At 63.5% G+C, this 222,844-nt stretch carries 224 protein-coding genes, 5 tRNA genes, 1 other RNA gene, 2 pseudogenes and 1 riboswitch (2 of these 233 running past the window's edge); of the genes and pseudogenes, 102 read left to right on the plus strand and 130 right to left on the minus strand.

The genetic code is table 11. The features are described 5' to 3' along the window. A protein-coding gene (locus LZ536_RS01425; RefSeq protein ID WP_249846525.1) for an acyl-CoA dehydrogenase crosses the window boundary here: on the plus strand, positions 1-64 show its 3' portion. 1,127 nt of this gene lie to the left of the window's left edge; the window shows 64 of its 1,191 coding nt (coding positions 1,128-1,191); the start codon falls outside the window, past its left edge; it ends in the stop codon at positions 62-64. 1 nt (position 65) lies between these two features. Here the strand turns inward: LZ536_RS01425 and LZ536_RS01430 are convergent, their stop codons facing one another. Next, a complete protein-coding gene (locus LZ536_RS01430; protein ID WP_249846526.1) occupies positions 66-599 on the minus strand; it encodes a GNAT family N-acetyltransferase in 534 nt (177 codons plus the stop codon). A 13-nt stretch (positions 600-612) separates the two neighbouring features. Continuing rightward, the gene (gene rpmE, locus LZ536_RS01435) at positions 613-840 is read right to left on the minus strand and encodes a 50S ribosomal protein L31 (protein WP_249846527.1); all 228 of its coding nucleotides are present in this window, start codon (positions 838-840) and stop codon (positions 613-615) included. An 82-nt stretch (positions 841-922) separates the two neighbouring features. Then, positions 923-1,063, plus strand: a riboswitch (cobalamin riboswitch). A gap of 91 nt (positions 1,064-1,154) precedes the next feature. On the opposite strand from rpmE, the gene LZ536_RS01440 reads away from it, so the two are divergent. The 4 genes from LZ536_RS01440 to LZ536_RS01455 are packed head-to-tail and all read left to right on the plus strand — an operon-like array spanning position 1,155 to position 5,368. Beyond that, positions 1,155-2,993: a TonB-dependent receptor plug domain-containing protein gene (locus LZ536_RS01440; RefSeq protein ID WP_249846528.1), complete on the plus strand. Its 1,839-nt coding sequence runs from the start codon at positions 1,155-1,157 to the stop codon at positions 2,991-2,993. Beyond that, the gene (locus LZ536_RS01445; RefSeq protein ID WP_249846529.1) at positions 2,962-3,720 is read left to right on the plus strand and encodes an ABC transporter substrate-binding protein; all 759 of its coding nucleotides are present in this window, start codon (positions 2,962-2,964) and stop codon (positions 3,718-3,720) included. The genes LZ536_RS01440 and LZ536_RS01445 overlap by 32 nt, the downstream gene beginning before the upstream one ends. Next, a complete protein-coding gene (locus LZ536_RS01450; protein ID WP_249846530.1) occupies positions 3,717-4,679 on the plus strand; it encodes a FecCD family ABC transporter permease in 963 nt (320 codons plus the stop codon). Before LZ536_RS01445 ends, LZ536_RS01450 begins: the two co-directional genes overlap by 4 nt. After that, on the plus strand, positions 4,676-5,368 hold the full coding sequence (locus LZ536_RS01455) for an ABC transporter ATP-binding protein (RefSeq protein WP_249846531.1): 693 nt from the start codon (positions 4,676-4,678) through the stop codon (positions 5,366-5,368). The genes LZ536_RS01450 and LZ536_RS01455 overlap by 4 nt, the downstream gene beginning before the upstream one ends. Here LZ536_RS01455 and fabZ read toward each other — a convergent pair. The 9 genes from fabZ to pyrH all read right to left on the minus strand — a co-directional run bounded on the left by fabZ (position 5,365) and on the right by pyrH (position 14,131). Next, positions 5,365-5,844, minus strand: a complete 480-nt coding sequence (fabZ, locus tag LZ536_RS01460) for a 3-hydroxyacyl-ACP dehydratase FabZ (RefSeq protein ID WP_348538799.1) — start codon at positions 5,842-5,844, stop codon at positions 5,365-5,367. The genes LZ536_RS01455 and fabZ overlap by 4 nt on opposite strands. Then, on the minus strand, positions 5,841-6,434 hold the full coding sequence (locus LZ536_RS01465) for an OmpH/Skp family outer membrane protein (RefSeq protein WP_249846532.1): 594 nt from the start codon (positions 6,432-6,434) through the stop codon (positions 5,841-5,843). Before LZ536_RS01465 ends, fabZ begins: the two co-directional genes overlap by 4 nt. Further along, positions 6,434-9,073: an outer membrane protein assembly factor BamA gene (bamA, locus tag LZ536_RS01470; RefSeq protein ID WP_249846533.1), complete on the minus strand. Its 2,640-nt coding sequence runs from the start codon at positions 9,071-9,073 to the stop codon at positions 6,434-6,436. The genes LZ536_RS01465 and bamA overlap by 1 nt, the downstream gene beginning before the upstream one ends. A gap of 103 nt (positions 9,074-9,176) precedes the next feature. Further along, a complete protein-coding gene (locus LZ536_RS01475) occupies positions 9,177-10,310 on the minus strand; it encodes a M50 family metallopeptidase (RefSeq protein ID WP_249846534.1) in 1,134 nt (377 codons plus the stop codon). Continuing rightward, positions 10,310-11,470, minus strand: coding sequence for a 1-deoxy-D-xylulose-5-phosphate reductoisomerase (locus tag LZ536_RS01480; RefSeq protein WP_249846535.1), 1,161 nt, complete (start codon positions 11,468-11,470; stop codon positions 10,310-10,312). The genes LZ536_RS01475 and LZ536_RS01480 overlap by 1 nt, the downstream gene beginning before the upstream one ends. Then, complete coding sequence (locus LZ536_RS01485) at positions 11,467-12,102, minus strand: phosphatidate cytidylyltransferase (RefSeq protein ID WP_249846536.1); 636 nt, start codon at positions 12,100-12,102, stop codon at positions 11,467-11,469. Before LZ536_RS01485 ends, LZ536_RS01480 begins: the two co-directional genes overlap by 4 nt. After that, a complete protein-coding gene (locus tag LZ536_RS01490; protein ID WP_348538800.1) occupies positions 12,099-12,851 on the minus strand; it encodes an isoprenyl transferase in 753 nt (250 codons plus the stop codon). Before LZ536_RS01490 ends, LZ536_RS01485 begins: the two co-directional genes overlap by 4 nt. Next, the gene (gene frr / locus LZ536_RS01495) at positions 12,848-13,405 is read right to left on the minus strand and encodes a ribosome recycling factor (protein WP_249846537.1); all 558 of its coding nucleotides are present in this window, start codon (positions 13,403-13,405) and stop codon (positions 12,848-12,850) included. The genes LZ536_RS01490 and frr overlap by 4 nt, the downstream gene beginning before the upstream one ends. Before the next feature lie 3 nt (positions 13,406-13,408). Beyond that, positions 13,409-14,131, minus strand: a complete 723-nt coding sequence (gene pyrH / locus LZ536_RS01500; protein WP_249846538.1) for a UMP kinase — start codon at positions 14,129-14,131, stop codon at positions 13,409-13,411. A gap of 151 nt (positions 14,132-14,282) precedes the next feature. On the opposite strand from pyrH, the gene LZ536_RS01505 reads away from it, so the two are divergent. Next, on the plus strand, positions 14,283-16,232 hold the full coding sequence (locus tag LZ536_RS01505; protein ID WP_249846539.1) for a toll/interleukin-1 receptor domain-containing protein: 1,950 nt from the start codon (positions 14,283-14,285) through the stop codon (positions 16,230-16,232). A gap of 59 nt (positions 16,233-16,291) precedes the next feature. Here LZ536_RS01505 and tsf read toward each other — a convergent pair whose 3' ends face one another. Next, a complete protein-coding gene (gene tsf, locus LZ536_RS01510) occupies positions 16,292-17,236 on the minus strand; it encodes a translation elongation factor Ts (RefSeq protein WP_249846540.1) in 945 nt (314 codons plus the stop codon). A 24-nt stretch (positions 17,237-17,260) separates the two neighbouring features. Continuing rightward, positions 17,261-18,016, minus strand: a complete 756-nt coding sequence (gene rpsB / locus LZ536_RS01515) for a 30S ribosomal protein S2 (protein WP_249846541.1) — start codon at positions 18,014-18,016, stop codon at positions 17,261-17,263. Positions 18,017-18,204: 188 nt separating this feature from the next. On the opposite strand from rpsB, the gene LZ536_RS01520 reads away from it, so the two are divergent. Next, the gene (locus LZ536_RS01520; RefSeq protein ID WP_249846542.1) at positions 18,205-18,363 is read left to right on the plus strand and encodes a hypothetical protein; all 159 of its coding nucleotides are present in this window, start codon (positions 18,205-18,207) and stop codon (positions 18,361-18,363) included. Here LZ536_RS01520 and LZ536_RS01525 read toward each other — a convergent pair. Beyond that, positions 18,335-19,093: a CDP-alcohol phosphatidyltransferase family protein gene (locus LZ536_RS01525; RefSeq protein ID WP_249846543.1), complete on the minus strand. Its 759-nt coding sequence runs from the start codon at positions 19,091-19,093 to the stop codon at positions 18,335-18,337. The genes LZ536_RS01520 and LZ536_RS01525 overlap by 29 nt on opposite strands. Further along, the gene (locus LZ536_RS01530; protein ID WP_249846544.1) at positions 19,090-19,821 is read right to left on the minus strand and encodes a phosphatidylserine decarboxylase; all 732 of its coding nucleotides are present in this window, start codon (positions 19,819-19,821) and stop codon (positions 19,090-19,092) included. The genes LZ536_RS01525 and LZ536_RS01530 overlap by 4 nt, the downstream gene beginning before the upstream one ends. Positions 19,822-19,926: 105 nt before the next feature. Here LZ536_RS01530 and LZ536_RS01535 point away from each other — a divergent pair, with 105 nt between their 5' ends. Then, complete coding sequence (locus tag LZ536_RS01535) at positions 19,927-21,156, plus strand: NADP-dependent isocitrate dehydrogenase (protein WP_249846545.1); 1,230 nt, start codon at positions 19,927-19,929, stop codon at positions 21,154-21,156. Here the strand turns inward: LZ536_RS01535 and LZ536_RS01540 are convergent. Further along, positions 21,146-22,345, minus strand: a complete 1,200-nt coding sequence (locus LZ536_RS01540; protein WP_249846546.1) for an FAD-dependent oxidoreductase — start codon at positions 22,343-22,345, stop codon at positions 21,146-21,148. The genes LZ536_RS01535 and LZ536_RS01540 overlap by 11 nt on opposite strands. Positions 22,346-22,539: 194 nt before the next feature. On the opposite strand from LZ536_RS01540, the gene LZ536_RS01545 reads away from it, so the two are divergent. After that, a complete protein-coding gene (locus tag LZ536_RS01545) occupies positions 22,540-24,306 on the plus strand; it encodes a cation:proton antiporter domain-containing protein (RefSeq protein ID WP_249846547.1) in 1,767 nt (588 codons plus the stop codon). Here LZ536_RS01545 and LZ536_RS01550 read toward each other — a convergent pair. Further along, positions 24,303-25,286, minus strand: coding sequence for a L,D-transpeptidase family protein (locus LZ536_RS01550; protein ID WP_249846548.1), 984 nt, complete (start codon positions 25,284-25,286; stop codon positions 24,303-24,305). The two genes, LZ536_RS01545 and LZ536_RS01550, sit on opposite strands and share 4 nt — an antisense overlap. A gap of 176 nt (positions 25,287-25,462) precedes the next feature. Between LZ536_RS01550 and LZ536_RS01555 the strand changes: the two genes are divergently transcribed. Then, entirely contained in the window at positions 25,463-25,951 is a 489-nt protein-coding gene (locus LZ536_RS01555) for a DUF3833 family protein (protein WP_249846549.1), read from the plus strand. On the opposite strand, the gene LZ536_RS01560 is transcribed toward LZ536_RS01555, so the two are convergent. Both LZ536_RS01560 and alaS read right to left on the minus strand, forming a co-directional pair. Continuing rightward, positions 25,948-26,394: a GFA family protein gene (locus LZ536_RS01560; protein ID WP_249846550.1), complete on the minus strand. Its 447-nt coding sequence runs from the start codon at positions 26,392-26,394 to the stop codon at positions 25,948-25,950. The two genes, LZ536_RS01555 and LZ536_RS01560, sit on opposite strands and share 4 nt — an antisense overlap. Next, positions 26,391-29,045 (minus strand): alanine--tRNA ligase, encoded by a 2,655-nt coding sequence (gene alaS, locus LZ536_RS01565; RefSeq protein ID WP_249846551.1) that lies wholly within the window; start codon positions 29,043-29,045, stop codon positions 26,391-26,393. Before alaS ends, LZ536_RS01560 begins: the two co-directional genes overlap by 4 nt. Before the next feature lie 55 nt (positions 29,046-29,100). Between alaS and mtgA the strand changes: the two are divergent. Beyond that, positions 29,101-29,835: pseudogene (mtgA, locus tag LZ536_RS01570) on the plus strand (monofunctional biosynthetic peptidoglycan transglycosylase); the annotation flags it as partial. A 239-nt stretch (positions 29,836-30,074) separates the two neighbouring features. Here mtgA and dnaE read toward each other — a convergent pair. The 6 genes from dnaE to proS form a co-directional block, all read right to left on the minus strand. Next, positions 30,075-33,557 carry a DNA polymerase III subunit alpha gene (gene dnaE, locus LZ536_RS01575; RefSeq protein ID WP_249846552.1) on the minus strand — a complete coding sequence of 1,161 codons (3,483 nt, stop codon included), beginning with the start codon at positions 33,555-33,557 and terminating at the stop codon, positions 30,075-30,077. 60 nt (positions 33,558-33,617) lie between these two features. Continuing rightward, on the minus strand, positions 33,618-34,136 hold the full coding sequence (locus tag LZ536_RS01580; protein ID WP_249846553.1) for a hypothetical protein: 519 nt from the start codon (positions 34,134-34,136) through the stop codon (positions 33,618-33,620). A 68-nt stretch (positions 34,137-34,204) separates the two neighbouring features. Continuing rightward, complete coding sequence (locus LZ536_RS01585; protein WP_249846554.1) at positions 34,205-34,684, minus strand: glutathione peroxidase; 480 nt, start codon at positions 34,682-34,684, stop codon at positions 34,205-34,207. Further along, positions 34,681-35,355, minus strand: a complete 675-nt coding sequence (locus LZ536_RS01590; RefSeq protein ID WP_249846555.1) for an ABC transporter ATP-binding protein — start codon at positions 35,353-35,355, stop codon at positions 34,681-34,683. The genes LZ536_RS01585 and LZ536_RS01590 overlap by 4 nt, the downstream gene beginning before the upstream one ends. After that, on the minus strand, positions 35,348-36,598 hold the full coding sequence (locus LZ536_RS01595) for a lipoprotein-releasing ABC transporter permease subunit (protein WP_249846556.1): 1,251 nt from the start codon (positions 36,596-36,598) through the stop codon (positions 35,348-35,350). The genes LZ536_RS01590 and LZ536_RS01595 overlap by 8 nt, the downstream gene beginning before the upstream one ends. After that, positions 36,595-37,917 carry a proline--tRNA ligase gene (gene proS, locus LZ536_RS01600; protein ID WP_249846557.1) on the minus strand — a complete coding sequence of 441 codons (1,323 nt, stop codon included), beginning with the start codon at positions 37,915-37,917 and terminating at the stop codon, positions 36,595-36,597. Before proS ends, LZ536_RS01595 begins: the two co-directional genes overlap by 4 nt. A gap of 354 nt (positions 37,918-38,271) precedes the next feature. On the opposite strand from proS, the gene LZ536_RS01605 reads away from it, so the two are divergent. Further along, positions 38,272-39,000: a Crp/Fnr family transcriptional regulator gene (locus LZ536_RS01605; protein WP_249846558.1), complete on the plus strand. Its 729-nt coding sequence runs from the start codon at positions 38,272-38,274 to the stop codon at positions 38,998-39,000. On the opposite strand, the gene LZ536_RS01610 is transcribed toward LZ536_RS01605, so the two are convergent. Next, positions 38,997-39,920 carry a retroviral-like aspartic protease family protein gene (locus LZ536_RS01610; RefSeq protein ID WP_249846559.1) on the minus strand — a complete coding sequence of 308 codons (924 nt, stop codon included), beginning with the start codon at positions 39,918-39,920 and terminating at the stop codon, positions 38,997-38,999. The genes LZ536_RS01605 and LZ536_RS01610 overlap by 4 nt on opposite strands. 67 nt (positions 39,921-39,987) lie before the next feature. Next, positions 39,988-40,064 (minus strand) — tRNA-Met (locus LZ536_RS01615). A gap of 150 nt (positions 40,065-40,214) precedes the next feature. Here LZ536_RS01615 and LZ536_RS01620 point away from each other — a divergent pair. Further along, positions 40,215-40,640, plus strand: coding sequence for a DUF3775 domain-containing protein (locus LZ536_RS01620; protein WP_249846560.1), 426 nt, complete (start codon positions 40,215-40,217; stop codon positions 40,638-40,640). On the opposite strand, the gene LZ536_RS01625 is transcribed toward LZ536_RS01620, so the two are convergent. Genes LZ536_RS01625 through LZ536_RS01635 form a run of 3 tightly spaced genes read right to left on the minus strand, consistent with a single transcriptional unit; the run spans position 40,637 to position 43,654 of the window. Then, positions 40,637-41,140: a 2'-5' RNA ligase family protein gene (locus LZ536_RS01625; protein WP_249846561.1), complete on the minus strand. Its 504-nt coding sequence runs from the start codon at positions 41,138-41,140 to the stop codon at positions 40,637-40,639. The two genes, LZ536_RS01620 and LZ536_RS01625, sit on opposite strands and share 4 nt — an antisense overlap. After that, positions 41,125-41,676 (minus strand): PRC-barrel domain containing protein, encoded by a 552-nt coding sequence (locus LZ536_RS01630; RefSeq protein WP_249846562.1) that lies wholly within the window; start codon positions 41,674-41,676, stop codon positions 41,125-41,127. The genes LZ536_RS01625 and LZ536_RS01630 overlap by 16 nt, the downstream gene beginning before the upstream one ends. Positions 41,677-41,707: 31 nt before the next feature. Next, a complete protein-coding gene (locus LZ536_RS01635; RefSeq protein ID WP_431357933.1) occupies positions 41,708-43,654 on the minus strand; it encodes a potassium transporter Kup in 1,947 nt (648 codons plus the stop codon). 126 nt (positions 43,655-43,780) lie between these two features. On the opposite strand from LZ536_RS01635, the gene ald reads away from it, so the two are divergent. Further along, entirely contained in the window at positions 43,781-44,881 is a 1,101-nt protein-coding gene (gene ald / locus LZ536_RS01640; RefSeq protein WP_249846564.1) for an alanine dehydrogenase, read from the plus strand. Here ald and LZ536_RS01645 read toward each other — a convergent pair. From LZ536_RS01645 to LZ536_RS01680, 9 genes are all read right to left on the minus strand, one after another. Further along, entirely contained in the window at positions 44,866-45,480 is a 615-nt protein-coding gene (locus tag LZ536_RS01645; RefSeq protein WP_249846565.1) for a tetratricopeptide repeat protein, read from the minus strand. The two genes, ald and LZ536_RS01645, sit on opposite strands and share 16 nt — an antisense overlap. Further along, positions 45,477-45,836, minus strand: a complete 360-nt coding sequence (locus LZ536_RS01650; RefSeq protein ID WP_249848528.1) for a cytochrome c-type biogenesis protein — start codon at positions 45,834-45,836, stop codon at positions 45,477-45,479. The genes LZ536_RS01645 and LZ536_RS01650 overlap by 4 nt, the downstream gene beginning before the upstream one ends. Positions 45,837-45,877: 41 nt before the next feature. Beyond that, a complete protein-coding gene (locus LZ536_RS01655) occupies positions 45,878-46,405 on the minus strand; it encodes a DsbE family thiol:disulfide interchange protein (protein ID WP_249846566.1) in 528 nt (175 codons plus the stop codon). Then, the gene (locus LZ536_RS01660) at positions 46,402-48,306 is read right to left on the minus strand and encodes a heme lyase CcmF/NrfE family subunit (RefSeq protein ID WP_249846567.1); all 1,905 of its coding nucleotides are present in this window, start codon (positions 48,304-48,306) and stop codon (positions 46,402-46,404) included. Before LZ536_RS01660 ends, LZ536_RS01655 begins: the two co-directional genes overlap by 4 nt. Further along, positions 48,303-48,743 carry a cytochrome c maturation protein CcmE gene (ccmE, locus tag LZ536_RS01665; RefSeq protein ID WP_249846568.1) on the minus strand — a complete coding sequence of 147 codons (441 nt, stop codon included), beginning with the start codon at positions 48,741-48,743 and terminating at the stop codon, positions 48,303-48,305. The genes LZ536_RS01660 and ccmE overlap by 4 nt, the downstream gene beginning before the upstream one ends. Beyond that, entirely contained in the window at positions 48,740-48,871 is a 132-nt protein-coding gene (locus tag LZ536_RS13020) for a hypothetical protein (protein WP_283938370.1), read from the minus strand. Before LZ536_RS13020 ends, ccmE begins: the two co-directional genes overlap by 4 nt. Then, on the minus strand, positions 48,868-49,587 hold the full coding sequence (ccmC, locus tag LZ536_RS01670) for a heme ABC transporter permease CcmC (protein WP_249846569.1): 720 nt from the start codon (positions 49,585-49,587) through the stop codon (positions 48,868-48,870). The genes LZ536_RS13020 and ccmC overlap by 4 nt, the downstream gene beginning before the upstream one ends. 38 nt (positions 49,588-49,625) lie before the next feature. Continuing rightward, complete coding sequence (locus LZ536_RS01675; RefSeq protein ID WP_249846570.1) at positions 49,626-50,675, minus strand: Leu/Phe/Val dehydrogenase; 1,050 nt, start codon at positions 50,673-50,675, stop codon at positions 49,626-49,628. Positions 50,676-50,708: 33 nt separating this feature from the next. Then, positions 50,709-50,785: transfer RNA gene (locus tag LZ536_RS01680), tRNA-His, on the minus strand. 71 nt (positions 50,786-50,856) lie between these two features. On the opposite strand from LZ536_RS01680, the gene LZ536_RS01685 reads away from it, so the two are divergent. Together LZ536_RS01685 and LZ536_RS01690 are read left to right on the plus strand one after the other, a co-directional pair. Beyond that, a complete protein-coding gene (locus LZ536_RS01685; protein ID WP_249848529.1) occupies positions 50,857-51,306 on the plus strand; it encodes an HIT family protein in 450 nt (149 codons plus the stop codon). Between the two features lie 99 nt (positions 51,307-51,405). Further along, positions 51,406-52,092: a Crp/Fnr family transcriptional regulator gene (locus LZ536_RS01690; protein WP_249846571.1), complete on the plus strand. Its 687-nt coding sequence runs from the start codon at positions 51,406-51,408 to the stop codon at positions 52,090-52,092. 6 nt (positions 52,093-52,098) lie between these two features. Here LZ536_RS01690 and LZ536_RS01695 read toward each other — a convergent pair whose 3' ends face one another. From LZ536_RS01695 to lon, 4 genes are all read right to left on the minus strand, one after another. After that, complete coding sequence (locus tag LZ536_RS01695; RefSeq protein ID WP_249846572.1) at positions 52,099-53,652, minus strand: hypothetical protein; 1,554 nt, start codon at positions 53,650-53,652, stop codon at positions 52,099-52,101. A gap of 72 nt (positions 53,653-53,724) precedes the next feature. After that, positions 53,725-53,799, minus strand: a tRNA-Val gene (locus tag LZ536_RS01700). Positions 53,800-53,846: 47 nt separating this feature from the next. Beyond that, positions 53,847-54,119 (minus strand): HU family DNA-binding protein, encoded by a 273-nt coding sequence (locus LZ536_RS01705; RefSeq protein ID WP_249846573.1) that lies wholly within the window; start codon positions 54,117-54,119, stop codon positions 53,847-53,849. 84 nt (positions 54,120-54,203) lie between these two features. Beyond that, entirely contained in the window at positions 54,204-56,603 is a 2,400-nt protein-coding gene (gene lon / locus LZ536_RS01710) for an endopeptidase La (RefSeq protein WP_249846574.1), read from the minus strand. Positions 56,604-56,729: 126 nt separating this feature from the next. Between lon and LZ536_RS01715 the strand changes: the two genes are divergently transcribed. After that, entirely contained in the window at positions 56,730-57,281 is a 552-nt protein-coding gene (locus LZ536_RS01715) for a methyltransferase family protein (protein WP_249846575.1), read from the plus strand. Here the strand turns inward: LZ536_RS01715 and LZ536_RS01720 are convergent. Both LZ536_RS01720 and clpX read right to left on the minus strand, forming a co-directional pair. Continuing rightward, the gene (locus tag LZ536_RS01720) at positions 57,268-57,738 is read right to left on the minus strand and encodes a CPBP family glutamic-type intramembrane protease (RefSeq protein ID WP_249846576.1); all 471 of its coding nucleotides are present in this window, start codon (positions 57,736-57,738) and stop codon (positions 57,268-57,270) included. The genes LZ536_RS01715 and LZ536_RS01720 overlap by 14 nt on opposite strands. Further along, positions 57,739-59,016 (minus strand): ATP-dependent Clp protease ATP-binding subunit ClpX, encoded by a 1,278-nt coding sequence (gene clpX / locus LZ536_RS01725; RefSeq protein ID WP_249846577.1) that lies wholly within the window; start codon positions 59,014-59,016, stop codon positions 57,739-57,741. A gap of 184 nt (positions 59,017-59,200) precedes the next feature. Between clpX and LZ536_RS01730 the strand changes: the two genes are divergently transcribed. Further along, on the plus strand, positions 59,201-60,055 hold the full coding sequence (locus LZ536_RS01730; RefSeq protein WP_249846578.1) for an MBL fold metallo-hydrolase: 855 nt from the start codon (positions 59,201-59,203) through the stop codon (positions 60,053-60,055). Here the strand turns inward: LZ536_RS01730 and clpP are convergent. The 14 genes from clpP to LZ536_RS01800 all read right to left on the minus strand — a co-directional run bounded on the left by clpP (position 60,052) and on the right by LZ536_RS01800 (position 74,519). Beyond that, positions 60,052-60,705: an ATP-dependent Clp endopeptidase proteolytic subunit ClpP gene (gene clpP / locus LZ536_RS01735; RefSeq protein ID WP_249846579.1), complete on the minus strand. Its 654-nt coding sequence runs from the start codon at positions 60,703-60,705 to the stop codon at positions 60,052-60,054. The genes LZ536_RS01730 and clpP overlap by 4 nt on opposite strands. Before the next feature lie 60 nt (positions 60,706-60,765). Continuing rightward, a complete protein-coding gene (locus LZ536_RS01740) occupies positions 60,766-61,701 on the minus strand; it encodes a glycosyltransferase (RefSeq protein ID WP_249846580.1) in 936 nt (311 codons plus the stop codon). A gap of 53 nt (positions 61,702-61,754) precedes the next feature. Next, complete coding sequence (locus tag LZ536_RS01745; protein WP_249846581.1) at positions 61,755-62,714, minus strand: cupin domain-containing protein; 960 nt, start codon at positions 62,712-62,714, stop codon at positions 61,755-61,757. Continuing rightward, positions 62,711-64,303 carry a trigger factor gene (tig, locus tag LZ536_RS01750; protein WP_249848530.1) on the minus strand — a complete coding sequence of 531 codons (1,593 nt, stop codon included), beginning with the start codon at positions 64,301-64,303 and terminating at the stop codon, positions 62,711-62,713. The genes LZ536_RS01745 and tig overlap by 4 nt, the downstream gene beginning before the upstream one ends. A 93-nt stretch (positions 64,304-64,396) precedes the next feature. Further along, a tRNA-Leu gene (locus LZ536_RS01755) sits at positions 64,397-64,481 on the minus strand. A gap of 433 nt (positions 64,482-64,914) precedes the next feature. Then, positions 64,915-65,538, minus strand: a complete 624-nt coding sequence (locus tag LZ536_RS01760) for a hypothetical protein (protein WP_249846582.1) — start codon at positions 65,536-65,538, stop codon at positions 64,915-64,917. Positions 65,539-65,552: 14 nt separating this feature from the next. Beyond that, positions 65,553-66,788, minus strand: a complete 1,236-nt coding sequence (locus LZ536_RS01765; RefSeq protein WP_249846583.1) for a M48 family metallopeptidase — start codon at positions 66,786-66,788, stop codon at positions 65,553-65,555. After that, complete coding sequence (locus tag LZ536_RS01770; protein ID WP_249846584.1) at positions 66,778-67,563, minus strand: hypothetical protein; 786 nt, start codon at positions 67,561-67,563, stop codon at positions 66,778-66,780. Before LZ536_RS01770 ends, LZ536_RS01765 begins: the two co-directional genes overlap by 11 nt. Before the next feature lie 75 nt (positions 67,564-67,638). Further along, on the minus strand, positions 67,639-69,273 hold the full coding sequence (locus tag LZ536_RS01775; RefSeq protein ID WP_249846585.1) for an alkaline phosphatase family protein: 1,635 nt from the start codon (positions 69,271-69,273) through the stop codon (positions 67,639-67,641). Positions 69,274-69,284: 11 nt separating this feature from the next. After that, complete coding sequence (gene gatB / locus LZ536_RS01780) at positions 69,285-70,748, minus strand: Asp-tRNA(Asn)/Glu-tRNA(Gln) amidotransferase subunit GatB (RefSeq protein ID WP_249846586.1); 1,464 nt, start codon at positions 70,746-70,748, stop codon at positions 69,285-69,287. Continuing rightward, positions 70,748-72,229, minus strand: a complete 1,482-nt coding sequence (gene gatA / locus LZ536_RS01785; protein ID WP_249846587.1) for an Asp-tRNA(Asn)/Glu-tRNA(Gln) amidotransferase subunit GatA — start codon at positions 72,227-72,229, stop codon at positions 70,748-70,750. The genes gatB and gatA overlap by 1 nt, the downstream gene beginning before the upstream one ends. Beyond that, positions 72,229-72,516, minus strand: coding sequence for an Asp-tRNA(Asn)/Glu-tRNA(Gln) amidotransferase subunit GatC (gene gatC, locus LZ536_RS01790; RefSeq protein WP_249846588.1), 288 nt, complete (start codon positions 72,514-72,516; stop codon positions 72,229-72,231). The genes gatA and gatC overlap by 1 nt, the downstream gene beginning before the upstream one ends. A 45-nt stretch (positions 72,517-72,561) precedes the next feature. Next, complete coding sequence (locus tag LZ536_RS01795) at positions 72,562-73,623, minus strand: 2-oxoglutarate and iron-dependent oxygenase domain-containing protein (protein WP_249846589.1); 1,062 nt, start codon at positions 73,621-73,623, stop codon at positions 72,562-72,564. Next, the gene (locus LZ536_RS01800) at positions 73,620-74,519 is read right to left on the minus strand and encodes a TSUP family transporter (protein ID WP_249846590.1); all 900 of its coding nucleotides are present in this window, start codon (positions 74,517-74,519) and stop codon (positions 73,620-73,622) included. Before LZ536_RS01800 ends, LZ536_RS01795 begins: the two co-directional genes overlap by 4 nt. 259 nt (positions 74,520-74,778) lie before the next feature. Between LZ536_RS01800 and LZ536_RS01805 the strand changes: the two genes are divergently transcribed. From LZ536_RS01805 to LZ536_RS01815, 3 genes are read left to right on the plus strand one after another with little or no spacing between them, the layout of a single operon-like run. Next, positions 74,779-75,894: a DUF3089 domain-containing protein gene (locus LZ536_RS01805; protein WP_249846591.1), complete on the plus strand. Its 1,116-nt coding sequence runs from the start codon at positions 74,779-74,781 to the stop codon at positions 75,892-75,894. Next, on the plus strand, positions 75,891-76,364 hold the full coding sequence (gene ruvX, locus LZ536_RS01810) for a Holliday junction resolvase RuvX (RefSeq protein ID WP_249848531.1): 474 nt from the start codon (positions 75,891-75,893) through the stop codon (positions 76,362-76,364). Before LZ536_RS01805 ends, ruvX begins: the two co-directional genes overlap by 4 nt. A 12-nt stretch (positions 76,365-76,376) precedes the next feature. Further along, on the plus strand, positions 76,377-77,276 hold the full coding sequence (locus LZ536_RS01815) for an aspartate carbamoyltransferase catalytic subunit (RefSeq protein ID WP_249846592.1): 900 nt from the start codon (positions 76,377-76,379) through the stop codon (positions 77,274-77,276). Here LZ536_RS01815 and LZ536_RS01820 read toward each other — a convergent pair. Genes LZ536_RS01820 through LZ536_RS01830 form a run of 3 tightly spaced genes read right to left on the minus strand, consistent with a single transcriptional unit; the run spans position 77,273 to position 80,017 of the window. Further along, a complete protein-coding gene (locus LZ536_RS01820) occupies positions 77,273-78,604 on the minus strand; it encodes an SPOR domain-containing protein (RefSeq protein ID WP_249846593.1) in 1,332 nt (443 codons plus the stop codon). The two genes, LZ536_RS01815 and LZ536_RS01820, sit on opposite strands and share 4 nt — an antisense overlap. A gap of 21 nt (positions 78,605-78,625) precedes the next feature. Further along, positions 78,626-79,279, minus strand: coding sequence for a hypothetical protein (locus LZ536_RS01825; protein ID WP_249846594.1), 654 nt, complete (start codon positions 79,277-79,279; stop codon positions 78,626-78,628). Between the two features lie 15 nt (positions 79,280-79,294). Continuing rightward, positions 79,295-80,017, minus strand: coding sequence for a ParA family protein (locus LZ536_RS01830; protein WP_249846595.1), 723 nt, complete (start codon positions 80,015-80,017; stop codon positions 79,295-79,297). Positions 80,018-80,168: 151 nt separating this feature from the next. Here LZ536_RS01830 and LZ536_RS01835 point away from each other — a divergent pair, with 151 nt between their 5' ends. After that, complete coding sequence (locus LZ536_RS01835; RefSeq protein ID WP_249846596.1) at positions 80,169-81,092, plus strand: SPOR domain-containing protein; 924 nt, start codon at positions 80,169-80,171, stop codon at positions 81,090-81,092. Here the strand turns inward: LZ536_RS01835 and serB are convergent. Continuing rightward, positions 81,089-81,952 (minus strand): phosphoserine phosphatase SerB, encoded by an 864-nt coding sequence (gene serB / locus LZ536_RS01840; protein ID WP_249846597.1) that lies wholly within the window; start codon positions 81,950-81,952, stop codon positions 81,089-81,091. The two genes, LZ536_RS01835 and serB, sit on opposite strands and share 4 nt — an antisense overlap. Here serB and miaA point away from each other — a divergent pair. Both miaA and ilvC read left to right on the plus strand, forming a co-directional pair. Continuing rightward, positions 81,945-82,868, plus strand: coding sequence for a tRNA (adenosine(37)-N6)-dimethylallyltransferase MiaA (gene miaA / locus LZ536_RS01845; RefSeq protein WP_249846598.1), 924 nt, complete (start codon positions 81,945-81,947; stop codon positions 82,866-82,868). The genes serB and miaA overlap by 8 nt on opposite strands. Before the next feature lie 9 nt (positions 82,869-82,877). Continuing rightward, the gene (gene ilvC / locus LZ536_RS01850; RefSeq protein WP_249846599.1) at positions 82,878-83,843 is read left to right on the plus strand and encodes a ketol-acid reductoisomerase; all 966 of its coding nucleotides are present in this window, start codon (positions 82,878-82,880) and stop codon (positions 83,841-83,843) included. Here ilvC and LZ536_RS01855 read toward each other — a convergent pair. Both LZ536_RS01855 and mutL read right to left on the minus strand, forming a co-directional pair. Beyond that, positions 83,840-84,013: a hypothetical protein gene (locus tag LZ536_RS01855; protein WP_249846600.1), complete on the minus strand. Its 174-nt coding sequence runs from the start codon at positions 84,011-84,013 to the stop codon at positions 83,840-83,842. The two genes, ilvC and LZ536_RS01855, sit on opposite strands and share 4 nt — an antisense overlap. Before the next feature lie 71 nt (positions 84,014-84,084). Continuing rightward, on the minus strand, positions 84,085-85,851 hold the full coding sequence (gene mutL, locus LZ536_RS01860; RefSeq protein ID WP_249846601.1) for a DNA mismatch repair endonuclease MutL: 1,767 nt from the start codon (positions 85,849-85,851) through the stop codon (positions 84,085-84,087). Positions 85,852-86,006: 155 nt separating this feature from the next. On the opposite strand from mutL, the gene LZ536_RS01865 reads away from it, so the two are divergent. From LZ536_RS01865 to rodA, 5 genes are read left to right on the plus strand one after another with little or no spacing between them, the layout of a single operon-like run. Continuing rightward, positions 86,007-87,050: a rod shape-determining protein gene (locus LZ536_RS01865; RefSeq protein WP_249846602.1), complete on the plus strand. Its 1,044-nt coding sequence runs from the start codon at positions 86,007-86,009 to the stop codon at positions 87,048-87,050. Positions 87,051-87,056: 6 nt separating this feature from the next. Then, on the plus strand, positions 87,057-87,935 hold the full coding sequence (locus LZ536_RS01870) for a rod shape-determining protein MreC (RefSeq protein ID WP_249846603.1): 879 nt from the start codon (positions 87,057-87,059) through the stop codon (positions 87,933-87,935). Beyond that, positions 87,935-88,456: a rod shape-determining protein MreD gene (gene mreD / locus LZ536_RS01875; protein WP_249846604.1), complete on the plus strand. Its 522-nt coding sequence runs from the start codon at positions 87,935-87,937 to the stop codon at positions 88,454-88,456. The genes LZ536_RS01870 and mreD overlap by 1 nt, the downstream gene beginning before the upstream one ends. Beyond that, a complete protein-coding gene (mrdA, locus tag LZ536_RS01880; protein ID WP_249846605.1) occupies positions 88,453-90,366 on the plus strand; it encodes a penicillin-binding protein 2 in 1,914 nt (637 codons plus the stop codon). Before mreD ends, mrdA begins: the two co-directional genes overlap by 4 nt. Then, a complete protein-coding gene (gene rodA, locus LZ536_RS01885) occupies positions 90,363-91,475 on the plus strand; it encodes a rod shape-determining protein RodA (RefSeq protein WP_249846606.1) in 1,113 nt (370 codons plus the stop codon). Before mrdA ends, rodA begins: the two co-directional genes overlap by 4 nt. A 64-nt stretch (positions 91,476-91,539) precedes the next feature. Here the strand turns inward: rodA and LZ536_RS01890 are convergent, their stop codons facing one another. Both LZ536_RS01890 and LZ536_RS01895 read right to left on the minus strand, forming a co-directional pair. After that, positions 91,540-92,442: a PhzF family phenazine biosynthesis protein gene (locus tag LZ536_RS01890; RefSeq protein ID WP_249846607.1), complete on the minus strand. Its 903-nt coding sequence runs from the start codon at positions 92,440-92,442 to the stop codon at positions 91,540-91,542. Between the two features lie 174 nt (positions 92,443-92,616). Further along, positions 92,617-92,692: transfer RNA gene (locus LZ536_RS01895), tRNA-Lys, on the minus strand. A gap of 148 nt (positions 92,693-92,840) precedes the next feature. Here LZ536_RS01895 and LZ536_RS01900 point away from each other — a divergent pair. Further along, positions 92,841-94,301 (plus strand): glycoside hydrolase family 43 protein, encoded by a 1,461-nt coding sequence (locus LZ536_RS01900; protein WP_249846608.1) that lies wholly within the window; start codon positions 92,841-92,843, stop codon positions 94,299-94,301. Here LZ536_RS01900 and LZ536_RS01905 read toward each other — a convergent pair. Then, positions 94,288-95,175, minus strand: coding sequence for an aldose 1-epimerase (locus LZ536_RS01905; protein ID WP_249846609.1), 888 nt, complete (start codon positions 95,173-95,175; stop codon positions 94,288-94,290). The two genes, LZ536_RS01900 and LZ536_RS01905, sit on opposite strands and share 14 nt — an antisense overlap. A gap of 132 nt (positions 95,176-95,307) precedes the next feature. On the opposite strand from LZ536_RS01905, the gene LZ536_RS01910 reads away from it, so the two are divergent. After that, a complete protein-coding gene (locus LZ536_RS01910) occupies positions 95,308-95,613 on the plus strand; it encodes a hypothetical protein (protein ID WP_249846610.1) in 306 nt (101 codons plus the stop codon). Positions 95,614-95,857: 244 nt separating this feature from the next. Here the strand turns inward: LZ536_RS01910 and LZ536_RS01915 are convergent, their stop codons facing one another. Continuing rightward, positions 95,858-96,202 (minus strand): hypothetical protein, encoded by a 345-nt coding sequence (locus LZ536_RS01915; RefSeq protein WP_249846611.1) that lies wholly within the window; start codon positions 96,200-96,202, stop codon positions 95,858-95,860. Positions 96,203-96,463: 261 nt separating this feature from the next. Between LZ536_RS01915 and LZ536_RS01920 the strand changes: the two genes are divergently transcribed. From LZ536_RS01920 to LZ536_RS01930, 3 genes are read left to right on the plus strand one after another with little or no spacing between them, the layout of a single operon-like run. Beyond that, on the plus strand, positions 96,464-96,691 hold the full coding sequence (locus LZ536_RS01920; protein ID WP_249846612.1) for a hypothetical protein: 228 nt from the start codon (positions 96,464-96,466) through the stop codon (positions 96,689-96,691). After that, positions 96,691-97,761 carry a sensor histidine kinase gene (locus LZ536_RS01925; RefSeq protein ID WP_283938430.1) on the plus strand — a complete coding sequence of 357 codons (1,071 nt, stop codon included), beginning with the start codon at positions 96,691-96,693 and terminating at the stop codon, positions 97,759-97,761. The genes LZ536_RS01920 and LZ536_RS01925 overlap by 1 nt, the downstream gene beginning before the upstream one ends. 55 nt (positions 97,762-97,816) lie before the next feature. Continuing rightward, positions 97,817-98,032: a hypothetical protein gene (locus LZ536_RS01930; RefSeq protein ID WP_249846614.1), complete on the plus strand. Its 216-nt coding sequence runs from the start codon at positions 97,817-97,819 to the stop codon at positions 98,030-98,032. Positions 98,033-98,152: 120 nt separating this feature from the next. Here LZ536_RS01930 and LZ536_RS01935 read toward each other — a convergent pair whose 3' ends face one another. Then, positions 98,153-98,443 carry a hypothetical protein gene (locus LZ536_RS01935; RefSeq protein ID WP_249846615.1) on the minus strand — a complete coding sequence of 97 codons (291 nt, stop codon included), beginning with the start codon at positions 98,441-98,443 and terminating at the stop codon, positions 98,153-98,155. A gap of 584 nt (positions 98,444-99,027) precedes the next feature. Between LZ536_RS01935 and LZ536_RS01940 the strand changes: the two genes are divergently transcribed. The 4 genes from LZ536_RS01940 to LZ536_RS01955 all read left to right on the plus strand — a co-directional run bounded on the left by LZ536_RS01940 (position 99,028) and on the right by LZ536_RS01955 (position 100,939). Then, the gene (locus LZ536_RS01940; protein ID WP_249846616.1) at positions 99,028-99,189 is read left to right on the plus strand and encodes a hypothetical protein; all 162 of its coding nucleotides are present in this window, start codon (positions 99,028-99,030) and stop codon (positions 99,187-99,189) included. Continuing rightward, complete coding sequence (locus LZ536_RS01945) at positions 99,186-99,362, plus strand: hypothetical protein (protein WP_249846617.1); 177 nt, start codon at positions 99,186-99,188, stop codon at positions 99,360-99,362. Before LZ536_RS01940 ends, LZ536_RS01945 begins: the two co-directional genes overlap by 4 nt. A 45-nt stretch (positions 99,363-99,407) precedes the next feature. Next, positions 99,408-99,632, plus strand: a complete 225-nt coding sequence (locus LZ536_RS01950) for a hypothetical protein (protein ID WP_249846618.1) — start codon at positions 99,408-99,410, stop codon at positions 99,630-99,632. A 626-nt stretch (positions 99,633-100,258) separates the two neighbouring features. Next, positions 100,259-100,939 carry a L,D-transpeptidase family protein gene (locus LZ536_RS01955; RefSeq protein ID WP_249846619.1) on the plus strand — a complete coding sequence of 227 codons (681 nt, stop codon included), beginning with the start codon at positions 100,259-100,261 and terminating at the stop codon, positions 100,937-100,939. Between the two features lie 34 nt (positions 100,940-100,973). Here the strand turns inward: LZ536_RS01955 and LZ536_RS01960 are convergent, their stop codons facing one another. Both LZ536_RS01960 and LZ536_RS01965 read right to left on the minus strand, forming a co-directional pair. After that, entirely contained in the window at positions 100,974-102,002 is a 1,029-nt protein-coding gene (locus LZ536_RS01960; RefSeq protein ID WP_249846620.1) for a potassium channel family protein, read from the minus strand. A 152-nt stretch (positions 102,003-102,154) separates the two neighbouring features. Beyond that, entirely contained in the window at positions 102,155-102,409 is a 255-nt protein-coding gene (locus LZ536_RS01965) for a GlsB/YeaQ/YmgE family stress response membrane protein (protein ID WP_249846621.1), read from the minus strand. Between the two features lie 196 nt (positions 102,410-102,605). On the opposite strand from LZ536_RS01965, the gene LZ536_RS01970 reads away from it, so the two are divergent. After that, positions 102,606-102,818, plus strand: a complete 213-nt coding sequence (locus tag LZ536_RS01970) for a hypothetical protein (protein ID WP_249846622.1) — start codon at positions 102,606-102,608, stop codon at positions 102,816-102,818. A 347-nt stretch (positions 102,819-103,165) separates the two neighbouring features. Continuing rightward, positions 103,166-103,972: a hypothetical protein gene (locus LZ536_RS01975; protein WP_249846623.1), complete on the plus strand. Its 807-nt coding sequence runs from the start codon at positions 103,166-103,168 to the stop codon at positions 103,970-103,972. Positions 103,973-103,983: 11 nt separating this feature from the next. Here LZ536_RS01975 and LZ536_RS01980 read toward each other — a convergent pair whose 3' ends face one another. Together LZ536_RS01980 and ppk2 are read right to left on the minus strand one after the other, a co-directional pair. Beyond that, complete coding sequence (locus LZ536_RS01980; protein WP_249846624.1) at positions 103,984-105,702, minus strand: SulP family inorganic anion transporter; 1,719 nt, start codon at positions 105,700-105,702, stop codon at positions 103,984-103,986. Between the two features lie 32 nt (positions 105,703-105,734). Continuing rightward, complete coding sequence (ppk2, locus tag LZ536_RS01985) at positions 105,735-106,616, minus strand: polyphosphate kinase 2 (RefSeq protein ID WP_249846625.1); 882 nt, start codon at positions 106,614-106,616, stop codon at positions 105,735-105,737. Positions 106,617-106,737: 121 nt separating this feature from the next. Between ppk2 and LZ536_RS01990 the strand changes: the two genes are divergently transcribed. Together LZ536_RS01990 and LZ536_RS01995 are read left to right on the plus strand one after the other, a co-directional pair. After that, positions 106,738-107,400: an FABP family protein gene (locus LZ536_RS01990; protein WP_249846626.1), complete on the plus strand. Its 663-nt coding sequence runs from the start codon at positions 106,738-106,740 to the stop codon at positions 107,398-107,400. A 100-nt stretch (positions 107,401-107,500) separates the two neighbouring features. Beyond that, entirely contained in the window at positions 107,501-107,878 is a 378-nt protein-coding gene (locus LZ536_RS01995; RefSeq protein WP_249846627.1) for a hypothetical protein, read from the plus strand. A gap of 3 nt (positions 107,879-107,881) precedes the next feature. On the opposite strand, the gene dgoD is transcribed toward LZ536_RS01995, so the two are convergent. Genes dgoD through LZ536_RS02010 form a run of 3 tightly spaced genes read right to left on the minus strand, consistent with a single transcriptional unit; the run spans position 107,882 to position 111,229 of the window. Continuing rightward, positions 107,882-109,033, minus strand: a complete 1,152-nt coding sequence (gene dgoD, locus LZ536_RS02000; protein ID WP_249846628.1) for a galactonate dehydratase — start codon at positions 109,031-109,033, stop codon at positions 107,882-107,884. Continuing rightward, positions 109,033-110,316: a family 1 glycosylhydrolase gene (locus LZ536_RS02005; protein WP_249846629.1), complete on the minus strand. Its 1,284-nt coding sequence runs from the start codon at positions 110,314-110,316 to the stop codon at positions 109,033-109,035. The genes dgoD and LZ536_RS02005 overlap by 1 nt, the downstream gene beginning before the upstream one ends. Before the next feature lie 28 nt (positions 110,317-110,344). Next, positions 110,345-111,229, minus strand: coding sequence for an SMP-30/gluconolactonase/LRE family protein (locus tag LZ536_RS02010; RefSeq protein WP_249846630.1), 885 nt, complete (start codon positions 111,227-111,229; stop codon positions 110,345-110,347). Between the two features lie 27 nt (positions 111,230-111,256). On the opposite strand from LZ536_RS02010, the gene LZ536_RS02015 reads away from it, so the two are divergent. The 10 genes from LZ536_RS02015 (at position 111,257) to msrA (ending at position 127,752) form a co-directional block, all read left to right on the plus strand. Beyond that, a complete protein-coding gene (locus tag LZ536_RS02015; RefSeq protein WP_249846631.1) occupies positions 111,257-112,126 on the plus strand; it encodes a 2-dehydro-3-deoxygalactonokinase in 870 nt (289 codons plus the stop codon). Further along, positions 112,126-112,749 (plus strand): 2-dehydro-3-deoxy-6-phosphogalactonate aldolase, encoded by a 624-nt coding sequence (locus LZ536_RS02020; protein ID WP_249846632.1) that lies wholly within the window; start codon positions 112,126-112,128, stop codon positions 112,747-112,749. The genes LZ536_RS02015 and LZ536_RS02020 overlap by 1 nt, the downstream gene beginning before the upstream one ends. Continuing rightward, on the plus strand, positions 112,746-113,663 hold the full coding sequence (locus LZ536_RS02025; RefSeq protein ID WP_249846633.1) for a Gfo/Idh/MocA family protein: 918 nt from the start codon (positions 112,746-112,748) through the stop codon (positions 113,661-113,663). Before LZ536_RS02020 ends, LZ536_RS02025 begins: the two co-directional genes overlap by 4 nt. Continuing rightward, the gene (locus LZ536_RS02030; protein WP_249846634.1) at positions 113,660-117,202 is read left to right on the plus strand and encodes a hydantoinase B/oxoprolinase family protein; all 3,543 of its coding nucleotides are present in this window, start codon (positions 113,660-113,662) and stop codon (positions 117,200-117,202) included. The genes LZ536_RS02025 and LZ536_RS02030 overlap by 4 nt, the downstream gene beginning before the upstream one ends. Beyond that, complete coding sequence (locus tag LZ536_RS02035) at positions 117,199-117,873, plus strand: DUF969 domain-containing protein (protein ID WP_249846635.1); 675 nt, start codon at positions 117,199-117,201, stop codon at positions 117,871-117,873. Before LZ536_RS02030 ends, LZ536_RS02035 begins: the two co-directional genes overlap by 4 nt. Then, entirely contained in the window at positions 117,870-118,823 is a 954-nt protein-coding gene (locus LZ536_RS02040) for a DUF979 domain-containing protein (protein WP_249846636.1), read from the plus strand. The genes LZ536_RS02035 and LZ536_RS02040 overlap by 4 nt, the downstream gene beginning before the upstream one ends. Next, on the plus strand, positions 118,820-119,803 hold the full coding sequence (locus LZ536_RS02045; protein WP_249846637.1) for a DUF2891 domain-containing protein: 984 nt from the start codon (positions 118,820-118,822) through the stop codon (positions 119,801-119,803). The genes LZ536_RS02040 and LZ536_RS02045 overlap by 4 nt, the downstream gene beginning before the upstream one ends. Positions 119,804-119,972: 169 nt before the next feature. Continuing rightward, the gene (locus LZ536_RS02050; protein ID WP_249846638.1) at positions 119,973-125,360 is read left to right on the plus strand and encodes a HAMP domain-containing protein; all 5,388 of its coding nucleotides are present in this window, start codon (positions 119,973-119,975) and stop codon (positions 125,358-125,360) included. 1 nt (position 125,361) lies between these two features. Further along, positions 125,362-127,068, plus strand: coding sequence for a response regulator (locus tag LZ536_RS02055; protein WP_249846639.1), 1,707 nt, complete (start codon positions 125,362-125,364; stop codon positions 127,066-127,068). A gap of 45 nt (positions 127,069-127,113) precedes the next feature. After that, positions 127,114-127,752 carry a peptide-methionine (S)-S-oxide reductase MsrA gene (msrA, locus tag LZ536_RS02060; RefSeq protein WP_249846640.1) on the plus strand — a complete coding sequence of 213 codons (639 nt, stop codon included), beginning with the start codon at positions 127,114-127,116 and terminating at the stop codon, positions 127,750-127,752. Here the strand turns inward: msrA and LZ536_RS02065 are convergent. Then, a complete protein-coding gene (locus LZ536_RS02065) occupies positions 127,749-128,801 on the minus strand; it encodes an SDR family oxidoreductase (RefSeq protein ID WP_249846641.1) in 1,053 nt (350 codons plus the stop codon). The two genes, msrA and LZ536_RS02065, sit on opposite strands and share 4 nt — an antisense overlap. A gap of 73 nt (positions 128,802-128,874) precedes the next feature. On the opposite strand from LZ536_RS02065, the gene LZ536_RS02070 reads away from it, so the two are divergent. After that, positions 128,875-129,840, plus strand: coding sequence for an NAD(P)H-dependent flavin oxidoreductase (locus LZ536_RS02070; RefSeq protein WP_249846642.1), 966 nt, complete (start codon positions 128,875-128,877; stop codon positions 129,838-129,840). Here LZ536_RS02070 and LZ536_RS02075 read toward each other — a convergent pair. The 4 genes from LZ536_RS02075 to LZ536_RS02090 all read right to left on the minus strand — a co-directional run bounded on the left by LZ536_RS02075 (position 129,837) and on the right by LZ536_RS02090 (position 132,222). Then, positions 129,837-130,268 (minus strand): acyl-CoA thioesterase, encoded by a 432-nt coding sequence (locus tag LZ536_RS02075; protein ID WP_249846643.1) that lies wholly within the window; start codon positions 130,266-130,268, stop codon positions 129,837-129,839. The two genes, LZ536_RS02070 and LZ536_RS02075, sit on opposite strands and share 4 nt — an antisense overlap. Then, positions 130,265-131,410: an iron-containing alcohol dehydrogenase gene (locus LZ536_RS02080; protein ID WP_249846644.1), complete on the minus strand. Its 1,146-nt coding sequence runs from the start codon at positions 131,408-131,410 to the stop codon at positions 130,265-130,267. The genes LZ536_RS02075 and LZ536_RS02080 overlap by 4 nt, the downstream gene beginning before the upstream one ends. A 21-nt stretch (positions 131,411-131,431) precedes the next feature. Next, the gene (locus LZ536_RS02085) at positions 131,432-131,920 is read right to left on the minus strand and encodes a DUF1465 family protein (RefSeq protein WP_249846645.1); all 489 of its coding nucleotides are present in this window, start codon (positions 131,918-131,920) and stop codon (positions 131,432-131,434) included. 104 nt (positions 131,921-132,024) lie between these two features. Further along, positions 132,025-132,222, minus strand: a complete 198-nt coding sequence (locus tag LZ536_RS02090; protein WP_249848532.1) for a DUF465 domain-containing protein — start codon at positions 132,220-132,222, stop codon at positions 132,025-132,027. 159 nt (positions 132,223-132,381) lie between these two features. Between LZ536_RS02090 and LZ536_RS02095 the strand changes: the two genes are divergently transcribed. The 3 genes from LZ536_RS02095 to LZ536_RS02105 all read left to right on the plus strand — a co-directional run bounded on the left by LZ536_RS02095 (position 132,382) and on the right by LZ536_RS02105 (position 134,536). Beyond that, entirely contained in the window at positions 132,382-132,537 is a 156-nt protein-coding gene (locus LZ536_RS02095) for a DUF465 domain-containing protein (protein ID WP_249846646.1), read from the plus strand. A gap of 1,145 nt (positions 132,538-133,682) precedes the next feature. Then, positions 133,683-133,892 (plus strand): cold-shock protein, encoded by a 210-nt coding sequence (locus LZ536_RS02100; RefSeq protein ID WP_249846647.1) that lies wholly within the window; start codon positions 133,683-133,685, stop codon positions 133,890-133,892. A 206-nt stretch (positions 133,893-134,098) separates the two neighbouring features. After that, positions 134,099-134,536 carry a hypothetical protein gene (locus tag LZ536_RS02105; RefSeq protein WP_249846648.1) on the plus strand — a complete coding sequence of 146 codons (438 nt, stop codon included), beginning with the start codon at positions 134,099-134,101 and terminating at the stop codon, positions 134,534-134,536. A gap of 106 nt (positions 134,537-134,642) precedes the next feature. Here LZ536_RS02105 and dksA read toward each other — a convergent pair whose 3' ends face one another. After that, positions 134,643-135,008, minus strand: a complete 366-nt coding sequence (gene dksA / locus LZ536_RS02110; RefSeq protein ID WP_249848533.1) for an RNA polymerase-binding protein DksA — start codon at positions 135,006-135,008, stop codon at positions 134,643-134,645. Positions 135,009-135,365: 357 nt separating this feature from the next. Here dksA and surE point away from each other — a divergent pair, with 357 nt between their 5' ends. Together surE and LZ536_RS02120 are read left to right on the plus strand one after the other, a co-directional pair. Then, the gene (surE, locus tag LZ536_RS02115) at positions 135,366-136,130 is read left to right on the plus strand and encodes a 5'/3'-nucleotidase SurE (protein WP_249846649.1); all 765 of its coding nucleotides are present in this window, start codon (positions 135,366-135,368) and stop codon (positions 136,128-136,130) included. Then, a complete protein-coding gene (locus LZ536_RS02120) occupies positions 136,123-137,808 on the plus strand; it encodes an ABC transporter ATP-binding protein (protein WP_249846650.1) in 1,686 nt (561 codons plus the stop codon). The genes surE and LZ536_RS02120 overlap by 8 nt, the downstream gene beginning before the upstream one ends. Here the strand turns inward: LZ536_RS02120 and LZ536_RS02125 are convergent. From LZ536_RS02125 to asnB, 3 genes are read right to left on the minus strand one after another with little or no spacing between them, the layout of a single operon-like run. Then, entirely contained in the window at positions 137,805-138,728 is a 924-nt protein-coding gene (locus tag LZ536_RS02125) for a polysaccharide deacetylase family protein (RefSeq protein ID WP_249846651.1), read from the minus strand. The genes LZ536_RS02120 and LZ536_RS02125 overlap by 4 nt on opposite strands. Before the next feature lie 5 nt (positions 138,729-138,733). Then, positions 138,734-139,531, minus strand: a complete 798-nt coding sequence (locus tag LZ536_RS02130; protein WP_249846652.1) for a class I SAM-dependent methyltransferase — start codon at positions 139,529-139,531, stop codon at positions 138,734-138,736. A gap of 22 nt (positions 139,532-139,553) precedes the next feature. After that, positions 139,554-141,515 (minus strand): asparagine synthase (glutamine-hydrolyzing), encoded by a 1,962-nt coding sequence (gene asnB, locus LZ536_RS02135; protein WP_249846653.1) that lies wholly within the window; start codon positions 141,513-141,515, stop codon positions 139,554-139,556. A 75-nt stretch (positions 141,516-141,590) separates the two neighbouring features. On the opposite strand from asnB, the gene LZ536_RS02140 reads away from it, so the two are divergent. From LZ536_RS02140 to LZ536_RS02155, 4 genes are read left to right on the plus strand one after another with little or no spacing between them, the layout of a single operon-like run. Then, a complete protein-coding gene (locus tag LZ536_RS02140; RefSeq protein ID WP_249846654.1) occupies positions 141,591-142,703 on the plus strand; it encodes a DegT/DnrJ/EryC1/StrS family aminotransferase in 1,113 nt (370 codons plus the stop codon). Further along, the gene (locus LZ536_RS02145; RefSeq protein WP_249846655.1) at positions 142,700-144,160 is read left to right on the plus strand and encodes a lipopolysaccharide biosynthesis protein; all 1,461 of its coding nucleotides are present in this window, start codon (positions 142,700-142,702) and stop codon (positions 144,158-144,160) included. Before LZ536_RS02140 ends, LZ536_RS02145 begins: the two co-directional genes overlap by 4 nt. Beyond that, positions 144,144-145,100, plus strand: a complete 957-nt coding sequence (locus LZ536_RS02150; RefSeq protein WP_249846656.1) for a glycosyltransferase family 2 protein — start codon at positions 144,144-144,146, stop codon at positions 145,098-145,100. The genes LZ536_RS02145 and LZ536_RS02150 overlap by 17 nt, the downstream gene beginning before the upstream one ends. 12 nt (positions 145,101-145,112) lie before the next feature. After that, positions 145,113-147,056, plus strand: coding sequence for an acyltransferase family protein (locus LZ536_RS02155; protein WP_249846657.1), 1,944 nt, complete (start codon positions 145,113-145,115; stop codon positions 147,054-147,056). Here the strand turns inward: LZ536_RS02155 and LZ536_RS02160 are convergent. Genes LZ536_RS02160 through LZ536_RS02170 form a run of 3 tightly spaced genes read right to left on the minus strand, consistent with a single transcriptional unit; the run spans position 147,029 to position 150,093 of the window. Next, a complete protein-coding gene (locus LZ536_RS02160) occupies positions 147,029-148,114 on the minus strand; it encodes a glycosyltransferase (protein ID WP_249846658.1) in 1,086 nt (361 codons plus the stop codon). The two genes, LZ536_RS02155 and LZ536_RS02160, sit on opposite strands and share 28 nt — an antisense overlap. Before the next feature lie 40 nt (positions 148,115-148,154). Then, positions 148,155-149,123 carry a GNAT family N-acetyltransferase gene (locus LZ536_RS02165; protein ID WP_249846659.1) on the minus strand — a complete coding sequence of 323 codons (969 nt, stop codon included), beginning with the start codon at positions 149,121-149,123 and terminating at the stop codon, positions 148,155-148,157. Position 149,124: 1 nt separating this feature from the next. After that, a complete protein-coding gene (locus LZ536_RS02170) occupies positions 149,125-150,093 on the minus strand; it encodes a polysaccharide deacetylase family protein (RefSeq protein WP_249846660.1) in 969 nt (322 codons plus the stop codon). A 205-nt stretch (positions 150,094-150,298) separates the two neighbouring features. On the opposite strand from LZ536_RS02170, the gene LZ536_RS02175 reads away from it, so the two are divergent. Continuing rightward, the gene (locus tag LZ536_RS02175; protein ID WP_249846661.1) at positions 150,299-151,282 is read left to right on the plus strand and encodes a class I SAM-dependent methyltransferase; all 984 of its coding nucleotides are present in this window, start codon (positions 150,299-150,301) and stop codon (positions 151,280-151,282) included. Here LZ536_RS02175 and LZ536_RS02180 read toward each other — a convergent pair. The 4 genes from LZ536_RS02180 to LZ536_RS02195 are packed head-to-tail and all read right to left on the minus strand — an operon-like array spanning position 151,270 to position 155,650. Next, positions 151,270-152,310, minus strand: a complete 1,041-nt coding sequence (locus LZ536_RS02180) for an EpsG family protein (RefSeq protein WP_249846662.1) — start codon at positions 152,308-152,310, stop codon at positions 151,270-151,272. The genes LZ536_RS02175 and LZ536_RS02180 overlap by 13 nt on opposite strands. Before the next feature lie 36 nt (positions 152,311-152,346). Then, on the minus strand, positions 152,347-153,405 hold the full coding sequence (locus LZ536_RS02185; RefSeq protein WP_249846663.1) for a glycosyltransferase family 4 protein: 1,059 nt from the start codon (positions 153,403-153,405) through the stop codon (positions 152,347-152,349). Next, a complete protein-coding gene (locus LZ536_RS02190; protein ID WP_249846664.1) occupies positions 153,405-154,625 on the minus strand; it encodes a glycosyltransferase in 1,221 nt (406 codons plus the stop codon). Before LZ536_RS02190 ends, LZ536_RS02185 begins: the two co-directional genes overlap by 1 nt. Further along, positions 154,622-155,650 carry an aspartate-semialdehyde dehydrogenase gene (locus tag LZ536_RS02195; RefSeq protein WP_249846665.1) on the minus strand — a complete coding sequence of 343 codons (1,029 nt, stop codon included), beginning with the start codon at positions 155,648-155,650 and terminating at the stop codon, positions 154,622-154,624. The genes LZ536_RS02190 and LZ536_RS02195 overlap by 4 nt, the downstream gene beginning before the upstream one ends. An 86-nt stretch (positions 155,651-155,736) precedes the next feature. Between LZ536_RS02195 and LZ536_RS02200 the strand changes: the two genes are divergently transcribed. Further along, on the plus strand, positions 155,737-157,950 hold the full coding sequence (locus tag LZ536_RS02200; protein ID WP_249846666.1) for a M28 family peptidase: 2,214 nt from the start codon (positions 155,737-155,739) through the stop codon (positions 157,948-157,950). Positions 157,951-157,994: 44 nt separating this feature from the next. Beyond that, entirely contained in the window at positions 157,995-158,948 is a 954-nt protein-coding gene (locus LZ536_RS02205; RefSeq protein ID WP_249846667.1) for a UDP-glucuronic acid decarboxylase family protein, read from the plus strand. A 69-nt stretch (positions 158,949-159,017) separates the two neighbouring features. On the opposite strand, the gene rplS is transcribed toward LZ536_RS02205, so the two are convergent. Beyond that, positions 159,018-159,416 carry a 50S ribosomal protein L19 gene (gene rplS, locus LZ536_RS02210; RefSeq protein WP_249846668.1) on the minus strand — a complete coding sequence of 133 codons (399 nt, stop codon included), beginning with the start codon at positions 159,414-159,416 and terminating at the stop codon, positions 159,018-159,020. Positions 159,417-159,428: 12 nt separating this feature from the next. Continuing rightward, positions 159,429-160,151 carry a tRNA (guanosine(37)-N1)-methyltransferase TrmD gene (gene trmD, locus LZ536_RS02215; RefSeq protein WP_249846669.1) on the minus strand — a complete coding sequence of 241 codons (723 nt, stop codon included), beginning with the start codon at positions 160,149-160,151 and terminating at the stop codon, positions 159,429-159,431. 50 nt (positions 160,152-160,201) lie between these two features. Between trmD and LZ536_RS02220 the strand changes: the two genes are divergently transcribed. Next, a complete protein-coding gene (locus LZ536_RS02220) occupies positions 160,202-161,167 on the plus strand; it encodes an NAD(P)/FAD-dependent oxidoreductase (RefSeq protein ID WP_249846670.1) in 966 nt (321 codons plus the stop codon). Here LZ536_RS02220 and rimM read toward each other — a convergent pair. The 4 genes and pseudogenes from rimM to LZ536_RS02240 form a co-directional block, all read right to left on the minus strand. Beyond that, on the minus strand, positions 161,164-161,658 hold the full coding sequence (gene rimM, locus LZ536_RS02225) for a ribosome maturation factor RimM (protein ID WP_249846671.1): 495 nt from the start codon (positions 161,656-161,658) through the stop codon (positions 161,164-161,166). The two genes, LZ536_RS02220 and rimM, sit on opposite strands and share 4 nt — an antisense overlap. Before the next feature lie 197 nt (positions 161,659-161,855). Continuing rightward, positions 161,856-162,371, minus strand: a pseudogene (gene rpsP, locus LZ536_RS02230) (30S ribosomal protein S16); the annotation flags it as partial. A gap of 27 nt (positions 162,372-162,398) precedes the next feature. Continuing rightward, the gene (ffh, locus tag LZ536_RS02235) at positions 162,399-163,871 is read right to left on the minus strand and encodes a signal recognition particle protein (RefSeq protein ID WP_249846672.1); all 1,473 of its coding nucleotides are present in this window, start codon (positions 163,869-163,871) and stop codon (positions 162,399-162,401) included. A 142-nt stretch (positions 163,872-164,013) separates the two neighbouring features. Next, positions 164,014-164,736, minus strand: a complete 723-nt coding sequence (locus LZ536_RS02240) for a hypothetical protein (RefSeq protein ID WP_249846673.1) — start codon at positions 164,734-164,736, stop codon at positions 164,014-164,016. Between the two features lie 126 nt (positions 164,737-164,862). On the opposite strand from LZ536_RS02240, the gene LZ536_RS02245 reads away from it, so the two are divergent. Next, positions 164,863-165,249, plus strand: a complete 387-nt coding sequence (locus LZ536_RS02245; protein ID WP_249846674.1) for a DUF2501 domain-containing protein — start codon at positions 164,863-164,865, stop codon at positions 165,247-165,249. On the opposite strand, the gene LZ536_RS02250 is transcribed toward LZ536_RS02245, so the two are convergent. Beyond that, entirely contained in the window at positions 165,246-165,671 is a 426-nt protein-coding gene (locus tag LZ536_RS02250) for a hypothetical protein (protein WP_249846675.1), read from the minus strand. The genes LZ536_RS02245 and LZ536_RS02250 overlap by 4 nt on opposite strands. Before the next feature lie 175 nt (positions 165,672-165,846). Between LZ536_RS02250 and LZ536_RS02255 the strand changes: the two genes are divergently transcribed. From LZ536_RS02255 to LZ536_RS02285, 7 genes are all read left to right on the plus strand, one after another. Beyond that, positions 165,847-166,338: a hypothetical protein gene (locus LZ536_RS02255; protein ID WP_249846676.1), complete on the plus strand. Its 492-nt coding sequence runs from the start codon at positions 165,847-165,849 to the stop codon at positions 166,336-166,338. A 101-nt stretch (positions 166,339-166,439) separates the two neighbouring features. After that, complete coding sequence (gene dapF / locus LZ536_RS02260) at positions 166,440-167,240, plus strand: diaminopimelate epimerase (RefSeq protein WP_249846677.1); 801 nt, start codon at positions 166,440-166,442, stop codon at positions 167,238-167,240. Further along, complete coding sequence (locus LZ536_RS02265; protein WP_249846678.1) at positions 167,237-168,370, plus strand: MiaB/RimO family radical SAM methylthiotransferase; 1,134 nt, start codon at positions 167,237-167,239, stop codon at positions 168,368-168,370. The genes dapF and LZ536_RS02265 overlap by 4 nt, the downstream gene beginning before the upstream one ends. Beyond that, complete coding sequence (gene ftsY, locus LZ536_RS02270) at positions 168,367-169,281, plus strand: signal recognition particle-docking protein FtsY (RefSeq protein WP_249846679.1); 915 nt, start codon at positions 168,367-168,369, stop codon at positions 169,279-169,281. The genes LZ536_RS02265 and ftsY overlap by 4 nt, the downstream gene beginning before the upstream one ends. Further along, positions 169,278-169,907 (plus strand): inner membrane-spanning protein YciB, encoded by a 630-nt coding sequence (locus LZ536_RS02275; protein WP_249846680.1) that lies wholly within the window; start codon positions 169,278-169,280, stop codon positions 169,905-169,907. The genes ftsY and LZ536_RS02275 overlap by 4 nt, the downstream gene beginning before the upstream one ends. Then, positions 169,904-170,839: an ABC transporter ATP-binding protein gene (locus LZ536_RS02280; RefSeq protein ID WP_249846681.1), complete on the plus strand. Its 936-nt coding sequence runs from the start codon at positions 169,904-169,906 to the stop codon at positions 170,837-170,839. The genes LZ536_RS02275 and LZ536_RS02280 overlap by 4 nt, the downstream gene beginning before the upstream one ends. Further along, on the plus strand, positions 170,836-171,597 hold the full coding sequence (locus LZ536_RS02285; protein ID WP_249846682.1) for an ABC transporter permease: 762 nt from the start codon (positions 170,836-170,838) through the stop codon (positions 171,595-171,597). Before LZ536_RS02280 ends, LZ536_RS02285 begins: the two co-directional genes overlap by 4 nt. A 118-nt stretch (positions 171,598-171,715) precedes the next feature. Here LZ536_RS02285 and LZ536_RS02290 read toward each other — a convergent pair whose 3' ends face one another. Next, positions 171,716-172,369 (minus strand): superoxide dismutase, encoded by a 654-nt coding sequence (locus LZ536_RS02290; RefSeq protein ID WP_249846683.1) that lies wholly within the window; start codon positions 172,367-172,369, stop codon positions 171,716-171,718. A gap of 138 nt (positions 172,370-172,507) precedes the next feature. Between LZ536_RS02290 and LZ536_RS02295 the strand changes: the two genes are divergently transcribed. Beyond that, on the plus strand, positions 172,508-173,077 hold the full coding sequence (locus LZ536_RS02295; protein WP_249846684.1) for a urate hydroxylase PuuD: 570 nt from the start codon (positions 172,508-172,510) through the stop codon (positions 173,075-173,077). A gap of 9 nt (positions 173,078-173,086) precedes the next feature. Here the strand turns inward: LZ536_RS02295 and LZ536_RS02300 are convergent, their stop codons facing one another. Further along, positions 173,087-173,644: a tetratricopeptide repeat protein gene (locus LZ536_RS02300; protein ID WP_249846685.1), complete on the minus strand. Its 558-nt coding sequence runs from the start codon at positions 173,642-173,644 to the stop codon at positions 173,087-173,089. 81 nt (positions 173,645-173,725) lie between these two features. Next, positions 173,726-174,784: a phage shock protein operon transcriptional activator gene (gene pspF, locus LZ536_RS02305; RefSeq protein WP_249846686.1), complete on the minus strand. Its 1,059-nt coding sequence runs from the start codon at positions 174,782-174,784 to the stop codon at positions 173,726-173,728. 163 nt (positions 174,785-174,947) lie between these two features. Between pspF and pspA the strand changes: the two genes are divergently transcribed. From pspA to LZ536_RS02360, 11 genes are read left to right on the plus strand one after another with little or no spacing between them, the layout of a single operon-like run. Further along, positions 174,948-175,616 (plus strand): phage shock protein PspA, encoded by a 669-nt coding sequence (gene pspA / locus LZ536_RS02310; protein ID WP_249846687.1) that lies wholly within the window; start codon positions 174,948-174,950, stop codon positions 175,614-175,616. Beyond that, complete coding sequence (gene pspB, locus LZ536_RS02315) at positions 175,617-175,886, plus strand: envelope stress response membrane protein PspB (protein WP_249846688.1); 270 nt, start codon at positions 175,617-175,619, stop codon at positions 175,884-175,886. It begins immediately after the preceding gene. Further along, positions 175,886-176,275, plus strand: a complete 390-nt coding sequence (gene pspC, locus LZ536_RS02320; protein WP_249846689.1) for an envelope stress response membrane protein PspC — start codon at positions 175,886-175,888, stop codon at positions 176,273-176,275. Before pspB ends, pspC begins: the two co-directional genes overlap by 1 nt. A gap of 23 nt (positions 176,276-176,298) precedes the next feature. Next, the gene (locus tag LZ536_RS02325) at positions 176,299-176,643 is read left to right on the plus strand and encodes a hypothetical protein (protein WP_249846690.1); all 345 of its coding nucleotides are present in this window, start codon (positions 176,299-176,301) and stop codon (positions 176,641-176,643) included. Further along, positions 176,643-176,942 (plus strand): hypothetical protein, encoded by a 300-nt coding sequence (locus tag LZ536_RS02330; protein WP_249846691.1) that lies wholly within the window; start codon positions 176,643-176,645, stop codon positions 176,940-176,942. Before LZ536_RS02325 ends, LZ536_RS02330 begins: the two co-directional genes overlap by 1 nt. Beyond that, positions 176,935-177,207 (plus strand): hypothetical protein, encoded by a 273-nt coding sequence (locus LZ536_RS02335; protein ID WP_249846692.1) that lies wholly within the window; start codon positions 176,935-176,937, stop codon positions 177,205-177,207. Before LZ536_RS02330 ends, LZ536_RS02335 begins: the two co-directional genes overlap by 8 nt. Then, positions 177,204-177,479, plus strand: coding sequence for a hypothetical protein (locus LZ536_RS02340; RefSeq protein ID WP_249846693.1), 276 nt, complete (start codon positions 177,204-177,206; stop codon positions 177,477-177,479). Before LZ536_RS02335 ends, LZ536_RS02340 begins: the two co-directional genes overlap by 4 nt. After that, on the plus strand, positions 177,476-177,724 hold the full coding sequence (locus tag LZ536_RS02345; RefSeq protein WP_249846694.1) for a hypothetical protein: 249 nt from the start codon (positions 177,476-177,478) through the stop codon (positions 177,722-177,724). Before LZ536_RS02340 ends, LZ536_RS02345 begins: the two co-directional genes overlap by 4 nt. Before the next feature lie 18 nt (positions 177,725-177,742). Continuing rightward, positions 177,743-178,027 (plus strand): hypothetical protein, encoded by a 285-nt coding sequence (locus LZ536_RS02350; protein WP_249846695.1) that lies wholly within the window; start codon positions 177,743-177,745, stop codon positions 178,025-178,027. A 31-nt stretch (positions 178,028-178,058) separates the two neighbouring features. After that, positions 178,059-178,475 (plus strand): SufE family protein, encoded by a 417-nt coding sequence (locus LZ536_RS02355; RefSeq protein ID WP_431357906.1) that lies wholly within the window; start codon positions 178,059-178,061, stop codon positions 178,473-178,475. Then, on the plus strand, positions 178,472-178,930 hold the full coding sequence (locus LZ536_RS02360) for a PaaI family thioesterase (RefSeq protein ID WP_249846696.1): 459 nt from the start codon (positions 178,472-178,474) through the stop codon (positions 178,928-178,930). The genes LZ536_RS02355 and LZ536_RS02360 overlap by 4 nt, the downstream gene beginning before the upstream one ends. Here the strand turns inward: LZ536_RS02360 and LZ536_RS02365 are convergent. From LZ536_RS02365 to LZ536_RS02415, 11 genes are all read right to left on the minus strand, one after another. Next, the gene (locus LZ536_RS02365) at positions 178,920-179,726 is read right to left on the minus strand and encodes a hypothetical protein (RefSeq protein WP_249846697.1); all 807 of its coding nucleotides are present in this window, start codon (positions 179,724-179,726) and stop codon (positions 178,920-178,922) included. The genes LZ536_RS02360 and LZ536_RS02365 overlap by 11 nt on opposite strands. A gap of 50 nt (positions 179,727-179,776) precedes the next feature. After that, complete coding sequence (locus tag LZ536_RS02370; protein ID WP_249846698.1) at positions 179,777-180,316, minus strand: DnaJ domain-containing protein; 540 nt, start codon at positions 180,314-180,316, stop codon at positions 179,777-179,779. Between the two features lie 55 nt (positions 180,317-180,371). Next, an RNA gene (gene rnpB, locus LZ536_RS02375) (RNase P RNA component class A) lies at positions 180,372-180,747 on the minus strand. Positions 180,748-180,772: 25 nt separating this feature from the next. Beyond that, the gene (locus LZ536_RS02380) at positions 180,773-181,990 is read right to left on the minus strand and encodes a selenium-binding family protein (RefSeq protein ID WP_249846699.1); all 1,218 of its coding nucleotides are present in this window, start codon (positions 181,988-181,990) and stop codon (positions 180,773-180,775) included. A gap of 37 nt (positions 181,991-182,027) precedes the next feature. Next, complete coding sequence (locus LZ536_RS02385) at positions 182,028-182,708, minus strand: N-acetylmuramoyl-L-alanine amidase (RefSeq protein WP_249848535.1); 681 nt, start codon at positions 182,706-182,708, stop codon at positions 182,028-182,030. 40 nt (positions 182,709-182,748) lie between these two features. Continuing rightward, positions 182,749-183,603 (minus strand): CheR family methyltransferase, encoded by an 855-nt coding sequence (locus LZ536_RS02390; protein ID WP_249846700.1) that lies wholly within the window; start codon positions 183,601-183,603, stop codon positions 182,749-182,751. Then, positions 183,603-184,703 carry a chemotaxis-specific protein-glutamate methyltransferase CheB gene (gene cheB / locus LZ536_RS02395; protein ID WP_249846701.1) on the minus strand — a complete coding sequence of 367 codons (1,101 nt, stop codon included), beginning with the start codon at positions 184,701-184,703 and terminating at the stop codon, positions 183,603-183,605. The genes LZ536_RS02390 and cheB overlap by 1 nt, the downstream gene beginning before the upstream one ends. Before the next feature lie 10 nt (positions 184,704-184,713). Next, a complete protein-coding gene (locus LZ536_RS02400; RefSeq protein WP_249846702.1) occupies positions 184,714-185,079 on the minus strand; it encodes a response regulator in 366 nt (121 codons plus the stop codon). Between the two features lie 54 nt (positions 185,080-185,133). Further along, positions 185,134-185,577: a chemotaxis protein CheW gene (locus LZ536_RS02405; protein ID WP_249846703.1), complete on the minus strand. Its 444-nt coding sequence runs from the start codon at positions 185,575-185,577 to the stop codon at positions 185,134-185,136. Further along, complete coding sequence (locus LZ536_RS02410) at positions 185,574-187,910, minus strand: chemotaxis protein CheA (RefSeq protein ID WP_249846704.1); 2,337 nt, start codon at positions 187,908-187,910, stop codon at positions 185,574-185,576. The genes LZ536_RS02405 and LZ536_RS02410 overlap by 4 nt, the downstream gene beginning before the upstream one ends. Before the next feature lie 64 nt (positions 187,911-187,974). Next, the gene (locus tag LZ536_RS02415; protein ID WP_249846705.1) at positions 187,975-188,616 is read right to left on the minus strand and encodes a histidine phosphotransferase family protein; all 642 of its coding nucleotides are present in this window, start codon (positions 188,614-188,616) and stop codon (positions 187,975-187,977) included. Between the two features lie 100 nt (positions 188,617-188,716). On the opposite strand from LZ536_RS02415, the gene LZ536_RS02420 reads away from it, so the two are divergent. From LZ536_RS02420 to LZ536_RS02455, 8 genes are all read left to right on the plus strand, one after another. Then, entirely contained in the window at positions 188,717-188,932 is a 216-nt protein-coding gene (locus tag LZ536_RS02420) for a hypothetical protein (RefSeq protein WP_249846706.1), read from the plus strand. Between the two features lie 50 nt (positions 188,933-188,982). Beyond that, entirely contained in the window at positions 188,983-189,936 is a 954-nt protein-coding gene (locus tag LZ536_RS02425; RefSeq protein ID WP_249846707.1) for an RluA family pseudouridine synthase, read from the plus strand. Between the two features lie 58 nt (positions 189,937-189,994). Continuing rightward, positions 189,995-190,906, plus strand: a complete 912-nt coding sequence (rpoH, locus tag LZ536_RS02430) for an RNA polymerase sigma factor RpoH (RefSeq protein WP_249846708.1) — start codon at positions 189,995-189,997, stop codon at positions 190,904-190,906. Positions 190,907-190,966: 60 nt separating this feature from the next. Continuing rightward, positions 190,967-192,835 carry an ABC-F family ATP-binding cassette domain-containing protein gene (locus LZ536_RS02435; RefSeq protein ID WP_249846709.1) on the plus strand — a complete coding sequence of 623 codons (1,869 nt, stop codon included), beginning with the start codon at positions 190,967-190,969 and terminating at the stop codon, positions 192,833-192,835. A gap of 309 nt (positions 192,836-193,144) precedes the next feature. After that, positions 193,145-193,351: a S1 domain-containing protein gene (locus LZ536_RS02440; RefSeq protein ID WP_249846710.1), complete on the plus strand. Its 207-nt coding sequence runs from the start codon at positions 193,145-193,147 to the stop codon at positions 193,349-193,351. 663 nt (positions 193,352-194,014) lie between these two features. Next, entirely contained in the window at positions 194,015-194,407 is a 393-nt protein-coding gene (locus tag LZ536_RS02445) for a hypothetical protein (RefSeq protein ID WP_249846711.1), read from the plus strand. Positions 194,408-194,537: 130 nt separating this feature from the next. Then, the gene (locus LZ536_RS02450; protein WP_249846712.1) at positions 194,538-195,155 is read left to right on the plus strand and encodes a hypothetical protein; all 618 of its coding nucleotides are present in this window, start codon (positions 194,538-194,540) and stop codon (positions 195,153-195,155) included. A 184-nt stretch (positions 195,156-195,339) separates the two neighbouring features. Next, positions 195,340-197,370, plus strand: a complete 2,031-nt coding sequence (locus LZ536_RS02455) for an elongation factor G (RefSeq protein WP_249846713.1) — start codon at positions 195,340-195,342, stop codon at positions 197,368-197,370. Between the two features lie 7 nt (positions 197,371-197,377). On the opposite strand, the gene LZ536_RS02460 is transcribed toward LZ536_RS02455, so the two are convergent. Next, a complete protein-coding gene (locus LZ536_RS02460; protein WP_249846714.1) occupies positions 197,378-198,016 on the minus strand; it encodes a 2OG-Fe(II) oxygenase family protein in 639 nt (212 codons plus the stop codon). A 106-nt stretch (positions 198,017-198,122) separates the two neighbouring features. Between LZ536_RS02460 and LZ536_RS02465 the strand changes: the two genes are divergently transcribed. Together LZ536_RS02465 and LZ536_RS02470 are read left to right on the plus strand one after the other, a co-directional pair. Beyond that, positions 198,123-199,424 (plus strand): lipopolysaccharide biosynthesis protein, encoded by a 1,302-nt coding sequence (locus LZ536_RS02465; protein ID WP_249846715.1) that lies wholly within the window; start codon positions 198,123-198,125, stop codon positions 199,422-199,424. Continuing rightward, positions 199,421-200,404 carry an ELM1/GtrOC1 family putative glycosyltransferase gene (locus tag LZ536_RS02470; protein WP_249846716.1) on the plus strand — a complete coding sequence of 328 codons (984 nt, stop codon included), beginning with the start codon at positions 199,421-199,423 and terminating at the stop codon, positions 200,402-200,404. The genes LZ536_RS02465 and LZ536_RS02470 overlap by 4 nt, the downstream gene beginning before the upstream one ends. On the opposite strand, the gene LZ536_RS02475 is transcribed toward LZ536_RS02470, so the two are convergent. Genes LZ536_RS02475 through LZ536_RS02495 form a run of 5 tightly spaced genes read right to left on the minus strand, consistent with a single transcriptional unit; the run spans position 200,387 to position 204,649 of the window. Continuing rightward, positions 200,387-201,265 (minus strand): glycosyltransferase family protein, encoded by an 879-nt coding sequence (locus LZ536_RS02475; protein ID WP_249846717.1) that lies wholly within the window; start codon positions 201,263-201,265, stop codon positions 200,387-200,389. The genes LZ536_RS02470 and LZ536_RS02475 overlap by 18 nt on opposite strands. Then, entirely contained in the window at positions 201,262-202,113 is an 852-nt protein-coding gene (kdsA, locus tag LZ536_RS02480; RefSeq protein WP_249846718.1) for a 3-deoxy-8-phosphooctulonate synthase, read from the minus strand. Before kdsA ends, LZ536_RS02475 begins: the two co-directional genes overlap by 4 nt. Before the next feature lie 9 nt (positions 202,114-202,122). Further along, positions 202,123-202,923, minus strand: coding sequence for a TIGR01459 family HAD-type hydrolase (locus LZ536_RS02485; protein ID WP_249846719.1), 801 nt, complete (start codon positions 202,921-202,923; stop codon positions 202,123-202,125). Then, the gene (locus LZ536_RS02490; RefSeq protein WP_249846720.1) at positions 202,920-203,717 is read right to left on the minus strand and encodes a 3-deoxy-manno-octulosonate cytidylyltransferase; all 798 of its coding nucleotides are present in this window, start codon (positions 203,715-203,717) and stop codon (positions 202,920-202,922) included. Before LZ536_RS02490 ends, LZ536_RS02485 begins: the two co-directional genes overlap by 4 nt. Continuing rightward, positions 203,714-204,649 (minus strand): KpsF/GutQ family sugar-phosphate isomerase, encoded by a 936-nt coding sequence (locus LZ536_RS02495; protein ID WP_249846721.1) that lies wholly within the window; start codon positions 204,647-204,649, stop codon positions 203,714-203,716. Before LZ536_RS02495 ends, LZ536_RS02490 begins: the two co-directional genes overlap by 4 nt. 95 nt (positions 204,650-204,744) lie before the next feature. On the opposite strand from LZ536_RS02495, the gene LZ536_RS02500 reads away from it, so the two are divergent. Further along, positions 204,745-206,061 carry a dicarboxylate/amino acid:cation symporter gene (locus LZ536_RS02500; protein ID WP_249846722.1) on the plus strand — a complete coding sequence of 439 codons (1,317 nt, stop codon included), beginning with the start codon at positions 204,745-204,747 and terminating at the stop codon, positions 206,059-206,061. Between the two features lie 5 nt (positions 206,062-206,066). On the opposite strand, the gene LZ536_RS02505 is transcribed toward LZ536_RS02500, so the two are convergent. Continuing rightward, positions 206,067-207,326 (minus strand): M24 family metallopeptidase, encoded by a 1,260-nt coding sequence (locus tag LZ536_RS02505; RefSeq protein ID WP_431357907.1) that lies wholly within the window; start codon positions 207,324-207,326, stop codon positions 206,067-206,069. Positions 207,327-207,388: 62 nt separating this feature from the next. On the opposite strand from LZ536_RS02505, the gene LZ536_RS02510 reads away from it, so the two are divergent. Beyond that, positions 207,389-208,660 carry a multidrug effflux MFS transporter gene (locus LZ536_RS02510; RefSeq protein WP_249846724.1) on the plus strand — a complete coding sequence of 424 codons (1,272 nt, stop codon included), beginning with the start codon at positions 207,389-207,391 and terminating at the stop codon, positions 208,658-208,660. Between the two features lies 1 nt (position 208,661). On the opposite strand, the gene recA is transcribed toward LZ536_RS02510, so the two are convergent. The 7 genes from recA to smpB form a co-directional block, all read right to left on the minus strand. Beyond that, positions 208,662-209,741, minus strand: coding sequence for a recombinase RecA (recA, locus tag LZ536_RS02515; RefSeq protein WP_283938373.1), 1,080 nt, complete (start codon positions 209,739-209,741; stop codon positions 208,662-208,664). A 93-nt stretch (positions 209,742-209,834) separates the two neighbouring features. After that, positions 209,835-210,599 (minus strand): alpha/beta hydrolase, encoded by a 765-nt coding sequence (locus LZ536_RS02520; RefSeq protein WP_249846726.1) that lies wholly within the window; start codon positions 210,597-210,599, stop codon positions 209,835-209,837. Between the two features lie 68 nt (positions 210,600-210,667). Further along, positions 210,668-211,024, minus strand: a complete 357-nt coding sequence (locus tag LZ536_RS02525; protein ID WP_249846727.1) for a response regulator — start codon at positions 211,022-211,024, stop codon at positions 210,668-210,670. A gap of 40 nt (positions 211,025-211,064) precedes the next feature. Further along, positions 211,065-213,443, minus strand: a complete 2,379-nt coding sequence (locus LZ536_RS02530) for a hybrid sensor histidine kinase/response regulator (protein WP_249846728.1) — start codon at positions 213,441-213,443, stop codon at positions 211,065-211,067. 271 nt (positions 213,444-213,714) lie between these two features. After that, a complete protein-coding gene (locus tag LZ536_RS02535) occupies positions 213,715-215,781 on the minus strand; it encodes a M13 family metallopeptidase (RefSeq protein ID WP_249846729.1) in 2,067 nt (688 codons plus the stop codon). 102 nt (positions 215,782-215,883) lie between these two features. After that, complete coding sequence (locus LZ536_RS02540) at positions 215,884-216,450, minus strand: DUF2062 domain-containing protein (RefSeq protein WP_249846730.1); 567 nt, start codon at positions 216,448-216,450, stop codon at positions 215,884-215,886. Next, on the minus strand, positions 216,443-216,925 hold the full coding sequence (smpB, locus tag LZ536_RS02545; protein ID WP_249846731.1) for an SsrA-binding protein SmpB: 483 nt from the start codon (positions 216,923-216,925) through the stop codon (positions 216,443-216,445). The genes LZ536_RS02540 and smpB overlap by 8 nt, the downstream gene beginning before the upstream one ends. A gap of 89 nt (positions 216,926-217,014) precedes the next feature. On the opposite strand from smpB, the gene LZ536_RS02550 reads away from it, so the two are divergent. Further along, positions 217,015-218,034, plus strand: a complete 1,020-nt coding sequence (locus LZ536_RS02550) for a hypothetical protein (protein ID WP_249846732.1) — start codon at positions 217,015-217,017, stop codon at positions 218,032-218,034. Positions 218,035-218,070: 36 nt separating this feature from the next. Then, entirely contained in the window at positions 218,071-219,060 is a 990-nt protein-coding gene (locus tag LZ536_RS02555) for a hypothetical protein (RefSeq protein ID WP_249846733.1), read from the plus strand. A gap of 28 nt (positions 219,061-219,088) precedes the next feature. Here the strand turns inward: LZ536_RS02555 and dapA are convergent, their stop codons facing one another. After that, on the minus strand, positions 219,089-219,961 hold the full coding sequence (gene dapA / locus LZ536_RS02560) for a 4-hydroxy-tetrahydrodipicolinate synthase (RefSeq protein WP_249846734.1): 873 nt from the start codon (positions 219,959-219,961) through the stop codon (positions 219,089-219,091). 81 nt (positions 219,962-220,042) lie between these two features. On the opposite strand from dapA, the gene LZ536_RS02565 reads away from it, so the two are divergent. Further along, positions 220,043-222,028: a lytic transglycosylase domain-containing protein gene (locus LZ536_RS02565; RefSeq protein ID WP_249846735.1), complete on the plus strand. Its 1,986-nt coding sequence runs from the start codon at positions 220,043-220,045 to the stop codon at positions 222,026-222,028. 9 nt (positions 222,029-222,037) lie between these two features. Next, positions 222,038-222,511: a transcription elongation factor GreB gene (gene greB / locus LZ536_RS02570; protein ID WP_249846736.1), complete on the plus strand. Its 474-nt coding sequence runs from the start codon at positions 222,038-222,040 to the stop codon at positions 222,509-222,511. On the opposite strand, the gene LZ536_RS02575 is transcribed toward greB, so the two are convergent. Beyond that, on the minus strand, positions 222,508-222,844 hold the 3' portion of the coding sequence (locus tag LZ536_RS02575; RefSeq protein WP_249846737.1) for a polyphosphate kinase 2 family protein. 443 nt of this gene lie beyond the right edge of the window; 337 of the gene's 780 nt are visible here — the last part of the coding sequence; its start codon lies off the right edge, out of view — the gene reads right to left on this strand; the stop codon is at positions 222,508-222,510. The genes greB and LZ536_RS02575 overlap by 4 nt on opposite strands.

The raw sequence follows: 222,844 nt of genomic DNA on the forward strand, positions 1-222,844 counted from the left end.
AGGCACGCACGACGTCCACGCCCTGATTCTTGGGCGCGCGATCACCGGCATATCCGCTTTCTAGATCAGGCCCAGGCGGGGCGTTTCAGGATCACGGTCGGATCGCCGTGATAGTCATCCTCGTGCAGCCTCTCGAAGCCAAGCTTCTCTGCGAGCTTTAGCGAGGGCTCGTTCGCCGGTGCGATGATTGCCCACCAGGGCGTCGGCCGAAGATTGGCCTCGCCCCAATCGACCACGGCTCGGCAGGCTTCCGAGGCCAAACCCTGCCCGTGCGTCTCCGCCGCGAAGATCCAACCCATTTCCGGCTCCTCGCCGAATTCGGGGTCGAGCCCGCGCCAGGCGTTGAACAGGCCGACGTTGCCCACGAGCTTGCCGTCGGATTTGCGCTCGACCGCCCAGGTGCCGAAGCCGAGCAACTGCCAGCCGCCTATGGCCGCGGCAAGGCGGCGCCAGATATCTTCAAGACCTGACGGATTGGGCCCGAAATGCTTGTGCACTTCAGGATGCTGCATGATTTCGAACCAGGGCCGGAAATCGGCCTTGGCCCAGGCGCGCAGAATCAACCGCTCGGTCTCGATGGTCGGAGCCGAGCGGATCACTGTTTAGACTGGATTATTTCTTGCCGAGGGTAAGACCACCGAAGCGCTTGTTGAACTGCGCAACGCGGCCGCCTTCCTGAACCTGGCGAGTGCCGCCGGTCCAGGCCGGGTGGACCTTGGGGTCGATCTCAAGGTGCATCGTGTCACCTTCCTTGCCCCAGGTCGAACGAGTCTGGAACTTGGTGCCGTCGGTCATTTCGACGGTGATCATGTGGTAATCGGGGTGGGTACCGGACTTCATTGCAGTTTCCTCGTGAGATGGCTGGTTCCGACCAGCCTCGAAGTGTCGGGCGCCCCTAGCGGAAGCGGGCTTGCTTGACAAGTTTGGCAGCTCCGATCTAGCCCGCACACCAGGACCTGGGATTTCAGGAAACCGGTGCGAAACCGGTGCTGTGCCCGCAACTGTAAGCCGCTGCCCTCGAGTAGTGGACAAGTCAGATACTGGCCTTGGTCCGTCGTCCGTTCCTTCTGCCGGGGTCAGCGGTGGGGCGTGGGGCACGTCCGATTCCCGGTCAGGCATCCCTCCGTGACGACAGTCATGGACAGGAGATGCAAATGTTAGATTATCAACCGATCAACACAACCGACCAGGCGGTCATCGTCACGGCTTCCCGAAACGACCAGGCCCAATCCGACACGGCGGCCAGCACAAATGTTATCGATAGTGCGACTATCGAGCGGATCGGTGAGCCGCTGACGCTCGACTTCTTACGGTTGACGCCTTCTGCCTCAGTGTCCGTCAGTGGCACCGATGGTTCGCAGGCCCAGGTGCGAATTCGCGGCGCCGAGGCCAACCATACATTGCTGTTCATCGATGGCATCCGTGCCAACGACCCCGCGGCCGCCAATGAACCACGCTTCGAATTGCTGAATGCCGATTTGGCTTCGCGGATCGAAATCGTGCGCGGGCCGCAATCGGCCCTGTGGGGGTCGGAAGCGATCGGCGGCGTCGTTGCAGTGGACGGCAGCGCCGACCCCGCAACCGAGGGGGTGGCCGAGTACGGTAGCAATCAGTTCACCCGCGCCGCCGGCAATGGCGGGTTTAAGACCGGCGAGCTTACCGTGGCCCTGGGCGCGGGTGTTCAGGGATCCGAAGGCATCGACGCCTTTGATACGCCGGGCGATGGCGATCGCGATGGCTATTGGAACGTCACTCTTCGGGGCCGGGCCGCGTTGGCGCTCCGTGGCGGAAACGAGGTCGGCGTCAACGGCTTCGCTGTCCGTGCCGGCAACCAGTTCGATGGCTTCAATTCCCAGACCTTTTCCCACGACGACACGCTCGACAACACCAAGAACCGCCTTGCCGCCGGGCGGGTCTGGCTCTCCCACAAGGATCGGGTTTGGGACGCGCGCCTTGCCGTCTCGCTCCTCGGCTCGACCAATCGCAACCTCCTCGACGACACGTTCCTGAACGAGACCGAAGCCAAGCGCTGGACCTTGAGCGGACAGGTCTCGCGATCCTTCGACGCCGGCGCTCTGCGCAACCGCGTGACTCTGGCGGCGGAGGGCGAAAAGGAAGACTATCGTGCCTCCGACGAAGCCTTCTTCGGCGCCACGAACCAGCACCGGACGCGCAGTCACACCGCCTTGACCGGCGAGTGGCAGACCGAACTCAGCCGATGGCTGGTGACCGATCTTGCCCTGCGGCATGATGCCTTCAACCGGTTCAAGAATGCGACCACGGCGCGGGCGTCCGCCCTTTTCAAAATTGGCGGCCGCTTTGGCATCGCGGCGTCCTGGGGCGAAGGCATCGCCCAGCCCAGCTTTACCGACCTCTACGGCTTTTTCCCCAACGGCTATGCCGGCAATCCGGAGGTGAAGCCGGAGCGGTCAAAGGGTTGGGAAGTCTCGGCGCGCTATGGCCAGGGGCCCGTCCGGGCGTCGCTGACCTATTTCCGCCAGAAGCTGGAAGACGAGATCGTCGAAAACGCGACCTTTACCAGCGTGCTCAACGCCGACGGAACCAGCAAACGGCAGGGCGTTGAGGCGGAAATGCATTGGTCGCCTGGAGCTTGGCTGAACTTGTCGCTTGGCTATGCCTGGCTGGACGCCACGCAGCAGGTCATCGCCGGCCAGCCCGAGCAACGCGAGTTCCGCCGTCCCAAACACAGCGGTTTCGTCTCCGCCGATGGTCAGCGAGGCCGTCTCAGCTATGGCGCATCGCTGGCCTACACGGGAAAGCATCTCGACCGGCGGGACAGTTTCCCGTTCGAGCTCGAGAGTCTCGATAGCTACTGGCTCGCCACGGCTCGGATTGGGTGGCGAATTGACAAGAGGTTGGAACTGTTCGGCCGCATCCACAATGCATTCGATGCCGACTATCAGGATGCGGTCGGCTACCAGACCGAAGGGAGGAGCGTTTTTGGCGGGCTTCGCGTCGCTTTTGGTCGCTAGCGCCGGCCTTCGGGTCGCATCGCTGAACCTGTGCACCGACGAGCTCTTGCTTGCGCTTGCTGAGCCGGGACAGATCGTGTCGGTGACACACCTCGCCCAGCAGCCATCCGAATATGCCGATTGGAAGCAGGCTCGCCGTTATCCCAAGAATGACGGCAGCCTGCTCTCAGTGGTCGGCCAACATCCTGAACTGGTGTTGACCATGGGCGGAGGCGCTCGCGACCAGGCGCATATCGCGCGCAAACTCGGTATCCGGGTGATCGATTTGCCCTATCCACAGGCTATGTCCGACATGGAGGCTGCTATCGCGAAGGTTGCAGCCGCAGTCGGCCATCCGGCGAAAGGGCAACGGCTGAACGCCAGGATAGAGGCACTCAAGCGAACCAGGCCGGCAACCCTTCCCGATACCATTTGGCTGGGCGGCGGTGGGCGAAGCGTCGCATCCACCGGCCTGGCTGCGGAATGGATGGCGCTGGCGGGCTTCCGGCAGCGCCCGTTGGTGGGCGATCGCGTCACCCTCGAGCAACTCCTCGTTAGTCCGCCTACCATCCTGCTTCGAAGCGACTATCGGGCCGGTCAATATTCCGGTGAGCAGCGCTGGATGATGCACCCCCTGGCCAAGGGCACCAACAAGTCCAGGACGATCCCCACCGACGGGCGTGCCTGGACCTGCATGGGACCGCCCATGATCGATGAGGTCAATGGCCTGAGGCGGTTCGCGCCGTGAAAACCTGGCTAGCCTTGGCCGCGCTTCTTATGGCGGCAGCCCTGCTGTCCCTGGTGCTGCCGTGGGATGCGCTCGGCGATTTGTTTGCCAGGGATCGTCAACTTGGCTGGGCGGTCCTCGTCGAGTTGCGGCTGCCGCGAATGCTATTGGCGCTGACGTACGGAGCAATGCTGGGTGCGGCGGGCGCGGCGGTGCAGGCCCTGTTCGCCAACCCCCTTGCCTCGCCCGACCTTACCGGCACGACCAGCGGCGCAGCGCTCGGCGCGGTGGTGACCGCCTATCTCCTGGGCTTCTCGGCGCCGATCGCACTGTCGATTGGCTCCGTGATCGGCGCCCTGTCCGCATTGTTGCTTCTCCTCGTCTTGGCCGGCCCACGAGCCGAAACCGGGACGCTCCTGCTCGCGGGGCTGGCGATCAGCGCGCTCGCGGGGGCACTGACGACGCTCGCCCTTGCGCTCGCCCCCTCCCCGTTCGCTTTCTACGACGCCTACGACTGGTTGCTGGGGTCGCTGGTGGACCGCAGCCTGAACCAGGCGGCATTCGCGGCAATTCCCGCGGTCGTCGTCATTCTGCTGCTTTCGCGGCTGCGAGGCGCACTCGACAGCCTGACGCTTGGCGATGAGGTCGCACAGTCCCTCGGCCATGACGTCGCCCGGCTGCGGATTTGGGTGGTAGTGCTTACGGCCATCGGCGTCGGCGCCTGCGTAGCCATCGCCGGCGCGATTGGATTCATCGGCCTCGTCGCGCCGACTTTCGCGCGGCGGCTTACAGGCGGCCATCCCGGTCAGGCCATCATCCCCGCGGCACTGATCGGCGGCGCATTGCTTCTTGCAGCCGATCTCATGGTACGCCTTGCCCCGCTTGGCCGGACACTTCCCATCGGGGTCGTGACAGCGCTACTCGGCGCACCATTTTTCCTATGGCTGGTGGTGCACATGCGGTGGAGGCTCGGCCGATGAGCCGCCTTGTAGCCAGCAACCTCTGCATTCCGGGCCGCCTCGAGCAAACCTCGCTCGAAGTCGATGCCGGAACCCTGACCTGCCTCATCGGCCCCAATGGCAGTGGCAAGACGAGCTTGCTGCACGCTATCGCCGGCATTGGAACCCGCGATGGCGGGGTTAGGATCGACGGCGTTGATCCGTGGCGCGCGCCGCCGTCCGTCCGTCCACGGCTGATCACTTTTTTCCCGGCTTCCCGCGACGTCAAATGGCCGCTGACCGCGTCAGACGTGATCCGCCTTGGCGGCGAAGGTGAAATCGGGCCGGTTATCGCGGACCTGGATCTGGAAGCCTTTGCCAACCGACGCATCGACCAATTATCGACTGGCGAGCGGACTCGTGTCCTGATCGCGCGGGCCTTGGCGCCGCGGCCCAGAGTAGCCTTGCTCGATGAACCGGTCGCCAACCTCGACCCGCTCTGGCAGCTGAAGCTGATGGAGCACTTGCGGACGTTGGCCAGCGAAAGCGGCCAGACGGTCATTATTGCGGCACATGATCTCGACCTCGCCGGACGGTTTGCCGACCGGTTGATCATGATGAGCAGTGGCAGGATCGTGGCCGATGGCGGTCGCGACCTTCTGGAAAGCGGCGTTATCGGTGAAATATTCGGTGTGGAGCGCCGCGACGGCGCCTGGCAGCCGCTCGCCTAGGCTGCTGGCGGATCCGCGATCATCGCCGTGAAATTGGCCTCGGCGGCGAGCTTGCCATCGACCAAGGCACGGCCGGCAAACTTGCAGACAGTGGCTCGTTTCTGAACGAACTCGACCTCCAGTGTCAGCAGTACACCCGGCTCTACCGGCTGGCGGAATTTGGCACCGTCGATGGCCATGAAATAGACGAGCTTTCCCGAGCCTGCGAGGCCGAGGGATTCAACCGCGAGGACGCCGGCTGCCTGTGCCAGTGCTTCGACGATCAGAACGCCCGGCATGATCGGACGGTCGGGAAAATGACCTTGGAAGAACCCTTCGTTGATCGTCACCGCCTTGGTCGCGGTGATCGATACGTCGGGGATGATGCGCTCGACGCGATCGACGAGCAGCATCGGGTAACGATGTGGCAGCGCCGCCATCACCCGCCGGACATCCAGCGGGCCGATGGCGGTCGCGACCTGTTCGTTTTGACTCACCGGCCCTGCGGCTTCGTCTGCGGAGTCTGCTGAGCCTGCGGCATGGGCGTAACGCTGACAGCAGGCAGCTGCTGGTTAAGGGCGGCCAGCGCCTCGCTGGTGATGTCGATGCTGGTGTCGCTGGCCAAAGTGCCACCCTTCGAAACGACGATCGAGGCGCCACGGCGGGCACGAATCTGTTCGACGACCTGAAGGAGCTTGCCGGCAATCTGCTGGTTGACGTTGGCGAGGATCGACTGATGCGTGCGCTGCGCGTTTTGCATTTCCGTGTTCGCGTTGCGCTCCTTGGTCTGGAAGGCCGTGATCCGCGTCGTAAGCGCAGCATCAGGCTGCTTGCCACCAAGCGCGTCCAGCGCATCCTGGATCGGCTTGCCTTCCGTCTGAAGCTGCGTGCGCAGCTGCTGGGCACGGGAAGCGAGCGCCGCTTCCTTTTGCTGGATCTGGGCCGCGGCTGCTTTGCAAGCGCTACATGTGTTTCCGATGCTCTCTGTATCGACGACCAGGACTACCGGGCGCTGCTGGGCAACAGCTGGGCCTGCCACGGCAAGGGTGCTCACCGCGGCAGCGAGGGAAAGGGCAATTTTTTTCATTAGAATTGGGTTCCTACGTTGAATGAGAAGAGTTTCGTTTCATCACCTTCCTGCTTGAGGATGGCTTTGGCGATATCGATACGCAGTGGACCAAACGGCGATACCCAGTTGACGCCGACGCCAATGGACAGGCGCGGCTTCCACGAGTCACCGAGGTAGTATTCCTTGAAGCCCGGTTGCGGGGCGCGATAGTCAATGATCTGAGCTTCCGGACCACCCGGTTCAGGAATGTCAGCTGGGCAAGTTAAGTCGGCATCACCATTGCGCCGGAAGACCACGGGTAGCCCGGCCTTGTTCGGGTTGCAGACAACCCGGATGTCTTCAAGGTTCGGCTTGGTCAGGTTGAAGACTGAGCCAACATCGATAAACGCCGAAGGACGGAGGCCGAGGCTCTTGATATTGCTGCTGACCGGAATTTCGAGCTCAAGTCGGCCCATGTAATAAGCGCGACCGCCGATCGCGTCAGTGCCCCGAACTTCATCGCCCAAGGTGCCGGTAAGATCGGCGTAAGCGACGCGTTGCACGCGCGGGCCAATTCCGCGGATGTCGAAGCCGCGCATCTGCGGCCCGAAGAAACGGTCGCTCAGGCGGATAGCGTCGACGCCCGGTTCGGGATCGCTCTTGAGCGGGTGAATGTAACCGCCCTCGCCGTGCACGGACAGGATGAAGCTCTTCGGCAGCCTGAAGAACTTGGTCGCGTCCGCGCGGGTCCGGATGTATTTCGCGTCGCCGCCGAGGCCCGCGAAATCCTGGCTGAAAACGAACCGCTGGCCACGCGTCGCGCGGATACCATTCCGATTATCGAAAATCAGCGAATAGCCCACGACGGAACTCAGGGTCGTTCCGAGCTGGTCGCAAAGATAGCGGCCCGCCAGAACCGTCGAGCATTCCTTAACACCATCGCCATCCTCGTCGAGGAAGTAGGTGCTCTCGTCGAGCGTGATCTTGTCGTTCACGAGCGAGTAGCGGGTGCCGAAGCTTATGAACTCGTTCACCGGGAAGCCAAGCCGCAGGCCGCCGCCCGTGCTCTGCTGCGAATAAGTGTTGTTGCGACTATCCGTCGAGGTTTGGCGATAGCTGTTATACTCGCGACGGTAGATCTCGCCGCCGAGAAGCACGTTCTTGTCGAAAAGATAGGGTTCGGTGAAGCTGAGGTTCACCGAGCGTGAATATCGCGACCAATTGACCCCGGCGCCGACTTCCTGGCCCTTCCCCATGAAGTTACGCTGCTGGATCGAGGCTGCGACGATGAATTTCTCGAGGCTCGAGTAGCCTGCCGAAAGCTGCAGTTCACCCGTCGATTTTTCTTCCAGGTCAGTGCTCAGGATAACCCTGTCAGGCGCCGAGCCCTGAGTCTGCTTTACCTCAAGCTTTTCCTGGAAAAAACCGAGCGACTGGAGGCGGTCTTGCGAGCGCTTAACCTTCAGCGCGTTGAAGGCATCGCCTTCGTTGATGCGAAACTCGCGCCGGATGACCTTGTCACGAGTGGTCGTGTTGCCCCTGATGTCGATGCGCTCGACGTAAACTCGCGGCGTCTCGTTCACCTTGAAGCGGATGCTCATGATGTGGTTTTCGGCATCACGATCGTAGGTCGGCGAAATGTCAGCGAAGGCGTAGCCTTGTGCCCCGGCGATCTCGTTGAGCGAGGTAACGACGTCCTCGACTGCCTTGGCGTTAAACCAGTCGCCCTGACGCAGCCTGATGAATTTTTGCAAGGTGTCCGAGGAAAGGTCCCGGAGGGAGCTTTCCGTATCGATCGTGCCGAACTTATAGCGCGGCCCCTCCTCGACGACGTAGGTAATGACGAAGTCCTTACGGTCCGGCGTGAGTTCGGCGAGCGCGGAAACAACACGAAAATCGGCGTAGCCCTCGGTCAGGTAGAAGGCACGCAGCTTCTGCTGGTCGGCGGCGAGGCGATCCGGGTCGTAGCTGTCGTTGGAGCGGAAAAAGCCGAGGATGCCGCCGGCTTCGCGCGTGTACATTTCCTTGCGGAGACGGCCGTCGCCATAATGGTCATTGCCGATAATGTTGATCGCGCGGACCTTGGAGACAGGACCCTCAACGATTTCGAAAACCAGGTCGACGCGGTTCTGGTCGAGTTGGACGATCTTCGGCTCGACCGTCGCGGCGAAACGGCCGGAGCGTTTGTAGAGCTCGATGATGCGATCGACGTCGGAACGAACCTTGGAACGAGTGAAAATCTGACGCGGAGCAAGCCGGATTTCCGGCATGATCTTGTCTTCCTTGATGCGCTTGTTGCCCTCAAGGATGATGCGGTTGATGACCGGGTTTTCCTTGACGGTGATGACAAGGTTTCCGGTATCGGCGCCGGTGATGACTACGTCGGCGAACAACTCCGTCGCGTAAAGGTCTTTCAGCGCGGTATCGAGGACTTCGGCGGTGTAGTCCTGCCCGGGCGTCAGGTTCGAGTAGGAAATGACCGTCGCCGGCTCGAGACGCTCAGCGCCGCGGACCGATATCGAACGGATGGTGCCTGGCGTTGCCGGCGGAGCGACAGGGGCGGGTTGAGCGACAACCGGAGCCGGGGCAGCTTCCGTCGCCTCCTGTGCGAGGAGCGGGGCAGACCAGCCGCCGAGGATCGTACCGACCAGAAGCACAGCACCCGTGCGCCGGGTCATTGCCTTACTGCTTGAAACCACGCGTTCCCGCCCTTTTGCTGAATGCGCCCGCTCTAGATACGCGACGCGGAAAAAATGACCGCCAAGCCCTGCCCCAAGCCCGCTAACCAATCAAGCGCCCAACGCTCTCCCAAAGCCCAAATGATCCCAAATCGTTGAGCGTTGTGAAGATGAGCAGGGCCAGGAGGAATGCGAGCCCGCTGCGGAACGCCCATTCCTGCGCGCGCAGGCTGACCGGGCGGCGCTGAACCGCCTCGACCGTGTAGAGTGCAAGATGTCCGCCATCGAGCATGGGGACTGGCAGCAAATTGATGAACCCCAGATTTATCGAGAACAGGGCAATCAAATAGACGAAATCGGACCAGCCCAGGCTCGCGCGCTGGCCTGCAACCTGGGCCATTCGAAGCGGACCTCCGAGCTCTTTCGGTGACCGCTCTCCCGTTACGATCTGGCCGATGATTTCGACCATCATCTTGGTGACGTTGGCTGTCGCTCCGCAGGCTGCAGGGACAGCCTCGAACACCGATAGGCGCTTGTAGACCAACTGGGGCGGCCTCACCCCAAGCAACCCAACCACATATTTCTGGCCGAACTCGTCCAGCCTTTGCTCCGAGCCAAGGCGGACCGGCACGCGCCGAAGCTGGCTACCGCGCTCGTAGACCAGGTCGACACTGTAGTTCGGCCGAAGGGATGTGACCGCCTGAATATCCTGGAAATAGCGTGTGGCCGACCCGTTGATGCTTATGATTCGGTCGCCGGCCTTGAGTCCGGCGTGATCCGCGGCACTATTTGCGATGACTGGACCAATGACCGCAGGAGTCTCTGGCCTTCCATAGGCCACGTAGAAGGTTGCAAAGATCAGGATGGCCAGCAGAAAATTGGCGGCCGGACCGGCGAGCACGATAAGAAAGCGTTGCCATACGGGCCGGCAATGGAACGCCCGCCTCCGTTGCTCGACACTGAGATCTTCCTTTTCTTCTCCCGGCATGCTGACCGGGTTAAGATCTCCGACAAATTTCACGTAGCCGCCCAGCGGCAACCAGCCCACTTTCCACCGTGTTCCGCGCTTGTCCGTCCACCCGGCAACTTCACGGCCAAACCCGATCGAAAAGCTCTCAGCGCCAACGCCAAAGACACGCGCCACGACATAGTGGCCTAGCTCGTGGAAGAAGACGAGCGGCCCCAGCGCGGCAATGAACGCGATAAGGATGAACCAGACAGGCGGCTGGGAAAGCATCAGTTGGCAGGCAGGGGCATGATTTCGTGCGCCTTTTCGCGCACTTCGCGATCAATGTCGATGACATCGGCGATGGATTGTGGCGGCTGCGGGGTGATCGTTTCCAACGCCCGCTGAACCGTGCTGGCGATGTCGGTGAATCCGATGCGGCGATCGAGGAAGGCGGCGACCGCGATCTCATTGGCGGCGTTGAGGACGATCGGCGCCGCGGTGCCATCCGCGAGTGCTTCTCGAGCCAATCGCAAGGCAGGAAACCGGGCCTCGTCCGGCTGCTCAAAATCAAGCGACCGAATGCGAGCAAGGTCGAGGCGCTCTGCCGGGGTCGGCATCCGCTCCGGCCAGGCCAAGGCATGGGCGATGGGGATGCGCATGTCCGGCGAGCCTAGCTGCGCGATGACGGAACCATCGACATATTCGACCAGTGAGTGGATCACCGATTGTGGGTGAACGAGGATGTCTATGCGCTCTGGCGCGAGGCCGAAGAGGTGATGAGCCTCGATGAGCTCAAGGCCCTTGTTGATCATTGTCGCTGAATCGACCGATATTTTCGCCCCCATGGACCAATTGGGGTGCGCGACCGCCTGTTCCGGCGTGGCTTTAGCCATGTCTTCAGCGCTGGCGTTGCGGAACGGACCGCCGCTCGCTGTCAGGATCAATCTCGCGACGTCAACAGAGCGATTCCCGGCAAGGCACTGAAATATCGCATTGTGCTCGCTGTCGACGGGCAGGATCGTCGCCCCTGCCCGGCGCGCGGCTTCGGTCATCAGCGAGCCGGCGGTAACCAGCGCTTCCTTGTTCGCGAGCGCGACCGTTCGCCCGGCTTCGACACCGGCCATAACGGGCTCCAAGCCCGCGCAACCCACGATCGCCGCCATCACGAGCTCCGCTTCGTCGGAAGCGGCCTCGATCAGGGCCTCGCGGCCGGTAGCGGCGCGGCAGCGCGTGCCGGCAAGGGCACCCTGAAGTTCCGGCAAGCGGGTCTCGTCGGCAATAACCGCAAGGCGTGCGCCGGTGCGCCGCGCCGCTTCGGCCAGTGAGGCCACATTCGTAGCAGCAGTGAGCGCAACGACTTCAAAGCGGTCTGGCGACCGGGTGACGAGGTCCAGGGTCGAGCCGCCGACCGAGCCTGTGGCGCCGAGGATCGAAATCTTGCGTCTCACCTCAGCATCCCCGCGAGGTGCGCAGCGGCGGTCAAGGTCGCGACGACAACGAGCCCGTCGAGACGATCGAGCGCGCCGCCATGGCCGGGAAGCCAGTTGCCACTGTCCTTGACCCCTGCCCGGCGCTTCAGCCAGCTTTCGAACAGATCGCCAGCCTGTGCGGCCACGGCGAGCAGCGGCGCCATCCAGAACAGGGCACCGGACAGGCTGAAAGCGTCTGCCCAGGCGTAGCCGGCCAATGTAGCGCTGATCACACCTCCAGCGAGCCCGGCGATGGTCTTGTTAGGGCTTATCCGCGGCGCAAGTTTCGGTCCGCCGATCGCCCGCCCCGCAAAATAGGCGCCGATGTCGGTCGACCAGGTAACAATGAACACCCAGATCAGCAGCTCCAGCCCCTGTGGCGCGCGATCGCGGATCCACAGCAAGGACAATGCCGGTACCAGCGCATAGACAAAGCCGGCGACCTTCCAGCCAAAGCCCCAGCCGGCGACGATGCGCCGCCATTCGTAGAAGATCATTACTGATGCCGCCGCGACAAAGATCGCGAAGAAGTAGTCGCCCTTGTAGGCGGCGAAGAGCGCCAGAGCGATGAGGACGAGCCCAGCGGCGCTGCGGACGGCAAGCTCTTTCATCGGCCGCCAAAGCGCCTCTGGCGGCCCGCGAACTGCGAAATCGCGTCGTTGAATGCCTTTGCGTCGAAATCAGGCCAGAGCGTGTCGACGAACAAAAGCTCGGCATAGGCCGCCTGCCAGAGGAGGAAGTTGGAGAGCCTCACCTCTCCAGAGGTGCGGATGAGCAGGTCAAGCTCCGGCAGGTCCGCAGTGTCAAGCGCCGCGCCGATGGCCTGCTCGTCGATCGAGGCGATATCGCGGCTGCCTTCAACCGCTTCCTCGGCGAGTTTGCGGGCCGCATTGGCGATTTCGGCACGCGATCCGTAATTCAGTGCCACCACGAGCGTCAGCCGCTTGTTGCCGGCTGTCTTTTCAACCGCACGGTGAAGGCGCTCCATCAGATGCGGTCCAAACGGCTTTGGATCACCGATCAGAAGCAGCCTGACCCCTTCGCGGTGAAGCGTCTCCAGTTCCTTTTCGACATAATAGGCCAGCAGGCCCTTAAGGTCGGTGACCTCCTCCTCCGACCGCCGCCAGTTCTCTGAAGAGAATGCATAGAGAGTAAGCACCTCCACACCAGCATCTGCAGCAGCGCGCAATGTGGCGCGAACCGCTTCTGCTCCTGCGCGATGCCCGGCGGCACGCGGTAGCCCGCGCTTCGCAGCCCAGCGGCCGTTGCCGTCCATGATGATCGCGACGTGGCGCGGGATTGCGCCGCCGCCGGTGGCAGCAGGCTCAGCCCCCTCCCGTGCGGCGGGGCTGGATGTCACTTGCCGAGAATTTCCTGTTCCTTGGAATGAGCGGCGGCATCGATCTCCTTGATCGTGTCGTCGGTCAGCTTCTGAACCTCGGTTTCGAGGCGTTTGTGCTCGTCCTCGCTGATCTCGTGCTTTTTCTCATCGGTCTTGAGGTGGTCCATGCCGTCGCGGCGAACGTTGCGTACGGCGACGCGCGCTTTCTCGGCATATTGACCGACGAGCTTGGCGAGTTCCTTGCGGCGCTCCTCGGTCATGTCGGGGATGGGCAGCCGGATAAGTTGGCCGTCGGTAATCGGGTTTAGGCCGAGGTTGGCCGACCGGATGGCCTTCTCGACGGGTTGGATATTCGAGCGATCCCAAACCTGGACCGAAAGCATGCGCGGCTCCGGCACGGAGACGGTCGCAACCTGATTAAGCGGCATGTTGGCGCCGTAGACCTCTACCTGGATCGGATCGAGCAGCGCCGTCGAGGCGCGGCCAGTCCGCAGGCCGCCGAGGTCGTGCTTCAGGGCTTCGACCGCACCATGCATCCGGCGCTGGATGTCGGATTTGTCATAGGTCGGCATTCTTCACTCCTCGTTCTTGACGATGGTCGCCTTGCCCCGGCCCGCCAGCACATCCGTGAGATTGCCCGGCTGGCGGATATTGAAGACGACGATCGGGATGTTGTTGTCACGACAAAGGGCGACTGCCGCAGCGTCCATGATCTTCAGGTCGTCCGCGAGCACACGGTCGAAACCAATGTTTTCATAGCGCGTCGCACCGGAGACCTTTTTGGGGTCGGCGGTGTAGACGCCGTCGACGCTCGTTCCCTTGAAGAGCGCATCGCACTTCATCTCGGCGGCCCGCAACGCGGCGCCGGTATCCGTGGTGAAATAGGGGCTACCGGTGCCTGCGGCGAAAATCACCACCCTGCCCTTCGCCAGATGGCGCTCGGCGCGGCGGCGGATAACCGGCTCGCAGACCTGATCCATTTTGATCGCGGACTGGACGCGGGTCTCGACACCAAGCTGTTCCAGGGCATTCTGCATCGCGAGCGCGTTCATGACCGTCGCCAGCATGCCCATGTAATCGGCCTGGGCCCGATCCATACCCTTGGCGGCGCCGGCCATGCCCCGGAAAATGTTGCCGCCACCGACGACAAGGCACACTTCGAAGCCCGCCGAGCGCGCTGCGGCGATTTCGGCGGCCAGTCCTGCCACGGTCTCGGTGTCTATGCCGAACTGGCCCTGGCCCATCAAAGCCTCACCGGAGAGCTTGAGCAGGATCCTTTTGAACTTGGGTCGGGTCATCTCTCGGGCTTGTCCTCAAAGACAGCTTGGGGCTGCGTCTCGGGAAAGCGCTTCTATGGCCGCCCTCGCGGCTTGCCAACCGCCTTAATGCAGCAGCCAACTTGCACATAGGCCGGTTTAGACGCACCTAGACGTGCAGACGGGGGCATGGATGGCGCAAGTCTTCCTCAGCTACGATCGCGAAGACGGCGGCAAGGCGCGAGTGATCGCCCAAGCCCTGGAACGCGCGGGCCATTTCGTCTGGTGGGACATGCACATCAAGGGCGGCGCCGAATACGGCCGCGAAATCGAGGCGGCACTCGAAAAATCGGACGCTGTGATTGTGCTGTGGTCGGAGCGCTCGATCGCTTCTGCCTGGGTCCGTGACGAGGCCGCCGCAGGACGGGATCGAGGCTGTTTGGTGCCGGTGCTGATTGAACCGGTCAGCCCGCCAATGGGATTTCGCCAATACCAAAACCTGGATTTCAGCAACTGGAAAGGGCGCGGCAAGCCACCACGCATGGCAGAGCTGCTGGACAGCATCGGGAACAGCACGCCCAAGGATACGCTGCCCAAAGAGCCTCAAAAGCCAGCAGCCCGCACAAGAACGTCCCGAGTGGAAGGCTTGTCGCCGCTTCTCAAATGGTCGCTGATGGGCGGCGCCGTCATCCTGGCGCTTCTCATCCTCGGCCCCGCCATCGGCCTCCTCACTGGCGGCGGCAAGGACAAGCACGGCGTCTATACGGTTGCGGTCACCGCAGCCGATCCCTCTGCCGCACATCTTGCAAGAGACCTCGCCGTGAGCCTTGGTCAGTTGCAGTCGGCGACGACGGGATCATTGAGGCTCGTCAGCGGCGCCGAAGGGTCCTCTAAGGCGGACCTTTATCTCGAAGCCGGCAGCGAGGAAGGAAGCGATAAAGCCAGCGCTAGCCTTGTCATGATGAATGGCAAAGACCGTTCCATCCTCTGGTCCGAGCACTTCGATCAACCATCCGGAAAGCTTGCCGATCTGCAGCAGCAAATGTCGTTCACCGCAGCGCGAGTGCTCACCTGCGCGCTTGACGGTCTCGCCGCCCCGGAAGGCGGCCTCAAGCCGCAGACATTCAAGCTTTATCTCACCGGCTGCGCCCAAGTTGCGGAGGTTGCCAGCGTCGATCCAACGTCAGTGATTGCGACCATGGAAAAGGTTGTCGCGGCGTCGCCGAGGTTCAAGCCTGCGTGGCAGACCTTGCTGCTGACCCAAGGGTCGATCACCGGAACGTCTTTTGATGAGGCGGAGAATAGACCGGGAATCGAGAAGCTATCCCAATTCATTCGTCAGGCGCGCAAAGTTGACCCGGACATGGCTGAAGCGACGCTGGCGGAGACCTGGCTGCTGCCCGCCTCTAACTACGGCAAAGCGATAGAGCTTGTAGAAAGGGCTTACCGGCAATCCCCGGACAATCCGGATGTTCTCAGTATGGCGGCGTATCAGTTACGTCGGGTGGGCCAAATGCGAGAGGCGGTCGACGACGCAAGATTCGCGGCCGAGCACGATCCGCTGTCTCCATTCGCTCTCAACAATTATATTTCCGCCTTGTTCTATGCTGGGCGCTTCGACTCTGCCCGCGAAGAACTGGCCAAAGCCGAGCAGCTTTGGCCCGGGACCGATACGGTCAAGGAAGTCTCTTTCCGCTTCAACCTTCGTTACGGAGACCCAAACGAGGCCCTGAAATTCGTCCAGGCCGAGGGCATGGAGGCTGGGATGGCTCAATTCCTGCGGGCGCGAATCGACCGAAATCCAGCGGATCTGGCATTCCTCCGGAAAACGATAAACGCACGGATAAAAGACAGGGGCGCCGAAGGTCTAAGTTATTTCATTCAAACAGCTGGTGAGTTCGGCTGGGAGGATGATGTCTTCAAACTCTTGCTCGGTTGGCCAAAGGCTAGCGAGCTCGCGACAATTTCGGAAATCTACTTTCGGCCTCAGATGAAGAAATTCCGTAGCGACCCGCGTTTCATGATCGTTGCCGAGCGTGCCGGTTTGATCACGTATTGGCAAAAGAGTGGGAAATGGCCGGACTTCTGCTCGGACCCGGATTTGCCATACGACTGCAAGAAAGAAGCCGCGAAGCTTCACTGATACGAAAAGGGCGGAGCCTTCCGGCCCCGCCCTCAACGCTTACTCGTCCGGATCGCCGTTCAGGCGACCGGCTCGTCCTTTTTTACGCCGGCGGCAGCCGCGACCTCCGCCGCGAAGTCGTCCTGCTTCTTCTCAATGCCCTCGCCCAGCTGGAAGCGGACGAAGCCCTTGAGGGCGATCGGCGAACCGGCATCCTTGCCGGCGGCCGCGACGACGTCGGAGACCGGCGTCTTGTTGTCCATGACGAACAGCTGGCTGACCAGGCTGTGCTCCTTGCGGAACTTGGCCATCGAGCCTTCGACCATCTTCTCGACGATGTTGGCCGGCTTGCCGCTTTCGTTGGCCTTCTCGACGGCGATCGCCTTCTCACGCTCCAGGAGAGCGGGATCGAGGTCCTCGGCGTTGAGCGCCAGCGGGTTGGCGGCAGCGATGTGCATCGCGAGCTGCTTGCCGAGCGCCTGGAGCGCACCGGCATCGGCAGCGCTCTCGAGAGCAACCAGCACGCCGATCTTGCCGAGGCCTGGGCCCGCGGCATTGTGGACGTAGCTGACAACGACGCCTTCGCTGACTTCCAGCAAGGCAGCACGACGCAGCGACTGGTTTTCGCCGATGGTGGCGATGTTGTCGGTCAGCTTCTCCTCGACGGTACCGCCGGCAGGATAAGCCGCGCCCTTCAACGCCTCGATGTCGCTTCCGGTATTGAGAACGATTTCAGAAACGTTCTTAACGAAGTCCTGGAACTGCTCGTTCTTGGCAACGAAATCGGTTTCCGAATTGACTTCGACGACAGCGCCTTTGGTGCCTTCGACGGCGACGCCGACGAGGCCCTCGGCAGCAGTGCGGCCAGCCTTTTTGGCGGCAGCAGCAAGGCCCTTGGCACGCAGCCAATCGACTGACGCTTCCATCTCGCCGTTGTTCTCGGCCAGCGCCTTCTTGCAATCCATCATGCCGGCGCCAGTGCGCTCGCGCAGTTCCTTCACCGAAGCAGCGGTGATTTCAGCCATGTCTTGGCTCCTTGTACTGGGGTGTTACGCTTCGAGGGCGGCTTCGGCAGGCGGCTCAGCCATCGCGCCGAGATCTTCGCCGCGGGCAGCAGCGCCGCCCGACTTGCCGGTATTCGCGGCATTGGCGACCGCCTCGCAATAGAGGCGGATGGCGCGGCTGGCGTCGTCGTTGCCCGGAACCGGGAAAGCGATGCCCTGCGGGTTCGAGTTCGAATCGAGGATCGCGACGACCGGAATGCCAAGGACGTTGGCTTCCTTGATCGCCAGCTCTTCCTTGTTGGTGTCGACGACGAACATGACGTCCGGCAGGCCGCCCATGTCGCGGATGCCGCCCAGCGACTTCTCGAGCTTGTCGCGCTCGCGGGTCTGCTGAAGGACTTCCTTCTTGGTGAGGCCGGTCGTGTCGCCCGACAGCTGCTCTTCAAGGCTCTTGAGGCGCTTGATCGAGTTCGAGACGGTCTTCCAGTTGGTCAGCATGCCGCCAAGCCAACGGTGGTTGACGAAATGCTGGCCCGAAGCCTGGGCGGCCTCGGCGACCGCGTCCTGCGCCTGGCGCTTGGTGCCGACGAACAGCACCTTGCCGCCGCGGGCAGCAGTCTGCTGGACGAAGTCGAGGGCGCGCGCGAACAGCGGAACGCTCTGCGACAAATCGATGATGTGAACGCCGTTACGGTCGCCGAAAATATACGGCTTCATCCGCGGGTTCCAACGATGGGTCTGGTGGCCGAAATGCGCTCCGGCCTCAAGCAATTGCTGCATGGTGACGACGTTAGCCGCCATGGTCTTTCTCCTTCCGGTTTTACCTCGGTGAGAGCAAGTCACCAGCCTTTCGGCTGGCACCGGTATGTGCGCTCCACCTGTGGAATGGCGGCGCCCCTAGCCGAAGGCGCCACAGGAAGCAACCCCATGGCAGGGGTTGACACAATGAGAACAAATAGGGAACATATCGATCCAACAGGAGACCAGACATGTTCGCATTCGTCAGCTCGATTGCCTTTGCCGGTGCAGCCTATCTCGCCGGAAGCTCCGTTCTCAGCACATACTCGGAAAGCCGCCGTCGGATTGGCGATGCGCTTCGTGGCCGGCCGCTGACGCGTATCAACCCTGTGCTGAACGGCGCCGCCTAACCCTTGCATAGGAGGCCATGCTAAACGGGATCAGCGCGAGGTATATCGTGCTGATGGCCAGTAGGGTCAGCCAGGGTTCGGTGATCAGGGCAGCGACCAGCAGACCAACACCTGCCAAGGCGAGCAGCCGGTAAGATCGGCGAAGTCGTAGCGAGCCCCAACTGTAGGTTGCGACGCTGGAGATCATCAGCAAAGCGATGAATACGAGCCAGGGCATGGTCAGGTACCAGGCGCGAAAGAGCTCGTTCCCTGTGATCAGCCACAGATAGACCGGGACAAAGGCAAGGCCAGCCCCTGCCGGCGCCGGAATGCCGGTCAGGAATCCGGCCGATTTGTGCGGTTGCTCGTCGGCATCCATGCGAGAGTTGAAACGAGCCAGCCGGAGCGCGCAGCAGACCGCCAGCGCCAAGGCGGCCGTCCAGCCGAACTTGGGAGCATGCTGCAGCGACCAAAGGAACATGATCAGGGTAGGCGCAACGCCGAACGCGGTGACGTCGGACAGGCTGTCCAGCTCGGCCCCGAAGCGGCTGTTGGCGCGCAAGAGCCGGGCTATGCGTCCATCCATGCCGTCGAGCACGCCAGCGAACACGACGGAAGCAAGGGCCTTTTCCCAATCGCCTTTGATCGCGAACAGCACACCACTGAGGCCGAAGCAGAGCGCGAGCGCGGTGACGGCATTGGGTGGGATTGCCCGCAGCGGGATGCCCCCGGCTCGGCGCCTCTCAGTCACTGGCTGATGCCGCCGAGCCCCGGATCGACACCTAATGTGCCGAGGACCGTCTCACCCGCAATGGTTCGCTGGCCAAGCAGAACCTGGCTCCCCGTGCCGGCAGGCAAGTAGACGTCGACACGGCTGCCGAAGCGAATGAGGCCGATGCGCTCCCCGGCTCCGACCGTGTCGCCCTCTTTCACGAAAGCGAGAATGCGGCGAGCAACGAGCCCGGCAATCTGGGTGAAACCAATGGCGACGCCATCCTCACGCTCGACGAGAAAATGCTGCCGCTCATTGTCCTCGCTTGCCTTGTCGAGGTCGGCGTTGAGAAACTTGCCTGGCACGTAGGCAATCTTGCTCACCCTACCGGCGATCGGCGAGCGATTGATGTGCACATCGAAGACACTCATGAAAATCGAGACCCGCGTGAACTCGCCAATCAATCCTCCGTCGGCCGCCAACTCTGGCGGAGGACCGGTGCGAACGATCATCGTGACCAGGCCGTCTGCGGGCGCGACAATCAGCTTTGGGTCCCTGGGTGTTGTCCGGATCGGATCGCGGAAGAAGGCCGCCACCCAGATTGTCAGACCGACGAGCAACCAGCCCACGGCATCCGGCAGCAGGCTGAAGCTCAGCAGTGTCGCGAATGCGGCGATGAGAACATATTTGCGGCCCTCGGGATGAACGGAGGGAAAACGCCATTTGACCGCGGTCAGGTGGCTGTCGGGCTTCTCGATAATGGCCATGGCGCCTCCTTAGAGAGGCTGAAACGCAGGCACAATGACCGCAGTTGCCTTGGCATTGGCGGAGCCGTAAGGCGCGCCCCGACCACGAAATTTCAGGAACGGACCATGGCCAAGATCAAGGTGAAGAACCCGGTCGTCGAGCTCGACGGCGACGAAATGACCCGAATCATCTGGCAGTGGATCCGTGAACGGCTCATCCAGCCCTATCTCGACATCGACCTTCTCTACTACGATCTGTCGGTCGAGAATCGCGACGCGACCGAGGACAAAGTCACCGTCGAAGCGGCCGAGGCGATCAAGAAGCACGGCGTCGGGGTGAAGTGCGCCACCATCACTCCGGATGAGGCCCGCGTCGAGGAATTCGGGCTCAAGAAGATGTGGAAGTCGCCCAATGGCACGATCCGCAACATCCTTGGCGGCGTGGTCTTCCGCGAGCCGATCGTCATTTCCAACGTTCCGAGGTTGATCCCAGGCTGGACGGACCCGATCGTCGTCGGCCGTCACGCGTTCGGCGACCAGTATAAGGCGACCGACTTCCGCGTCCCCGGCAAGGGCAAGCTGACCATCAAGTGGACCGGCGAGAACGGCGAAGTCATCGAGCACGAAGTGTTCGAATTCCCTGACGCCGGCGTCGCCATGGGCATGTACAATCTGGACGAATCCATCCGCGACTTCGCTCACGCCTGCCTGAACTATGGCCTCAACCGCGGATGGCCGGTGTATCTCAGCACCAAGAACACGATCCTCAAGGCCTATGACGGCCGCTTCAAGGACATTTTCCAGGAAGTTTACGAGGCCGAGTACAAGGCGAAGTTCCAGGAAGCCGGCATCGTCTATGAGCACCGCCTGATCGACGACATGGTCGCCTCGGCGCTCAAGTGGAGCGGCAAGTTCGTCTGGGCCTGCAAAAACTATGACGGCGACGTCCAATCCGACCAGGTCGCCCAGGGCTTTGGATCGTTGGGCCTGATGACTTCGGTGCTGACCACGCCTGACGGCAAGACCGTCGAGGCGGAAGCCGCCCACGGCACCGTCACCCGCCACTATCGCATGCACCAGCAGGGCAAGGCGACCTCGACCAATCCGATCGCCTCGATCTTCGCCTGGACCGGCGGCCTCAAGTATCGCGGCAAATTCGACGACACGCCCGAGGTGGTGAAATTCGCCGAGACGCTGGAGCGTGTCTGCGTCGAGACGGTCGAGAACGGCCAGATGACCAAGGACCTCGCCATCCTTGTCGGCCCCGAACAGCCGTGGATGACGACCGAGCAATTCTTCGAAGCGATCCGGACGAACCTTGAAGCGGCGATGGAAACGGAAACCGTCAGCGCTTAGGCGCTAGCGGGGATCGCACCCTTTCCCGCCGCACACCAAGGCCGATGATCCGGCCCGGGATGCGGCGGAGGACCGGATAACGGTCGAGCAGCCGGACGAACAACGGCGCCTCGGTGATTGGCTTGTCGATCTGCAGGATGCGGCCGATCAGCCGATCCTGGGCCGCTTTCTGGCCGGCCTGAATGACCTTGGTCGGCCACATGCGCCGATCCTGCACGCGGCTCAGCAGGCCATCGACGTCGTCGCCCCGGCTCAAAGGGCCGGCGAGGATGTTGGCAGTCGCAACTGCGTCCTGGATGGCAAGATTGATCCCGATTCCGCCGATCGGAGACATGGCGTGGGCGGCGTCGCCGATCGCCAGAAGGCAGGGCCGGTGCCAGCGCTCGAGGCGGTCAAGCTTTACCGTGAGCAGGTGCAGGTCACTGATGTCGTCGAGATCCTTGAGATCGAGGCCCGGGGGTGCGGCCTTCGCCACTTCCTCGCGGATGACCTCGATGCCCCGGTCGAGATAGGCTTGGGCAGCGCCCTTGGGGATGAGGAAGGCGCACTGCCAATAATCCCCGCGATCGATCATCACGAGCAGCCGGCCTGGCTCGACATTGCCCCTCAGCGCCCCTTCCTGAGCTTCGGACTTGCCCAGGCGGAACCAGAAGACATCCATCGGCGCGCCGAGATCTTCCACCGGCAGCAGAGCGCGGGCGATGGATGTTCGGCCGTCGGCGGCGATGATCAGCTTTGCCTTGAGGGTCTCGCCGTTCTCGAGCCTGACGCCGGTTATGCGGCCGCTCTCTTCGACGAAGGCTTCGACGGGCCTTTCCATCTCCAGGTTGAAGCCCGGATAGGGGGCCGCGTGATCACGCAGGAAGTCGAGGAAATCCCACTGCGGCATCATCGCGATGAAGGGCGCCGGCGTATCGAGGTGCGAGAGATCGCCAATGGTCCAGTCGCGGCCCGCGACGCGAAGCTGCGCCTTGTCGAGGCGATTGTGCGGCCGTTGCAGGAAATCCTTCAGCAATCCCAGCTGGTCGAGGATCTCCATCGTCGACGGGTGAACCGTGTCCCCGCGGAAATCGCGGAAGAAGTCCTTGTGCTTCTCCAGGATTCGGACCTGACAGCCGGCGCGAGCGAACAATAGTCCTGCCATGACCCCGGCAGGCCCGCCGCCGACGATGATCAGGTCATCACTCATCCTCTTACGTTCCCAAAAGTCACTAAAGTCTCGGGATGAGCGACCAAAATGGGCGAACCCGCGCCTCGCCCAGGCATGCCGGGTTTCATCACGCTGGCAGCTCGTGGCGTCATGACGTCAGGCTGGCACAGCAATTCCTATTTGGGAAGCGGAGCCGAGGGTGACAGGCAGCCCCCGCCCTGCTTAATGAGAGCATGGCGGGATCACATAGCTTTGGCGGTCAGGGCCTTTCCGATGCCCTCGTCATTCTGGGCGCCGCCGGAATCGTCATTCCTGCCTTCGCGCGCCTGAAAATCTCGCCGATCATCGGGTTCATCCTGGTGGGTATCATTGCCGGGCCTTCCGGCCTTGGCGCCCTGGTGCCGGATTATCCCTGGCTCAATGCCGTCACCATCACCAATCGGGACGCGATCGAACCGTTCGCCGAGTTCGGCATCATCCTGCTTCTGTTCTCGATCGGCCTGGAACTCAGCTTCCGAAGGCTGATGGCTATGCGGAAGACGATTTTTCGGGTCGGCGCAGCCGAGTTGCTCGGTGGCGCCTTGCTGATCGGCGGCGGCCTGATCGCCATGGGCAACAGCCTGACGGCAGCGGCGCTACTCGGCCTCGCCCTCGCCATGTCGTCGACGGCGCTAGTCCTGCCGATCGCGGGGACCAGTTCGCCGGTCGGCAAGGCCGCCTTCGCCATGCTGCTGTTCGAGGACCTGGCACTGGTGCCATTGCTCTTCGTCTTTGCAAGTCTAGGCGGATCGGGCGGCTGGGCGGAGATCGCCGAAGTCGCGTGGAAGTCGGTTGTCGTCATCGGCGCCATGCTGGTTGCCGGGCGCTTCCTTTTGCCGCCGCTCTTCGCGCAGGCAGCGCGCACTAAGAATCCGGAAATTTTCCAAGCCGTTAGCCTCCTGACGGTGATCCTGGCGAGCATGGCTACCAGCGCGATCGGGCTTTCCCCGATCGTCGGCGCGCTGATTGCCGGGGTTCTCATCGCCGAGACCGAATATCACACCGAGGTCGAGGCCATGACCGCGCCGCTGCGCGGCCTGGCGCTGGGCGTCTTCCTGATTACCGTCGGCATGAGCCTCGACATCGCAACTCTTCTGAACAACTGGTCGCAAGTCCTTGCTGGGCTTGTGCTTGTCCTGTTGGCGAAGACATTGGTCACAAGCCTGTTGTTGCGGCTCAGCGGAATGCGGCCCGGCATTGCCGCCCAGACCGGCCTGTTGATGTCCAGCCCGTCGGAAACGACGCTGATCCTGCTTGGTACGGGCGCCGCCGCCGGGCTCATCAATCCCGAAGCAGCCAGCTTCTGGGTCGTCGTGACCGCCCTCGGCCTGACGGTCACACCGCTTCTCGATGTCCTTGGCCGTAGAATCGCCCGCCGTGTGGACCGGGGAAGCATCGAAGCTGGCGACACCGTCGCCAACAAGACCGTGGTCTTCGGTTTCGGCCGCGTCGGCAGGATGGTCGCCGACATGCTGGTGGAGCATGACCGCGACTATATGGCTGTCGAAAGCGACATCGATCACGTCATCGCTGCCCGGTCCGACGGCTACAACGTCCTCTTCGGCGACGTCGGACGCGCAGGAATGCTGGACCGCCTGGAAATCGGCAGCGCCAAGGCGGTTGTCCTGACCATGGACGATCCGGTGCTTGTGGTCCGCATCGCCAAGGCGATCCGCGAGGATTTTCCCGACCTGCCGATCATCGCTCGGGCCCGCGACACCGACCACGCGGCCCGCCTCTATCGAGCCGGGGTCACCGATGCGGTGCCGGAAGCGCTGGAGGCCTCCCTTCAGCTTTCAGAGGCGGTCCTCGTCGATATCGGGGTCGCGATGGGTCCCGTCATTGCCAGCATTCACGAGAAGCGCGCCCAGCTCCGAGCCCAGATCATGGACGAAGGACATCTGGCCGAAGAGCCGACGCTCGGCCGCCGTCGGCTGCGCGATGCGGTGCCGCCGGCCTAGCTGGCGTCCTGATCGATCACCGTCTGCGCACGTCCCGGGCTGCCTGACTTCAGGCTTTCGGGCGTGACGATGATGACGCTTCCCAGCTTGAGCGATGCCGCGACCGCCTTGCGGAAGGCGTAGGGCGTGTCGAATTGGTCCTTTTCGGCCTGGCTGACGTCCATCGCCTCGCCGCCCCCGGAGAATTGCAGCTTCAGCCAATGTTGGCCGCTGTTATCCCAGGCGCGCAGGATATAGGCCATGCCGCCGTTCAACTTGCCCCTGAAATGCACCGGCGCGGACCCGATCTGGACGCCGTCACGGAAGACCAGGGCGCGCTGGTCCGCGGTGCTGACGATCACCGACGTCATGCCCTTGGGCGCCTTTTCCGGCTTCCATTCGTAGGTGGCGTTGGTGAGCGCTGCTTTCCCGGCAGCGGGCGTCGCTGCCGCGGAAATGGTTGGGGCACCGGAATCCCGCGGTAGAACTGCGAGACTGGTGATGACGACCGTCATGCCGAGAGCGGTCTGACCGAACAGCAGTTCCGAAAATTTCAGCGGCAAGCGAACACAACCGTGCGATGCGGGATAACCGGGCAGCTTGCCGGCGTGGAGGGCGATGCCTTTCCAGGTCAGCCGCTGCATGTTGGGCATGGGCGCGTTGTTGTATGTCCTGGAATAATGGTCCTTGTTCTTCTGCAGGATTGTGAAGACGCCGGTCGGCGTCTCTGTCCCCTTGGCGCCGCTGGAAATGGTGCTCGCCGCAATCGGCAGTCCGTTACGGAACAGAATGGCGCGCTGAGTGGCCAGGTTGACGACGACTAGCGCCGGGCCATCCGGGCTTCGCTCCGGCGCCCATACGAACTCGCCGTTCTTGAGGTCCCGTGCTGCCTCCAGAACGGTCCTGTTGCCAATTTCCACGCGCTGGGCGGACGCCGAGCCGGCGAGAAGGAGGGCCGAGGATGCGACCAAAATGCTGTATCGGATGTTCATGCGGGTCATGATGGTTCCGCGATTACACCATGGGCATAGGGTGATTCCCCGACCGTCTTGGCGACGCCGTAATCAGTGCTAGGCTGAGCCGCGTGCCCTTCGGGTTTTCCCCAATGCATCACGCATCGTCGGAACGGCTATGCCACCGTTCCTGCAGCGGCGTGAGCAAACGGAGCGATCGTGTGATGAGTTTTCGGTCAGCTGCGATCCTCGTGTCGCTAAGCCTCGCTTCACCCTGCTTTGCCGCTTCAAGCCAAAGCGATCCGCTGCGCTTCTTCGAAGGCAAGACCGAGAGCGTCGGCACAATCAAGATCGCCATGAAGAAGCCGTTCCGCACCAAAGCGACTGGCGTGGGCCAGATCGGCCCCGACGGCACCCTCACACTCGTTCAGCGCATCGAGGACGAAGGGCAGCTCCCAAAGGAGCGCCGCTGGAAGATGCGGAAAGTGGGACCGGGCAAATATTCCGGCACCATGAACGAAGCCAAAGGGCCGGTGACCGTCGATGAAGTGAACGGCAAGTACCGCTTCCTTTTTCGGATGGAAGGCAGCGTTTCGATCGAGCAGTGGCTGAACCCGACACCGGATGGCCGTTCGGCGACCAGCACTGTGACCATTCGCAAATACGGAGTGACCGTCGGCCATTCCGACGCGATCGTCCGCAAGCTGGATTAGCTCTCGCTCGCCGGTTCGAAGCGAAGAATCCCCGCAGAATAAGTGCGATGTTCGGCATTGTCGGCCGGATGGCGTTGGCCATCAAGCACCTTCACCTCACGGAAATCGAAGGGTGACACGCTCTCAAGGCAGGCGGCGTTGACGCCAAGTTGATTGGGGTTCGAGCGGCGCTTGTGGTGCGTGTAAATGCCGCAGGTCTTGCAGAAGTGATGCTCGGCCGTGTTCGTATTGAAGCTGTAGGTAGCAAGCTGGTCTTCACCTTGGGTAATGTGGAAGTCGGCCGACGTTGAAGTGAGCGCGACTGCCCCGCGCATGCGGCAGAGTGAGCATGTGCACCGTCGTGCCGAAGCGAAGCCTTCCGTCAGGGTGACGGTAAACCGGACAGCGCCGCAGTGGCAGGCGCCGTTGAGCGTGACGGGGTTGCGCGAAGACGCGTCAATCACGCCGCCACCTTCTCCAGTGCTTCCTTGACCGCGGCGAGGGCTTCTTGCGCCTTGTCGCCATCCGGGCCGCCGCCCTGGGCCATGTCGGGACGGCCGCCGCCGCCCTGGCCGCCCAAGGCCGCAACCGCTGCCTTGACGAGGTCGACGGCGCTGACCTGGCCTGCAAGGTCATCGGTGACGCCGACGGCCACGCTGCCGCGGCCTTCGTTGACGGCGATGAGGGCGGCGACGCCAGATCCGACCCGCTGCTTCAGGGCGTCGATCTCGCTGCGGAGGCTCTTGGGATCGAGGCCATCAACAATCTGGCCGAGGAAGGCGTGGCCGCCCACCTGTTCGGGGCCCGCGGCTTCAGATTTATTGCCGCGGCCAAGAGCAAGCGCTTTCTTGGTATCGGAAAGCTCCTTTTCAAGGCGTTTGCGCTCTTCGACCAGGGCGGCAACGCGGGCCGGGACTTCGTCCGGCGACGCCTTAAGCGTAGCGGCGGCCTCGCGCAGGCGCTGGTCGCGTTCGCCGAGCCACTGTCGGGCGGCTTCGCCGGTCAGAGCCTCGATGCGACGGACGCCCGATGAGACCGCGCTTTCCGATATGATTTTCAGGATCTGAATGTCGCCGAGTGCACGGACATGCGTGCCGCCGCAAAGCTCGACCGAATAATCCCCCTCGTCGAACTGGCCCATGGACAGGACGCGGACCTCGTCGCCGTATTTTTCGCCGAACAGGGCCATGGCGCCGGCGGCAATGGCGTCGTCGGGCGTCATCAGGCGGGTCGTCACCGGCTCGTTGGAGCGGATCTGGGCGTTCACCTCGGCTTCGACCGCCTCGATCTCCTCGCGGGTCATGGCCTTGGGATGCGAAAAATCGAACCGGAAATAGTCCGGAGCTACGAGGCTGCCCTTCTGGGTGACATGGGTACCGAGATGGCGGCGCAGGGCGGCGTGCAGGAGGTGCGTAGCGCTGTGGTTGGCACGGACACGGTCGCGGCGATCGGCATCGACCTTCTGGTGAACGGTTTCGCCGAGATTCAATTCTCCAGCGGTGACCTTGGTCAGCAGCGCGTGAAGCTTCCCAAGCGGTTTCGATGTCTCGGAAACTTCGCCTGAGAAGCCTTTAAGAGTATTGAGTTTCCCGGCATCACCGATTTGCCCGCCGCTCTCGCCATAAAATGGCGTCTGGTTGAGGAGCAGCTGAACCTCATCGCCGATTTCTGCCCGATCGACACGGGCGCCATCCTTGACGATGGCCAGGGCAACGCCTTCGCCTTCGGTGCCGGAATAACCGGTGAACTCGGTCGAACCGAACTCCTCGGCCAAATCGAACCAGAGTTCGTCAGAGCCCTTGTCGCCAGACCCCTTCCAGGCGGCGCGGGCCTGGGCCTTCTGCTCGGCCATGGCGGCATCATAGCCGGTGCGGTCGACCGCGATCCCGCGTGGACGCAGGGCATCCTCGGTCAAATCGTAGGGGAAGCCGTAGGTGTCATAGAGCTTGAAGGCCGTTTCGCCTGGCAGCGTGCCGCCCTTGGCCATGTCCGAGGTCGCCTCGTCGAGCAGCTTGAGGCCGTTTGCCAGCGTTTGGCGGAAGCGGGTCTCCTCCTGGGCCAGCGTCGCTTCGATCAGAGGCTGGGCGCGAACCAGTTCGGGATAGGCCGCGCCCATCTCCGCGACGAGCGCCGGCACCAGCCGGTGCATCAGCGGCTCCTTGGCGCCGAGGAGGTGCGCATGCCGCATGGCGCGGCGCATGATGCGGCGGAGGACATAGCCCCTGCCCTCATTGGCCGGCAGCACGCCGTCGGAAACGAGGAACCCCGAAGCACGCAGGTGATCGGCGATCACGCGGTGCGAAGCTTTCTGTTCGCCCTCGGCGCGCGTCTTGGTCAGCTCTTCGCTGGCGTGAATCAGCGCCTTGAACGTGTCCGTCTCGTAATTGTCGGTCGTGCCCTGGAGGACGGCGGCAATACGTTCGAGGCCCATGCCGGTGTCGATCGATTTCTTCGGCAGCTCGGAGACGATCTCGCCCGCTGCCTGCTCGAACTGCATGAAGACGAGGTTCCAGACTTCCACGAAGCGGTCGCCGTCCTCGTCCGGCGAGCCCGGCGGACCACCCGGAATATGGTCGCCATGGTCGAAGAAGATTTCCGAGCAAGGTCCGCACGGGCCATCGTCACCCATCGCCCAGAAATTGTCTTTGGTCGGGATGCGGATGATGCGGCTTTCGGGCAGGCCGCTGATCTTCTTCCAGAGATCATAGGCTTCGTCGTCGGTGTGATAGACGGTCGCGGTCAGGCGATCCGGCGCAATGCCCCATTCCTTGGTGAGCAGGTTCCACGCCAGCTCGATCGCACGATCCTTGAAATAATCGCCGAAGGAGAAATTCCCCAGCATCTCGAAGAAGGTGTGGTGCCGGACGGTGTAGCCGACATTATCAAGATCGTTGTGCTTGCCGCCGGCGCGGACGCACTTCTGGCTGCTGGTCGCGCGGTCGTAGGGGCGGCTTTCGAGCCCCGTGAAGACGTTCTTGAACGGCACCATGCCGGCGTTGACGAACATCAAGGTCGGGTCGTTCTGTGGCACCAGCGGCGCGGATGTCACCGGCGCGTGCTGGTGACCCGCGAAATAATCGAGGAAGGACCGGCGGATATCGTTCGTCGACGTCATGCACGCGCAGATATGGGACTTGCTGCGACGCGGCAAGCGCGGCTAGCCCTTGCGCATGGCCCGGCGACCCAAGTCCACGATTCCGACCTACAAGCGCAAACGCCGCTCGAAGCGCGGCCTGCCGGCGAGGATCTTCTTCGGGTTAGTGAAGCTGGTCGTCGCGTTCGTGGTGATTTCGGTGCTGTGGGTTGGCCTCTACCGCTTTGTGCCGCCGCCGACGACGGCAACGATGATCGGCGACATGATTGCCGGCAATGGCGCACGCCGCGACTGGATGCCGATCAGCCAGATCGACCGCGACATGGTCCGCGCCGCTATCGCCGCCGAGGACAGCAAATTCTGCAGCCATAACGGCTTCGACCTCGACGCCATCGAGGCGGCGATGCAGCGCAACGCGTCGGGCGGCCGCATCCGGGGTGGATCTACGATCAGCCAGCAGACGGCGAAGAACGCCTTCCTGTGGCAGGGCGGCGGCTATTTCCGCAAAGGCGTCGAAGCCTATTTCACGTTCCTGATCGAGCATTTGTGGGGCAAGCGCCGGATCATGGAGGTTTATTTGAACCTCGCCGAGACCGGCATCGGCACCTACGGGGTCAACGCCGGCTCACAGCGTTATTACGGCCATGACGCCGACGCGATGAGCGCGACCGAAGCTGCCCGCATCGCAGCGATCCTGCCGCTCCCGAAGAAGCGTGGCGCAATCGCGCCAAAAGGCTTCACTCGCCGTTATGGCAATACGATCGCCGCCCGGATTGGAGTTGTCGGTCGGGACGGGCTGGATGCCTGCGTCTACAAGGGCACGACGGCGCCGGCCAACAAGACCCCGCCGGCATCGAAGAAACCCGCGAAGCTACCCGGCGAGGAATATGAAACCGCCGCCCCGCCACCGCCCGCCCACGACGTGAATTCGGCTCCGGTGGAAGTTGCGCCCGAAGCGAATGCGGTAGTGCCGGAGGCGCCGGTAGGTGTGGAGCCGGCGCCCGCGCCCGAACCGCCAGCCGAAAACGAAACTGTGCCGACCAACCAGGGCTAGCCGACGAGCGCGAGCCTCGGCGGTTCCTGTACGGAGAGGCTCACTGCACCATCGCCGGCGATGCGCTCGAGCCTGGCGGCCAGTTCAGCATCGAGGTTGAAGTCGCGGCCGATCAGGACAATTGCCTCGCGGCCGCCGCTGATCGCGACGACGAAACGGACAACCCCGTTGCCACCGCGCGCGCTTTCCAATTCGCGGGCCAGCGACGGCGCGAGCGCCGGATCGCTTAGCCGCACCTCCATCTGGAGGCGGCTCGCCTTGGCCAGCTGCTCCAGTGGCTGGAAACGCTTGATCGTGACGCGGGGGGCATCGTCGCCCTCGCGTCGGTCGAGCTCGACGGTCAGCAGTCCGCAGCTTCCCGACTTGGCCGCGGCCTCCATGTCGGCCGTGGCTTCATCGTCGAACACCATTGCTTCGAATTGACCTGAGGCATCGGAGAGGCTGGCCATCATATAGCGGCGACCCCGCGCCGAGACCCGCCAGCGCACGCCTTCGACGAGGCCCGCCATCGAAGCCGACGCGCGCGATCCCTCCGAAACCGAGACTTCGCCAAGGTCCGAGTAAGTCTTGACCCGGTGAGCGGCGAGCAAATGCTTGTGATGGTCGACTGGATGCGCCGAGAAATAGAAACCAAACGCTTCACGCTCGGCCGCCATGCGTTCAGCCAGCGTCCACTGCGCGTCCTTTGGCAGGCGAATGGGCGGCACACCACTATCCGATCCGCCCCCGAACAGGCCATGCTGGCCGCTGTTGCGCTGATCTGCGGCGCTCGAAGCATGGGCCAGGATGGTTTCGGCCGCGGCGAAGGCGGCCGCCCGATCACTCGCCAGGCTGTCGAAGGCACCTGCGCCCGCAAGGCTTTCGATCTGCCTGCGGTTCAAAAGGCGAGGATCGATGCGCTCCGCGAAGTCATCGAGGCTCTTGAATGGGCCATTCGCCTCGCGCTCGGCGACCAGCGATTCCATCGCCTTCTCGCCGACACCCTTGAGCGCACCCAAGGCGTAGCGCACCTTCCCATCTTCGACGGAGAAGTCCGCGCAGCTCGCATTGACGTCAGGGGGCAGGAGCTCGACGCCGGCCCTCCGTACGTCTTCGGAGAACAGCGCCAGCTTGTCTGTCTGCGCCATGTCGAAGCTCATCGATGCTGCGAAGAACTCCGGCGCGTGATGCGCCTTCAGCCAAGCCGTGTGATAGGCGACGAGCGCGTAAGCGGCGGCATGGCTCTTGTTGAAGCCGTACCCGGCAAATTTGTCGATCAAGTCGAACAGCTCGTTGGCTTTGGCGGGGCCGATGTCGTTTTTCGCCGCCCCCTCGATGAAACGCGCGCGCTGGGCGTCCATCTCCGACTGGATCTTCTTGCCCATGGCGCGGCGCAGGAGGTCGGCTTCACCCAGCGAGTAGCCGGCAAGCACCTGCGCCGCCTGCATGACTTGTTCCTGGTAGACGAAGATGCCGTAAGTTTCCTTCAGCACTTCCTCGAGCATCGGGTGCGGGTAAGCGAGCGGGACGCGGCCGTTCTTGCGGTCGCCGAACAACGGGATGTTGTCCATCGGGCCCGGGCGATAGAGCGAGACGAGCGCGATGATGTCGCCAAAGCTGGTTGGCCGAACCTGGGCCAGCGTCCGCCGCATCCCTTCGGATTCCAGCTGGAACACGCCGACGGTGTCGCCGCGCTGCAGCAGTGCGTAGACGGCGGGATCGTCCCACGCGAGACCCGCAAAATCGACCTCGATCGCGCGCTGGGCGAGCAGTCGCTGGCCTTCCTTCAACACCGACAGTGTCTTGAGGCCAAGGAAGTCGAACTTCACCAGCCCCGCCGCTTCGACATATTTCATGTCGAACTGCGTGACCGGCATGTCCGAACGCGGGTCGCGATAGAGCGGGACCAGCTGGTCGAGCGGGCGGTCGCCGATGACGACGCCGGCAGCGTGCGTCGAGCTGTGACGCGGCAGGCCTTCCAGCTTCATCGCCAGGTCGAACAGGCGCTTCACGTCCTTGTCGGCGCGATATTCGGACTGCAGCTCCGGCACGCCCTGCATCGGCCCACCGTCCTTGTCGCGGGCGCGCCCAAGGCTGCGTTCCAGCGTCCACGGGTCGGTCGGGTGGTTCGGGACTAGCTTCGCGAGACGGTCCACCTGGCCATAGGGCATCTGGAGGACACGCCCCGTGTCTTTCAGCACTGCACGGGCCTTCAGGCGGCCGAAGGTGATGATCTGAGCGACCCGATCGCGGCCGTACTTACCCTGGACGTAGGTTATGACCTTGTCGCGGTGGGTTTCGCAGAAGTCGATGTCGAAGTCGGGCATCGACACGCGTTCGGGGTTGAGGAAGCGCTCGAACAGCAGGTTGAGCGCGATAGGGTCGAGGTCGGTGATGGTCAGCGACCAAGCAACCACGGACCCAGCGCCCGACCCGCGGCCCGGGCCGACCGGGATGTCGTTCGCCTTAGCCCATTGGATGAAGTCGGCGACGATCAGGAAGTAGCCGGCAAACCCCATGCGAATGATGACGTCGAGCTCGAAGTCGAGGCGCTCCGCGTAACCCGCTTTCTCTTCCTCGCTGCGCCCTTCAAGGCGGCGGGCGAGACCTGCGTGTGCTTCCCGGCGGAGCTCATCGTCCTCGTGCTCGGACAGGCGCGGCAGGATCGGCTTGCGGCTTGGCGCGGCGACGGCGCAGCGCTGGGCGATAACGGAGGTGTTGGCGATGGCCTCCGGCAGGTCGGCGAACAAGGCGATCATCTCGCCGCCGCCCTTTAGCCAGGCTTCCGGCGAGGAGGTCGGCCGCTCGGCATTTTCGACGTAGGTCGAATTGGCGATGCAGAGCATAGCGTCATGCGCCGCGTGAAAGCTCGGCTCGGCATATTGCGCGGGGTTTGTGGCGACCAGCGGCAGGTCCATCGCATAAGCGAGATCGATGAGGGCAACCTCTGACGCTTCCTCGATCGGATCGCCACGCCGGCTGATCTCGATGTAGAGGCGATCAGGGAACAAGGCCTTGAGCCTGCCGGCATAGCTGCCCGCCTTGTCCGCCTGCCCGTCGGCGAAGAGGCGGGCAATGGCCCCCTCGCCACCCGCCGTCATGGCAATCAGACCGTCAGTCTGCCCCTCGAGTGCCTCGAACGGCACATGCGGGTCCTCATGCGCCGGTCGGTCGAGGTGCGCTGCCGAGACCAGTTTGCAGAGATTGTCGTAGCCGATTTCGTCCTTGGCGAGCAGGGCCAGCCAGTCGATCTTGCCCGTAGGGCCGATGTCGGCAGGCCGTGCTACCGCCAGCAACGTGCCGATGATCGGCTGAATGCCCTCCGCCTTGGCCGCGTCGGAAAAGCCCATGACGCCGTAGAGGCCATTGCGGTCGACGATGGCTACCGCCGGGGAACCGAGCTTCTTGACCTGTTTGGCGATCGCCTTCGGCTCGATCGCGCCTTCGAGCATCGTGTAACTGGAAAAGACTCGCAGAGGTACGAAAGGCGCAACCGACATCGCGAAACTATGGGCCTTTGAGGCCGGACTTCAAAGCTTCGCAAAGCGCTTTTTCCACAACTATTTGAAGTCGGGTAGCGTCGCTCTCCGGTAATAGAAATCGAACGCCGGCTGCCAGCTCTTGCCACCGTCGGTCGAATTCTCGGCCCACTGCCGGACTTCGCCATTCGGCATCAGCTGGTAATGCATAGAGACCAAAGCGTCCTTCGCGGGTCCGGCATAGTTCGCCCAGTTCCCGGTGATCGTCATGACGCCATCCTTGAACCCGCCGTCAAGATCGACGCGCGTGCCGCTGCTGTCGATCCACACCTGGCGCCATTGTTTCAGCTTGGAGTCGTAGAAGCTCAGCGAACCGCCGCCGCCCGCAACCTCCTTGCCGACCGGCATCCAGTTCTCCCGGATGGCACAACCGGTATAGCGCTTTTCGATCAGCGAATGGGCGATGACCTGGTCAGCGCCCTTGGGACGTACCTCCCAGGAACCAACCCAGAAGTCCCATTGATGCGATTCAGGGCTGTTGCACCCCGGTGGGGCCGGCGGCGGCGCAGCAGCCTGAAGAGCAAGGACCAGAAGAAGCATTGGCGTTCCTCCTCGCCCACCAGACTAGGCCGGCGGGACAACCCCTCAACCACGATTCGACGAATGGCCTAGAGGACAGCCTCGATGTCGCGCTGCATATCTTCCGGCTTTGTCTGCGGTGCATAGCGCTTCAGCACCTTGCCGGTGCGGTCGACCAGGAACTTGGTGAAGTTCCACTTGATGACTTCGGAACCAAGCAGACCGGGCGCGTCCTGCTTAAGCTGCTTGTAGATCGGAGCGGCATTGGGACCATTGACGTTGATCTTGCCCATCAATGGGAAGCTGACGTCGTAGGTCAGCTTGCAAAAATTGGCGATTTCCTCGGCATTGCCGGGCTCCTGCGCGCCGAACTGGTTGCAGGGAAAGCCGACGACGGTGAAGCCCCGGTCCTCATATTTCCGCTGCAGCGCCTCCAGGCCTTCGTACTGCGGCGTGAACCCGCATTTCGAGGCGACGTTCACGATCAGCAGGGCCTTGCCCTTGTAGGCTGACAAATCGGTCTCCGAACCGTTTGCAGCGGTAACGGGAATGTCGGTGATCGCGGTCATTCCAGCACTCCTTCATGCAATCGTACCACGCGGTCCATCTTGCGGGCGAGGCGCTCGTTATGAGTCGCGACCAGGGCCGCACTGCCCTCCCCTCTGACAAGCCTGAGGAATTCAGCGAGGACCGTATCGGCGGTATGCTCGTCGAGGTTGCCGGTCGGCTCGTCGGCAAGAATGAGCGGCGGCCGGTTGGCGAGCGCGCGGGCGACGGCCACGCGCTGTTGCTCGCCGCCAGACAGTTTTGACGGACGGTGGTCCAGCCTTGCGCCAAGCCCGAGTTGGCCGAGCAATTCCTCGGCGCGGGACTTGGCGGCTTCGGGCTCGGCGCCGTGGATGACCTGCGGCAGGATGACGTTCTCCCGCGCGTCGAAGTCGGGCAGCAAATGGTGGAACTGGTAGACGAAGCCGAGCGCGTCCCGGCGCAGGTCGGTGCGGCCATCATCGTCAAGTTTCGATGCTTCCTTGCCGAGCAGCTTGATCGAGCCCGAGAAGCCGCCTTCGAGCAGGCCGACAGCCTGCAAGAGCGTCGATTTGCCGGAGCCTGATGGCCCCAGCAGGGCAACGATCTCGCCGGGCTGAACGGCAAGGTCGATGCCGCGCAGCACCTCTATGGTGACGTCGCCCTGGGTGAAGCTGCGCTTTAGGCCGGTAGTCTGGAGGACCGCATCACTCATAACGCAGCACCTGCACGGGATCGGTGCTCGCCGCCTTCCAGGCCGGATAGAGCGTGGCGAGGAACGACAGCACCAGAGCCAACAGCACGACCGTCAGCACCTCGAACGGGTCGGTCTTGGCCGGCAGCTCGGTCAGGAAGCGCACCGAGGGGTCCCAGAGGTTGGCGCCGGTCAAGAACTGGAAGGCATTCACGATCCCCTGGCGGAAGAAGAGGAACAGAGCACCTATGATAATGCCCAGCACGATGCCCAGCGAGCCGATGGTCACACCCACCGTCATGAACACCTTCATCAGGCCGCGGCGGCTGGCGCCCATAGTGCGGAGGATGGCGATGTCGCGGGTCTTGGCGCGGACCAGCATGATCAGCGACGACAGGATGTTGAAGACGGCAACGAGGACGATGAGCGACAGGACGACGAACATCGCCACCCGTTCGATCTCCAGGGCCTCGAAGAGGGCCGAATTCATCTGCCGCCAGTCGGTGATAATGGCGCGGTCCTTTGCCAAGGGCTGCAGCGGCGCCAGAATCTGGCCGACCTTATCGGGATTGGTCACCTGCACCTCGACCATGCCGACATCGTCGCCGAGCATCAGCAGGTTCTGTGCGTCCTGGATGGGCATGACGACGAAGGCATTGTCGTAATCGTACACGCCGACTTCAAAGATCGCGCCGACCTTGTAGCTGACAATGCGTGGGACGGTGCCAATCGGGGTCGCCCGGCCTTCCGGGCTGATCAGCGAGATTTCACTACCCGGATAGGCGCCAAGCGCCTCGGCGAGGCGCGAACCGATGGCGATATTGCCACTGCCGGGCGTGACCGTCTTCATGTCGCCCGACTTGACGTTTTCGTTCATCGTCTTGTTCGTGCGAATGTCTTCGGGGCGAACGCCGCGAACCAGGACGCCTTCGACGCGGCCATTGGCTGATGCCATGAGCGGCTGCTCGATAAGGGGAGTCGCGGAGAGGACCCCGGGCGTTTTCTTGGCCGCGACCGCAATCTGTTCCCAGTTCGACAGGCGACCGTCGTAGCCCTGGATAACGGCATGACCGTTCAATCCGACGATCTTGTCAAAGAGTTCGGCACGGAAGCCGTTCATGACACTCATGACGATAATCAGGGCCGCAACGCCCAAAGCGACCGCGCCAAGGCTGATGGCGGCGACCAGGAAGATGAACCCCTCGCCCTTTCCGGGGAGCAAGTATCTTTTCGCGATCATCCGCTCATAGCGGTTCAATATCATGCGCTAAGCCTCGTAAGCGCAGATTCAATGGAAAGTTCTTCGCGGTCCCCGGTGCGGCGATTCTTGAGTTCGACGACGCCCGACGCCAGCCCCCGCGGGCCTATGATGACCTGCCAGGGCAAGCCCATCAGGTCCATTCCGGCAAGCTTGGCCCCTCCCCGCTCGTCTCGGTCGTCGTAAAGGACTTCGACGCCCGCGTCATGAAGTGCGGCGTGAATCTTCTCGGCAGCACCGGCGCTGGCATCGTCATCCTGCCGCATGGTGACGATGCCGACTTTCCAGGGTGCGACTGCATCCGGCCAGACGATGCCGTTGTCGTCGTGGCTCGCCTCGATGATCGCGCCGACGAGTCGGGACACGCCGACGCCGTAGCTGCCCATCATCGGCGTCACCATGCCGCCATCGGGACCTGTGACCTTCAGGCCCATGGCCTTGCTGTACTTGTCGCCGAACGAAAAGATGTGGCCGACCTCGATGCCGCGGCCGGTGCGACGGCGTTCCTCGGCGACCTCCGACCAGCGGGCCTCGTCATGGGTCTCGTCGGTGGCCGCGTAGGTCGAGCTTACTTCGTCGAACATCGCTTGGAGGCCGGCCTTGTCGCCGTAGTCCAGCCCTGCGCGGTCAAGATCGATGGCCTCGAACGCGGCGTCATAGAAGACCTTACTTTCGCCCGTCGGCGCGAGGACGATGAATTCATGGCTGAGATCGCCACCGATCGGGCCGGTCGCGGCCTTCATGGGCACTGCCTGGATCCCCAGGCGCTTGAAGGTGCGCAGATAGGCAAGCAGCTGCATATTGTAGCTGTGGCGGGCGCCCGCTTCGTCCACGTCGAAGCTGTAGGCGTCCTTCATCAGGAACTCGCGACCGCGCATGACGCCAAAACGCGGGCGCACCTCGTCCCGGAACTTCCACTGGATGTGGTACAGCGTGCGCGGCAGGTCGCGGTAGCTCTTCATGTCATCGCGGACCAGCGCGGTCAGCATTTCCTCGTTGGTCGGGCCGTAGAGCATCTCGCGGTCGTGCCGGTCCTTGATGCGAAGCATTTCGGGGCCGTAGGCATCGTAACGGCCGCTTTCGCGCCATAGGTCGGCCGACTGGATGGTCGGCATCAGCATTTCGATGGCGCCGGCGCGGTCCTGTTCCTCGCGGACGATCTGCTCGATCTTCTTGAGTACGCGGAATCCCAGCGGCAGCCAGGCATAGATGCCAGCGGCGGTCTGCCGGACGAGGCCGGCGCGGAGCATCAGTTTGTGGCTGACGATCTGGGCGTCGGCGGGGCTTTCCTTGAGGACGGGCAGATAGGCTTTGGAGAGGCGCATGGGCATGCGCTCTACTGAGGGCACCGGCGGCTGGCAATGCGGCGGCGATTGTGGCGGCGACGCCACAGGGTTGGCGCAAAAGCCGCTGTACTGTTGTTTAACAATGGTCAAGCGCCGCGAACCGGCTTAGCCAAGGCTCTACCGAGCGCCGGCCGGTCCGGAGGTTCGGGGAGGATGCCGGTCTTTTTGGCAGGCGCTTCAAGACTCCAAGGGGGCTGACGAGCAATCGTCACGCAGGACGCCCGGATCGCCAGACGGTCCGGGCGTTTGCATTTGGCCGGGCGTTTGCATTTGGATTGTCTAACCTAGGTTACCCTGGCGGAACGATCTGCGCACTTCGGGCTTGACCGAAGCGTGACCGTCAACATCGATCTGCTCATCCGCAAGCTTCAGGCCCGCCATGACCTCTCACGCGAAGAGGAAAGTGCCTTGCGCTCCATCCACTGGATCGAGCGCTCGTTCGAACGCAACCAGGTGATGGTCAGAGGGTCCGACGAGCTTCATCACAGCATGCTGCTTCTCAGCGGATTCGTTCTGCGCTCAAAGATCGCAGCCGACGGGTCGAGGCAAATTGTCGAAACGAACGTCGCAGGCGATTTTGTCGACCTGCACGGATTCATCCTCAAGCGCCTTGAGCATGAGATCAGCGCTGCGAGCCCCTGTGACGTCGCGCTCGCGCCCCACGACGACCTGCGCCGCATCACCAACGCCTTTCCTCGCTTGACACGGGTGCTCTGGTTCCAGACGCTGGTCGATGCCTCCATCCATCGCGAATGGATGCTGGTTCTGGGAAAGAAACGGAGCCGTTCGCGCATCGCGCAGTTCTTCTGTGAGATGCAGGCCCGTCTGAAGATTGTCGGCCTCGCAGACGCGAACGGATATGACCTTCCCTTTTTCCAGCAGGAACTGGCTGACATCACAGGCATGAGCCCGGTTCATCTCAATCGCTGTCTGAAAGAGCTGCGCGACGGTGGGCTCGTCACCTACCGCGCGGGCAGGGTAGAGATTCACGAACTTGCCAAATTGGGACGCGACGCTCAGTTCGACCCCGCTTACCTGCACATCGGCCACCACGAAATCTAGCCGCCTCGGCGCTCCTTTGGCAGCACGAGCGAAATCGTGCGATCCGCGAAATCGATGGCGACCTGGTCAAACCCGCTCAGCGCGTTCATGCCGAGCAGGATGGCGGGCTTCCGGTCGAGGCCAAGCAGGCGGAACGTATGCGCATCTGCGAACATCATTTTCAGACCCTCGAGCCGCGCCCCGCCAATTTCCAGCGCCTGAGCCGTGGCAAGTTCGCCTGGCAGCGACTGTCCCGTGACGGACACCAGGCTTGTGGGTTCCGACTGGCCAAGGCGTCCATGGCGGGCGAGGCGCTCCCGGAGCGCCAAATTACCGACGGTCAGGGAAGATCCGGTGTCGAGGATCACGCTCACCCGTTCGCCGTCGACGATCGCATCGGTAATCACGAGACGCCCCTGTCGCGCCTTGGCACGGACGATGATCGCATCATCTTCAAGCTCCGCCCTGTCATTGCCTGAAAGAATGAGTAGGCGCTTCTGGCCAAAATCGAAGACGACTTGCTGGGATCGCAGCGAGTCGATGCCGAGGATACCGTCGGCGCCGATATTCGAGGCGTTGAGCATCGGCGCGCTGATATTCTTGACAGACCGCCGGCTCATTCGGAGCTCGGGCAGCAAGGCCATGCTGACCTGGCTCGCCCCGGTAGCGCTGTGCAGGATCGCCTTCGGCCGTTCGGAGAGTTTCAACTCACTCACCAGTTCACGCGAAACGGACGTGCGTCCTGAACCCGTATCGACAAGAAACTGAAACGGCCGTGATTGGCCGAGCCTGACCGGCACGGTCATCCGGTCGTAGTGATCCGAGGCCATGGCCAGGTCGGTCTCGTCACCGGTGATCGCGCCCGGTGGAGCCGGCACGGCCTCGTAATGCATGACGGGCGGCGGCTCCTGGCCGGCCAGGACCGGCGCGGCAAAAAGCATCCAGAGAGTCATGCATTTCATCGCAAGCGACGATGATACTATAGATTGGCGAAGCCCGGCAAAGGGATGGTAGCGGAGGAGGGACTTGAACCCCCGACACGCGGATTATGATTCCGCTGCTCTAACCAGCTGAGCTACTCCGCCCCAAAGGGCCGGTAAGCGTTTGGGAACGCTCCGAAGGCGCGCGATATAGCAGCCAATCCGCGCCGGTCAACGCGAGTGGCCCAGTGCGTAAGTTACGGGAACCGCCGCCTTTAACCCTCGTTAAGCGAGGCGGATTGGAGAGAGCTTCGAATGGACCCCCTCACCCCCCTCGACACCTTGTGCCGGATCATCCTGCGTGCGCGGGAATATGAGGCGCAGACGCCGACCGACTATGACGGCGGCGAGGCGGCCGAAAACGTCGATGGCGCCGATGAGGAAGCGCTTTCGGTCCTCGACGATTCGATCAACGATAGCGTCGAGGAAGAACTGAAGGCTGCCTTCGAAGACCTTGGCGAGGATCAGCTGGCGGAAGTCCTGGCGTTTTGCTGGGTCGGGCAGGGTACTTATGAAGCCGCGGATTGGGACGAGGCGATGGAAGAGGCCCAGTCGATCGTCAGCGACGGCGCCGACGGCGCGATCGACGAACTGATGGAGCAGCCGATGCTGGCCTCCGTGCTCGAATCGGGTCTAGCCGCCTTCGACCTTAGCTGCGACGGGATCGGCGATCTTTCCTAGTGATGGAAGCTCCAGGTCTGGAGCGTTTCCCAAGGGCCGCCCAAATAACGATGCAGGCCAAGCCCCGAAATGCCGAGCGGGCGCGGATGGAAACCGGCCTCCAGCGCTTCCAGCAGCAGGCGTGATTCGCGATTGGGAACCTTGTTCTGGATGGTGACGTGCGGTCGCCAGCCACCGCTGTCTTGGGCGCTGAGCATGCCGTGAAAAGCGTCGGACAGGGCATTGCGGATAGCGTCGAGGTCGTCGGAAACGACCCGAAAGGCAACGCCGCCGCCAAGGTCCATGATGCCCGCCACCGAGGCTCGCGGCGGCCTGGCGTTCACAGCCATCGCCAAACGATGCCGCGCTTCACTTTCCAGTGACGGCGGCAAAGCGTGAAACATGGTGAGATGGGCCGGAAGCTGGTTGCGCTCGGCCGGATAGTGGGCGCGTCGCAGCCGGTCGAGCCAGGCGAGGTCGGCCGGCGCGAGCTCGGCAGTCACGATCAGCGCCCCGGCCATTCGTCCTTCTCGACCTCCTCAAGCCTTTGGGCGTGATCAGCGATCAATCGCTCACCGCTCATGCGGGCATCGCGCCACGGCAGTTTGAATAGCCTCTCACCGACGCCCGCAACACCGCCTTCCGTGACGACGACGTAAGCGATGCGGCCGCTGCTCTCGCCGGCCATGGCATCGACGCAGGTTCCCGCGTCCCTGCCGCCGACGAGCACCTCCGCGCGGGACAGCAGCGAGACTGGAAAAAGCGCCTCGCCCGGTGTGTGCTCGCTCGCCTGAGCTGCCGCCTTTCCGCCCTCCTCCACTTTTGCCTGCCGTCCCAGCCAGCGCCAGATGCCGAATAGGTTGAGGAAGGTGAGAACGATATTCGTCCACAACAGCGCCTCCTGTCCCGTCATCAGGCTAACGCCGATCCAGCTCAACGACCCGAACAGGAAGACGATGAAGCCGGTGCCGGTGATTCGCGCGCCGAGGTTGGACGCGGTCAGCAGCGCACCGCCGATGGTGGCGGCGGTCGCCACCCAGGAAAGCATGTTGTCCATGGACGCGCCAACCAGCGGGCCGGCGGGAGGTTCAAATCTCGACCTGGCTACCCAACTCGATGACGCGGTTGGTCGGCAGCTTGAAGAATTCCATTGCGCTTTCCGCGTTGCGCAACATCCAGGCGAACAGCCGCTCGCGCCAGATAGCCATGCCGGGCCGGGCCGACGGCAACAAAGTCTGCCGGGCAAGGAAGAAGCTGGTGTCCATCATCTTGCACTGCGAGCCGACGCCTTTGATCTCGGCCAATGCCGACGGAACGTTGATTTCGTCCATGAAGCCGTAGCGCAGGACGACGCGGAAGAAGCCGGCGCCATAGTCCTTTGTCTCGGCGCGCTTTTCCTCGGGCACGAACGGGACGTCCTCGATCCGGACCGTGAGTAGCATCACCCTCTCGTGAAGCACTTTATTATGCTTGAGATTGTGCAGCAGCGCATGCGGCACGCCGCTCATTGCGGTGGTCATGAAGACCGCCGTCCCCGGCACGCGCGCGGCGCTGGCGGATGCCGACTTGATGAAAACTTCCATTGGCAGCGCCGCTTCGTTCATCCGGTCGATCATCAGCTTGCGGCCCCGCGCCCAAGTGGTGAGCAGCGTGAATGCGAAGGCGCCGACCAACAGCGGGAACCAGCCACCATCCGGCACCTTGAGCAGGTTCGCCGAGAAGTAGAGCAGGTCGATGAACAGGAAGAGTGCCAGCACCGCGCTCGCCGCCAGCTTGTTCCAGTGCCACAGGCTCACCAGCACGACGCCGATGAGAATGCTGTCGATCATCATCGCGCCGGTGACGGCGATGCCATATGCGGCCGCGAGGTTGGACGAGGACTGGAAGGTCACGACGAGCGCAATCACCATCACCATCAGCGCCCAGTTGACGATGGGGATGTAGATTTGTCCGCGCGCCTTTTCGCTGGTGTGCGTGATACGCAGGCGCGGAATGAAGCCGAGTTGGATCGCCTGCTGGGTGACCGAGAATGCCCCGGAGATCACCGCCTGGCTGGCGATGATGGTCGCGGCAGTCGCGAGGAGAACGAGCGGCAGGCGGAAGGCTTCCGGTGCAAGAAGGAAGAACGGATTCTTCACCGTCTCCAGCGCCTGCGCGGGGCTCTCGCTCAGCAGCATGGCGCCCTGGCCCATATAGTTGAGAAGCAGTGCCGGGAGCACGAACACCAGCCACGACACGCGAATCGGGTTGCGGCCGAAATGCCCCATGTCGGCGTAGAGCGCTTCCGCGCCAGTGACCGACAGCACGACGGAGCCCATGGCGATGAAGGCGGGCAGAGGTTGATGGAGGTAAAACTCAACGGCGTTCAGGGGGTTGAGCATCTGATAGATGACCGCCGGATGCTTCATGATGTGAGTGACGCCTAGGAAGGCGATTGCACTGAAGTAGATGAGCATGATCGGCGCGAACATCAGGCCGACCTTGCCGCTGCCGCGGCTCTGGATGGCGAACAGCCCGACCAGGATGCCGATGGCGATGGGCACGACATATTCGCCGAGCCCGGGATTGACGGTCTTCAGACCTTCCACCGCCGACAGGACGGAGATGGCAGGAGTGATCATGCTGTCGCCGTAGAAAAGCGCGGTCGCGAAAACGCCAAGGAGGACGATTCCCCCCGTCCATTTCTTGCGCCCTCGTTCGCCGCCCATCGAGCGGTTGATGAGCGCCAGCAGGGCCAGGCTGCCACCCTCGCCCTTGTTGTCCGCCCGCATGATGATGGTCACATATTTGATCGTGACGATGACCATCATCGACCAGAAGATGAGGCTCAGCACACCGTAAATATGCAGTGTGTCCGGAACCAGCTTATGGTGGCCGGCGAACGTCTCGCGGAAGGCGTAGATCGGCGACGTACCGATGTCGCCGTAAACAATGCCGATGGCGCCGATCGCCAGCTTGGCAAGCGAGCCTTGCGGATGGTGCCCGTCATGGGACTCTGCGGGCGGCTCTGTGACTGCGGCGCCCGTGGCTGTGATGTTCATTCGTGCCCTGCGCCGCTCATACTTTGCGGTCCGCGGCACTAGCACCGGCAAAAAGGCGCTGCAATCGTTGGCGCTCGCGTCTATAGGCCCGCGCAAATCCCATATTGGAGCGAACGAACGATGCGCATCGGAGTGCCGAAAGAAATCAAGGTGCATGAATACCGGGTCGGCCTGACCCCGGCCTCTGTGGCCGAACTGGTCGCCGCCGGGCACGAAGTCGTGGTCGAGACTACTGCCGGCAACGGCATCGACTGCCCAGACAAGGCCTATGAAAAGGCCGGCGCCAAGATCCTCCCGGACGCCGCATCGGTGTTCAAAGCCGCGGATATGATCGTCAAGGTCAAGGAACCGCAGCAGCAGGAGATCGCCCTCCTCGAGCCGCGCCACATCCTCTTCACCTACCTTCACCTCGCCGCCGACAAGCCGCAAGCGGAAGGCCTGGTGAAGTCGGGCGCGACGTGCATCGCCTATGAGACGGTGACGTCGAATTCCGGCTCACTGCCCCTCCTGAAGCCGATGAGCGAAGTCGCTGGCCGCATGTCGGTCCAAGTCGGCGCCCATTATCTCGAAAAGGAACAGGGCGGCCGCGGCGTGCTGCTCGGCGGCGTTCCGGGCGTCGCCCCGGCCAAGGTGGCGATTCTCGGCGGCGGCGTCGCCGGCGTGAATGCTGCGCAGATGGCTACCGGCATGCGCGCCGACGTCACCATTTACGACATCAGCAACGAGCGTCTGGCCGAGCTCGACATGTTTTTCTCCAGCCAGATCAAGACCGCCTACGCGAGCCGCTCGGCGATCGCGCGTGCCGTCGAAGAGTCTGAGCTGGTGATCGGCGCGGTGCTAGTCCCCGGCGCCGCCGCGCCGAAGCTCGTCACCCGCGACATGCTGAAGACCATGAAACGCGGCTCGGTCCTCGTCGACATCGCCATCGACCAGGGCGGCTGCTTCGAAACCAGCCATGCGACGACCCATGCCGACCCGGTCTATGAAGTTGACGGCATCATTCACTATTGCGTCGCGAACATGCCGGGCGCCGTCGCGCGGACCAGCGCCTTCGCGCTCAACAATGCGACCCTGCCGTTCGCCCTGAAGATCGCCAGGCTGGGCGCCGAGGAAGCGATGAAGCAGGATCCGCATCTCGCGGCCGGCCTCAACGTGTCGGGCGGCAAGATCCGCCACCAGGCTGTCGCCGAGGCGCTCGACCTGCCCTACGAAGCGGCCTGACCCCGCTCCAGCATTGCTACTCCGTCCTCGACCAATGGCCGCCAACCGGCCTGGGCGGGGGCGGAGGCAAGCAAGGCTTTCCATTCCTTGAGTGCGGCATCGCGCTGTCCTGAGCGCAACATTCCGAGACCGTGGAAGAATTTCGGTGCCGGGCTCCACGGCGCCACCTTTTCCGCACGCGCGTAAGCGAACTCAGCTGCTGGCGTCATGACGCCGGCATGGTCGACCAGCGCATTCCCAAGCCCAACCCAGAGCGTATAATCGTCAGGGTGCGCGCGCAGGCCCGATTGGACCAGCACAACGGCTTCGTCGGTCTTGCCTCGCGAGGCAAAACTGTCAGCGATGATCATCCAATGTTCGGATCGGGTGAACTGGCCCATCAGGATGTGGCGGGCGCCAGCAACGTCCACGTAATGGCTGGCCGCGCTCCCCTTGGCGGGCGAACCCGCAAGCCCGGGGCTTCCCTGCAGGGCATAGCCGGCGCCGCCAAACATCAAGGCCGCCGCGGCAATCGTCAGCAGTGGGCCGCGGACCCGGAGCGCCCACAGACCCGCCAGCGAAAATACCCCGAGCAGGATAAGGAGAACCAGACCGGTCATGGTTTGCGCCTTTCAAACCGGGCACGGGCAATCCAGGCGCCAATAAGCAGGAGCACCAGCGGAGCGGCCCATAACGGCCATGTCGCGGGATCGATCGGGGGTTTGTAGCTCACCCAATTGCCGTAACGTTCAATCAGCCACCGCCGTACTTCAGCGGGCGATTGCCCCGCAGCGATCCGGGTCCGGACCATGTTGCGCATGTCACCGGCAAGGTCCGCATCGCTGTCGGCGATCGACTGGCCCTGGCAGACGAGGCACCGCAACTGCTCCATCAACGCCTTGGCCTCGGCCTCCTGCTTTGGGTCGGGCAACTGGCGGTCGGCCCATTGTGCGGGCGGAAGATTGGAATCCGCCATCGCGGGCGCAGCCAGGATCAGGAGGAAAGCGAAGAGTCGTCTCACTTCGCCTTCTCCAGTTCGGTCAGGATCAGGTCGAGGTCCTGCGGCATGATCGGGCCGACATGCTGGTAGCGGATGATGCCGCGGCCATCGACCACGAAGCTCTCGGGAACACCCGATGAGCCAAGTGCCATCTGGACATTGCTTTGCGCATCGGCGCCTATGCGCTGGTAAGGGTCGCCGTTCTCCTTAAGGAACTCGGCGATGTCCTCGGGACGATCCCGGACCGCGATCCCGTCGATGGCGACGCCCTTCGCCTTAAGTTCGCGGAGCACGGGTGCCTCGGCGATGCACGGCACGCACCAGCTGGCAAAGAAATTGACGATGCGTGGCTTGCCCGTGGCGAGGTCGGTGGATCCAAAGGTTGCGCGAGCCGGCAGAGCTTCTGGCAAGGCGAACGATGGCACCGGCTTGCCTTCCAGCTTCGACCGGATCGTTGTGTCCGCCGGCACGGTCAGTCGCCATGCGACAAACGCCAGGAATACGACCAGCAGCGCAATCGGAACGAAGCGGACGGGTCGGCTCATTCGGCCACCTGCCTGCCCCAGCGCCGCTCACGCCAAAGGCGCCCGACCAGCGCGATGAGACCGCCAATCCCGATCAGCACGCCGCCAAGCCAGATCAATGTCACGAACGGCTTCCACCACAGCCGGAGCTGCCAGCCCTCGTCGCGCTGGCGACCGATGACGGCGTAGAACTGGCCGTTCCAGGCGGTATGAATGGCCGTCTCGCTGGTCTCCGTGAACGGAGAAGTGAAGGTGCGTGCTTGCGGCCGCAGTGTCTCGGTACCGCCTCCGCGCGAGGCACGCAGATGCGCTTCGATCGCGGTCCAGTTCGGGCCCGCAACGGGCGCGATGCCGGCCAGTTCAATGAGCCAGGGTCCAACTTGCATCTTGTCGCCGGGCCTGGCGACGGTCAGTTTTTCCTGTGTGAAGGCGCTATCGCTGGCCATGCCGATCAGCGCCACGCCGACCCCGAGATGCGCAACGACCATGCCCCAGACGGCCAAAGGCGTGCGCTTCAGGCTGCGGCCGAACAGCGGCAGGATACTGGCCGGCAGCAGCGCAGTCCCGAAGGCAAGGCCGAACCTTGCCAACAGGCTCATTTCCGGCGCGAACGCAAAGCTGATCCCGACCACGACGAGTGCAATCAGCGCCGACGGCAAAACCCATTTCGCCAATGGCCTACGGTCGCTCCGCCAGCGCAGCAGCGGACCGACGAACAGCAAGGCACCCAGTATCAGAGCCAGCGGCCCGGCGACCGCGTTGAAATAAGGAGGGCCGACCGAGATTTTTTCGCCCGAAAGCGCCTCGGCGATGATGGGATAAAGCGTTCCGACGAACACGACTCCGAGGATGACGCTCAGCAGCAAATTGTTCACCACCAGCGCGCCTTCGCGGCTCACGGGCTTGAATGGTGCGCCCTCGCGGATGGTCGCGGCGCGCGCCGCAAACAAAATCAGCGCGGCGCCGACGTAAATGGCCAGCAGGGCAAGAATGAACGTCCCCCGCTGCGGGTCGACGGCAAAGGCATGAACCGACGTCAGGATCCCGGAGCGGACGAGAAAGGTGCCTACCATCGACATGGAGAAGGCGACGACGGCCAGCATCATGGTCCAGCTGCGCAGGCCTCCCCGCGCCGCGAGGACATTGACCGAATGCAGCAAGGCCGTCGCGGCCAGCCATGGCATCAAGGACGCATTTTCGACCGGGTCCCAGAACCACCAGCCGCCCCAACCAAGCTCATAATAGGCCCAGTAACTGCCAGCAGTGATGCCAAGCGTCAGGAAGATCCAGCTGGCCAGCACCCATGGCCGCATGGCTCGTGCGAGTGGCGCATCGACCTGGCGAGTCAGCATCGCTCCGACCGCCAGGCTGAAAGCGACCGAGAGACCGACATAACCGAGGTAGAGGGTGGGCGGATGGAAGGCCAAGCCCGGGTCTTGGAGGAGCGGATTTAACCCCCTGCCCTCCAGCGGCGCGGGATTGAGGCGAGCAAACGGGTTCGATGCGAACAGCAAGAAGGCATAGAAGCCTAGACCGAGCGCGGCCTGCGCCCCAAGGCTGGCGACCAGCATCTTCTCGTTGATGCGCTTTTCAAGCACAGCCAGCGCCGCCCCGGACACGGACAGCACCGCCACCCAAAGCAGCATCGAGCCTTCGTGATTGCCCCAGGTCCCGGCAAATTTGTAAAGCCACGGCTTGGCGCTGTGGCTGTTCTCGAAGACCAAAGCGACGCTGAGGTCAGTGCGCAGGAAGACGGCGATCAGCGATCCAAAGGCCAGCAGGGTCAGGATTGCCTGAAGCAAAGCCAGCGGCCGCGCCGCCTTCGCGCCGTCAGCTTTGGCGAAGCCCAAGGCCAGCAGCAGCTGCAGCAACGCCAGCGCCGCCGCCAGCCACAAGGCGGCAAGTCCGAGCTCGGCGATCACTGCTGGACGGTCTTCACCGCCGCATGCTCGGCGACTTCATTGCCCATCTGCGGCGGCATGTACCGTTCGTCATGCTTGGCGAGGATCGTGTCGGCGACGAAAGTCTTGCCGCGCATGCGCCCTTCCGCGACCACGCCGCTGCCTTCCTTGAACAGGTCAGGCGTAATGCCGCGATAAACAACCGGTACGTCATGGCTGCCGTCGGTGACAATGAAATCGATCGTGACGCCATCGGACCGCTGCCGGATCGATCCCTTTTTCACCATGCCCCCCAAGCGGATTGCAGCTCCTTGCTGAGCCTTGCCGATGGCGACTTCTGCGGGCGTGAAGAAATATGCGGCTCGGTCGCGCAGGCCCCACATGGCGAGCAACACGGCTGCAGCGACCGCAATGATCGCGAGCACGGCAAGCGTAAGGCGCTGGTGCTTAGGCTTCATGCGCGCCGCTTCAGGCTATCGGCCTGCGCTTCGGCGGCGCACATAGAGCGCCATGCCCACAGCAGTAGGGAAGCCGTGCCGCCGAGAGCGATCGCGTAGGCGGCAAAGACGAATGGCCAGGGGTTCATTCGGTAGAAGTCCTGCGAAGGCGCGCTTCGAACTTGGCCGCCGCCAGTTCGGCGCGCATGCGCATCAGCACGACTGCACCGAAGAGGAGGCTGAACCCCACCAAGGTCAGCGGCAACGGCCAAAGCAATTCCGGAGCAATGGACGACCCGCCCGTGATGCTGATCGACTGTCCCTGGTGCAGCGTGCGCCACCACATCACCGAATAGTGGATGATGGGCAGGTTGATAGCGCCGACCAAGCCGAACAACGCCGCCATCCGACCATCACCGCCGCGCTCGCGTTCGGCCCAGGCCAAGGCAATGTAGCCGAGATAGAGGAAGAATAGGATCAGCATCGACGTCAATCGACCGTCCCATTCCCACCAGGTGCCCCAGGTCGGGCGCCCCCAGATGGAGCCCGTGGCAAGGCAGATGGCTGCAAAAGTCGCGCCGGCTGGCGCAACAGCCCGACCCGCAATGGCCGACAATGGATGTCGCCAGACAATCTGTGCGAGGCTTGCCGCAGCAATACCCGCCCAGCCCGCCATTCCCAGCCAGGCCGCAGGGACGTGAATGTAGAGGATGCGGACGGTCTCGCCCTGCAGGTAATCGGGCGGCGTGACGAAGAGGCCGCCGAGGATGCCTGGCGCAAGCAGCAGCAGTCCGATCCAAAGGAACCACCCGGTGGCAGGCCGCGCGAACTTCAGGAAGCGGGCAGGATTAGCGTAGCCGTGCATCTGGCCGAGCCTTAGCCTGTCCGCCCGTCCCTAGCCAATCAGCCGCGGCCGATCAGCTTCCGCGCCATGGCATCGGCGACGTCGGCCGGATCGCGCGACGTGCCCTCGCTCTCTGCCCAGATCTGTTCGAGGCGGTGCGGGATCGCCTCGATGCGCGAGCGGACGAGCTCCGGCCCGCCATCGCCGAGATATTCGGTAGAGACATTGATGATACCGCCGGCGTTGATGACGTAGTCGGGCGCGTAAAGAATGCCGCGCGCATGCAGCCGGTCACCGTCCTCGCGCGTCGCCAGCTGGTTGTTGGCGCCGCCGGCCACGATCGGGACATTGAGCGCCGCGATCGACTGCTCGGTCAGGATCGCGCCGAGCGCGCACGGGCTAAGGACATCGGCCTCCAGCGTCATGATGGCCGCCGGATCAACGACGGTTGCGCCGGTAACCTTGGCAAGCTCGTTGACTCGGGCTGCGTCGACGTCGGCGATCGAGAGCCTGGCGCCCTCGGCCGCCGCGTGACGGGCGACGCCGCCTGCAACGCTACCCGCGCCTTGCAGGGCGATATGCAGTCCGCTCACGCTGTCCTTGCCGAGCTTGCGCTTCACGGCCGCCTTGATACCGAGAAAAACGCCCAGCGACGTGTGCGGGCCCGGGTCGCCGCCCACCTGCCCCTCTTCGACGGGCAGGCCGGCAATGAATTTCGTATGGCGCGCGACTTCGATCATGTCATCGACGCTGATGCCGACGTCTTCCGCGGTGACGTACTTGCCGCCAAGCGAATCCACCGCTTCGCCGAAGGCAGCGAGCATCTGAGGGGTCTTCGTGCGGTTCTTGTCGGCCAGGATGACCGCCTTGCCGCCGCCCAGCGGGAGGCCCGCCATCGCATTCTTGTAGCTCATTCCGCGCGACAGGCGCAGCGCATCGGTCAGCGCATCTGCATCGTCGGCATAATGCCAGAAGCGCGAACCGCCCGCGGCCGGCCCCAGGTGGGTCGAATGCATGGCGATGATCGCCCGGAGGCCTGAAGCCTCGTCCGTGACGAAATGCAGCGCTTCGTGCGCGTCGAAGTCGGGAAAGCCCCAGGGCGTGATCATGTGTTGCTTGGTCCAGCCGTATGCGAAACAAAATGGGGCGATCGACGGGACTTGAACCCGCGACCCCTGGTACCACAAACCAGTGCTCTAACCAGCTGAGCTACGATCGCCGTAACGCCTTGGATATGGCGCGCGCGCTCCTTAAGGGCGGGGCCTCCAGATGGCAAGCGAGGCCGCCATGATCAACCATACGATTGCGAAATTCGGTTACCCGGCAACGATGATCCGAGAGTATGTCCATTGGGTCGTCCTATTGCGGCCTGCGCAGGTCACCGCCGGGTCGCTCATTCTCGCTGCCAAAAGCGACGCCACCGCTTACGGGGATCTTCCAACGGCTGCGTTCGTCGAACAGGGCCGGGTCATTGCCGAAATCGAGGCGACGTTGAGGGTCGCTGTCGACTACCAGCGCATCAACTACCTGATGCTGATGATGGTCGATCCGAACGTCCACTTCCATGTGATCCCGCGCTACGAGGACAGCCGGTCATTTGCCGGCCTGGACCTTGCCGACGCGGGCTGGCCCGGGCCACCCGACCTCAAGTCGGCTGTCGCGCTGGATGACGACGCCATTGCCCGTATGAAAAACGAACTCGTCACGCTCTGGCATTCAGCAAGCACTAATGCGGGTTAAGGCACCATATCATATGGCTTGCGCAACGACCTGCGTAGGAGCAAGGCGAAGTTGGGAGGGTGCGCGCTGATGGCGAGTCGCGCCGAAAGCATCCAAGGGATGGCAAGCGTTTCCTTGAAGGAGACGTTGACGAAGGCCGGGCTCGCGCCCGAGCTTGCCGCTTTGCTTGAGCAAATGCCGCACCGAACGATCCAGGTCGATGCGCGCCGTCCCTTCCGCGAACCTGGCGTCCTCCGCAACGAAGTCATGTTCGTGAAGTCGGGCATACTTTCGAAGTACAAGCCCGACGGTGCCGGGCGCCGGCAGATCGTCGCCCTCCGCTTTCCGGGCGAAGGCATCCTGCCGCGCGAAGGCGCCGCGGGCTATGGCGTCCAGGCTATAGTCCGAAGCGAGGTCATGGTCGGCAAGGCAGACGACTTCGACCCTATCGTCGAGAAGAACCCCGAAATGGCCCGCTTCTTCTGGCGACTGGTTCAGAGAAACGAAGCCATCGGATATGAATGGCTGGTCAATTGCGGCCGCCGCGATTCAACGGCGCGTGTCGCCCATCTCTTGTGCGAAACTGCAACCCGAAGCGGCATCGACGTCGACCAAGAGGCATTGGTCAATCCGTTCACGCAGCAACAGATTGCCGACATTACGGGCCAGACTTCGGTCAACGTCAATCGTGTCTTCGCCGACCTTGAACGTCAGGGCCTGATCCGGCGCGAGGGCCGCGAGATCTTCTTCCAGGACTGGTCCGAAATGCGCCGCGTCGCAAGCTTCCAGGAAAGCTACCTGCAATAGGCCAAATCACGGTTGGCTGTCCGGAAGGTGAATCGATTCAACATTCGGTATCGCCGCCTGCCAGTCGGATTGCTGTCCACATTGCCACGCGTTGGTTGATCTGAGTGCCGCTGCATCGCTGTTCTGTGGTGCCGCCGAGGTGAACGGCCAGTCGAGTATCCGGCCGTACCGCGAAACTGCCTCGATCACGGACGGCTCCCGTTGGAGAGCGCGGATTTTGGTGTTCATCGCCTCCCGGAATTTGCTCTGGGCCGGCTGGTCCTTGAACGGCTGAACCCAGCGCAGAGCGTCCGCGCGCTCGTCTTCGCTGGACAGGGCGGCGATCAGCGCTGCCTGTGCCTCTGGCGCGCGATCGAGGCAGAGCAACACGAACAGACGCGGGGATATGTCCAGCAATGCCGGATCGTAAGTCACGGTTGCCGGGCGGCCGCCTCGGTATGCGGCGCAAGATTCAGCCCCCTGCAGCCACGCCAGCGCTTTTTCGTCCGTCTTCGATTTTGGCAAGGCGGCTGCCTTCAGAGACCGGCTCAGGAGGGCTTCCGCCTGCCCGAAATTACCCCGCTCCAGGAGGGTTGCGGCGTAGATTGCCGGCGACACGCCGCCCGAACGGCGAATGACGTCATCGGATTTAGCCCAGCGGCCAGCCCTTCCCAGGCTGTCTGCAAGGTCCGCTCCAATGGTTCTCGCCACCAGATCGGATGGGCAATTGTAGCCCTTTAGGAAGCGGGGCAAGAATGCATCGGCAAGCGCCTCATATTGGTTCGCTTGTTTAAGCGCCTCGACATAAGCGGCCGCGGAAATTGCATCACCACGGCTGACCCAATCTGTCCGGGCGCCTACCAGATAATCCTGCCAGGCGTGTTCAAGGTGTGAGCCTGCAATGCGTTCGACATCGACGCGCAATGGCGCGAGGCGTTCGTCGATCAGGAATTCGTGAAACGTCGCGGGACTCTTGATGACGACCAGTAAGGCGCGGGCGCGCTCGAGCCTGCCGGCGGCAAGCTCATTCCTGATCGCAGTCAGCGCAAGGAACGATCGCAAACTGGGCGAGCCGCGCGCCCAATTGCCGTATAGCAGCGCTTTGGCCAATGCCGCCGTCCGGTCTCGATCCGAAAGCGCATCCAACTCATCCGCGAGCTTGGATACCGCCGTCGGCGAAATCAGTTGGATGAGGGAGCCGGCATGCGCAGCTGCGGCGACCAAAGTGTCGGCGCTCCGCTGCGGATCATTATTCGCCAGCGCCGCCTCCGCCACCAGGAAAGCAGATGCGGGCGAACCGGGATGGCGGACCGCGAACGCCTCGGCCTCGGCAACGGACAAGCCATTGGGTTTGGTTTTGCCGCGAACCAGGGCACCCAACGCCTCGATCGCCACCTGCTGGTCAGGCGTAAGCGGCTGCGTTGCACCAACGCGATCGAGCCGCGACTGGATGAGATCGGCAGAACCGCCGGCGCTCATGATCGCCACGACTTTCTGCTCGAAGCTGGCTGCGGGTGGAAGCGCACCAGTCGGGGCAGCGGCAGTCAGTAACAGTCCAGCGAGGATCAGTCGGGTATCCATACGCGCCCGCCAAGCCAATGAAATACAATTGAGACTAGGCGCGCATAGTGAAGCAGCGCAAGTCGAATGGCATGGTGGGCGCGACAGGGATTGAACCTGTGACCCCACCCGTGTGAAGGGTGTGCTCTACCGCTGAGCTACGCGCCCATGCCAATCGGACGGCGGCTGTTAGAAGAGCCCGTCCCGCCTGTAAACTACTGAACCGCGTCCTTCAGGATCTTGCCGGGGCGGAATTTCGGCTGCGAGCTGGCCTTGATCTGCATCGGCTCGCCGGTGCGCGGGTTACGACCGGTCGAGGCCTTCCGCCGCGTCACGGAAAAATTGCCGAAGCCAACCAGCCGAACCTCATCGCCTCGCTTGAGGGCGGAGGTGATTACCTCCAGCATCGTTTCGACGGCGCGGGCGCTGTCATTCCGGCTAAGCCCTGCACGGTCGGCCACTTGCCCGATGAGATCCTGTTTGTTCATTCCCCACTCCCGAGCTTTGCCGCGGGACTCGCGGACGCACAAACCATGAGCTTAAGGCCCAAACCCTAACGCAAGTCAAAACCCTTAATGACGAACGGCAGGACTTTCCGACGAAGCGTGCGGATGAACGACGGGTTCAGCGGCATGTTCGTCCGCTTCGGTCCATTCGATTGCCTCCAGCTTCTCGGTCAAAGCGCGAGCCAAGACTTCATCGACGTGACTGACGGGGATGATCTCGAGATTGTCCTTCACGGATGCCGGAATCTCCGCGAGGTCCTTCTCGTTTTCGGCAGGGATCAATACGGTGCCGATGCCGCCACGAAGCGCCGCCAGCAGCTTCTCCTTCAGGCCGCCGATTGGCAGAACGCGCCCGCGCAGCGTCACCTCGCCGGTCATGGCGACGTCGCGACGCACCGGGATGCCGGTCAGCGTCGAAACCATGGCCGTGACCATACCGACTCCGGCGGACGGCCCGTCTTTGGGTACCGCGCCCTCGGGCAAGTGCACGTGAACGTCCTTGCGCGCGAAGATACTCGGCTTGACACCATACGCAGGCGCACGCGCCTTGATGAAGCTCCAGGCCGCCTGGACGGATTCCTGCATGACTTCGCCGAGCTTGCCCGTGGTCCTGATCTGGCCCTTGCCAGGTACTGTCACGGCTTCGATGGTCAGCAACTCGCCGCCGACTTCGGTCCAGGCGAGCCCGGTGACCGCGCCGATCTGGTCCTCTTCCTCGCCGACGCCGTAACGGAACTTACGAACGCCCAGGAAATCGGAGAGATTGGCCATCGTTAGCTCGACCTTCTCGGTCTTGCCCTCCAGTATCTGGCGTAAGGATTTCCGGGCGATCTTGGCCAATTCGCGTTCCAGTGTCCGGACGCCGGCTTCGCGGGTGTAGTGGCGAATGACGCCGCGCAGGCCCTCATCCGTGATGATGAGTTCACCGTCCTTCACCCCATGCGCTTCCAGCTGCTTCGGAATCAGGTGGCGCTTGGCGATCTCGACCTTCTCGTCCTCTGTGTAACCCTCGAGCCGGATGATCTCCATGCGGTCAAGCAAGGGCTGCGGCATGTCGAGCGAGTTGGCGGTCGTAACGAACATGACGTCGCTGAGGTCGTAATCCAGCTCCAAATAATGATCCTGGAAGCGGCTGTTCTGCTCGGGATCGAGCACCTCCAAAAGCGCCGAAGCCGGGTCGCCGCGGAAATCCGTGCCGAGCTTGTCGATCTCGTCGAGCAGGAACAGCGGATTGCTGGTGCCGGCCTTCTTGAGGTTGGCCATGATCTTGCCCGGCAGGGAGCCAATGTAGGTGCGGCGGTGGCCGCGAATCTCGGCTTCGTCGCGGACGCCGCCCAGCGACTGGCGGGCGAACTCGCGTCCCGTCGCCCGCGCGATAGAGCGACCTAGCGAGGTCTTGCCGACCCCCGGAGCACCGACGAGGCAGAGGATCGGCCCCTTGAGCTTGTTGGTCCGTGCCTGGACCGCGAGATATTCGACGATCCGGTCCTTGACCTTCTCAAGGCCGTAATGGTCCTCATCGAGCACGGCCTGCGCTTCGGCGATGTCGCGCTTCAGGCGGCTCTTCTTCCCCCATGGCAGGCCGAGCAGCACGTCGAGATAATTGCGGGCAACCGTCGCTTCCGCGCTCATCGGCGCCATGCCCTTGAGCTTCTTCAACTCTGCATTGGCGCGGACGCGGGCGTCCTTGGATAGGCGCGTCTTGCGGATCTTGGCGGCAAGCTCGACAAGCTCGTCGCCGCCCTCGCCTTCTTCATTGCCGAGCTCGCGCTGGATCGCCTTCAACTGCTCGTTCAAATAATATTCGCGCTGGGTCTTCTCCATCTGCCGCTTGACTCGGCTGCGGATCTTCTTCTCGACCTGCAGGACTCCAAGCTCGCCCTCCATGAATGCGAAAACCATTTCGAGCCGGCGCGCGGGATTGAGCTCGCCAAGCAACGCCTGTTTGTCGGCGACCTTGATCGACAGGCTCGAGGCGACCGCGTCCGCCAGGATCGATGGGTCATCAATCTCGGTCAGCTGGATGCTGGTTTCGGCGGGTAAGCGCTTGTTGAGCTTCGCGTAATTCTCGAACTGATCGATGACGGAGCGCATCAGCGCCTGCGCCTCCGGCCCTTCGGAATCCTCTTCGTCGACTTCCTCGACTTCGGCGGCGAGATAGTCGCCGCGCTGGACGAGGTTGGTGAGCTTCGCCCGCTTGGCACCCTCGACGAGCACGCGAACGGTGCCGTCGGGTAGCTTCAGAAGCTGCATGGCGCTGGCGATCACGCCAAGCTCATAAAGCGCGTCACGGTCGGGATCGTCCTCTGACGGATCGAGCTGGGCGACCAGGAATAATTCCTTGTCGGCGGCCATAGCGGCTTCCAACGCCGCGACCGATTTATCGCGCCCGACGAACAGAGGGACGATGCGATTCGGAAAAACGACGATGTCGCGGAGCGGAAGGATCGGAAGAGTACGGCTCATCAAGCCCATATGGGCGGCACTATCTGCAAGCGCAACTGAGGCTCATCCGTATTGCTTGACTAATACACTTGCTGTATTTGGGCGGGCATGACCTTGGCCTATCCCGTCGCGCCAATTGAAATGGCGATGTTCCAACTCCTGAGCGTCGTCTTCGGCACTCTCGTCATCGTCACGGCGATTCGACGCGGGCGCGAGAGTGGCCGGCAGCGACTGGATCCTCGCGCTCGTGTTGGGGTGGTCGTCCAGGTTGTCGGCATTTTCCTGGCCTGTATCGGACCGATTCATCCGGACATGAGATCGACAACGCCTGCCGCGATCATCGGAGCGGCCATAGTGGTGCTCTTCGGCGTTGGAGCCGTGTGGCTTTTCTATGCCAGCGCGCGGGCCTTGAACAAGAATTGGAGCATCGACGCGCGGATGCGGCCGGATCATGAGCTGGTCCGCGCGGGGCCCTACGCCCATTTGCGCCACCCGATCTATCTGGGCTTGCTGTTTTACATGCTCGCGCTCGCGATCGCGGCCGGCCATTATCTCCAGCTGATCGTGGCTATTCCCGTCTACCTGTGGGGAACGATCATCCGCACTCGCGTCGAGGATCGCTTGCTGTCCGAGACGTTCGGCGCATCGTTCGACGCCTATCGGCGTTCGACCCCCGCACTTTTCCCTAGGCTTGGTTGAACAGGATCCAGAGGGCGGGCCCCAGATTCTGCAAGGCGTGGACGCAAAAGACGATGCCGATGGCTGTCCATGCCGATCGCTGCCGCCAGGTAACGTAGAGCGTCGAGAAGATCAGGAACGGCCACCAGATCACCAAGCCCCAGGCCGGAGCCTCGAGGCTATGGGCGATGCCCCAGCCGAGTGCGCTCAAAACGATGGCAATCGGCGGCCGCACCAACCGCAGCAGAACCTCAATGACTCCCGCCATGATTAACGTTTCAACGAAGGGCGAGAAGACGACCAGCAGGAACAACAGGAGCGAACCGCGAGCATCGAAGCTGGGCTGCCCGGCAGAGGGCAACAGCCAGTTAACCAGCGCCGACAGCCCAAGGCTGATCGGGCAGGCAAGCAGCCAGCCGAAAGATATGGCCTTTAAGGGGTTTCGCGGCTCCGCGAGGGCCGCGGGAAGCCGAAACACTTAGGCGGCGTCGCCTGAAGTGGCCGCCGTCTTGTCCTTCTTGGCATAGACGCGGACCGGTTCCTTGCGGCCCTCGACCACGTCCTTGTCGATATGCACCTCGTCGACGCCGTCCATCGAGGGCAAATCGAACATGGTGTCGAGCAAGATGCCTTCGAGGATCGAGCGGAGGCCGCGCGCACCCGTCTTGCGGTCGATCGCCTTGCGGGCAACCGCGCCAAGCGCGTCGTCGGAGAAGCCAAGTTCGACTTCCTCCATGTCGAACAGCTTCTGGTACTGCTTCACCAGCGCGTTTTTCGGCTCGACCAGGATCTTGACCAAGGCCTCCTCGTCGAGATCCTCAAGCGTCGCGATGACCGGCAAACGGCCGATGAACTCGGGGATCAGCCCGAATTTCAACAGGTCTTCCGGCTCAGTGTGCTTCAAAGTCTCGCCGGTCCGCTTTTCTTCCGGGGCGGCGACATAAGCGCCGAAACCGATCGACTTGCCCTGGAGGCGATCGCCGATGATCTTTTCAAGGCCCGAGAAAGCGCCGCCGCAGATGAACAGGATGTTGGTCGTGTCGACCTGCAGGAATTCCTGTTGGGGGTGCTTGCGGCCGCCCTGCGGCGGGACGGAGGCGGTGGTGCCTTCCATCAGCTTCAGGAGGGCCTGCTGGACGCCTTCGCCTGACACGTCGCGAGTGATCGACGGATTGTCCGACTTGCGCGAAATCTTGTCGATTTCGTCGATGTAGACGATGCCGCGCTGCGCCTTTTCGACATTATAGTCGCTGGCCTGCAGCAACTTCAGGATGATGTTCTCGACGTCCTCACCGACATAGCCGGCCTCGGTCAGCGTCGTGGCGTCGGCCATGGTGAAGGGCACGTCGAGGATTCGCGCCAGCGTCTGCGCAAGCAGCGTCTTGCCGCAGCCGGTCGGGCCGATCAGCAGGATGTTCGACTTGGCGAGCTCGACCTCCGGGCCGGTCTTCGCGCCATGGCTCAAGCGCTTGTAATGGTTGTGGACCGCGACCGAGAGGACGCGCTTCGCCCGCGACTGGCCGATCACGTAATCGTCGAGGACCTTGCAGATTTCGGCGGGCGTCGGAACGCCGTCGCGCGTCTTCACGAGCGCGGACTTCGATTCCTCGCGGATGATGTCGTTACACAGTTCGACGCATTCATCGCAGATGAACACGGTCGGCCCGGCGATCAGCTTCCTGACCTCGTGCTGCGACTTACCGCAGAAGGAGCAGTAGAGCGTGCTCTTGCTGTCGCCGCCGGAAAGCTTCGTCATATTCTTCCTTGCCCAAGCCGGCCCAATGCTAGCCGGCCTTATTGCACAATCAAGCTGTTGAACGGGTTAACATCCAACCGGCCTGTTCGTTCTGTCCCAAATATGGAACGCATGGCGCATCGGGGCAAGGCCGGGAATGCCAACGGTTTGACGAACCGACGATTTTACCCGAATCAGCGCTGTCATGGGGGCACAGCCGCACATCCGCAGCTTCTTCGACGAAGCGACTAACACGGTAACCCACCTCGTCGCGGACCCGGCGACAGGCCAGGCGGCGGTGATCGATCCGGTGCTCGATTATGACCCGGCGGGCGGGCGGACTTCCACCAAATCGGTCGACGAAGTTTTGGCCGCAGCAAGGGCTGAAGGTTGGACGGTCGTCTGGAGTCTCGAGACCCACGCGCACGCCGATCACCTCTCCGGCGCGCCAATAATCAAGGAGCGCACCGGGGCACGCATCGGCATCGGCGAGCAAATTCGCGACGTAAGAGACGCCTTCGGGCCGATGCTGGGTATTGAGGGGTCCGACAGCGATTTCGACGAACTGTTCAGCGACGGCGAGCGATTCAGTATCGGCGAGCTTGAAGTCGAGGTGATCTCAACGCCCGGGCACACTCCCGCCTGCGTCTGTTACCGGATTGGCGACGCTGTGTTCGTCGGCGACACACTATTCATGCCCGACTATGGTACTGCCCGCTGCGACTTCCCGGGTGGCGACGCCCGCACGCTCTATCGGTCAATCATGCGACTGCTCTCGCTCCCGCCCGAGACCCGCCTCTTCATGTGCCACGATTACAAGGCGCCGGGCCGCGACCGGTTCGCGTGGGAGACGACCGTCGCCGAGGAGCGAGCGAAGAACCCGCACGTCCATGACGGGATCAGCGAAGACGAGTTCGTTGCCATGCGCGAAGGCCGCGACGCCACTTTGCCGGTCCCCAAGCTGCTGTATCCAGCCATCCAGGTGAACATCCGCGCAGGCAAGTTGCCGCCCGCCGAAGCGAACGGCCGCCGCTACATCAGGATTCCACTTAGCGCCTAAGAGGGCGTCACGTCGCTCTGGCCGGTAGCACCTTCCTCCCCCGCATCCGGCCGCTTGTCGAACACCTCGTCGATCAGGCCGAAGGCCTTGGCCTCGTCGGCTTCCAGGAACTTGTCGCGGTCCATCGCCTTTTCGATCTCCTCGATCGCCTGGCCAGTGTATTTTGCATAGAGCGAGTTGAGGCGTGTGCGCATGCGCAGAATCTCTCGCGCCTGGATTTCGATGTCCGAAGCCATGCCTTGGGCGCCACCCGACGGCTGGTGGACCATGATCCGGCTATTGGTGAGCGCGATTCGCATACCCGGCTCACCGGCTGCGAGCAGGAAGCTGCCCATGGATGCGGCCTGTCCGATGCAGACCGTGCCGATCTTGGGCCTGATGTACTGCATGGTATCGTGGATCGCGAGGCCTGCGGTGACCACGCCGCCAGGCGAGTTGATGTACATGAAGATGTCCTTCTTCGGGTTCTCGGACTCGAGGAAGAGCAACTGGGCGGTGATCAGCGAGGCCATGTGATCCTCGATGGCGCCGGTGATGAAGATGATGCGCTCGCGCAGGAGGCGCGAATAGATGTCGAAGCTGCGCTCACCGCGGTTCGACTGCTCGATGACGATGGGAACGAGCTGGCTGGCAATATCTTCATGGTCCATGGGAAGTCAGGCGTCCTTCTTGAATGTCGGAGGCTTACATCGGCGCTCGAACCGAAAGGTTCAATCCCCCGTCGGGCCGGGCTGCGCCAGATAGGCGAGCCGACGCATTTCCCGCCTGCCGCGCGTCACCGTGTCGAGGATCAGACCGGCGAAGAAACACAGGACCGCGACGATCACCATGCCGGTGACGAGGATCGCCGTCGGGAAGCGCGGGACCAGCCCGGTGTCGAGGTATGTCAGGATCAGCGGGATCGCGAGGAGGACGGCGGCGATAACCAGCAATGCGCCAATGGTACCGTAGAACAGCACAGGCCGCTCGACGCGGTAGAGCGTCCCGATGGTCTTCAGGATCCGCCAGCCGTCGCGATAGGTCGACAGTTTCGATTCCGAGCCCTCCGGCCTTGCTCCATAGGCCGTTGCTACCTCGCCGACCGGCATGCGCAATTCGAGCGCGTGGACCGACATTTCCGTCTCGATCTCGAAGCCTTCGGAAAGCACCGGAAAACTCTTTACGAACCGTCGTGAGAACGCCCGGTAACCGCTGAAAATGTCTGAGAAACTCCGGCCGAACAGCTTTGCAAGCAAGCCGGTGAAGACCCGATTCCCAAGCACATGCCCGCCGCGATACGCGTCCTTGGCTTCGTGCTGGCGGGTGCCGACGACCATGTCGAGTTGCTCTTCCAACAATTGCTTGACCATCGAAGGCGCGGCCTTGGGGTCATAGGTCAGATCGCCGTCGGCCATGACGTATACATCGGCGTCTATGTCGGCGAACATACGGCGGACGACGTGGCCCTTGCCCTGCATGCGCTCGGTGCGGACGATCGCACCAGCCTTCCTCGCCTTCTCGACTGTCTTGTCGCGGCTGTTGTTGTCGTAAACGTAGATGGCCGCGCCGGGCAGGGCCTTCTTGAAACCGGCGATGGTCTGCCCGATCGCCGCTTCCTCATTGTAACAGGGCAGCAGGACGGCAATGCGCGGTTGCGGGCTTGGCAAGTGATCCCCCTCGAAAGACTGGCCAGCCTATAAAGGCGAATGCTTAACAGCCGCTAGGCGGATTTCGCAGGTGAACCCGGAATCCGCTCCGGCATTTGCGCTGTAGTCACATGAAGCAGGCGGAAATCCGCCGACGCATCGGCGATTGCCCATGCTTCGCCCGGCTGAATGACGAACGCATCGGCAGGACCGAGCGCGGCGCCATCGCCGAAGTCCAGCCTGGCCGCGCCCTCCAGCACAAAGCCAAATACAAGCTCGCCGACGTGCGGCTCGAAGCGGGTAGCGGCGCTGACGATTCGGGCGTCCGCCAAACCGCCGGTAGCATCCATCAGCCCCGCGTCTCGATCGTCGATTGCCGAATGCAGGAAGTGCTGACCGGAAAACGTGCGGTCCTGCCCAATTCCGTTCGGCAATTGCATCTCATGGTCGCTGAACGTCTTGTGGAGCGCCGGGCAGCCGATCTCGATGACTTCCAGGCCCGGCGAACTCTCCAGAACGCGGTGGCGAATGTACGGAGGCTGCAGCACCATCTCCCCCGCGTGCATGACGAACGGCTCGCCCTGGTCTTCATAAACGACCCTCACCCAACCGCTGCGGACGAAGATCATCTGGAAGGCGACGCCGTGATAATGGACCCAGTCGTCGACCGGACCGCCTTCGGCGATCGTGATGTGGGAGGCGATGTAACGCCCTCCCAACCGGCTCGGGATGAGGTCGCGGTAGCGCATCCCCGCCCTGCCCTCGCCGCCATCCGCGGCCGAGCGGGTCAGGATGAACTCCGCTTGGAATGCTGGCAACCGATCGCTTGGCTCGCCCGCATCCGGCATGCTGGACAGGTGAGCGCTCTCGCCTGCCCTACTCAGGATCGCCGAATGCGGCTCGTCGGCCGGGTAGATCTCATCGACCCGCCAACCCTCGCCGCGCATGCGCGCAAAATCGCGCGCAAAATCGCTTGAGACGATCAGCCGGTCGGAAAAGCGCCCGTCCTGGTCGGGAAAGGCGCTTTCGCTCACTTCTTCTTCGCCGGAGCCTTTTTGGCGGGCGCCTTCTCGGCCTTTGCAGCCGCCTTCGCCGGAGCCTTGGCGGGCGCCGCGTCCTTCACCGGCTTGGCCGGCTTCGGCTTCGCCTCAGCTTTAGCGGGCTTGGCTTCAGCCTTGGCAGGCTTGGCTTCCGCCTTCGCAGGTTTTGCTTCGGTCTTGCCCTTGGCGCCCTTCTTGGCGGGTGCCTTGGCGGCCGGCACGTCATGGCCGCAACCCGGTCCGTGGACATGGCCTTCCTCGGCCTCGAGATCGGCTTCCAATTCGGCGCGAGTCGAAGCGCGTTCGCTAATGTCCGCCTTCGAGAAGAGGAAATCGACGACCTTATCCTCATATAGCGGCGCGCGCAGCTGGGCGGCGGCCATCGGGTCGTTCTGGACGTACTGGATGAACTTCTCGCGGTCAGCCGGCTGGTATTGCGCGGCGGCCTGGCCGATCAGTCGGTTCATTTCCTGCTGGCTGATCTCGACACCATTGGCGGCGCCGATTTCGCTGAGCAGCAGGCCCAGGCGCACGCGGCGCTCGGCGATCTTGCGGTAATCGTCGGCTTCGCTTTCGATCTCGGCCAGCGCGGCCTGCGGATCGGCCTCATGGCTCGCTTCATGGCGCAGCTGGGCCATGATGTTGGCGAACTCGGCATCGACCATCGACGGCGGCACGGCGAAGTCGTGCCGCTCGGCCAGCTGGTCGAGGAGGCGACGCTTCATGTGGGTGCGGGTCAGGCCGTTCAGTTCCTGCTGGAGCTGGTCCTTGATAAGACCCTTCAGCTGGTCGAGGCCGGTGAGGCCCAGCGACTTGGCGAAATCCTCGTCGACCTTGGTTTCGCCGGCGACTTTCACACCGGTCACTTTGACCGCGAACTGGGCTGGCTTGCCCTTCAGATTCTCGGCGGGATAGTCTTCGGGGAAGGTCACCTTGAGCTTGCGCTCGTCGCCGTCCTTGGCGCCGACCAGGCCATCCTCGAAGCCCGGAATCAGCGAGCCGGAGCCGATCTCGACCGACATACCCTCGCCGGTGCCGCCAGCGAATTCCTCGCCGTCGACAGTGCCGACATAATCCATGACGACCAAGTCGCCGGTCGAGGCCTTATGGCCCTTCTTGGCATCGGTCCAATTCTTCTGCGAGCTGGCGAGCGTCTTGATCTGGGCATCGACGGCAGAATCGTCGGCCTCGACGGTCAGGCGCTCGAGCGAGAGCTTGTCGATCTTCGGCGCGGGAACGTCCGGGAGCGTCTCGAGGCGAACCTTCACCTCGGCATCCTTGCCGTGCTCATAGCCTTCGCCGAGCTCGACCTCCGGTTGCATCGCCGGGCGGATCTTCTGCTCGGTGAGCAAAGCCTGCACGCCCTGCTGGACAGCAGACGACAGCGCTTCCTGTTGCAGGGACTCGCCATGCATCTTGCGGATGAGGTTCGGCGGCACCTTGCCTGGGCGGAAGCCGGGCATGCGCACTTGCGGAGCGATGCGCTTCACCTCCCGATCGACGTGCGCCTCGATATCCTTGGCGGGAATGGTCAGCATGAAGGCGCGCTTCAGGCCCTCGTTTTCCGTCTCGACCGTCTTCATCGTCACTTGTCCAAACCTCAAAATCTCAAATCGTCACAGGGCGCCTGTGCGATGCCCATGCTCAGCTACCCTTTAGGTGCCTCTGCATGCGCGTGGTGCGCGCGGAGGGAATCGAACCCCCACGTCTTTCGACACTGGAACCTAAATCCAGCGCGTCTACCAGTTCCGCCACGCGCGCGCGGACGCCCTGAAGGAGCGCGGCCTATAGCAAGGATGGGCCGTGGGGCAAGCCGCTGCGCCACGAGAAACTCCCGCAGGCCGAAGGCGTTGGGTGGGAAAGGAGCTTCTCGATGCAACAGGAACCCGCACCTGGCACGCCCCCGGCAACGCCAGAAACGCCCTCACCGATGCCGGAACTGCCGCCTTCGCCGCAACAGCCGCCCGCAACGCCTGCGCCGGCGCAACCTCCGCAGCCCGGCCAGCCATCACCCGCGCCGCCCGGTGCTCCACAGCCAGGACCGGATATTGACGTGCCATCGCCCGCGACACCGGGTACACAGCCGCCGACAACCCCCATTTCCCCGGTGAGCTGATATGGCCAGCACTCCGCCCGACCCGAAGCCGCCGCCCCTGCCGGACGAGCCGGAGGAGCCGCCACCCCCAGATCCTGTCTATGAGCGGAATCGCGCCGAATTCACGACCGCTTCGAAATCAGGCAGGGCCGCGTCGAAATAGTGCATGCGCGTGCCATCGAGCAGAATCAGGTAGAGCTTGCCGCCGATCACCGCGCCGACGACCCGTCCGCGCCGCCTGACCTCATCCGCGTCAAGATGCTCGAAATCCCATTGGAAGCCGGGGTAACCCATGAACTGGCGCGGCTGCAGCGAGGTGGTTGTTAGGTCCACGGATCCGGCGCGCACCCGGTAAAAGCTCTCCAACATCGCCGTGATTTCCGGCGCGGTCATGTCCGAGCGAAACTTCGGGACCTGCTGAGCATCGCGCTTGTTCTGGCGGATGATGTAGCGACCGCCCTTGAGCCCCGTAACGAAGCTCATGCTGTCGAGGTACGGCCCGTTCAGCGTCCAATCCTCGACCGCGCGTATGTCGTCGATCGCCCAGACGGTGCTGACGCGGTTCCACTCGCGCGGTGGCGTCACCATCATCGAACCATCGCCGACGTTCGTCGTACGTGGCCTGACTAGGGCGTATCCGCCACTACTGAAGCCGCCGCCGCCATCTCCCGTCGTGCAGGCGGTCAGCACCCCGACGGCAGCAATGATCATCATGCGTTTCATGGAACTCGGCCCCCTTACTGCTGGAGCTGCTGGCGGATGAACGGCGCGTCCGGCGCATTCGGCGCCATGGCGAGGTAGCGCTGGTAGGCGCCCTTCGCCTCCGCCGTGCGGCCGGTCTTCTGAAGCATGATGCCGTGCCAGCGCCAGGCGTCCGCAGGAGCATCCGGATACTGCACCGCCGCCGCATAACCTTGCGCCGCCCGCATGTCGTCGCCTTCACGGTTTCGCAGCCGCCAGATCTCGCCCTCATGGAAACGCAGCAGGCCATTCCAGCCATCCATGGCCAGCGTCTCGACAACGTATTGGCTTGCACCCGGATCGTTGAGCTTTACCTGATCGTCGAGCAGCATCGGCCGGATATTGGAAATGGCCTGGACGTAACGCCGGTGTCCGTCGTCGTAGACCCTTCCCGGCACCGTCACTTCGGCGGCGGAGATCTTGAGGTCGGCCCGACGCGTTTCGGGCAGCGGATGATTGGCGAACAGGGTGATCCCGCGGTCATGGTGTTTCTTGCGGCGGTAACGAGCGGAGGCATCGAGCTCGGCAATCAGCTGGTCCCAAGTTTCCGACATTGACATCGGCCGCAAACCTGCATCGGAAATCAGCCTGAGGCCCATGGCGTCCGCCTCGGCTTCCAGGTCGCGGCTATATTTCAGCAGGCTGAGAATCGTGCCGAACTGGGCAAGCTGGGCAAGATCGCCGGCATAGAAGCCAGCCGCCCCGCCGGCGACACCGCCGGCCATCGAGGCGATAGCCAGAATATCCGTTTTGCGGCGCATGTCGCGCCACTGCCGTATCTGGTGCTTGCGCAGGAAGTGCCCGCCCTCGTGGGCGATGACGCCGGCGAGTTGGGCCTCGTTCCGCATACGCAGCAGCAAGCCGGAGAAGACCACCGCAAACCCGGTCGGGAACATCACCGCGTTGAACTCGGGAATGCGCGCCAGGTAAATGCGCATGTCCTTGGCGGCCGGTCCGCCGACGCGGGCGAACAGACCTTGAAGGTAAGCGATGGTCTGCGGATCCTGGATCAAAAGGTTCGAGCCCGCGATCTCCTCCTCGACCCGCTCCATCTGCTGCCAGATGCCGATCTCGTCTTTGTCGGTCGGCCGATAACCGGCGCCGACCAGCGGAACCATATTGGCTGGCAGGATGCGGGCTGCCGCCGCTGTGCCCGTGATGCTGCTCGCCGCCAGCGCTCCGGCACCCGCCAGCATCGTGCGCCGGCTCAGGTTTAGGCAATTAATGCACATCGGAAGCCGCCTTCTCGCGCGCCCTCACGGCTTTGCCCGGCTTCATGCGGCCGAGAAGGCGGTCGACCATCTGCGCGGCGCCCTCTGGCTTGCGAATATCGCCCATGTTGACGCCTGCAACCTGGGTTCCGGCCTGTAGTACATTGAACCAGACGACACTTCCGGTGTGGAGATCGACGAGCGACGCGTAGGCAAACTGGCCGCCACCGCCGATATTCGGTGCGCAGAAACCGACGATGCAACCTGCGACGCCCAGCACCTGCAGGGCGACCCGGCCCGTGGACGCAAAGCTGTCCTCGGCGTGGAGGAACAAAGCATAATCCATGCCCGTCGCTTGGCCGAGCCGCACGGCGTCCTGACCTAGCGTCCAGTCGAGGCCCTTGCCGCGCTTTGTGGGCAAGTAATTGCCGTTGTAGCGATGAAGCGCGATCGACTGCGACACTGCGTAGTTAAGGCGCTCCAGCTCCGCGACGGTGTCCGGCGGAATGCCCGGAAGGCTATCGCGCCGCTCCAAAATCAGCGCATTGCCGCCGCGGCCGGCCTGTTGCGCCTTCAGCGCTGCAAGGACATTGGCGCGGGCGGTCTCGGTCCAGTCGGCGCGCTGCTCGACCATTCCGCCGGTCGTGACCGACCCGACGCTGACGTCCGGGCGCATGACCAGCAATTTGTAATCGCCTTGCGGCGGGGCGAATTCGACATCCGCATATTGTTTGGTCTGGACGCAGGCCGACAAAGCCAGCGCCGACGCGGCAGCGATCAATGAAAAGCGACGCACACAGCCTCCCTCCGGACCCCGCCGGCTGAACGAGCGTAGCGATTTATGCTTTATTTTCCGTAATTTGCAACAACCCTATCGCGGGCACCTGGCGCCCGCCGCTGCCAGGCATTTGCCGTCGATCGAACCCTTTGCGACCGGCAGTCCGATCATCGCCGCCAGCGTCGGCATGATATCGACCGTCTCGACCGGCTGTTCGGGCGCCGCAGGTGCGGCTCCCTTACGCCAGAAAATGATCGGCACGCGCCGATCATAGTCCCAAGGGCTGCCGTGGGTCGCCGTATAACCAACACTCGGCTTCGCCACCGCGCTGATGTTGGGCTTGAGCGCGACATAGAGATCGCCGGACCGCGTAGCGTCATAGGAGGCGCGGATACGCTGCGGCACGGTCCATGAAACCGGCGACCCCGACGGCATCGGCAGCGCCAGGATCTCGGCCTTGGTATAGACGCCATAAACCTGGGGATGCGCTTGGTAGCGTTCTTCCGCCGCCTTGATGACCTCTGCCTTCTTGGCCTCCGGGACCGACGCGTCGACCCAGATGTCACCCGCGATGCCAAGACCCTTGAGAACAGTGCCAGTGAGCCCGAGGCGCGGAGCCAATTGTTTGCCGACTTCGGCGGCGTCGAGGCCCGGATCGGCGCGCGCGGCGTCGGCGACACCATGATCGCGGAGCCGCTCGGGGATATCGAGCCCGCCATGGTCGGCGGTCAGGACAATTGCATAGTCGATGCCGCTACGGTCCATCAGCGCCAGGAAGTCGCCCAGGTCGCGGTCCAGCGCTGCCATTTGCAGGCACATTTCCATGCCGCCACGGCCGAAGGCATGGCCGACATAGTCCGTCGCCGACAGGCCGACGGACATGACGTCGGTCGCAGGGCCCTTGCCAAGCTGCATTTCCTGGATGAGTGCCGCCGACAAGGCCAGCACGGCTCCGTCGAACTCTGGCGTACGGAAGAAGCTGGAGGCATCGCCCGCGGCTCGGTCCATGCGCCAGGTACCGACCGACAGGGTTGGCGATACCTGATAGGCCTTGTCCCTGGCTTGGCAGAAGGCCGGCGGGTCCAGTGCCGGCCGAGCCTGCGCGATCGCATTGGTCAGCGCCTGGTTGGTCGAGGTCACGCTCCGCGGAACGGTGACGCCCTTAAGGTCAGTCGCAAAAGCAGTGCCTTGCCGATACCAGCGCTGGTCGAGATTGTGCCCACCCATCATGATCGCCGCTCGGTCCTTGCCGGCGACGGCGACGTTGCGACTGGCTGGCGAGACCGCTTTCAGCCGGTCGCCGAGCGTCGTTGCATTCAGATGCTTCACTGACACCGTGTAAGCGGTCGAGGTAGAGCCCGGAACGCTCTCATCCTCGGCACAATAGACAGTCTTGTCGGCGCGTGGCGCACCCCAGTCGACCCAGGTGTTGGCAATGATCCCGTTCGATCCCGGGCGTTTCGACGTCATGATGGTCGAATGGCCGGGACAGGTCTCCGTCGCGGCATGGCTCTGGTAACCGTTGTGGAAGACCGTTCCCCCGTCGATGAGCCGCTTGAGCCCGCCCGTGAATTGCCCGCGATATTCGTCGAACAGGTCCGCGGAAAACTGGTCGACCGAGATCGCTAGGATCAGCTTCGGCGCATCGGGCTTGAGCGGTTGAGCGGGCGCTACAGAGGGTGAACAGGCAGCCAGCGAGGCCGCAACGGCAAGACCAACCTTACGCACCCGCACTCTCCTCAATCCAGTTTGGCCCGCAGCCGCTCGTTGACGACGCCGGGGTTGGCCTTGCCAGCCATGGCCTTCATTACCTGCCCCACGAAGAAGCCGAAGAGCTGCACCTTGCCGCTTTTGTATTCCGCGACCTTGTCGGCGTTGGCGGCCAGGATCTTGTCGATCTCCGCGTCGATCGCGCCCGTGTCGCTGGTCTGCTTGAGCCCGCGTTCCTCGACGATCTTCGACGGCGCATCGCCGGTTTCGAGCATGATTTCGAACACCTGCTTGCCTAAAGTGCCGCTCAGCGTTCCGTCGGCGACCAACTTGAGCAGCTCCGCCGCCTCCTGCGGTGAGATCCCAGTCGTCGCCAGCGTCTCGCTCCGCCGGTTCAGCGCCCCGAACAGCTCGGCAACGACCCAGTTCGCACCCTGTTTCGGCTCCGCCCCGGCTTCCAGCAGCGCATCGAACCAGCGCGCCGTCTCGACCTCGGCGGTCAGCACGCTCGCGTTGTACGGGGTCACGCCGACGCCTTCGTAACGCTTGCGCTTGTCGTCGGGCAGTTCCGGCAGGCTCGCCTTGCAGTCGGCGATGAAATCCTCGGTCAGCTCCAGCGGCAGCAGGTCGGGGTCCGGGAAGTAACGATAATCGTGTGCGTCTTCCTTGGAGCGCAGCGAGCGCGTCGCGTTCTTGTCCGGATCGTAGAGCCGCGTCTCCTGGGCGACCTTGCCGCCCTCTTCGATCAGCTCGATCTGTCGGCGCGCTTCATGCTCGATCACCGCCATGACGAAGCGGACGCTATTGACGTTCTTGGTCTCCGTCCGGGTGCCGAACTCGTCGCCCGGCTTGCGCACGCTGACGTTGACGTCGGCACGCATGGAACCCTCTTCCATATTGCCGTCGCACGAACCGACATAGCGGAGGATCGATCTCAGCTTCCGAAGATAAGCTCCTGCTTCTGCGGGGGAACGCATATCCGGACGCGAGACAATTTCCATCAACGCCACGCCCGACCGGTTGAGGTCCACATAAGACATGGTCGGGTGCTGGTCGTGCATCAGCTTACCCGCGTCCTGTTCGACGTGGATGCGCTCGATGCCGATCTGCTTGACGCTGTTCTCGTCCTTGTCGTCGAGCAGGATCTCGACCTCGCCCGGTCCGACCAGCGGATGGTAGAGCTGCGAAATCTGATAGCCCTGCGGCAGGTCCGCGTAGAAGTAGTTCTTGCGGTCGAACCGGCTCCAGCGATTGATCACGGCGTCCAGCGCCAACCCCGTGCGCACCGCCTGGCGGATGCACTCCTTGTTCGGCACCGGCAGCATGCCCGGCATGGCCGCGTCGACAAGGCTCACCTGCGTGTTCGGCTCCGCCCCGAATGCCGTTGCGGCCCCAGAGAAAAGCTTGGCGTTGCTGACGACCTGGGCGTGGACCTCAAGGCCGATCACGACCTCCCATTCGCCGGTTTCGCCCTTGATGCGATATTCGCTCATCACCACCACCTCTGCGGGCGCGCGGTGAACCCAGCCCGTTCCTCGATCGCCAGCGCGGCATTGAGCACGCCCTGCTCGTCCAGTTCCTTGCCGATCAGGTGCAGGCCGAGCGGAAGCCCCTGCCCGTCCAGCCCGCCCGGCACCGACATGGCCGGCAGGCCCGCCAGGCTCGCCGGAACCGCGAAGACGTCGTTCAAATACATAGCCAGTGGGTCCGACATCTTCTCCTGCAACCCAAAGGCCGCCGAAGGCGCAGTCGGCGTCAGGATGAAATCGCACTCGGCGAATGCGTCGCGGAAGTCGCGCTTGATCAAGGTCCGGACTTTCTGCGCCTTGGTGAAATAGGCGTCGTAGAAGCCCGCGCTCAGCACATAAGTGCCGATCATGATTCGGCGGCGAACTTCCGCGCCGAAACCGGCGGCCCGCGTCGCCGCATACATCGCATCGAGATTGCCGCCCTCGGGCGCCTCGCGAAGTCCGTAACGAACGCCGTCATAGCGCGCGAGGTTCGAGGACGCCTCTGCCGGAGCAATGATGTAGTAAGTCGGCAGCGCATATTTGGTGTACGGCAGGCTGATCTTGACGGGCTCGGCGCCAGCATCGCGCAGCCACTCCACGCCCTTGTCCCATAGCGCATCGATCTCCGACGGCACCCCGTCGATTCGATATTCGATCGGAATGCCGACCTTCTTGCCCTTGAGATCGCTGGACAGTCCGGCTTCCCAGTTCGGCACCGGCAGATCGAGCGAGGTCGCGTCCTTGGGGTCGAACCCCGTCATCGCCTCGAGCAAGATAGCGCAATCGCGCACTGTCTTGGCCATCGGCCCCGCCTGGTCGAGCGAGCTCGCAAAGGCGACGATGCCCCACCGCGAACAGCGGCCGTAGGTCGGCTTGATCCCGCAAATGCCGGTGAAGGCCGCCGGCTGGCGGATTGAACCGCCCGTGTCGGTGCCGGTCACGCCCGCGGCCAGTCCCGCCGAAACCGCCGCCGCCGAACCTCCCGAAGACCCACCGGGGGTCAGCGCGGCGTTGCCACCATCATTCCGCTTCCAGGGCGAAATCACCGGCCCATAGGCGCTGGTCTCGTTCGACGAACCCATGGCGAACTCGTCCATGTTGAGCTTGCCAAGCATGCCGGCGCCCGCCGCCTTGAGCTTGCCCGAAACCGTGCTCTCGTAGGTCGGCTTGAACCCTTTGAGGATGTTGGATCCCGAAGTGCTGTCGACGCCCTCGGTCGCGAACAAATCCTTGATGCCGAGCGGCACGCCCGACAGCGGCTTCAGCTCGCCAGCGGCCCGTGCCTTGTCGGCGGCCTCGGCGGCGGCCAGCGCCAGTTCCGGCGTCTCCACCGTATAGGCATTGAGCGAACGGCCCGCGACGACCGCGGCATTGTAAGCCTCGGCCACCTCGCGAGCGGAGAAATCGCCCGCGCCGATCCCGTCGCGCAATTCAGCGATCGTCTTTGTCGTCAGCTCGGACACTATTCGATCACCTTCGGCACGGCGAAGAAGCCGTGCTGGGCCTCCGGCGCGTTCTTCAACACGTCGTCACGGCAATCGCCGTCGTTGACGACGTCGTCGCGTAGGCGAAGCTCATTGTCGATGACGGCAGTCAAAGGCTCGACGCCATCGGTGTCGACCTCGCCCAACTGTTCGACCCATTTCAGGATATTGTTGAATTCGGGCACCATTTTCTCAACTTCGGCATCGCTCATGGCGATGCGGGCGAGCTTGGCGACATGGCGCACCTGATCTGCGTTTACGGACATGGCGGGCGCGATAGCGGGGCCACGCGAACGCGGCAACCGGTTAGGTCAGCCCTCCTCCACCGCATAATCGTCGCCGTAGAATTTCGAGGTACTGCGTGTGTGGAAGGTTATGGCTTTGATCGGCTCGTAATGCGCCTCGCCAAGGCCAGGCAGGACCTCAAGCACCTCATCCTCCCAGACGTAGACAGCCATCGGGAAGGACACGCGCGCTTGGTCACGGTGGGATCCGTCGGCCGGCTTGCCGACCCGATGCGTCGTCGACGGCAGCAGGTCGTTACTGATCAGCTGCATGTAATCGCCGGTATTGATGATGATCGAGCCGTAGGGCGCATGCATCCTCACCCATTTACCGCTGCGATGATTCCAGACCTGGAGGCCCTCCACCCGCGTTGACGGCAAGATCGTGAACAGGTCCACGTCCTCATGACCCAGCAACCGCCCCGCGCCCGACCGATCCTGCTCAGCAGTCAGCGGCGGATAATAGTTCAGCCGAAGGCCGAAATTGGTCTTCGTCAGCCTTCGATCGAATAAGTGCGGGTCCGCGCCCAATCCCATGAGCATCGCCTGGGCAATTGGCTTGAACAGCGGCTCATGGGCCTCGACCAACTGGCGGAACAAGGGTTCAAAGGCCGCGTCCGGCCAATAGTTCTCCGCATGCGTCGGCTCGCCACCTCGCTGAGGGATATCAAATGCGCGGCGGCACCAGACCCATCCCTCCACCAAATCGGGATGGATCTCGCTTGTCTCCTCCAGCGGGAAATAGCCTTGACTGACTGATCCGTGCCGCGCCGCGCGAAATCGCATTTTCGTTTCAAGTGGCGTCGAAGTGAACAAGTCGAGCACACCCTCGTGCATCGCATCGTAAAGCGCAGGATCGACCCCATGTCCGGTTAGAACCGCGAACCCGATCTCCTTGAGCGCACGAACGAACTCCTCGGCAAACTGCGCCCTGTCGTCCGCATTCCCGCCCAGGAACCGCGAAAAATCGAGGACGGCAATCTCATAGTCCTCGTCGAACTCGTCACTTTCGCTCTCGGCTAACCGATAGGTGTGCGACTTGCGGACCTGGTCGTACTTCACGAAGTCCTTGTTCAACGCATCGCTCATAACGCTGCCGCCTGCGCAGTCGTGGCTTCCAGCCGGTGTTCGCGATGTCCCTTGACCGCAGCGCGCGCCATCACAACAGCTGTATAGAACACGACCACCGTGATCACCCAGCGCAGGACGTCAACGTCCATCTCCTTGACGATCAGCGCCGCGACCAGCACCGCCGGGATACCTCCCAGCGCCAGTCCGACGACAATCCTGAGGTCGATTTCCGGCACCTTCACGAACCGAACGCTCGAACCGGCGCCCATCAGCGATGCGCCCGACGCCATGATCGGGAAACAATAGTGCGGGTCCATGCCCATCAGGCTCAGCATCGCCAGCGTTGGGGCGTAATTGCCGACCCCGAAATTGGCGAGCAGCCCAAAGCCGAAGCTTGCCACGATAGCGACGATCGTAAGCCCCATCGGCAGGCCTGATGCCGTACCGCCCGCAGGAAGACTGCCGAGAATTGCTAGGAGGTTGGCGATGCCTGCCATCGCCAGGCCGATGGCGACCGTCATCTGCACGATCCAGGCGCGGGCACGAACAACCAGCGGCGCACCGACGATGCCGCCCACGAACGTCGCCATCGCGCCACCGAATAATAGGACGGGGTCGACGCGCACGCCGAGGAGGATCAGGAAAATAATGCTCTCGACCATCGCCGGCGGCGTTAGGCCCGCGATCATGGTCGGCGGAATCAGCCGGTCGGGGACCAGTTTGCGGAATTTGAACCAGGCGGTCGTCTGGGCGAACGAGCCGATCCCGAACGTATCGAAAAAATTGACCACCGCGCCGAGGGCGAGCGCTTCGGGGGTTGGCCAGGCGCGGCGTCCGATCGCCTCTCGTGCCAGCACGTACGCATAGACGAGGATTGCGAGGCCGAGCGGAATGAGGAGCGCTATCAGCAGCATTTCAAAGTCACTTTACGCATGAATTTCACCCAAAAACAGAAAAGCCCGCCGGGCGGCGGGCGGGCAGTCGATGATCGATTGAAAGGCCGATCAGTCGCGCCATCGCTCCGCATGCATACGACCGCGCCACCAGGTGCCGGTGGTCATTGCGTCAGCAGGGGCGCTCGGGTGGTTCATTGCGCCAGACTAGGTGCTGCTATCGAACCAGGTCAAGCTGCCATCTTGCCCGTGTGGACGCCCTCCCTTAACGCCGCCGCCCATGTGCGCGCGCCGCTTCCTGATTTTCGTTTTCTTCCTGATCCTGCTGGTCGTCGGCGGAGCCTTCGCGATTTACCAGTGGGGCGGTAACGTCCTGCTGACGCAGGCCACTCCCAAGGGCCATTTCGAAGCAAAGGCCGCGGGTGCCGGGCCCGATTATAGTTTGCCCGCGAACTGGGCTGCCCGGCCGGACATGGCGGTGGATTCCGATCCTTCGCGTTGGCTGCCGGATGCTTTTGCTGCGGCCACGCCGACGGAGAACAAGGCCGCGGTCTTCTTCATCCACCCTACGACCTATCTGCAGCGCGATCACTGGAATGCGCCTGTCGCAATCGACGGCGACACCGAAATGCGGACCCAGCTCTTCGTCCGCAGCCAGGCAAGCGCCTTCAATGGCGTCGGCAATGTCTGGGCGCCACGCTATCGCCAGGCAGCGTACGGCGCCTTCCTGCTGAAGAGCGAGGACGCCAACAAAGCGCTCGATTTAGCCTATGGCGACGTCCGCTCGGCCTTCGACGAATTCCTCGCCGCCAATCCATCCGGCCCTGTCATCCTCGCCGGGCATAGCCAGGGCTCGCTGCATCTCTTGCGCCTTCTCTCCGGCCGCAAGGACCAGCTGAAAAATCGCCTCGTTGCCGCCTATGTCGTCGGCTGGCCGGTTGGCATTCATTCCGACTTGCCCGCGACGGGGCTTTCGCCCTGCGCCCAGCCGGAACAGGCCGGGTGCATCCTCAGCTGGCAGAGCTTTGGCGAACCGGCGAATACCTCCCTAGTGGCCGACTCCTGGGTCGGCACGCGCGGGCTCGCCGGCATCAAACGCCAGCAGGCCGACATGCTCTGTGTCGATCCGGTTAGCGGCCGTCAGAATGGCAGGTCGCAGCCAGGCGAAAATCCAGGAACTCTGCTCCCGACGGCCGACCTTTCCTCGGCCACGCTCACCACCGGCCAGGTCGGCAGCCGCTGCGACAACGGCTTCCTGACGGTCGACGGCACAATTCCGCCGCTCGGGCCATTCGTCCTCCCCGGCAATAACTACCACGTCTATGATTACGCCCTCTTCTGGGGCGCGATCCGGCGCGATGCGGAGAGGAGGCTTGCGGCATGGAGCAAGCATTGATCACCGCCTCCGCCGCCGATTTCGCCGAGACGCTGCCGAACGCCGGCGTCCTCGCCGGCCTCGATGTCGGCACCAAAACGATCGGCCTCGCCCTTTGCGATGCCGGCTGGAGCTTTGCCGGACCGGCTGAGACCCTCCGACGCAGCAAGTTCACAAGGGACCTGGAAGCGCTGAAATCCTTTGTCGCCACTCACCGCGTCACCGGGCTGGTCGTCGGCCTGCCGCTCAACATGGACGGCAGCGACAGCCCCCGAACCCAGTCCGTGCGTGCTTTCGCCCGCAACCTTGCTCCGCTGGCACTGCCGGTACTCCTTTGGGACGAGCGCTGGTCGACCCAGGCCGTCGAGCGGGCGATGATCGATGCCGACGTCAGCCGCGCCAGGCGGGCCGAGGCCGTGGACAAGCTCGCCGCTGCCCATATCCTTCAGGGCGCCATCGACGCGCTGGCCAATTTGCCGCCAGCCCGTTAGGCCGTCATCTTCATGGACCTGATTTCGATCGACGATCTGACCGACGCCCAGATCGCCACGATTCTCGACGAGGGCGATCGCTGGTTCGCCTTCAACCGCCAGCCTCGGCGTAACGACCATCGGCTCGACGGCCTCACCATCCTCAATGCGTTTTTCGAGAATTCGACCCGCACCCTGCTGAGCTTCGAGATCGCCGCACAGCGGCTCGGCGCGCAAATGGTGACGATGCAGGTTGAGATGAGCTCGATCAAAAAGGGCGAGACTCTCGAGGATACGGCGCGGACATTGAACGCCATGCGCCCCGACGCGCTCGTGATCCGCCACGGCACCAGCGGCGCGCCGCGAAACGTCGCGGGCATTATGGATTGCCCCGTGATCAATGCGGGCGATGGCACCGGCGAGCATCCGACGCAGGCGCTGCTCGACGCCGCGACCATTCGCCGTCATTTCGGCCGCGTCGAAGGCCTCAGGGTCGCGATCTGCGGCGACCTCGCCCACAGCCGCGTCGCCCGTTCGAATGGCAAGCTCCTGTCCCGCCTGGGCGCGGATGTGCGTTTTGCAGGGCCGCCATCCCTGCTTCCGAAGGATTTCGATGGGTCAGGCTCGATCGACGAGGCCGTCCAGGGCGCGGATGTCGTGATGATGCTGCGGATCCAGCGTGAACGCCTTGACGAAGATCTGAATGATGGGCCGGGCGAATATCTCGCGCGCTATGGCCTGACTGCCGAACGATTGGCCAAGGCCGCGCCCAATGCCGTGGTTATGCACCCTGGCCCAATCAATCGCGGCGTCGAGATCGACGGCGCATTGGCCGACGACCCCGAACGGTCTTTGATCGTCACTCAGGTCGAAATGGGCGTGGCCGTGCGAATGGCCTGCCTGGACCTCCTCGCCGCCGAGCGCTTGGCCTAGAGCGAAGCGAGGCGGACCGGCGCGTCGCCCGCGGTGTCGCGGACGAAGCAGCTTCCCCCGGCGCTCTTCAGTGAAGCGCAGAAGTCGCGGGCCTGGGAATCGCTGGCAAAACCCTTGACCGACAGGCGGTAGACGGTGCCCTTGGCGCTCTCGAAGCGGGCCGTGCTGGGGTCATAACCGCGCAGCGCCGGGTACTTCTTCGAGATGTTGTTCCAGGCGACATGGACGAAGTTGCTCGACGAATAGGCGCCGAGCTGCACGACCGCATTGCTGTTGCCGCGAACCGGCTTGGCGAAGCTCGCCTTGCGGAACAGGTTGGAGGCACGCGGGCTGAGTCCCGGCTTTGCTTCTGCAAGGACCGTAGTGCGCTTGGCTTTCGCCTTTACCGCCTTCGCGGCCGGCGGCGGAGCGACCGGCGCGGGATCGGCAGCCGCAATGGCAACCGGTTCGGGTGCGACCTCGACCGGTGCGGCATATTCGACCGGAGCCGGGGCTGGCGCAGCGGCTTGCTGAACCATCGGCGGCGCAGCCTCAAAGGCCGGCGCGGGTGCCGGCGCGGCTTCAACCGCCGCAAGGCGCACGTCCTGCTGCGGTGCATTCAGCGCCAGGCGGACGGGCTGCCCCGGATCGGCAGCGGCAGGCGTGACGCCCGTGAGCGCGGCGACCTGGTCAAAGGCATGCGCCGGCTTGGCGAAGGCCATCCATTGCTGGATGCGCGCATCGACCTGGTCGGCCGGAATGTCTTGCGCGGCGACAGTCTTGGCGGCGGTCCATTCGCCCTGCAGCGCATAAGCGAGCGCAAGGTTCTGGCGGACGCGGGCATCAGCTCCGACCGCGCGGGCGGCAGTTTCCAGCACAGTGGCTGCCATCTGCGGCTGGCCGGCAAGCGCCAGCGCAAGGCCATAATCCGAAGGATCGAGCGAGTTGCGCGCCGAATCGAGCAACGCCATGGCCTGCTCGGACTTGCCCTGCGCGATCGTAACCAGCGCCAGCTTAAGGACGACCTGCGCCTGGCCGCCATTCAGCGTCAGCGAATCCTTGTAGGCGGCTTCCGCCGAGGCGAAGCGCCCGGCAGCGAAATAGGCATTGCCAAGAAGAGTCCGGAAATCCGCTTCGCCCGGCGTGCCGGCAACCGCCTGCTCCGCGAAATCTACAGCAGCGGCGCTATCGCCGCGCGCCAGCGCATCCTGGGCGCGAAGGGCGAGTCCGGCCTTGCTCGAGACAGGCGCAACGGCTGCAGTGTGCAGGTTGGCAGACGGGTGGGCGCAGGCGCTCAGGGCTCCGATCAGCCCCAGGGCGGTGAGTGCGGATCCGAAGTTCTTCACCATGTCATCACCTCTTTATGTGTCTCAGGCCCGCGCTTGTTTCTTGGGCGCGCGTTCGGCCATCGATTCCAGTTCGGGCATTTCGTTCAGCAGGCGGTCGACCGCGTCGGTTACCAATTGCTGGGCGGAACGACCGTTGACCGCGCAAGCCAGGCGCAGCTTCAAGTGCCGCGACGGGTCAAGCCGCAGCGTGAAGGCGGCCTTGCTGCCCGTTCCTGGTGCAGAACGCGGCTTCGGCTGGCGGCGCGGACGCGCAATTGCCTGCTGCTTGGCCGGCTCCGGCATGCGGACCACGGCCTCGACGTCCACCAGCTCGGCGGTTTCGTCGAAATCCTCGTCAGCTTCTTCTTCATGACCGACGTCCGGTTCCTCACCGACCAGGCGATCGACGATTTCCGCCTGCTGCTCGTGCACAGGCGAACCGACCGGAGTCAGGGCCGCCAGCGGATTACGGGTCGGATGCGGGGTCAGCTCTTCGCCGAACGCGTCATGCTCGTCATCGCGGGGTGCTTCGGCGGCCTTTGGCGGCTCGAAGCCCATGTCGTTCCAGCCGAGATCCTCAAGGCCGCTGCCGGTTTGGGCGCCGAACCCCTGAGGCCGCATCGCCGGGCGGGCAGCACCCTTGCGGGCCAGCAATCCGGAAGAGAGGGAGGCGAAAGGCTTGGGTTCACTATTCATGGTGATACGCGCCCCTTACTGGCCGACCACCCGGCGGCCGAAGCCGCCGACGGGACGTGGGCTGGCAGCGCCGATACCGGGCGCAGCATTCGGCGCCGCGAACACGGTGCGGCGGAAATTCTTTTCGAGGCGGTCGGAAATATACTCCCACAACTCGACGACTTCGCGAGCGGAGCGTCCGCCGGGGTCGACTTCCATTACCGTGCGGCCGTCGATCATCGAGGCTGCGAAATCGGTGCGGTGGTGGATGGTAACCGGCGCGACGGTGCCATGCTGCGACAGGGCAACCGCGGCTTCGTAAGTGATCTTGGCCTTGGGCGTCGCGGCGTTGACGACGAAAATCAGCGGCTTGCCGGCGCGGTCACACAGGTCGACCGTGGCGCCGACGGCGCGCAGGTCGTGCGGGCTCGGACGGGTCGGGATGACGATCAGCTCGGCAACGGCGATAACGCTCTGGATCGCCATGGTGATTGCCGGCGGCGTATCGATGACTGCCAGGCGGAAGCCCTGCTGGCGGAGCACTTCAAGGTCGGAGGCAAGTCGCGCGACGGTGGTTTGCGCGAAGGCGGGCATTTCGTCCTGCCGTTCGTTCCACCAATCGGCAAGGCTGCCCTGGGGATCGATGTCGATCAGGCAGACGGGGCCGGCACCGGCCATCTGCGCCTGCACCGCCAGATGCCCGGACAGGGTCGTCTTGCCCGATCCGCCTTTCTGCGATGCCATTGCCAGAACGCGCATTCTATTCCCCTCGCCTTATTTGACGCTGATCAGGCTGCCACCTGACAGGAAAGCCCCTAAATATTGGTTAATGCGGTCCCGACCTTGTTGCCGGGGCCAAGCCTTCTGTAAGCTACAACCAATCGGCTTGTTCGCGTGGGAGATCCCGTAAATGCGGTTAAGGATTGCGATCGCGAGCGTTGCGCTTGCCCTCGGCTCGTCGGTGACGGCCCAGGCCCCGACCGTGAAGTCGGGCGTCGAGGCGTGGCAGCGCGGCGACCACGCCGGCGCCGTCGCCATCTGGCGCAACCTTGCCGAAAAGGGGAATGTCGACGCCGCCTTCGATCTCGGCCAGGCCTATCGCCTCGGCAAGGGCGTCCCCGCCGACAGCTCGCAGGCCAAGCACTGGCTCGAAGTCGCTGCCAAGAAGGGACATACGGACGCCCAGGTCAGCCTCGGCCTTCTCCTGTTCGACAGCGGAGACCGCGCAACAGCCATGACTTGGCTCAAGCGGGCAGCCGAAAAAGGCGAACCCCGGGCATTGCTCGTGGTCGGAACGGCGCTGTTCAACGGCGACGGCCTGCCTCAGGACCCGGTGCTCGGCTACGCCTATGTCAGCCGCGCCGCTGCCCAAGGGCTGGCGCCGGCGAAATCGACCCTCACCGAAATGGACAAGCTCATGACGGTCGAGGAGCGGCAGAAGGGAGTCGCCATCGCGCTCGCCGCCGCCAAGGGCGGAGCACCGAAGTCGAACGAGAAGGGCTCGCCACCGCCAAAAGCCAAGGCCAAGGCGCCCCCTCCGATTGTCGCCGACGTCCCAGTCCAAAAGCCTCCCGCGAAATCCGAAACGGCCAAGGCTGTGCCAGCGAAAGGCAATTGGCGAGTTCAGCTTGGCGCATTCTCGACAAGGGGAGCGGCGGAGGGCCTGTATTGGAAGCTATCCGGCAACGGGGCGCTCTCGGGCCGGCAGGCCTTTTACATCCCGGTCGGCAAGATCACGCGCCTGCAGGCCGGGCCGTTCGAGAGCCGCGCAGCAGCAACATCCGCATGCGCTCGTTTGGCCCCGCAAGCCTGTTTCGCCGTGGAGGCTCGCTAGTCGGCCACCCAGTGGCGGCGGCCGATATCGGCCGCCCACAGCAAAGCGTCGAGCCCATGATGGTCGAGCCGTGCGTCGGCGACGTCGGCCAGGGCTGGCTTGGCACGATAGGCAACCCCCAGCCCCGCCTCTTCAACCATCGCGATGTCGTTAGCCCCGTCGCCGATCGCCAAAGTCATTTCGGGTTCGAGACCCAGGCTCTCGCGCGCTTCGACAAGCGTATCGCGCTTGACGGTAGAATCGACGATGCGTCCTTCGACCTCGCCGGTCAGCTTGCCGTCCCGAACGCCAAGCACATTGGCCTCGAAACGATTGAAGCCAACCGTCTTCGCGACTGGCTCAACGAAAGCTGTGAACCCGCCCGAAACAAGGATTGTCTCGACGGTATGCAGGCGCAAAGTTCGGATCAGGGTTTCGGCGCCAGGGTTGGGCCGGATACGCTCCGCCAAACAAAGCTCGATCGTCGACGCATCAAGTCCCGCCAGCAACGCGACCCGCTCCTTGAGGGCGGCCGCGAAATCCAGCTCGCCGCGCATTGCCCGTTCGGTGATGGCGGCGATTTGCGGCTTGATGCCGGCATAGTCGGCGAGTTCGTCGATGCACTCCTGCCCGATGATTGTTGAATCCATGTCGGCGACCAGCAACCGCTTGCGACGATGGCGGGCCGGCTGGACAACAAGATCGACGCCTTCCCACCCTTCGAGCGCCGCTCGCGTCCCGGCTGAATCGCCCACAGCGAGATCAGCGGCGTCGCCTTCATCGACCCATCCAAGGAAGCGCGCATCATCGAGCCGCTCCAGGCTGGCCTTCAGCAGCCTGTCATCCAGCCTTCCCGCTGCTATCAGCGTCGCAATGAGCAAGGCGCGTCCTCCTTTGGCCCTCATCGCCGGTCCGACCGCCAGCGGCAAGTCGGCGCTGGCGCTGGCGCTCGCCGAAGCCGAAAATGACATCGTCATCAATGCCGACAGCGCCCAGATCTACCGCGACGTCCCGATCCTCAGCGCCGCGCCGGGCGAAGCGGAGCGGGCGCGTGCGGAGCATCGCCTCTATGGCATCCGCGATGGCGCCCTCGCCTGCTCCGCGGCCGAATGGGCGGAACTCGCAAAAGCCGAAATCGCCCGCGCCCATGACCTCGGCAAGCTGCCCATTCTGGTTGGCGGCACCGGTCTCTATTTGCGGACTTTGCTCGATGGCATCGCGCCAGTACCGCCAATCGATCCCGAAGTTCGCAAAGCGGTGCGGCTAAAGGCCGTCGGTGACAATCTTGCCCAGCTTCAGCGCCTCGATCCCGAAGCGGCGGGCCGGCTCAATCCCGCCGACACGACACGCGTGGCGCGGGCCCTCGAAGTCGTAAAATCGACGGGTCGGAGCCTCAGGGATTGGCATTCCAAACACGAAGGAGGAATCGGTGGCCATGTGGACTTGCGGGCGCTGGTCCTGCTCCCGCCCCGCGATTGGCTCTACGCCCGCTGCGACGCGCGGTTCGAATCCATGATCGAACAGGGCGCCATCCAGGAAGTCGAACGCGTGCTTGCTCGCAATCTCGACGCCAATTTGCCAGTCATGCGCGCCATTGGGGTTCCGGAAATTGCCGCGTTCCTCCGCGGCCAAGTCGACCGTGAAACCATGATAGCGGCGGGTAGTCAGGCCACACGCCGCTACGCCAAGCGTCAGTACACGTGGTTCGCGCACCAGCCGCCGGTGGAGTGGCCGCGCTACGTCGATCCGGTCGATGACCCCGCGCAAGCGCTGGCGAACTTTACCCAAAAGCCGTAGCGCTCGGTCATGGACCTGATCCGCGAGCATGACATCGACCCCTCGCCGCTCGCCGGTAAGCGGGTCGCCGTCCTCGGCTTCGGCAATCAGGGCCGAGCCCAGTCCCTCAATCTCAATGATAGCGGGATCGATCTTGTCGTCGGTCTGCGCGACAATTCTCCGAGCGAGAATGCCGCGCGAGGCTCAGGGCTGGAGGTCGCGAGCCTGGAAGACGCCGTCACCGGTGCCGATGTCGTCATGATGCTCGCGCCCGACGAAATCCTCGGCAGCCTTTACCGGAAGATCGAGCCGCACTTGCGTGAAGGTGCGGCCCTCGGCTTCAGCCACGGCCTCGCCATCCACTTCAAGCAGATCCAGCCCCGCCCCGATCTCGACGTCTATCTCGTCGCGCCCAAGGGACCCGGTACGGCGCTGCGGTCACTCTACAGCGAAGGAAAGGGCATGCTGGCGCTCTGGGCCATCGACCAGGATGCGACCGGCAATGCCAAAGACATCGCCTTGGCCTATGGCCGCGCCATTGGCTGCGCCCGGGCCGGGCTAATGCAATCCAGCTTCGGCGAGGAATGCGAAGCCGATTTGTTCAACGAGGGCGCGGTCGTGTGGGGCGCCGTCCCGGAAATCCTCGTCGCGGGGTTCGACATCCTGGTAGAGGCCGGCGTCGCGTCTGAAATCGCCTACATGGAATGCGTGGGCGAGTTGAAGCTCATCGCCGAACTGATCGAAACGCGCGGCATCGCCGGCATGCGTGAAGCAATCAGCAATACGGCCGAGCTTGGCGCGGTGCTTGGCGGACCGCGCGTGGTCGATGACCATGTCCGCAAACGCATGCGCGAAGTGCTGGATGAGGTCCGCAGCGGCCGTTTCGCCAAAGCGCTCAGGGACGAAGCCGCCCGCGATTATCCATTGCTAAGGAGCGCCCGCATGCGCGCTCGCGCGCTCGCCGTAGAGCAGGCGCGACTGTCGCTTGAATCCTAGCCGATGACGTCGTGTTCGGCGTGCGGCCGTTCGCCGACGCTGGCGCGCTCAAGATAGGCGCGTTGCATCTTGCGATGGGCTTCGGCCGCCTGCGGATCGCCCGCTTCCGTTGCGAGTTTTTGCTCTTCGGCCGCGCGTCGCGCGAAATAGATGCGGTCGTGGTCGCTCATGAGACGCCCTCCCGTTAGAGGTCCCGGCGGTCACGATAACAGAGCACCGGCTTCCTGTCGATTTGACCGGCTCAGCGGCGGCCGAACAGCTTCTCGATGTCGGCATTGGCAAGCTTCACCCAGGTAGGGCGGCCGTGGTTGCACTGGCCGCTATGCGGCGTGACCTCCATCTCGCGCAGCAGGGCGTTCATCTCGGCAACGGACAGCACCCGTCCCGCTCGAACCGATCCGTGGCAGGCCATGGTCGCGGCGACATGGTCGAGGCGATCGCGGAGCGCGAGCGCCGTCCCAAGTTCGGCCAGCTCAGCGGCAAGGTCGGCAAGCAGTGCCTTTGCGTCGGTCTTTCCCAGGGGCGCGGGAGTCGCGCGCACCAGCATCGCGGACGGCCCAAACCGCTCCATTTCAAGGCCCAGCTCGCCCAGTTCGGCCGACGCCGCTTCGAGCCGATCGCAGTCCGGCTCGTCCAGCTCTACCACTTCAGGCAGGAGCAGTGCCTGACGAGCGACTTCCCCGCCCTCATTCGCGCGCCGCATCCGTTCCAGCACCAGCCTCTCATGCGCTGCATGCTGGTCGACGATGACCAGCCCGTCCTCTGCTTCGGCGACGATATAGGTGGCGGCGACCTGGCCGCGCGCGACGCCGAGCGGATAACGCGGCGCCTCCCGCGGGATGGGCTGCGCAGCTTCTGCCCGCCCCATTGGCGCCGCGAACTGCGCGGATCGTTCCATCACGGCGGCCGCCGGTTCTGATTGAGTCTCGAAAAGCGTGGCGAGTGCATCGACGGGCGGCGAAATGGGCATCACCGGCTCGGCTTGCCAATTCACGGCAGCCGCAAACTGCTCCCGCGCCGCGCTGCGGTGGCCTGCCTCATCCAACGCCGACCGCAAGCCGCCAACGATCAGCCCGCGAACGGCCGACGGATCGCGAAACCGAACCTCTGTCTTGGCCGGGTGGACGTTGATGTCGAGTTCGTCCGGCGGCACCTCGACGAACAAAGCCGCCACCGGGTGCCGGTCGCGGGCCAGCAGGTCGCGATAGGCCGCACGCAGCGCGCCAACTAGCAGCCTATCCTTCACCGGGCGGTTGTTGACGAACAGATATTGATGGTCGGCCATGCCGCGATTGAAGGTCGGAAGGCTCGTAACGCCCGCCATCCGCAAACCGTCCCGCACGCAATCGATGCCGAGCCCATGCCGTTCCAGCTCCCGATCGAGCAGCGCCGCGACGCGCGTCGGCGTATCAGATGGTTGAACCGACAGTATCTTTCGCCCGTCATGCTCCAGGCTGAACGCGACGTCGCTCCGGGCCATGGCGAGCCGCCGTACCGCATCCAGCGACGCTGCATATTCGGCGCGCGGGCTACGCAGGAATTTCCGCCTCGCCGGCACCTTGTCGAACAGTCCCTCGACCCGGACCCGTGTTCCGGGCGGCAGCGACGCCGGCCGCTCGCCTGCCGGCTCGCCATGATCGATGGTCAGCCGCCAGCCGTCGGCGCTCCTCACCCGGCTTTCCAGGGTCAGTCGTGCAACGCTGGCGATGGACGGCAAGGCCTCGCCCCGAAAGCCAAAGCTGGCGACCGCCTCGATGCGGTCGTCTGGCAGCTTCGACGTCGCGTGCCGCTCCAGCGCCAGGCGCATCTCGTCGGGCGCCATGCCGCAGCCATTGTCGGTGACTTCGATGAGGTCGAGCCCGCCCGCCGACAGCCTAACCGCAACGGTCGAAGCCCCTGCATCCAAAGCGTTTTCTACCAGTTCCTTGACTGCGCTCGCTGGCCGTTCGACCACCTCGCCAGCAGCGATCCGGTTGACGAGTTCGGAAGGCAGCCTTCTTATTGACATGTTAACTCTCGTAGCCCAATCCGAACCGGCCTGCGAAGCACTGAATTCGCACTAGAATTCATCTAGCTTTCACAAGGGTTTGGATAAGGAATCGTGAACTGGGGCGGCCGGGGTGGACGTCCTTCTTCCGGCAGCAAGCGAGAGACGGGTTAAGCATGTTCTGGAACCGCTGGTTCAAGTGGATGAGCCATGACATGGCCATCGATCTGGGTACCGCCAACACCTTGGTTTACGTGCGCGGACGGGGCATCGTCCTCAACGAGCCGTCGGTGGTCGCGATCGAGACCATCAATGGCGTCAAGAAGGTCAAGGCCGTCGGCGACGACGCCAAGCTGATGATGGGCAAGACGCCGGACCAGATCGAGGCAATCCGCCCGCTGCGCGACGGCGTCATCGCCGACATCGATGTCGCCGAGCAGATGATCAAACACTTCATCCACAAGGTGCACGGCGGCAAGATGCGCGCCTGGCGCTTCCCGGAAATCGTGATTTGCGTTCCTTCCGGATCGACTTCGGTCGAACGCCGCGCGATCCGCGACGCCGCGTCCAACGCCGGCGCTTCGGCAGTCTATTTGATCGAAGAGCCGATGGCCGCCGCGATCGGCGCTGACATGCCGGTGACTGAGCCGATCGGCTCGATGGTCGTCGACATTGGCGGCGGCACCACGGAGGTCGCCGTCCTGTCGCTGCGCGGCCTCGCCTACACCACGTCGGTCCGCGTCGGCGGCGACAAGATGGACGAAGCGATTTCCTCCTATGTTCGCCGCAACCACAACCTCCTCATCGGCGAAGCCACGGCCGAGCGCATCAAGCAGGAGGTCGGCATCGCCAAGCCGCCTGTCGACGGCATCGGCAAGACCGTCCACATCAAGGGCCGCGATCTCGTCAACGGCGTGCCGAAGGAAATCTCCATCAACCAGGGCCAGATCGCCGAGGCGCTGTCGGAACCGGTTGGTACGATCGTCGAGGGCGTTCGCATCGCGCTTGAGAATACGGCGCCGGAGCTGGCCGCGGACATCTGCGACCAGGGCATCGTCCTCACTGGCGGCGGCGCACTGCTGCAGGGCCTTGACGAAGTGCTGCGTGACGAGACCGGCCTGCCGGTCACGGTCGCCGAGGATCCGCTGACCTGCGTCGCGCTCGGCACCGGCCGGGCGCTCGAAGAAGAGCAGTTCCGCGGCGTCCTGCAGACGGCGTAACGGGTTATGGCCGCGCCGGCGGGACCGCGCCCCGGCTGGTCCAGGCGCGCGCAATATAGCCTGTTTTTTGGCTTCCTGGCGGCGGTGATCGGGCTGCTGGTCGGCATCTTCATGCTCGTCTTGTCGCTGGTGGCGCCGCAGACCTACTCGGCCGTGCGCGGCGCTGCGCTCGATGTCGCCTCACCGATCACCGGGCCGCTGGCGGAAGTCGGCGCGACCGCCAAGGGACTGGTCAGCGGCGCCGGTAATTACTGGGACGCGGCCAACCAGAATGCCAAGCTCAAGAAAGAACGCGCAGAACTGCGCCGCACGGCGGTTCGAGCCGCCGGAGTGTTCCAGGAAAACAAGCAGCTGAAGGCTGCCCTGGGCCTGCGCGAGCAAAGCAGTGCCGCCATCGCCACAGGCCGCATCGTCGGATCCAGCTTCGAGAGCCCGCGGCGCTTCGCCATAATCTCCGTCGGCCGCGGCGACGGCGTCCAGGTCGGCATGCCCGTTCGCACCGCCGACGGCCTTGTCGGCCGGATCATCGATGCCGGCCATATCGCCAGTCGCGTGCTGCTCGTCTCCGACCGTGCCAACACCGTCCCGGCCCGGATCCTGCGGACCGGAGCGCCGGTCATTGCCACTGGCCGGGGCGACGGCACGGTCGACATCCGCCCGCTCGAGGTGGGCCGCAACCCGTTCAGGCGGGGCGACATCATCGTCACCTCTGGCACCGGCGGCCTTTATCCGCCGCTCGTTCCCATCGCCCGCGTCATCCGCCTGGATGACGACGGCGCGCGCGGCATGCCGCTCGCCGATCCCACGCAGTCCAGCTTCGCCATCGTCGAAAAACCCTTCGAACCAGCCGCACTCGCCGCGGCGACGGAAGCGGAGGAACGCTGATGGTACGAGCCGCGCTCCAGCCACGCGGCCGCCTAAATCGCGGACCGCGCAAGGGCGTGACGGTTATCCCGGCGATCAGCGTCGTCCTGATGTCGTGCCTGGCGATGCTCCCGGTCGTCACCAATCGCGGCGGCTGGCCCGAGTTCGGCTTCCTGATGCTGGTCGCATGGCGACTGCTGCGCGCCGACGCCTGGCCTGCCTGGTGGGCGGCGCCTTTGGGCTTCGTCAACGACCTGCTGACCGGTGCGCCGATCGGCCTCTCGGTCGCGCTGTGGACCTTTGTCATGCTGCTGATGGACCTGGTCGACCGCCGGACGCAGTGGCGCGATTACTGGATCGAATGGGCGGTCGCGGCCGGCCTCATCATCCTTGCCGAAACGGCCGAATGGAAGGTCGCCGCCTGGGGCGGCGCGCCGGTGCCCTTCAAGGAAATGCTGCCGTCGATCGTGGTCTCGGTCCTCGCCTTCCCCCTCTTCGCTCACATCGCCTCCTCGCTCGATCGCTGGAGGCTTGGCCGGTGAGAGTGACCCCGGCCCACCAATCGCTCGCATTCTCACGCCGCATGCTTCTGGTCGGCAGCGCGCAGGTCGGCCTTGGCGCACTGCTGGTCGGGCGCCTTGGCTATCTCGGCATCAGCCAGAACGACCACTACCGGCTGCTGTCTGAAGACAATCGCGTCCAGTTGATCCCGGTGCCCCCGCGACGCGGCTGGATCATCGACCGTAACGGCAAGCCCATCGCGATCAATCGATCCAGCTTCCGCGTCGATATCATCCCCCAGCAGCTGTCGGACGGGCCGCGGGTGATCCGGGAACTTGCCCAGATCCTCGAACTATCCCCCGACGAGCTTCAGCGCGTCGCCGACGAACTCAAATCCTCCCGCGGCTTCCAGCCGGTCTCGGTCGCCGAAAATGTACCGTACGAGAAATATGCGGCGATCATGGTTCGCCTGACCGAACTGCCCGGCGTTGCCGCGGCTCGCGGCTTCAACCGTTACTATCCCGATGGCCCGGCGGTCGCCCATTTGGTCGGCTATGTGGGCACCGCGTCCGCCAAGGAGTATGAAAAAGAGAAGAACCCGCTCCTCATCATTCCAGGTTTCAAGATCGGCAAGGAAGGCCTCGAACGGTCACTGGAAACTTCCCTGCGGGGAGTGCCGGGCGGCCAGCGTGTGGAACTGACGGCTCGCGGGAAGTTGGTCCGCGAGCTCGATCCTAAACCTGACCGAAGCGGGAAAACCGTCCAGCTGACTATCGACCAGGGGCTGCAGCTGTATGCGGCCCGGCGAATGGGCGACCAATCGGGCGCACTCGTCGCCATGGACGTGGCGACCGGCGACATGCTCGCTTACGTGTCCATGCCGGCCTACGACCCCAACAGCTTCTCCGACGGCATCGGCCGGACCGAATGGCGGATGCTGTCCCAGGACGACCATATCCCCCTTCTCAACAAGGTCACGCTGGGCCTTTATCCGTCGGGATCGACCATCAAGCCGGCCATGGCGCTGGCGTTCCTGGAGCAGGGCATCGATCCCAAGAGACGGGTCTATTGCGCGGGTGGCTACCAGATCGGAAACCGCTACTTCCGCTGCGACGCTGTGCATGGATCGATGGACATGCACTCGGCCGTCGAGCGCAGCTGCAACACCTATTTCTGGGCGACCGGCCTGATCGCCGACCCGGCCAAGACGACCGAGATGGTCCACTATCTCGGCTACGGGGAGAAGTTCGACCTCCCCGTACCCAGCCAGCGCTTCGGCACCATGCCCAACCCCGACTGGCTGATGCAGAAGTACCACCGGAAATGGCAGGGTTATGATTCCGCCAACACTTCAATCGGCCAAGGCTATGTCCTGATCAATCCGATGCAATTGGCGGTCATGCCGGCGCGGCTGGCATCGGGTAAGCTGCTCAAGCCCCGCTTGTTGATGGCCGGCCCCCGGCAACCGGCGCCGGACGTCGCTGCCAAGCCCGAACATCTTGAAATCGTCCGCAGCGCGATGGCCGCCGTCGTCAACGGCAGCGGGACCGCTGTCGCATCGAAGCTTCCGCTCGACGGAATCCAGATGGCCGGCAAGACCGGCACCGCTCAGGTTTTCCGGCTGGAATCGCGCGGGCATCAGGGCAATTGGGCGCTCCGCGACCATGCGTTGTTCATCGCCTTCGCGCCGGCCGACAAGCCGCGCTACGCGATCGGCTGTATCATCGAGCACGGCGGCTTTGGTGCCTCCGCCGCTGCCCCAATCGTTCGCGACACCATGACGTATCTGTTCGACGAGCAGAAGGCGATGGATGCGCTCCTGCCGCTCGAGCAGCAATGGGGCGGGAGCCTGGCAGAGCGTAACGCCAGGAGGTCAGCGGCGTTCGAGGCGGCCGCCAAGTTCGTGCAATCCCAGGCCCAGGCCAAAGCGCCGCAGCCGCCGACCACATGATTTCCTCCGCCATCATCCCGCAGCCCCTCGCCCGCCTGCCCTGGCGGCTGATCTTCCTTGTCCTGTGCATCGCCGGCATCGGCCTCCTGACGCTCTATTCGGCCGCTGGAGGTTCGGCGCAGCCCTGGGCGCTGAAGCAGGCGCTGATCATCCTCGTTTTCCTCGGCGTCGCGGTCGGCATGTCGTGGATCAAGGAAAGCACGATCAAGGCTTTGGTCTTCCCGATCTACGGCGCCATCATCCTGATGCTGCTGCTGACCGACGCCATGGGCTTCGTCGGCAAGGGCGCCCAGCGCTGGCTCGACATCGGCTTTATCCGCCTGCAGCCCTCGGAATTCATGAAGCCGGCGATCGTCCTCGTGCTGGCCCGCTTCTACGAATTGCTCCCCGCCGGTTCGATCCGCCAGTGGCGCGCCATCTGGCCGGCTGCCCTGATGATCGGCGTCCCGTGGGCGTTGATCCTGGTCCAGCCGGACCTTGGCACCGCGACCATGGTGCTGCTGTCGGGCATCACGGTGATGTTCCTGGCCGGCGTGCCGATGTGGCTCTTTCTCGGCGGCGCAGGCCTGATCGCCGCCGCCCTGCCGATCGCCTTCACGATGATGCACGACTACCAACGCAAGCGGGTGCTCATCTTCATGGACCCGGAAAGCGATCCACTCGGCGCCGGCTACCACATCACCCAGTCGAAAATCGCCATCGGCTCGGGCGGTATCTGGGGCAAAGGCTACCTTCAGGGCAGCCAGAGCCACCTCGATTACCTCCCCGAAGGCCATACCGACTTCGTCTTCGCGACGATGGTCGAGGAATGGGGCTTCATTGGCGGGCTGGTGCTGATCCTCGCCTTCGCCTTCGTCGTCCGCTGGGGTATGAGGGTCGCGGCCAACAGCCGCACTCGCTTCGGCCAGCTGACCGCCGCCGGGCTGACCGTCACCATCTTCTTCTACGTGACCATCAACTTGATGATGGTCATGGGCCTCGCGCCCGTGGTCGGCGTGCCCTTGCCCCTCGTCAGTTTCGGCGGGTCGGCGGTGATGACGGTGATGCTCTGCCTCGGCGTCCTCATGTCCCTCGAACGCCAGCAGCGGACGAAATCCACGCTGGCCTAAGGCATCACGCGTTGCGGCCAGCCATGACTCCCCCCGTCTGCGCGAAGACGACGCAGGTGATCTACTATGCGTCCCCAAAGTGATTGAGCACGTCCGCATCAAATTCGCCATGCGCCACCGTCACGACCCTTCCCGACAGGATGACCTCGCATTGGCCTTGATCGGGTCCCTCGCGGACTTCGACTGTCATTTCGCTTGGCCTCCCGACGAACCGGCCCTGCCGCAGCACGATTCTTTGGCCCGTGTCGGCAAGACCGTGACGGACTAGCAGGCCGGCAACCGGGCCGGCGGCGGAACCTGTCGCGATATCCTCGACCGCCCCTGCATTGTCCCAGGTTCGGCCTTCACGCTCCTCGACATCAAAGACGTAAGCGAACTTGGCACCGACGCTGGCGAGCCGCTCCTCGAGCCCGTCCTCGGCAATCCGCGCACTGGCCAGGCCCTCGCTGGTCACGGGGATCACCAGATAGGGTAGCCCAGTCGAGGCAACGCAAACCGGCATCTTCCGACCAAGGTGCCTGGGCTCGAGACCGAAGCACTTGAGCCAACTCGCATGCTCACGCTCATCTATCTCCGCGCCAAAGCTGACGCGGCCCTGATTCATGGCGACCTCATACTTCAGTCCTTGGCGTCGGCTCTTCAGGGCCACCTGTCCGGCAGAGAGAAGCAGCGTGCATGCATATTCGTCGCCGCCAACTTGCTCATGAAGTACGGCGGCAGCGCCGATTGCTGGATGGCCCGCAAAGGGCAGCTCCTCTTCCATCGTGAAGATGCGGGCAGCAAAAACGTCCGGTTCCGGCGACGGCGTAAGGAAGATGGATTCGAACTGGCGTAATTCTCGCGTCAACGCCTGCATGGTGTTTGTCCCGAGCGGCTGCTCGGTAATGAAGACCGCCAGGCCGTTCCCGGCGAGCGGCTCTTCAGCGAAAACGTCGACTTGACGATAGCGTAGGATCGGTGCCGCCATGCGCGAAGCTATTGTGAGCGTTGAGCCGCGTCTGCAATGGGTCGAAACCTGCCACCAGCAATTCTTTTCGAGCGAGCAGTGTCTGGCGCGGACGACATAGCGCTGGCACGACAGTCAGCAGCCGCGACAGCGGCGCTCAGCCGCCGCGCAATCCGTTGTTGGTAGGGTGGAAAATGGTGGACGCACTAGGGCTCGAACCTAGGACCCGCTGATTAAGAGTCAGCTGCTCTACCAACTGAGCTATGCGTCCACTGCCTGTCAGGCGATGCGCCGGCTTTCAAAAAGCCGTCATGCGCGGCGCGCCGGTAGCAAATGCGATACTGGGGCGCAACCGCCTGAATTCAATAAAATGACCTGCGGCCTCAATCGCGCAGTTGCATGCCGATGGATTCGTCGAAATGCGTGGCCATCTGCCGCCGCGCTTCTTCGGGCTCGCCGTGTCAGCGGGCCCTAGCAGCATGCGGCGCGAAGGCAGCGTGGGCCGCTTCGCAGCGCGGCGCGAAGAGTTTGCAGCAAAACGCGGCCCCGAGCGTAATCGTGCCATGGTTCGGTTCGAGATCGAGGCCAGGGCCGATGCCGAGGCGACCGAGCTGCTGGTCAACGGCAAAGCCTATCGCATCGCCGGCGGTGATCCGGAGCACTATGCCGCATTCTATGCCGAGCTGAATCGGGACTTCGGGGTTCGCGATCCTTACCGGAGTGAGCAGTGGTTTCCTAAATCACCTGACCCAAGATGGAAGCCATTGATAACGAACAATATTCACCCGAGGATTCTGGCGGGTTACGGCGACCCTGCAGTCCTACAAACCGGTGAATCCTACGTGCTGGTGGCGACGTCGAACGATGCGCCGGATGCCTTTCCGATTTTGACGTCGGTAGACCTGGAGCACTGGGACCCGGCGGGGTTCGTGTTTCCGGAAGGCGAGGCGCCCGCCTGGACTTTGGCGGGGGTTCGGGTCGGGGACTTCTGGGCGCCGGAAATGGCGCGGGTCGGCGAGGAATATTGGCTGACCTACACGGCGCGCGACAAGGATCGGGTGCTGTCGATCGGCCTCGCCAAGGCCAAGCAGCCGACGGGGCCCTGGACCGACATCGGCAAGCCTTTGCTCAGCGGCGCGATGATCGACGCACATTTGTTCGTCGACGAGGTGGGGCCGGTGCTGTTCTGGAAGAAGGACAGCAACAGCCTGTGGCCGCGCCCCCTCGCCCGCCTGCTCCGCGAACGGCCCGAACTCATCGAGCGCCTGGTCGACAGCGAGCAGGACCGGACGACCGCGGCCTGGGCGGCGGCGATCCAGCCCTGGGCCGAGACGCGGCGGCCGATGGAGCGCTTCTTCCTGATGCAGCCGCTGATCCGCACGGCGATCGACAGCTGGGACAAGGTTCGCGCGGTGCTGCGCGCCAGCGGCTGCCCGGCGGACATGCTGGATGCGCTGCAAACGCCGATCTTTGCGCAGAGTCTGCACGCGAATGGCACGGAATTCGCCGGAAAACGCGTGCAGGTGCTCGCCAACGACATGGACTGGGAGGGGCACCTTATCGAGGGACCGTGGGTGACGAAGCAGCAGGGCCGCTACTGGCTCTTTTATGCCGGCAACGACTTCACCTCGCCGGCCTACGGGATCGGCGTCGCGGTCTCGGACGATGTGTTCGGCCCGTATGAGAAGATGGCGGAGCCGCTGCTGCAATCGACGACGGTATGGCTGGCGCCCGGACATGCCTCGGTTGCGCCGGGTCTGGATGGCGAGCCGCAATTGTTCTTCCACGCCTTCCACCCCGAGACCGGCGGCTACAATGTCTTCCGGGCGCTGCTGACGGCGAAGCTGAAATTCACCCGCGACGACGTCAGTCTGGCTTGACGTCGAGGCGCATGCTGAGCGTCATTTCCTCGCCGGGTTTGAGGACGCGCACGCCAAGTTCCGGCCATTCCTCCTCCGGCTCGTTGAGCGCGGCATTGGCATGGGTGACCGGCTCGGCGACGAACAGGCCGCCCTCCCTTGGCGAATAGAGCTGGAAGAAGTGCGCGTCGGGCGAGGACATCACGAGCTCGACCGGCCAATCGGTATCGCTGATCCGCGCCTCCCCGCCCCAGCCTGCGAAACCATGGTCCAGACCCTGCCCGCAGATGTGGCGGCCATCGAGGTCGAAACGGCCGATCGCCGGCCCCTTCGCCAGCGGCAGGACATTTTCGTCAATGTCCCAGACGTCGGTGACATGAGTGCCGAGGACCGTGTCCGGCCCGCAGTGGAAATAGGGATGCAGGCCAAGGCCGCAGGGCATGGGATCGGTCGACGTGTTGAAGCAGGACAGGCGAACCGTCAGTCCGCCCGCGTCGAGTGCGAAATGCTGGCGTGCCTCGTAGGTCCAGGGCCATTCGCCGGCCTGATGCTCGTAAGCCAACTCGGTCTCCGCCTCGTTGGCGAAGAGGATATTCCAGCGGCCGAGCCAGCCCTGACCGTGCAGCACGCTGGGGTCGCCTGCCATGTTCGGTTGCATCACGACCTCACGGCCGCGAAAGGTGAAACGGCTGCCGCGGATGCGGTTGACGAAGGGCACGAGCGGGAAGCAGGCGGCCTCCAACACATTTGTCGAGCCGCTGTGGCATCCGCGCATCAAGGGGAATGGATCGCTGCCTTCACCTGTCCAATCGAAGCGCGCGATACTGCCGCCAATGGAAGGGCTTAGCGCCAGTTCCAGATCACCGATGTGAAGTTTGACCTGTTCGTCGACCATTGCCCGTCCCTGTCCCGAAGCTGTCGACGGCATTCAGGCCGAAGCAACTTATCCACCGGCATTTTAAGCACTTAGGTTGCGGGACGGTTCCCGCGGACGCTATTTTTAGCTCGGGAGCTTGGGGAGGGTCAGGTGAGTCGAAGGGTCAAGGAGTTCATCGACATCGGCGACTTTTCGTCGCTGGACGACCTCATCGCCAAGCTGGTCACGGTCCGTGACGGATTGCCGAATTTTGCCGAGGCGGAAATGCGGCTGAAAGGCGACGAGATTTTCGGCCGCAAGCTGACGATCAGCTACATGCGCGAGCAGACCGCGGAAGAGGCCGCCTACGACGAGCGCTACGCCGACGCTATCCGCGGTGCCCAGCAGCAGATGCTGGGTCGGGTACAGGCGGAGCTTTCCGACATGCCGGCGGAAAGGAAGCGCCGGGCGGCATGAGTCGGCCCCGCGCCGGAATTTGCTTTCGATCCGGCAGTCTCCCCCAAGAAGGCAGCGGGATTCCCGCTTTCGCGGGAATGACGTGGAAGGGGGAATGTCCGCTTTCGACGGACACTGGCGCGAACCTAACCGCGACGGAGCCGGGCGACTTACCTCCCATAGAGGGTGGAAAGCAGCGCGGATCGTCATTTTGACGTGATGGCGGCAAGCCCAAAAGCTCGCCGCCCTATTCAGCCGTTAGGGATTAATCGTCATCGTCGGTGGCGTTGATGCCCGCCAGATATTCGCAGGTCGCTTCGGTCGTATCGCCCGCATAGTGGTAGTCGACGCCGGCGCCGGTGTAGCCGGTGTCCCCGTAAGTATAGATGTCGCTGATGCTGTCGGAACGCATTTCGAGGCGCATCGCAATCGACAATGGCAGATATTGGGCCTTGGCAACGCCGGTATCGGCCTGGCTGGCGGCGGCCGCTTCGGACACGAACGTCACAAGGCAGACCTTGGGGTCGTGCCCATAGGCTTTTCCAGCCGCGAAGGCCGGGACCGAGAACGTAGATCCGAATGCCAACGAAACTATTAACAATGTACGCATGGGGGACTCCTGTCCGCTTCTGACGAACGGGCAGGAAAGCCGTCGCCAAAGCCCCGCAAGAACGAACGGAAAGTTAATAGGGTCCGAGAGTCCGCTTTCCACCCAAACTTGCCGCGTCCGCTTTCGACCCATGGCGGAGATTCGGCGCAATTAGGCGACCTGGCCGTGGAAAGCTGTTAAAAGCACCTATCACGGGCGTACTTATTCCAAGCAGCTTGTGGCTGAGAGACATGCGCTCCCGCTTGCGGCTGGAGATCGAGCATGGCCACCACCAAACACGCCTCAATGGGCTCAACTGATCGCTGGGAAAATGACGGCGGCCGAATGCTGCCGGAGCGACCTTTGTTAGACGACCTCCAAATCGAGCTAAAGCGGCACGGGGTAGTACCCGTCCAGCTGATCATGTTCGATTGTGGCGGCTATCGTTATTCCAACGCCAGGGATGCGATCGCAGCGGCGAAGAGGCTTTCAAGGCCGGTCTCGGAATGATGCGACTTAGCGATCGAGCGGAAGCGCGAAACCTCGCGCTGGCGATCGTCGATACATTGCCGGAACCGTTCATGGTTTTGGACGAGAAGCTGCATCTTCTGGCCGCCTCACGCTGCTTTTACGAGGTGTACGGAGAGGATGCGGAGCACGCCCGCGGCCGTTCGCTCTTCGAGCTGTCGAACGGCCAATGGGATATTCCAGGCCTGCGCCAGTTGTTGCAGGCAGTGGTCCCGGACCATGTCAGCCTGGAAGGATTTGAATTCGAAGGGGCCTTCGGGGAGCTCGGCACGCGCACAATCCAGTTGAACGCCCTTCCGCTCAGGGAAGAGGACGGCAAGAGCAGGATGGTCCTGCTTGCAATCAAGGATATCACTGCAAGACGCGCAGCCGAGAATGAAAAGCAGCGCCTATTGGAGCACACCGAGGAGCTTCTCGAGCAGCAGGGCACCTTGCTGCGCGAGATGCGGCACCGGATCGCAAACAGCCTCCAGATCATCGCCAGTATCCTCCTGCTTAAGGCGGGTACGGTGACGTCCGAAGAAACCAAGAATGAGCTGCGGGCGGCTCACCAGAGAGTGATGTCGGTGGCGGCCGTTCAAAGCCACCTGCATGCATCCGACGGAATCGAGCAGATCGAGATCGGTCCGTACCTGACAAAGCTCGCCACCGGCTTGGCGTCTTCCATGGTCGGCCCGAAGCAGAAGATCGAGATTAAGGTGGTGGCCGACGCGGGAACGCTCCCCTCAAGCCACGCGGTCAGCATCGGCCTGATCGTGACCGAATTGATCATGAATGCCGTCAAATATGCATTTCCGAAGCCGCGATCCGCAGCGCGGATCCGGGTCACTTTCGAAAAGGCGGATTTGGATTGGAAATTGACGGTTTCGGACAATGGCGCAGGCCGCCGAGTGCCCGATGAACCCGCGAGTTCAACAGGCCTCGGAACTGCACTCGTCGCCGCGCTGGCGAAACAACTTGGCGCGTCGGTGTCGGAAGACTCTTCAAAGAGCGGCCTGACAGTCGACGTAACGCGCGCAACGTTCACTTCGCGCCTTTCCAATGCGGCGTAATTCAATGCGTAAGGCTTTGGCGCTCATCGCCAGTATCGCAGCGGCGTGCTGAGCGATGCATAATGCCAGCTATATTATCGCGCTGCTCGGAGCTCTCCTGCTCGCTATCGCTGGGTTGGCGCGGTGGCGGATTGCCAGGAAGCCGGACCAGGAGCCGCCGACAACCAAAGACAATAAGCGTTCAAACCTGGCCGCGATGGTCATCTTCGCCGCCGCCATTATCAGCGTGATTGCAGCCATTGTGGCGTTGCTTGCGCGGATGCTGAGGTGACTGAATCAATCGGAACTACCGGCCGAGCTCACCTTCCCAGACGTTCCCGCCTTTGATTTGCCGACCGCCCGCCTTCCACCCATTCCGGACTCTAGACTTGGGGCCGGGATGAATTGGGAGCTAAGCCAAGTCGTCTTGTTCTCTCCCATCCGCCAACGATGCGGCCGCGTGGAAAACGCGATTGATTGCATCCTGATGGGCAACGGCGACAGCGGCCAATCGTCCGGCGTCGTCCCTGTCCATGTTCAAGAGCGAGGTGAGATCGACGCTCGGAGGATCCTTCATTGCCGCCTCGACGGCGTCGCGCTGGTCCGGCGACATGCGGTGAACATATTTTGCCAGCAGGAACGCAATCATATGCTCGTGCGCGGTCAAAGTGGCCGCGATGACGCATTGCTCGTCTTCGGTCATAAATGCCTCCTCGGCAGTCGGCGAGGCAGCAAAATTGCCGTCGCCCAGACTCAATCACTCACCGGCTGGTTGCGCACGAAGCTGTTGGGCAGCCGCCCGCCGCAGTTGCGCGTCCCGCCTAAGCCCTCGGGCTCTTCGCTTGAGGTACGCGCGTTGCCCGATGCCCTTCGCAAACTGGACGTCGCCCTCGTAAGCGGCGGCATAAGCATCGGATAACCTAGCCATCCGATCATGATGGTCAGCCTGCGTCTTCCTCACCCGACAGGCTCGGCGAGCCGGCATGGATCGACAGGGCCATGGCCGGGCAAATTCGATCGCAAGGAAGTGTAGCCGGTCAAACTGGGTCTCTCAGACGAGGCGCTTCCGCGCAGGTTCGTTGGAAAGCGACACGGTGATTGTCGGGGTGGGACGAACTCGTTTCCAAAAGCCAACGAAGCCTGGATCATGTCGGTTCCTTGGCGCAATCAGTTAGGTCGGGGGACGTGGTTGTGCTAAGGGTAAGAAATCAGGCGACTTCCGGACAGTGAGCCGTCGCCTGGCTGAGAGACCATCGCGCTCCCGCTTGCATGTGGGAGTCTTCCGATATGGATCTCAATTACCTTTATCAGCGTCATCAGATTTCGGTATTCATGTCGGAAAATGCCGTGTGCGAGCGGTCGCGGAAGGCGCACCGTGGCCTGATGGATGCCTATGCATCGCTGATCGCCAGCGCTCGCCGTGGACGTACTGTAGTCGTTACCCAGTGACAGAGCCCGTTTCGCCCGTCGACGCTGCCATCAGCCTGCGCGAACAGGCTGCCTCCTACCGTCGCCTGGCCCTTCGGGCGAGGACCGCGGCAGGATCGGTCGCACTGCGAGCGGTCGCCGCCCAGTTCGATACGGACGCACGGCGGATCGACCCTCTCAGCTTGTTGCGCTGACCGGGCAAGCGAACGGCCACCGAGCAGCCGAACCAAGGAGCAACTATGGACCGATCCCTATATCTCGACATGCCAGAGGGCGAAGTCGTTACAAAATGCCTCAGCGCCAAGGTCGGCATATCCGTCATCGAGCGCCTTCCCGAGGGCGGCGTTCGGCTCGTTTGCGCAAGCATGGCGGGCGCTGACATCATGCGCCGAAAACTAAGATCGCGCCTCTTGAAAGGTGACGTCACGAGGACCGCGCTGCGTCCGGCGGGCCCGATTTGGTGAGCACCCCGGCGGATTGGCCCGGCTTCTCCGGCGCCGATGAAAGCCAAGGTCCGGACTAGACCCAAAGTTGCCGCGCCTGGGCTAGCTGGCCGGGCGCTTCCCTTATTTAAGCAGGCGGCTCGACGGTCGCGTCACCTGATTGATCAGCAAGCTCTCGATATCGCTCGGCCATGGCCAGATGGATTTGTCGGACCTTGTCCGAAACAGACTGTTCGGCCTGCTTGCGCTCTGCGCGTTCGCGGTTCCGGAAATAGCCTACAGAATTGGATGCCCCGTGCATGTCCAATCTCCCGTCGCTTGCGTCGCTCCTTCTTCGATCGACGGCGGGACAGGCCGTCCGCATTCAATCGCTTCGGCTCACGTAAAATACAAAAGGTCTCGATAGGTTTCACGCGGATTCTTGCGTCCGCTTTCCACCCAAAGCTGCCACTGGGTCGCTGCGTCCGTACTCACCCAATCCGGACACGAGGAACTGGCCATATGGTGATGGTAGGCAGCGCCAACCTGACGTTTTCTCCTAGGTCCCCATCCACGACTTCCCCGATTGGGGCGCCATTACCGTCACGCTAAAACGCGGTCCGCAGCCGGGGGCCTGTTCGGGGGAGAAAACCTGAACGAGACAATTGGTGAAACGGCTGATCGAATTGGGATTTCTGGCGTGCCTCACCGCCGCTGGCCATGCTTATGCGGGAACACGCGAGAAGCCTACCGTCATGGAAAGTGCAGACAGGCTTGGCCCCGGCCAATTCGTCTGGAGTCCGGACGCCGTTTCAACCGGACCTGTGCTCCTGGTGATTGATCTGACCAGGCAGCGGGTCCTGGTGTACCGCGGAGGCGTACCCGTTGCAGCCTCGACAATATCGAGCGGCAGCAAGGGACGCGAGACGCCGATTGGCGAGTTCACGATCCTCCAGAAAGAAGTTGTGCACCGGTCGCGCACCTATGACGACGCCCCCATGCCCTACATGCAGCGGCTCACCGAGAAGGGCGTCGCAATGCATGGCGGCAATTTGCCGGGCTATCCGGCGTCGCATGGTTGTATCCGGCTGCCCAGAGCCTTTGCCAAGCTGCTCTACGGTGTCACTGACCTCGGCACGCCGGTCGTGATCACCGACGCCGAGCAGGAGCAAAGGGTCGCCGAGTATCAGGCCGCCGTGGAAGATGTTGCCCAGAAACTCGCCGGACTCCATGCAGACGCCGAGCGTGCATTGGCCGAATCCCATCGGGCAATGGCCGAACACGAGGAGGCTTTGAAGCAGCACGACGCCAAGTTGGCGAAGTACAAGTCGGAAGTTGCTTCGAAATAGGCTTCTGTCCGCTCGTCCCACCCCTGCCGCCGGCCTAACGCCCGCCCTGCGCCTCCTCGGTCGGTACCAGTTCGAGGATCTGATCGCCGGCCTGGATGTCCGGCGGTCCCGGATCCCAGGGCGAAAGGGCTGTCCGCCCGCGATAGAGGCGAACGGCGCGGCCGTTGCTGACATCCTTCAAGGCTTGACCGACCTCGTCCGCGGTGGCCGCGCGCTCCTGCAGCCTGACGTCGCCGCGGGCGGTGGCAAGGTCGCGGAGGTATTCGGCAAGGTGCTCGCCGTGGCTGCTGGCGGCCAGCAGCAGGCCCGCGAAGCCGACCGGATTGATGACGATGTTGGCGCCCGCCTGCTGGGCGAGGTCCTCATTATCGGAATTGCGCACCGCCACCGCAATCCTGACTCCCGGCGCCATTTGGCGGGCCGTCAAGACCGCGAGGATCGATGTATCGTCGCGCCCGCAACTGACGATGAAGCTGGCCGCACGCTCGATATGGACGGCCTTCTGGACCTCGTCGCGGGTCGCGTCGCCGCGAATGGTTGCGACCCCCGCCCGCTTCGCGATCTCGATCGCTTCTTCATCCGCATCGACGACGACGATCTTGCCGACTTTCGTGCCGGCGGAGAGCAGCTCCGCCATCGCATTCTGGCCGGTACGGCCGAAGCCGGCGAGGACGACGTGCTCTCTCAGGGTGTTCTGGATTCTTTGCATGCGCCAGTTCTCCCAGCTGCGCTTGAGCAGGAACTCGGCGGCTGTGCCGAGGAAGATAAGCCACAGGAAAACGCGGATCGGCGTGATCAGGAAGGCATCGATCAGGCGGGCCCGCTCGCTGATCGGGACAATGTCGCCGTAGCCGACGGTCGTTACCGTGATCATGGTGAAATAGACGACGTCGGCGAAGCTGAGATGGCCGTCGATATTGTCGCGCAGGCCGAAGCGGTCGAACCAGAGGATCGCGAAGGCGAGGACGAGCAGCGAGATCGCGATGGCGACCCGCACCGCCAGGCCGTGCCAGTCGTGCAATGCCCGCCTCTGCAGCGGCTGGAGATCCGGCCTGCGGAACATCGGGCGCTCAGCCCCTCAGCACGGCGGAGAATGGTCTCTTTGCCATAGCGCGGCGCTGTTCCAGTTCCCGCGCGAAGTCAGTCAGTGGAAACACGGAGCCGGGGCGGCGGCGCGATCGCGGCCTTCGCACCGCCAACCCCCTCGGTCAGTCTCTAGGTCCGTCGAGGCCTCATGAGCCGGTACGCGAACAGAAGCACGAATGCGCCGGCGGTGGCGATCAGGATGTTGACGAAATTGCCGCCCCCGATGCCCAATTTGCTGGCGATGAACCCGCCGAGCAATCCACCGGCTATGCCGATCAGGATCGTGACGATGATTCCGCCTGGGTCGTCGCCAGGCATGATCCATTTGGCGAGTATGCCGGCAATCAAGCCGACCACGATCCAGCCGATGATCCCATATTCCATATCGCGCTCCTCAAGCGGCCCCCGCCCAGGCTGGCGGACTGCCGGTAATGCTGTTGAGGCGGCCCTCGTCGCTATCGGGGCAAACCTGAGCGCAGGGCCAGCATCCGTCGGGGAAAGCCCCTTGGGTCGATACCCCTAAGGCGACATCATATCTTGTTTGGATAGAGCAGCTTGGCCCGTCGGATATCATTGCGCGATGGAAACGAGGCTAGCTTTCTACCGGCGCCGTGCTTGCGAGGAATATCTTGCGCACAGCAACGCCATCCACCCGGAGCAGCAGGCTAGCCATCTTGGCATGGCCAGGCATTTCGACAAGCTGGCCAAGGCGGAGGCGGAAAAGCCGCAACCCGATGCACCGGAGCAGGACAGCCTGGAACTCGCCATCGAGCCGGCGGCTGAATGTTCCTGACGAACACGGCATCTGAACCTGCAATGCGCCCGCCAAGCGAAAGCCGGCGGGCGCACCGAGCGGCACGCTTTCAATCTGGGGACTAAAAAGCGTGCGTAGCCGCACGCTAATTCGGAAATCCGCCTGAGATTAGCGTACAGGCGACACGGGTTTGCGAATTTGCGGCATTCCACTGGAGCCTGCAGAGCGTAGCTGCGCCGCAACAGGCCGCGCGAAAATCGGCCGGCATACCAACTTTCACTCATGGCGGCGCACGGAACCCGCGACCATCGTCGCCGCCTTGTCTCGGGGGAATTATGGCTGTTCGACACTGGACCAACTTGGGGTTTTCCCGCTGTCTTGGATTGATGGTTGCCGCCGCATGGCCCAGCGCAGCTTTTGCGCAGGACGCGGCTCCGGCGCCCGCCACCGAGGCTGACGCCGCCCAATCGGCGGACGTCACGGTTGCCGAAGACCCGGCGCTGATCGACGACCACAAATGGCATTTTTCGACGATCGGCTATGCCTGGCTTGCAGGCGCCTGGGGCGAGACCGACGTCATCGGACCGGCCCCGCCGGTCGACCTGGACCTGCCCTTCGGCAAGGTGCTGAAGTCGTTCAAGTTCGCTTTCATGGGCGCCGCCGAAGCGCGCAAGGACAAGTTCGTCATCGTCGGCGACCTGACCTTCATCCACCTGAAAGCGGACCAGGGCATCGGTATTCGCGACCCGAATTTCCTCGAGGCGACGCTCGATTCAAGAACGGCGGAAATCACCCTCCTCGCAGGCTACCGGGTCGTCCAAAAGGAAGGCCTCAGGGTTGACCTGCTCGCCGGCGGCCGGATGAACTGGTTCAGGGCGGACCTGGAGCTGGAAGGACCCCGCAACAGCCTTGAGGGCACGAAGAAGGAAAACTGGTTCGATCCCATCATTGCCGCTCGCGGCGCCGTTCCGCTCGGCGGCAAATGGAGCGCGTCGGCCTATGGCGACATTGGGGGGATCGGAATCGGTTCCGACATCACCTGGCAGCTGGTCGGCGGCATCGACTACCGGCTCAACCACAAGATGACGCTGGGTGCCGGCTGGCGCTACTTCAAGGTCAATTACGACCACGGCGACTTCCTCTACAACGTCCACCAGAGCGGGCCGACGATCACGTTCCGGACGGAGATGTAGGGACCGCGCAACTACCCTTGTCGAAAGGCCGCGACTGCCGAGTCGATCGTCGGGTGGAAGCGGTTCTCCCCCAACTCGGCGAACAGGCCGAAGCGCTTGAGTTTGTCCTTCACCGGATCCTTGAGCTCGGCGAAATGTAGCTCGACCCCTTGCCGGGCCAGGGTTTGGGTGAGTTCGTGCAGGGCGTCGACGGCAGTGACGTCGACGCTGGTGATCGGAGCGGCGGACACGACGATCATCCGCGCCGGGGTCGGCGAGGCGGCGACGGCGTCGAGCACGCGGTCGCTGAACTGTTCGGCATTGGCGAAGAACAAAGGCGCGTCCCAGCGGAACAGCACCAGCCCCGGGATTCGGGACGCTTCGGGATAGCGGGCGATGTCGTGATAGCCCTCGACCTGGGGCGGATCGCCAAGGATCGCCCAGTGCGGGCGCCAACCATCCCACAGAAATTCAATCACCGCGAAGACGATTGCAATGCCGATCCCGGGGATTGCGCCGAACACGGCGACACCGACCGTGCAGAGGATCGACAGCCAGAACTCCCAACGCTGGATGCGATAGATGCGTGCAAGGTCGCCGAACTCGAACAGGCCGATGGCGGCGGCGATGACGACCCCGGCAAGCGCTGCATTGGGAAGGTTCCGGAACAAGCTGGGCGCGGCTATGATGACGAGCGCGACGATTGCGGCGCCGACAATGCCGGTCACCTGCGACTTCGATCCCGACGCCTCCGCAACCGGCGTGCGCGAGGAACTGCTGCTGATCGGGAAGCCCTGGAAGAAGCCGGCGGCGAGATTGGCGGCGCCTAGGCCGATCATTTCCTGGTTCGGGTCGACGCGCATATGGGTGCGCGCCGCATAGGTGCGCGAAAGGACGCTGGTGTCGGCGAAGGCGACAATGGCGACGGCGAAACCGCCGACAAGGATGCTGACGAGATCGCTCGCCGAGATGGCGGGAATGGTGAAGACCGGAAGACCCTGCGGCACTGTGCCGAGAACCTTTACGCCGCTGGTTTCGGCGAGGTTTAGCAGGCCCGTCGCCGCAGTCGCGCAAATCACCGCGAGGAGGATGCCGGGGAAGCGGGTGAAGCGCTTCATTAGCAGGATCGCCGCAAGCACCGCTCCGCCGATCGCGGCGCCGGTCCAATTGGCCTGGTTGCGTAGCAACGCCTGGACGATCGCCCAAAGGTCGCGGAGCGGTCCTGAGCTTTCGATCTTGAAGCCGAAGAGCTTGGGCAACTGGCTGATCAGAACGGCCAGCGCGATGCCGTTCATGTAGCCGTAGCGGATCGGCTTGGAGAGCAATTCGGTGACGAAGCCGAGGCGGAACAGGCCGGCGACGATACAAACGGCACCGGAGACTATAGCCATGGCGCCGCCGATGGCGACCGCGCGTGCGGGATCCCCAGCCGACAAGGCGACGACGACACTGAGGATGATGGGAGCCAGCGAAGAATCCGGGCCAAGGACGAGGATGCGGCTTGGCCCGAACAATGCGTAGGCGATCAGAGGAACGATGGTCGCGTAAAGACCGTAGATGGCAGGCAGGCCGGATGCGACGGAATAAGCGATGCCGACGGGCACGAGCATGGTCGAGAGGACGATGCCGGCGGTGATGTCATTCTTCAGCCATTCCGGCTGATATTCGCGCAGGACCCGAAGGCCGGGAATCCATTTGCGCCAGCCGGAGGACTGAACGGCGGAGCTGCTGCCTGCCGGCGTACTAGCCATGACGGTCGAACCACGGCGCGGCGGTCAGCAATTCAATAGACCTCCTTCACCAGGCGGACCTTCGTGACATCGAGCTTGTCATTGTAGCGGTGCTTGTTCGACCGCTTGGAAAGCTCGACCTTGTCGCGCTTGATGCGCTTGTACGGGATCTGCGAGAGGATGTGCTTGATGCCGTTCAGGCGGGCGCGCTTCTTGTCGTCGCTGACGATCACCCACCAGGGCGCCGCGTCGTGGCTGGTCGCGTCGAACATCGCATCCCTCGCGCGCGAATATTCATACCAGCGCGAATAGGATTTGAGGTCCATCGGGCTGAGCTTCCACTGCCTGAGCGGGTCTTCGATCCGCTTGGCGAACCTGCGGTCCTGCTCCTTCTTGCCGACCTCCAGCCAGAGCTTGATGAGGATGATTCCCTGCTCGACCAGCCATTGCTCGAAGTGCGGGACGTTCTTGAGGAAGTTCTCGACCTCCTTCTTGGTGGCATAGCCCATGACGCGCTCGACACCGGCGCGATTGTACCAGCTGCGATCGAAGATCACGACCTCGCCGGCCGACGGGAAGTGCGGGATATAGCGCTGCAGGTAGAGCATCGATTGCTCGCGCTCGGTCGGCGAGCTTAGTGCGACAATGCGGAAGGTCCGGGGGCTGACGCGCTCGGTCAGGCGCTTGATGAGCCCGCCCTTGCCGGCCGTGTCGCGTCCTTCGCAGACGATGACGACCCGGGCGCCGGTTTCGCGGACCCAGTCCTGCAAATAGCAAAGTTCGACCTGGAGCTTCTGGAGCTCCTTCTCATAATCCTTGTTCGAAAGTTTTTCCTGCCCGGCCGGCGGCTTCGCCCGTGGCGGCTTCGCTTCCCTTTTTGGAGCGCTCTTGCGGCCCGTGATCTTCTCGAACGGCTCATGTTTCTGGATATTCATTGTCTTTCCCCGACAAGCGTCGGAATGCCAACCAGACGTTGCGGGTTGTTTGCATCGGGGAATTCCCGCGATTTGGGCTGCTTCGTTGCCAGCTTTTGTTGCGCATGCGATTTGAGCGGGCATGGACATCCCCGCAGACATTTTCGCCGAGCCGGTCATCGATCCCGACACGCTGGCCAACCTCGGCCCGCTCAGGCGCCTGGCGGGGATTTGGGAAGGCAAGCGCGGGCACGACATCAACCCGAAGGGCGACGGGCCCGAGCACCGCGAGTTCACCGAGCGGATCGAGATGCAGCCGATCGACGGCCAGCCGAACGGGCCGCAGCTATTCTATGGCCTGCGCTACCACGTCCACATCAACACGCCGGAAGAGCAGATCACCTTCCACGACCAGGTCGGCTATTGGCTGTGGGAGCCGGCGACGGGGCTGATCCTGCAGACGGTGACGATCCCGCGCGGCCAGGTGGCTATCGCGGCCGGACATGCCGGGCTGGATGACAACAAACTGGTTCTCGCGGCGACGCGCGGCCAGACGGAGTATGGCATTTGCTCGACGACCTTCCTGGAACTCGCATTCAGGACCGACAGCTACAAGATCGAGGTCGAATTCCACGATGACGGGTCATGGTCTTATGTGCTCGACACCATGCTGCAGGTACACGGGCAAGCCGAGCCATTCTTGCACCAGGACCGCAACCGGCTGACCAAAGTTGCCGAGCCGACGCCGAACCCGCTGGCGCTGCTCAACCTTTCAGCCAGTCCCAATTATCGCCAGGCAGAGTGATTTCCGTGTCCGGGTGGGCACTTGGCCCGATTGTGCCTGGCGAATGGAAGCGGGTATATTGCGTTCGTGGGGGAGAAAAGCTGCTCGTAAGGAGTAGGTTATGAACCCCTGCGCAAAGACATTCGCCGCAGTCGCAGCCTCGCTTAGTCTTCTCCTCACCCCGACGATGGCGGCCGCCTCATCGCCGACTGCTACGCCCACGCAGTCCATCAATCCGCTCGCAGTGGTCAGCCTCTTTGGCTCGCGAGCGTCCGCGGCGGTCACCTATCCGCAAGTAGCGCCGGTCGCATCGGCGGCGCATTTGGCGGTCATGGCGCAGGCTTCCTCGGCCACCGACCCCGACGCGCGGCACTCGCCAGATTACGGCATCAACTGGCCGCTTCTGGCCCTCGGCACATTCTTCTTCCTCGCGGGCGTTTACACCCTGTTCGCCGACGACGATGACGATGGGCCGCACGTTCCAATCAGTCCCGATTGATCCTTACCACTCCGCGAAACTGCCGTCCTTGTTCCGCCAAATGGGGTTGCGCCAGCGGTGGCGGTCCTTGTGGAGGTCGCGGACGACGTCTTCGTCGATGTCGACGCCGAGGCCGGGGCCTTCGGGGATGGGCAGATAGCCGTCCTGCGGCTCCAGCTGCTCCTTGTGCTTGCAATAGGTGAAAAGGTCGGCGCCGACATTGTAGTGGATGCCGAGGCTCATCTCCTGGATAGCGACATTGGGCGTGCAGGCGGCGAGTTGCAGGCAGGAGGCGAGCGCCAGCGGTCCGAGAGGGCAATGCGGGGCGACGGCGACGTCATATGCCTCCGCCATGGCCGCGATCTTGCGGCATTCGAGGATGCCGCCGGCGTGGCTCAAGTCCGGCTGGATGATGTCGACCGCGCCGGCCTCGAAGAAGGGCTTATAGTCCCAGCGTGAGTACAGGCGCTCGCCAAGCGCGATGGGGGTCGAGACGAGCTCGGAAATCTGCCGCAGGCCTTCCGGGTTCTCTGACAGCAATGGCTCTTCGATGAAAAGCAGGCCGAGGGGTTCGAGGACCTTGGCGAGTTGCTTCGCCATCGGGCGGTGGACACGGCCGTGGAAGTCGAGGCCGACGTCCATGCCGGCCGCCTGCGCCGCCTTCACCCGGTCGATGACCTCGTCGAAGTGCCTAGGGGTGCCGATCCAGTCGAGCTCGGCCGTCGCGTTCATCTTGACGGCGGAAAAACCCTGCCCTGCCCGCGCCTCAGCGGCGTCGGCAATCTCATGCGGGCGGTCGCCGCCGATCCATGCGTAAGCGCGGATTTTGTCGCGGAGGCGCCCGCCGAGCATCTCCCACGCCGGCAGGCCGAGCGCCCTGCCCTTCAAATCCCACAAGGCCTGCTCGAACCCTGCGAGCGCGCTCATCAGCACGGGCCCACCGCGATAGAAGCCGCCGCGATAGGCAATCTGCCAAATGTCCTCGATGCGGTTGGCATCGTGGCCGATGAAACGGTCGCGCAACGGTTCGAAGGCACCTTCGACCGCCTCGGCATAGCCTTCGAGGCTCGGCTCGCCCCAGCCGACAGCGCCGTCCTCCGTCTCGACCCGGACAAACAGCCAGCGCGGCGGGACGTAGAAGGTCTCGATGCGGCCTATGATGAGCGGCTTGGCCATCAGGCGACCTCGGGATTGCCGGATTCCGCCGGCTTTTCGGTGCGGAGCCGCTCAGCCTGTGCGGCGTCGGGCCATTGCGAGCGAGAGGTCGGGACCAGCGGCACGGCAAGGCACATGGACGAGGCCGGAAGTACGTCGCGCCAGTCGCGGATCAACTGCTTATAGGCCTTGCCGACGTTCCGGATCTTGCGGTCCAGGTCATAGAGGCCGACCGGGTTGACGTTGCCGTTCTGGACGCGAAGCGCGGTGTCCCAGTCGACCTGGTCCGTCAGGCTGTACCAGGTGAAGCCGACAGTCGGGATACCAACGTTGCGGAGGCGAAGGACGTTCGCCCATTCCTTCCACAACCATTGCACCGCCTCCTGCCCGGTCTCTCCTTCGCGCAGGTTGGTTTCGGTGTGCATGATCGGGAGGCGGTAGCGGTTGTGATATTGCCGCGTGATCTCGCAATAGCCGAAGACCTCGCCCGCCGCTTCGGTGCGGCCGTCGGGGTGTACGCGATGCTCGTTGGTGCGGTAGTAATCGTTACCGAGGATGCAGTGCTGCTTCATCCTGGTGTGCAGGAAGAAGCGGTATTCGTCCCGAGTCATGCCATTATCCAAGAGGTATTCGTACATCTCGCTGTCGACGCGGCGGCCGTAGTTGAGGTCGAGGCTGAGGAAGCGGCGGGAATTGAGCGATTCCGCCGGGCCGATGGCGGCGGGGCTGTCGGCATGGAAATATTCGGAAGACTCACTCTGGATGAAGATGGCGTCGGCGCGATGTTTCAGGATTTCCATCATCGCCAGGACATTGGCGCGGACGAGGTGCTTCAGGGCGGTGACGAAGCCGCGGTCGGTCTGCAATTGCTCGTTCCACCAGCCGTATTTCGCGGAGAAGACCGCGCAAATGAACATCTCGTTGATCGGCGTGTAGAGCTGCACCCAGGGATAACGCTCGGCGAAGGCGCCGGCATAGGTCGCGAAGAGATGCGGGAAGTCCGGGTTCTGGAAATTGCCGAGCCAGTCCGGGACGCCGAAATGGCAGAGGTCGACGATCGGCGTGATGTCGCGCCTCAGGAGATCGTTCATCGTCAAATCGGCGAATTCCCAGTCATACTGGCCTGGGGCGAGGAACGTCTTGTGCAGCGGCGGGCCGAAGCGGAGGAAGGTGATGCCGAGATCCTCGACGCAGTCGAAGTCTTCCTTCCAGCGCCGGTAGTGGTCGCTCGCCTCCATCTGGTCGACGCGCGTGGAGCCGTTGTTGATCGTGGGGATGCTGTTTTCGATCCCCGTCGCAAACATGAAGTTGGCGATTGTGACTTCTCCCGGTTCAGCCCCTGAACGGCAGTTCGGCGATCCCCGAAACGCCGACATGGGCCGCAAACAGCCCACCCGCTAAAGGCTGGCGATCAAGATCGGTTCCCTGAAGGTCGCGGCTGGCGGAGGTGATGAAGAGGGTTTCGAGGCCCTCGCCGCCAAAGGCGACGCTGGTCGGGCGCTGGACGGGCGTATCGAGCTTCAGGAGCAGCTCGCCTGCCGGGGAAAAGCGGCGGACGCACCAACCATCCCAGAAGGCGATCCACAGACAGCCTTCGGCGTCGACGGTCATGCCGTCGGGATAGCCATCGCCCTTGCCGAACTGGATGAAGGTGCGGCGGTTGGAGGCGTTCCCGGCCTCGTCGAGGTCGAAGGCGTAAGTGAGCTGCAGAGAGCTGTCGCTTTCGTACATGGTGCAGCCGTCGGGACTGAAAGCCGGGCCGTTGGTGACTCGATAGCCTTTGTCGATTGCTGTGACAGAATGGTCGACGCCGACGCGATAGAGGCTTCCGGCCGCGCGACGCTCGCTGTCGTCCATCGTCCCCGCCCAGAAGCGGCCTTCACGGTCGGTCTTGCCGTCGTTGAAGCGGTTGCCGGGCAGTGCCTCTTCCGGGTTGGCGAAGACATTGAAGCGGTTGAAATCATGCGTGAAGGCGAGGCCCTGTTCCGTGCCGGCAATGAAACCGCCCTGCTCTCGCGGCCAGATGGAGCCGATCTTCATCGGCGTGTCCCAGGAAACCGTGTCGCCGTCGCGCAGGCGAAAGACCTTCATGCCGTTGATGTCGACCCAGTAGAGGGCATCGTCGCGCGCTACCCAGACGGGGCCTTCGCCGAGAATCGCCTTCACATCGGCGACGCAGCTTATTTCACCGCTTATTTCGGCTAATCGTGAACCCATGGCCGCCTCCCGTGGTTGTGAGGACGCATGCGCTGGGCAGAAGGTTTCATTGCCGTTGACTGGGGCACGACCAACCGCCGCGCCTGGCGGATTGCGAATGGCCGCCTAATTGAGGAGTTCGAGGACGCCAAGGGCGTGCTGTCGGTCGGGAAAAGCGAATTCCCCGCGGCGGTCGCGGAGATCCGGGAACGCTTGGGCGACTGGCCAATGCTGATGGCGGGCATGGTCGGATCGAACCGTGGCTGGGTCGAGGCGCCCTATGTGCCCTGCCCTGCCGGGCTGGATGAAGTCGCAGCGGCGCTGATTTGGGCGGAAGAAGAACGTACGGCAATCATCCCCGGCCTGTCCTGCGAACCGCCCGACGTCATGCGCGGCGAAGAAGTGCAGGTGCTGGGCGCGGTCGAGGCCGGGCTGGTGCCGGGAGACGCCTTGGTCTGCCACCCCGGCACGCACAACAAATGGGTGACTCTGAAGGGCGGACGGGTTGAGCGCTTCCGGACGGTAATGACCGGCGAGATGTTCAACCTGCTGCGTTCGCACAGCATCCTGTCGGACCTGCTGAAGGATGAAATGGCGGTCGACGACGCCTTTTGCGACGGCGTGCGGCGCGGGCTGGAGGGCGATGCTGTCACGGCGGAGTTGTTCTCGGTCCGCGCCGGCGTTTTGCTCGGACGGAGGCGGAAAGAGGACGCGACCGACTATACTAGCGGCCTGCTGATCGGCGCGGACGTTGGGTCGAGCATCCGGCATGGCGACGGCATGGTTTATGTGATGGGCCGGCCCGAGTTGACGCGGCTATATGCGGCGGCGCTGGGAGTCGCGGGCCGCGAGGCGAAGGAAATTGATGGCGAGGCGGCTTTCCTTGCCGGCATCCAGGCCATAGCAGGACGAATCTGATGCATCCGCTGTTCGACAAATATTTCGGCATGTGCCCGCTCGTCACCGTCATCCGCGGAGTCAGGCCCGGCGAGGCGGAAGCCGTGGGCGAGGCAATATTTGACAGCGGGATCCGCATCATTGAAGTGCCGATGAACTCGCCCGAGCCGCTGAAGAGCATCGAAAAGCTGGCAAAGCTGATGGGCGACCGCGCACTGATCGGCGCCGGGACGGTGCTGAACCGGCAGCAGGTTGCCGACGTGAAGGCGGCTGGCGGGCAGATCATCGTTTCGCCCAACACCAACACGGACGTCATCGCTGCGTCGGTCGAGGCCGGGCTGGTCTCCTGCCCCGGTTTCTTCACGCCGTCGGAGGGCTTTGCAGCGATCGAAGCAGGTGCGCATGCGCTGAAACTGTTCCCGGCGGAGGCCGCGACACCGGCTTACGTAAAGGCGCAGCGGGCGGTCCTGCCGAAGGAAATTTCGCTGCTGGTGGTCGGCAGCGTCAAGCCGGAGTTGATGGGTGCATGGATCGAGGCCGGCGCCAATGGCTTCGGGCTTGGGTCGGGCGTTTTCAAGCCGGGCAAGAGCGTCGATGAGGTGCGTGAGAGCGCCCGCGCATATGTGGCCGCTTTGCCGCGATGAAGCCGATAGGCATTGCGATCATCGGCTACGGCAAGATCGCTGCCGACCAGCATGTCCCGTCGATTGGGAAGAACGACCGGTTTGAGCTGCTTGCGACGTCGAGCCGGTCCGGACAGGGCGTGGCGCGGACTTTCACCGACTGGCGGCAAATGATCCGCGAGGTCGAAGGACTGGAAGCGGTGGCGATCACGACGCCGCCGGGACCGAGGCTGGAGATCGCGCAGGAGTGCGCGGCGGCAGGACTCCATATCCTGCTGGAAAAACCGCCTGCCGCGACGATCAGCGAGGCCGAGCTATTTCGCGTAATTGCTGCGCAACATGAGGTGACTCTCTTCGCGACCTGGCACGCCCGATATAATCCGGCGGTGTTCGCCGCCGCGGACCTCTTGAGCGGCAAGACGGTCTCGTCGCTTCGGATCATCTGGCACGAAGACGTCCACAAATGGCACCCGGGCCAGGACTGGATCTGGGAACCGGGCGGATTCGGGGTGTTCGATCCCGGCATCAATGCCCTGTCGATTGCGACCGCAATCATGCCGCAGCCTTTGTTCGTCAAATCGGCGGACCTGCAGGTGCCGGAAAACGCGCAGACGCCGATCGCGGCGGAGGTGAGCTTCGGCGGCAATCTCTCCGCCAGCCTCGACTGGCGGCGCAGTGAGGGCGAGGAATGGACGATCCACGTCGAGACCGACGACGGGTTGGTGGTAAGGCTTGAAAAGGGTGGCGCGGACCTCATCGTCAACGGCGTCGCCCAGCCTTCCGAAGGCATGGGCGAATATCCGTCCGTCTACACTCGCTTTGTTGACCTGATCGACAACCGCCGTAGCGACGTCGATCTGACGCCGCTCAGGCTGGTGGCAGATTGCCTGCTGGTCGGGCGCACGCATCGCACCGATCCTGTGGAGCGGACGTGACGCGCAGCTGGACGTTCGCGATCGACCGTGGGGGCACGTTCACCGACATCGTCGCCCACGCGTCGGATGGTACTGTGCGCGTCGGTAAATTGCTGTCCGAAAATCCCGGCCAATATGAGGATGCGGCGCTGGAGGGCATCGCCCGCATCCTTGCCGAAGAAGGCGGGACATTGCGCGAAGTGCGCATGGGCACGACGGTCGCCACCAACGCCTTGCTGGAGCGCAAGGGCGAAAAGCTGGCGTTGGCGATCACCAAGGGGTTCGGGGACGCGCTGCGGATTGGCTACCAGGCGCGGCCGGAGATTTTTGCGCGCAACATCATACTGCCCTCGATGCTGTACGAGGCGGTGATCGAGATCGATGAGCGGATCGGCGCGGACGGGGCGGTTATCCGCAAGCTCGACGATGACGCGGCGCGCAGCCAGCTACAGGCCCTTCGCGACGCCGGTTACGATGCTCTCGCTATCGTCCTCGTCCATGGCTGGAAGCACCGAAGTCACGAGGAGCGCCTCGCCCGCATGGCCCGCGAGCTCGGGTTCACGCAGGTTTCGGTCAGCTACGAAGTTGCGCCGCTGATCAAGCTGATTGGTCGCGGCGATACGACGGTGGTGGATGCCTATCTGTCACCGGTCCTGCGTCGTTACGTCGACCGGGTTGCGGCGGGTTTAGGCCCGGACGCGCGGCTCAATTTCATGCAGTCGAACGGCGGCCTGACCGATGCGTGGAGCTTCCGCGGCAAGGACGCGATCCTGTCCGGGCCCGCAGGCGGGGTCGTCGGCATGGTCGCGGCTAGCGCACCCCACGAAGCGGAGCATCTCATCGGCTTCGACATGGGCGGGACGTCAACCGACGTCTCGCACTACGGCGGGCATTTCGAGCTCGGCGACGAGAATATGGTCGCGGGCGTCCGAATCCGCGCGCCGATGATGCAGATCCACACGATCGCAGCCGGCGGCGGGTCGATCTGCCGCTTCGACGGCATGCGCTTCCGGGTCGGCCCGGAGTCCGCGGGCGCACGCCCCGGCCCCGCCTGTTACCGCGCTGGCGGGCCGCTGACCGTCACCGACTGCAACCTGTACCTGGGCCGCATCAGCCCGGCGCATTTCCCGCACGTCTTCGGACCGAACGGCGACGAGCCGCTGGATGCGGACGCGTCGCGAGCGCGGTTGCAGGAGGTGGCCGACGCGCTTGGCGATGGCCGCAGCCTGGAGGCAATTGCTGAAGGGTTCCTGGAGATTGCGGTCGACAATATGGCCGCGGCAATCCGGAAAATCTCGATCGCGCGCGGGCATGATGTGACGCGCTACACCCTGGCCTGTTTCGGCGGCGCGGGCGGTCAGCATGCCTGCCGGGTCGCCGACGAGCTCGGCATGGAGCGCATCCTGATCCACCCCTTCGCGGGCGTGTTGTCGGCCTATGGCATCGGGCTGGCCGAACTGAAGAGCATCCGCGACGCCAGCTGGCTGAAGCCATTGGGCGAGGATTTCGCGGTCGGGCTTGCCGCTCTGGAGCAGGTCGCAAGGCACGACCTGGTGGACCAGGGTGTCGAGGATACACGCATCGCCTTCCGTCGCCGCGCCAAGCTGCGTGCGCCGGGCAGCGACACGACCATCGAAGTCGATGTCGGCGAACCGGCCAGGATGCGCGAGACATTCGAGGCCCTGCACCGCAAGCGCTTCGGCTATGTCGAGGATGACGAACCGATCATCGAGACGCTGTCGGTCGAAGCGGTCGCCGGGACGGACACGGAATTCCTTGCTCCTTCCTCGCCCGGTGCGGGGGCGTCGCCGGTCGAGGCGGACGGCTGGATTGCTTACCAGCGGGATGAATTGGCGGCAGACCAGCGCGTCGACGGCCCAGCCCTGATCCTCGAGGTGGCATCGACGACGGTCGTCGAGCCGGGCTGGCAGGCGAAACGCGGAGCGGACGGGACCTTGATCCTGACGCGAACAGTACCGCTGCAGCGCGAACGGGCCATCGGCACGAGTGTCGACCCGGTGCGGCTGGAGATTTTCAACAACCTTTTCATGGCGATTGCCGAGGAGATGGGCGTCGCGCTGCAGTCCACAGCGACGAGCGTGAACATCAAGGAACGGCTCGATTTCTCCTGCGCAATTTTCGACGCGTCGGGCGCGCTGATCGCCAACGCACCGCACATTCCTGTGCACCTGGGTTCGATGGGCGAGAGCATCCGGACGATCATCGACACGCGCGGCGAGGCACGCGACGGACGCGGCATAAGGCGGGGCGACGCCTATGTGCTGAATGACCCCTATCGCGGCGGAACGCATTTGCCGGACGTCACGGTGATCGTGCCAGTCTTCTACGGCGACGAAGTCGAGCCGTCGGCGTTCGTCGCGGCGCGCGGACACCATTCCGACATCGGCGGGATCGCGCCGGGGTCGATGCCGCCGGACAGCCGGACGATCGGCGACGAAGGCGTGCTGATCGACAATGAATTGCTTGTCGACGAGGGCCATTTCCGAGAGAAGGAAATGCGGGCGCTTCTGGCGAGCGGCGAACATCCGGCGCGCAATCCGGACCGCAACATTTCCGACCTGAAGGCGCAGCTGGCGGCCTGTATCCGCGGCGCGGAAGGGCTGGTCGATACGGCGAAGGACTACGGATCGCAAGTCGTCGCCGCATATATGAGCCATGTCCTCGCCAATGCCGAGGAATCGGTGCGGCGGCTGCTGGGCCGGCTCGACGATGGCGAGTTCGCCTATGAAATGGACAATAAAGCGATTGTCCGCGTGCGCATCACCATCGACAAGGCGGCGCGGTCGGCGACCTTCGATTTTACCGGCACCAGCGACCAGCTCGGCGACAATTTCAACGCGCCATTCTCGATCGTGCGCGCGGCGTCGCTCTACGTCGTACGGACCTTGATCGACGATGTGATCCCGATGAATGACGGCTGCCTTAGACCGATCCAGATCATCGTGCCCGAGGGCTCGATGCTGAACCCCGCCTTCCCCGCCGCCGTCGTCGCCGGCAATGTCGAAACCAGCCAGGTCGTCACCGACACCTTGTTCGCGGCGACCGGACGGCTGGCGCCGAGCCAGGGAACGATGAACAATTTCACCTTCGGCAACGAGCGCTACCAATATTACGAGACGGTCTGCGGCGGCGCCGGTGCCGGCCCGGACTTCGACGGTGCGAGCGCGGTCCAAACGCATATGACCAACAGTCGGCTGACCGATCCTGAAATCTTGGAGGCGCGGCTGCCGGTGCGGTTGGAGGAATTCTCGATCCGCCGTGGTTCGGGAGGCAAAGGGGAGCACAAGGGCGGCGACGGCACGGTCCGAAGAGTCACATTCCTGGAGCCGATGCGCGCCAACATCCTAGCCGACCGCCGTCGCGTGCCGCCGAGCGGGTTGAAGGGCGGCGAGGACGCCCTCCCCGGCCGCAACTGGGTTGAGCGCACGGACGGTTCGACGCAGGTTCTCACGGCAACGGAATCGGCCGATGTCGGTGCCGGCGACCGCTTCGTCATCGAGACGCCCGGCGGCGGCGGGTTTGGGAGAGCGGGAGGATGATCGATTACTGGCCGCTGATCGGCATATTGCTGGTAGTCATCGGCTTTGCGCTGAAGTTCAACCCGATGCTGGTTGTAACGGTGTCGGCGATCGTCACCGGCCTGATCGCGGGCATGGGCCCGGTCGAAGTCGTCTCGACCTTCGGCAAGGCGTTCAACGACAACCGGATCATCGCCATCGTCTGGATCGTTCTGCCGGTCATTGGCCTGCTTGAACGATACGGCCTGCAGCAGCGCGCCGCCGCCCTGATCCGCAAGATGAAGGGCGCCACCGTCGGGCGATTACTGCTCTTTTACCTGATTTACCGGCAGGCGACGTCGGCCATCGGCCTGCAATCGACCGCTGGCCATCCGCAGACCGTGCGGCCTTTGGTGGCGCCAATGGCCCTCGCCGCCGCTGAGCAGCAGCATGGCGAATTGAGCGATGACGAGGCCGAGAGCGTGAAGGCCTATGCCGCCGCCACCGACAATGTCGGCCTGTTCTTCGGCGAAGACATCTTCATCGCCATCGGCTCGATCGTCCTGATCCAGCAGATCCTGTCGACTTACGGCTACAATCTGTCGCCACTGCATTTGGCCTTGTGGGCAATCCCGACGGCGATTTGCGCCTTCCTGATCCATGGCGCGCGGCTGCTGTTGTTCGACCGCCGGTTCGCGAGGCGCGGCCGATGATCACCATGCATTGGCTCTATTTGCTCGCGGGCGCGATGTTCGCCGTCTTCGCGCTCCTGTCCGCGCTGGACCGCAGCCATTCGAAGCGTTTCGGCAATGCAGCCTTCTGGGGCTTGATGGCGCTCAGCCTGCTGGCCGGCGACCTGATCGGCGATTTCGGCAACGGCCTGCTGGTGCTCGGCCTCGCCGGGCTCGCGGGCTTCGGATTCATCGGCCGCAGCTATCCGCCGACGACATCGGTCGAAGAACGGCAAGGCTGGTCCGAGAAACTCGGCAACAAGCTGTTCCTGCCCGCTCTTATCATTCCGGTCACGGCGTTGGTCGGTACCCTGATCTACAATTACACGCCGCTCGGCGGCGCGGGCTGGATCGAGGCGAAGCGCGAGACCTATGTCTTCCTGGCTCTCGGCGTCCTGCTGGCGCTCGGTACGATCTTTGTGTGGTTGAAGCCGCCGGCGATCGCCCCGTTCCAGGAGGGCCGCAGGCTGATCGATGCCATCGGCTGGGCGGCCGTACTGCCGCAGATGCTGGCGGCGCTGGGCGTATTGTTCGCCGCTGCGGGCGTGGGCGACGCCATTGGCGCGCTTAGCCGGATGGTGATCCCCGAGGGCAATGTCTTCCTGACCGTCGTCATCTTCGGGCTTGGAATGGCGATCTTCACCATGGTGATGGGCAACGCGTTTGCCGCCTTCCCGGTGATGGCGGCGGCGACCGGCGTGCCGTTGCTCATCCAGCATTATCACGGCGATCCTGCCGTGATTGGAGCGATCGGCATGCTCGCCGGTTTCTGCGGGACGTTGATGACCCCCATGGCCGCCAACTTCAACCTGGTGCCGGCGGCGCTGCTGGAATTGAAGGATCAATATGGCGTGATCCGCGCGCAGGTGGCGACGGCGCTGCCGCTGCTCGTCGTCAACATCCTCCTCATCTACCTCTTGGCGTTCCGATGAAGCTCGACCCGCAAATCGCCGGCGAATGGGCGCGCATCGCGCTCGGCCATGTGACGCGTGAATATCCGCACAAGCTCGACCAGGTGCTGCTTGGCGATGACGACCTCGCGCCGCCGCGCGTGCTGCACCCGATCTTCTTCGGCAGCTTCGACTGGCACAGTTGCGTTCATGGCTGGTGGAGCCTGCTGACGCTCAGGCGGCTGTTTCCCAACAGTGTGGAAGCCGCGCGGATCGCTTCGCTGGCCGACGACAGCTTCACGCCCGTAAAGGTCGCGGCTGAACTGGCCTTTCTCGACCGGCCTTATTCGGCGACCTTCGAACGGCCTTACGGCTGGGGCTGGCTGCTCTATCTTCACCTCGAAGCGACACGCCATGCCGATAGGCATTGGGCAGCGCTGATCGAGCCCTTGGCCCGCGCCTTTGCCGATCGGTTCAAGACGTACCTCCCGAAGCTCACCTATCCCATCCGCGTCGGCACCCATTTCAACACGGCTTTCGGGTTGGTCCTGGCGCTGGAATGGGCGGACCGGTTCGACGCCGGCCTCGCGGTGCTGATCCGGGACTGGGCAGCCGAGAAATATTCGAACGACCGGGATTGCCAGGCCTGGGAACCGGGCGGCGACGAGTTCCTGTCCTCGGCCCTGATCGAGGCCTTGTGCATGGCCCGCGCTTTGCCCGCCGATCGTTTCGGCGACTGGCTCGCGGCCTTCCTGCCGCGATTGTCCCAAGGTGAACCAATCTCGCTGTTCACCCCGGCCTTCGTCAGCGATCGCAGCGATGGCAAGATCGCACACCTAGACGGGGTCAATCTCAGCCGCTCATGGTGTTGGAGGATACTTGCCCAACATCTTGAAGGGGAAGCGAAAACTCGGGTCGAGAGCGCTTGCGAACAGCACTTGGCTGCGGCCCTGCCCCACCTCGCCGGCGACTATATGGGCGAGCACTGGCTCGTCAGTTTCGCGCTCCTCGCCATTCTCTAGGGAACATTCCTTAAGCACGACTGTTTGAAACAGGCGCGTAACGAGCGGGGGCCGGGAAATAATTGTATCTAGTCAATGGCTTGGCCTTTGCTATGTTGAGCGCTCCGGCAGCCGGGGGGCTGCCTTCATCCTGGGTGGGGGGAGAGTAGCTTAGCGAAGGATTCAGCCGGTGAACGCCAACCCCCCGCGTGAGTTCGTCGACCGTCGTCGGCTTGTGTCTGCGTTGCGCGCGCTCCGTCGCGGCGACTTCAGCGTCCGGCTGCCCGAGGACTCAGACGACGTCGACCAGGAAGTCGCGACCCTGTTCAACGAGGTCGTGACGCTCAACCAGCAGATCACGCAAGAATTTGAACGTCTCAGCCAGGTCGTCGGCAAGGAAGGCAAGATCGGCCAGCGCGCCCGCGTCCGCGGCGCCAGCGGCGGCTGGGAAACCAAACTGCGCGCCGTCAACGAGCTGATCGACGACATGGTGCAGCCGACGGCCGAAGTCGCGCGCGTCATCGGGGCGGTCGCCAAGGGCGACCTGTCGCAGTCCATGGTCGTGGAGATCGACGGGCGCCCATTGCGTGGCGAATTCCTGCGCATCGGCAAGATTGTGAATACGATGGTGGAGCAGCTCGGCTCCTTCGCATCCGAAGTGACCCGCGTGGCGCGCGAAGTCGGCACCGAGGGCAAGCTGGGCGGCCAGGCGAACGTGAAGGGCGTTGCCGGCACCTGGAAGGACCTCACCGACAACGTCAACGCCATGGCGACCAACCTCACCAGCCAGGTGCGCAACATCGCCGAGGTGACGACCGCCGTCGCCAGCGGCGACTTGTCCAAGAAAATCACGGTGGACGTGAAGGGCGAAATCCTCGAGCTCAAAAACACCATCAACACGATGGTGGACCAGTTGAACTCATTCGCATCCGAAGTGACCCGCGTGGCCCGCGAGGTCGGCACCGAAGGTAAATTGGGCGGCCAGGCGCGCGTCGAAGGCGTCGGCGGTACGTGGAAGGATCTGACCGATAACGTCAACTTGATGGCCGCGAACCTCACCGGCCAGGTGCGCAATATCGCCGAGGTGACGACCGCCGTGGCGCGCGGCGACTTGTCCAAGAAGATCACAGTGGACGTGCGCGGCGAAATTTTGGAGCTGAAAGACACCATCAACGTCATGGTGGACCAGCTCAACGGCTTCGCGTCGGAAGTGACGCGCGTTGCCCGCGAGGTCGGCACCGAAGGTAAATTGGGCGGCCAGGCGCAGGTTCCCGGCGTCGCAGGCACCTGGGCCGACTTGACCGATAATGTGAACCTCATGGCCGCGAACCTGACGGGCCAGGTCCGCAACATCGCCGAGGTGACGACCGCCGTCGCCAAGGGCGACTTGTCCAAGAAGATCACCGTCGACGTGAAGGGCGAAATCCTCGAGCTCAAGGACACCATCAACGTCATGGTGGACCAGCTGAACGGCTTCGCCTCCGAGGTGACGCGCGTTGCCCGCGAAGTGGGCTCGGAAGGCAAGCTCGGCGGCCAGGCGCAGGTGGAAGGCGTCGCCGGCACCTGGGCCGACTTGACGGACAGCGTGAACCTGATGGCCGGCAATCTGACCGGACAGGTCCGCAACATCGCCGAGGTGACCACCGCCGTGGCGCGCGGCGACTTGTCGAAGAAGATCACCGTCGACGTGAAGGGCGAGATCCTCGAGCTCAAAAACACGATCAATACGATGGTGGATCAGCTCAACGGCTTCGCATCCGAAGTGACCCGCGTTGCTCGCGAAGTCGGTACGGAAGGCAAGCTTGGCGGTCAGGCGCAGGTTGAGGGCGTCGCCGGCACCTGGGCCGATTTGACCGACAATGTGAACCTGATGGCCGCCAACTTGACCGGCCAGGTCCGCAACATCGCCGAAGTGACCACGGCGGTCGCCCGCGGCGACTTGTCGAAGAAGATCACCGTCGACGTGAAGGGCGAAATCCTTGAGCTCAAGGACACCATCAACGTCATGGTGGACCAGCTCAACTCCTTCGCATCCGAAGTGACCCGCGTGGCGCGCGAAGTGGGTTCGGAAGGCAAGCTAGGCGGTCAGGCGCAGGTGGAAGGCGTCGCCGGAACCTGGGCCGACTTGACCGACAACGTGAACCTCATGGCCGCGAACCTGACGGGTCAGGTCCGCAACATCGCCGAAGTGACGACTGCGGTGGCGTTGGGCGACCTTTCCAAGAAGATCACAGTCGACGTGAAAGGCGAAATCCTCGAGCTCAAAAACACCATCAATACGATGGTGGACCAGTTGAACTCATTCGCTTCCGAGGTGACGCGTGTTGCGCGCGAGGTCGGCACGGAAGGCAAGCTCGGCGGCCAGGCGCAGGTGCGCGGTGTTGCCGGCACGTGGAAGGACTTGACCGACAACGTCAACCTGATGGCCGACAATTTGACCGGCCAGGTCCGCAACATCGCCGACGTGACCACCGCCGTGGCGCGCGGCGACTTGTCGAAGAAGATCACCGTCGACGTGAAGGGCGAAATCCTCGCCCTCAAGAACACGATCAACACCATGGTCGACCAGCTCAACGGCTTCGCGTCGGAAGTGACGCGCGTCGCCCGCGAGGTCGGCACCGAGGGCAAGCTGGGCGGCCAGGCCAAGGTGCCGGGCGTCGGCGGCACGTGGAAGGATTTGACCGACAACGTCAACCTGATGGCGACCAACCTCACCAACCAGGTCCGCGGCATCGCCGAGGTCGTGACCGCGGTGGCGCAGGGCAACCTCCGTCGCAAGTTGACGCTGGACGCCAAGGGCGAAATCGCGGCGCTGGCCGAAACCATCAACTTCATGATCGAGACTTTGTCGACCTTCGGCGACCAGGTGACCAACATGGCCCGCGAAGTCGGCATCGAAGGTCGCCTCGGCGGACAGGCCCGCGTGCCGGGCGCCGCCGGCCTGTGGCGCGACCTTACCGACAACGTGAACCAGCTGGCCGCGAACCTGACCAACCAGGTCCGATCGATCGCCGAAGTGGCGACCGCGGTGACCAAGGGCGACCTCACCCGCTCCATCGCCGTCGAGGCGCAGGGCGAAATGGCGGCGCTCAAGGACAACATCAACGAGATGATCCGCAACCTGAAGGATCAGACTCTCAAAAATGCCGAGCAGGACTGGCTCAAGACCAACCTCGCCCGCTTCAGCCGCATGCTTCAGGGCGAACGCGACATGGCGACAGTGTCGAACCTCATCATGTCGGAACTCGCGCCGTTGGTCGGTGCGCAGTACGGCGTCTTCTACGTCACGCAGCGCGACGAAGACGATACCAAGCTGGAGCTGGTCGCGAGCTACGGCGCCGAGAGCCCCGACCAGCTGAAGCGTGAGTTCAAGCTTCGCGAAGGGCTGATCGGACAGTCCGCGGCCGACAAGAAACCGATCCTGCTGAAGGATGTCCCGCCCGACTTCCTGCGCATCGGATCAGGCCTTGGCGCTGCGACGCCGAGCAACGTCACTATCCTCCCCGCCTTGTTCGAGGATGAAGTGCGCGCGGTCATCGAGCTGGCCTCGTTCAACGAGTTCAATGAGACTCACCAGAGCTTCCTGAACCAGCTGATGGAATCGGTCGGCATCGTCTTGAACACGATTGCCGCGACGATGCGCACCGAAGGCCTGCTGACCCAGTCGCAGCTTCTCACCCAGGAGCTCCAGGCGCGACAGACCGAGCTCACGACCAAGCAGGAAGAACTGCACAACACCAATGAGGAGCTTCAGGAGAAAGCCCAGCTCCTCGAGAACGAGAAGAAGCAGGTCGAAGCCAAGAATATCGAAATCGAAATGGCCCGCCGCGCGGTCGAGGAGAAGGCGGAGCAGCTCGCCCTTACCTCCAAGTACAAGTCCGAGTTCCTGGCCAACATGTCCCACGAACTGAGGACGCCGCTCAATTCCCTGCTGATCCTGTCGAAGCTGCTGGCGGACAATCCGCAAGGCAACCTCAACGACAAGCAGACCGAATTCGCGCGGACGATCAACTCGGCGGGTTCGGACTTGCTGAGCCTCATCAACGACATCCTCGATCTGTCGAAGATCGAGTCCGGCACGGTGTCGATCGAGATCGGCGACATGCCGATGCGCAACCTGAAGCAGCACATGGAGCGCACGTTCCGCCAGCTGGCCACCGACAAGGCGCTCGACTTCCGTGTCGAGTTCGATGCCGACCTTCCGGACACCATCCGCACCGACGACAAGCGACTGCAGCAGGTCGTCCTCAATCTGCTATCCAACGCCTTCAAGTTCACCTCGCAAGGCAGCGTCACGCTCGGCGTGCACCTTGCGGCGAGCGGTTGGAGCCCAAGCCATCCGGTCTTGCGCACCGCGGAGCAGGCGATCGAAATCTCGGTCACCGACACCGGCATCGGCATTCCCGAGGACAAGCAGAAGCTCATCTTCGAGGCTTTCCAGCAGGCCGACGGTACGACCAGCCGCAAATATGGCGGCACCGGCCTTGGCCTCTCCATCAGCCGCGAAATCGCCCGCCTGATCGGCGGTGAGCTGAAGGTGAAATCGAAGCCGGGCGAAGGCTCGACCTTCTCCCTGTTCGTGCCGTTGCAGGTGGCGCCGGTACCGAACGCGGCGACGGCAGCGACCCCTGCCCGCTACGACAATAGCGGCGCGGTCGTGCCGACGGCGTTGCCGACCGGCTACGAAGTGAGCGACGACCGCGACGACCTCGGCAACGACGCGTTCGTGCTGATCGTCGAGGACGACCCGACCTTTGCTTCGATCCTGCTCGACCTCGCCCGAGAGGCAGGATTCAAGGGCGTGGTCTCCACCGCTGGCGCGGGCACCCTAACGATGGCGCGCAAGCTCCAGCCCAATGCCATCACCCTGGACCTCGGGCTCAGCGACATCGACGGCTTCGTGCTGCTCGATTTGCTGAAGCACGACCCGGAGACCAGCCACCTGCCGATCCACGTCATCTCCGGTGTCGACCGCATCGATTCCGTGCTCGAAATGGGCGCATTCGGAATCACGGAAAAGCCGGCCGACGACAAGGAACTGGCCGCGGTCTTCACCAAGCTCAAGGACCATGTCGCCAAGCAAAAGCCGCGCAAGCGCCGTCGCGAAACCGCGGCTGACGAAACGGCCACACCAGCTACGCACAATGTCCCTGAACTCGCCGGCGCCAAGATCCTCATCGTCGATGACGACATCCGCAACATCTATTCTTTGACCAGCGTGCTCGAGAGTTATGACGTCGAGGTGCTGCACGCAGAGCGCGGCAAGGACGGCATCCTCATCCTGGAGCAAACGCCTGGCATCCACGTTGCGCTGATCGACATCATGATGCCCGACATGGACGGTTACGAGACGATGCAGCAGATCCGCAGCCGCGAAGAACTGGCCGAGGTGCCGCTGATCGCCGTCACCGCCAAGGCGATGAAGGGAGACCGGCAGAAGTGTCTCGACGCCGGAGCGTCCGACTATATCGCGAAACCTGTCGACATCGACCTGCTGCTGGCCCTGCTCCGCGTCTGGGTCGGGCGGGCGCGGGAATCCGGCCCAAAGGCCGCCTTGGTCCCGGAGGCGGCCGAGTAACATGTTGGCGCAGCGTTCACGAACCAAGCCGGCAGGGTTGAAGCCGGACGAAGCAAGGGAAGATATCCCGCGCGTGCTGGTCGTCGATGACGACGAGAAGAACCTGCTCGCGATCAGCACCGTGCTCGAGGACATTGGCGAGGTCGTCACTGCCAAGTCGGGCGAGGAGGCGCTTCGTCAGCTGCTCAAGGGTGAGTTCGCGGTCATCCTGCTCGATGTCTACATGCCTGGCCTGGATGGATACGAGACCGCGCAGATCATCCGCGAGCGCGAGCAGAGCAAGCGCATCCCCATCGTCTTCCTGTCCGCGGTGAACAAGGAAACGGCGCACCTCATCCGCGGCTATTCGATGGGCGCGGTCGACTATGTCTTCAAGCCGGTCGACCCGGTCGTGCTTCGCTCCAAGGTCGCGGTGTTCGTCGATTTGTTCGCCAAGACCCAGGAGATCGAGCGCAAGGCCCAGCAGGAGCAGGCGCTGCTCGACGCCAACCTCAGGGCCAATGCCGAGCGACTCAAGGCCGAACAGGATTTGCGCAAGGCGGAGGCGCAGCTGTTCCACGCGCAGAAGATGGATGCGATCGGCAAGCTGACCGGTGGCGTCGCGCATGACTTCAACAATCTGCTGGCGGCGGTGATCGGCGGCCTGCGGCTGATCGAGCGTCGCGCCGAGTTGCCGGAGTCGGCCCAGGAAATCATGGTCATGACGCGCCGCGCCGCCGAGCAGGGCACGGACCTGGTACGCCGCCTCCTCGCCTTCGCCCGGCGACAGCAGCTGCAGCCTACCGATATCAACGTGAAGACCCTGTCCAATGCCGTGACCGGCCTGATGTCGCCGACGCTTGGCGGCCGCCACCAGCTCGACTGGCAGATCGGCGATGATCTTTGGCACGCATTCGCCGACCCGGCCCAGCTCGAGTTGGCGATCATGAACCTCATCATCAACGCCCGCGATGCGATGAGCGACGGTGGCACGATCCAGGTGACGGCGGAAAACAAGAGCGTCGCCCGATCCCGGGAGGACGAACTGGCCAAGGGCGATTACGTCGTCCTGGCCGTCGTCGACAGCGGTTGCGGGATTGCGGCCGAGATGATCGAAAAGGTGCTTGAGCCCTTCGTTACAACGAAAGAAGCCGGCAAAGGCACCGGCCTTGGCCTCAGCATGGTTTACGGTTTCGCCAGCCAGTCGAACGGCGCCTTCCGACTGACGAGCAAGGTCGGCAAGGGAACGCGCGCGGAAATCTGGTTGCCGCGCTCCATGGCGACGGTCGTCGAGGCGAGGGAAACCCAGCCGAGGATCCTGAAGGCCAGCCGCCCGCTGCGCGTCCTTCTGGTCGACGACCATGACGAGGTGCGCGCGACAACATTCGGCATGCTGGAAGAGCTGGGTCACAGCGTCCTCGATGCCGCCAATTATACCGATGCGATGCAATTATTGAGCGGCAAGCTCGCCGACTGGGACCTGCTCGTTACCGATTATGCGATGCCCCACCAGTCGGGGACCCAGTTGGTCGATGCGGTACGCAAACTTCGCCCGGAACTGCCGGCGCTGATCATCACCGGCTATGCCGAGAACGAGGCGATCGGGGAGCGGCCGGACGATGTCGCCATTCTCGCCAAGCCCTTCACTCTGGAGGACCTGGCGCACATGATCGCTGTTGTCGCTCCCGGCGATCCGACGCCTGCGGAAATAGGTTTGCCCGTCGTCTAGAATCGTTGCGGGGCCAAACCTATATGGGCGCCAGGAGATCTCTATATGCGCCGATTGCTCAGCCTTGCGTTCATTGCCATTGCCGCCTGCTCGTCCGCGAGCGCCACGGAACGCGTTGTTCCTGCCGCCCGGCTCGACCCGCCTGCCGCGGGCCAGCAAACGGCCGTCCTCGCCGGCGGCTGCTTCTGGGGGCTGGAGGCGGTTTTCGAGCGCGTGAAGGGCGTCAGCAATGTCGTTTCGGGCTATGCCGGGGGCAGCCGTGAAGACGCCAATTATGAGCGCGTCAGCAGCGAAGTCACGAAGCACGCCGAGGCCGTCCGCATCACCTACGATCCCAAGGTCGTCAGCTACGGCACGCTGCTGCGGGTCTATTTCTCGGTGGCGCACGACCCGACGCAGCTGAACCGCCAGGGGCCGGACGTCGGCACCAGCTATCGTTCAGCAATCTTCCCGCAGACCAAGGCGCAGGCGGACGTGGCGCGGGCCTATATCTCCCAGCTGACGTCGGCTCACGCCTTCGCCAGGCCGATCGTGACGAAACTGGAGAACGGCCCCTTCTTCGCCGCGGAGGCCTATCACCAGGACTTCATGCGCCGGAACCCGAACTATCCGTACATCGTCGCCCATGACGTTCCGAAGGTGCGTGCCCTGGCGCAGCTGATGCCGCAGCTGGTGAAGGGCTAGCGGAAGCGCTCGATATACCAGGGCAAGGCTTCTTCGATGCCCTGGCCGATGCTGTACGTCGGCTCATAGCCCAGCAGCCGCTCCGCCTTGCCGATATCGGCGAGCGAATGGCGCATGTCGCCGGGACGGAAGTCGGCGTGCGCCGGTTCGCGCGAATAATGGACCTGGTGCCGGCCCAGCCCCTCGCGGAGCAAGCCGAATAGCTGGTTGAGGCTGGTGCGTTCGCCGAATGCGACATTGTAGACCTCGCCTTGCGCCTCATCCGTCGCAAAGGCGGCACGGATATTGGCCTGCACCGCATTGGCGACGAAGCAGAAGTCGCGGCTGGTTTCGCCATCGCCGTTGATGACGACCTCCTCGTCGCGCAGCATCGCACTGACCCATTTGGGGATAACGGCGGCATAGGCGCTGTCCGGGTCCTGGCGCGGCCCGAAGACGTTGAAGTAGCGAAGGCCCGTCGCCTTGATGCCGAACGCCTTCGTGTAGGCGGCCGCGTAAACCTCGTTGATGCGCTTGGTCGCGGCATAAGGCGAGAGTGGATTGCCGATCCGATCCTCGACTTTCGGCAGGTCGGGCTCATCGCCATAGGTCGAGCTGGAAGCGGCATAGACGAACCGCCGCACCCCCGCCTGCCGCGCGGCGTCGAGCAGGTTGATGAAGCCGGTGACATTGACGTCGTGACTAGTCAGAGGGTCGGCCATTGAACGCGGCACCGAGCCCAGCGCTGCTTGGTGAAGAACGATATCGACGTCTTCGACCGCCGCCCGGCAGGCATCGCGGTCGCGGATGTCGGCGGTGATCATCCTCAGCTGCCCGTATCCGGCGCCGTCCGCGGCCTCATCGAGGTTTCGCTGGTGGCCGGTGGAGAAATTGTCGAAGCCGACGACGTCCTGGTTGGCGCTCAACAGGCATTGGACAATGTTGGAGCCGATAAAACCGGCGGCGCCGGTGACCAGCCAGCGCCGGGGCTCCGATCTTAGCTGATCGAACAGGTCGGCGCGCAGGAACTCCATGGCTGTTGCAGTGGTCAGCGCCCTCGCCTCTGTCAATCGCCCGCTTGCGTTCGATGAACCAGCAAGGCTAGCCCGGCGAAACGATCCATCGCCTGCGGGAGGGTTCCAAGTGCTCCAACCGAAGCCGCTGCCTGAAGTCCTCTCGCGCTTGCGCCTGCCTGTGGTCGGCGCACCCTTGTTCATCGTCTCCAACCCGAAACTGGTCATCGCCCAGTGCAAGGCGGGCATTGTCGGCAGCTTCCCAGCCCTGAACCCCCGGCCACAGAGCCAGCTCGACGAGTGGATTCACGAGATTACCGAAGCGCTTGCCGGGCATGACCGCGACCATCCCGACCGGCCATCGGCGCCGTTCGCGGTCAACCAGATCGTGCATCGCTCCAACGACCGCTTCGAAGCCGACATGCAGACTTGCGCCAAATGGAAAGTGCCGATCGTCATCACGTCCCTGGGAGCGCGCGAGGATTTGAACCATGCGGTTCATGACTGGGGCGGCATCACGCTCCACGACATTATCGACGACCGCTACGCCCGCAAGGCGATCGAAAAGGGCGCGGACGGAATCATCGCTGTCGCCGCCGGCGCGGGCGGTCACGCCGGGCGCTGGTCGCCTTTTGCCCTCGTCCAGGAAATCCGCCGCTGGTTCGACGGTCCTCTTTTGCTGTCCGGCGCGATCGCCAACGGGCGCGCCGTGCTGGCCGCCCAGGCCATGGGCGCGGACCTCGCCTATATCGGCTCGCCCTTCATCGCGACGCCCGAGGCGCGGGCCAGCGAGGAATATAAGCAAGGCATCGTCGATGCCTCGGCGGCCGATATCGTCAATTCGGCGCTCTTCACCGGCATCCACGGCAATTACCTGCGCGCATCGATTGTCGCTGCGGGTATGGATCCTGACAATCTGCCGCCGCCCGGCCCCAATGCGATGAACTTCGAATCTGCTAGCGGCGCCAAGGCGTGGCGCGACATCTGGGGATCGGGTCAGGGCATCGGCGCCGTTGATGCAGTGGTGCCGGCCGCGAGCCTCGTCGACCGCCTGGCGCGCGAATATGACGAGGCCAAGGCCGCGCTCTGCGGCTAGAGCAGGATTTCCAGCTTCGCCCGCCACTCCTGGGGCAACGGCTTGGGACGGCGGCTGGCCCGGTCGACGTAAACGTGGGTGAACTCACCTTCCGCCGCGGCAGCATCCGACCCTTCGGCGAATATGCCGAGGCGATAGGTAATGCTGCTCGACCCCAGGCGCTCGACGGCAATCCCGACATCGGCGCTTTCCGGGAAGCTTAAAGGCGCGAAGTAGCGGCAGCCGGTCTCGACGACGAGGCCGATCGGGTCGCCGTGCGCGATGTCGAGCAGCCCTGCCTCGACCAGCCACGCATTCACGGCCGTGTCGAACCAGGCGTAGTGGACGACATTGTTGACGTGCCCGTAGGCGTCATTGTCCGCCCAGCGTGTCGGGATTGTCCGCCACGCGCGATAGGCCGAGCGCGGGCGCGGCTCAGGCCTGCTCACCAGGCGGCCTCGTACAAACGCTGGGCGTCCGCTTCCTCGATCGCGCAGGGATTGTTCACCAGCAGGCGGGTCTGCTTCATCGCCTCCCGCGCCAGGGTCGGGATTTCGGCCTCCGGAATGCCATGGTCGCGGAGGCGCAGGCTGACGCCGGTGTCCGCCGCAAGTGTGCAGACATTGTCGATGAAACCCTTGGCCTGGGCCTGGCTGCCAACCTGTTCCAGCGCGGGATCGAGGATGGGGGCCAGCTCGGCGTAGAGTTCCCGCGCGGCTTCGGCATTATGCTCGAGCACCGGGCGGAGCATCAGCGCATTGCTGAGGCCATGCGGCAAATGGAACAGGCCGCCGAGCGGATAGGCCAAAGCATGCACGCCGCCGACCGGTGCGTTGGAAAAGGCGATACCGGCAAGGTGCGCCCCAAGCAGCATGGCCGATCGCGCATCGCGATTGGCGGGCTCGCGGCATGCTGTCAGCAGGTTTTCGGACAATAACCTCAGCGCCTCGCGCGCCAGGGCATCGGACAGCGGGTTCTTGAGGCGTGCCGAGGTGTAGGCCTCCACCGCATGGACGATGGCGTCGATGCCGGTCGCTGCCGTGACATGCGCCGGAAGTCCGACCGTCAAATCCGGATCGAGCAGCGCCCAGTCCGCCGTCAGAGGCCGCGCATTAACCGCGAGCTTTACGCCATTCTCGCAGGTGATGACCGATATGGGCGTCGCTTCGGATCCCGTGCCCGCGGTCGTCGGCACCAGCAGCAAAGGCAGCTTCCGGCCCTTGGCGATATCGACGCCCCAGATACTGTCGAGATCGTCGCCGGACCCGAGCAGGTAGGCGGCCAGCTTGGCGACATCCATCGGGCTACCGCCGCCAAAGCCAACCACCGAGGCCGCGCCGGCGGATCGGCCCGCATCGACGGCCGCAAGCAAGGTTTCCTTGGACGGGTCGGCCTCGACGCGGTCGAAGACCGAGGTCGGCCTTCCGCTCGCATTCAGCCCATCGATGAAACCATCAGCGAGCCCAAGCCCGCGCACACCGGCATCGGTCACGAGTAGGCACGGACCTTCCGGCAACAACTCGTGCAGCCGCTCGTGCAGGGAGTGACCGGCGATCAGGCGTGGGCCCGGGTGGAAGGTGAATGGCCGCATGATGCGACCATTAGGCGGTGATCAGGTGCGATTCCAGATGAGGTCGCGTTCCAGGCGTCCCATGAGCGCACGCGCGGGACTTGCGACCGGCTCATCCGCGAGCTGGCCTTCGTCGAGTCGCCGGATGCGCGCGTAAAGGTCGGCACTGGAATTGATCAGCCGCTGAGCGGACGGCGGCAATTGTTCGACGACTGCCGGGTCGCTTTCCGTCGCCTTGCCGAGCCGGCGCTCGGGGCGCCCGCCGTCGGCGCCGGTGATCTCGCCCGCCTCGACTGCGCGCTGGGTCAGCAGCCAGGCGACGATGTGCATGATCCGGGTCGTGACCTTCAGCGACTCGCAGGCGAAGCCGACCCGAACGAAAGGTTCGAGCGTCAGCCGTTCCTCGCGGCCCTCGTCGTCGAAATAGGCGCGCGCCTCATCGGCGAGGATCATCGCCTCGGTATAGAGCGACTCGATCAGCCGCGGCGTGATGCGGCTCTGCAGGTCGGGCGTGTCGTTCGAATCGGTCATAAAAGCCAAACTGCCAAATTCCCGGCGGTGTTGAAACGCACCAAAGTGGAAATCGCAAAGGCGGATCGACCGGCGTCCTCAATCGGGACGAACGCCAACGCTCCCTAGGCGATGATGTCTGGAATGATCCGGTCGCTCAGGACCTGGATTTCGTCCTTCAGCAGCAGCTTGCGCTTCTTCAGGCGCGCCAGCTCCAACTGGTCGGCGGCGCCAAGCTCGATCAGCCCGTTGATTTCATCGTCGAGACGGCGATGCTCGGCCTTCAAAAGCTCGACGACTTGCCGCGGATCATCGTCGTTCATCGCCATGACTTGTACCCGATTCCTCGCACCCCGTCACCGTGCCCGGCTCGACGGCACGCGCCATTCCAAAGGCAGGTCGAAACAAATGGACGCGACAAAGTTACGGATTCGTGATTTATTCACGGGCTGTCAGTCCAACCGATGAAAGGAATGACTCCGATGGATCAGAGCCAGGTCGCAGCCCTCGAGTCCAAGCATGCACAACTCGAGGCGCTGATCGACGAAGAGGAACATCGCCCACACCCAGACGATATCCGGCTTCACGAGCTCAAGAAGGAAAAGCTCAAGGTCAAGGATGAGATGGTCGGCCACTAAGGGCCGGCCTTTTTTATTGAGCCGCCGAGCGCACAGGTGAGCGATTGCGAAGCAATCGGGAGCCAGCGCGAAGAGACGGCGAAATTCGGACGGCCTGCGCGAATGGAATGAGCGACAGGACCGACGGCGCGGATTTACTCCGCGCCGGCCTGCCGAATCTTCCCAATGTTCACAGTGACGGAGCTGCATCGAAGCGGCTTTCCCCGGCTCAAAGTTCACTAAGGTCACCCTCACAGCGCGGGCGAGCACGGGCGCACGCATGCGTGCACGCAAAGGGACGATCATAACAATGCGAATGAGCCATTGGCCCGGTGGCACGGGCTGTGGGCTGTAGGACAGCAGATTCTCATGGCAGCTTTGGGAGGAAAGCGGACGCTAGCGCGCGCTTAAGACCCCGTCAGCCGCCAATGCATTTGTCAGCTCGTCGAAATTTACAACAACCATTCGCAAGGAGCGGCCATTGCGGACGAAGAGATGAGCCGCGACACGGACACGCACCGTTCGCTCCGACGTCTCTATCTCATCCTCGTCGATTTCCAGCGCGGAGCTGCCGGCGGGGAGCTCCCCATTGTCCTTATTGAGGGTAAACGAACGTTGAAACATTATTGTGGACAGAGTCGTGCGCACGAGTCACTCTTTCGATACCTGCAGCCACCTCAAGCTGATCGGGTAAGCCGCCTGGCTGCCGCAATGGCGTCACGAGCGTTGGAGTAGCGATAGCCGCCCCAATCGAATGCCATCAACGGGACAGGAGTGATGCCGTATCTGTGGAGTTCGACTTGTAGGTCGTCGCCACCGGGCAATTGCGGACCGCAGACATGGCCGCCTTCATTCTCCCAGCGGGCTATCGCGATTGGTGATCTTTTCGGTTCTGAGCTCATGTTGCACTCTCCTGGCCAAGCGGGAGCGCTTCAGCTCTCAGTCGCAAGCGGCTTGGAAACAAGAAGAGAGCTTGTGATGAGAAAATCATACCACGTTTAATTCCAAATAACCTCTAGTACTTTTTCGGTGCTACACTATATGTAAATTGCTACCAGTCGTAATCGACGGTTCTAGGCGCTAAGCCGCTCCTTTCTCCATCTTTGACGCCTCTTAGCCGCGAGACGGTCAATTTTGACTCCTCGGGTAAAGAAGGACCTTTCACCATGAAACTATTTGGAATCGTCAAGTCTTTCGACAAGACTCAGGGCTTCGGCTCGATCCAGCCTGAAGCCGGCGGCGATGCTCTGCGCTTCGAGAACAGCGCCATCAAGTGGGATCGCACCGATTCCCCGAAGGCCGAGCAGCGCCTGTCCTATGAGCTTGGCAGCAACAGCGAAGGCAAGCCCTGCGCCGTAAACCTTCATCAGATCTAATACGCGAGGGGTGAGCGGGGGCGGCAACGTCCCCGCTCGATCGCCCGCGCGCATTCAAAGGAAAATCTCATCTCAATGGCCGGTTCAATGGCAGACAAAGCCGGGGGCCAGCGTATCCTGGCCCTGTTCCTCACCATCACCACCATCGGAGGGGCGCTCTTTTTCGCTTTTTCGTGACCTCTCATGAGCAACCAAGGGGTTTAGCGATGAGCGACACTCAAAAAACCGCAGAGTTGCCGGCCCCGAAGCAACTTGGCCGCCGCGATCCCAATTCGTCCGCTTTCTGCACTGCAAAAGCGCTAGCTCTCCTCCAGACTGCGGTTCGCATGCCGAGCGGTATCGAGCGCACAGCGTTTGAGCGAGGCGCTGCTGGATGGAGTATGCGGGCGGAACAACTTCATCGGAACGAGACCAGGTTCGCACAGGACCAACTCGCGCCGCCCGGTGAGTCTCGGACGCAACTGAAGTCGAGGGTGATTGCCGTGGACCGATATAAATTGGCACTCTTTTTAATTTCGATCGGCGCGATCCCGCTTTTCTATATCAGCACCTGGCTTGGCTTGGCGGCGCTGATTGCAATTTATTCTCTCGCCGCGAGATTCGCAAACAAAGACCTTGACCGCCAATCTCTGGAAAAGCGCTAACTCGGAAACACCGCGGTCGATAATCTATGCTAGTGTCCGCATTGGGTCGAAAGCGGACATTAGCTGGCGCAGGTAAGTAAGGCGGGCCCCGGGGTGACGCACAACGTTAGTCGTCCCTTGAAACCCGCTCGATCCGCTCGTGCTTTTCCTGGGCTTCGAGCGTCATGGTCGCGATTGGCCGTGCTTCCAGCCGGGCCAGCGAAATCGGGTCGCCGGTGACTTCGCAATAGCCATATTCGCCTTCGTAAAGACGACGGATCGCGGAATCGATCTTGGCGATCAGCTTGCGCTGCCGGTCGCGGGTGCGAAGCTCGATCGACCAGTCGGTCTCGCTCGACGCGCGGTCGGCAATGTCGGGCTCGCGCAGCGAGTCGACCTGCAACTGGGCCATGGTTGCCCGCGATTCCTCGACAATCGCGTCCTTCCAGGCCTTCAGCTTGTTCAAGAAATAAGCGCGCTGGAGCGGGCTCATGAATTCTTCAGCGTCGGTCGGCAGGTAGCCGTCCGGCAAAATGATCTGGTCGAACGCGTTCGACCCGGTACCGTAGATGTCCTTAAGAGCGGTCGCCATTCATCCCTCCCCGCAACGCATCGCCAATCGCTTCCGCGACCGATGCCACCGATCGCGGCCGGATGGCGATTCCACTAGGCTTTACCGTGACTTGGCAGGCAAAGCCGGTGATCCCCAAGCGGGCCTATAGTTAAGCCTCCGGGGCTTAACAAGGACTGACCAGGGGCCGGTGAAATATTCTCGTGGATAGTTGCCGAATAAGCGCATCTGGGGCGTTACGATTGCTCCGGGCCGCCCTTTTCCCCATAGCCATCGGCCATGCGCATCCTGCTCACCAATGACGATGGAATCGACGCTCGCGGGCTGGCGCTGCTGGAAAAGGTGGCACGCACCCTGTCCGACGACATCTGGGTCGTCGCGCCGAGCGAAGAGCAGTCGGGCACCGGCCATTCGCTGACGCTGACCCAGCCGATCCGGCTTCGCCGGCATGGCGAGCAGCGCTTCTCGGTCAGCGGCACGCCGACCGATGCGGTCATGATCGCGCTTGCGCACATCATGAAGGATTCGCCGCCCGACCTCATCCTTTCGGGCATCAATCGCGGCGCCAATCTCGCCGAGGATGTTACCTATTCCGGCACGGTCTCGGCAGCGATGGAAGGCGCGCTGGCCGGGGTGCCGTCGATTGCCTTGAGCCAAGCCTACGCCCGCCAGGGACTCGGCGCCGGCGTTCCGTTCGCGGCAGCCGAAGCCTGGGCGGAGCGAGTCCTGAAGCCGCTGACCGAGCAAAGGATGGCGCCCAACACTTTGGTCAACGTCAATTTCCCGGCGATCGAGCCCGATGCGATCAAGGGCGTGCGCGTTTGCCGCCAGGGCCTCCGCGATTACGGACGCCTGAGGATCATCGAGCGCACCGATCCGCGCGGCTTCCCCTATTTCTGGTTCGGCCTGGCGCCCACGATCGAGACTCCGGGGCACAAGACCGACCTTGAAGCCATTGCCGACGGCTATGTGACCGTGACGCCGCTGCACCTCGACCTGACGTTCGAGCCGGCGATGAGCGACCTTGAGGGCCTGTTTGACTGATCCGGCCGGAGATCGGCTTGGCTTCCTTGGCGCGCTCCGTGCGCTCCTCGCCGCCGTCGATCCTCACCGGAAGGGCCAGCTGTCCTGGCTGACACTACTGGCAATCCTGAGCGGCGGCGCCGATTTGGCTGTCGTCGGATCGGCAATGAATTTCCTGCTGGCGTTGGCCGGCGACGCCCGCGCCTGGGTGCACCCGGTTGGCCAGGCGGCCTTGCTGTTCGCGGCCGCCGCGTTCTTCGCCAACCTGGTCCGCCTCACCTATCTGCGACGCAGCGAGACCTTCATCGCCGGGATCACGCATGAACTGACGGTCGAGGTGCAGCGCCGGGTCCTGGCCCAGCCCTTCGCCTACCACGCCCGCCACCACAGCAGCGAGACGATCGCGGCGCTGGAGAAGGCGGAGTCGCTGTCGTTCAACCTCATCCGCCAATGGCTTCAGGGCGCGGCGGCGCTGGCGAGCGGCCTTGGCGTGCTTGGCCTGCTAGCCAGCATCGCACCACTGGCGGCGTTCGCGGCCTTCACCGGGCTCGGCCTGCTTTACATCGGGATCGGCCGAAGCGCTTCGCGGCGGCTGGCGGGCAATTCGGCGGCGATGGCAGGCGCCTATGACGAACGCATCCGCAAGGTGCAGGAAGGCCTGGGTGCGATCCGCGACCTCAAGATCGACCATACGGAGCGCGCGCAGCTTGAGGATTTCCGCAAGGCGGATGCGCGCTACGCCGCCGCCCGCGCCAGCACCGCTTTCATTGCGGCAGCGCCCCGGTTCATGGTCGAAATTGGTGCGGTCTTCCTCGTCGCCGCGCTGGCCGCGATCATGTCGGCGCGCGGCTCGGCCAGTGCGCTCGCTTTCGTCGGCGGGCTTGGCCTCGGCGGGATGCGCGTGCTGCCGTTGCTGCAGAGCGCGTATCACAGCTGGGCCTATCTGAAGTCCAATCGTGGCATGGCGGACGATGTCATGGATTTGCTGGGCCTGCCGGTGCCAGCCGAGGAGGTGGGCGTGGCCTCGCCCCTCCCCTTCGATCAGTCACTGGTTCTGGAAGCGATCGCCTTTTCATACCCCGAGCGGTCGACCCCGGCCGTCGAAGGCATATCGTTAGAAATACCGCGCGGCATCCGACTGGCGCTGACCGGCGAGACCGGCTCCGGCAAGAGCACGCTGGCCGACCTCGTCATGGGGCTATTGTGGCCCGACGCCGGACGGATTCTCGTCGACGGCGCCGCCCTCGCCCCGGGCAACATCCGCGCCTGGCAGAGAAACGTCGCCCATGTCGCGCAGAGTATTTTCCTTGCTGACGCCAGCATCGCCTGGAACATTGCTTTCAGTGCTGTCGAAGCGCCGATCGACATGGACCGGGTCCGCAAGGCGGCGGCATCAGCGGGTATCGCTGGGTTCATCGACACGCTGCCCGAGGGCTTCGACACCGAGGTCGGCGAGCGCGGCGTTCGCCTGTCGGGCGGCCAGCGCCAGCGCATCGGCATTGCCCGCGCTTTGTACAAGGACGCGCCGTTGCTGGTCCTCGACGAGGCCACCAACGCGCTGGACGAGGCGATGGAGGAACAGGTGCTATCCAACCTATTCGCGGACAAGGAACGGACGATCATCGTCATCGCCCATCGCCTGTCCGCGCTGAAGCATTGCGATAAAGTGGTGACCTTATCGGGCGGCAGGCTCGCCTAGGCAGCCCGCTGGAGCCCAGCTTCCCGGCGGCAGTAATCGCGCTGGGTCAGCACCTCGATCCGGCCGGCATCGCGCAGCCGAGCGACCTCTGCCAGCGCCTGCTCGAGCACCTCGGCGGTGCCTGGCCCGGTGATCAAATTGTGCGGATGCAACCAGAGATGGACGACGCCACCCTCGCGGGCGCAGGTCTGCAGATGGTTGCGCCAACGGGCGACGGTTCGGGCTGGCGGCACCAGACGCCGCGCGCCGAAGCGCCAGTTGAAGAAATGCCCCGACGGAATGGCGACCAGGCCCGTCGTGCCGCCAATCGGCTGTTGCGGTTCGGTGCTGGTGGAAAACTCGCCGAGCAGCGCGGCGACACGGCCGCCTTTTCGGTTCAGCCTTTCGCGATAACCGAGATAGCCCGCGGCGCTGACCGCCTGCAGATTGCCGACCTCATTGCGGGGAAACACCAGGCTTTCGAGGACGACGCCCTTCAGCTTCGCCACCTTCGCCGCCTCGGCGAGCTCGGCGGCGACCGCGGTATCCGGAATGCCCGCGAGCGGCCGATGACAAAACCCGTGCGAGGCGATTTCGTGGCCGCCAGTCTTACGCACCAACTCGATCGTTTCCGGCACATGCCAGCCATCGTCCCGGCCAGCGTCAAGATCGCGCCAATAGTGGGCGAGCCATTCGTCGTCCGGGTCGCGAAGCTCCAGCACCGGAAAGCCCTTCCGCTCCTCCTCGCCCAGCGTGAAGGCCATGACGAAGGCGAACGTGGCGCTCAGGTCATGCCGCGCCAGCATTCCCAGCAGCTGCCGATAAGCGCCCGTAATCTTCGCTGTGGTCAATGTGTCGTGATGATAGGGCTTGAGCCTGTCCGCCATTCCCCATTTGCCCTCGCAATCGAGCGACATGATGAAGGTCGGCGGGCTGCCCATGGCGGTCAGCGTTTCGCCACCTTGCCGACGGCGATCAAATGGCCGGCGAAGGGCTGCGCCAGGCTGGCGCGATTGATGGCATCGTCGGCGCGTTCGACCTTGCTCGCCAGCCAACCGCCGAAGCGCTCGTTCAGCTTGTAGGCGATGCGCAGCGGCGCCAGCAGCTTGCCCTCGGTCCGTGCCTCATCGAACCCGGCCTGCTTGAGGTCCCGCTTGGCCGAGGCGGGCGTGTGGAACAGGCAGTAGGGATTGACGGCATCGAACTGCTTGCCCCGCACAAGCGATCGCGCCCGCTGCAGCACATAGAAACCGTCGAGCGCCCAACGGTTGACCAAGGTCACGAGTAACTGCCCACCCGGCTTCAGCACCCGCCGTGCTTCCTTCAGCGCCTTGTCCGTGTCGGCGCGGTCGAGGTAGCGCAGCACTTCGACCATGATCACGGCATCGAACTGGCCGTCCTTGAACGGCAGTTCCGTCGCCACGCCCTGCTTGATCTCTGCGTCCGGCACATTGCGGCGAGCAACCTCCAGCATCGCGGGGGCTGGTTCGACGCCGTAGGCCTTGAGGCCGGCCTTCAGCGCGCGCTGCAGATGCTCGCCGGTGCCGCAGCCGACATCGAGCACCTTACCGTCTTTGGGAAGCGAGCCGAACAACTCGCCGACCAAAGCGTCGATCTTGGATCGTCCGTAGGTGAAGGCATTGGAAAAGCGGCTGCGGTCGAGCGCGTGATACCATTCCTCAAACTTGCCGGCGTCGCGGTCATGGGAGTCGATGGCGGCCTGGCGGATTTCCTCGGTACGCACTGGGCTATGATCCTCGCTTGGCTCAGGCGGCCAGTTGGACGGGTTTCGATTGGCTGTCGAGCCACGCCTGGAACATCAGCACCGCCCAGATGGCATTGGTGGAGTTGCGGCGGCCGGTGAGATGATCGTCCCAGCGGCGACGGACGGCTTCGGCATTGAAGAAGCCCTCACCAGCAAGGCGCTGCGGACTCAGCAATTCCTCGGCCCATGGCCGCAGGGGCCCCTTGATCCAGTCGCCGACCGGGACCGCAAAACCCGCCTTGGGGCGCTCGAAATGGTGCCTGGGCACATGGCGGTAAAGCAATTGGCGAAGGATATGTTTCCCCTCGCCTCCGCGGATCTTCAGGCCGAGCGGGATTCGGGCGGCGATTTCAGCCACCCGATGATCGAGGAAAGGCACGCGCGTTTCCAGGCTGACGGCCATGGACGCGCGGTCGACCTTGCAGAGGATATCGTCGGGCAAATAGCTGACCGCATCGCAATACATGATGCGCAGCGGATCGGGCGCACCGCCCCCGAGGTCGAGGTCGAGCGCGCCCTGCCCGCCTTCCCAGCCCGAGACCGGCGAGGCTTCCCCGCTCCATTCATCGAGGAACGCTGCATAGACGTCGTCGAAACTGGCCGCGCTTCCCGCCAGCCGTAGCGCCTTGTTCGCCTTGCCGCCGAGATGGCGGTGGCGCGCGGGAAGCAGCCCGGCTGCGCCTTGCCAGAGGCTTTGGGGAAGCAGGCCGAGCGATGCGCCAGCGGCGGCACGCAGCGGTTTCGGCACCATCTTCAACCGCTGCCACAGGCGAGGCGCCTGGAAATGGCGGTTGTAGCCAGCGAAAAGCTCGTCGCCGCCATCGCCGGTCAGGGCGACGGTCACCTCCTCGCGAGCGAAGCGACTCACAAGGTAGGTCGGGATTTGCGAGCTGTCGGCGAAGGGCTCGTCGTAAATGGCGGGCAGCAAGGGGATGACATCGCGCGCTTCGCGTACGGTGACCAGATGCTCGCTATGCTCGGTGCCGAGATGCCGGGCAACTTCGCTGGCGTAGTCGGCCTCATTGAACGCGGCATCCTCGAACGCGATCGTGAAGGTGCGGATCTTGCGCTTCGAATGCCGCTGGTAAAGCGCGCAGACGGTCGAACTGTCGATGCCGCCGGAAAGAAAGGCGCCGACCGGCACGTCGGCCATCGACTGGCCGGCGATCGCCTGGTCAAGCGCCGCGTCGAGCACCTCCAGCGCTTCGTCTTCATCGGAGATCGGATTCGCCATGCCTCCGCGAACAACGTCGCGATAGGACCAATAAGGCTCGGACTTGAGCGGCTCCGTCGAGGGCTGAAGCGCGGCTTCCAGCGGCACCGACAGGATCGACGCCGGCTCCAGCTTGAAGATCCGGCGGTAGATCGACTTCGGCGCCGGCACGTAGGTTCGTGCCGCATAGGTGCCGAGGGCTTCGCGGTCGATCTCACCGTTGAAATCGGGGTGCAGGCGCAGCGCCTTCAGTTCCGACCCGAAAAGGAAATCGTTGCCGGCCCAGCCGTAATAGAGCGGCTTTTCGCCGAACCGGTCGCGGACCAGGCTCAGCACTCGTTCCTTCCGGTCCCACAATGCGAAGGCGAACATGCCGACCGACTGTTCGACCGCCGCCTTCAATCCCCAGCAAGCAATGGCCTGGAGCAGTGTCTCGGTGTCGCTGTGGCCCCGCCAGCCGCCTTCGGGCGCCTGGCCCTTCGCCTCCAGCGTCTTCCGCAGAGCGGCGTGGTTGTAGATTTCACCATTGTAATCGAGGACGAAGCGGCCGTCGGCGGACAGCATCGGCTGGTGGCCTTGCGGTGACAAATCGACGATCGATAGCCGGCGGTGGGCAAGGCCGACATTGGCCTCCGCGTCGACCCATAGGCCTTCATCGTCAGGACCGCGATGGGCGATGGCGCCGGCCATGCGCTGCAAAAGCCCGGAATCGATCCGGCGGCGACTGACAATGCCCGCGATGCCGCACATGGTCCCGCCCTAGCAGCCAGTTATTGCCGCCGCCACCTTGCGGCGGGCATTTCGGGCTGGTCTAAGCGGGCGGCGATGAGCAACGGCCCCATCTATGTCACGCGTCCCTCGCTGCCGCCGCTGGCCGAGTTGCTGCCGTTGCTCGAAGAGATGTGGGACAGCCGTGTCCTCACCAATAACGGCCCGTTCCACCAGAAGTTCGAAGCGGCGCTGACGGCCTTCCTCGAGGCCGAACACGTGTCGCTGGTGTCGAACGGCATGCTGGCGCTGGAAGCCGCAATCGACGCCGCGCAGCTGACGGGCGAGGTCGTCACGACGCCTTATTCGTTCGTCGCCACCACCCATGCGGTGCGGCGCGCCAACCTGCAGCCGGTGTTCGTCGATATCCGTCCGCATGACCTCAATATCGATCCCGACGCTGTCGAGGCGGCCATCACGGAAAAGACGAGCGCAATTGTCGCGGTCCACTGTTACGGCAATCCCTGCAACGTCGACGCGCTTCGGGCCATTGCGGAGCGCCACGGGCTCAAGCTGATCTATGACGCAGCACACGCCTTCGGAGTCCGACGCAACGGACAAAGCCTGCTCGCCCACGGCGATTTCTCGATCCTGAGCTTCCACGCCACCAAGGTGTTCAACACCTTCGAAGGCGGCGTTGTCATTGCCGCCAGCCAAGCCGGCAAGGCCGCGGTCGACAGCCTGCGTAACTTCGGCATCGCCAGCGAGACCAGCATCCCGAATACCGGCGGCAACGCCAAGATGAGCGAGTTCAATGCCGCGCTCGGCCTGCTCCAGCTCGATCGGTTCGCAGAGGCGCGCGAGGCTCGCCGGCAGGTCGACACGCGGTACCGAGAAGCGCTTACGAGCATCGAAGGTATCGAACCGCTGGCTCTTCCCGACGGCGTCGAGCCCAACTTCTCCTATTTCCCAGTGCTGGTCGGCGAGGATTATCCGATCTCGCGCGACGCGCTTTACGAGGCGCTGAAGGCGGAGAACATTTTCGCCCGGCGCTATTTCTATCCGCTGCTGTCCAGCCTTCCGATGTACCGAGACCTCGCCTCGGCCGATCCGGCGAACCTGCCGGTGGCGACCGAGGCCGCCAAGCAAATCCTCTGCCTGCCAATCTACGAAGGCCTCTCGGAAGCCGATCAGGATCGCGTCATCCGGGCCGTCCAGCGGCCATCATGACCCGGCGCGGCGTGCTCGGCGCTTCCGCGTGGAGCGGCATCGACGTCGTCGGACGGCAAGCAACCGCCTTCGTCTTCTCCATCGCCCTCGCTCGAATCCTCGGGCCCGCCGACTTCGGCACAGCCGCCCTGGCGATCATGTGTTCCGCGATCATTGTCGCGCTCGTGCAAACCGGGCTCGTCACCTGGCTCGTCAGCCGCGCCGAGACCGGCCATGACGAGGAGAATGCGGCCTTCTGGCTCTGCCTGCTCGTCAGCAGCGCCCTCGCCGCCTCACTGGCCGCGCTGGCCCCGGCCCTCGCCGCCTTTTTCGCAGTGCCGATCCTCGAGCCGCTGATCTGGGCGGCCGCGGCGCAAATCGTCTTCGCAGCTTTGGGCGCGGTCCAGACCGGCCTTCTCACCCGCGCGCTTGCCATGCGGAAGCTGACGGTCGCCGGCATCGTCTCCGGCCTGGTTTCCGGCGGCCTCAGCGTCGCCATGGCGCTCAGCGGACGCGGCGCGATCAGCATCGTCACCGGTCTCGCCGTCAACGCACTGGTCAACACGGTCATACTTTGGCTGCTCTGCCACTGGAGGCCCGGATTGCCGCGCGCGCTCGGCGCCATCCGCCCCCACTGGCATTTCCTGCGCAATCTAGGTGCATCGAACCTTCTTGAAGGTATTTACGGCAATATTTCCAATGCCTTGCTCGGCAAATTTCAGGGAGCGCACGAGCTCGGTCTCTACAACCGCGCCTTTGGGACGCAGCAGCTGCCGGGCAATATCATCGCCATGGCGGCGACGCGGGTCATGCTTCCCGTATTCGTCGACAGCCGCGAGCATCCCGAACGCCTGCGCAAAGACGTCGCCGCCGCCGTGCAGGTGTTGATGATGATCTCTTTGCCGGCGATGGCGGTACTGGCGGCTACCTCCGACCTCGTCATCGAGACGTTGTTCGGCGCCAAATGGCTTCCCGCGGCGCCTCTCCTGTCGATCCTCGCCATCGGCGGCGCGCTCCTGCCGCTGCACATCGTGAACTTGCAGTTCATGCTCGCCCAGGACCGGTCGGACGAATATCTCCGTGTCGAGACGATCAAGAAGGTGCTGGGCATCGGCTTGCTTTCGGTCGGCAGCCTTGGCGGCATTTATGGCGTCGCCATGGCCCAGGCGGCCTATTCGGTCCTCGCATTGCCGATCAACACCGGGCTGGCGAAGAAGACGATGGGCTATGGCGCGCTGAAGCAGCTCATCGACCTCGCCCCTGCCGCCGCGGCCGCCGCGCTCATGGGCCTCTCCGCGCTTTTCTTGAAACGCGAGCTCCAGCTCCAGGCCCCCGCCGAGCTCACCGTCATCCTCGCCGCCTGCGCGGCCCTCTTCCTCACCCTGGTCGCCGCCAGCGGCCCATGGCTGGAGGGTCGCGGCCACATCAACCTGCTCAGCATCGTCAGGGAGGCCCGCAGCCGTGCGCCCCACGCATGACCACGAGCAGTCGGATGCAGCGCTTCTCCCGGAGCAACCGCGCGTCAGCGTCCTCGTCATCACCTACAACCAGCAGGACTATGTCACCGAGGCGCTGAGCAGCGCTGCTTCCCAGCTTGCCGCATTCCCGTTCGAAATGGTGATCGGCGAGGATTGCTCGGCCGATGCAACGCGCTCGGTCTGCGCCGCATTCCAGCGGGCCCACCCCGACAAGGCCCGTCTCCTCTGGTCCGATCGCAATTTCGGCTTCCAGCACAATTTCGTCCGCACTCTCAGCGCCTGCCGCGGCGAATATGTCGCCCTACTCGAAGGCGACGACGCCTGGACCGACCCCGCCAAGCTCGAGCGGCAGGTCGCCGCGCTGGACGCCCATCCATCAATCAACGTCTGCATTACCCAGTCCCGCAAGCTGCTTCCCGACGGCACTCAGGCTTCGGCGCCGGAATGGGATCGCGGTGCTTCGCCCCGCCTCATCCCAACCGCCGAGCTCACCGCCAAAGACGGCATGATGGCGCCGACCGCCTCGATCCTCGCCCGCCGCGAGGCCCTGCTCGGATTGCCGGAATGGGTGGCAGAGGCACCGGTATTCGACAGCTTCCTCCTCCTCGGCCTCGCCGGGCGAAAGGGCGCCTGGTACCTGCCGGAGGAAACCAGTCTCTATCGCGTCTCCTCCGCCGGCTCCTGGTCGGAAAGTTTCGAGAACAAGCCGCGGGCGGACCGCGTCGCTTATTCACGCCGCATGCTCGCCGCCTACGACTCCGCCGTCCGCGATTTCGGCATCCCGGCTGCGTCGCTCCGCCGCCGCCTTAGCACCTTTCACTTGCTTCTCGCCCGCGACGCCTTCCGTCACGGCGCTTTGGGCCAAGCTCTTCGCCATTGCCTCAGACTCGATCCCCGTTACGTTGGCGAACGCGTGCGGCACCGGCTGGGCCGCGTTTAGGGGAGCGCGGCGTTGCAACAGCCATCGTACCGGCCCGATATCGACGGCCTGCGTGCCTTCGCCGTCCTTGCCGTCATCTTCTACCATTTCGGGCTAAGCGGATTTTCCGGCGGTTATGTCGGCGTCGACGTCTTCTTCGTCATCTCCGGCTTCCTGATCACCCAGATCCTGGTCCGCGAGCATGAGCTCGGCCGCTATTCGATCGTCAAATTCTACGAGCGCCGCGTCCGCCGGATCATCCCGGCACTGCTGGTCCTGCTCGCCCTAACTCTGGCCGCCGGCTGGATCTTCCTCGCGCCGGCCGAATATTCCGACCTCGGCAAGTCGACGCTCTCCGCCCTCGGCTTCGTCTCCAACATCAAGTTCTGGCGCGGCTCGGGCTATTTCGATCAGGCCGCAGTCCGGCCGATCCTCCATACCTGGTCGCTCGCCGTCGAAGAGCAATTTTACATCTTCTACCCGCTCCTCCTTGCCCTGCTCTACCGGCTCGGCAAACGCTGGATCGGGCCGGTGATCCTGACAGGTCTGGCGGTGTCGCTCCTGCTCTCGGCGGCCGGAGTCTTCCTCAGCCCGTCAGCGACCTTCTTCCTCATCCCGACCCGGGCGTGGGAGCTGATGGTCGGCGCCGTGCTGGCACTTGGGCTGGTGCCGGGCATCGCCCGCCGCGGCGCTGCCGAAATCCTCGCCATCGTCGGCACAATCATGCTCGCGGCCTCGGTGCTGCTCTACGACCAGCGGACCTTCTTCCCCGGCCTCGCGGCACTGCTGCCTTGCCTGGGCACAGCATTGCTCATCCATTCCGGCAGCGGCCAGGAAACGCGGGTCAAGGCGCTGCTTTCCTGGCGGCCAATCGTCGTCGTCGGCCTCATGTCCTATTCGCTCTACCTCTATCACTTCCCGATCCACATTTACGCAGTGCGGCTGCTGTCGAGGGAGCTGACGCCGACCGATGCGGCGATCGGGATCGCCCTGACCTTTGTCCTGGCCTTCCTGTCATGGCGCTATGTCGAGCGCCCATTCCGCCAGCGCGACCGCTTCACCCGACGCCAGATCTTCGCCTTCGGAGCACTGGGCTCGCTTGCCGTGGCGATACCGGCGGCGGCAGTGGTTGCCACGACTGGGGCGATACAGCGCTTTTCAGAGGCGGACCGCCAAATGGTCTCCGCCGCTTCCGATTTCTCACCGGACGGGCTGAGCTGCATCAATATGGATGTTCGGACCGCCATGCGCGCTTCGCAATGCCACGTTGGGGACGGCACGAATGCTGAGCGCGGCACGGGTGACGACCTGCTGGTTGTCGGCGACTCCCACGCGGCGGCAATTCTTCCAGCCGCTCGAAGCGCGGCCCAGAGCCTCCGCCTTTCGGGAACCATCCTCGCTTACAACAGCTGTGCGCCGTTGCTGGGTGCCGCCGCTCCGGCCTTATCGTGGAAGGACGCCAAGGGCTGTGCGGACCGCAACCGTGAATGGGTCCGGATCGTGCAGCATTCGAATATCGGAACGGTCGTCCTGGCGGGCTATTGGTCGTCGCACCTCCAATCCTGGGACAAATATGAAGGGGACGGCGGGCGACATATGGCCCGAGCTCTGAACCGCACGATGGACGCTCTGGCCGGCAAGCGGATCGTCATCCTTCTCGACGTCCCGCACGCGCGCCAGCCGATCTGGATTGACGCCATCTTTGCGCGCCGCTTCGGCCGGCCGAACCAGAAGCTGATATCCGGAGGCGACGACGAGGCCGCGCAAATCATTCGGAGAGTGGCCGCTGGAAGGGCCGAAGTGATCGACCTATCGGCTCCGTTCTGCACTGCAGGTCAGTGCGCCCTGTTCGATCGTCAAGGTCGCCCGATCCTGACCGACAGCAATCATGTGACTGCCAGCGTGTCGCGAGAAGTGCTGGCGCCTTTGCTTTACGCGGGGCTCGCTGCTCAGCCGCCGGTCACGAGCTCGAAATAGCGAGCTACGGAAGCGGAACCGGTCATCTCCAACGCGCGATTTCGCATCGTCTGAGGATCTGGAGTCCTGGCGAGCGCCCGGCGCATCGCTTCAGCTAAGGCCGCCTCATCATTGCAGGGTGCCAATTCGCCCAAACGACCACCATCCAACAATTCTGCGGGTCCACTAACACAGTCCGTGCTGGCGACATTGAGCCCCGCGTACATCGCTTCCGCGAGCGCTACGGGCGATCCCTCGTAATTGGAGGACAGGACAAACAGGTCGGCGGCCGCAAGGTAGGGCCAGGGGTCCACGACGAATCCTGGCATCACCACACGGTCGGCAATGCCAAGGTCCAGCGCCAGGGCCTCCAACCGTCCCCGCTCCGCTCCATCGCCCAGAATGACCAGCACCGCTTCGGGGTCGTCGAGCCGTGCGAAGGCCCGCAGCAGCAGCGCCTGGTTCTTCACCGGGTTCATGGACCCAATGTTGAGGATTTTCTTGGCTGCGCCGCGCCAAAGGGCTTCGGCTTCCTTTGTCTTGGCCAGCGTGCTTGGCGGGGAAATCGGGCTGTACACGACGTCGATATGGTCGCGCGGAATATGGGCCAGTCCGGCTAGGTCGTCCGCCGCCGCCGCCGAACAGGCAATGCGCACGTCGGCGAGCGGGTAAAACAGCCGGGTCGTCCAGCGAAAGTTACGCAGCTCCTTCCCGTGGCCGCTCTGCGCGAAATGCTGTGAATAATGGGTATGGTCGCTGACCGTCAGGCGCGCGCGCGATCGCGCGAGCCGATGAGCCAAGACAGCAATGATCGTGTTCGGCCACATGATGGCGTGAAGTGCGTCTGGCCGACGCTTCCGCAGGTATCGGATCAGCCGCGGCAACGAGGCAATGCGGCGCGGCGCCCGCAGCTCAATGACGCGGACCTTCGGTGATAACAAAGGCAAAAGTTCGCCGCCGCCGGTAATAAGAACAAGGTCGACGTCGTGACCCCGCGCAATCAAGTCGTTGGCGGATGTCAAAGCAACGCGTTCGGCGCCTCCCCCACCGAGATTCCAGACAAAAATCGCGACCAACATGCCTTGCGGTTTAGTGGCGCGCTCGACGGGCGCAACCGAGCTAGTAGCTATCGTGGTCGAACGGCGTGATTGACCATGAGGAAGGGCCGGTTGCGTCCGAATTGAACGTGATGAACGGAATCCGGTCGGAAGCTGGTCCCCGGCGGAACGGGTTGCGAACGAAGCCGTAACTTTTCAGGCGCCTCTCGAACGGCGTGTCCCGCTGGCAGATCGTCAGAATACCCTTGGACCGCGGCGACAGGCTCCTTCGACGCAAGGCGGACATAACGCTACGCCCCGCACCATCTCCTGCCTCCCAGAAATCAAACAGGAAGACGAAATCCCCTGACCGGTAGAAGATCGCGTAGGCATCCTCACCGTCCCGCAGGTAATTGTATTGCCTTCGGGGATTTGCCAGCCGCCATGCAACAAACGCGTGGCTGCGCTCTATGGAATTGGCCGCATTAAGGCCGCTGCGCTCGATCATGGCGAATAGCGGATCATCGGGCCTATCCAGCACGGCCAGCTCTGCTTTCCGCAATCCCAGGGAAGGAAAGGCAGTCAACGGATAGGGTTGGAACAGGTAGGGAATTTCAAACTCCACCTTCCATCCCATTTTCAAGAATCCAGGGGTCGAAGTCGGGCCGCCGAAGCCCAAAGCAAGAAAGCGGGAGTCAGCCTCCATGGCACGGTCGTAGGTCAGCCGTGCGAGCGACTGGAACAGGCCCCGTCGCCGATGGTGGGAATGAGTCATCGTATCGCAGGACTGATATATCCGGCGGACCATCCCATCGAAGCGATAGGATTCCGGGATCATTCCATAGAATGCCGCAATGGACCCGTCCTGCTCGCTTCTGGCGATGCAGCCGATCGCTTCACCGGCCGGGTTATCCAGATACTTCCACTGAAAGTAGCTCGGCGACACGGAATCCCCGAACGCGTCGAGCATCAAGGGTTGGAGTTCCGCAAAAATGTCGCGATTCAGCGGCTCGACCCGGTATCCTTCCTGCAAGGGAACCGGGTCCGCCACTCTAGTTCCTCACGAAACCCGTAGCGCGGTAACGCAGCTCTGCCGGGGTCTCGCCGTATATTCCGAAGCGCGGATGGGACTTAGCCGTCGGTTCGGAATAGTCCTCCCCGGTCAGAAGAATATGGTGATAACCGGCGTCGAACAAAATCTTGTCGATGCGAGAATCGCTACAGCCATTGGGAACGGCGTAAACATCGGTGCTGCAACCGAGTTTGTCGGAGAAATACTGCATGCACGACTCCGCATCGTGCCGGACGTACTCGTCATCCTCGCAAGTGAGTGTCGCATGTTCGAACGAATGCGCGCCGACTTCATGCTCGGCAACGATCGTGCGCGCTGTTCCAAGATCCATCATCGCCGTGGGCGTAAACCCGCTGGCCGTGAGAATCTGTGGTAGCAGGGCTTCCGCCAGTGCTTTCTGCTCACTCATCGGTCTGAAACGCACGAAATCAGAAAGCGCGCTCCCAAATCGCTGGCGGTCTGACCGGTCAGATGGGGCAAGTCCGGGAACGTCTAGGCGCCGCCACTCTCGGTCTGCGACGCGGCCAACGAAATCCTGGACCAGGACGCTCAATGGCGGATGACCCGACTCAATCGTCGCCGGGATAAGATTGATGTTACAGCGGACGCCATGCTTGCGCATGATCGGCACAGCGAATTCGGCGAAGTCTTGATAACCATCGTCGAACGAAATGATCAGCGGCGGCTTGGGGCCTTTCGAATGATATCGACGAAGATCGTCGAAGGTCAGGACATCAAAATGAGCCGAGCAGAACCGCATCGCCTCTTCGAACAAAGCTGGCGCGAGCGGCGGATAGGTGCTTCCATCCTCGGGAGCTACCCGATGAAAATTCAGGATCGTCAGGCGACCCTGTGATCGTAGCTTGTCTAACTTGCGGCGCACGGCAGGTGCACTGCTACCGGCCCGAAAAATAACGCGCTTCGCTATCGACTTTACGCTGCTCAGCATGAGGAAGTGGCTCTAGGACTCGTTCATCATGGAGTCGAGTTGCGTCGATTGAGATGGAAATATTGCGCTGTCCTACAAGCCGGGATTTGTGCCAGCGTCCGCGGATGAAGTTCCGCGTCGCCTCAAACCCAAAGGTAACAGGGGTAACGACCCCCCGTTTTCGTTGGATTTGGCGTTACCCTCCGCCATCCCCGGCGCATTGTGCATGACCGTTTCGGCTGCTTTCACCGACCCGAGGACTGGCGAGCCGCTGGGTGACGATGGCGACAGCCTCGTCGGCGGCGGGGCACGCTATCCGGTCGTCGCCGGCATCCCCCGCTTCTGCGAGATTGAGAATTACACCGCCAGCTTCGGCATGCAGTGGAACCTGTTCGAACGGACGCAGATCGACGGCGAAGGCGTCAGCCTGCCGATCAGCTCTTCGCGTCTCTTCGACGAGACCGCCTGGGAACCGGCGCAGCTTGCGGGCCTCGACATCCTCGAAGTCGGGTCCGGCGCCGGCCGCTTCAGCCGCGTCATCCTCAAAGAGACACAGGCCAACCTTTTCAGCATCGATTATTCATCGGCGGTCGAGGCCAATATGCGGAACAACGGCCGCTTCGGCGCCGGCCGTTTCCATCTTGCCCAGGCCAGCATTTACGAAATGCCCTTTCCCGATGGCCGCTTCGACAAGGTGCTTTGCCTTGGCGTGTTGCAGCACACGCCCGACTTCGAAGCCTCCGTCCATGCGCTCATCCGCAAGGCCAAGCCGGGTGCCGAGATCGTCGTCGATTTTTACCCGGTGCGCGGCTGGTGGACAAAGCTGCACGCCAAATATCTTTTGCGCCCCTTCACCCGCCGGATGCCGCGGGAGCGGCTGCTCCGCCTGATCGAGAGGAACATCGACCAGCTAATGTCGGCGTCACGGGCGCTTCGGCGTGCGGGCCTCGGTTCGTTAACGCGGTTCCTGCCCATCGTGGACATCCGCACTCTTCCGCTCGACATGACGCCGGCGGCGCGGCGCGAGACCGCAGTCTTGGACACCTTCGACATGTTCTCACCCGAGCACGATCACCCCCAGCGGATCGCGGATGTCGCGGCCATGTTCGAACGCGGCGGCGCCACGGTCACTTTCGCGGGGTTCGTCGAAATCGCGACCGGCCAGGCTGCGGTCGTCCGTGCCGTCCGCAAACCGGGTCAGAATGGATAAAAATGGTACGGCACCCAGAATCGGGCGTGGGTGGCGAAGTTCAGCCAGATGAACTGGACGGCGAAACTATAGGCGGCGACGAGCAGGACGCCGGTGCTGCGCTGGGTATAAACGAAGGGTATGCGGCTCAGGATCACAAGCTGCAGCGGCATCAGGTAGATTGAGAGGCGATCGACCGCGGTCGAAGAGGGCGTCAGGATCAAGGCGGCGAGCGCGCCGAACGAGGCGATCGAGAAATAGAACCAGAGCTTGTCTTCATGATCGGGGAATTCGAAGCGCTTGCGACGGAAGAGGAGCAGGCTGGCGGCCAGCACCTCCATGGCGATGCGGATGGCGGCGCCCTGCGAGCTGTACTTCGTCTTGATGTAATTATCGACGAAGGCGTCCATCGTGTCCTTGAGGAAGACGTCGTACAAAGCGACGCCCAGAGCCACGCCGCCAAGGATGTTGAGGAACCGGTTCCTCGGCCGCGAGAAGATGGCGAGCGGGAGGATGGCGACGGCCGTGCGGTGGAAGGTGGCGGCGAGGACGGCATAGACCGCGAACCGCGCCAGGGACCCGCCGCGGATCAGCGCCGACAGGCCGGCCATGATCAGCCCGAGCGCCGCCGCCTGGCGCGTATAATTGGAGACAACGATCACCATGTAGGGAACGGCGACCAGCACCGCGAGCCACGGATAGGGCTGCAACCTGGACAGGCGGAACAGGCCCCAGGTGAAGATGGCGGCGCAAATGAGGTTCACCAGCCAGATCTCGCCGCCGAGCTGGCCGACGGCCCAGTTCACCGCCTGGTAGCCGGGATCCCCGATGTCGAGTGCGCGGCTGAAGCTGACCTGGCTCGCGTACCGAAAGATGAACTCGTAGGTCTTCCAGTCGGCGCCGATCTTGTAGCGCAGGCCAACCATGATGAGGATCGCCAGCCCGCCTGCGATCCAGAAAGGCCGGCGGCGTTGGAAGTCGGGTTCGCGCCGGCTGTCGACGAAGGCGCCGAATGCGAAAAATCCGAACAGGGCCCAATAAACCAACATTCGCCCGGCTTGCCTCCCGTTACGCCCCCACCGTGCTCAGGCGAGCGACCGAAACAATTGGATAAGCCTTGGTTCCTGCGACGCCAGCGAAAAGCTCTTCACCGCCAGGCTGCGACCCGCCTCACCGAAGTGCTGGCGCATGTCCGCGTCGGCGATGAGCGCCGACAAAGCCCGGTGCCATTCCTCGTTCGTGGCAGTGAGGAAGCCATTGCGCCCTTCACTGACGATGTCGCTGTTGACCCCGATTGGCGAGGCGACAACGGGCAGGCCGCAGGCCATGTACTGGATGAGCTTGTAGCCGCTCTTGCCGCGCTCGAATGGCCGGTCGAGCAGCGGCATGATGCCGATGTCCATAGCCTGCACGTCGGCGATTTCGGTCGCCTCGTTCCAATCCTCCAGCTCCATGCCGGGGAAGACGTCGCCTTCCGCAGCATGGCCCGCACCGATGACCAGAAAGCGCGCCCGGTGCTCGGCCACTACCCGCTCCAGCACAGGCAGGATCGGGCGTACGCCGACCCACGTACTTGGAGATCCGATCCAGCCAATAGTGAGCGGCACGGAATCTCGCTTGGGAACCGGAAGATATCGCGCCGTGTCCACGACACTGGGGACGACGATGCTGTTGGGACAATGCTCGACGGCGAAATCGCGGAGATAGGCATTGCCGCAGATGCAGGCGGCGGCATGCTTCAGGAGCGCGGCGTGCTTGCCGCCGAGAACAGCACGAACCGCAGCATTCCCGCTTTGGTCGTAGGAGTGGAAGAAGGCGTCGTCGAATTCATAGACGATGCGCTTGCCCGCGGTGGCCAAGCGTTCGACGAAGGCAGGCAGATAGGGCAGCAACTCGACGTACACCCAAAAGAGATCGGCATTCCTGCACGCCGCCAGTTGCTCGAACCGGCGAGCGTAGGCCGCCACCGCCTTCGACTTCGGATAGGCCGTCCCGTCGACCAGCGCGGAGACATAATCGTCGTCGAACAGCGGATGATGCTCGACCTCGATCCCGGCCTCTCTCAGCGCCGGAAAATATTGGACGAACCGTTGGCGCGTGCTCGCCGCGCGTGCCCCGTAGCGAGTGAAGGCTGCGATGCGCATCAGGCTTCTGCCCCTGACAGGCTGGCGTATATCCGCGCATATGCTTCCACGCCGCGTTCGAGCGAGAACAGGTCGAGTGCGACCTCCCGGCAGCGGTCCCGTGTCGCGGGATTGCGGGCAAGGTCGAGGAGGCGGTCCATGGCTTCTGCCAACTCGGCATCGGTAAATCCGTTCACCGAGACCCCGACCTGCCTACCCTCCAGGACCTCGGCCATATCGCCGACGCCGGAATTGCCGAGGCATGGAACACCGCAGCCCAGATATTCGGCGAGCTTGGTCGGCGCGCTGGCGATTTTCGAATAGGCTGGCTTGATGAGCGCCATGGCGGCATACATCCGCCCAATCTGCCGGGGCATGTCGCCATGCTCGGCGGCGGTCAGTTCAACGGCGTCCAATATGCCGAAAGCCGCGCACCGCTGGCGGATCATGTCCTGCTCGGAGCGGTTGACGACGAGCAGCCTGGCCTGAGGGTCCCGCCGACGCAGCAGCGCGAAGCAGCGGAGCATTTCATCGAGCAGGTACCAGGTGCCGACGGACCCGACATATCCGAGCGTAAATGGTTGCGACGGGGGGGGCGGCGGCTGCAGCGAGAACAGGTCGAGATCGGCACAGGTCGGGATGACGGTGATCGGCGGCACGCGGCCCGCCAGATAGTCGAACCCGCCGATCTCCTTCGCCGAGGCGTGGGTGAGCGTCACGACATGGTCGGCGGCGAGCAGAAAGCGGTGCTCCAGCGACTTGGCGGTCCGATAGAGGCGGCCGCGTGGCCACAAGCCGCCGTCGACACGCTCATCCGCCCAGAAGCCGCGCATGTCGAAAAGGAAAGCGGCGCTGGTTAGCCTTTTGGCCGCCAGGGCCATCGCTGCGGCGACATAACTGCGGGCATGAATGATGCCGAGCTTGTGCTGGCGGATCAGCCGGATCGCTTGCGCCGACCCGACGGCGATGTCGTAGGCGGTTGCGGGCGCCGACGGGCTCTTGTGGTAGCGCTTTGGATGCCAATAAATCCCAGCCCGGTCGAGCCGATGGCGGATGGCAGCACGTGCAGCCACGTCAGCCCAATCGGCATCCTTTTCGAAGCTGATCAGGTGGATGCGGCGGCCGGGCGCCAGCTTTTCGAGATAGGCGACGACCTGGCTCTGCCCGAGCGGTTCGAGCATGCCGTCATAGCTGATGTAGAGGATGCCCGGAGCCGAACGCCCGGCCCCGGCGCTGGTCATGCAGCCTTCTGGAGATGGCGGCGGCCGAGGAGCTCGGCGATCTGGACCGCGTTCAGCGCCGCGCCTTTGCGCAGGTTGTCGCTGACCACCCAGATGCTGAGCCCGTTATCAACCGTCGGGTCCTCGCGGACGCGGCTGACAAAGGTCGCATATTCGCCGACGCATTCGACCGGCGTGATGTACCCGCCGTCCTCACGCTTATCGATGAGCATGATGCCGGGCGCCTCACGGAGGATCGTCTGGGCTTCTTCCGCCGAAATCTCGTTCTCGAACTCGATGTTCACGGCTTCCGAGTGACCGACGAAGACAGGCACGCGGACGCAGGTCGCTGTCACCTTGATCGATGGATCGAGGATCTTCTTGGTCTCGACCACCATCTTCCATTCTTCCTTGGTCGAGCCGTCGTCGAGGAAGCTGTCGATGTGCGGGATGACGTTGAAGGCGATCTGCTTGGTGAACTTCGCAGGCTCGTTGGCATCGCCGACAAAGATGTTGCGGCTCTGCTCGAACAGTTCGTCCATGCCCGACTTTCCGGCGCCGGAAACCGATTGGTAGGTGGCGACGACGACGCGCTTGATCTTGGCCGCGTCGTGAAGCGGTTTCAGCGCGACGACGAGTTGTGCCGTGGAGCAATTGGGATTGGCGATGATGTTCTTCGCCCGATAGCCCTTGATGGCGTCAGCATTCACTTCCGGCACGATCAACGGGACGTCCGGGTCCATGCGGTAGAGCGATGAATTGTCGATCACCGTGCAACCGGCCGCGGCAGCGCGCGGCACATGAACCTTGCTGATTTCCGAACCGGCTGCGAACAGCGCGATATCCCAGCCCGAGAAATCGAAATGCTCCAGGTTTTTGACCTTGAGCTCCTCGCCGCTGTCACCGAAATCGATGATGTCGCCGGTCGAGCGCGGCGACGCCACCGCCGCCAGCTCGTCCAGCGGGAACTGCCGCTCGTGCAGGATATTGAGGATCTCGCGCCCGACATTGCCGGTCGCACCCACCACCGCCACGCGATAGCCCACGGTGAAAACTCCCTTGAAACTGATGGCTTGCACCTAGGAAGAACGCTGCCAAAGTCAACGCTTCGGGGGCAAAGGGGGCGAGAGGCATGGCAACAGTGGCGCGTGGATGGCGGTTGGCAGCCGCCTGCTTCTTGCTGCTGGCGGTGTTGGCCCTCAAAGGCGTCCTGATCCAACCGCCGGCCGTGCCTGAGCATGTCAGCGCTTCCGAGTTCGATACCGGAAGAGCGTTTGCGCGGCTTAAGCGCATCCTTGGCGACCAGCGTCCACACTCCGTCGACACCGCTGCCGACGATGCAGTGCGAGACCGGCTGATGGCGGAAATTTCCGCGATCGGCCTTAAGCCGGAAGTGCACGAGGCGATGGACTGCAGCGGCTTCCCCAAATCCCGCACCGTCAGTTGCAGCCGCGTGCGGAACGTCATTGCCGTCATTCCGGGCGGCAATTCGCCTGCCCTGCTGCTCAATGCCCATTACGACAGCACGCCGACTGGGCCGGCGGCGGCAGACGACGGCATCGGTGTCGCGACCCTGCTCGAAATTGCAGCTCACCTGCGCAGCGAGAAGCTGGCGAGACCAGTGATCCTGCTGTTCAACGAGGGTGAAGAATATGGTCTCAACGGCGCTGCCGCATTCGCCGAAAGCGACCCGCTGGCAAAGAGCGTCGGCAAGTTGATCAACATTGAGGCACGCGGGGTGGGCGGCCCCGCCTTCATGTTCGAGACCAGCGAGCCGAATGCCGTCCCAATTTCCCAGTTCAAGGCTGCGACCGCGCGGCCGTTCGCCAATTCGATCAGCACGGACTTCGCCAAGCTTATCCCCAACTCGACCGATGTCGTGAAGTTCAAGCCGCAGGGCTGGGAATTCCTGAGCTACGCCATCATAGGCAACGAGACCCGCTATCACAGCCCAGGCGACAATCTGGGCGCGCTGAGCCAGGCGAGCCTTTACCACATGGGAAGCGCCGTCCTTGCCGCGAGCCGGGAGTTGGCCGGCGCGGATGCGCCTCCGAGCGATGGGCGCAGCCTCTTCATGGACGTTGGCGGGTGGTCGCTGGTGACACTGTCGATCCTGGCGGGCGCGATCCTGCTGGCCCTGCTCGCTTTCTGCGCGGCGGTATTGGTCATCAGGCGCAGGGCATGGCGCCCCACACTCGGAATGGCCATCGCCGTCGTCTCGGGGACGGTCGCCGCCGGCGCCGTCTCGATTGTCTTGGGTTTCATCCGTGCGGGCGACTACTGGCGAGCCTATCCCTGGGTCACGACGCTTGCGGTCGCGGCAACCGTTCTCGCGGTTCAGGCATGGCTGGTCGCGCGCTGGGCCGATCATCATGACCGGTCGCAGATGCGGCTGGCGGCGTGGGCGGTGGTCATCCTGTTCGGCGTCGTCGCGAGCATTGCATTGCCCGGCGCGATCATTTTCTTCGTGATCGGGCCAACGCTCGCCCTCATCGGTGTCGCCGTCCGGCCGAGATCGCAAGGCTGGTGCCGAGGGCTTTCCTGGCTGGGTGCTGGAATTCAGCTCGTCATCTTGACGGAGCTGATCGCACAGATCGAACTGACGCTGATCGACGGACCGGTGGCTGCGGTCGCGCCGCTAGTCGCGCTGGCAGCGCTGCCAATCCTGGCCGAAGTCGGGCGGGGGCAGTCGCGAAGGGGCGTCGGATTGGTGGCCCTGGCCGCACTGGGCCTGTGGATCGGCGCAATGCTCATGCCGCGCGCATCCGCTGAACGGCCGCTCGCCTTCACGCTGGATCATGTCCAGGACGAGCGCACTGGCAAGGCCGTCTGGGCCGCGGCGACGAAACAGGCGCCAATGCCGGAGGGATTTGCCCGTTTCGGCCCATGGAAGCCCGGTCCCCTGCCCTACAACAAGCGCGTACGCTGGCAGGCGGCCGCGCCCAGACTCGACGGACCGCGTGGCGCGCTGACCGTCATTGGCGAGGCGGCAGATGAACATGGGCGGCTTGTGCGAGTACAACTCGACCGCGGCGGCGCCGATGGCATCCTGCTTCGGTTCGATGAGAAGACCCCGGTGCTGGCCATGGGCCTGCCGCATCGGCTGCAAATGATCGACAAGCACGCCGACAAGGGGCCGTCCTTCATCCGTTGCTCGGGTCGCAGCTGCGACGGGCTCAAGGTCGACCTGCTCTTCGGCGAAGCAATGCCGGTAACGGCGATGCTGGTCGTTCAGCGTTTTGCACCGCCAGCCCAGGCTGCGGCCCTGCTGGCGCTCCGGCGGAAAACTGCGCAGTCACAATATTCCCCGGACAGCCAGGTTCACATCCAGGCAGTGAAGCTATGATGGCAGGCAATTGCCTACAGCGACGCACGGACTAAAGGGCATTCATGGCCCGCAGTTACTCCAGCCGCAAACGCGTCCTCGTCACCGGCGGCGCCGGTTTCCTCGGCTCCCACCTCTGCGACCGGCTGATCGCCGACGGCCACGAGGTCATCTGCGCCGATAATTTCTACACCGGCGACAAGTCCAATATTGCGCATTTGCTGAAGAACGAGCGCTTCGAGCTCCTGCGGCACGACGTGACTTTTCCGCTCTTCGTCGAGGTGGATGAGATCTACAATCTCGCCTGCCCCGCTTCGCCGATCCATTATCAGCATGACCCGGTCCAGACCACGAAGACCAGCGTCCACGGCGCAATCAACATGCTCGGCCTGGCGAAACGGCTGAAGGTGAAAATCCTGCAGGCATCGACCAGCGAGGTTTATGGCGACCCGTCGGTGCATCCGCAGACCGAGGATTATTGGGGCAACGTCAATCCGATCGGCCCGCGCAGCTGCTATGACGAGGGCAAGAGGTGCGCGGAGACCTTGTTCTTCGACTATCATCGGCAGCTTGGGCTGCAGATCAAGGTGGCGCGCATTTTCAACACCTACGGGCCGCGCATGCACATCGCCGATGGCCGCGTGGTGTCCAACTTCATCGTCCAGGCCCTGCGAGGCGAGCCGATTACCCTCTACGGCGACGGTGAGCAGACAAGAAGCTTCTGCTACGTCGACGACCTGATCGAGGGGCTGGTGCGGCTGATGGACAGCCCGGACGAGGTCACGGGCCCGATCAACATCGGCAATCCGGTGGAATTTTCGATGGCGAGCCTGGCCGCGCTGGTGATCGCGGCGACCGGCAGCAAGTCGGAAGTCAGCTACGCACCGTTACCGGCCGACGATCCGCGCCAGCGCAAGCCGGACATCACCAGGGCCCGCGACATCCTCGGCTGGGAGCCGACGGTGCCGCTTGAGGACGGCCTGCGACGGACCATCGAAGAGTTCCGCGGCCGCATTTGAGCCGCGCACAAGAAAACGGCCGGACTCGCTGGGAGCCCGGCCGTTGAAACTTGACCCTGAAAAGCGGGCTTAAGCTTCGCTCTTCTCTGCCTTTTCGGCTTCGCGGCGGGGGTCGCGGCGCTCGGCGATGCGAGCCGACTTACCGGTGCGGCCACGCAGATAGTAGAGCTTGGCGCGACGGACGGCGCCACGGCGCACGACCTCGATGGAATCGATGCCCGGGGAATAGAGCGGGAAGACGCGCTCGACGCCCTCGCCGAACGAAATCTTGCGGACGGTGAAGCTGGAACCGATGCCCTTGTTCGACCGGGCGATGCAGACGCCCTCGAAGTTCTGGACACGGCTGCGGTCGCCTTCGACGACCTTCACGCCAACGCGCAAGGTGTCGCCGGGACGGAATTCAGGGATCGGGCGATCCTGGGTGAGCGCGTCAATCGCCTCGCGCTCAAGGGTCTCGATGAGGTTCATTTCGTAACGACCTTACTTCTTCCGCTGCGCGCCAGAGGGCGGTGCCTGCGATGCGCCCCCATGGCGCTCGATCAGGTCCGGCCGCCTTAGCCGTGTATCTTCGACTGCCTTGGCGTGTCTCCACGCCGCAATCTTCGCATGATCCCCCGATCGCAGCACTTCGGGGATCGTGCGTCCTTCCCAGTCAACTGGTCGGGTATAGTGCGGATATTCGAGAAGCCCCGTTTCGAAGCTCTCCTCCTCACCGCTGGAGGCCGCGCCCATTACCCCGGGGAGCAGGCGAACGCAAGCGTCGAGGACGATCATCGCGCCAAGTTCTCCGCCGGACAGGACATAGTCGCCGACGGACACCGGTTCGATGTCGCGCGCCTCGAAGATTCGCTCGTCGAAACCCTCGAAACGGCCGCAAAGGAGGATGACGCCCTCGCCCGCCGCCAATTCGCGGACGCGGGCCTGGGAAAGCGGCTTGCCGCGAGGGGTGAGCGCCAGCATCGGGCGGCCGTCAGCGACACTGTCGAGCGCGGCGGCGAGCACGTCGGGCTTCAAGACCATCCCTGCCCCGCCTCCGGCGGGCGTGTCGTCGACGCTGCGATGCTTGTCGGCAGCGAAATCGCGGATCTGGACCGTGTCGAGCGACCAGCTGCCTTCCGAAAGCGCGCGTCCCGCGAGGCTGACTCCCAACGGCCCCGGAAACATCTCCGGGTAGAGTGTCAGGACGGTCGAACGGAAGGACATGGCGGCGGCCTAGGCCGGAACCTACCGCCCGGCAATCCATTGGGCCGCCAATGAACGGAGACAAGCCTCTAGACTGCCTGGTGATCGGTGGTGGGCCTGCGGGCCTGACGGCGGCCATTTACCTGGCGCGGTTCCACATGGACATCCTTGTCGTCGACGAGGGCAAGAGCCGCGCGAGCTGGATCCCATGCACCCGCAACGTCTCGGGTTTTCCTGAAGGCATCAAGGGCACCGACCTGCTCGGCCGGATGCGCGACCAGGCGCAGAAATATGGCGCCAAGATCCTGACCGAGCGTGTGACCAAGCTGGAACGGGATGAGGGCAATTGCGTGTTCACCGCAACCTGGGGATCGGGCTGCGTTCAGGCCCGAAAGGTATTGCTGGCGACGGGTGTCACCAATCGCCGCCCTCCGATGGACGAGGCGTTGCATGACGACGCGCTCGCTCGCGGCCTCATCCGCTACTGCCCGATCTGCGACGGGTTCGAGGTCACCGACAAGAAGGTCGGCGTGATCGGCAGCGACAGCCACGGCGTCGCCGAGGCCGTTTTCATCCGCAGCTATACCGCCGACGTCACCCTGATCGCGCCGGACAAGGCGCTGAGCCTCAAGCCGGAAGATCAGGAGAGACTGAAAGAAGCCGGCATCGGCTGCATCGACGGTCCTGCCCTTGCTGCGGCAATCTCGGACGAATTCATCGTCGTCGAGACAGCGGAAGGGCCGCACACGTTCGATACGGTCTATCCAGCGCTCGGAAGCGACACGCATGTCCAGTTGGCGGATTTGGTCGGCGCGGCCTTGAACAAAGATTGCAACATCACCGTCGATAGCCACCAGCGTACCAGCGTGCCCGGACTCTATGCGGCGGGCGATGTGGTGATCGGCCTCGACCAGATCAGTCACGCCATGGGCGAAGGCGGCGTCGCCGCGACGACGATCAGGAACGACCTATGCACCGAGCAGCCGCGCCTGCGCGAACCGACGGAGGCGATGGAGGAAGCCGAGAGCGGGTCCTAGGCCAGGAAAGCGGGATCGAGGACGATCCGGGCGTCAACGAGATCGGCAATGCCGGGCTTGAACGGGATGAGCGAGCGACTCCCGTCAACCTTTTCGATCTCGAGCAAGTCGCCTGCGCCGAAATTCTCTACCCCGACAACGGAGCCGACTGTCTCGTCATCCTTGGAAAAGCAGGTCAGGCCGATCAGGTCGGCGTGATAATATTCGCCCTCTTCGAGCGGTGGTAGCGAGGCGCGGTCAATTTCGATCAGCTGGCCGCGCAGCGCTTCGGCGGCGGTGCGGTCCGAAATGCCGTCGAGCACCGCGATGGCGGTCTTGCCAGCCAGCTTGGCGGCCTTGAGCGCAAGCTCGCGGCCACCGACAAAGACTTTGGACTGCGCGGCAAGCCCCTCGAGGCTACCGAACAATTTCAGGCGGACTTCGCCCTTGATGCCATGGGCCCCGGCGACCGCGGCCAGCGCGATGCGCTTCCCGGTCGCCGGGGACTCCATGATTACTCGGCCTTTTCGGCTTCGTCGGCCGAACCTTCGGCGGGCTCCTGCGAGCTCTCGCCAGTAACGGCGGCAGCTTCATCGCCGGCGTCGCTGTTCGGGGTCGCCTCATTGGCTTCGGCAGCTTCCTCAACGGCCGGGGCCGGCTCTTCGGCGGCGGCCTCGGCCTGGGGAGCCTCTTCACCAGCCGAAGCTTCTTCGGTGGCTTCGGCGGCCACAGCCTCTTCGACCGGCAGGTCGGCGGTGTCGGCCGGAGCCTGCTCGGCGGCGACTTCAGCTTCCTCGGTCGACGCTTCCTCAGTCACGGCTTCAGCAGCCGGAGCCTCTTCAACGGCAGGGGCCTCTTCAACCGGAGCATTGGCGGCTTCCTCGGCGGCTGCCAGCTTGGCGGCACGCTCCTCGGCGCGCTCCTTGGCCTTCTCGCCCGGCTCCGCCTTCTTCGGGTTGTTGCGAGCCGGACGCTCCTTGATGCCGGCGGCATCAAGGAAGCGCAGGACGCGGTCCGACGGCTGGGCGCCGACCGACAGCCAGTGCGAAATGCGGTCGGCGTCGAGCTTCACGCGCTCCGGCGAATCCTTCGCGAGGAGCGGATTATAGGTGCCGACCTTCTCGATGAATCGGCCGTCACGCGAGTTGCGGCTGTCGGCCACGACAACGCGATAATAGGGGCGCTTTTTGGAGCCACCACGGGCGAGGCGAATTGCTACTGCCATATCTTTAGTCCTTCTTCTAAATCTCTGTTATTTCTTACCAAATTTATCGAAACCTGGGGGCAGGTTGAACGGCTGGGCGCCGCCGAGGCCAGGAAGCCCGGGCATGCCGCCCGCGCCGCCGAGACCCGGCATTCCGCCGGCGTCGCCGGCTCCGCCCATCCCGCCGAGGCCACCGCCGCCGCCGAACATGGCGGCCAGCTTGCCGAAACCGCCCATCTTCTTGAGGCGCTTCATGGCGTTGGCCATTTCCTGATGCATCTTGAGCAGCTTGTTCACCTCCTGGACGGTGGTGCCGCTGCCCTTGGCGATGCGGATCTTGCGCTTGGCGTTGATGATGTCGGGACGGCCGCGCTCCTTGGCAGTCATCGAACTCATCATCGCCTCGAGGCGAACCAGCGCCTTGTCGTCGACATTGGCGGGCGCCATGCCCTTCATGCCGGGCAGCATCTTGGCGAGCGCGCCAAGGCCGCCCATGCGCTGCATCTGCGAAATCTGCATGCGAAGATCGTCGAGGTCGAACTTGCCCTTCGCCATCTTGGCGGCGATCGCCTCGGCCTCTTCGATCTTGACCGTCTCGGCGGCGCGTTCGACCAACGAGACGACGTCGCCCATGCCGAGGATCCGGCCGGCGACGCGATCCGGATGGAATGCCTCAAGGGCATCAATCGCTTCGCCGGTACCCGCGAACTTGATCGGCTTGCCGGTGACCGCACGCATCGACAGTGCCGCGCCGCCGCGAGCATCGCCGTCCATGCGGGTCAGGATCACGCCGGACAAGTCCACTTCGCCGGCAAAGCCCTTGGCGACGTTGACGGCGTCCTGGCCGGTCAGGCTGTCGACGACGAGCAGAGTCTCGGCCGGGTTCGAGGCGGCGTAAACCGCATTCATCTCGGCCATCAACTGATCGTCGACGTGCAAGCGGCCGGCGGTGTCGAGCAGGACCACGTCGAAGCCCTGAAGCTTCGCCGACTGAAGGGCGCGCTTGGCAATGTCGACCGGCTGCTGGCCGGCGACGATCGGCAAGGTTTCGACGTTCGTCTGCCGGCCCAACACCGCCAGCTGCTCCTGCGCCGCCGGTCGGGCAACGTCGAGCGAGGCCATCAGGACTTTTTTGCGGTCACGCTCGGTCAGGCGCTTGGCCAGCTTTGCGGTGGTGGTCGTCTTGCCCGAGCCCTGGAGGCCGACCATCATGATGACGGCGGGCGGCGAGACGTTGAGGTCAAGCTCGGCGGTGTCCGAGCCCAGCATCTCGATCAAAGCGTCGTTTACGATCTTGACGACCATCTGGCCCGGAGTGACCGAGCGGATGACGTCCTGGCCAACGGCCTTTTCGGTGACCTGGTCGACGAAATCGCGGGCGACCGGGAGCGCGACGTCGGCTTCCAACAAAGCCACGCGGACTTCGCGCATCGCCGAGCGCACGTCGGCCTCGCTGAGCGCGCCGCGCCCGCGAAGCTTGTCGAATACGCTGCCTAAGCGATCGCTAAGACTGTCGAACAAATCCAAATCTCCCAGCCGATGACCGCGCTTCAACGCAAAACACGCCGGCGGACGAAACCTCGTTGGCCGGCGGGTCCCGAAGGACGATCATCGATGTATGTCCGTTAAGACGCGCCGCCCCTAGCTCAAGCCGGCGGGAAGTTCAACTCCGAGCCGCCGATCCCACAGCGACATCCTTGCCTTCGGGCTGTTCGAAAGTCGGCTGGCAGACCGCCACTTGCTTCAGCAATTCGTCCGACACAGTGTCGGGTTTGATTGATTTGACGCCCAATTCGGCGGCGATCTTGTTCGAGATATCCATGTTCGGAGCCCACACCCGATTAAATATCCTGGCGGTCCGCACGTGTCCGTAGAGCATTCGACGGTCTTCCAGCGAGACCGGCCCGGGAAGCGCGAAGCGCTGGAGCTGCAGCCACTCGTCCAGTTCCTTCTGGATGATCAGCGAGTTACTCTCGAGCTCATCGTAGAATTCCGCATATTTCTGGCGGTCCTTGGCCGGGACATGGGCGAAGACATCACCATCGCGGGTATCCCAGGCGCTCCGATACGGGGACAAAGTCATGGGCGCCGCCGCGATGATCTTGGGCAAGCTCTGCCCGTCGCGGGCCGACATAACCCAATCGGTCAGCTCCTTGAGCCGCTTCTCGTTGCAGTCGCTGCCGCGTGTGCGAACCTGATAGACGAACAGGTTGAGGCCGATTTCATGGTTGATAGTTCGTCGGAACTCACGGACAGCCGATCGCATCTGCACGTCCTGGACGAGCTGCTGTGCGCCGAGCGCGAGCAGGACACCCAGGACGATCACGCCAACTTCGCCGATGAAGGCCCGCCAACCGTGCAGTGGCGTTGGAACGCGTACGCTCATGCCCCCTCCCGTTCGCGACCATCGCAAAGCTGGCGGCCCCTCGCAACCTTCACGGGGTCAATTTCCGGAATCCCCCTGATGGTGGCGGCAGCGCAGCGCACCTAGCCCTGCCTTTGGAGGTGTCCCATGCCGCATCGCACCGTCGCGCCCGTCCTGATCGCGCTTCTGACTACCGCCCTCTCCGCAGCAGTCGGGCAGAGCCTGCCCTCAATCCCCGGCGCATCCTCTTTGATGAAGGGTGTCCCCAACGTCTCATCGATCAGCCCTGGCAATGCCGCAGGCGTGCTCGGCTATTGCGTCCAGAACAAGGTGCTGGGCGGAGGTAGCGCTACGTCCACGCTCGGCAGCCTGATGAAGAAACCGGGCATCACCTCCGCCAGCGGCTACTCGGCAGGCAAGGCAGGCAATATCCTGACCGGCAACGGCCAGAAGTTCTCGCTGAACCAGGTTCCAAGCAACCTGAAATCGCAAGCCTGCAACGCAGTCCTCAAGCAGGCGCCGAAGTTCCTTTAGCTGCCTTGCGGTTTCCGTGGTGGCCGGGGCCCTTTTCCTGGGCCGTTGCCGTTAGGACGGCCGGGCCCGCGCCTGCCCGGTCCCCGGCGCACATCCCGGCGATCCATCGGTCCGCGCCGTTCTCCTGGGCCGCCTCGCTGCCGCTCGGGAACGCGGTCCATTGGCCGCGACTGCACTTCGTTTCGCGGACCGACGGCGTAACCTTCCTTCAGTAGCTCCCCGAACGCGGAACGAACGCTCTGGACTATCGAATCCTGCACTTCCTTCGGCAGGTCCTCGAACGCAGTATTGCGATGGATGCTCTGCAGGTCGCGGAGCATGTTGTTCGGCAGGCCCTTGGAAGACGCGCGCAACGCCTCGATGGCGTCTATGACGGCGGAGAAGAGGACGGATCGGACAACGTCGGCGGCGGCTTTTGGCATGGCGGCTCATTGCACCGCATTGGCGCATTTCGGCAAGATGGGCCGCCTGCCCTCGCGGATTAATTTGCCATTCAGGCCCGCACGACGAGCCGAGACAATTGCAGGACAAAGCTCGCTGCAAGCTTCCGAGACGGTTCGTTTTAACCTCGAAACCCGCGTCTTAGGGAGAAAAGTAATGACTATGTTCAAAACAATGATGGCTGGTGGCCTTGGCCTTGCGGCGCTTGCAGCCGCCGCCCCCGCCAGCGCCCAGTATGGGTACTACAATGGATATAACGGCTATCAGCAGCCTTACGGCAACGCCTACGGCTATTACGGCAATCGGGCCAACATGACCCAGGTCGCTGCCAACCAGTGCGCCGCCGCCGTCCAGGCTCGCCTGAACAACCGCGTCGGGGTCCAGGGCATTCTCGGTGCCGTCCTTGGCGCCAATACGCGCGGCCAGGTGATCTCGATTTCGTCGACCCAGCCGAGCAGCAACCGCATCCGCGTGCGTGGTTTGGCCTCTAGCGGCCGCTACGCCTACAACAACGGCTACGGTGCCTATGGTTACGGTGCCTATGGTGCCACCGGCTACGGCTATGCCAACGCCGCCGACCTGTCGTTCAGATGCGACGTGGACTACAGCGGCCGTGTCCGCGACATCGACATCAACCGCCGCCGCTAACGAGCAGCGGGCTTAGGCAAGGGAGAGCGCCGGTTCACGCCGGCGCTCTTTCTTTGTGCAAGGTGGACAGCGTGGGGCCCGCTCCCTAAGTCCGCGCGACGATGGCGACGCGGTTCGACAAGATGCACGGGCTGGGGAATGACTTCGTCATCCTCGACGCCCGCGAGCAGGCGGTGGCGATGACCCCTGCCCTCGCCCAGCGCTTGGCCGACCGCCAGACCGGAATCGGCTGCGACCAGCTCATCCTGCTCGAGCCGTCGACCGTCGCCGATCTCAAGATGCGGATCTGGAACCACGACGGCGGCGAGGTGCAGAGCTGCGGCAACGCCTCGCGCTGCGTCGTCGCGCTGACCGGCGCCAAGAGCCTGGAGACGGGCGGCGGGATTGTCGAAGGCAGCGGTGCCGGCGATGACGTCGAGGTCAAACTGCCGGCACCGAAATTCGGCTGGGAAGACATTCCGCTGAGCTATCCGATGGACACATCGAGCCTGCCAATGGGCTGGGGACCGCTCGAAAAGCCGATGGCGGTCAATGTCGGCAATCCGCATGTTGTGTTTTTCGTGCCCGATCCACGGCTGGTCGAATTGGGCAGCATCGGGCCAAGCATCGAGCATGATCCTGCCTTCCCCGAGCGGATCAACGTCAATGTCGCCAGCATCGGTGACGACGGCATCACCCTGCGCACCTGGGAACGTGGCTCCGGACTGACCCGGGCCTGCGGCACCGGCGCCTGCGCGACTGCAGTCTGCGCCATTGCCTCGAAGCGCGTGACTTCACCCGTCAAAGTGACGATGCGCGGCGGCACGCTGACCATCGGGTGGGAGCCAGGCGGCGAAATCAGCATGCGCGGAAGCGCGACGCACGTCTTCACCGGGGAGATTGACCTCGGAGCCTTCAAGTGACCGTCGAGGCGATTACCCTCGGTTGCCGGCTGAACTTCGCGGAGAGCGAGGCTCTCAAGGCGCGTGCCAAGGACAACAGCATCATCATCAACAGCTGCGCGGTGACGGCCGAAGCGGTGCGCCAGACGCGCCAGGCGATCCGCCGCGCCCGCCGCGAGCGGCCCGATGCGCGTATCGTCGCCACCGGATGCGCGGTGCAGCTCGAGCCTGACGCGTTTCGCGCGATGCCAGAGGTGGACGAGGTCTTGCTCAAGGATTTCGATCGTCCCGCGATTGCCGCCGGATTTCGCCAACGTGTCCGCAGCTTCGTTGCCGTCCAGACGGGGTGCGATCATCGCTGCACCTTCTGCACCATCTGGCAGGCGCGCGGGCCGAGCCGCTCGCTTCCGTTCGAGGCGATCCGCGACGCGGTTGCTCGCGAACTCGAGGATGGAGCGGCGGAGGTCGTCCTCACCGGTGTCGACATCACCTCCTACGGAGGTGGCCTTGGCCCGCTTTGCGAGAAGCTGCTGGCCGCGCTTCCAAACCTCCAACGGCTCCGCCTTTCCTCACTCGACAGCATCGAGATCGACGAGACCTTGTTCGCACTGATCGCCGGCGAGCCGCGGCTGATGCCGCATTTCCACCTGTCGCTGCAGGCGGGCGACGATCTGATCCTCAAGCGCATGAAGCGCCGCCACAGCCGTGCACAGTCGGTCGCGTTGGTCGAGCGGATCAAAACAGCGCGGCCGGACGCAACGATCGGCGCCGACTTGATCGCGGGCTTCCCGACCGAGACCGAGGACGCGGCCTTGAATTCCCTTCGCCTGTTGGATGACTGCGACATCATTGCCGCGCACGTCTTCCCCTTCTCGCCCCGGCCCAACACGCCGGCGGCGCGGATGCCGCAGCTTGAGCGCGAGATCATCAAGGCGCGAGCTGCCCGGCTGCGCGAGGCTGCTGCGAAGCGGCGCTCGGTCTGGCTAAACAGCCTTGTCGGATCGACCCAGCCGGTGCTGATCGAGAATGGGGAGAAGGGTCACACAGATGCCTTTGCGCCGGTGTTTATCGCCGGCTCGAAGCGCGGCGACACTGGGCCCGCTACAATCACAGGACTGAAGGACGATATACTGGTCGGGGTATTTGCATGAGTTGGCTCGACCGGCTGACCGCCGGCTTCAAGAAGACCGCGGACAAGGTCGGGGAGAACCTGACTGGCATCGTCAAGGAACAGGCGCTCGACACCGCGACCCTCGACGATATCGAGGAAGCGCTGATCGCTTCGGACCTCGGACCCGAAGCATCCAAACGCATTCGCGAGGCCATCGCCGCCCGCAAGTTCGAGCAACTCGACGAGCGCGGCCTGCGCACGATCCTCGCCGAGGAAATTGAAAAGATCCTGGCGCCGGTGGCCAAACCGCTCGACGTCTGGGGCTTCCCGCGACCGCACGTCATCCTGGTGATCGGGGTCAACGGCTCCGGCAAGACCACGACGATCGGCAAGCTCGGCCATTGGCTGAAGGAGCAGGATTATGGCGTCCTCCTGGCTGCCGGAGACACATTCCGGGCGGCGGCCATCGAGCAATTGCAGATCTGGGGTGATCGCATCGGCGCTCCGGTCATTGCCGGCAAGGAGGGCGGCGACGCCGCCGGCATCGTCTATGACGGGGTCAAGCAGGCAACCGCACAGGGCATCGACTGCCTGATCGTCGATACGGCCGGCCGGCTGCAGAACAAGACGCACCTGATGGAAGAATTGTCCAAGGTCCGCCGCGTCCTCGGCCGCCTCAACCCCGAGGCACCGCACGACATCCTGCTCGTCCTCGACGCCACGACCGGGCAGAACGCGCTCAACCAGATCGAAGTCTTCAAGGAGAGCGCCGGCGTGACGGGCCTCATCATGACCAAGCTCGACGGCACGGCACGCGGCGGCGTCCTGGTCGCGGCGGCGGAGAAGTTCGGAATGCCGATCCATGCAATCGGCGTCGGCGAAGGCGCCGGGGACCTTCGGCCCTTCGATCCCCGTGCGGTTGCGCGCGCCATTGCAGGTCTGCCAGCATGACCGAAGCGCCCACGAAAACCAAAAGCCCGAGCCCCTGGGTCCGCTACGCCATCGAATATGGCCCGCTGCTGATCTTTTTCCTGACGTACAAATTCGCGCCCTACGACCGGCTTACGGCGACTCTCCTTGCCACGGGCGTGTTCATGGCGGCGATCCTGGTCGCATTAGTGGCAGCGCTGGTCGTCCTGAAACGCGTGCCGCCGATTACCTGGCTCTCGGCGGTCCTTGTCATCGTCATGGGCGGGATCACGCTTTACCTGCACGACGCGCGCTTCATCCAGATGAAGCCGACGATCATCTACGCCGTCCTCGCTGCCATCCTGTTCATCGGCATTCTCAGGAAGAAGCCGGTGTTGAAATGGCTGTTCGGCGAGATTTTCCCCGGTCTGGACGAGACGGGCTGGCTGAAGCTCACCCGCAACTGGGCCTTCTATTTCCTCTTTCTCGCCCTCGCCAACGAGGTCATCCGCGCAACCATGAGCTTCGACGCCTGGCTGACCATCAAGGTCTGGGGGGTTACGATCCTTTCGATCGTCTTTGCCGCCGCCAACGTGCCCATGCTTCTCCGCCATGGCCTTGATCCTGAAGAGAAAGACAAGCCGCTGGACATTGGAGCCGTCGAATGAGCGCCATCCTTTCGATCCGGGGCTTGCGCAAGTCGTACGCGACCGGCGTCGAGGCGCTGAAGTCGGTCGACCTCGACATCAACAGGGGCGAGATTTTCGCGCTGCTCGGGCCCAACGGCGCCGGCAAGACGACGATGATCAACATCGCCTGCGGTATCGTTACCCCTACCGAGGGCGAAGTGCTGGTCGACGGCAGGAATTGGCAGACCGATTACCGCCATGCTCGCACCCGCATTGGCCTGGTGCCGCAGGAACTGAGCACCGACGCCTTCGAAAGCGTCTGGAACACCGTCAGCTTCAGCCGCGGCCTGTTCGGCAAGCCGCGCGATGCCGGCAAGATCGAGACTTTGCTGAAGCGCCTGTCGCTATGGGACAAGCGGAAGTCGGAAATGCGTTTCCTGTCGGGCGGCATGAAGCGGCGCGTGATGATCGCCAAGGCACTTAGCCACGAACCGGACATTCTTTTCCTCGACGAGCCGACCGCCGGCGTCGATGTCGAGTTGCGCCGGGACATGTGGGACATCGTCCGCGACCTAAGGCGCGACGGCACGACCATCATCCTGACGACGCACTACATCGAAGAGGCCGAGGAAATGGCCGACCGCGTCGGCGTCATCAGCAAGGGCCAATTGATCGCCATCGACGAAAAGAAAGCACTGATGGCGAAGATGGGCCGCAAGACCCTCAAGATCACTCTCAGCGACCCCGTCGAGGCGGTCCCGGCAGGCCTCGAGGAATGGAATTTGGTGCTGGAGGACGACGGACACCAGCTTTGCTACGCCTTTGACAGCAATGCCGAGCGGACGGGCATCGCATCGCTGATGCGGCGGCTGAGCGAACTGCACATCGGCTACAAGGATCTGTCGACCCGCCAGTCGAGTTTGGAAGACATCTTCGTCCAGCTGGTCCACGCACCGGAGAAAGCCGCATGAACGTCCATGGGATGGCGGCGATCTATCGCTTCGAAATGGCCCGCGCCGGCCGGACCCTGTGGCAGAGCCTGGTCACGCCGGTCATCACTACCGCCCTCTATTTCGTAGTCTTCGGCGCCGCGATCGGCAGGCACATGGCGGACATGGACGGGGTGAGCTTCGGCAGCTTCATTGTCCCCGGCCTGACCCTGCTCAGCGTCTTCATGCAGTCGATCTTCAACGCCAGCTTCGGCATCTACTTCCCGAAGTTCGTCAGCACGATCTACGAGTTGCTATCCGCCCCCATATCAAGCCTCGAAACGGTCATCGCCTATGTCGGTGCGGCCGTGTCCAAGTCGATCATCCTGGCATTGGTGACACTGGCGACGGCGACACTCTTCGTCCACGTGCGCGTCGAACATCCGCTCCTGATGGTCCTGTTCCTGGTGCTGATCACCACAGGCTTCTGCCTGATGGGGTTCGTCATCGGCATATGGGCGGGAAATTTCGAACAGCTGCAGATCATCCCCATGCTGATCATCACGCCCCTGACCTTCCTGGGGGGCGCCTTCTATTCGGTCAGCGCGCTCGCCGAGCCGTTTCGGACGATCACTTTATTCAACCCCGTCGTCTATTTGATCAGCGGGTTCCGCTGGACCTTTTACGGCGTCGCCGATGTGCCGGTCTGGGCGAGCTTGGCGGTGATGATTGCAATCATCGCGGTTTGCCTTGCCGTGACCGGCTGGATGTTCAGGACCGGCTACAGGCTAAAGCAATAGACCGAGGGTACCGAACTCGCTCGTCCTGAGCGAAGTCGAAGGGCGCCCCGCGAGGGGGTGCGAGACGCCCTTCGACTACGCGCTATTGCGCTCCGCTCAGGACGAACGGATTGCTGGATTAGGCCGTCTCGGCTTCGCGCGCCGTTGCCGGTTCCTGGTCGGCGCGGCTCAGGCCATCGCCGTCGAGGTTCCTGGCCACGAAATCCCAGTTGATGATCTTGCCGAGCACGCTTTCCGCGTAGCGCGGCCGTTCGTTGCGATAGTCGATGTAATAGGCGTGCTCCCACAGATCGAGCGTCAGCAGGGGCTGCATACCGTCATAGACGATCGGCGTGTCGGCATCGTGGAGCGAGGTCACTTCCAACTTGCCTCGGTTGAGGACCAGCCAAGACCAGCCGTTGGAGAAATGATTGACGGATTCGTCTTTCAGCTTCGCCAGAAGCGCGTCAGTGCCGCCAAAGCTTTCGGCGATCAGGTCCTTGAGTTTACCGGTCGGTTGCTGGCCGTCGGCCGGTGCCAGGCATTGCCAGAAGAAACTGTGGTTCCAGATCTGCGCGGCATTGTTGAAGACCTTCTTGTCGCCGCTTTGGTGAGCCTGCCGGACCACCTCGACGAGATTGGTTTCACGCGCCTTCCCTTCGGTCAGGAAGCCGTTGAGCTTGTCGACATAAGCCTTGTGATGCTTGCCGTGGTGGTAATCGAGCGTCTCGCCCGACATGACCGGGTCCAGGGCATTACGGTCGAATGGCAATTCGGGAAGCTGGAAAGGCATGAGTCTTCATCCTCAATCTTGAGTTCCCTCCCTCAACGCAGATGGGGATGCGGAAGCTCCGCTTCCAGCCCTACAAATGCTTGCGGTCGGGCGTGCTGGGGGCGTAACAAATCTACTGCAAGAGACGGGGGAGTTTCGATGGACAAGTTATTTGCGAACCTGAACGCTGTGATCGGCATCGGCCTGGTGCTGGCACTGGCGTTGATGGGTGTTTTTCACGCCGACACGATCACGGCCGCGGTCGTCTTCCGCTGGCTGCATGTCTTCTTCGGCATCATGTGGATCGGCCTGCTCTATTATTTCAATTTCGTGCAGATCCCGACCATGCCGACCGTGCCCGCCGAGCTGAAGCCGGGCGTCTCCAAATATATCGCACCGAACGCCTTGTTCTATTTCCGCTGGGCGGCGGCGCTCACCGTGCTGATGGGCCTGATCCTCGCCTATTTGAATGGCTATGCGAAAGAAGCGCTGACCTTCCAGTCGGGCTTCCAACTGATCGGCACCGGCATGTGGCTGGGCCTCGTCATGGCATTCAACGTCTGGTTCATCATCTGGCCGAACCAGAAGAAGGCGCTGGGCATCGTTGAAGCGGATGACACGACAAAGGCTGCCGCCGCGAAAACGGCCATGATTGCCTCGCGGCTCAATACCTTGCTGTCCATCCCGATGCTTTACGCGATGGCCAGCTTCCAGACTCTGCCCCGCTAGGGGCGAGGCCTATTTCTTGACGACCTTGTAGCGCGCCAGGTCCCGGGTTGGCTCATCCCAATCCGGGGCCAGCTCGTGGGCGTGCTTGTAGTCGTAATAGGCCTGGCGGATGTCTCCGTTGCGCTCGTTGAGGACGCCCCGGCTGTAATAGGCCAGCGCCTGTTCCTCGGTGTTGAGCGCCAGGGCCTTTTCTATCCACGGCATGACGGACGTGTCATTCTCGTTTCGTTGCAGGCGCGAGATCGCCAGGTTCAGATAGGCTTCCGGGTTCTTGTCGTTCGTCGACACGGCCCGATTGAAGTCGCGGTCGGCGGACGAATAGTCCCGGTTGCGCATGTAGAGCACGCCCCGATTGACGAGCGTCGCCGCCCGGTTAGCCGCGTCCAGCCCCTCCTGATCCAACGCCAGATTGCAATGGTTCAAAGCATTGGTGTCGTGGTCGCGCGCATGCGCTGCCTGCCAGCAATCGCGGGCGTAGCTATTTCCGACGGAGTAAGTCCCGGCGTTTGCCGGTGTCATCGTGATCACGCCGGCAATGCCGACGGCGGCGGTGAAAAGAGACCTCATGGAAACCTCCTCTCGTTGAGAGGATGCTGTTTTACGCCTTTCGAGGCGTACGTTCACGCAATTTTCGACAGACGGCGAGACTCAGCTCGCGCCGGCGTCCAGCAGCTTGTGGCGCTTCAGGGCGTGGCGCAGCTGGTCGTAGCTGAGCCCCAAAGCCGCCGCGGTCGCCCGCTGGTTGAAGCGGTTGGTCGCAAGGGCGTCCTCCAGCAAAGCCCGCTCATAGGCCGCAACTGCCCCGCGGAAATCGTCGGTCGACTGGGTTGGCCTGACAGTTGCCGGTGTGACCGCATCGGAAATGACTTCCGCGATTCCGGCGCTGGGCCGGTCGATCGGATCGACCGCGACGACCTCCCCCTTCCCCGGCGCCCAGGGCGATTTGAACGGATCGAACTGAATGGATTCGATCGCCCGTTCCGGGTCTTCGGCCCGATAGACCGCGCGCTCGACAACGTTGCGGAGCTCACGAACATTGCCCGGCCACGGATAGGATTCCAGGTCGGCCAAAGCCTTGGGCGAAAAGCCGGGCCAGTTGGGCCAATCAAGCTCCACCGCCATCCGGCGCCCGAAATGCTCGGCAAGCAGCGGGATATCGCCGGCTCGCGAACGCAGAGGCGGCAGTGTCACGACCTCAAATGACAATCGGTCGAGCAAATCGGCGCGGAAACGGCCTTGCTCGACAAGGCTTGGGAGATGCTCGTTGGTTGCGGCGACGATGCGGACGTCGACTTCGATCGGCTTTGATGCGCCGATCCGGGTAACCTCGCCATATTCGACCGCGCGCAACAGCCGATCCTGCGCCGGCGACGACAGGGTCGCCAATTCGTCGAGGAACAGGGTGCCGCCGTCGGCCTCTTCGAACCGGCCATGGCGTGTTTTGGCGGCACCCGTGAAACTGCCGGCCTCGTGCCCGAACAGTTCGGCTTCGATCAAATTTTCCGGCAGGGCCGCGCAATTCATCGTGATGAGCGGCCCTGACCAGCGCGAAGACAAATGGTGGAGGCGTTCGGCGATCAGTTCCTTGCCGGTGCCGCGCTCGCCGATCACCAGGACGGGCCGGTTCAACGGCGCCGCGCGGCTCGCCCGCTCGACGGAGTCGAGAAAGGCCAAGCTCGACCCGACGAATTGATTGGCCCGTTCCATGTGCGGACAATTGGTGTTTCTCACCACCCTTTGGCAAGATGTTTCATGTCGATTTGTTGCAGAAAACGGCGATTTTTTGACTGTTCCGGCATTTCTGCAACATTGGCATGGAACCTGCATAGTTCTCGGCAATAGGCGCCAAGGAAGTGCACGGAGTGCAGTGATGGGTATTTTTTCCCGGACGCGGGATATCTTCGCAGCGAATTTCACCGAGCTGCTCGACCGGGCCGAGGACCCGGCGCGGATGATCCGCATGATCATCCTCGAAATGGAAGAGACTTTGGTCGAGGTGCGCGCCTCCGCGGCCCGCTCGATCGCCGACGGCAAGGAAATGCGCCGAGCCATCTCCCGGCTCGACGAACTCCAGAACAGCTGGACCGAGAAGGCCGAGCTCGCCCTCTCCAAGGATCGCGAGGACCTGGCCAAGGCTGCGCTCATGGAGCGGCAGAAGGCGGCCGACATGGCCGATGGCCTTCGCGCCGAGATCGCCGTCATCGAAGAAACGCTGAAGAGCTATGAGGCAGACATCGCCAAGCTTCAGGGCAAGCTGCGTGAAGCTCGTGCTCGGCAGAATGCGATCGCCAATCGGATCGAAAGCGCCGTCACCCGTGCGAAGGCCCGTGAGCTGCTGAACGGCGGACGTACTGAAGATGCATTTTCGCGGTTCGACATCCTCGAGCGCCGTGCCGATTTCGCCGAAGGGCGCGCCGAGGCGCTGGGCATGACCGGCCCGAAGTCGCTCGAGGAAGAGATTGCCGAGTTGAGGGCGTCGGAGAAGGTCGACGCGGAACTGGAGGCGCTGAAGGCCTCGCTAAAGTCCAAGGGGGCGTAAGTGGAAGATCTGATTCCGGCAATTGCAATTGTAACCCTGTTCATCGCGCTTCCGTGGCTGGTTTTCCACTACATCACCAAGTGGAAGACGGCTGCGAAGCTGACGGGTTCGGACGAGAAGTTGCTCGACGAGCTGCATGACGCCGCCCGCAGGCTCGACGACCGGTTGATGACGATTGAGCGCATCATGACCGCGGAGAACCCCAATTGGCGGCAGAACACGCTGCCCGAGCAGCGCCAGCGCCTGCTCAGCGACGGAGATTACAAGTGATGTCCACGCAACCTCCAAGCCGCACGCGTTTCTATCGCGACACCGTCAACGGCAAGGTGATGGGTATCTGTGCCGGCATCGCCGACTACACGGGCATGGATGTCACCTTGGTCAGGATCATGATGCTGGCAGCCATCCTGCTGGGCAGCGGCTCGCCGATCATGCTGTATTTCATCGCCGGCTGGATGACCCCGAAGAAGCCGCACGGCCTCGATTATATCGACGATGAGGACAAGAAATTCTGGCAGGGTGTGCGCGCTTCGCCGACACGTAGCGCCCGCGACATCAGCAGCCGCATGCGCGACATCGACCGTCGGCTCGCCGACATCGAAAGCTATGTCACCACTGAAAACCGCAGCCTCGCCAGCGAAATCGAGCGCCTGCGCTAAGTATCTGATAAAAGGGGAATCACATGGACCCGGAAGCCCAACAAGCGCTCGATTTTGTAGTCACCATCCTGCCATGGGTCGTCGCCATCCTGGTGATCACCGTCGGCGGGTGGATGTTCAACACCTGGCTCAGGATCAAGAACGGCTATCCGCTGGAAAACAGCTGGGGCAAGGCGATCCACCCGATCACCGACCGGGAGTCGGCCGAGCGGATCAAGCTCCTGACCAGCGAGAATGCCGAGCTCCGCGCCCAATTGGGTTCGGTCAAGGACAGGCTTGAGACCATCGAGCGGATCATCACCGACCAACCGCATCGGCTCGCCCAGGAAATCGATTCACTGTCGCTCATCGACGGAGGGAAAAAGTAATGGGACCCGGCGAAGTCCTGATCGCTTTCATCGTCGTCGGCCTGCCGACGCTCGTCATCTACCACGGCTTCAAGCGCTTCTTCAGCTTCCGCGAAAAGAAGCTTGAGGTCGAGGCGGCCGGGGCGATCGAGAAGGCGGCGCAATATGCCGCCAGCAACGCCGAGCTCGAAGCGCGCGTCCGGGTCCTCGAGAAGATCGTGACTGACGGCGGCGTCCAGACGGCGGCCCAGATCGAAGCGCTGCGTGAAGTTCCACCGGCAGCACCGCGCCAGGTAACTAGGGAAGCCAGCAATGGATAATGTAGCGTCGTGGATCTGGGTCCTGATCCCGCTGGCAGCGATTGGCATCGCGCCGTTCAAGATGTGGATACGCGTCAAGGAAAAGCAGATAGAGGCGCAGACTAACCTCGCCGCCGAAAAGAGCGCGCAATATGCTGCGCATGTCGAACGGCTCGAAGCGCGTGTCCGCGTACTCGAACAAATTGCAACCGACGGCGGAGTTCAGACCGCCGCCCAAATCGAGGCGTTGCGTGCGCCGCAGCTTACCCGAGAGTCCCAGCAATGAATCCCTTCGAAATGGTTGTCCTCATCGTGTTCATCGTCACGGTGGGGGGTGTGCTCCGAGGGCGCTCCGGCTTCCGCAATCGCCGCAGTGGCGTCGACAACGCCGCCTCGGTTGAAGATCGCGCTGAGACCATGCGCCTTCGCCAGGAAGTCTCCGACCTAAAGGAGCGCATCAAGGTGCTCGAACGCATTGCCGTCGAGAAGGAGGACACGCTCTCGCGGCAGATTGAGGAGCTGCGCACGCCGCAGCTTAGCGGAGATACGAAGCAGTGAGGGCGCCGGAGTTCATCCTCATCTTGATCTCGATGATGTTCGTGTTCAGCATCATCAGGCACAAGATGGGCATTCCGGCCCGCTCCATGCGCCAGATGCGCGGCGGCCCGGAGGACAGCCAGGAAACGCTCCGGCTGCGCCAGGAAGTCGGCGAGCTCAAGGAACGCATCAAAGTGCTCGAACGCATCGCGGTCGAGAAGGAAGACACGCTGTCGCGCCAGATCGAGCAGCTGCGCGACCAATAGGTTAGGCACGGGGGCTTTATGAACGACGAGACTGCTGTTTTCCTGCTTCTGATCGGGTTCTGGTCGCTCTTGGCAATTGTCATGTTCCAGCGCTTTTGGACGATCCGCCGCCTGCGGAACAAAGTTGAGAAACTGACCCATGATGCGATCCGGAATGCGGCGGCCCAGGTCGCACCGAAGCAGGTCCCGGAGTCGGAAGATCTCATTCGGATCAGCAAGCGCCTGCAGGTGCTGGAGCGGATTGCTGTCGAGAAAGAAAACAGCCTGACCCGCGAAATCGAGGATCTGCGCGCCGCCGGGTGATTTCGAAGCATCGCACTGCTAGGGCCGTCACGTGACCGCCCTGCCTCCGCTTTCCGACGTCTACGACGACTATCAGCTGCTCGACAGCGAGGACCGCTATCGACTGCTGATCGACCTCGGCCGGATGCTGGAGCCCATGCCGGATGCGTTGAAGACCGACGCGACCAAGGTGCGCGGCTGTTCTTCTTCAACCTGGGTGTATCCGACGCGGTTGGACGACGGCAGGTTACATTTCCTGGCGGACAGCAATGCGGCGATCACCAAAGGGATTGTCGCCCTTATCCTTTCGATCGTTCAGGACCGCCCGCCGGAAGATATCGTCAACCTCGACATCCATGCCGAGCTCGAACCGTTCGACCTGAAGCGCGAGCTAAGCTCCAATCGCACCCAGGGCGTGCCCAACATGATCAAGCTCATCCAGGAAACAGCGAAGAGGCTTGCTGTATGAGTGAGCCGCTAACCCCAGAGGCGGACGCCGCCGGACGACCGGGCTTCGACCCCGCCCGCTTCTTCGAAGTCGCCCGCAAGGTCGGCCACGGCCGTGCCCTTGGCGTTGAATATCGCGATTCCGGACCGGATTGGGCCGAGCTCGCGCTACCATGGAAACCCGAGCTGATCGGCAGGCCCGAAAGCGGCATCCTCGCCTCAGGTGCGATCGTCAGCCTGATCGACACTGCGTCGGGCACCGCCGTCTGGATCAAGATGGGCCATTTTCAGCCCATCGTGACGCTGGACCTACGCCTCGATTACCTACGGCCGGCGGTCGAGGGCGAAACCGTCGTCGCGCGCTGCGAATGCTACAAGCTCACCAAATCGATCGGCTTTGTCCGTGGCATCGCCCATGGCGGCGATCCTGAACGTCCCATCGCCCACAGCGCCGCAACCTTCATGCTCAACCCTTAGGCAGTTCCGCCGGCTCGTTGAACGGATTGCGTTCGCGGGCCACGCATGGCCGCCAATTAACACCCTGCGCTCGAATAGAAGCCTGATCCTCGCGGATGGTCCTGTCGATCGCGGCCTTGTCGTTCCAGCCGAGCGCGCGGAGGTGGTCCATGAATTCGGGTATCGAGAACGCGAACATAAAGCGGCCGCTATCGACCTCGTACAAAGCCTGCAGCATCCGTGTCCTGGTCTCGGGCGTCAGTTCCTGCGGAAGGGTAAGCGCCGACAATGTCGACGCTGCTCGATCTTCTCGATCGCGCTGGGCGGCCAGAAACTCGATCTGATCATAAAGCGCGACCAGGGTCGAAAATCGCTTTCGGTCCATCGGTGCCAAGGCCCCGGTCGTCAGCGCCGAGCTCCAGGCGGAGCTCGTAAAAGCATCGTGGGGCCGCGTCCAGACGCCCTGGATGACGGTCTGCACACCCGCCGCATCGCCGATCGAGACCGGCAACAATGCGTTTTCGTTCAAGCCCGGCCAATGCGAGCCCGGCTTCTGCAGCATGGACTTCAGAAGCTCCGCCCGTTCGATGTGGCACTTGCTGATGGCCTGGCGCCAGATGAGGCTTTGCAGTGACGCTCGAACCTCGTCGTGGACGGCGTCCTCCGCGGCCTTCATTTCCTGAGCCGCTCTGCGCTGCTCGCCCCACTGCTGAAGCCACAAAGCGATGAGAACGCCCGCGACGACGATGACCAATTCCATCAACCAATGGCCGATGGTCCTCCTGCGCTCAGCGGTAAGCCTGGTGAACCAGAACATGACGCCACCCCCGCCGCATTCATCTCATGCGGCAAGGCGGTTCGCAACATTCAGGCGGGTTTGCCCGTCTTCCTCTCCTCGGCAGCCTTCAGCACGTCATAGGCCGCCTGGATCTCGCGGAAGCGCTGCTCGGCGTCCTTGTCGCCCTGCTTCAGGTCCGGGTGATGCTCTTTCGCGAGCTGGCGATAAGCGGTGCGGATTTCCTTATATTCGGCGTCGCTATCGAGACCGAGCACCGATAATGCCCGCATCTCGTCCCGGCTTCGGGTGCCGTCGCCGGGGCCGCCCCACTGGTAATGCGCTGACCGCCGGAACGCCGACGCGCCCGCCTCTTCCTCGGCGGCGCGCTTGGCGGCTTCCTCTTTGCTGAGGCCCACGAAGTAATTCCAGTTCTTGTTGTACTCGGCGGCATGGCCTTCGCAGAAGTACCAGCGCTCCTTGCTGTTCGGCGATTTGGGCGCCGGCCGATCGCCGGGCAGGTCGCAGCCGACCCGGTCGCACAGCCGTACGCGGGCGGCGTCCCTGCTCTTGGCGCCATAAGGCCGCCAGCGCGGGAAGCCCCAGTCGTCCGATCTCTTCTGGCGAGTCATATGGATTCCAGCCTAGCCCGTCACCGGGCCGTTTGCGAGGCGATGATCGGGGAAAATTGCCAGGGGACCTGTAAGCCGGGTTCTGTACTTCCCCCGAGCGTTACAGGGAAAGCGGCGACCATTCCTCTAGGACGGAGGTTGCCCTCCGCCTCAAGCGACCAACCCGGGCGACGAGCCGGAACAGGCCCATATGCCGCCCCTATTCGGTCTTGCACCCGGTGGGGTTTACCGTGCCGCCACTGTTGCCAGCGACGCGGTGCGCTCTTGCCGCACCCTTTCGACCTTACCCGTCCGAAGCCGGGCGGAATGCTTTCTGTGGCACTATCCCTCGGAGGCGAACCTCCGGCCGGGCGTTACCCGGCACCGTTGTTCCGTGGAGCCCGGACTTTCCTCGGCGAAGCAAGCTTCGACGCGGCCGCCCGGTCCCCTGGCGGCGGGTCTTATAGAGAACTGGAACTAGCGCGAAAAGACCGCGCCGTGGGGAGTGCCTTCCCCGGTCCAGCCGTGTGGCCATTTTCGGGTGGCGAAGCTGAAGCCGCGTTTGCCGTCGGTGTCGCGGAATCCATCATCGATGCTGAGGGCGCCCGTCTTCTGGTCAAGCTTGAGGAGATAGAGGCGGTCACCCTGCCTGCCCGAGGTGATGACGAGGCGCTTCGCCTTTGCATCCCAGGCGGTCCAGTGCGGGCTGAAATCCCCATCGATGGTCAGGCGCGAAACTTCGCGGACGGCGTCGGGATTGCCGATGTCCAGAACTGCGAAACCGTGGATCGTGGGCACGCTTTGGACAAGGTAGCGGCCGACGATCGTCGGAACGCCACAGAAATCGCCCGGAAACTTGTGGACCAGCTTCGCTTTTGGTTCGGGCGTATCGAGGCCGGTAATGCGTTGAATACCGCAAGACAGGGTCTGGACATAGACCGAGCCGTCAGCAGCGACGCGCGCCTCCTCCGGCGCGACATTGCCGTTGCCAGTGGGACCCGGATCGAGCCGGTACGTGCCCAAAAGCTTGAGGTCGGACAGTCGGAAGATTTGATAGGTGTTGCTCGACAACAGGTAGGCGTCCTGCATCGGGCTGTTCGTAACGACCACCCGGTCGATCTTGGGGAGGACGGCGAGGCTGTAGGGCAAGAGGCCGTCTTCCGGCAGCGCCGGGTCGGCATTGCCGACCGCGCGGATGGCCTTGCCGGCATCGTCGATTTCGACCAGCCCGCCGGACTTGCCGTTCATCATCGCCTTGTGGTCGCCGTGGCCAGTGTGATCGCCGAACTGGAAGCTGGCGAGGACGTTGCCGTTGGGCAGGCGCAGGAAACTGTGCGGCATTCCGTAGCCGGCCAGGCTGGAAAAGCGCGCAGCGACGCTGGGTTTCAGGGGATCGCGAAGATCGAAGACGACCGTCTGATTGGAATCATGATCGTTGGCGAACAGCATGCCGCTGGCTGGCATTTCATATTCGGTATGGTGGATACGGACCGATTTGATGTCGGTGCCTACACCCGCGACGAGCTTGCCGTAATGGGGTGAAGCCGGGTCGGCATCGATCACCGCCAGGAAGTCGTTGCTCACCTTGGCCTGATCGGCGGTCCATACGAAGAGGTAATGGCCGTGGCTTGCCGCCTGGGCCGGCACCGCCGAAGACAATCCGGCCGCAACCAGAGACACGATCCACCAGCGCATGAATAGTCTCCCCCAAGGAGCGACGAGTGATGCGCTGCTACTGCGGTCTTGGCAACAAGAGCGCGAGCAATTTGGCCCGGCATTCGCCGTCGATGATGCCGTCGATCCGGTCGGGGCGGAAGCGGCGCTGGAAGGCGATCACCGCCTTCTGGCTGTCCGTCACTTCATAGCCGAACCGCTCCAGCGCGAGCAGGAAGCCGGCGTCCGTCCAGAAGGGGTCCATGAGGTCGCGGGTCGGGCTCGGCAGCGCCAGGCGCCGCTTGGCGAAGGCGTCCCAGGGGAAGAGTTCGCCGGGGTCCTCCTTACGCGCGGGTGCGACGTCGCTGTGGCCGACGACATTGCCGCGACTGACGCCGTGGCGTTCCTTGATGTCGGAGACGAGCGGGATCAGCGCCGCGACCTGCTCGTCTGGAAAAGGGCGATAGCCGAATTCATGGCCGGGATTGACGATCTCGATGCCGACGCTGGCGGAATTCACGTCCGTCACCCCGCGCCAATAGCTCTTGCCGGCGTGCCAGGCGCGCTTGGCCTCGTCGACCAGCCTGTAGACGGTGCCGTCTTCGTCGACGCAATAGTGGGCCGAGACCTTCGCTTCCGGCGAGGTCAGCCGGTCCATTGCCCCCTGGCAGTCGGGCATGCCCGTATAATGGAGGACAATCATGGTCACCGGCAGCGCCCGCTCGTCATAATTGGGCGATGGGCGATCGACGAAGTCCATGGCGGACATCCGTCACTTTTACGGGTGCGGCGTCAAGTCCTCAGGCGACGCGCGGCTCGCGGCGGTCGGCGTTGGGATCCTCGGTGAGGCGATAAAGGCCGCGACAATCGCGATCCGCGGCAAGCTTCTTCGTCTGGCCGATCACCGTCTCGCCCGCGCCGAGCATCAGCGCTCCGTCCGGCGCGAGGGCGGAGGCCAACCGTTCAAAGGCAAGAGTCCGCTTCTCGGCGCTGAGGTACAGCAGCACGTTCCGGCAGAGGACGATGTCGAACTGGCCGGGATGCGGCGGCGGCTCGAGGAGGTTGTGCACCTGGAAACGAACCGGCTTGCGGAGCGGCTCGACGGCCCGCCAGCCGGCGTCGCATTCCTCGAACCAACGGATCATCTGGGTGATGCCGAGCCCGCGCTGGACTTCGAACTGCGTGTAGGTGCCGCTGCGCGCACGGTCGACGACCGCGCTGGACACGTCCGTCCCGAGAATATCGATCGTCCATCCGGCCCACTGCATCGGATTTTCGGCGAACAGCATGGAGAGCGAATAGACCTCCTGCCCCGTCGAGCAGCCTGCAGACCAGATGCGCAGCCTTTTCTTGTCCGCACGTGCGATGGCGAGTGCCGGCAGGGCCTGCGCGGCCAGGAGGTCGAACGGCTGCCGGTCGCGGAAGAAATAAGTTTCGTTGTTCAACAGCGCCTCGACGACATGGTTCGCCAGGGCCGGTTCGCGGCCCATTACAAGGATGGTGATGAGCTCGTCCAACGTGGCGATTCCGCGCTCGCGCAGCAGTCCGGCGACGGCCGTCTCGATCCGCCAGCGCCGGTTCATCGTAAGTTGTTGGCCGGTACGCGCTTCCAACAGGCCGGCGAGGATGCGGCTGGAGCTATCGCTGACCTGCATCAATCGGCTCCCGCCCTTGCCGCGACGCGGCGGGCGATCTTGGCAGGCGGCAGCACGGCGCAGGCAAGGCCCGCGTCGGCGACCGCGCGCGGCATACCCCAAACGGCTGAGGTGGCTTCGTCCTGGACGATGACAGACCCGCCGGCGGCAATCAGCGCCATCGCGCCTTCCAGGCCATCGCGCCCCATTCCGGTAAGGACGATGCCCAGCGCTTCGGAACCCAGCAATGTTGCGGCCGAGGTCAGCATGGGGTCCACTGAAGGCAGGCAACCGCTCGATACCCGGTTGCGCGTCAGTCGGGCGATCAACCGGCCGCCAGAAATGTCGACCGTCAGGTGCGCATCGCCGGGCGCAATGACGATGCGGTCGGGAAGCAGGCGCAGGCCATCTTCGGCGACGATCGCCTCCCGGCCGGAGGCGTTACTGAGCTGGCGCGCAAAGACGCTCATGAAGGGCGCGGGCAGGTGCTGGGTGACCAGGATCGGCACGCCGATCTTCGACGGCAATGCGTCGAAGAAGGTCGACAGTGCGTGAATGCCGCCGGTCGAAGCGCCGATGGCGACCAGCCGGAGGGTGCCAACTGCCTCGGCCCGCAATGGCATCACGCGGGTCGGTATCGAGGCGACGGAACGCGGCGGCGCCGGGTGCTGGTTTTCGACCCGGCCCAGCGCTCGCAGCTTCGCCATCAGCACTTCCGAGAAACGACCGTTGAAGCGGCCCGTGCCCGGCTTCGGGATCGTGTCGGCGGCGCCAAGGGCGAGAGCGGCAACCGTTTCCTCGGCACCTTCCTCGGCCAGCGAAGAGACGATCATCACTTGGGCGCCGTGCGCAGCTTCAAGGATTTTCGGAATGGACTTGAGGCCGCCCGCGCCCGGCATTTCCAGGTCGAGGAGAATGATGTCGACGCGGACCTGCGCCAGTGCGTCGATCGCGTCTTCGGCAGTCCCGGCAACGGCGGCAATCTCGAAGCCGCCGTCGGCCTCCAGCATGCGCGTCAGCACGGCGCGGGCGACCATGGAGTCGTCGACGACCATCAGGCGGATGCGAGGTGCTTCCCCCCGTCCGTAGCCTGGCCCCGTCCTGGCGAGCGAAGATTTCACGAGCGCCGCCTCAGGCGACGCCGACGAGCTGGAGCTTGATGTGGAGCGTCTCGCGGTCGAAAGGCTTCATCACATACTCATCCGCACCGGCTTCCAGAGCCGCGCGGATATGCGCCATGTCATTCTCGGTGGTGCAGAACACGACTTTCGGCTGGTCGGCATGGCCGCGCTGGCGAAGCAGCTTCAGGAATTCCATGCCGCTCATGACCGGCATATTCCAGTCCAGCAGGACGACATCCGGCATTGAGGCCTCGCAGCGGGTCAGTGCCTCGCGGCCGTCGCCGGCTTCATCGACCTGGAACTCAAGCGTCTCCAGGATATGCCGGGCAACCTTGCGGATCACCTTGCTGTCATCAACAATCAGGCAGGTCTTCATGTTCGTTTTCCGTCCGGTTCGGTGTGGGTGTAGCTATTAAGGGTAACTTTTGGCTTAAGCCGCGCGCGCTTCTGTCGCGGTGCCGGCAATCAGCTTTTCGATGTCGATCAGGAGCAACGGGCCTTCCTCTGTTTCGACCATGCCTTTCGACACCCGCTCCCAGCCGGCGCCCATTGCGGCGCGGACGGCAGAGGGGTCGGACAGGGCTTCCACGACGTCCTCAACGACATCGACGATGAGCGCGTAATGGTGGCCATCGACCTCGACGACCGCTGCTTCACGAATGCCGTTGGTGCAATCGGTCGCGCCGAGCTCCAGGGATTGCATGCAGTCGATCACCGTCAGCACTCTGCTGCGCAGCGCCGACAGGCCAGCCACGTGGGCCGGAGCGCGCGGCACAGGAATCAGGGTGTCCAGTTCAACCACGGACTCAACTGCGGCCGCAGGAAGCGCAACGCGGCTACCGCCGACGGTAACGATCAACAGGAGCTCGTTCATTTGCCCCTCCCTGAGGCAGCCTTGAGGGCCATCAGCAGGCCGGCGCGGTCGTAACGATAGATGGACTCGCCATCTTCACCTTCAGGATCGGACCGAAGGACGATGGTCTTGGCCTTGTCGGAGCTCTCGACCGGCCTGTCATCGGACGCGATGACCAGGTCGGGGATCAGCTCGTCTTCCTCGCCAATCACGACATAGCCAGCGGCCTCGACGATCGGTCGAAGCATATTCTGCATCCAGGGGTCGTCGCTTGGCAGGCGACAAACGCCACGATCGGCCGGCTTCACGGCCGCGCCCAGATGGTTGGAGAAGAGCCAGTGAGCGTCCACCAGTTCCGCCGGCTCTTCGCCGATCAATGTGACGCCGCTGACTGCACCAGGATTGTCGGCCGGGATCAGCTCGCCATCCATCGGCATGAGGTCGATGACTTCCCTGAAAGCGTAGCCGATTTCGTGGCTGCCATCGTTGAGGCGGAAGACTCGAACCTTCTCTTCGCCCTTCTCGAGCGCCTCGGCGCCGGCGAGCGGCAGGATGGTATCCCCGAGCTGGACTCGAAGCTGTCCAGCAGCCTTTCGCACAGCCTTGCGATCGACTTCTTCGATACGGTCGACGACAGCCAGGCGAAGCGCCCGGCGACCACCGTCGAGGCCCCGGAACAGCAACACGCTGTTGTCGCGCTGGGCAGTAGTGGTTGCCACCTCAACGACGCGAGCCGAGCGCTCCTGCGCTTCAAGCTTCACTCCGCCGACCTGGGCGACACCCGCGGGATCGAACAGAAGGATTGGGCTGCCGTCATCGGCAAGCGTAGTGCCCGCATAAAGCCCGGTCGCCATAACCGCCGGGGCGGCCGGCTTCACGACCAGTTCCTCGTGATCGTGGATTCGATCGACCGCCAGCGCATAGACGTCGCCGCCTGCGGGACGCAGCACGACCAGGCTGCCTTCCTCGTCGGAAACTCCGCTTTGGAGGCCGAGGACCTCGGCAAGCGAAACCTCGGGCACGCGGCGGCCGCGGATCGTCGCGACGCCCGCTCCGCCGATACGGTCGAGGGTTACCGAACCGCCGTTGACCCGCACGATTTCTTCGATTGCCGAGCGCGGGATGGCGAAATGCTGGTTGGCGATGGAAACGGTCAGTGCCGGAATGATTGTCAGGGTCAGCGGCACGCGCAAGGTCATGCGAGTCCCCTCGCCGAGCTTGCTGTCGACCTCGACGATACCGCCAATCCGCTCGACGTTCGACCGGACGACGTCCATGCCGACACCGCGTCCGGAAATGGCGGTGACTTCCTTGGCGGTGGACAGGCCGGCTTCAAAGATCAGTGCGAGTTGCTCGCGCGGCGACAGCGCCGACGCCTCGGCTTTGCCGAGCGCTCCGGAAGAGATCGCCTTCTCGACCAGCTTCTTCCCGTCGATGCCGCGACCGTCGTCGACAATGTCGATGAGGATCTGGTTGCCGGATTGACGAGCTGAAACGCAAAGCAAGCCAATCTCGCGCTTGCCGCCTTTGATGCGGTCGGCCGGCGTCTCAATGCCGTGATCGACGGCGTTTCGGATGATGTGCGTCAACGGATCGCGGATCATCTCGATCATCTCGCGGTCCAGCTCGACATCGCCACCGTCGATATCGACAAGCACCTGCTTGCCGAGCTCGGCCGACAGGTCGCGGACCATGCGCGGCAGGGCGACGAAGAGGTTTTCGATCCGCTGCATGCGCGTCCGGGTGATGGCGTCGCGCATTTCCGCGATGATGCCGGACAGGCGCTCAAAGGCGCCGTCGACGGTAACGTCGGTTGGAGTCTCGCGGAGGCGGCGGGCCAGTTCATTGCGGGCCAGCACCATGTCCGACACGCCGCTCATGACCCGGTCGAGCAATTCCACTGACAGGCGAATCGTGCGCGGCGCGGAGGCAGCCCCACCCTTCCCTTCCGCGATGGCGGCGGCAACCGGTGCAGCAGCGCCTTCAGCTCCGGGCGCGAGCGCAGCGATCAGGCTGCTGTCGTCGCCGGCTGGAAAGTCTTCACCGGCCTCAATGCAGCCGATCATCTCGCCGATGCGGTCGATGATTGCCAGAACGGCGCTGACCAGCGCGGCATCCGGGGTGCGCCGGCTAGCGCGGACGTCGGCCAATGCATCCTCGGCCGCGTGGCTCAGCGCCTCAAGCCGCGGGAAATCGAAAAAGCCGCAATTGCCTTTCACGGTGTGGACGAAGCGGAAGATGGAATCGAGGCGCGCGCGATCATCGGGCTGGGCTTCCCAGGCAACGATTTCGCCGCCCAGCGCTTCCAACATTTCCCGGCACTCGGCCACGAAATCGGCAATCAGGTCATCCATTGGCGTTGAAGGCCTCGCGCTCGTGTTCAGCGCCGCCTTATGGGGCTAAGGAGTTAACGCGCCGTTATCCCTGGTTGGGAAGCGTGACGCCGATCAAAAGCACCTCGTCGGCCGGGCCCGAGAGCCGGATTTCGCCGCGTGCCTGGTTCGCCAACTCATGCGCCAGCCACGCTCCTGCAGCGCGCGGCTCAACATTGCCGTCGCTACTGCCTTTGGCGATCGTTTCACGAAGCGTCGGGTCCAGCAGGATGCGCGGCCCTTCGGCACGGATGACCAGTTCCAGCCCGCCATTCCCTCGCTCTGCCCCGACATCCAGCCGGCCGCCGCGGACCAAGGCATCGCCGGCGATCAGCGCGAGGTTGAGGAGCAGCTTGACCGCCCCTTTCGGAAGCTCGTCGTCGGCGACCATCCATCCGAGTTGGACGCGCTTATCGGCGCCGAACAGCCCTTCCAGCGCTGCCCGCGCTTCCCGGGTATCGATCTGGTCACCGAACCCGCCGGCGGCGCCAAACGCCAGCCGGAAGAATTTCAGCTTGCTTGCCGACGCTCGGGCGCTCTCGTTGAGCAGCTCCAGGCAACGCTCGCGCATCTCCGGGTCCTGCTCGTCGGCCATCAGTTCGAGGCCGTTATTCAGCGCCCCGACCGGCGAAAGCAGGTCGTGGCACAAGCGGGAGCAGAGCAGGCTGGCGAGGTCGACGGCGTTCATGGGTCCGGTTGATGCTTCAACCTCCGCCGGAGCGCAACCCGCCCAGATTTAACCTGCTTTGTTGACTATTGGCGCGAAGGAGCCGATTTTTGCTGACGTCATGAAGCCAACCGAACAGCTGGTCTCGGCCATCCGCGAGCTCCGTTTCGCGATCGACCGCGTCTCCGAGCAGGAACTGCGCGAGGATGAGTCGCCCGCGGCCCGCGCGGCGCTGACGACCCAGCTCCAGGCGCTTCATGCCGATGTCGAGCGCCTCCTCGAACAGGTTGGCGCGATCAGCGAGGCGGAAGCGTTCGAGAGGGACTTCGCCTCGTAGCCACTCCGGGCCCCTTGAATCGAATTGAAATCATACCACATTTGTAGGGAATGGCCGGGGGGCACAGCATCATATCTGTCTCGCTCGACGCCGGCCATGCGGGCTGGCGGCTCGACCGTGCACTCGCCGATGCGGTTCCGACCATGTCGCGCGAGCGCCTCAAGGCCCTGATCAACGCGGGCGCACTGGAGCGCGAAGGCACAGCCGTCCGCGACCCGTCCGCCAAGGTGAAGGGCGGCGAAAGCTTCAGCCTCGCTATCCCCGCGCCCGAGCCGGCGCATAACGCGCCGCAGGACATCCCGCTGAACATTGTCTTCGAGGACGAGCATCTCCTCGTCGTCGACAAACCAGCGGGCCTGGTCGTCCACCCTGCAGCGGGCAATCGCGAAGGGACCCTGGTCAACGCCTTGCTCCACCACTGCGCCGGCCGTCTTTCGGGGATCGGCGGAGTGGCAAGACCGGGAATTGTCCATCGCATCGACAAGGATACGTCGGGGCTACTCGTCGTCGCCAAGACCGATGTCGCGCACGAAGGCCTCGCCAAGCAGTTCGCGGCGCACAGCATCGACAGGCGCTACCTCGCCATCGTCAACGGTGTGCCGATGACCGCGGAGGGCAAGGTCGACGCCCCGCTCGCCCGCTCGGCGCACGATCGCAAGAAGATTGCCATCGTCGAAGGCAATCGCGGCAAGCGCGCAGTAACGCACTGGAAGCGCCTGAAGGTTCTTAAGAATGCGGCCCTGGTCGAATGCCGGCTTGAGACCGGCCGCACCCACCAGGTGCGGGTTCACATGGCCTCCATCGGCCATCCATTATTGGGCGACCCCGTCTATGGGCGCGGGAAAAGCGTTCACAGAAAGTTGCTTAATCAATTGGACTTCCATCGCCAGGCGCTTCACGCTGCCGGCCTTGGGTTCACTCACCCCGTAACGAAGGCACGTTTGTCGTTCGAGAGCGCCCTTCCGTCGGACATGCAGGAACTGTTCACGGCACTTGGTGTATAAGAATTCAACGGCTAGGGGCCGCACAGACGGTCCCGGCGCAGGGAGAATGACGAAGAGCATGGCACAAGCAGCAAAACGCGCGATCTCGATCCCCGCTTCGGGCGGGGAAGCCGGGCTCAACCGCTACCTTGCCGAAATCAAGAAGTTCCCGATCCTAGCGCCGGAGGAAGAGTATATGCTCGCCAAGCGCTGGCGCGAGCATAACGACACGGATGCGGCGGCGAAGCTCGTCAACTCCCACCTTCGCCTCGTGGCGAAGATCGCCATGGGCTACCGCGGCTATGGCCTGCCGGTCAGCGACCTCATTTCCGAGGGCAATGTCGGGCTGATGCAGGGCGTCAAGAAGTTCGAGCCGGACCGGGGCTTCCGCCTCGCCACCTACGCCATGTGGTGGATCCGCGCCTCGATCCAGGAATTCATCCTGCGCGCCTGGAGCCTCGTGAAGATGGGCACGACAGCGAACCAGAAGAAGCTCTTCTTCAACCTGCGCCGCATGAAGAACCAGATCAACGCCTTCGACGAGGGCGACCTGAAGCCCGCGGACGTCACCAAGATCGCCACTGATCTCGGCGTCAGCGAGGAGGAAGTCGTCTCGATGAACCGCCGCATGGGCATGGGCGGCGACACCAGCCTCAACGCCCCGCTGCGCAGCAGCGAGGACGGCGAAGGCCAGTGGCAGGACTTCCTGGTTTCCGACGAGCCGCTTCAGGACGAGATCATCGCCGACGAGGAAGAGCGTCAGGTTCGCCATGAACTCCTCGCCAATGCGATGGAGAGCCTGAACGAGCGCGAGCGCCATATCCTCACTGAACGCCGCCTGGTCGACGAGCCCCAGACGCTTGAAGACCTGAGCCAGGTCTACGGCGTCAGCCGCGAACGCATCCGCCAGATCGAAGTGCGCGCGTTCGAGAAGCTGCAGGCCGCGCTGATCAGGCTCGCGGGCGAACAGCGGCTGCTTCCGGCGGCCTGATCCGCCAAATTCCTTTCGGGCGTCTTGGGTTTGCCTTGATTGCCCGCTAGGGGCCTCGCCATGCTCACAATCAACGGTATCACGGTGCGCCTCGGCGGGCGCGCAATCCTCGACCGCGCTTCGGCGTCGATCACCCCCGGCAGCAAGGTCGGGCTGATCGGCCGCAACGGCGCCGGCAAGTCGACGCTGATGAAAGTCATCGTCGGCCAGCTCGAGGCAGATGAGGGCGAGATCGAAATGCCCCGCCGCACGCGGCTCGGCTACATCGCCCAGGAAGCGCCGAGCGGCACCACCACCCCGTTCGACGCCGTCCTCGCCGCCGATACCGAACGCGCCGCGCTGCTCGATGAGGCGGAGCACTGCACCGATGCCCATCGCCTCGGCGACATCCACGACCGCCTGCTCGCCATCGACGCCTACAGCGCCCCGTCGCGCGCCGGCCGGATCCTGCTCGGCCTCGGCTTTGATGACGAAATGCAGGGGCGCCCACTCGACAGTTACTCCGGCGGCTGGAAGATGCGCGTCGCGCTCGCCGCCCTCCTTTTCTCCGCGCCCGACATCCTGTTGCTCGACGAGCCGTCGAACCACCTCGACCTCGAAGCGACTTTGTGGCTGGAGAATTTCCTGAAGGGCTATGCGGGCACGCTCGTCGTCATCAGCCACGAACGCGACCTCCTGAACAATGTCGTCGACACGATCCTCCACCTCGAACGTGGCAAGATCAGCCTCTATTCGGGCAATTACGACGGCTTCGAGAAGCAGCGTGCCGAGCGCGCCGCGCAGCTCGCCGCCGCCAGCGCCGCCCAGGATGCCCAGCGCGCGCGCCTGCAGGACTATATCGCCCGTAACAGCGCCCGCGCCTCGACCGCCAAACAGGCCCAGTCGCGCGCCAAGATGCTGACGAAGATGCAGCCGATCGCCGCCCTCGCCGAAGACCCAAGCCTCAGCTTCGACTTCCCCAACCCCAGCGAGCTTCGCCCGCCGCTGATCACGCTCGACATGGCCGCGGTCGGCTATGCCGCCGATACCCCGATCCTGCAGCGGCTGAACCTGCGCATCGATCCCGACGACCGCGTCGCGCTGCTCGGCCGCAACGGCAACGGCAAGACCACGCTCGCCCGCCTCCTCGCCGCCCAGCTTACGCCCATGGCCGGCGCCATGAACGCGTCGGGCAAGATGAAGGTCGGCTATTTCACCCAGTATCAGGTCGAAGAGCTCCACGGCGACGAAACGCCGCTCCAGCACATGACCCGTGCCATGGAGGGCCACACGCCCGGCGCCGTCCGCGCCCAGCTCGGCCGCTTCGGTTTCTCGGGCGAAAAAGCGACCACTCTTGTCGGCAAGCTATCCGGCGGAGAGCGCGCCCGTCTCGCCCTCGCGCTCATCACGCGCGACGCACCGCACCTGCTCATCCTCGACGAGCCGACCAACCACTTGGACGTCGATGCCCGCGAGGCGCTCGTCCAGGCGCTCAACGGCTACGACGGCGCCGTCATCCTCATCAGCCACGACCGCCACATGGTCGAACTGACCGCCGACCGCCTGGTGCTGGTCGATCAGGGGGCCGCCGTCGACTATCCGGGCAGCATCGACGACTACATCGACTTCATCCTCGGCCGGAACCAGCCAAAGGCAGACAAGGGCCCGAAGCTTTCAAAGGCCGACAGCAAGGCGAACAACAAGGCCCGCGAAGATGCCAGCGCGCTCAAGAGAGCCGCCGCCGAAGCCGAAGCCGCAAGCGCCCGCCTCGCCTCGCACTGCCAGGCGCTTGACCAGGCCATGGCCAACCCCGCCGCTGCCGAACCGACCCTCGCTTCGCTTCCGATCTCGGAGCTGAGCCGCCGCCGTGCCCAGGCTGCGGCGGACCTGGAAGCCGCCGAAGCCCGCTGGCTGGAAATCAGCGAGCAACTGGACCAACTCGCCGCCTGAAGACCCCCTCCCGTCATCCCCGCGAATGCCGGGATGACAAAGATAGTTTAGCTAATGGCAGCTGTGGGTCGAAAGCGGACGTAAGGCGGCGCGCGATTCTCGCTTATTGATGCGAGAGGGTGGAATGCCACGACGAGCCCCCAATGTGGCCTGGGGCGCCCCCTTGTATCAGTATTAAAGAGCGCCACCTTGGTCGGGCTACCAGTCGCAATGACGGTGCTTGGCGCTAAGCCGCTCCTTTCCCCCTCTCTTGGCTTCTCTAGCCATCGCCCGGGCCATCCGGCAGCGGGCCCTTGAAAGGAACAAATCATGTTGTTCGGGAAAATCCAAAAGTTCGACGAAGTCAGTGGCAAGGGCATCATCAAGCCGGAAAACGGCAATGCCGAGCTGCATTTCGAGAAGAGCGCAGTGAATTGGGGCGACGCAACGACTCCGAAGACCGATCGCCGCCTGTCCTATGAGGTCGGCAAGAACGACGCGGGCGCCGATTGCGCCGTGAAGCTCCAGCCTGCCTAAGCTTATGGGGCGGCAGCCGCGTAATGGCTTCCGCCGCCAGAGCTAAAAGCGGGGGAAGGAGTCAGTTCGGGAGAACTGGCTCCTTTTTCTCGACATCGTGCCGGCGCGGAGTTCGTGGGGATTGAATTATGATTTTGGCGGCGGCCTTAATGTCCGCAATGGGTCGAAGGCCGTCATTGAAACATCGTGTAATTGAGACGCGCTGTGCTAGGGGCACGGCATGACACCCGAGAGACGCTGGACGCAGACCGACATTTCCGCACTGCGAAACCGATTGGATGACGGAGAGTCATCTGCGGAAATTGCCTTGGCGCTCGAAAGGTCAGCAGAAAGCATCGTGGGGATGATGTCGCGCCTACGCCTGCGTGCCCGCGTCTAAAGTTTAGCCCGCTTTGGGTCGAAGACTGACTCTAGTGATCTAGCGGCAGGAATCCGTGGAAAGCGGACATGAGCCCTTCCACCTCATCCCGCGAAGCCGGAAATTCGCCTCTCCACGTCATTCCCGCGAAAGCGGGGAACGAAGTGACCGCCAGGTCAATCCCGCTGCCTTCAGGCATTGATCGTCTCGAACAGGTCGTCCCAGTCCGAATCTGGCGCTTTTTGCTGCAGTGCAAGAGTCCGATTTGGGTGGAAACCGGACTCTAAGCCGGTTAGCCCTTCGCCATGACAATCGCAGACTTTCACGCTTTGGAATCGCGGGTCGCCGCTGGCGAGCAACTGACGGATGAGTTTCGACGGCTTCATTCGTTGGCCCGTGAGACCATACGAGACGGCGACGATGTGTTTCCGTGGGCAGAGTCCTTTGCGCTGGCTTTCCAGCACAGGGGCCTTTTCCCACCCTTGCAGGCGGCAATAGCCTTGGTCGACGTGGCTCTGGCGGCAGATGAAACGATGCCGATTGTTGCGCCGTATGACTCCCAAATGAAGGAAGCTCTTTCACCGACGGAACGGGCCGAAATGTTCGACTACATCGCCAAGCGCATCGGTGATAATCGCTCACCGCAGTCGTTTTCAGCAGCCGCAGACTTGGCGGACTATCTTCTGGATGTTGGATAGCCTTCCCGCTCGCTCCTGGCGGCAGGTTTGGGTCGAAAGCAGACACTACCGCATCGCAGCATTTTTCTGTCCTACACTTCCCTTCGTTGATACGCCTTCGGGGCCTCCCGCTTTCGCCTGGGAGGAAACCATGGACATACCGCAATTCCCCGACCTGCTGCCGCAGGACGCGCTGGCTGCCACCGACCCTGACGCCGAGCCCGCGATAGACTTCGCGGCTGTCCCCCGGCGCCGCCAGCGGCGGAACGGCTGGACGGAGAAGCGCCAGCGCGAATTCATCGCCGCCCTTGCCAAATGCGGCAGCGTGTCGGCTGCGGCCAAGGCCATCGGCATGACGGCGCGGTCCGCTTATCGGCTGCTCGATGCCGAGGGTGCGGACGATTTTGCACGGGCCTGGGACGATGCGTTGGACATCGGCATGGAAAGGCTCAGATGCGACGCGCTCGAACGGGCCATCTCCGGCGCCTGGGTGCCGGTCTATCGCCGCGGCAAGCTGGTGAAGGTGGAACATCGGAAGAGTGACCGGTTGGCCATTGCCATGTTGAGTGGTCGCCCGAACGAGATTGAGGGGTATCGCCGCACGGCCGTTTCTCGCCGCCTGCATCGCCAGGACATGGCCGAGCTCGACGCCGCGCGGGCTGAGCGCGATCGCCGGGTTGAAGCGGCCGAGGCCGACTATCAGGCCGAAGCGGACCGCCTGGTCGAAACCGTCATCGGCCGCTGCCAGCCGCGCATCGTCGCGCTCTGAAGGCGGTAAAATGGCGCTTCATCCCGAGACTTTTGTGACTTTTGCGAACTTAAGGGCAAACCGTTCCGTGTGCGCGATAATCCCCACTTGCCTTCGTTCGCAAAGAGTCCGACGCTGGATGTTTGGAGAGCGCCCTGAGCGCCTCGCGCGACTCGGCGCCCGCATTCGGACGAAGGAGAGTCGCATGCCTGGACAAGCTGCAAATGGCACCCGAGTAATCGCGCTGGTCGGACCGGCCGGCGCGGGAAAGACAAGCCTGGCCGAAGCGCTCCTCTTCGCATCCGGCACGACCGACCGGCAGGGGTCGACCGACAGCGGATCCAGCGTCGGCGATTCGAGTCCTGAAGCCCGGGCCAGAGGCGGCTCGACCGAACTCAACCTCCTCAACTTCGACTATCTCGGCGAGCATTTCGCCATCCTCGACGTCCCCGGCTCGATCGGCTTCGCGGCCGACGGCGCCCATGCCGTCGCCATCGCCGATCTCGCCATCGTCGTCGTCGATCCCGATCCCGCCCGCGCGGCCTTGGCCGCGCCGGCGCTCCGGATGCTCGACGAGCTCGGCATCCCGCACCTCATTTTCGTCAACCGCATCGACCAGGCCCGCGGCCGGGTCCGCGATCTCCTGACCGCGCTCCAGCCGATGAGCGTCTCTCCACTCATCGCGCGGCAGATTCCGATTTGGGACGGCGAAAAGATCTCCGGCTTCGTCGATCTCGCACTCGAGCGCGCCTATCATTACCGGCCCGGAGCCGCCTCCGAGCAGATCGCCATGCCCGAGGAAGTCCAGCAGCGCGAGGCGGAGGCCCGCACGCAAATGCTGGAGCGGCTCGCCGACCATGATGACACATTGCTCGAGCAATTGCTGATGGACCAGGCGCCGGAAGCGCACACCATCTTCACCGACCTCGCCCGCGAAACCGGCGAGAATCTTGGCGTGTCCTTGCTGTTCGGGTCGGCATCGAGCAGTTGGGGCGTTCGCCGTCTCCTGAAGGCCTTGCGGCACGAAGCCCCCGGGCCCGATACGACGGCACGTCGCCTATCGGTCAGCGATCCGTCACTCTACGCCTTCAAGATCAACCATGGCGGGTCGGTGGGCCGTCTGGCGCTCGCGAGGGCCCTTGGCGGCGAGATCGCCGAGGGCGTCGACCTCAAGGGTCGCGATGACGCAGTCCGCCTTGGCGCGCTCTTCTCCGTTCAGGGCGAAAAGACCGCCAAGGTCGCAAAAGCTTCGAACGGCGACATCGTCGCCGTCGGCAAGGCGGATGAACTCAAGGCGGGACAGTGGCTGTCGAAGGGTGCCCTCCCGCCAGACCTCGAAGTCACATTGCCGGCGCGCAACGCCAAGATCGCCGTCCGTCCCGCCGACCGGAAGGATGACGTCCGGCTCGCGAGCGCGCTCGCCAAGCTTGCCGAAGAGGATTCGGCGCTCAGCATCGAGCATGACGACGCCAGCCACGAACTCCGTCTGCGCGGCGTCAACGACGAACATCTCAACCTTGTCACCGCCCGGCTCAAGCGGCGTTACGGGGTTGAAGTCTCATCCCAGCCCTGCTCGATCGGCTATCGCGAGAGTATCCGCCGGCCGGTCAAGCAGCATGGCCGACACAAGAAGCAGTCGGGCGGCCACGGCCAGTTCGGCGATGTCATCATCGAAATCCGGCCCCTGACGCGTGGTGAGGGCTTCCAGTTCGAGGAAAAGATCCACGGCGGTTCCATCCCGCGCCAGTATATCCCGGCAGTGGAGCAAGGCGTGAAGGACGCTCTCGACAAGGGCCCGCTAGGCGGGTTCCCGGTCGTGGATGTCTCCGTGACTTTGGTGGATGGCAGCTATCATTCGGTCGACAGTTCGGAACTGGCCTTTCGGACCGCGGGCCGGATCGCGATGAGCGACGCGCTGGCGGCTGCGACGCCTCACCTCTTGGAGCCGGTGCAGAAAATCGTGGTTGTCACGCCGTCGGCATCGACCTCGCGGGTCAGTTCGACGGTTGCCTCGCGGCGCGGTCAGATGCTTGGCCTCGGGCCGCGCGAAGGCTGGCCGGGCTGGGATCGTGTCGAAGCCTTGATCCCGGAAGCCGAGCTGACCGGCCTCGAAGCCGAATTGCGCTCGCTCAGCCAGGGTCTGGCGACTTACGAAGCCGAGTTCGACCATTTGGCCGAGCTCAACGGCACCCTGGCCGACAAGGTCGTCCAACAGGGCGTCGCCGAACCGGCCTGAATAGGGTTTACATCTGGCCGATGAAGCGCCCGAGCTTTCGTTTCATCCGTCCGATGATGCGATGGCCCAGTTGGTGTTTGCCGCGCGTCTTGATGCCGCTGAGGTAGTTCATCTGTAGTGATAGCCGCTTGCCGGGCACTGCTTTGTGACCATGCCAGCAGTCGGGCGTGACCTTGAAGGCAACCATGGTGCCAAGGTCCGGCGGGATTTCGGCGACGTAATCGTCGAGGTCGCGGCCATTGTTGAGGATGCGCAGGCTTGTTGCGTCCGCCTGCCCCGGCTCATTGAAGTATAGCAGGACCGTGACGAGCTTGGATGGCGTATCGGTGTGAATATTGCCGTCGGTCAGCCGCATCTGTCCGCGAACGTTGATGACGATATCCCGGTCTTCGAGGTCGAGGCCAAATTTTTGTCCCACCAGCTTTCGGAAGGCGTCGCTTCTCAAGTCATCGACGAGCAAGGCGAATTCGGGACCATATTCGGTGTCCTCGAGATCGATAGCGCCGGGACGTTCGATCGCCGGAAAATCCTTGGCCGCCTTGCGGGCCTCCTTCGTGTTGACCGCTTGGGGCACCACGAAAAAGGGATAGGGCGATTGCGTCACCGGTGCTTCGCGAATTCGATCGAGATCAAGCATAGCCGCCATGTAGGTGCGCTTCGTCCCGCCTGCAATTCCAGCACCGCGCATAGGGGGCGACAGCGCCCAAGCTTTCAGCTAATTCCCCGCCAGACTTTTCGCGCACCGGGTTGCAATGAGACATTGGTTCAACGACCAGCATTTCCGGTCGCTCCTCAAAAATACATCGTATCTCGCTGTATCCAAAGGGATTGCAGCCATCGCAGCGATTGGCACTCTTGCTTTCGCGAGCCGTTCATTGGGGCTGCAGGGTTTCGGCACACTGATCCTGATCGCCTCTTATGCACAGGCCGCCAACGGGCTGGCTAAATTCCAGAGCTGGCAGTTGGTCGTACGATACGGCGCCGCTGCACTTGCCAAGGGCGACCCGCGCGGGTTCAAGAATGCAGCCAGCTTTGCCATGGGGCTGGACTTGCTCAGCGGGCTGGTCGGGATGGCCGCCGCTATGGCGCTTTTGCCCTTCATCGGCGGCTGGTTTGGGCTCGACAACCGGTATCTGAATCTCGCGCTTATCTACTGCCTGCTGGTCCCGACCATGGGTGCTTCAAGCCCGACCGGGATGATGCGGTCGATGGATCGGTTCGACCTCATCAGTTGGCAGGGGACAGTGACCCCCATCGCTCGCTGCGTCCTGACCGGCATTGGCTTCTGGCAAGGCTGGTCGTTTCCGGCATTCGTCGCAATCTGGTTCGCGACCGACCTCGCGGGTGACCTCTACATGTGGTTCATCACCTGGCGAGAGCTTGGCCGGCGGGGACTAGGCGCAGGAATCCGACCGACACTGCGTCCCAGTGACTTGGAGAATGGCTGGCGCTTTGCGGTGCAAACCAACCTGACCTACTCGCTCGAAAGCGCCTGGGGGCCGCTGGCGCGGCTCATTGTCGGTGGGTTACTTGGACCCGCCAGCGCCGCTCTTTACCGCCTTGCCTCCAGTCTTGCGGACAGCGCACGCAAACCTGCCGACTTGCTTGCGAAGGCTTACTATCCCGAGGTCGTGAGGATGGACGCGGCCACCAAGCATCCGTGGCGTCTCATGCTTCGCGCCACGGCATTGGCCGGCGGGTTTGGAATGGCTGCGGTGCTGATCCTCGTTATTGGCGGCGAACCTCTCATCAGGGTCTTGTTCGGCAAGGACTTCCTGGGAGTTTACCCGATCCTCCTTGTGATGATCGGAATTCCGCTAATCGCGATTCTGAGCTTTCCGTTGATACCAATGCTTCTCGCCCTCGACCGCCCCGACGCGACGTTGAAGTCCCGTCTCGTCGGCACTTTGGTTTACTTGGCAATAATTGCCCCGCTGTGCTGGCGCTTCGATGTTCAGGGCGCCGCGGCGGCCATGGTAATCGGCAATCTCGTGATGGTCGGCGTTCAGGTCTTTTACTTGAGAACTGAACATCGACGGATCCGAGGGCGATGAGAGGGTCTCGAGTCTGGGTGTTGCTCGGACCTCGAACCGGCGACAACAATCAGGCGCTCGCGCTCGCCGAGGCGCTGGAACTGCCCTTCGAGACGCGGACTCTCAGCTACAATCCGCTGCAGGCGCTCAGTGTCTGGCTTCCCGGGACAGCGGCGACGTTGGACTCAAAGAGTCGAAAGGAACTCCACAAGCCTTGGCCCGACTTGGTGATCGCCATCGGCCGTCGCAGTGTGCCTGTCGCCCGCTGGATCAAGCGCAAAAGCCGGGGCCAAACCAAGCTGGTCCGCATTGGGCATCCTAGGATCGATCCGAACCTGTTCGACCTTGTCATCACCACCCGGCAATATCCCGTTCCGCCGGGCGAAAACGTCCTGTTGCTGCCGTTGGCGATGAGCAGGTTTTCGACTGCCCCCATCGCAACGGATAAAGAAGCGGCCTGGCTCGCCGCCTTGCCGTCACCACGAAGGCTGCTCGCAATTGGCGGTGCGACCAAATACTGGTCGTTATCGGCTGAACGTGTCGCGGAGGCGGTAGAGCGCCTCCAAACGAACGACGGCACGCTCATCGTCGCCACCAGCAGACGCACCGATCCCGAAGTCTCCAAGGCAGTCCGGGGCGTCCTTTCGGCGAAGTCCACCCTGGTCGAAGGAGCCTTTCCGCGTTTTCCTGTCCTGCTCGACCAGGCCGACGAGATCTTCGTCACCGGTGACAGCGTCTCTATGCTTTCGGAGGCAATCCTTACCGGGAAGCCGGTTGGACTGGTGCCGATCCAGCAGGACGAGAAGGGGCGCCGCAAGCTGGGTGAGGCGCCGCTGGAGTCCGGACCCGATGCGCGCCGCCGCGACCTCAGGAGGTTTTGGAACTACCTTCAGGAAGAGAAGATCATCGGCACTGTTGACGCGCCGGTCGCCGCCAAGGTCGAGAACCCGGTCGAGACGGCCGCTCGCGCAGTCCGGAACCTGCTAGGCGACCTCGGCTAGGCCGTTCCAGCCACGGTAGCGATCGACCAGTTCAAGGCTATCGTGGCGGACGTGATTGGCGGCCATCTCGGTCACCAGCTCCTGCTTGGAAACGTCGCCCCGGTCGACGAGATCGGCGAGCAGCGAATAGACCAGCGCCTCCTGGTTGGAATCGGGGTGGCGCTCATAGCGCTGTCGCTTCAGCCGGCGCAGGAAATCCAATGGCCCGCGCTCGCGCAACGTGTAATCGATTGGCAGCCCGGCCTTCCAAGGTTGGGTCCGACGCTTGGTCGTGTGCAGGATCTTGGTATCCGGCGTCAGCCGGTCGAAATCGTTCCATTCCGGCTCCAGGAAGCCGATCGTCGCCGGGTCCTCGCGCTTCAGTTCGATCCAGTCGATGTAATCGAAGCGCTTGGCAAAGAGATCGTCCAGCAGCTGATCGAACTGCCAATGCTTCAACTTCGCATTGTCGAGCAGCATGACCGACGTGGCGATGTAGTCATTGCGGCGGTTATGGCCGGGCCGGGCGACCGCCATGATCGCCTTGCCACTCATGTCGCGATCGAACAGGTCCGCAACATCGCCGACACCGAAGCAATCGGGATCGGTGACCAGCGCCCTGCCCCGGAACTTCATCAGGCTCGGCGGCGCGAAACGCAGCGGGGTGAAGCTCTGTAGGTCGTCCGGATCCCAATCGCGGATATGGCCGGCGCGCAGGATCGACTGGCCTTCCTGCATCAGGCGTGGATATTTGGCCGCATCCATGATCCGGACGTCGAAGCTGTCGGGCCGACGGCTTGCCTTCTTGTAGCTGAGCGCGCTGATCTTGGCGCCCAGCATCTGCCGGGCATTGGCCTGGATGAAGACCGTGTTGAGCGTCACAGCGCCATTTCCTCGAATCCCGCTTCCTTCACGGTCCTGTCGATCGTCACCAGAGTGGTCAGCAGGCTTTCCATATGGTCCAGTGGCCAGGCGTTCGGTCCGTCGCTGAGCGCCTGCGACGGATCGGGGTGCGTTTCCATGAAGAGACCGCTGATGCCAGCGGCGACCGCAGCGCGCGCCAATACCGGCACGTGTTCGCGCTGCCCTCCGGAGCTCGTCCCCTGCCCACCCGGCAATTGCACGCTGTGCGTGGCGTCGAACACGACCGGACAACCAGTCTCCCGCATGATGGCGAGGCCGCGCATATCCGAGACGAGATTGTTGTAGCCAAAGGAGGCACCGCGTTCGCAGACCATGATGGTCTCTTCGTTGATGCCCGCCGCCTGCGCCGCATTCTTCGCCTTCTCGACCACGTTCTTCATGTCGTGCGGGGCCATAAACTGGGCCTTCTTGATGTTCACGGGCTTGCCGCTGGCGGCGACCGCATGAATGAAGTCGGTCTGGCGGGCGAGAAAGGCCGGCGTCTGAAGAATGTCGACCACCTCAGCGACCGGCTTGATCTGCGGAATGTCGTGGACATCGGTCAACACCGGCACGCCGAGCGCGTCGCGGACCTTCTCGAGGATGCGCAGTCCCTCGTCCATGCCGGGACCGCGAAAGCTCTTGTCCGAAGAGCGGTTTGCCTTGTCGAAGCTCGACTTGAAGAAAAACAGGATCCCGAGCTTGTCGGTAATTGCCTTCAGCCGCTCGGCGGTACGGAGCTGCAGCTCCTCGCTCTCGATGACGCAGGGACCTGCGATGAGGAAAATGGGCTGGTCCAGCCCGATCTTGCGGCCGTGAATTTGCATGGTCTGCCTTTAGCGGAGCGAGTCGACGACGGCCACCGGTGACCAGTCGCCAAGGCCATATTGTGGCGCGAAGTCGTCGGGAAAAGGTTCGCCGGCATGAATTCCGCTTTGCACGAACACGGCGCCGAAGCCTTGGCGAGCAGCGCCGAGCATGTCGGTAATGAGCGCATCGCCGACCGCCAGCACCGCCTCATGCGGCGGATTGCCGGCCAGGCTCATAGCGTAATCGTAGATGCTGTGGAACGGCTTGCCGTACCATTCGACGCGGCCGCCAATGCCTTCATAGATATCGGCCAGTGCGCCGGCGCACGGCTCGGTCACTCCGCCGCGGACGACGATCCGATCGGGGTTGAAGCAGTGAAAAAGGACGTCGCGCGCTGCCAAGCTTTCAAGCTGTGCTCGATATTCCTCGACCCGCTCGCGCTCATCATCGAGCCCCGTAACGGCAATGTCGGTGAAGGCGCTCTCGACAAAGGATAGGTCGTGATCCTCAAGGATCCGGCGGTCCTGACGGGTGCCAAGGAAGCCGGTCGGGTGCGCCAACGTTTTGATCGCGTCGATGCCCGCCTCGCCGCTTGTGGCGATTCCGTCCCAGGCGTCGCGCGGCAGCCCGATCTTGCCGAGCTGAGCCTCGACGGCCTCGGCGGTTCGCGGTGCATTGGTAATCAGGATAACCTTGCGCCCTTGCTCGCGCCACTCGCGGAGCCGGTCCGCCGAGCCCGGGTAGAGATTCACGCCATCGTGAACCACTCCCCAGATGTCGCACAGGATCACCGAATATTTCGGATCCAGCGAGTCCCAAAAACTCATTCTAGGCCGGCCGCAGCCAGCGCGGCCTCAATCGGCTCGACATCCTCGGGATTGTTCAACTCGCGGAGGGTGAAGGGTGGGGTGTCAACTTCGACAACATCCACCGGAATTCCCGCAGCGAGGAACCGCAGCTGCTCGAGCCCCTCTAGCTGCTCAAGATCGCTGATCGGCGTCGCGACGTAAGTCGCAAGGGCGCTCGGTCGATAGGCGTAAATGCCGATGTGGAGGCGCACCGGCGACAGTTCCCCATCCAAGGCGCCTTTTGGAAGATATGGGATGAGCTTCTTCGAGAAATAAAGCGCGCGGCCATCATTGGCCGTAACGACGCTAGTACCGCCAACGCGACCTTGAGCTTCCTCGGCCTGCAACACCCGCACCTCGGAAGCGCGTTGCCGCATGGCCGGGGTCGCGACATCGGTATTCGGGTTCGCATCCATATGATCGATGAGCGCGGTTACGAAACCCGGGGGCGTCAGCAACGCATCGCCCTGGAAGTTGATGACGAGGTCCGGCTCGTACAGTTGCGCAGCGGCCTCGGCGCAACGCTCCGTGCCGTTCCGGCACTCCGGAGAGGTCATGAGGACACCGACTCCAAACCCGGCGCAGGCATCGGCGATGCGGTCATCATCGGTGGTAACGAAGACGCCGCTGACGCCGGGCACACGCCGTGCGGCCTCGATGCTGCGCTGGATGAGAGTCTTGGCTGTGCCTTGGCAGCCTTTCAGCTCCACCAGCGGCTTTCCTGGGTAGCGGGTCGAGGCATAGCGCGCCGGAATTAGGATGACCGTGTTCATCGCACCGCCGGGCAATCGTGAATGTGCAGGACGCCGACCGGCTTGCCCCCGTCGACCACGAATAGTGTCGTGATGCGATGTTCTTCGAACAGGGTCAGCGCATCATCGACGAGCGAATCCGGCGACACGGTCTTGGGACTGGCGGACATAAACACTGACGCCGGGTGATCGAGCCCCTTTTCCATGTGCCTGCGCAAATCGCCATCCGTGATCACGCCGATCAAGCTGCCGCCCGCGTCGGTCACGCCGACCACGCCGAGGCGCTTTTCCGACATCGTGACGATGACGTCGTGCATGTTTGTGTCCTGGTCGACGAGCGGCAATTGATCACCGCCGTGCATCAGTCGCTTGACCGGCTTCAGGCGCGCGCCGAGCGAGCCGCCAGGATGCAGGCGGCCGAAGTCGGTGCGGGTGAAGCCCTTTTCCTTCATCACGGTCATCGCCAAAGCGTCACCCAAGGCAAGGGTCATGGTCGTCGACGTCGTTGGCGCCACCGCCTCAGGCCCGACCTCCGGCCAGTGCGGCAGGACGAGGGGTGCGGTTGCGGCTTCCCCCAGCATCGACCGGGCTTTGCCGGTTATGGCGATGATCGGGATGCCGACATGATCGAAATGATCGATGACCGGCTGCAGTTCGATTGTCGCTCCGCTCTGGGAAATGAGGAGGGCGACGTCGCCGGGGGCGGCAATTCCCAAATCGCCATGAATCGCTTCTGCCAGGTGGAGGAATGTAGCCGTCGTACCGGTTGAGGCGAATGTAGCAGCAATCTTGCGGCCGATGTGGCCCGACTTGCCGAGACCGGAGACGATCAACTTGCCCTTAGATTCAAGTATCAGGCGACACGCCTCTTCGAAGTCCGCGCCCAGGGAATCCGCCAGGGCATCGAGCGCCCGCGCCTCGTCGTGAACCAGCTCCTTGCCGAAATCGATCATGCGGCGGGCCTAGCGGGCAAAGGCACGACCCTCAAGCTTGACGCAGCTCGCCCGAGCGGCTTGGTACCCACCACCCGACTATTGGAAGGCCACTCATGGCGAAGAATTTGACTCGTTATATCCTCTTCGCCCTGGTCCTGGGCATCATAGCCGGTTGGGCGACCAATGCAGCCATCGACGACGGCAGCCCGGCAAGTGCGGAGCGCTTGAAGGAAATCGCCGAGTATCTGAGCATAGTAACCGCACTGTTCCTGCGCCTCATCAAGATGATCATCGCGCCGCTGGTCTTTTCGACGCTCGTCGCGGGCATCGCCCACATGGGCGACATTGCGGCACTCGGCCGCGTCGGCCTCCGGTCGCTCGTCTGGTTTATCGGCGCCAGCTTGGTGTCGCTGACTTTGGGCCTGATCCTGGTGAACGTCCTGCAACCCGGCGTCGGGCTGAATCTTCCGCTGCCGCCAACCACCGCCGCCAGCGGCGTCGAAACGGCCGCATTCAACCTCAAGGATTTTGTCACTCACCTCGTGCCGGCTTCGATTTTCGACGCCATGAGCACCAATGAGATCCTGCCGATCGTCATATTCTCGATCTTTTTCGGAGTCGCACTCACCGCGATCGGCGACGGCGGCAAACCGATCGTCAAAGGCGTCGAGAGCCTGGTGAAGGTGATGCTGCAAGTCACGGATTATGTCATGCGCTTCGCGCCGTTGGCGGTGTTCACGGCGGTCGCCAGCGCCATTGCCGAAAAGGGTCCGGAGATCCTCTTCACGTTCGGCAAGTTCGTCGGCAGCTTCTATCTCGGCCTTGCACTGCTCTGGGGCCTGCTGATTGTTGCGGCCTTCCTGATCGTCGGCCCGCGCACGAAACATCTCGTCCGTTACATTCGCGACCCGATCGTCCTCGCTTTCTCGACCGCTTCATCCGAAGCCGCTTACCCGCGCACGCTGGAAGCGCTCGATCGCTTCGGCGTACCGCCGCGTATCGCCAGCTTTGTCCTGCCGCTGGGCTATTCGTTCAATCTCGACGGCTCGATGATGTACATGACCTTCGCGACGATCTTCATCGCGCAAGCCTATGGCATCGACCTCAGCATTGGCCAGGAAATCACTATGCTGCTGGTGCTGATGATCACGTCGAAGGGCATGGCCGGTGTGCCCCGTGCCAGCCTTGTCGTGATTGCCGCTACCATGTCCATGTTCAGCATCCCGGAGGCCGGCCTGCTGCTCATTCTGGCAGTCGATCACTTCCTGGACATGGGCCGCAGCGCAACGAACGTCGTCGGCAATGCCGTCGCTTCAAGCGTCGTCGCACGCTGGGAAGGGGATCTCGATCCCGAGGAGCCAGCCGACATCGAGCCGCCACACGCCCCGACGCACCGGCCCAAGCCGGCTCCCGGCAGCGAGCATTTTTAGGGCGTTTAACTGAAGGGCTGATCGATCGAAGGCGGCGGGACCGTGAACCATTTCGGCCCGCTGGGCGTGATGTGGAAGCAATCCTCCAGCCGGATACCCCATTTGCCGGGAATGTAGATTCCCGGCTCGTTCGAGAAGCACATTCCCGGGGCCAGAGGCGTTGTCTCGCCGTGCACCAGATTAACCGGCTCGTGGCCTTCCATGCCGATGCCGTGACCCGTGCGGTGCGACGTTCCGGGAAGCTTGTATCCGGGCCCATAGCCCCAGCTTTCATAGGCACCGCGAACGGCATCATCGACATTGCCGGCGGGCGCGCCGACCTTGGCGGCGGCCATGGCGATGTCCTGCCCACGCCTCATCTGGGTCCAAACCTTGCGCTGGTCCGCGGTCGGGTCGGCGCCGAAAATGAAAGTGCGGGAGATATCCGACTGGTAACCGTGGACCGAGCAGCCGCAATCGAAGAGGACGTTAGAGCCCTTGACGACGCGCATCGGCGTCCGGGTGCCGTGGGGATAGGCAGTGCCTTCGCCGATCAGGACCAGGCCGCCGTCATATGAGCCGCCCAACGTTCGCGTCGCCTCGCCAATGATCGCGTCGATCTCGCCTGGCCCCATCCCCTCTCGGACTCGCGGCCAAGTGTAGCGGAAGGCGGCGATCGTGACGTCTGCGGCGGCCTGCATCAAAGCGAGCTCGGCGGGCGACTTGATCATCCGCTGGGCGCGGACGACGGAGTTGGCGCTGACGATCGGCGTGTCCGGCAATTGCCGCTTCAGCCGGTCCATCAGGAAAAAGCGGTTGGTCTCCTCGAAGGCGATGGGTGAGCTCGCGACGCCGCGCTCCTTGAGGAAATCGGCGACCAGCTTCAGCGGCTCCTGATCCTCCTGCCAGGTGCGGATCTCGGCTGGGACGACCAGCATCTCCTTGATGCTGGGTTGCTCGAAGAAGGGGGTGACGACGATCGGGTCGCCGTCAGCGGGGATCACGACGCCGGTCAGGCGCTCGCTCCGCCACCACTGGATGCCGGTGTAATAGTCGAGGCTGGGGCCTGCTTCGACGAAGACCGCGCCAAGTCCCTGCTGCCGCATCATCGCCTTGGCCTTGGCGAGGCGCTGTATTCGCTCGGCCGGGGCAATGGGTGGCGGACTGAGCAGTGGTTTCAAAGATCGTGCTTCGCCGGCTGCAGCCCAAGCGGCGGAGCCGCGATCCAACAAGGTTGTCGCAGCCACGGCAGCACCTGTCGCTAGCATTGTCCGGCGGTTCAGCATGGCGGCCCCCTCTCCAACTTTGTTGTGTTGCACAGCGGTAGGGATTCCGCCAGCAGCGGCCGATGTTTGACCCTGCCCTCCATGGCGGCGCGCGGCGCCTGCCCGGTACCAAGGAAACCGTAGCGTTGCTGGCGGGGCTGATGGCGCTCAACGCCTTCGCGATCGACGCAATGATCCCGGCGCTGCCGCAAATCGGCGCGGATCTGGGCGTTTCGAGCGAGAACGAGCGGCAATTGGTCGTCATTTGCTACTTCTTCGGCTTCGGATTGACGCAGCTGGTGTGGGGTCCGCTCGCCGACCGTTACGGCCGCAAGCCGATCCTGGCTGCCGGCATCGGACTCTACGTGCTGTTCGCCAGCCTGTGCGGTATCGCGGGAAGCTTCCCGCTGCTGATCGCCAGCAGGATCGCCATGGGCGCGTCGGCTGCGGTGACCCGGGTGCTGGTGGTGGCCATGGTTCGCGACCTCTTCGACGGCGAGGCCATGGCGAGGATCATGAGCCTGGTGTTCATGGTCTTCATGGTGGTGCCGGTGCTGGCGCCGAGCGTCGGCCAGGGCATATTGCTGTTCGCGCCATGGCGGGCGATCTTCGGCGTGCTCGCCGCCTATGGCCTGACGATGCTGCTCTGGTCGTGGATCAGGCTGCCGGAGACGCTGCATCCCGAGTTCATGAGGCCCCTCAATCTCGGGGCAATCGGCGCCGGCATCACGGCGACTCTCCGCGACCGTCAGTCGATCGGCTACACCGTCGCGCTCGCCGTCGTCTTCGGCGGGCTGACGGCCTACATCGCTTCAATCCAGCAGATCGTCTTCGATACGTTCCACGAAGGCCGCTACCTGCCGCTTGTCTTCGCCTCGATCGCGGCGCCGATGTCGCTTGCCAGCTGGTACAATTCAAAGGTCGTGACGCGCTTCGGGCTGAGGCATGTCGGGCATCTGGGTGTCGTCGGCTTTGCGGCGATTGCCGTAACGCACCTTCTGATCGCCGAGGTCATTGACGAGCCCTTGTGGCTATTCGTCGTCATGCAGTCGCTGGTGATGTGCGCCTTCGCCTTCACCTCGGCGAACCTGTCGACGCTGGCGATGGAGAATATGGCACCGATCGCGGGCACGGCGTCGTCGGTTCAGGGCATTATCGGCACGATGGGCGGCGCCAGCATCGGCCTGGTGATCGGCCAGATGTTTGATGGCACCCAGCTGCCCTTCCTGCTTGGTATTGCCAGCTGTGGATTGGGCGGCCTGCTGCTGACCCTCATAACCGAGAAGGGCCGGCTGATGCGGGGACCGCTCCAGCCGACCCCTTTGGTCGAAGAACAAATCCAGTTTCCGGAGTAAGTTACTCGGTCTCGCCCTCGTCGTCAGCCGAGGGGCCGACCATCAAGGCTTCACCGACCTCATCGGTCTTGCCGCGAATGGCGTTCTCGAGGCGCTGGGCAACGTCTGGATTTTCTTTCAGGTAGACCTTGGCATTCTCGCGGCCCTGGCCGATGCGGATCGAGTCATAGCTGAACCAGGCGCCCGACTTCTCGACCAGGCCGGCCTTGACGCCGAGGTCGAGAACCTCGCCGACCTTGGAGACGCCTTCACCGTACATGATGTCGAACTCGACCTGCTTGAACGGCGGCGCGACCTTGTTCTTCACCACCTTCACGCGGGTGGTGTTGCCGACGATATCGTCGCGGTCCTTGATCTGCCCAGTGCGGCGGATGTCGAGGCGGACCGACGCGTAGAACTTCAGGGCGTTGCCGCCGGTCGTCGTCTCTGGATTGCCGTACATGACGCCGATCTTCATGCGCACCTGGTTGATGAAGATGACCATGCAGCGCGAGCGGCTGATCGAGCCGGTCAGCTTGCGCAGGGCCTGGCTCATCAGGCGAGCCTGGAGGCCGACGTGACTGTCACCCATCTCGCCCTCGATTTCGGCCCTCGGCACCAAGGCCGCGACGGAGTCGACGACGAGCACGTCGATAGCGTTGGAGCGGACGAGCGTATCGACGATTTCCAGTGCCTGCTCGCCCGTGTCGGGCTGCGAGACGATCAGTTCGTCGATGTCGACGCCAAGCTTCTTGGCATAGGCCGGGTCGAGCGCATGTTCGGCATCGACGAAGGCGGCGGTGCCGCCGCCCTTTTGCGCCTCGGCGATGGCATGAAGCGCCAGCGTCGTCTTGCCCGAGCTTTCCGGCCCGTAGATCTCGATGACCCGGCCGCGCGGCAGGCCGCCCACGCCCAAAGCGATGTCGAGGCCGAGGCTGCCGGTCGAGATGGTTTCGACTTCCATCTGTTCGCGGCTGCCGAGCTTCATCGCCGAGCCCTTGCCGAACGCCCGGTCGATTTGTGCCAGAGCCGCCTCAAGCGCCTTCTGCCTGTCAATGCTCATGGATTCTCCGCCTGCGACGACCTTAAGTTGCGCTGCCATTCCCCTGTCTCCTCGTCAATCGGATACCGAATAACATTGATGTATCTGATTTGTTCTGTGAGAACAAGTGAGGAACAAACGGCGTGCCTAAATTTACTTCTGCGTTGATTTTGAAATATTTAGTGCATCAAAGGCATCGTGCATGGCCTGGCGGAATTCGGCGCGTTGATAAATGTCGTTGTGGCCGGCGTCCGGGATCGTCCGGTCAAACACGAGATAGGGCACTTGTTTCCGCAGGCCTGCGGTGCGTGCCGGGCGGATCAGAGTATCGTCCTCTGCCGCCACAATCGCGACCGGGACATGGGAGCCCTTCAGGAATTCCGCCGAATTAATCTCATGCTGGAAGATCAACGAGACCGGCAGCCAGGGATAGAGATCGCCGACGGACGCCTCGAGAGAGTCGAACGGAGTCACGAGGATCAGTCCGTCGAGATGCCGCTTGGCGGAGAGGCTGGCGGCAACCCCACTGCCGATACTCATGCCGACGGCAATCGTCCGCTTCGGTTTCACGCGACCGACGGCGAAATCATAGACGAGCGGCGCGTCCGCCATCAGTGCCTTGGACGAAGGCTCGCCCTGGGACGGCGCATATCCGCGATAGTGGAAGGCAATGACGTCGGCGTCCGGATAAAGCTCATGCAGGAAAGCGGCGACGTCCGAGCCGTTCCAGGCATTTCCGCCGAAGCCGATCACCAGGACGCCGGAGCGATCCGAGGCGTCCGGCGCGATATGAATCCCGCGGAGAGCCTCGCCATCGGCGGACGTGATGCTGACCTGCTCCGCGCCATCGGGCAACGGCCCAGCTCGTGCGACCATGCCCGTAGGAAAGAGCAACTGCGCCTGGAACGAACTAATCACGGCGAATGCACATAAAGCTACGATCGATACGGCAGCGACAAATGCGATGAGCCGGTTGAGCAGCCAGGTTACCCAGCCAGTGCCGCTTCCAGCGCGGGGGTGACGCGGTCGATGGTGTAGGGCTTGTCGATCATCGGCACGTCCCTGAACTCGGCCGGCGGTGGATCGACGTGGCCGCCGCTCGCGATGATGAACGGGATCTCGCGGTCGCGCAGCTCGGCGGCGACCGGCCAGACGCTTTCGCCCTTCAGGTTCACATCGAGGATGGCGACGTCGAAGTCTGCATTCTGGACGGCCGTCAGGGCTTCGCCGACGCTTTCACAGGTCGCGCGGACCTCATGACCCAGCGACAAGAGGAAGTCCTCCAGCATCATGGCGATGAGAGGCTCGTCCTCGACGATCAATATGCTTCTGGTTGCGCTCACGAAACAGGCAATAATTGGCGCATGCGACAGTGGAAAGACATTATTTGCCAGCGTCTTCCGCAAGCGCGAGGCGCACGGCCTCGGCGAGTTCCTGAACCGAGAAAGGCTTGGGCAGGAAGGCGACATTGTCGATGTCGATGGACTTGCGAAGCTGCTCCTCCGCATAGCCGGACATGAAAAGGATCGGCATGTCCGGGAAGCTCTTGCGTGCCTCGCGGACCATGGTCGGACCGTCCATCAACGGCATGACGACGTCGCTGACCAGCAGGTCGACCGTCTCCCCCTGCCCCAGGATCTCCAGCGCATCCTCGCCATTGTTGGCGGTCAGCACCTTGTAGCCGTGGCGCGTCAGAGCCCGCTCGGCGACAGTCCGGACCATCGGCTCGTCCTCGACCAGCAGGACGGTGCCGGTGCCCCACAGCTCGTTTTCCTGCGGCTTGGCGGCGCGGGAGCGGGTGGCCTTCGCTTCCACCTCGTGGGCCGGCAGGTAAATGGTGAAGCGCGTCCCCTCGCCGACCTTGGAATCGGCAAAGATGTAGCCGCCCGACTGCTTGACGATGCCGTAGACGGTCGAGAGCCCGAGACCAGTGCCCTTGCCGACTTCCTTGGTCGTGAAGAACGGCTCGAACACCTTGCCGAGCACATTGGCCGGGATGCCGGTGCCGGTGTCGGCGATCGACAAGGCTGCATAGTCGGCAATGGGCAAGATGTCGGAGCCGAGCTCGGCAACCTGGTTCGATTTCACGGAGTATGTCTGGATGGTGAGCGTGCCGCCGCCCCCGGCCGCCATGGCATCGCGGGCGTTGACGGAGAGGTTGACGATCACCTGCTCGAGCTGGCCGGGATCGGCGCGAACCGGGAAGAGGTCGCGGCCATGCTTGACGACCAGCTGCACGGTTTCGCCGAGCAGGCGCTTGAGGAGGTGAGAAACTTCCGAGACGACGTCGGGCAGCTGCAGCACTTGTGGCCGCAAGGTCTGTTGCCGCGAAAAAGCAAGCAACTGGCGAGTCAGGCCTGCGGCGCGGTTCGAGTTCGACTTGATCTGCTGGATGTCGTCATAATCGCTGTCGCCCGGCGAGTGGCGCATCAGCATCAGGTCGCAATGGCCGATGATGGCGGTCAGGATATTGTTGAAGTCGTGGGCGACGCCGCCGGCAAGCTGGCCGACCGCCTGCATCTTGGTCGCCTGGGCGACCTGGCGCTTCAATTTGGCTTCCTCGCTGTTGTCCTTGAGCAGCAGCAGCACCGCCGCTTCGCCAAGGCCGCGCAGGCCCGCGACCGTCAGGGCCACGGGTTCGGCCGGCTGGGCGTTGAGGCGGATCGGCAAGTCGCCCGACATGGCCGGGCCGCGCGCATTGCGGCGAACGGCGTCGGCGACGGCGGCCTTGTCCTCCTTGATGACCAGGTCACCCGGATAAACCGGAGGATGGCCCTCCTTGATTCCGCCTGCGACCTTGAAGGCCTTGTTCATGGTCAGGAAGCGGCCGTCACGGTCAACCAGCGCCAGCCCAAGGGGAAGCAGGTCGAGCAGGGCCAGCATGTTGTTGGAATCGGGCTGGCTGGGCTCGATCGTATCGATCAGCAGCATCAGGCCGGCGCCTTCGCCTTTCTCCGTGTCGACGGGCACGTGGACGAGGCGCAGCGGCGGGGCGGTCTCGCCCTCAATGACGAGGCGGAGCGCATTGTCGCGCAGCTCGGCGATCTCGCCGAAGTGAAGGCCGACGACGGCTGCACGGTCGCCACCGACGCGCTCGACGAAGGCGCTGTTCGCGGCGAGGATGCGGCCGTCGTCGTCGACCGCCGAGGCCATCACGCCGCTCTGCGCGAACAAATAGCCCTCGAGGCCGGAGACACGCTTGACCAGGGTCGCGAGCATGTCGGGCTGGCCACGGGCGATCCGCCACATGAGCAGGTCGCTGGCGGCGCCGACGCGCTCGACCGTCGTCGGCAGGCGGCCGCTTTTGTAGGCGATCTCGGCCGAGGCCTTGCCATCGCGCCACGCCTGCGACGCCAGGGCCTCGATCGCCTGTTTGGCCTTGACCGAGCTGGGCAATGTCTTGGGAATGCCGTCGCCATAGCGGGCACGCCAGGCGGAATTGGTGCCCAGCAACTGGCCCTCGCCGTCGGTCAGCGCGGCAGGATCGCGGGTCAGGTTGAGCGCCGCGGAGGCCATCGCATAATCGGGCGCGGCAGGTGCCACTGGCGCCGCCTCGACGGTGCCATTGCGCTTGTCGAGGACGAAGGCGGCAACGAGCATTGCAACGACGCCGGCAAAGAAAAGGCCGGCGAACAGAGGCTCGCCGACCGACATGAACAGCAAAGCCCCGCTCAAGGCCGCCGCCGCGACCAGCGCCGGCACAAGCCAGCGCAGGCCGCCAAGCGGCTCAGCTTCGAGCAAGGCTAGCTGTCTATCAAGCACTTAGGGTCTGAACCTCCTGCCAACGAGACCGTGATGGTGACGAAAATGCGTTCTGGGAGTGAGCGAGTGCGGCCAGATAGTGGACACTATCTGGCAATCGAGCAAGCGTGCCAGGGCGCATTTTCGTCCCACCCGGAGGGCATGGCCCTGCCGGCACTGCGCTTCGTCGAGGCGCTCGATCGGGGCTTCAGCCCCGCTCTTCACACCTCTCCTAGCGCAGCCCTCGGCAGAGCCATGTCACGGTTCTCGCTGGCAGGAAGTTCAGACCCTTTTACCAGATACGCACCCGCGCATCCGGCGCAAGATAAAGTGCCTGACCAGGCTGGATATTGAAGGCGCGATACCAGTCGTCGAAGTTGCGAACGACGGCGACGCGCTGCTCTGACGGCGAGTGCGGATCCGTCAGCAGGCGCTGGCGGAGGTTCTCTTCGCGATACTTGCGGCGCCAGACCTGCGCCCAGCCGAGGTAGAAGCGCTGGTCGCCGGTCATGCCGTCGATCACCGGTGCTTCCTTGCCGCCGAGCGAGGCTTTGTAGGCATCGTAGGCGAGGGTCACGCCGGCGAGGTCGGCGACGTTCTCGCCCATCGTCAGCTTGCCCTGGACGTGCATACCGGGAAGCGGCTCGTAGGCGTCATATTCTTTGCCGAGCGCATCGAGGCGGCTGTTGAAGGCGGCGACGTCCTGCGGAGTCCACCAGTCGCTGAGGCGGCCGGTCTTGTCGTACTTCGCGCCCTGGTCGTCGAAATGGTGGCTGAGCTCGTGCCCGATCACCGCGCCGATGCCGCCGTAATTGACGGCCGGGTCGGCGTTCGGATCGAAGAACGGCGGCTGCAGGATGGCGGCCGGGAAGACGATCTCGACCATGCCGAAATTGGCATAGGCGTTGATGGTCATCGGGGTCATGCCCCATTCCCAGCGGTAGATCGGCTTGCCCAGCTTGTTGACGTTATAGGCATAGTCGAACTGGTTCGAGCGCATGGCATTTCCGAGCAGGTCGCCGCGATCGATGACGAGGCCCGACATGTCGCGCCACTGGCTGGGATAGCCGATCTTCGGCGTGAAGGAGGCGAGCTTTTCGTGCGCCTTCACCTTGGTACCGGCGCTCATCCAGTCGAGCTTGTCGATGCGGCGGTCCATGGCGCCGATGATGTTGTGCACGAGCGTGTCGGCGGCCGCCTTGGTCTCGGGCGGGAAGTAGCGCTCGACGTAGAGCTTGCTGACGTCGTCCTGGAGGACGCCGGTGGTGAAGTTCACCGCCCGCTTCCAGCGGACTTCCTGCTCAGGCGTGCCGTTGAGAGTCGTGCCGTAGAAGGAGAAATTCTCGGCATCGAAGGCTTTCGGCAGGTAATCCGAATATCCGTCGAGCGAGCGGACCAGCAGCTGGTCCTTGATGACGCTTAGGGGCGCGGCCTTCACGAGATTGACGATGCCGGTGATCGCGCTCGGCTGGGCGACGATGAGCGAATCGACGCCTTGCAGGCCGCCGGCCTTGAACATGCTCGGGAAGTCGAAGCCAGGAGCCTTCTGGGCGAGCTGGCCAAGCGTCATCTTGTTGTAGGTCTTGGTGGCGTCGCGGCTGTCGATACGGCTCCAGCTGACCTTGGCGATCTTGGTTTCGAAGTCGACGATCGCCTTGGCGCGGGCCGCGGCATTCTTCTCACCGGCCAGGTTCAGCATGTTGGTGAGGTGCGTCAGATATTTGGCGCGCGTGTCGGCGAGCTTGGCGTCCGGCTTCAAATAATAGTCGCGGTCCGGAAGGCCGAGGCCCGCCTGGAAGAAGTTGACGATATACTGGTCGGGCGCCTTGTCGTCCTGGCCGACGAAGCCGCCGAACGGCGTGCCGATGCCGAGTTCGCGGGCCTTGGCGAACATGACCGGAAGCTCGGCCTTCGACTTGATGCCGCGGACCTGGTTCAGCCAGGGCTCGAACGGGGCAAGGCCCTTCGCCTCGACCGCCGCTTCGTCCATGAAGCTCGCGTAGACGGCGCCGATGCGGCTGTTGGGGTCGTTGGCCGACTGCTCGATTAGCGTCTTGGTCCGCTCGCGCGACAAATCGTCGAGAGCGACGAACATGCCGTAGTTCGACTTGTCGGCCGGGATCTCGGTCTTCGCGTCCCAGGCGCCGTTGGCATATTTGTAGAAGCTGTCGCCGGGCTGGACCGACTTGTTCATGCCTGCCTCGTCGAAACCAAAGGCGCCGATTTCCGGCTTCGGAGCGGGCGGCGCCTCGACCACCGGCGGTGCCGCTTCGGCGACCGCGACGGGCGGCGGCGTTTCGCTTGTGGTGCAACCGGCAAGGGCAGTGGTCGCGGCAAGGCCGATCAAAATACGCTTCATCTGGAAATTCTCCCCGGACTTCTGATTCTCAAAAGCTGTGGCTGCATAGGGCCGTAAGCCGCTAGCGCCAAACGACAATCGGGCGGCCCAGGCCGACAAACGTCACTTGGTTGCAGCGCGACGCTCCATGCGGCGCGCCCGCCACTTGCTGCGCACCCAGAAATTCCAGAGCAAGAGACTGACGATGTAGCCGGTCGTGGAGGCGATCAGGGCGATGGTCAGGACGCCGAGCGCGATCGGGCCGGACGCTTCATGGACCCAGAACAGGAGCTTGCTGAGCTCGCCGGAAACCTGCGCTGCCGCGTTCGGGTCAACCACCACCTCGTGATGCAATTCCCACGCACCGACCTTGTAGGCCGCGTAATAGAGCGGCGGTATGGTCAGCGGGTTGACCAGCAAGGTGCAGGCTGCGGCGAGGAGGACGTTGGCGCGGGTCGGGATCGCCAGGACCGAGGCGACGACGATGTGCATCACCGGAATAATGACGCCGACGCCAAGTCCCAACGCAACGCCACGAGGCACGGAACGATGGTTGAAGTGCCAGAGGTTGGGTTGCGACAATTGCTTCGCGAAGGGACGAAGGAAGCGGTTGTGCTGGATCGTCTCACGAGTCGGAATGTGACCGCGCACCCAAGACATGAAGCCGCCGGACTTCGGTTCGTCAGCCACGGGCCCGCATGATCCTTGCCTGGTCGCGCTTCCAGTCGCGTTCCTTGATGGTTTCGCGCTTGTCGTGGACCTTCTTGCCCCGCGCGAGGCCGAGCTCGACCTTCGCCTTGCCGTTGGCGTTGAAATAAATGGACAGCGGAATCAGCGTCAGACCCTGACGGTGGATAGCGCCCGTCAGCTTGTTGATCTCGCGGCGCTTGAGGAGCAGGCGCCGCCTGCGCCGCGGGTCGTGGTTCATCCAGCTTCCGGCCTTGTACTGCGGGATCGAGGCATTGATCAGGAAGACCTCCTCGCCATCGACCGTCGCATAGCTCTCCGCGATCGACCCTTCGCCGATACGCAAGGCCTTCACTTCCGTGCCCTGAAGCGAAATGCCAGCCTCGAACCTGTCTTCGATGAAATAGTCGAAGCGCGCGCGCCGGTTCTCGGCGACGACCTTCGCTTTGTCGAACGGGGCAGAAGGCTCTTTAGGCATGGGCGAGTGCACATAGGGAGTGCATCCTCCGAACGGAAGCAGCTAAAGGGCGCACAAATTGCCTCTGAGCGGGTTGCAAGGATTTCTGGATGAATGATGTGTCTGTGCGGGATCTGGTAAAAAATCCCGAATGGTTGCCGCACACCTATGGCCCGGAAGGACAGACACTGATCTTCGTCCATGTGCCACGCGACGCGCGGTCACGACTAAGATTCCTGTTCGACGAACACTTCAAGGGGAATTTCACCAAAGTGAGCGCGGGTCTCAGCGACATCGAAGCCGAGATCAGGTCCGCCCAACGGGGTCCGATCCATTTTATTTTTCACACCTCTTTCTGTGGCTCCACGCTGATGACGAGGGCTCTCGAAATCCCCGGTGTCGCGACATCGATGAGCGAACCGGCGGTCATGATCAATGTCGCCAACCGGCTCATCCGCAGCAACGATCGCTCGAACATTGAGCGGCTCGAGCTGGTCCTTCGACTGTTGGAACGTCCACTAGCCGCCGGCGAAAGCGTCGTTGCCAAGCAATCGAATTTCGCCAATCGGGTGGCCGACCCTGCTCTTCGTTTGCGGAAAGAGAGCCGGGCAGTGCTGCTTTACTCTGATCTCGAAACCTATCTGATTTCCAGCCTTAAACGAGGCATGTGGGGCAGAATCCTCGGTCGCAAATGGTTCAACTACTTAAGGAGTTGGAGCCCGCTTCAGCTTGGCTTCGACGCCAACGAAATTCTCGAGCTCACCGACATGCAAGCCGCGTCGCTCGCCTGGTTGATGCAAATCCACCACTTCGGCGAGCTGGCCAAAGCCTTCGGATCGCGCGTCATGCTGCTTGAATCCGGCGATATGTTCGCTGCTCCAGCGGATGCCCTGCACCGGGTAACGACGCTGTTTGGACTTGCGCAGACCGAGAAAGACGCGGCCGACATCGCTGCCGGCCCGATTTTCGCAAAGCACAGCAAGTTCATGGATCGTGACTACAGCGTCGAAGAGCGCAAGCGGGAGACCGAAGCCGTTGGGAATGCAAATGCTGAAGAAATCTCGATGGTCGTGAAATGGCTCTCATCCTTCGCCGACCACCACGGGGTCTCCCTCCGGCCGGCCGCGTAGTGAGGAGTTGGTATGAGTGATCCCTCGAGAGGCGAAGTGGTCGGCGACCCTGAGTGGCTCCCGCACGCGTTCGATGCTGATGGTAAGACCTTGACCTTCGTGCAAGTGCCTCGCGACGCCCGCGCTGAGCTCATGTTTCTATTCGATGCCCATTTCGCAGGCCGATTCAAAAAGGCCAGCTTCCCGACGATGGAATTGCTGACGGAAAGCCAATCCACAGTCCGGGCGCCAATGCATTTCATATTTCATACGTCATTCGCAGGATCGACGCTGCTGGCGAGAGCGCTCGAAATGCCAGGGATCGCGACGTCGATGAGCGAGCCGGCCATTTATGCCAATCTTGCCAACCGAGTGACCGATCGCAGTGAGAGGGCCGCTGCCAATCGACTCGAACTGGTCCTGCGCCTGATGGAACGCCCGTTTGTGCAGAATGAGTCGATCATCGTGAAGCAATCCAGCTTCGCCAACGGGCTGGCGGAGCAGATTCTTCGGGCACGCACCGAGAGCTGCGCCGTCCTCCTATATTCCGACCTCCAGACTTACCTCCTGTCCTTGCTTAAGCGGGGCCTGAAGGGCAGGATCTGGGGCCGCAAGCTGTTCACGACGGTCAGGAGCTGGAGCGGGCTGAGGCTCGATCTTCCGGAAGGCGAGCTTTTTGAACTGACAGACATGCAAGTGTCGGCCTTGGCCTGGCTGTTACAGATTCATCACTTCGGCGAGCTGAAGAGAGCTTTCGGCCCCCGCGTCATGCCACTTGATTCGGACGACTTCTTCTCGGATTCCGCCACGACGCTGCACAGAGTGAGCGCTTTATTCGGCTTAGGGTTGAATCAAGAACGTGCGATCGAAATCGCGGCCGGGCCAGTTTTCGCCAAGCACAGCAAATTCACCGATCGCGATTACGACGTTGAGGCGCGTCGCCGAGATTCAGAAGCAGCGGAAAATGCGAACGCTGAAGAAATCTCGATGGTCGTGAAATGGCTCGCCACATTCGCTGCGCATCTTGGAGTCAATCTTCGACCCTAAGCCCAGTTCGCTTATGGGGCCCAGCGTTTTAGAGCAGGCCGGCGTGCGCCAAGGCCGCATCGACCGCAGCCTTCGACGCTTGCGATGGCTCGGTCATCGGCGCTCGAAGATCGGCGGGAAAGTCATTCTTCACGCGTGAGACGGCATATTTGACCGGTCCCGGCGAGGCGTCGCTGAACAAGGCCGCATGGAGCGGGAACAGGCGGTCCTGAAGCTCCAGCGCCTCGTCCCACCGGCCCTCGCGCGTTGCTTCCTGGAACTGCGAGCAGAGCTTCGGCGCGACATTCGCGGTCACCGAGATGCAGCCCCGGCCGCCCATGGCGTTGAAGCCCAATGCCATATCGTCGTTGCCGGAAAGCTGGATGAACTCGTGGCCACAGGCCTCACGCTGGGCGGAAACGCGGGCAAGGTTGCCGGTCGCGTCCTTGACGCCGATGACGTTCGGGAGGCGCGACAGCTTCGCCATCGTATCGACCGCAATGTCGGTGATCGTCCGCGCCGGGACGTTGTATAGGATGACCGGAATATCGAGGTCGGCAACCGCCGAAAGGTGCAGGTAAATGCCGTCCTGGTTCGGCCGGTTGTAATAAGGCGGCACGTGCAGAGCAGCGTCGGCGCCGCTGTCCTTGGCGATTTTGGTGAGTTCGATCGCGTGGGCAGTGTTGTTGGAGCCGCAGCCGGCGATGACCGGAACCCTGCCCCGCGCTACCTCGACCGCGATTTCGACCACGCGGCGATGTTCGTCGGTCGACAGGGTCGCAGCTTCGCCAGTCGTGCCGCAGGGAACCAGGGCATTGCTGCCCTGATCGATCTGCCACTCGACGAACTCGCGGAATGTGTCTTCGGCGACACGGCCGCCCTGAAATGGCGTAACAAGTGCCGGTATCGACCCGAAAAACATGAACTTTTTCCCTTCTCGCGACTCTGGGGAAAGAGTTAGAATTAACCCTGTTCACCCGCTGATAAGGACCGATGCCGCACGATGTCCAGCATGAGCAAAATCGCCTTCGTGATTCCGCTGGCTATCGGTTCGGCCGCCATTGGCCAGCTTGCCCAGACCAGCACGCAGGCCCCGGTCGCGACAGCGGCCGCCACCAATGCGGCTTATGACATCAACTATTCGCTGGCCGACTGGCGGCGCCTGCGGGCCGCGGAAGGCTATCGCTTCGCCGACTATGCGCGTTTCCTGATCGCCAACCCCGGTTGGCCGGAAGAAACCAAGATGCGCCGCTGGGCCGAAAAATCGATGGTCGCGGGCGAAAATCCGGTGACCGTCGTCAGCTTCTTCCGGACCGAGGCGCCCAGGACCGGCAACGGCTGGGCCCGGCTGGCCGAATCCTACGCCGCTACCGGCAAGCCTACGGAAGCAGCGGCTGCGGCCCGCGACGCCTGGGCCTCAGACGACCTTTCGCTCGACGACCAAAACCGCATCGGCGGCCGTTTCTGGTCGAGCCTGTCGGCCGCGGACCATGACCGGCGTGTCGATGCCTTGCTGTTCGCCAAGAAACCGGCGGATGCACAAATGGCGCTCGGTTATGCCTCCCCGTCGCGGCGCGCGGCCTTTGCGGCGCGGATCGCCATGCAGACCAGCGCGCCCGATGCCGACGCCCAATATCGCGCCGTGGAATCCCAGGTCGCAAGCGATGCCGGCCTGCTGATGGACCGCCTTCGGTTCCTCAAGGATACCTACAACAACATCGCCGGCGCTCGCGCCCTCGCCGCCCGGCCGCACAATTTCACCTACCGGCCGGCGGACGTCGAGCGCTTCTACGACATGCTGCTGACGCTTGGCCGCGACGCTTGGAACAATCGCAATTATGCCCAGGCTTATGACATTGCCCGCCAGACTGACGATTCATTGCCGTCCGGCACCGATGTCGCCATGCAATCCTATGGAATTCGCGACGATTATACGTCGTTGACGTGGATGGCCGGCGAGGCCGCCATGTCCGGCCTGAATCGCTACGCCAATGCCGCCGAGCAGTTCCGCAAATATGGCAATGGCGGCCGTTCGCTGCAGGTCACCAGCAAGGGCATGTATTGGGCCGGCCGAGCCCTGCTCTACGCCGGCCGCGGTTCCGAGGCCCAGGCCGACTTCATCGAGGCCGCGAAATATCCGGAGCTGTTCTACGGTCAATTGTCGCTCGAGCGGCTCGGCCGTCCGGTCCCGGCGCCTGCTAGCTTGCCGACGATGCTGGCGACCGACGCCCAGCGCCAGGCTTTCCAGCAGAAGCGCCTCGTCCGCGCGACGCGGCTGCTCGGCCAGCAAGGCCGCCGGGACGAGCAGAGCCTGTTCGTCCGAGCCCTCGCCGAGAGCCTCGACACCGAGGCCGACCGAGTGCTCGCCGTCGAGTTCGGCAGGCAGATCGGCCGGCAAGACCTGGCCGTCTGGACGGCGCGGTCATCGCGTAACAACGGCGAGGCCTTTTACGTCCGCGACGCCTTCCCAACCCATTATTCGCAAGTCCCGGGCGGGCGCATGTGGTCGATGACGCACGGCATCACCCGCCAGGAAAGCTCGTTCGACCGCGGCGCGATCAGCTTCGCCGGTGCCCGCGGCATGATGCAGCTGATGCCGGGCACGGCGCGCGAGCAGGCCGGCAAGATGGGCATGGGCTATGACCTTGGCCGGCTGACGAGCGACCCGGCTTACAACGTCATGCTGGGGTCGGCTTATTATCGCCGCCTGCTCGACATCTGGGGCGGCAACAACGTCCTGGCAGTGGCAAGTTACAATGCCGGGGCCGGCAACGTCCGCAAATGGGTTGCCGCTTATGGCGACCCCCGCCAAGCGAATGTCGACGTCGTCCGCTGGATCGAGCGCATTCCGTTCATGGAGACGCGCGGCTATGTGCAGCGCGTGCTGGAAAATAGCGTCGTCTATGACCGCCTGAACCCGCAGACCGCCTCAACCTCGTCAGGCTCTGTCCATTTGTCGTCCTTCCTTGGAAAGTCGCGTCCGGGCTAAGCATTGCTGATGAAAGAGCGGTTCATCACGCCTGCCGGATTCGCGCGGATCAGGGCCGAATATGAGCAGCTATTCGGGGAGGAACGCCCGAAGCTGGTCGAGACGATCGCCTGGGCGGCGGCCAATGGCGATCGGTCGGAGAATGGCGATTACATCTACGGCCGCAAGCGCCTGCGGGAGATCGATCGCCGGCTCGGCTATCTCGCCAAGGTGATGAAGGAAGCGAAGCAGGTCGATCCGGCCAGCCAACCAACCCGCGACCAGGTGCGGTTCGGGGCGACGGTGGAACTGGCCGACGAGGACGACCTGCGCCGGGTGCTGACGCTCGTCGGCGATGACGAGGCTGACGCGTCGAATGGATTGATCGGCTGGAGCGCGCCGATCGCCCGGGCCTTGCTGGGCGCGAAGGTCGGCGATGAGAGGATTGTCCGCTTGCCGGCTGGCGACAAGAGCTACGAAATTATCGAAATCCGCTATCCTTAGGCCGGCGTTACCTTCGCCGGCTTAGAGAAGTGGATGGCCGGCTGCACGCGTTCGGGCGGTTCCTTGGGGATGGCGGCCTCCAGTGCGTCGGCGATGACGGTCAGTGCCGAAATCCGCGCCGCCGGTTCGTCATTGGCATCGATGCCCGTCCACGGCGCCCAGCGCGTGTCGTTCTGCTTGAACATCTGCGCCAGAGCCTGGCGATAGGCTTCGCGGCCGTCGACCGTCCTTAATTCGACCGGGCCGAGCAAATGATGCCGCCACGGGTCCGAAGCCCGGGCGGCAATCCGCTCGTCGAGGATCCGGTCGGTGGCGTGGAAGTAGAGCTTGACC

This window comes from Sphingomonas alba (genome assembly GCF_023516555.1).
In the GTDB taxonomy this organism is placed as follows: Bacteria; Pseudomonadota; Alphaproteobacteria; order Sphingomonadales; family Sphingomonadaceae; genus Sphingomicrobium; species Sphingomicrobium album.

Excerpts from the sequence above, each read along its gene's own strand:
- rpmE (WP_249846527.1), bottom strand. The coding sequence starts at position 840 with ATGAAGTCCGGTACCCACCCCGATTACCACATGATCACCGTCGAAATG.
- LZ536_RS01440 (WP_249846528.1), top strand. The coding sequence starts at position 1,155 with ATGTTAGATTATCAACCGATCAACACAACCGACCAGGCGGTCATCGTC.
- LZ536_RS01455 (WP_249846531.1), top strand. The coding sequence starts at position 4,676 with ATGAGCCGCCTTGTAGCCAGCAACCTCTGCATTCCGGGCCGCCTCGAG.
- LZ536_RS01465 (WP_249846532.1), bottom strand. The coding sequence starts at position 6,434 with ATGAAAAAAATTGCCCTTTCCCTCGCTGCCGCGGTGAGCACCCTTGCC.
- bamA (WP_249846533.1), bottom strand. The coding sequence starts at position 9,073 with ATGACCCGGCGCACGGGTGCTGTGCTTCTGGTCGGTACGATCCTCGGC.
- LZ536_RS01475 (WP_249846534.1), bottom strand. The coding sequence starts at position 10,310 with ATGCTTTCCCAGCCGCCTGTCTGGTTCATCCTTATCGCGTTCATTGCC.
- LZ536_RS01485 (WP_249846536.1), bottom strand. The coding sequence starts at position 12,102 with ATGAAAGAGCTTGCCGTCCGCAGCGCCGCTGGGCTCGTCCTCATCGCT.
- frr (WP_249846537.1), bottom strand. The coding sequence starts at position 13,405 with ATGCCGACCTATGACAAATCCGACATCCAGCGCCGGATGCATGGTGCG.
- pyrH (WP_249846538.1), bottom strand. The coding sequence starts at position 14,131 with ATGACCCGACCCAAGTTCAAAAGGATCCTGCTCAAGCTCTCCGGTGAG.
- LZ536_RS01505 (WP_249846539.1), top strand. The coding sequence starts at position 14,283 with ATGGCGCAAGTCTTCCTCAGCTACGATCGCGAAGACGGCGGCAAGGCG.
- tsf (WP_249846540.1), bottom strand. The coding sequence starts at position 17,236 with ATGGCTGAAATCACCGCTGCTTCGGTGAAGGAACTGCGCGAGCGCACT.
- rpsB (WP_249846541.1), bottom strand. The coding sequence starts at position 18,016 with ATGGCGGCTAACGTCGTCACCATGCAGCAATTGCTTGAGGCCGGAGCG.
- LZ536_RS01520 (WP_249846542.1), top strand. The coding sequence starts at position 18,205 with ATGTTCGCATTCGTCAGCTCGATTGCCTTTGCCGGTGCAGCCTATCTC.
- LZ536_RS01530 (WP_249846544.1), bottom strand. The coding sequence starts at position 19,821 with ATGGCCATTATCGAGAAGCCCGACAGCCACCTGACCGCGGTCAAATGG.
- LZ536_RS01535 (WP_249846545.1), top strand. The coding sequence starts at position 19,927 with ATGGCCAAGATCAAGGTGAAGAACCCGGTCGTCGAGCTCGACGGCGAC.
- LZ536_RS01540 (WP_249846546.1), bottom strand. The coding sequence starts at position 22,345 with ATGAGTGATGACCTGATCATCGTCGGCGGCGGGCCTGCCGGGGTCATG.
- LZ536_RS01545 (WP_249846547.1), top strand. The coding sequence starts at position 22,540 with ATGGCGGGATCACATAGCTTTGGCGGTCAGGGCCTTTCCGATGCCCTC.
- LZ536_RS01550 (WP_249846548.1), bottom strand. The coding sequence starts at position 25,286 with ATGACCCGCATGAACATCCGATACAGCATTTTGGTCGCATCCTCGGCC.
- LZ536_RS01555 (WP_249846549.1), top strand. The coding sequence starts at position 25,463 with ATGAGTTTTCGGTCAGCTGCGATCCTCGTGTCGCTAAGCCTCGCTTCA.
- alaS (WP_249846551.1), bottom strand. The coding sequence starts at position 29,045 with ATGACGTCGACGAACGATATCCGCCGGTCCTTCCTCGATTATTTCGCG.
- dnaE (WP_249846552.1), bottom strand. The coding sequence starts at position 33,557 with ATGTCGGTTGCGCCTTTCGTACCTCTGCGAGTCTTTTCCAGTTACACG.
- LZ536_RS01580 (WP_249846553.1), bottom strand. The coding sequence starts at position 34,136 with ATGCTTCTTCTGGTCCTTGCTCTTCAGGCTGCTGCGCCGCCGCCGGCC.
- LZ536_RS01585 (WP_249846554.1), bottom strand. The coding sequence starts at position 34,684 with ATGACCGCGATCACCGACATTCCCGTTACCGCTGCAAACGGTTCGGAG.
- LZ536_RS01590 (WP_249846555.1), bottom strand. The coding sequence starts at position 35,355 with ATGAGTGATGCGGTCCTCCAGACTACCGGCCTAAAGCGCAGCTTCACC.
- LZ536_RS01595 (WP_249846556.1), bottom strand. The coding sequence starts at position 36,598 with ATGATATTGAACCGCTATGAGCGGATGATCGCGAAAAGATACTTGCTC.
- proS (WP_249846557.1), bottom strand. The coding sequence starts at position 37,917 with ATGCGCCTCTCCAAAGCCTATCTGCCCGTCCTCAAGGAAAGCCCCGCC.
- LZ536_RS01610 (WP_249846559.1), bottom strand. The coding sequence starts at position 39,920 with ATGCTTTTTGCCGCGCCGGTCCTGGCCGGCCAGGAGCCGCCGCCCGTC.
- LZ536_RS01620 (WP_249846560.1), top strand. The coding sequence starts at position 40,215 with ATGGACCCCCTCACCCCCCTCGACACCTTGTGCCGGATCATCCTGCGT.
- LZ536_RS01625 (WP_249846561.1), bottom strand. The coding sequence starts at position 41,140 with ATGGCCGGGGCGCTGATCGTGACTGCCGAGCTCGCGCCGGCCGACCTC.
- LZ536_RS01630 (WP_249846562.1), bottom strand. The coding sequence starts at position 41,676 with ATGGACAACATGCTTTCCTGGGTGGCGACCGCCGCCACCATCGGCGGT.
- ald (WP_249846564.1), top strand. The coding sequence starts at position 43,781 with ATGCGCATCGGAGTGCCGAAAGAAATCAAGGTGCATGAATACCGGGTC.
- LZ536_RS01645 (WP_249846565.1), bottom strand. The coding sequence starts at position 45,480 with ATGACCGGTCTGGTTCTCCTTATCCTGCTCGGGGTATTTTCGCTGGCG.
- LZ536_RS01650 (WP_249848528.1), bottom strand. The coding sequence starts at position 45,836 with ATGGCGGATTCCAATCTTCCGCCCGCACAATGGGCCGACCGCCAGTTG.
- LZ536_RS01655 (WP_249846566.1), bottom strand. The coding sequence starts at position 46,405 with ATGAGCCGACCCGTCCGCTTCGTTCCGATTGCGCTGCTGGTCGTATTC.
- ccmE (WP_249846568.1), bottom strand. The coding sequence starts at position 48,743 with ATGAAGCCTAAGCACCAGCGCCTTACGCTTGCCGTGCTCGCGATCATT.
- LZ536_RS13020 (WP_283938370.1), bottom strand. The coding sequence starts at position 48,871 with ATGAACCCCTGGCCATTCGTCTTTGCCGCCTACGCGATCGCTCTCGGC.
- ccmC (WP_249846569.1), bottom strand. The coding sequence starts at position 49,587 with ATGCACGGCTACGCTAATCCTGCCCGCTTCCTGAAGTTCGCGCGGCCT.
- LZ536_RS01675 (WP_249846570.1), bottom strand. The coding sequence starts at position 50,675 with ATGATCACGCCCTGGGGCTTTCCCGACTTCGACGCGCACGAAGCGCTG.
- LZ536_RS01690 (WP_249846571.1), top strand. The coding sequence starts at position 51,406 with ATGGCAAGCGTTTCCTTGAAGGAGACGTTGACGAAGGCCGGGCTCGCG.
- LZ536_RS01695 (WP_249846572.1), bottom strand. The coding sequence starts at position 53,652 with ATGGATACCCGACTGATCCTCGCTGGACTGTTACTGACTGCCGCTGCC.
- LZ536_RS01705 (WP_249846573.1), bottom strand. The coding sequence starts at position 54,119 with ATGAACAAACAGGATCTCATCGGGCAAGTGGCCGACCGTGCAGGGCTT.
- lon (WP_249846574.1), bottom strand. The coding sequence starts at position 56,603 with ATGAGCCGTACTCTTCCGATCCTTCCGCTCCGCGACATCGTCGTTTTT.
- LZ536_RS01715 (WP_249846575.1), top strand. The coding sequence starts at position 56,730 with ATGTTCCAACTCCTGAGCGTCGTCTTCGGCACTCTCGTCATCGTCACG.
- clpX (WP_249846577.1), bottom strand. The coding sequence starts at position 59,016 with ATGACGAAGCTTTCCGGCGGCGACAGCAAGAGCACGCTCTACTGCTCC.
- LZ536_RS01730 (WP_249846578.1), top strand. The coding sequence starts at position 59,201 with ATGGGGGCACAGCCGCACATCCGCAGCTTCTTCGACGAAGCGACTAAC.
- clpP (WP_249846579.1), bottom strand. The coding sequence starts at position 60,705 with ATGGACCATGAAGATATTGCCAGCCAGCTCGTTCCCATCGTCATCGAG.
- tig (WP_249848530.1), bottom strand. The coding sequence starts at position 64,303 with ATGAAGACGGTCGAGACGGAAAACGAGGGCCTGAAGCGCGCCTTCATG.
- LZ536_RS01760 (WP_249846582.1), bottom strand. The coding sequence starts at position 65,538 with ATGAAACGCATGATGATCATTGCTGCCGTCGGGGTGCTGACCGCCTGC.
- LZ536_RS01765 (WP_249846583.1), bottom strand. The coding sequence starts at position 66,788 with ATGTGCATTAATTGCCTAAACCTGAGCCGGCGCACGATGCTGGCGGGT.
- gatB (WP_249846586.1), bottom strand. The coding sequence starts at position 70,748 with ATGAGCGAATATCGCATCAAGGGCGAAACCGGCGAATGGGAGGTCGTG.
- gatC (WP_249846588.1), bottom strand. The coding sequence starts at position 72,516 with ATGTCCGTAAACGCAGATCAGGTGCGCCATGTCGCCAAGCTCGCCCGC.
- LZ536_RS01795 (WP_249846589.1), bottom strand. The coding sequence starts at position 73,623 with ATGAGCGATGCGTTGAACAAGGACTTCGTGAAGTACGACCAGGTCCGC.
- LZ536_RS01800 (WP_249846590.1), bottom strand. The coding sequence starts at position 74,519 with ATGCTGCTGATAGCGCTCCTCATTCCGCTCGGCCTCGCAATCCTCGTC.
- LZ536_RS01805 (WP_249846591.1), top strand. The coding sequence starts at position 74,779 with ATGTGCGCGCGCCGCTTCCTGATTTTCGTTTTCTTCCTGATCCTGCTG.
- LZ536_RS01815 (WP_249846592.1), top strand. The coding sequence starts at position 76,377 with ATGGACCTGATTTCGATCGACGATCTGACCGACGCCCAGATCGCCACG.
- LZ536_RS01820 (WP_249846593.1), bottom strand. The coding sequence starts at position 78,604 with ATGGTGAAGAACTTCGGATCCGCACTCACCGCCCTGGGGCTGATCGGA.
- LZ536_RS01825 (WP_249846594.1), bottom strand. The coding sequence starts at position 79,279 with ATGAATAGTGAACCCAAGCCTTTCGCCTCCCTCTCTTCCGGATTGCTG.
- LZ536_RS01830 (WP_249846595.1), bottom strand. The coding sequence starts at position 80,017 with ATGCGCGTTCTGGCAATGGCATCGCAGAAAGGCGGATCGGGCAAGACG.
- LZ536_RS01835 (WP_249846596.1), top strand. The coding sequence starts at position 80,169 with ATGCGGTTAAGGATTGCGATCGCGAGCGTTGCGCTTGCCCTCGGCTCG.
- miaA (WP_249846598.1), top strand. The coding sequence starts at position 81,945 with ATGAGCAAGGCGCGTCCTCCTTTGGCCCTCATCGCCGGTCCGACCGCC.
- ilvC (WP_249846599.1), top strand. The coding sequence starts at position 82,878 with ATGGACCTGATCCGCGAGCATGACATCGACCCCTCGCCGCTCGCCGGT.
- LZ536_RS01855 (WP_249846600.1), bottom strand. The coding sequence starts at position 84,013 with ATGAGCGACCACGACCGCATCTATTTCGCGCGACGCGCGGCCGAAGAG.
- mutL (WP_249846601.1), bottom strand. The coding sequence starts at position 85,851 with ATGTCAATAAGAAGGCTGCCTTCCGAACTCGTCAACCGGATCGCTGCT.
- LZ536_RS01865 (WP_249846602.1), top strand. The coding sequence starts at position 86,007 with ATGTTCTGGAACCGCTGGTTCAAGTGGATGAGCCATGACATGGCCATC.
- LZ536_RS01870 (WP_249846603.1), top strand. The coding sequence starts at position 87,057 with ATGGCCGCGCCGGCGGGACCGCGCCCCGGCTGGTCCAGGCGCGCGCAA.
- mreD (WP_249846604.1), top strand. The coding sequence starts at position 87,935 with ATGGTACGAGCCGCGCTCCAGCCACGCGGCCGCCTAAATCGCGGACCG.
- rodA (WP_249846606.1), top strand. The coding sequence starts at position 90,363 with ATGATTTCCTCCGCCATCATCCCGCAGCCCCTCGCCCGCCTGCCCTGG.
- LZ536_RS01890 (WP_249846607.1), bottom strand. The coding sequence starts at position 92,442 with ATGGCGGCACCGATCCTACGCTATCGTCAAGTCGACGTTTTCGCTGAA.
- LZ536_RS01900 (WP_249846608.1), top strand. The coding sequence starts at position 92,841 with ATGCGTGGCCATCTGCCGCCGCGCTTCTTCGGGCTCGCCGTGTCAGCG.
- LZ536_RS01905 (WP_249846609.1), bottom strand. The coding sequence starts at position 95,175 with ATGGTCGACGAACAGGTCAAACTTCACATCGGTGATCTGGAACTGGCG.
- LZ536_RS01915 (WP_249846611.1), bottom strand. The coding sequence starts at position 96,202 with ATGCGTACATTGTTAATAGTTTCGTTGGCATTCGGATCTACGTTCTCG.
- LZ536_RS01920 (WP_249846612.1), top strand. The coding sequence starts at position 96,464 with ATGGCCACCACCAAACACGCCTCAATGGGCTCAACTGATCGCTGGGAA.
- LZ536_RS01925 (WP_283938430.1), top strand. The coding sequence starts at position 96,691 with ATGCGACTTAGCGATCGAGCGGAAGCGCGAAACCTCGCGCTGGCGATC.
- LZ536_RS01930 (WP_249846614.1), top strand. The coding sequence starts at position 97,817 with ATGCATAATGCCAGCTATATTATCGCGCTGCTCGGAGCTCTCCTGCTC.
- LZ536_RS01935 (WP_249846615.1), bottom strand. The coding sequence starts at position 98,443 with ATGACCGAAGACGAGCAATGCGTCATCGCGGCCACTTTGACCGCGCAC.
- LZ536_RS01940 (WP_249846616.1), top strand. The coding sequence starts at position 99,028 with ATGGATCTCAATTACCTTTATCAGCGTCATCAGATTTCGGTATTCATG.
- LZ536_RS01950 (WP_249846618.1), top strand. The coding sequence starts at position 99,408 with ATGGACCGATCCCTATATCTCGACATGCCAGAGGGCGAAGTCGTTACA.
- LZ536_RS01960 (WP_249846620.1), bottom strand. The coding sequence starts at position 102,002 with ATGTTCCGCAGGCCGGATCTCCAGCCGCTGCAGAGGCGGGCATTGCAC.
- LZ536_RS01965 (WP_249846621.1), bottom strand. The coding sequence starts at position 102,409 with ATGGAATATGGGATCATCGGCTGGATCGTGGTCGGCTTGATTGCCGGC.
- LZ536_RS01970 (WP_249846622.1), top strand. The coding sequence starts at position 102,606 with ATGGAAACGAGGCTAGCTTTCTACCGGCGCCGTGCTTGCGAGGAATAT.
- LZ536_RS01975 (WP_249846623.1), top strand. The coding sequence starts at position 103,166 with ATGGTTGCCGCCGCATGGCCCAGCGCAGCTTTTGCGCAGGACGCGGCT.
- LZ536_RS01980 (WP_249846624.1), bottom strand. The coding sequence starts at position 105,702 with ATGGCTAGTACGCCGGCAGGCAGCAGCTCCGCCGTTCAGTCCTCCGGC.
- ppk2 (WP_249846625.1), bottom strand. The coding sequence starts at position 106,616 with ATGAATATCCAGAAACATGAGCCGTTCGAGAAGATCACGGGCCGCAAG.
- LZ536_RS01990 (WP_249846626.1), top strand. The coding sequence starts at position 106,738 with ATGGACATCCCCGCAGACATTTTCGCCGAGCCGGTCATCGATCCCGAC.
- LZ536_RS01995 (WP_249846627.1), top strand. The coding sequence starts at position 107,501 with ATGAACCCCTGCGCAAAGACATTCGCCGCAGTCGCAGCCTCGCTTAGT.
- dgoD (WP_249846628.1), bottom strand. The coding sequence starts at position 109,033 with ATGGCCAAGCCGCTCATCATAGGCCGCATCGAGACCTTCTACGTCCCG.
- LZ536_RS02005 (WP_249846629.1), bottom strand. The coding sequence starts at position 110,316 with ATGTTTGCGACGGGGATCGAAAACAGCATCCCCACGATCAACAACGGC.
- LZ536_RS02010 (WP_249846630.1), bottom strand. The coding sequence starts at position 111,229 with ATGGGTTCACGATTAGCCGAAATAAGCGGTGAAATAAGCTGCGTCGCC.
- LZ536_RS02015 (WP_249846631.1), top strand. The coding sequence starts at position 111,257 with ATGCGCTGGGCAGAAGGTTTCATTGCCGTTGACTGGGGCACGACCAAC.
- LZ536_RS02020 (WP_249846632.1), top strand. The coding sequence starts at position 112,126 with ATGCATCCGCTGTTCGACAAATATTTCGGCATGTGCCCGCTCGTCACC.
- LZ536_RS02025 (WP_249846633.1), top strand. The coding sequence starts at position 112,746 with ATGAAGCCGATAGGCATTGCGATCATCGGCTACGGCAAGATCGCTGCC.
- LZ536_RS02035 (WP_249846635.1), top strand. The coding sequence starts at position 117,199 with ATGATCGATTACTGGCCGCTGATCGGCATATTGCTGGTAGTCATCGGC.
- LZ536_RS02040 (WP_249846636.1), top strand. The coding sequence starts at position 117,870 with ATGATCACCATGCATTGGCTCTATTTGCTCGCGGGCGCGATGTTCGCC.
- LZ536_RS02045 (WP_249846637.1), top strand. The coding sequence starts at position 118,820 with ATGAAGCTCGACCCGCAAATCGCCGGCGAATGGGCGCGCATCGCGCTC.
- LZ536_RS02055 (WP_249846639.1), top strand. The coding sequence starts at position 125,362 with ATGTTGGCGCAGCGTTCACGAACCAAGCCGGCAGGGTTGAAGCCGGAC.
- msrA (WP_249846640.1), top strand. The coding sequence starts at position 127,114 with ATGCGCCGATTGCTCAGCCTTGCGTTCATTGCCATTGCCGCCTGCTCG.
- LZ536_RS02080 (WP_249846644.1), bottom strand. The coding sequence starts at position 131,410 with ATGCGGCCATTCACCTTCCACCCGGGCCCACGCCTGATCGCCGGTCAC.
- LZ536_RS02085 (WP_249846645.1), bottom strand. The coding sequence starts at position 131,920 with ATGACCGATTCGAACGACACGCCCGACCTGCAGAGCCGCATCACGCCG.
- LZ536_RS02090 (WP_249848532.1), bottom strand. The coding sequence starts at position 132,222 with ATGAACGACGATGATCCGCGGCAAGTCGTCGAGCTTTTGAAGGCCGAG.
- LZ536_RS02095 (WP_249846646.1), top strand. The coding sequence starts at position 132,382 with ATGGATCAGAGCCAGGTCGCAGCCCTCGAGTCCAAGCATGCACAACTC.
- LZ536_RS02100 (WP_249846647.1), top strand. The coding sequence starts at position 133,683 with ATGAAACTATTTGGAATCGTCAAGTCTTTCGACAAGACTCAGGGCTTC.
- LZ536_RS02105 (WP_249846648.1), top strand. The coding sequence starts at position 134,099 with ATGAGCGACACTCAAAAAACCGCAGAGTTGCCGGCCCCGAAGCAACTT.
- dksA (WP_249848533.1), bottom strand. The coding sequence starts at position 135,008 with ATGAGCCCGCTCCAGCGCGCTTATTTCTTGAACAAGCTGAAGGCCTGG.
- surE (WP_249846649.1), top strand. The coding sequence starts at position 135,366 with ATGCGCATCCTGCTCACCAATGACGATGGAATCGACGCTCGCGGGCTG.
- LZ536_RS02125 (WP_249846651.1), bottom strand. The coding sequence starts at position 138,728 with ATGGGCAGCCCGCCGACCTTCATCATGTCGCTCGATTGCGAGGGCAAA.
- asnB (WP_249846653.1), bottom strand. The coding sequence starts at position 141,515 with ATGTGCGGCATCGCGGGCATTGTCAGTCGCCGCCGGATCGATTCCGGG.
- LZ536_RS02140 (WP_249846654.1), top strand. The coding sequence starts at position 141,591 with ATGAGCAACGGCCCCATCTATGTCACGCGTCCCTCGCTGCCGCCGCTG.
- LZ536_RS02145 (WP_249846655.1), top strand. The coding sequence starts at position 142,700 with ATGACCCGGCGCGGCGTGCTCGGCGCTTCCGCGTGGAGCGGCATCGAC.
- LZ536_RS02160 (WP_249846658.1), bottom strand. The coding sequence starts at position 148,114 with ATGTTGGTCGCGATTTTTGTCTGGAATCTCGGTGGGGGAGGCGCCGAA.
- LZ536_RS02170 (WP_249846660.1), bottom strand. The coding sequence starts at position 150,093 with ATGCTGAGCAGCGTAAAGTCGATAGCGAAGCGCGTTATTTTTCGGGCC.
- LZ536_RS02175 (WP_249846661.1), top strand. The coding sequence starts at position 150,299 with ATGACCGTTTCGGCTGCTTTCACCGACCCGAGGACTGGCGAGCCGCTG.
- LZ536_RS02180 (WP_249846662.1), bottom strand. The coding sequence starts at position 152,310 with ATGTTGGTTTATTGGGCCCTGTTCGGATTTTTCGCATTCGGCGCCTTC.
- LZ536_RS02185 (WP_249846663.1), bottom strand. The coding sequence starts at position 153,405 with ATGCGCATCGCAGCCTTCACTCGCTACGGGGCACGCGCGGCGAGCACG.
- LZ536_RS02190 (WP_249846664.1), bottom strand. The coding sequence starts at position 154,625 with ATGACCAGCGCCGGGGCCGGGCGTTCGGCTCCGGGCATCCTCTACATC.
- LZ536_RS02200 (WP_249846666.1), top strand. The coding sequence starts at position 155,737 with ATGGCAACAGTGGCGCGTGGATGGCGGTTGGCAGCCGCCTGCTTCTTG.
- LZ536_RS02205 (WP_249846667.1), top strand. The coding sequence starts at position 157,995 with ATGGCCCGCAGTTACTCCAGCCGCAAACGCGTCCTCGTCACCGGCGGC.
- rplS (WP_249846668.1), bottom strand. The coding sequence starts at position 159,416 with ATGAACCTCATCGAGACCCTTGAGCGCGAGGCGATTGACGCGCTCACC.
- trmD (WP_249846669.1), bottom strand. The coding sequence starts at position 160,151 with ATGTCCTTCCGTTCGACCGTCCTGACACTCTACCCGGAGATGTTTCCG.
- LZ536_RS02220 (WP_249846670.1), top strand. The coding sequence starts at position 160,202 with ATGAACGGAGACAAGCCTCTAGACTGCCTGGTGATCGGTGGTGGGCCT.
- rimM (WP_249846671.1), bottom strand. The coding sequence starts at position 161,658 with ATGGAGTCCCCGGCGACCGGGAAGCGCATCGCGCTGGCCGCGGTCGCC.
- LZ536_RS02240 (WP_249846673.1), bottom strand. The coding sequence starts at position 164,736 with ATGAGCGTACGCGTTCCAACGCCACTGCACGGTTGGCGGGCCTTCATC.
- LZ536_RS02245 (WP_249846674.1), top strand. The coding sequence starts at position 164,863 with ATGCCGCATCGCACCGTCGCGCCCGTCCTGATCGCGCTTCTGACTACC.
- LZ536_RS02250 (WP_249846675.1), bottom strand. The coding sequence starts at position 165,671 with ATGCCAAAAGCCGCCGCCGACGTTGTCCGATCCGTCCTCTTCTCCGCC.
- LZ536_RS02255 (WP_249846676.1), top strand. The coding sequence starts at position 165,847 with ATGACTATGTTCAAAACAATGATGGCTGGTGGCCTTGGCCTTGCGGCG.
- dapF (WP_249846677.1), top strand. The coding sequence starts at position 166,440 with ATGGCGACGCGGTTCGACAAGATGCACGGGCTGGGGAATGACTTCGTC.
- ftsY (WP_249846679.1), top strand. The coding sequence starts at position 168,367 with ATGAGTTGGCTCGACCGGCTGACCGCCGGCTTCAAGAAGACCGCGGAC.
- LZ536_RS02275 (WP_249846680.1), top strand. The coding sequence starts at position 169,278 with ATGACCGAAGCGCCCACGAAAACCAAAAGCCCGAGCCCCTGGGTCCGC.
- LZ536_RS02280 (WP_249846681.1), top strand. The coding sequence starts at position 169,904 with ATGAGCGCCATCCTTTCGATCCGGGGCTTGCGCAAGTCGTACGCGACC.
- LZ536_RS02285 (WP_249846682.1), top strand. The coding sequence starts at position 170,836 with ATGAACGTCCATGGGATGGCGGCGATCTATCGCTTCGAAATGGCCCGC.
- LZ536_RS02290 (WP_249846683.1), bottom strand. The coding sequence starts at position 172,369 with ATGCCTTTCCAGCTTCCCGAATTGCCATTCGACCGTAATGCCCTGGAC.
- LZ536_RS02295 (WP_249846684.1), top strand. The coding sequence starts at position 172,508 with ATGGACAAGTTATTTGCGAACCTGAACGCTGTGATCGGCATCGGCCTG.
- LZ536_RS02300 (WP_249846685.1), bottom strand. The coding sequence starts at position 173,644 with ATGAGGTCTCTTTTCACCGCCGCCGTCGGCATTGCCGGCGTGATCACG.
- pspF (WP_249846686.1), bottom strand. The coding sequence starts at position 174,784 with ATGGAACGGGCCAATCAATTCGTCGGGTCGAGCTTGGCCTTTCTCGAC.
- pspA (WP_249846687.1), top strand. The coding sequence starts at position 174,948 with ATGGGTATTTTTTCCCGGACGCGGGATATCTTCGCAGCGAATTTCACC.
- pspC (WP_249846689.1), top strand. The coding sequence starts at position 175,886 with ATGTCCACGCAACCTCCAAGCCGCACGCGTTTCTATCGCGACACCGTC.
- LZ536_RS02325 (WP_249846690.1), top strand. The coding sequence starts at position 176,299 with ATGGACCCGGAAGCCCAACAAGCGCTCGATTTTGTAGTCACCATCCTG.
- LZ536_RS02330 (WP_249846691.1), top strand. The coding sequence starts at position 176,643 with ATGGGACCCGGCGAAGTCCTGATCGCTTTCATCGTCGTCGGCCTGCCG.
- LZ536_RS02335 (WP_249846692.1), top strand. The coding sequence starts at position 176,935 with ATGGATAATGTAGCGTCGTGGATCTGGGTCCTGATCCCGCTGGCAGCG.
- LZ536_RS02340 (WP_249846693.1), top strand. The coding sequence starts at position 177,204 with ATGAATCCCTTCGAAATGGTTGTCCTCATCGTGTTCATCGTCACGGTG.
- LZ536_RS02350 (WP_249846695.1), top strand. The coding sequence starts at position 177,743 with ATGAACGACGAGACTGCTGTTTTCCTGCTTCTGATCGGGTTCTGGTCG.
- LZ536_RS02360 (WP_249846696.1), top strand. The coding sequence starts at position 178,472 with ATGAGTGAGCCGCTAACCCCAGAGGCGGACGCCGCCGGACGACCGGGC.
- LZ536_RS02365 (WP_249846697.1), bottom strand. The coding sequence starts at position 179,726 with ATGTTCTGGTTCACCAGGCTTACCGCTGAGCGCAGGAGGACCATCGGC.
- LZ536_RS02370 (WP_249846698.1), bottom strand. The coding sequence starts at position 180,316 with ATGACTCGCCAGAAGAGATCGGACGACTGGGGCTTCCCGCGCTGGCGG.
- LZ536_RS02380 (WP_249846699.1), bottom strand. The coding sequence starts at position 181,990 with ATGCGCTGGTGGATCGTGTCTCTGGTTGCGGCCGGATTGTCTTCGGCG.
- LZ536_RS02385 (WP_249848535.1), bottom strand. The coding sequence starts at position 182,708 with ATGGACTTCGTCGATCGCCCATCGCCCAATTATGACGAGCGGGCGCTG.
- LZ536_RS02390 (WP_249846700.1), bottom strand. The coding sequence starts at position 183,603 with ATGCAGGTCAGCGATAGCTCCAGCCGCATCCTCGCCGGCCTGTTGGAA.
- LZ536_RS02400 (WP_249846702.1), bottom strand. The coding sequence starts at position 185,079 with ATGAAGACCTGCCTGATTGTTGATGACAGCAAGGTGATCCGCAAGGTT.
- LZ536_RS02405 (WP_249846703.1), bottom strand. The coding sequence starts at position 185,577 with ATGAACGAGCTCCTGTTGATCGTTACCGTCGGCGGTAGCCGCGTTGCG.
- LZ536_RS02410 (WP_249846704.1), bottom strand. The coding sequence starts at position 187,910 with ATGGATGACCTGATTGCCGATTTCGTGGCCGAGTGCCGGGAAATGTTG.
- LZ536_RS02415 (WP_249846705.1), bottom strand. The coding sequence starts at position 188,616 with ATGAACGCCGTCGACCTCGCCAGCCTGCTCTGCTCCCGCTTGTGCCAC.
- LZ536_RS02420 (WP_249846706.1), top strand. The coding sequence starts at position 188,717 with ATGAAGCCAACCGAACAGCTGGTCTCGGCCATCCGCGAGCTCCGTTTC.
- LZ536_RS02425 (WP_249846707.1), top strand. The coding sequence starts at position 188,983 with ATGGCCGGGGGGCACAGCATCATATCTGTCTCGCTCGACGCCGGCCAT.
- rpoH (WP_249846708.1), top strand. The coding sequence starts at position 189,995 with ATGGCACAAGCAGCAAAACGCGCGATCTCGATCCCCGCTTCGGGCGGG.
- LZ536_RS02435 (WP_249846709.1), top strand. The coding sequence starts at position 190,967 with ATGCTCACAATCAACGGTATCACGGTGCGCCTCGGCGGGCGCGCAATC.
- LZ536_RS02440 (WP_249846710.1), top strand. The coding sequence starts at position 193,145 with ATGTTGTTCGGGAAAATCCAAAAGTTCGACGAAGTCAGTGGCAAGGGC.
- LZ536_RS02445 (WP_249846711.1), top strand. The coding sequence starts at position 194,015 with ATGACAATCGCAGACTTTCACGCTTTGGAATCGCGGGTCGCCGCTGGC.
- LZ536_RS02450 (WP_249846712.1), top strand. The coding sequence starts at position 194,538 with ATGGACATACCGCAATTCCCCGACCTGCTGCCGCAGGACGCGCTGGCT.
- LZ536_RS02455 (WP_249846713.1), top strand. The coding sequence starts at position 195,340 with ATGCCTGGACAAGCTGCAAATGGCACCCGAGTAATCGCGCTGGTCGGA.
- LZ536_RS02460 (WP_249846714.1), bottom strand. The coding sequence starts at position 198,016 with ATGGCGGCTATGCTTGATCTCGATCGAATTCGCGAAGCACCGGTGACG.
- LZ536_RS02465 (WP_249846715.1), top strand. The coding sequence starts at position 198,123 with ATGAGACATTGGTTCAACGACCAGCATTTCCGGTCGCTCCTCAAAAAT.
- LZ536_RS02470 (WP_249846716.1), top strand. The coding sequence starts at position 199,421 with ATGAGAGGGTCTCGAGTCTGGGTGTTGCTCGGACCTCGAACCGGCGAC.
- kdsA (WP_249846718.1), bottom strand. The coding sequence starts at position 202,113 with ATGCAAATTCACGGCCGCAAGATCGGGCTGGACCAGCCCATTTTCCTC.
- LZ536_RS02485 (WP_249846719.1), bottom strand. The coding sequence starts at position 202,923 with ATGAGTTTTTGGGACTCGCTGGATCCGAAATATTCGGTGATCCTGTGC.
- LZ536_RS02490 (WP_249846720.1), bottom strand. The coding sequence starts at position 203,717 with ATGAACACGGTCATCCTAATTCCGGCGCGCTATGCCTCGACCCGCTAC.
- LZ536_RS02495 (WP_249846721.1), bottom strand. The coding sequence starts at position 204,649 with ATGATCGATTTCGGCAAGGAGCTGGTTCACGACGAGGCGCGGGCGCTC.
- LZ536_RS02500 (WP_249846722.1), top strand. The coding sequence starts at position 204,745 with ATGGCGAAGAATTTGACTCGTTATATCCTCTTCGCCCTGGTCCTGGGC.
- LZ536_RS02505 (WP_431357907.1), bottom strand. The coding sequence starts at position 207,326 with ATGCTGAACCGCCGGACAATGCTAGCGACAGGTGCTGCCGTGGCTGCG.
- LZ536_RS02510 (WP_249846724.1), top strand. The coding sequence starts at position 207,389 with ATGTTTGACCCTGCCCTCCATGGCGGCGCGCGGCGCCTGCCCGGTACC.
- recA (WP_283938373.1), bottom strand. The coding sequence starts at position 209,741 with ATGGCAGCGCAACTTAAGGTCGTCGCAGGCGGAGAATCCATGAGCATT.
- LZ536_RS02535 (WP_249846729.1), bottom strand. The coding sequence starts at position 215,781 with ATGAAGCGTATTTTGATCGGCCTTGCCGCGACCACTGCCCTTGCCGGT.
- smpB (WP_249846731.1), bottom strand. The coding sequence starts at position 216,925 with ATGCCTAAAGAGCCTTCTGCCCCGTTCGACAAAGCGAAGGTCGTCGCC.
- LZ536_RS02550 (WP_249846732.1), top strand. The coding sequence starts at position 217,015 with ATGAATGATGTGTCTGTGCGGGATCTGGTAAAAAATCCCGAATGGTTG.
- dapA (WP_249846734.1), bottom strand. The coding sequence starts at position 219,961 with ATGTTTTTCGGGTCGATACCGGCACTTGTTACGCCATTTCAGGGCGGC.
- LZ536_RS02565 (WP_249846735.1), top strand. The coding sequence starts at position 220,043 with ATGTCCAGCATGAGCAAAATCGCCTTCGTGATTCCGCTGGCTATCGGT.
- greB (WP_249846736.1), top strand. The coding sequence starts at position 222,038 with ATGAAAGAGCGGTTCATCACGCCTGCCGGATTCGCGCGGATCAGGGCC.